This is a genomic window from Pseudomonas ovata, assembly GCF_003131185.1.
Lineage (GTDB): Bacteria > Pseudomonadota > Gammaproteobacteria > Pseudomonadales > Pseudomonadaceae > Aquipseudomonas > Aquipseudomonas ovata.
The window spans coordinates 508,214-695,081 of the sequence record NZ_QFFU01000001.1 but is presented as its reverse complement, the minus strand read 5'-3'; the positions used below and the strand labels follow the sequence as shown (position 1 = coordinate 695,081).

The 186,868-nt window shown below is 61.3% G+C and carries 159 protein-coding genes, 2 tRNA genes, 1 other RNA gene and 1 pseudogene (1 of these 163 only partly in view); 91 read left to right on the top strand and 72 right to left on the bottom strand.

What is annotated here, in order from left to right; genetic code table 11:
- Positions 1 to 3,255 (top strand): condensation domain-containing protein (locus DGA31_RS03095; protein WP_241509513.1); only part of this gene is annotated, 3,255 nt, incomplete at its 5' end.
- 325 nt (positions 3,256 to 3,580) lie between these two features.
- Here the strand turns inward: DGA31_RS03095 and DGA31_RS03090 are convergent.
- The 7 genes from DGA31_RS03090 to DGA31_RS03060 all read right to left on the bottom strand — a co-directional run bounded on the left by DGA31_RS03090 (position 3,581) and on the right by DGA31_RS03060 (position 13,905).
- Positions 3,581 to 5,995, bottom strand: a complete 2,415-nt coding sequence (locus DGA31_RS03090; RefSeq protein WP_241509512.1) for a TonB-dependent siderophore receptor — start codon at positions 5,993 to 5,995, stop codon at positions 3,581 to 3,583.
- Positions 5,996 to 6,183: 188 nt separating this feature from the next.
- Entirely contained in the window at positions 6,184 to 7,848 is a 1,665-nt protein-coding gene (locus DGA31_RS03085; protein ID WP_109511488.1) for a cyclic peptide export ABC transporter, read from the bottom strand.
- A 17-nt stretch (positions 7,849 to 7,865) separates the two neighbouring features.
- A complete protein-coding gene (locus DGA31_RS03080) occupies positions 7,866 to 9,197 on the bottom strand; it encodes a lysine N(6)-hydroxylase/L-ornithine N(5)-oxygenase family protein (RefSeq protein ID WP_109511487.1) in 1,332 nt (443 codons plus the stop codon).
- A 323-nt stretch (positions 9,198 to 9,520) separates the two neighbouring features.
- Entirely contained in the window at positions 9,521 to 10,366 is an 846-nt protein-coding gene (locus tag DGA31_RS03075; RefSeq protein ID WP_109511486.1) for a formyltransferase family protein, read from the bottom strand.
- Between the two features lie 44 nt (positions 10,367 to 10,410).
- Positions 10,411 to 11,268 (bottom strand): dihydropyoverdine dehydrogenase, encoded by an 858-nt coding sequence (gene pvdO / locus DGA31_RS03070; RefSeq protein ID WP_193551486.1) that lies wholly within the window; start codon positions 11,266 to 11,268, stop codon positions 10,411 to 10,413.
- Between the two features lie 54 nt (positions 11,269 to 11,322).
- Positions 11,323 to 12,531: an acetyltransferase domain-containing protein gene (locus tag DGA31_RS03065; protein ID WP_109511484.1), complete on the bottom strand. Its 1,209-nt coding sequence runs from the start codon at positions 12,529 to 12,531 to the stop codon at positions 11,323 to 11,325.
- A gap of 15 nt (positions 12,532 to 12,546) precedes the next feature.
- Positions 12,547 to 13,905: a dipeptidase gene (locus tag DGA31_RS03060; RefSeq protein ID WP_109511483.1), complete on the bottom strand. Its 1,359-nt coding sequence runs from the start codon at positions 13,903 to 13,905 to the stop codon at positions 12,547 to 12,549.
- Positions 13,906 to 14,104: 199 nt separating this feature from the next.
- Between DGA31_RS03060 and DGA31_RS03055 the strand changes: the two genes are divergently transcribed.
- The gene (locus DGA31_RS03055) at positions 14,105 to 15,229 is read left to right on the top strand and encodes a cupin-like domain-containing protein (protein WP_109511482.1); all 1,125 of its coding nucleotides are present in this window, start codon (positions 14,105 to 14,107) and stop codon (positions 15,227 to 15,229) included.
- Positions 15,230 to 15,234: 5 nt separating this feature from the next.
- On the opposite strand, the gene azu is transcribed toward DGA31_RS03055, so the two are convergent.
- Positions 15,235 to 15,684 (bottom strand): azurin, encoded by a 450-nt coding sequence (azu, locus tag DGA31_RS03050; RefSeq protein WP_109511481.1) that lies wholly within the window; start codon positions 15,682 to 15,684, stop codon positions 15,235 to 15,237.
- A gap of 212 nt (positions 15,685 to 15,896) precedes the next feature.
- On the opposite strand from azu, the gene pvdP reads away from it, so the two are divergent.
- Positions 15,897 to 17,510 (top strand): pyoverdine maturation tyrosinase PvdP, encoded by a 1,614-nt coding sequence (gene pvdP, locus DGA31_RS03045; protein ID WP_152034987.1) that lies wholly within the window; start codon positions 15,897 to 15,899, stop codon positions 17,508 to 17,510.
- 1 nt (position 17,511) lies between these two features.
- Here pvdP and DGA31_RS03040 read toward each other — a convergent pair whose 3' ends face one another.
- The gene (locus DGA31_RS03040; protein ID WP_056836795.1) at positions 17,512 to 18,516 is read right to left on the bottom strand and encodes a FecR family protein; all 1,005 of its coding nucleotides are present in this window, start codon (positions 18,514 to 18,516) and stop codon (positions 17,512 to 17,514) included.
- Between the two features lie 145 nt (positions 18,517 to 18,661).
- On the opposite strand from DGA31_RS03040, the gene DGA31_RS03035 reads away from it, so the two are divergent.
- The 6 genes from DGA31_RS03035 to DGA31_RS03010 all read left to right on the top strand — a co-directional run bounded on the left by DGA31_RS03035 (position 18,662) and on the right by DGA31_RS03010 (position 26,802).
- The gene (locus DGA31_RS03035; protein WP_109511480.1) at positions 18,662 to 19,150 is read left to right on the top strand and encodes a sigma-70 family RNA polymerase sigma factor; all 489 of its coding nucleotides are present in this window, start codon (positions 18,662 to 18,664) and stop codon (positions 19,148 to 19,150) included.
- 84 nt (positions 19,151 to 19,234) lie between these two features.
- Entirely contained in the window at positions 19,235 to 21,508 is a 2,274-nt protein-coding gene (gene pvdQ / locus DGA31_RS03030) for a bifunctional acylase PvdQ (protein WP_193551485.1), read from the top strand.
- Positions 21,509 to 21,930: 422 nt separating this feature from the next.
- Entirely contained in the window at positions 21,931 to 22,773 is an 843-nt protein-coding gene (locus DGA31_RS03025) for an IclR family transcriptional regulator (RefSeq protein ID WP_056836756.1), read from the top strand.
- 143 nt (positions 22,774 to 22,916) lie between these two features.
- Positions 22,917 to 24,308, top strand: coding sequence for an MFS transporter (locus tag DGA31_RS03020; protein ID WP_109511479.1), 1,392 nt, complete (start codon positions 22,917 to 22,919; stop codon positions 24,306 to 24,308).
- Between the two features lie 132 nt (positions 24,309 to 24,440).
- On the top strand, positions 24,441 to 25,370 hold the full coding sequence (locus DGA31_RS03015; RefSeq protein WP_056836751.1) for a dihydrodipicolinate synthase family protein: 930 nt from the start codon (positions 24,441 to 24,443) through the stop codon (positions 25,368 to 25,370).
- Positions 25,371 to 25,554: 184 nt separating this feature from the next.
- Complete coding sequence (locus DGA31_RS03010) at positions 25,555 to 26,802, top strand: OprD family porin (protein WP_109511478.1); 1,248 nt, start codon at positions 25,555 to 25,557, stop codon at positions 26,800 to 26,802.
- 118 nt (positions 26,803 to 26,920) lie between these two features.
- Here the strand turns inward: DGA31_RS03010 and DGA31_RS30625 are convergent, their stop codons facing one another.
- From DGA31_RS30625 to DGA31_RS03000, 3 genes and pseudogenes are all read right to left on the bottom strand, one after another.
- The gene (locus DGA31_RS30625) at positions 26,921 to 27,763 is read right to left on the bottom strand and encodes a methyl-accepting chemotaxis protein (RefSeq protein WP_421957943.1); all 843 of its coding nucleotides are present in this window, start codon (positions 27,761 to 27,763) and stop codon (positions 26,921 to 26,923) included.
- Positions 27,764 to 27,775: 12 nt separating this feature from the next.
- Positions 27,776 to 28,597 (bottom strand): annotated as a pseudogene (locus tag DGA31_RS30620) (cache domain-containing protein); the annotation flags it as partial.
- A gap of 310 nt (positions 28,598 to 28,907) precedes the next feature.
- Positions 28,908 to 29,093, bottom strand: coding sequence for a hypothetical protein (locus DGA31_RS03000; protein ID WP_109511477.1), 186 nt, complete (start codon positions 29,091 to 29,093; stop codon positions 28,908 to 28,910).
- A 218-nt stretch (positions 29,094 to 29,311) separates the two neighbouring features.
- Here DGA31_RS03000 and DGA31_RS02995 point away from each other — a divergent pair, with 218 nt between their 5' ends.
- From DGA31_RS02995 to DGA31_RS02980, 4 genes are all read left to right on the top strand, one after another.
- Positions 29,312 to 30,409 carry a carboxynorspermidine decarboxylase gene (locus DGA31_RS02995; protein ID WP_056836746.1) on the top strand — a complete coding sequence of 366 codons (1,098 nt, stop codon included), beginning with the start codon at positions 29,312 to 29,314 and terminating at the stop codon, positions 30,407 to 30,409.
- Positions 30,410 to 30,437: 28 nt separating this feature from the next.
- Positions 30,438 to 31,682, top strand: coding sequence for a saccharopine dehydrogenase family protein (locus tag DGA31_RS02990; RefSeq protein ID WP_056836744.1), 1,245 nt, complete (start codon positions 30,438 to 30,440; stop codon positions 31,680 to 31,682).
- Between the two features lie 357 nt (positions 31,683 to 32,039).
- Positions 32,040 to 33,131 (top strand): XAC2610-related protein, encoded by a 1,092-nt coding sequence (locus DGA31_RS02985; protein ID WP_109511476.1) that lies wholly within the window; start codon positions 32,040 to 32,042, stop codon positions 33,129 to 33,131.
- A 102-nt stretch (positions 33,132 to 33,233) separates the two neighbouring features.
- Positions 33,234 to 33,887: a hypothetical protein gene (locus DGA31_RS02980; RefSeq protein WP_109511475.1), complete on the top strand. Its 654-nt coding sequence runs from the start codon at positions 33,234 to 33,236 to the stop codon at positions 33,885 to 33,887.
- Positions 33,888 to 33,974: 87 nt separating this feature from the next.
- Here DGA31_RS02980 and DGA31_RS02975 read toward each other — a convergent pair whose 3' ends face one another.
- The 6 genes from DGA31_RS02975 to rutA all read right to left on the bottom strand — a co-directional run bounded on the left by DGA31_RS02975 (position 33,975) and on the right by rutA (position 38,895).
- Complete coding sequence (locus tag DGA31_RS02975; protein WP_109511474.1) at positions 33,975 to 34,736, bottom strand: SDR family NAD(P)-dependent oxidoreductase; 762 nt, start codon at positions 34,734 to 34,736, stop codon at positions 33,975 to 33,977.
- 570 nt (positions 34,737 to 35,306) lie between these two features.
- Positions 35,307 to 35,804 (bottom strand): NADH-dependent FMN reductase RutF, encoded by a 498-nt coding sequence (gene rutF, locus DGA31_RS02970; RefSeq protein WP_109511473.1) that lies wholly within the window; start codon positions 35,802 to 35,804, stop codon positions 35,307 to 35,309.
- Positions 35,801 to 36,595: a pyrimidine utilization protein D gene (gene rutD / locus DGA31_RS02965; protein WP_206606824.1), complete on the bottom strand. Its 795-nt coding sequence runs from the start codon at positions 36,593 to 36,595 to the stop codon at positions 35,801 to 35,803. Before rutD ends, rutF begins: the two co-directional genes overlap by 4 nt.
- 8 nt (positions 36,596 to 36,603) lie before the next feature.
- Complete coding sequence (rutC, locus tag DGA31_RS02960) at positions 36,604 to 36,996, bottom strand: pyrimidine utilization protein C (RefSeq protein ID WP_109511471.1); 393 nt, start codon at positions 36,994 to 36,996, stop codon at positions 36,604 to 36,606.
- Between the two features lie 31 nt (positions 36,997 to 37,027).
- Positions 37,028 to 37,756, bottom strand: a complete 729-nt coding sequence (rutB, locus tag DGA31_RS02955) for a pyrimidine utilization protein B (protein ID WP_206606823.1) — start codon at positions 37,754 to 37,756, stop codon at positions 37,028 to 37,030.
- 14 nt (positions 37,757 to 37,770) lie between these two features.
- On the bottom strand, positions 37,771 to 38,895 hold the full coding sequence (rutA, locus tag DGA31_RS02950) for a pyrimidine utilization protein A (protein ID WP_109511469.1): 1,125 nt from the start codon (positions 38,893 to 38,895) through the stop codon (positions 37,771 to 37,773).
- Between the two features lie 362 nt (positions 38,896 to 39,257).
- On the opposite strand from rutA, the gene rutR reads away from it, so the two are divergent.
- From rutR to DGA31_RS02915, 7 genes are all read left to right on the top strand, one after another.
- Positions 39,258 to 39,959 carry an HTH-type transcriptional regulator RutR gene (gene rutR, locus DGA31_RS02945; RefSeq protein WP_056836787.1) on the top strand — a complete coding sequence of 234 codons (702 nt, stop codon included), beginning with the start codon at positions 39,258 to 39,260 and terminating at the stop codon, positions 39,957 to 39,959.
- Positions 39,960 to 39,989: 30 nt separating this feature from the next.
- Positions 39,990 to 41,042: a PDDEXK nuclease domain-containing protein gene (locus DGA31_RS02940; RefSeq protein WP_109511468.1), complete on the top strand. Its 1,053-nt coding sequence runs from the start codon at positions 39,990 to 39,992 to the stop codon at positions 41,040 to 41,042.
- A gap of 272 nt (positions 41,043 to 41,314) precedes the next feature.
- Complete coding sequence (locus DGA31_RS02935; RefSeq protein ID WP_109511467.1) at positions 41,315 to 42,382, top strand: BMP family ABC transporter substrate-binding protein; 1,068 nt, start codon at positions 41,315 to 41,317, stop codon at positions 42,380 to 42,382.
- Complete coding sequence (locus DGA31_RS02930; RefSeq protein WP_109511466.1) at positions 42,379 to 43,884, top strand: ABC transporter ATP-binding protein; 1,506 nt, start codon at positions 42,379 to 42,381, stop codon at positions 43,882 to 43,884. The genes DGA31_RS02935 and DGA31_RS02930 overlap by 4 nt, the downstream gene beginning before the upstream one ends.
- Positions 43,877 to 44,992 carry an ABC transporter permease gene (locus tag DGA31_RS02925; RefSeq protein ID WP_109511465.1) on the top strand — a complete coding sequence of 372 codons (1,116 nt, stop codon included), beginning with the start codon at positions 43,877 to 43,879 and terminating at the stop codon, positions 44,990 to 44,992. The genes DGA31_RS02930 and DGA31_RS02925 overlap by 8 nt, the downstream gene beginning before the upstream one ends.
- On the top strand, positions 44,992 to 45,918 hold the full coding sequence (locus DGA31_RS02920) for an ABC transporter permease (protein ID WP_109511464.1): 927 nt from the start codon (positions 44,992 to 44,994) through the stop codon (positions 45,916 to 45,918). The genes DGA31_RS02925 and DGA31_RS02920 overlap by 1 nt, the downstream gene beginning before the upstream one ends.
- 165 nt (positions 45,919 to 46,083) lie before the next feature.
- Complete coding sequence (locus tag DGA31_RS02915) at positions 46,084 to 46,857, top strand: outer membrane protein OmpK (RefSeq protein WP_056836718.1); 774 nt, start codon at positions 46,084 to 46,086, stop codon at positions 46,855 to 46,857.
- Between the two features lie 246 nt (positions 46,858 to 47,103).
- Here the strand turns inward: DGA31_RS02915 and hhe are convergent, their stop codons facing one another.
- From hhe to DGA31_RS02895, 4 genes are all read right to left on the bottom strand, one after another.
- Complete coding sequence (hhe, locus tag DGA31_RS02910) at positions 47,104 to 52,860, bottom strand: DUF4011 domain-containing anti-phage protein Hhe (protein WP_241509511.1); 5,757 nt, start codon at positions 52,858 to 52,860, stop codon at positions 47,104 to 47,106.
- Between the two features lie 374 nt (positions 52,861 to 53,234).
- The gene (locus tag DGA31_RS02905) at positions 53,235 to 54,113 is read right to left on the bottom strand and encodes a transporter (protein ID WP_109511463.1); all 879 of its coding nucleotides are present in this window, start codon (positions 54,111 to 54,113) and stop codon (positions 53,235 to 53,237) included.
- A gap of 19 nt (positions 54,114 to 54,132) precedes the next feature.
- Entirely contained in the window at positions 54,133 to 55,167 is a 1,035-nt protein-coding gene (locus tag DGA31_RS02900; RefSeq protein ID WP_109511462.1) for a phenylacetaldoxime dehydratase family protein, read from the bottom strand.
- Between the two features lies 1 nt (position 55,168).
- Entirely contained in the window at positions 55,169 to 56,191 is a 1,023-nt protein-coding gene (locus DGA31_RS02895; RefSeq protein ID WP_109511461.1) for a nitrilase, read from the bottom strand.
- 167 nt (positions 56,192 to 56,358) lie between these two features.
- Here DGA31_RS02895 and DGA31_RS02890 point away from each other — a divergent pair, with 167 nt between their 5' ends.
- Positions 56,359 to 57,321: an AraC-like ligand-binding domain-containing protein gene (locus DGA31_RS02890; RefSeq protein ID WP_109511460.1), complete on the top strand. Its 963-nt coding sequence runs from the start codon at positions 56,359 to 56,361 to the stop codon at positions 57,319 to 57,321.
- A gap of 405 nt (positions 57,322 to 57,726) precedes the next feature.
- On the opposite strand, the gene DGA31_RS02880 is transcribed toward DGA31_RS02890, so the two are convergent.
- The 3 genes from DGA31_RS02880 to DGA31_RS02870 all read right to left on the bottom strand — a co-directional run bounded on the left by DGA31_RS02880 (position 57,727) and on the right by DGA31_RS02870 (position 60,566).
- Positions 57,727 to 58,902 carry an HWE histidine kinase domain-containing protein gene (locus DGA31_RS02880; RefSeq protein ID WP_241001001.1) on the bottom strand — a complete coding sequence of 392 codons (1,176 nt, stop codon included), beginning with the start codon at positions 58,900 to 58,902 and terminating at the stop codon, positions 57,727 to 57,729.
- A gap of 119 nt (positions 58,903 to 59,021) precedes the next feature.
- Positions 59,022 to 59,777 (bottom strand): hypothetical protein, encoded by a 756-nt coding sequence (locus DGA31_RS02875; protein WP_109511458.1) that lies wholly within the window; start codon positions 59,775 to 59,777, stop codon positions 59,022 to 59,024.
- A 132-nt stretch (positions 59,778 to 59,909) separates the two neighbouring features.
- Complete coding sequence (locus DGA31_RS02870) at positions 59,910 to 60,566, bottom strand: VOC family protein (RefSeq protein WP_109511457.1); 657 nt, start codon at positions 60,564 to 60,566, stop codon at positions 59,910 to 59,912.
- A gap of 134 nt (positions 60,567 to 60,700) precedes the next feature.
- On the opposite strand from DGA31_RS02870, the gene DGA31_RS02865 reads away from it, so the two are divergent.
- The gene (locus tag DGA31_RS02865) at positions 60,701 to 61,411 is read left to right on the top strand and encodes a hypothetical protein (RefSeq protein WP_109511456.1); all 711 of its coding nucleotides are present in this window, start codon (positions 60,701 to 60,703) and stop codon (positions 61,409 to 61,411) included.
- A gap of 111 nt (positions 61,412 to 61,522) precedes the next feature.
- Here DGA31_RS02865 and DGA31_RS02860 read toward each other — a convergent pair whose 3' ends face one another.
- Positions 61,523 to 61,762, bottom strand: a complete 240-nt coding sequence (locus DGA31_RS02860) for a hypothetical protein (RefSeq protein ID WP_056836703.1) — start codon at positions 61,760 to 61,762, stop codon at positions 61,523 to 61,525.
- Positions 61,763 to 62,346: 584 nt separating this feature from the next.
- Here DGA31_RS02860 and DGA31_RS02855 point away from each other — a divergent pair.
- The 3 genes from DGA31_RS02855 (at position 62,347) to DGA31_RS02845 (ending at position 64,267) form a co-directional block, all read left to right on the top strand.
- Positions 62,347 to 62,595, top strand: a complete 249-nt coding sequence (locus DGA31_RS02855; RefSeq protein ID WP_109511455.1) for a DUF6124 family protein — start codon at positions 62,347 to 62,349, stop codon at positions 62,593 to 62,595.
- Positions 62,596 to 63,183: 588 nt separating this feature from the next.
- Positions 63,184 to 63,432, top strand: a complete 249-nt coding sequence (locus DGA31_RS02850; RefSeq protein ID WP_109511454.1) for a DUF6124 family protein — start codon at positions 63,184 to 63,186, stop codon at positions 63,430 to 63,432.
- Between the two features lie 586 nt (positions 63,433 to 64,018).
- Positions 64,019 to 64,267 (top strand): DUF6124 family protein, encoded by a 249-nt coding sequence (locus DGA31_RS02845; protein ID WP_109511453.1) that lies wholly within the window; start codon positions 64,019 to 64,021, stop codon positions 64,265 to 64,267.
- A 104-nt stretch (positions 64,268 to 64,371) separates the two neighbouring features.
- Here the strand turns inward: DGA31_RS02845 and DGA31_RS02840 are convergent, their stop codons facing one another.
- The 6 genes from DGA31_RS02840 to DGA31_RS02820 form a co-directional block, all read right to left on the bottom strand.
- A complete protein-coding gene (locus tag DGA31_RS02840) occupies positions 64,372 to 66,258 on the bottom strand; it encodes a DUF2075 domain-containing protein (protein ID WP_109511509.1) in 1,887 nt (628 codons plus the stop codon).
- On the bottom strand, positions 66,255 to 66,428 hold the full coding sequence (locus DGA31_RS29760) for a hypothetical protein (protein WP_153811666.1): 174 nt from the start codon (positions 66,426 to 66,428) through the stop codon (positions 66,255 to 66,257). Before DGA31_RS29760 ends, DGA31_RS02840 begins: the two co-directional genes overlap by 4 nt.
- A gap of 175 nt (positions 66,429 to 66,603) precedes the next feature.
- Positions 66,604 to 67,251 carry a hypothetical protein gene (locus tag DGA31_RS02835; protein ID WP_152034985.1) on the bottom strand — a complete coding sequence of 216 codons (648 nt, stop codon included), beginning with the start codon at positions 67,249 to 67,251 and terminating at the stop codon, positions 66,604 to 66,606.
- A gap of 87 nt (positions 67,252 to 67,338) precedes the next feature.
- Complete coding sequence (locus tag DGA31_RS02830) at positions 67,339 to 67,887, bottom strand: hypothetical protein (RefSeq protein WP_109511451.1); 549 nt, start codon at positions 67,885 to 67,887, stop codon at positions 67,339 to 67,341.
- Positions 67,888 to 67,996: 109 nt separating this feature from the next.
- Entirely contained in the window at positions 67,997 to 68,179 is a 183-nt protein-coding gene (locus tag DGA31_RS02825) for a DUF1289 domain-containing protein (RefSeq protein ID WP_109511450.1), read from the bottom strand.
- A 262-nt stretch (positions 68,180 to 68,441) separates the two neighbouring features.
- Positions 68,442 to 68,900: a very short patch repair endonuclease gene (locus tag DGA31_RS02820; protein ID WP_109511449.1), complete on the bottom strand. Its 459-nt coding sequence runs from the start codon at positions 68,898 to 68,900 to the stop codon at positions 68,442 to 68,444.
- Positions 68,901 to 69,214: 314 nt separating this feature from the next.
- On the opposite strand from DGA31_RS02820, the gene DGA31_RS02815 reads away from it, so the two are divergent.
- On the top strand, positions 69,215 to 70,870 hold the full coding sequence (locus DGA31_RS02815) for a DNA cytosine methyltransferase (RefSeq protein WP_109511448.1): 1,656 nt from the start codon (positions 69,215 to 69,217) through the stop codon (positions 70,868 to 70,870).
- Positions 70,871 to 71,280: 410 nt separating this feature from the next.
- Here the strand turns inward: DGA31_RS02815 and DGA31_RS02810 are convergent, their stop codons facing one another.
- The 5 genes from DGA31_RS02810 to DGA31_RS29510 are packed head-to-tail and all read right to left on the bottom strand — an operon-like array spanning position 71,281 to position 78,709.
- A complete protein-coding gene (locus DGA31_RS02810; RefSeq protein WP_109511447.1) occupies positions 71,281 to 73,356 on the bottom strand; it encodes an AIPR family protein in 2,076 nt (691 codons plus the stop codon).
- Positions 73,353 to 74,336 (bottom strand): PD-(D/E)XK motif protein, encoded by a 984-nt coding sequence (locus DGA31_RS02805; protein ID WP_109511446.1) that lies wholly within the window; start codon positions 74,334 to 74,336, stop codon positions 73,353 to 73,355. The genes DGA31_RS02810 and DGA31_RS02805 overlap by 4 nt, the downstream gene beginning before the upstream one ends.
- Positions 74,329 to 77,016 carry a Z1 domain-containing protein gene (locus tag DGA31_RS02800; protein ID WP_109511445.1) on the bottom strand — a complete coding sequence of 896 codons (2,688 nt, stop codon included), beginning with the start codon at positions 77,014 to 77,016 and terminating at the stop codon, positions 74,329 to 74,331. The genes DGA31_RS02805 and DGA31_RS02800 overlap by 8 nt, the downstream gene beginning before the upstream one ends.
- Entirely contained in the window at positions 77,017 to 78,483 is a 1,467-nt protein-coding gene (locus DGA31_RS02795; RefSeq protein WP_161959131.1) for an ATP-binding protein, read from the bottom strand.
- 10 nt (positions 78,484 to 78,493) lie between these two features.
- Positions 78,494 to 78,709 carry a hypothetical protein gene (locus DGA31_RS29510; protein WP_152034984.1) on the bottom strand — a complete coding sequence of 72 codons (216 nt, stop codon included), beginning with the start codon at positions 78,707 to 78,709 and terminating at the stop codon, positions 78,494 to 78,496.
- Positions 78,710 to 79,933: 1,224 nt separating this feature from the next.
- Here DGA31_RS29510 and DGA31_RS02790 point away from each other — a divergent pair.
- From DGA31_RS02790 to DGA31_RS30125, 4 genes are read left to right on the top strand one after another with little or no spacing between them, the layout of a single operon-like run.
- Complete coding sequence (locus DGA31_RS02790; protein WP_109511443.1) at positions 79,934 to 81,334, top strand: YfjI family protein; 1,401 nt, start codon at positions 79,934 to 79,936, stop codon at positions 81,332 to 81,334.
- Entirely contained in the window at positions 81,327 to 81,680 is a 354-nt protein-coding gene (locus DGA31_RS02785; protein ID WP_109511442.1) for a hypothetical protein, read from the top strand. Before DGA31_RS02790 ends, DGA31_RS02785 begins: the two co-directional genes overlap by 8 nt.
- Positions 81,664 to 82,644, top strand: a complete 981-nt coding sequence (locus DGA31_RS02780) for an integrase domain-containing protein (RefSeq protein WP_109511441.1) — start codon at positions 81,664 to 81,666, stop codon at positions 82,642 to 82,644. The genes DGA31_RS02785 and DGA31_RS02780 overlap by 17 nt, the downstream gene beginning before the upstream one ends.
- Complete coding sequence (locus DGA31_RS30125; protein WP_109511440.1) at positions 82,641 to 82,910, top strand: hypothetical protein; 270 nt, start codon at positions 82,641 to 82,643, stop codon at positions 82,908 to 82,910. Before DGA31_RS02780 ends, DGA31_RS30125 begins: the two co-directional genes overlap by 4 nt.
- Positions 82,911 to 83,076: 166 nt before the next feature.
- Here the strand turns inward: DGA31_RS30125 and DGA31_RS02770 are convergent, their stop codons facing one another.
- From DGA31_RS02770 to DGA31_RS02735, 8 genes are all read right to left on the bottom strand, one after another.
- Positions 83,077 to 84,333 (bottom strand): integrase domain-containing protein, encoded by a 1,257-nt coding sequence (locus DGA31_RS02770; RefSeq protein WP_109511439.1) that lies wholly within the window; start codon positions 84,331 to 84,333, stop codon positions 83,077 to 83,079.
- Positions 84,334 to 84,519: 186 nt separating this feature from the next.
- Positions 84,520 to 84,911: a transfer-messenger RNA gene (gene ssrA / locus DGA31_RS02765) on the bottom strand.
- Between the two features lie 84 nt (positions 84,912 to 84,995).
- The gene (locus tag DGA31_RS02760) at positions 84,996 to 85,280 is read right to left on the bottom strand and encodes a hypothetical protein (RefSeq protein ID WP_109511438.1); all 285 of its coding nucleotides are present in this window, start codon (positions 85,278 to 85,280) and stop codon (positions 84,996 to 84,998) included.
- A 499-nt stretch (positions 85,281 to 85,779) separates the two neighbouring features.
- Positions 85,780 to 88,590, bottom strand: coding sequence for an FAD-binding and (Fe-S)-binding domain-containing protein (locus tag DGA31_RS02755; RefSeq protein WP_109511437.1), 2,811 nt, complete (start codon positions 88,588 to 88,590; stop codon positions 85,780 to 85,782).
- Positions 88,587 to 89,258: a LutC/YkgG family protein gene (locus tag DGA31_RS02750; RefSeq protein ID WP_109511436.1), complete on the bottom strand. Its 672-nt coding sequence runs from the start codon at positions 89,256 to 89,258 to the stop codon at positions 88,587 to 88,589. Before DGA31_RS02750 ends, DGA31_RS02755 begins: the two co-directional genes overlap by 4 nt.
- The gene (locus DGA31_RS02745) at positions 89,258 to 90,733 is read right to left on the bottom strand and encodes a LutB/LldF family L-lactate oxidation iron-sulfur protein (protein ID WP_056833977.1); all 1,476 of its coding nucleotides are present in this window, start codon (positions 90,731 to 90,733) and stop codon (positions 89,258 to 89,260) included. Before DGA31_RS02745 ends, DGA31_RS02750 begins: the two co-directional genes overlap by 1 nt.
- Entirely contained in the window at positions 90,730 to 91,563 is an 834-nt protein-coding gene (locus tag DGA31_RS02740; RefSeq protein ID WP_109511435.1) for a (Fe-S)-binding protein, read from the bottom strand. Before DGA31_RS02740 ends, DGA31_RS02745 begins: the two co-directional genes overlap by 4 nt.
- 115 nt (positions 91,564 to 91,678) lie before the next feature.
- Positions 91,679 to 93,367, bottom strand: coding sequence for a lactate permease LctP family transporter (locus DGA31_RS02735; RefSeq protein ID WP_056833982.1), 1,689 nt, complete (start codon positions 93,365 to 93,367; stop codon positions 91,679 to 91,681).
- A gap of 371 nt (positions 93,368 to 93,738) precedes the next feature.
- Here DGA31_RS02735 and DGA31_RS02730 point away from each other — a divergent pair, with 371 nt between their 5' ends.
- Positions 93,739 to 94,506, top strand: coding sequence for a GntR family transcriptional regulator (locus DGA31_RS02730; protein ID WP_056833984.1), 768 nt, complete (start codon positions 93,739 to 93,741; stop codon positions 94,504 to 94,506).
- A gap of 109 nt (positions 94,507 to 94,615) precedes the next feature.
- Here DGA31_RS02730 and smpB read toward each other — a convergent pair whose 3' ends face one another.
- Positions 94,616 to 95,098, bottom strand: coding sequence for an SsrA-binding protein SmpB (smpB, locus tag DGA31_RS02725; protein WP_109511434.1), 483 nt, complete (start codon positions 95,096 to 95,098; stop codon positions 94,616 to 94,618).
- Between the two features lie 237 nt (positions 95,099 to 95,335).
- Between smpB and DGA31_RS02720 the strand changes: the two genes are divergently transcribed.
- The gene (locus DGA31_RS02720; protein ID WP_056833989.1) at positions 95,336 to 95,770 is read left to right on the top strand and encodes a type II toxin-antitoxin system RatA family toxin; all 435 of its coding nucleotides are present in this window, start codon (positions 95,336 to 95,338) and stop codon (positions 95,768 to 95,770) included.
- Positions 95,763 to 96,083, top strand: coding sequence for an RnfH family protein (locus tag DGA31_RS02715; RefSeq protein WP_109511433.1), 321 nt, complete (start codon positions 95,763 to 95,765; stop codon positions 96,081 to 96,083). Before DGA31_RS02720 ends, DGA31_RS02715 begins: the two co-directional genes overlap by 8 nt.
- Before the next feature lie 58 nt (positions 96,084 to 96,141).
- Here DGA31_RS02715 and DGA31_RS02710 read toward each other — a convergent pair whose 3' ends face one another.
- Positions 96,142 to 96,678 (bottom strand): outer membrane protein assembly factor BamE, encoded by a 537-nt coding sequence (locus DGA31_RS02710; RefSeq protein ID WP_056833992.1) that lies wholly within the window; start codon positions 96,676 to 96,678, stop codon positions 96,142 to 96,144.
- A gap of 98 nt (positions 96,679 to 96,776) precedes the next feature.
- On the opposite strand from DGA31_RS02710, the gene fur reads away from it, so the two are divergent.
- On the top strand, positions 96,777 to 97,184 hold the full coding sequence (gene fur / locus DGA31_RS02705; RefSeq protein ID WP_056833994.1) for a ferric iron uptake transcriptional regulator: 408 nt from the start codon (positions 96,777 to 96,779) through the stop codon (positions 97,182 to 97,184).
- Between the two features lie 68 nt (positions 97,185 to 97,252).
- Here the strand turns inward: fur and recN are convergent, their stop codons facing one another.
- The gene (gene recN / locus DGA31_RS02700) at positions 97,253 to 98,926 is read right to left on the bottom strand and encodes a DNA repair protein RecN (protein ID WP_056833997.1); all 1,674 of its coding nucleotides are present in this window, start codon (positions 98,924 to 98,926) and stop codon (positions 97,253 to 97,255) included.
- A 271-nt stretch (positions 98,927 to 99,197) separates the two neighbouring features.
- Here recN and grpE point away from each other — a divergent pair, with 271 nt between their 5' ends.
- The 7 genes from grpE (at position 99,198) to greA (ending at position 109,277) form a co-directional block, all read left to right on the top strand.
- Complete coding sequence (grpE, locus tag DGA31_RS02695; protein WP_056833999.1) at positions 99,198 to 99,761, top strand: nucleotide exchange factor GrpE; 564 nt, start codon at positions 99,198 to 99,200, stop codon at positions 99,759 to 99,761.
- A gap of 101 nt (positions 99,762 to 99,862) precedes the next feature.
- A complete protein-coding gene (gene dnaK / locus DGA31_RS02690) occupies positions 99,863 to 101,779 on the top strand; it encodes a molecular chaperone DnaK (protein WP_056834000.1) in 1,917 nt (638 codons plus the stop codon).
- A gap of 325 nt (positions 101,780 to 102,104) precedes the next feature.
- Positions 102,105 to 103,238: a molecular chaperone DnaJ gene (dnaJ, locus tag DGA31_RS02685; protein WP_109511432.1), complete on the top strand. Its 1,134-nt coding sequence runs from the start codon at positions 102,105 to 102,107 to the stop codon at positions 103,236 to 103,238.
- Between the two features lie 21 nt (positions 103,239 to 103,259).
- Positions 103,260 to 104,063: a 4-hydroxy-tetrahydrodipicolinate reductase gene (gene dapB, locus DGA31_RS02680; RefSeq protein ID WP_109511431.1), complete on the top strand. Its 804-nt coding sequence runs from the start codon at positions 103,260 to 103,262 to the stop codon at positions 104,061 to 104,063.
- Between the two features lie 248 nt (positions 104,064 to 104,311).
- The gene (gene carA / locus DGA31_RS02675) at positions 104,312 to 105,448 is read left to right on the top strand and encodes a glutamine-hydrolyzing carbamoyl-phosphate synthase small subunit (RefSeq protein ID WP_056834007.1); all 1,137 of its coding nucleotides are present in this window, start codon (positions 104,312 to 104,314) and stop codon (positions 105,446 to 105,448) included.
- 134 nt (positions 105,449 to 105,582) lie between these two features.
- Complete coding sequence (carB, locus tag DGA31_RS02670) at positions 105,583 to 108,804, top strand: carbamoyl-phosphate synthase large subunit (protein WP_109511430.1); 3,222 nt, start codon at positions 105,583 to 105,585, stop codon at positions 108,802 to 108,804.
- Positions 108,801 to 109,277: a transcription elongation factor GreA gene (greA, locus tag DGA31_RS02665; RefSeq protein WP_056834011.1), complete on the top strand. Its 477-nt coding sequence runs from the start codon at positions 108,801 to 108,803 to the stop codon at positions 109,275 to 109,277. Before carB ends, greA begins: the two co-directional genes overlap by 4 nt.
- 111 nt (positions 109,278 to 109,388) lie before the next feature.
- Here greA and yhbY read toward each other — a convergent pair whose 3' ends face one another.
- Positions 109,389 to 109,697, bottom strand: coding sequence for a ribosome assembly RNA-binding protein YhbY (yhbY, locus tag DGA31_RS02660; RefSeq protein ID WP_056834013.1), 309 nt, complete (start codon positions 109,695 to 109,697; stop codon positions 109,389 to 109,391).
- Between the two features lie 101 nt (positions 109,698 to 109,798).
- Here yhbY and rlmE point away from each other — a divergent pair, with 101 nt between their 5' ends.
- The 16 genes from rlmE (at position 109,799) to DGA31_RS02575 (ending at position 125,953) form a co-directional block, all read left to right on the top strand.
- Positions 109,799 to 110,449, top strand: a complete 651-nt coding sequence (gene rlmE, locus DGA31_RS02655; protein ID WP_056834015.1) for a 23S rRNA (uridine(2552)-2'-O)-methyltransferase RlmE — start codon at positions 109,799 to 109,801, stop codon at positions 110,447 to 110,449.
- Positions 110,450 to 110,641: 192 nt separating this feature from the next.
- Positions 110,642 to 112,546, top strand: coding sequence for an ATP-dependent zinc metalloprotease FtsH (ftsH, locus tag DGA31_RS02650; protein ID WP_056834018.1), 1,905 nt, complete (start codon positions 110,642 to 110,644; stop codon positions 112,544 to 112,546).
- 8 nt (positions 112,547 to 112,554) lie between these two features.
- Entirely contained in the window at positions 112,555 to 113,406 is an 852-nt protein-coding gene (folP, locus tag DGA31_RS02645) for a dihydropteroate synthase (protein WP_109511429.1), read from the top strand.
- A 17-nt stretch (positions 113,407 to 113,423) separates the two neighbouring features.
- Positions 113,424 to 114,764 (top strand): phosphoglucosamine mutase, encoded by a 1,341-nt coding sequence (gene glmM, locus DGA31_RS02640; RefSeq protein WP_056834022.1) that lies wholly within the window; start codon positions 113,424 to 113,426, stop codon positions 114,762 to 114,764.
- A 65-nt stretch (positions 114,765 to 114,829) separates the two neighbouring features.
- The gene (gene tpiA, locus DGA31_RS02635; RefSeq protein ID WP_109511428.1) at positions 114,830 to 115,585 is read left to right on the top strand and encodes a triose-phosphate isomerase; all 756 of its coding nucleotides are present in this window, start codon (positions 114,830 to 114,832) and stop codon (positions 115,583 to 115,585) included.
- A gap of 4 nt (positions 115,586 to 115,589) precedes the next feature.
- Positions 115,590 to 115,970, top strand: coding sequence for a preprotein translocase subunit SecG (gene secG, locus DGA31_RS02630; RefSeq protein WP_056834025.1), 381 nt, complete (start codon positions 115,590 to 115,592; stop codon positions 115,968 to 115,970).
- Between the two features lie 46 nt (positions 115,971 to 116,016).
- A tRNA-Leu gene (locus tag DGA31_RS02625) sits at positions 116,017 to 116,102 on the top strand.
- Positions 116,103 to 116,198: 96 nt separating this feature from the next.
- Positions 116,199 to 116,275 (top strand) — tRNA-Met (locus tag DGA31_RS02620).
- A 130-nt stretch (positions 116,276 to 116,405) separates the two neighbouring features.
- The gene (rimP, locus tag DGA31_RS02615) at positions 116,406 to 116,864 is read left to right on the top strand and encodes a ribosome maturation factor RimP (protein WP_056834027.1); all 459 of its coding nucleotides are present in this window, start codon (positions 116,406 to 116,408) and stop codon (positions 116,862 to 116,864) included.
- Positions 116,865 to 116,923: 59 nt separating this feature from the next.
- Positions 116,924 to 118,405, top strand: a complete 1,482-nt coding sequence (gene nusA / locus DGA31_RS02610) for a transcription termination factor NusA (protein ID WP_056834029.1) — start codon at positions 116,924 to 116,926, stop codon at positions 118,403 to 118,405.
- Between the two features lie 26 nt (positions 118,406 to 118,431).
- Positions 118,432 to 120,987, top strand: a complete 2,556-nt coding sequence (gene infB / locus DGA31_RS02605; RefSeq protein ID WP_109511427.1) for a translation initiation factor IF-2 — start codon at positions 118,432 to 118,434, stop codon at positions 120,985 to 120,987.
- 136 nt (positions 120,988 to 121,123) lie between these two features.
- Positions 121,124 to 121,525, top strand: a complete 402-nt coding sequence (rbfA, locus tag DGA31_RS02600) for a 30S ribosome-binding factor RbfA (RefSeq protein ID WP_056834033.1) — start codon at positions 121,124 to 121,126, stop codon at positions 121,523 to 121,525.
- A gap of 3 nt (positions 121,526 to 121,528) precedes the next feature.
- Positions 121,529 to 122,446, top strand: a complete 918-nt coding sequence (gene truB / locus DGA31_RS02595; RefSeq protein WP_056834035.1) for a tRNA pseudouridine(55) synthase TruB — start codon at positions 121,529 to 121,531, stop codon at positions 122,444 to 122,446.
- Between the two features lie 160 nt (positions 122,447 to 122,606).
- The gene (gene rpsO / locus DGA31_RS02590; protein ID WP_056834037.1) at positions 122,607 to 122,876 is read left to right on the top strand and encodes a 30S ribosomal protein S15; all 270 of its coding nucleotides are present in this window, start codon (positions 122,607 to 122,609) and stop codon (positions 122,874 to 122,876) included.
- Positions 122,877 to 123,147: 271 nt separating this feature from the next.
- Positions 123,148 to 125,253, top strand: coding sequence for a polyribonucleotide nucleotidyltransferase (pnp, locus tag DGA31_RS02585; protein ID WP_109511426.1), 2,106 nt, complete (start codon positions 123,148 to 123,150; stop codon positions 125,251 to 125,253).
- 343 nt (positions 125,254 to 125,596) lie between these two features.
- Positions 125,597 to 125,953 carry a BON domain-containing protein gene (locus DGA31_RS02575; RefSeq protein WP_109511424.1) on the top strand — a complete coding sequence of 119 codons (357 nt, stop codon included), beginning with the start codon at positions 125,597 to 125,599 and terminating at the stop codon, positions 125,951 to 125,953.
- Between the two features lie 150 nt (positions 125,954 to 126,103).
- On the opposite strand, the gene DGA31_RS02570 is transcribed toward DGA31_RS02575, so the two are convergent.
- The 4 genes from DGA31_RS02570 to DGA31_RS02555 form a co-directional block, all read right to left on the bottom strand.
- Positions 126,104 to 126,385: a DUF2845 domain-containing protein gene (locus DGA31_RS02570; RefSeq protein WP_056834043.1), complete on the bottom strand. Its 282-nt coding sequence runs from the start codon at positions 126,383 to 126,385 to the stop codon at positions 126,104 to 126,106.
- A 40-nt stretch (positions 126,386 to 126,425) separates the two neighbouring features.
- Positions 126,426 to 129,374 carry a DUF748 domain-containing protein gene (locus DGA31_RS02565; protein WP_109511423.1) on the bottom strand — a complete coding sequence of 983 codons (2,949 nt, stop codon included), beginning with the start codon at positions 129,372 to 129,374 and terminating at the stop codon, positions 126,426 to 126,428.
- A 107-nt stretch (positions 129,375 to 129,481) separates the two neighbouring features.
- A complete protein-coding gene (locus DGA31_RS02560) occupies positions 129,482 to 130,498 on the bottom strand; it encodes a class I SAM-dependent rRNA methyltransferase (RefSeq protein ID WP_109511422.1) in 1,017 nt (338 codons plus the stop codon).
- A 153-nt stretch (positions 130,499 to 130,651) separates the two neighbouring features.
- Positions 130,652 to 131,200, bottom strand: a complete 549-nt coding sequence (locus tag DGA31_RS02555; protein WP_056834049.1) for a DUF1523 family protein — start codon at positions 131,198 to 131,200, stop codon at positions 130,652 to 130,654.
- A gap of 119 nt (positions 131,201 to 131,319) precedes the next feature.
- Between DGA31_RS02555 and DGA31_RS02550 the strand changes: the two genes are divergently transcribed.
- The 13 genes from DGA31_RS02550 (at position 131,320) to DGA31_RS02490 (ending at position 142,945) form a co-directional block, all read left to right on the top strand.
- The gene (locus DGA31_RS02550) at positions 131,320 to 132,318 is read left to right on the top strand and encodes an ATP-grasp domain-containing protein (RefSeq protein WP_109511421.1); all 999 of its coding nucleotides are present in this window, start codon (positions 131,320 to 131,322) and stop codon (positions 132,316 to 132,318) included.
- 158 nt (positions 132,319 to 132,476) lie between these two features.
- Positions 132,477 to 133,619 (top strand): trypsin-like peptidase domain-containing protein, encoded by a 1,143-nt coding sequence (locus tag DGA31_RS02545; RefSeq protein WP_109511420.1) that lies wholly within the window; start codon positions 132,477 to 132,479, stop codon positions 133,617 to 133,619.
- 48 nt (positions 133,620 to 133,667) lie between these two features.
- Positions 133,668 to 134,801, top strand: a complete 1,134-nt coding sequence (locus DGA31_RS02540) for a phosphoribosyltransferase domain-containing protein (RefSeq protein ID WP_056834055.1) — start codon at positions 133,668 to 133,670, stop codon at positions 134,799 to 134,801.
- On the top strand, positions 134,794 to 135,552 hold the full coding sequence (locus tag DGA31_RS02535; RefSeq protein ID WP_109511419.1) for a trehalose phosphatase: 759 nt from the start codon (positions 134,794 to 134,796) through the stop codon (positions 135,550 to 135,552). Before DGA31_RS02540 ends, DGA31_RS02535 begins: the two co-directional genes overlap by 8 nt.
- Before the next feature lies 1 nt (position 135,553).
- Positions 135,554 to 136,654: a cysteine protease StiP domain-containing protein gene (locus DGA31_RS02530; RefSeq protein ID WP_241509515.1), complete on the top strand. Its 1,101-nt coding sequence runs from the start codon at positions 135,554 to 135,556 to the stop codon at positions 136,652 to 136,654.
- Positions 136,654 to 137,604 carry an HpcH/HpaI aldolase/citrate lyase family protein gene (locus DGA31_RS02525; RefSeq protein ID WP_109511418.1) on the top strand — a complete coding sequence of 317 codons (951 nt, stop codon included), beginning with the start codon at positions 136,654 to 136,656 and terminating at the stop codon, positions 137,602 to 137,604. Before DGA31_RS02530 ends, DGA31_RS02525 begins: the two co-directional genes overlap by 1 nt.
- Positions 137,605 to 138,309: an HAD family hydrolase gene (locus DGA31_RS02520; protein ID WP_056834063.1), complete on the top strand. Its 705-nt coding sequence runs from the start codon at positions 137,605 to 137,607 to the stop codon at positions 138,307 to 138,309.
- A gap of 45 nt (positions 138,310 to 138,354) precedes the next feature.
- On the top strand, positions 138,355 to 138,945 hold the full coding sequence (locus DGA31_RS02515) for a TerD family protein (RefSeq protein ID WP_056834064.1): 591 nt from the start codon (positions 138,355 to 138,357) through the stop codon (positions 138,943 to 138,945).
- Positions 138,942 to 140,159 (top strand): TerD family protein, encoded by a 1,218-nt coding sequence (locus tag DGA31_RS02510; protein ID WP_109511417.1) that lies wholly within the window; start codon positions 138,942 to 138,944, stop codon positions 140,157 to 140,159. Before DGA31_RS02515 ends, DGA31_RS02510 begins: the two co-directional genes overlap by 4 nt.
- 52 nt (positions 140,160 to 140,211) lie before the next feature.
- Positions 140,212 to 140,661: a tellurite resistance TerB family protein gene (locus DGA31_RS02505; RefSeq protein ID WP_056834068.1), complete on the top strand. Its 450-nt coding sequence runs from the start codon at positions 140,212 to 140,214 to the stop codon at positions 140,659 to 140,661.
- Between the two features lie 27 nt (positions 140,662 to 140,688).
- Positions 140,689 to 141,726 (top strand): TerC/Alx family metal homeostasis membrane protein, encoded by a 1,038-nt coding sequence (locus DGA31_RS02500; protein WP_056834070.1) that lies wholly within the window; start codon positions 140,689 to 140,691, stop codon positions 141,724 to 141,726.
- A 27-nt stretch (positions 141,727 to 141,753) separates the two neighbouring features.
- Entirely contained in the window at positions 141,754 to 142,329 is a 576-nt protein-coding gene (locus tag DGA31_RS02495) for a TerD family protein (protein ID WP_109511416.1), read from the top strand.
- Between the two features lie 37 nt (positions 142,330 to 142,366).
- On the top strand, positions 142,367 to 142,945 hold the full coding sequence (locus DGA31_RS02490; protein ID WP_056834074.1) for a TerD family protein: 579 nt from the start codon (positions 142,367 to 142,369) through the stop codon (positions 142,943 to 142,945).
- Between the two features lie 77 nt (positions 142,946 to 143,022).
- On the opposite strand, the gene DGA31_RS02485 is transcribed toward DGA31_RS02490, so the two are convergent.
- Genes DGA31_RS02485 through nadC form a run of 3 tightly spaced genes read right to left on the bottom strand, consistent with a single transcriptional unit; the run spans position 143,023 to position 146,275 of the window.
- Positions 143,023 to 144,279 carry a VWA domain-containing protein gene (locus DGA31_RS02485; RefSeq protein ID WP_109511415.1) on the bottom strand — a complete coding sequence of 419 codons (1,257 nt, stop codon included), beginning with the start codon at positions 144,277 to 144,279 and terminating at the stop codon, positions 143,023 to 143,025.
- Positions 144,280 to 144,307: 28 nt separating this feature from the next.
- A complete protein-coding gene (locus DGA31_RS02480; protein ID WP_161959130.1) occupies positions 144,308 to 145,390 on the bottom strand; it encodes a TIGR00266 family protein in 1,083 nt (360 codons plus the stop codon).
- A 36-nt stretch (positions 145,391 to 145,426) separates the two neighbouring features.
- Positions 145,427 to 146,275: a carboxylating nicotinate-nucleotide diphosphorylase gene (gene nadC, locus DGA31_RS02475; protein WP_109511414.1), complete on the bottom strand. Its 849-nt coding sequence runs from the start codon at positions 146,273 to 146,275 to the stop codon at positions 145,427 to 145,429.
- Positions 146,276 to 146,589: 314 nt separating this feature from the next.
- Between nadC and DGA31_RS02470 the strand changes: the two genes are divergently transcribed.
- The 3 genes from DGA31_RS02470 (at position 146,590) to ampE (ending at position 151,186) form a co-directional block, all read left to right on the top strand.
- Positions 146,590 to 148,824, top strand: a complete 2,235-nt coding sequence (locus DGA31_RS02470; protein ID WP_109511413.1) for a DUF1631 domain-containing protein — start codon at positions 146,590 to 146,592, stop codon at positions 148,822 to 148,824.
- Positions 148,825 to 149,785: 961 nt separating this feature from the next.
- Complete coding sequence (gene ampD / locus DGA31_RS02465; protein ID WP_056834085.1) at positions 149,786 to 150,346, top strand: 1,6-anhydro-N-acetylmuramyl-L-alanine amidase AmpD; 561 nt, start codon at positions 149,786 to 149,788, stop codon at positions 150,344 to 150,346.
- Positions 150,347 to 150,349: 3 nt separating this feature from the next.
- Positions 150,350 to 151,186, top strand: a complete 837-nt coding sequence (gene ampE / locus DGA31_RS02460) for a regulatory signaling modulator protein AmpE (RefSeq protein WP_109511412.1) — start codon at positions 150,350 to 150,352, stop codon at positions 151,184 to 151,186.
- 6 nt (positions 151,187 to 151,192) lie between these two features.
- Here ampE and DGA31_RS02455 read toward each other — a convergent pair whose 3' ends face one another.
- Together DGA31_RS02455 and cra are read right to left on the bottom strand one after the other, a co-directional pair.
- Entirely contained in the window at positions 151,193 to 151,972 is a 780-nt protein-coding gene (locus tag DGA31_RS02455) for a TatD family hydrolase (RefSeq protein ID WP_109511411.1), read from the bottom strand.
- Position 151,973: 1 nt separating this feature from the next.
- Entirely contained in the window at positions 151,974 to 152,957 is a 984-nt protein-coding gene (gene cra, locus DGA31_RS02450; protein WP_109511410.1) for a catabolite repressor/activator, read from the bottom strand.
- 343 nt (positions 152,958 to 153,300) lie between these two features.
- On the opposite strand from cra, the gene ptsP reads away from it, so the two are divergent.
- The 4 genes from ptsP to DGA31_RS02430 all read left to right on the top strand — a co-directional run bounded on the left by ptsP (position 153,301) and on the right by DGA31_RS02430 (position 160,120).
- Positions 153,301 to 156,162 (top strand): phosphoenolpyruvate--protein phosphotransferase, encoded by a 2,862-nt coding sequence (gene ptsP / locus DGA31_RS02445; RefSeq protein WP_109511409.1) that lies wholly within the window; start codon positions 153,301 to 153,303, stop codon positions 156,160 to 156,162.
- The gene (pfkB, locus tag DGA31_RS02440; RefSeq protein ID WP_109511408.1) at positions 156,162 to 157,103 is read left to right on the top strand and encodes a 1-phosphofructokinase; all 942 of its coding nucleotides are present in this window, start codon (positions 156,162 to 156,164) and stop codon (positions 157,101 to 157,103) included. The genes ptsP and pfkB overlap by 1 nt, the downstream gene beginning before the upstream one ends.
- Before the next feature lie 14 nt (positions 157,104 to 157,117).
- On the top strand, positions 157,118 to 158,851 hold the full coding sequence (locus tag DGA31_RS02435; protein WP_109511407.1) for a PTS fructose-like transporter subunit IIB: 1,734 nt from the start codon (positions 157,118 to 157,120) through the stop codon (positions 158,849 to 158,851).
- Positions 158,852 to 159,178: 327 nt separating this feature from the next.
- Entirely contained in the window at positions 159,179 to 160,120 is a 942-nt protein-coding gene (locus tag DGA31_RS02430; RefSeq protein WP_109511406.1) for an AEC family transporter, read from the top strand.
- 10 nt (positions 160,121 to 160,130) lie between these two features.
- On the opposite strand, the gene DGA31_RS02425 is transcribed toward DGA31_RS02430, so the two are convergent.
- Genes DGA31_RS02425 through gatC form a run of 6 tightly spaced genes read right to left on the bottom strand, consistent with a single transcriptional unit; the run spans position 160,131 to position 165,285 of the window.
- Entirely contained in the window at positions 160,131 to 160,514 is a 384-nt protein-coding gene (locus DGA31_RS02425) for a carboxymuconolactone decarboxylase family protein (RefSeq protein WP_056834100.1), read from the bottom strand.
- Between the two features lie 30 nt (positions 160,515 to 160,544).
- Entirely contained in the window at positions 160,545 to 161,597 is a 1,053-nt protein-coding gene (locus DGA31_RS02420) for a calcium/sodium antiporter (RefSeq protein WP_109511405.1), read from the bottom strand.
- Positions 161,598 to 161,650: 53 nt separating this feature from the next.
- Positions 161,651 to 162,019: a septal ring lytic transglycosylase RlpA family protein gene (locus tag DGA31_RS02415; RefSeq protein ID WP_109511404.1), complete on the bottom strand. Its 369-nt coding sequence runs from the start codon at positions 162,017 to 162,019 to the stop codon at positions 161,651 to 161,653.
- Between the two features lie 53 nt (positions 162,020 to 162,072).
- Positions 162,073 to 163,518, bottom strand: coding sequence for an Asp-tRNA(Asn)/Glu-tRNA(Gln) amidotransferase subunit GatB (gene gatB / locus DGA31_RS02410; RefSeq protein ID WP_056834106.1), 1,446 nt, complete (start codon positions 163,516 to 163,518; stop codon positions 162,073 to 162,075).
- Positions 163,519 to 163,530: 12 nt separating this feature from the next.
- Positions 163,531 to 164,982, bottom strand: a complete 1,452-nt coding sequence (gene gatA, locus DGA31_RS02405; RefSeq protein ID WP_056834108.1) for an Asp-tRNA(Asn)/Glu-tRNA(Gln) amidotransferase subunit GatA — start codon at positions 164,980 to 164,982, stop codon at positions 163,531 to 163,533.
- 15 nt (positions 164,983 to 164,997) lie between these two features.
- Positions 164,998 to 165,285 (bottom strand): Asp-tRNA(Asn)/Glu-tRNA(Gln) amidotransferase subunit GatC, encoded by a 288-nt coding sequence (gatC, locus tag DGA31_RS02400; protein ID WP_056834110.1) that lies wholly within the window; start codon positions 165,283 to 165,285, stop codon positions 164,998 to 165,000.
- Between the two features lie 216 nt (positions 165,286 to 165,501).
- Between gatC and mreB the strand changes: the two genes are divergently transcribed.
- The 8 genes from mreB to tldD all read left to right on the top strand — a co-directional run bounded on the left by mreB (position 165,502) and on the right by tldD (position 176,775).
- The gene (mreB, locus tag DGA31_RS02395) at positions 165,502 to 166,539 is read left to right on the top strand and encodes a rod shape-determining protein MreB (RefSeq protein WP_056834111.1); all 1,038 of its coding nucleotides are present in this window, start codon (positions 165,502 to 165,504) and stop codon (positions 166,537 to 166,539) included.
- A 222-nt stretch (positions 166,540 to 166,761) separates the two neighbouring features.
- Complete coding sequence (mreC, locus tag DGA31_RS02390) at positions 166,762 to 167,871, top strand: rod shape-determining protein MreC (RefSeq protein WP_241509510.1); 1,110 nt, start codon at positions 166,762 to 166,764, stop codon at positions 167,869 to 167,871.
- Complete coding sequence (mreD, locus tag DGA31_RS02385) at positions 167,864 to 168,355, top strand: rod shape-determining protein MreD (protein WP_056834115.1); 492 nt, start codon at positions 167,864 to 167,866, stop codon at positions 168,353 to 168,355. The genes mreC and mreD overlap by 8 nt, the downstream gene beginning before the upstream one ends.
- Before the next feature lie 54 nt (positions 168,356 to 168,409).
- Positions 168,410 to 169,012 carry a Maf family protein gene (locus DGA31_RS02380; RefSeq protein ID WP_109511402.1) on the top strand — a complete coding sequence of 201 codons (603 nt, stop codon included), beginning with the start codon at positions 168,410 to 168,412 and terminating at the stop codon, positions 169,010 to 169,012.
- A complete protein-coding gene (gene rng, locus DGA31_RS02375) occupies positions 169,009 to 170,466 on the top strand; it encodes a ribonuclease G (protein WP_056834119.1) in 1,458 nt (485 codons plus the stop codon). Before DGA31_RS02380 ends, rng begins: the two co-directional genes overlap by 4 nt.
- Before the next feature lie 166 nt (positions 170,467 to 170,632).
- A complete protein-coding gene (locus tag DGA31_RS02370; RefSeq protein ID WP_109511401.1) occupies positions 170,633 to 174,448 on the top strand; it encodes a YhdP family protein in 3,816 nt (1,271 codons plus the stop codon).
- Between the two features lie 39 nt (positions 174,449 to 174,487).
- Positions 174,488 to 175,333, top strand: a complete 846-nt coding sequence (locus DGA31_RS02365; protein WP_056834123.1) for a carbon-nitrogen hydrolase family protein — start codon at positions 174,488 to 174,490, stop codon at positions 175,331 to 175,333.
- A 2-nt stretch (positions 175,334 to 175,335) separates the two neighbouring features.
- Positions 175,336 to 176,775: a metalloprotease TldD gene (gene tldD, locus DGA31_RS02360; protein ID WP_109511400.1), complete on the top strand. Its 1,440-nt coding sequence runs from the start codon at positions 175,336 to 175,338 to the stop codon at positions 176,773 to 176,775.
- Between the two features lie 44 nt (positions 176,776 to 176,819).
- On the opposite strand, the gene yjgA is transcribed toward tldD, so the two are convergent.
- Complete coding sequence (gene yjgA / locus DGA31_RS02355; protein ID WP_056834127.1) at positions 176,820 to 177,341, bottom strand: ribosome biogenesis factor YjgA; 522 nt, start codon at positions 177,339 to 177,341, stop codon at positions 176,820 to 176,822.
- A gap of 107 nt (positions 177,342 to 177,448) precedes the next feature.
- On the opposite strand from yjgA, the gene pmbA reads away from it, so the two are divergent.
- The 6 genes from pmbA (at position 177,449) to DGA31_RS29755 (ending at position 182,251) form a co-directional block, all read left to right on the top strand.
- Positions 177,449 to 178,795, top strand: a complete 1,347-nt coding sequence (gene pmbA, locus DGA31_RS02350; protein WP_109511399.1) for a metalloprotease PmbA — start codon at positions 177,449 to 177,451, stop codon at positions 178,793 to 178,795.
- A gap of 394 nt (positions 178,796 to 179,189) precedes the next feature.
- A complete protein-coding gene (locus DGA31_RS02345) occupies positions 179,190 to 179,585 on the top strand; it encodes a hypothetical protein (protein ID WP_056834131.1) in 396 nt (131 codons plus the stop codon).
- Positions 179,578 to 180,954 carry a class II fumarate hydratase gene (locus DGA31_RS02340; protein WP_109511398.1) on the top strand — a complete coding sequence of 459 codons (1,377 nt, stop codon included), beginning with the start codon at positions 179,578 to 179,580 and terminating at the stop codon, positions 180,952 to 180,954. Before DGA31_RS02345 ends, DGA31_RS02340 begins: the two co-directional genes overlap by 8 nt.
- Before the next feature lie 27 nt (positions 180,955 to 180,981).
- Positions 180,982 to 181,437, top strand: coding sequence for a tetratricopeptide repeat protein (locus DGA31_RS02335; protein WP_109511397.1), 456 nt, complete (start codon positions 180,982 to 180,984; stop codon positions 181,435 to 181,437).
- A 1-nt stretch (position 181,438) separates the two neighbouring features.
- On the top strand, positions 181,439 to 182,050 hold the full coding sequence (locus tag DGA31_RS02330) for a superoxide dismutase (RefSeq protein ID WP_109511396.1): 612 nt from the start codon (positions 181,439 to 181,441) through the stop codon (positions 182,048 to 182,050).
- Between the two features lie 27 nt (positions 182,051 to 182,077).
- Positions 182,078 to 182,251, top strand: coding sequence for a hypothetical protein (locus DGA31_RS29755; RefSeq protein ID WP_153811665.1), 174 nt, complete (start codon positions 182,078 to 182,080; stop codon positions 182,249 to 182,251).
- Positions 182,252 to 182,317: 66 nt separating this feature from the next.
- Here the strand turns inward: DGA31_RS29755 and DGA31_RS02325 are convergent, their stop codons facing one another.
- The 7 genes from DGA31_RS02325 to lptA all read right to left on the bottom strand — a co-directional run.
- A complete protein-coding gene (locus DGA31_RS02325; protein ID WP_056834140.1) occupies positions 182,318 to 182,590 on the bottom strand; it encodes an HPr family phosphocarrier protein in 273 nt (90 codons plus the stop codon).
- A 15-nt stretch (positions 182,591 to 182,605) separates the two neighbouring features.
- Positions 182,606 to 183,463 (bottom strand): RNase adapter RapZ, encoded by an 858-nt coding sequence (gene rapZ, locus DGA31_RS02320; RefSeq protein ID WP_056834141.1) that lies wholly within the window; start codon positions 183,461 to 183,463, stop codon positions 182,606 to 182,608.
- 2 nt (positions 183,464 to 183,465) lie between these two features.
- Positions 183,466 to 183,930 (bottom strand): PTS IIA-like nitrogen regulatory protein PtsN, encoded by a 465-nt coding sequence (gene ptsN, locus DGA31_RS02315; RefSeq protein ID WP_056834143.1) that lies wholly within the window; start codon positions 183,928 to 183,930, stop codon positions 183,466 to 183,468.
- An 11-nt stretch (positions 183,931 to 183,941) separates the two neighbouring features.
- Positions 183,942 to 184,250 carry a ribosome hibernation-promoting factor, HPF/YfiA family gene (gene hpf / locus DGA31_RS02310; protein WP_056834144.1) on the bottom strand — a complete coding sequence of 103 codons (309 nt, stop codon included), beginning with the start codon at positions 184,248 to 184,250 and terminating at the stop codon, positions 183,942 to 183,944.
- Positions 184,251 to 184,370: 120 nt separating this feature from the next.
- Positions 184,371 to 185,879: an RNA polymerase factor sigma-54 gene (locus tag DGA31_RS02305; protein ID WP_056834146.1), complete on the bottom strand. Its 1,509-nt coding sequence runs from the start codon at positions 185,877 to 185,879 to the stop codon at positions 184,371 to 184,373.
- 159 nt (positions 185,880 to 186,038) lie between these two features.
- Positions 186,039 to 186,764, bottom strand: a complete 726-nt coding sequence (lptB, locus tag DGA31_RS02300; protein WP_109511395.1) for an LPS export ABC transporter ATP-binding protein — start codon at positions 186,762 to 186,764, stop codon at positions 186,039 to 186,041.
- Positions 186,765 to 186,868, bottom strand: the 3' portion of a protein-coding gene (gene lptA, locus DGA31_RS02295; RefSeq protein WP_056834150.1) for a lipopolysaccharide transport periplasmic protein LptA. Its footprint extends 442 nt past the window's final position; the window shows 104 of its 546 coding nt (coding positions 443-546); its start codon lies beyond the right edge, outside the window; the stop codon is at positions 186,765 to 186,767. It abuts the gene before it with no gap.

The following is a 186,868-nucleotide window of genomic DNA, read 5'->3' as shown; positions in this document are numbered from 1 at the left end:
TTCCAGGCGTCGTATGTCGAGCCGGGTACGGTGCTGGAGCGACAAATCGCGGCGATCTGGGCTGATGTGCTGAAGCTTGAGCAGGTGGGGCTGAACGATAACTTCTTCGAGTTAGGGGGCGACTCGATCATTTCCTTGCAGGTCGTAAGCCGTGCCCGGCAGGCAGGTATCCGCTTCACGCCCAAAGAGCTGTTCCAGCATCAGACCGTACAGGGACTGGGGACAGTGGCACGATATGCCGAAGAAGTGTTCATCAACCAGCAGCCAGTCACAGGGCAGATGCCGTTGACGCCTATCCAGCATTGGTTCTTTGCACAAGATATTCCCGAGCGTCATCACTGGAATCAGTCAGTGTTGTTGAGGCCCGGCAGGCGGATAGATCCGGAGCGTCTGAATGCTGCCTTGCACGTCTTGCTTGAGCATCACGATGCCCTGCGTCTGCGTCTTGAGGAGCGCAAGGGTGAGTGGCTGGCAGAGTTCGAAGCTCTAGGGCCTGCACAGGTGCTGTTGACCCGCCAGTTAAACGATGACAATGAGTTGGAGCCTGTTGTCAACGAGGTCCAGCGAAGCTTGAATCTGGGACAGGGGCCGCTGTTGGCTGCAGCGTTGCTGGCCTTGCCTGACGGCAGCCAACGGTTCTTGCTGGTGATTCACCATCTGGTCGTGGATGGCGTTTCCTGGCGCGTGCTTCTTGAGGATCTGCAACAGGCTTATCAACAACTGTCCGAAGGCCAAACGGTCCGGCTTCCGGCCAAGTCCAGCGCCTTCAAGACATGGGCCGAACATCTACAACGCCATGCAACGAGTCCTGCGCTCGAACAGGAACTGGAATACTGGCAACAACAACTGCAGGATGTAAGCGATTATCTGCCTTGCCATAACCCTCATGCTTCGCGCCAGCAAAAGGATGCCGGGTATGCCAACACCCGCCTGGACAAAGAATGGACACGTCATTTGCTGCAAGAGGCGCCGATGGCCTACAGGACGCAGGTCAACGATCTATTGTTGGCTGCCCTGGCGCGCGTAATCAGCCGTTGGACCGGGCAGTCGAACGTGCTGGTTCGCCTGGAAGGGCATGGCCGTGAGGACTTGTTTGATGAGGTCGACCTGACCCGGACGGTAGGTTGGTTCACGAGCATGTACCCGGTCCGGCTAAGCCCATACGCAGAGCCTGCACGTTCGATCAAGTCGATAAAAGAGCAACTGCGAGCGGTGCCAAACAAGGGCATCGGCTATGGGTTGCTGCGTCATATGGGCAATGCGGGTAGCCAGGCAATACTTGAGCGGCTACCCCAGGGTGAGATTGTCTTCAACTACCTGGGACAGCTCGACGCCAGCTTTGATGATCCTGCAGGATTGTTCGCGCTGGCGAAGGAAGGAAGTGGCGCGGCCATGGCCGGGCAGGCGCCGCTGGCCAGTCTGTTGGCCCTCAATGGTCAGGTCTACGACGGCGAGTTGAGCCTGGACTGGCTTTTCAGCCGAGAAGTGTTCGACGAACGCACGATTGGGCAATTGGCAAGCGAGTATGCCGATGAACTTAAAGTCCTGATCGCCCATTGCTGCGATGAGCGCAATCGGGGGGTGACACCGTCAGACTTCCCGTTGGCCAGCCTGGGGCAGGCGCATCTGGACAGCCTGCCGATTCCCGCCACTCAAATCGCCGATATCTATCCATTGTCGTCGATGCAGCAAGGTATTTTGTTTCATGCGCTTTACGATCACCAAGGTGTTGATTACGTCAACCAGATGCGGGTGGACGTTCGTGGCTTGAACGTCGAGCGCTTTCGGCAAGCCTGGCAGGATACGGTGAAGGCTCACGATATCTTGCGTACAGCATTCGTCTTGCAGGCCGATCTTGACGCTCCTATACAGGTGGTTCTCAAGCAGGCGAAGCTAGCGTTCACGAGTGTTGACCTATCCTGCGATATACACCCTGTGACTAACCTGGATGAGTTGGCAACCCAGGAGCGAGCGCAGTGCTTTGTCCTCGATGACGCCCCCTTGATAAGGTTTGTCGTGGCGACTGTAGGCGGTGACAGGTGCCATCTGATTTATACAAGCCATCATCTCTTGCTGGATGGCTGGAGCGGCTCAAATTTGCTGGGTGAGCTCTTCTCGCGCTATGCGGGCGTCGAGGTGCCTGGCAATGCCGGACGTTTTGCTGACTTCATCGCCTGGCATCAACGCCAGGACATCGAGGCCGCCAAGCGCTTCTGGCGTGCACAGCTTGCCAATGTGCAAAGAGGCACGTTGATTTCACAGAGCGCTCTCATCAATGGATGCCTGGGTGACGCACGTGACAGGGCGGTGCTCAATAAAAGCCATCGCCAAGTGATGGATCAGGCGCTTACCTCTCGATTGAAACTGTTTGCGCGTCAACACAAGGTGACGGTCAACACCTTGGTGCAGTCCGCATGGGCAATGCTGCTAGGTTTCTATACCGAACAGACGACAGTGGTATTTGGGGTGACAGTGGCGGGGCGGCCGATGGACATGAAGGAGATCGAGAACCAGATTGGTCTGTTCATCAATACGCTTGCTCTGGTCGTCAACCTGGATAGCCAGAGGACTGTGGGTGAATGGGTGGCGCACGTTCAGGACGATAATTTGAAAGCGCGTACTTATGAATATATTTCCCTGCAGGAGGCTCAGCGACTGACAGCGTGTCGAACGTTGTTCGATACGGTGATTATTTTCGAAAATTACCCCGTCTCGGATGCCGTCCAGAATGCAGGGATCGATAATGTCGTTTTTGAAGGTATGTCCTACCATGAGCAGACAAACTACCCGATCACCCTCTATGTAACCCTGGGTGAGGAACTGGTGCTGGAGTTCAGTTACAAGGCGCTCCTGGATGAGCAGGCACTGGCCAGGCTGGGGGAGCAGTTGCTCATGCTATTGGAAGGGATGGTCACCCTCGGAGGGCAGGCCGCCTTGCAAACACTTCAGTCGACGCTTGGGTGTTCCAGGTCGATACAGGAGCTGCCTCAAGGCACCGTATTGCGCGCAAGCATGCCAGATGCGACGGGGTATCAGCCGCCTGAAACCGAGCGGCAGAAAACACTGTCGCTCATCTGGCAGTCCGTGCTGGGCTGTGAAAAGGTCGGCCTGGATGACAATTTCTTCGAACTGGGGGGGGATTCACTGCTGAGTCTCAAGGTATTGGCCAAGCTGCGGAAGGTGAACGATGGCAGTGTTCAAATGGCGCTGCGCGATCTTTTCGAAAAGCCCACTATCAGGTTGCTGACCTCATAGCCAAGAAGTCAGGTGAGAGACTGCACAGGTCGCTCACTGAGCTTTCAGGCCAGATTCGCCGGGGTGTGGTCTGAGGCCATGGCCCGGCGATTTTTCTTTGCCCGATCAGTTACGCAACGAAAGGCAGGCGTATCGGGTGCAACAGATGTCTTTACCTGATACGGATCGCAGGATGGAGAGTGCGTCCAGCCACAAGGAGCTGCGTCTGGCAGCAAACGCAGCACTTTGGTTCGGGGTAAGCGGCGAGGTTTGATTGATAAGCCAGCGGGATATAGACATCCCGCTGGCTCGGCCTGGGCGGCCAACGTGTTTTTCGCTGACGTTATCAGTAGGTGTATTTGAACGACGTCATGAAGTTGCGCGGTTCGCCATAGACGCCACAGCATCGAGGGCCACCGGCAAAATATTCCTTGTCGAACAGGTTGTTGAGGTTTACAGAAGCGGTGAGGTGTTCGTTGATCTGATAACGGGCCATCAGGTTGACCAGTGCATAGCTGCCCTGAGTGAAGTACTTCAAGTCCGTCCCGGTCTTGCTTTGCCAGTTGATCCCACCGCCTACGGTCATCTTGTCCAGCATGCCCGGCAAACGGTAAGTCGTGAAGGTTTTCACGCTGTGGCGTGGGACTTGGGTAACGATACGTTCCCCCTCGCTGTCTTCGATCACGCTATAGGTGTAGCCACTGGTGAGCTGCCAGCCATCGGCCAGTTCGCCATTGAGCTCCAGTTCGACCCCGCGACTGCTCGTCCCTTGTTCGGAGGTGTAATTGCTGAAGGTCCCGTCATCGATGAGTACGGCAAGGTTGTCCTGCTCGGTTTTGAAGAGCGCAAGATTCGAGGTCAGGCGCCCGTCGTAAAAACTTGCCTTGGCACCGATTTCGTAGCTGCTGCCTTCTTCCGGTGCCAGCGGCGCTCTGTTGACATCCCGTACGTAGACTGGCTGGGGATTGAAGATCTTGGTGTAGCTGGCATACAGCGACCAGGTGTCGTCGAGGTCCTGGACGATCCCGGCATAGGGGATATAGACACCGCTTTCGCGATGGCTGGTTTTGCTGGTGACGCCGCTCAGGTTCGTGCTGTCCCTGTTGCGTTTCCAGTCGGTGACACGGTTGCCTACGATCAGGCTGGTGGAGTCGGTGAGGTGAAAGCGCGCGCTCAAGTAGGCACCGTACTGATATTCGTGCATATCGATATCAGCAGTTTTTGGAAAGTCAGGCTTATTGAGGCTACCGTCCCAGTCCAGGAGATTGGGAATGCTGCCGTTGTAACCTGTGTAGGGATACATCCAGCTGCCGTAGGCAGGTGTGTCTTCAGTCAAATCCGAAAGGGTGGCGCCGGTGATCAGCTCGTGCTCGCGGTTGAATACCGTGAAGGGGCCGGTGGCATACAGGTCCAGGGTATGTTCCTTCGGGTCGCCCCGGAACCGGGCAGGGGCAATGTAGGCGCCGGCGCCCGTGGCCTGGTTGACCGTGCCGCCCATATAAGGGACCACGGCACTGTTGCGGTACTGGTTGTAGCGGTATTCGATCTTGCCACTCCAGCCGGAGTCGAACTGGTGTTCTATCGACGAGAAGACACCACTCAACTCGTTATCGTAGTAGGCCCAGTCCGGCGCATTGTTGGCCGAGCGCTTGAAGTCGATACGCTGGTTATTGCCGTAGTACATCAGGTAACCACTGCGCATGGGCGAGTTGGTGTCGCTGGTCTGAAAGTTGAAGCCGAGCGTCAACAGCGTATTTTCGCTCAGGTCGAACTCACTGATGCCGTACAGCACGGACTCTTCTTTTTCATACCGGTCAATCCAGGCATGCTGGGTTTTATAATCGGCAACCAGACGGCCCCGAACCGTACCTGCGTCATTCAACGGCCCCGATACGTCAAACCCGCTGCCGTAGCGGTCCCAGCTGCCTGCTTCGGCGGTAAAGCTGATTTGCGGGTCAAAGGTAGGGCGCTTGCGGATGAGGTTGATGGTGGCCGACGGTGTCCCCATGCCGCTGATCAAACCGGTCGCGCCGCGAACGATTTCGATGCGATCGTAGGTCACAGCGCTCAGGCGCTGGTTGGCCAGCGACGAGGATGTACGAACCCCGTCGATGGCATAGTTGTTCAGAATGAAGCCACGTGAATAGAGCAAGTCGTTGTCGATGTCGACCCCGGCGTGGCTGACGGTGATACCCGCAGTCGCATCGAGTGCATCTATCACATTTTCGATCCGCTGGTCGTCCAGTCGCTGGCGGGTCAGGACTGTGACCGATTGAGGCGTTTCCTTCGGAGGCAGGTTCAGGCGCGTTGCGCTACTGGCTGAATAGGTCGTATACAGACCGGTTCCTTCGGTGGTGGAGCCAGGCGCCTTGCCGGAGATATTCACCGAGGACAGCTCGAGTGCCTCGTTTGGGCGAGCCTGAAGCGTGATGGTATTGCCGTTCACCTGATAAGCAATGCCCGTCCCCACGAGCAGTGCCTGGATGGATTCTTCAGCCGAGAAATTGCCCTTCAATGTAGGTGAGCTTAACCCCTGAATATCGCTCGGGCCGTACAGGATCTGCATGTCGATCTGTGACGCCAGCGTTTGCAGGGCTTGATCGAGAGGTTGCGCCGGGATGTTCAGCGTCCATTCTTGTGCCTGCACCTGCATACAGGTCATGGCCAGTGCAAGACCCATGGCCGGGAGGCTGCTGAAACGGAATGTTCGGTGATTGATCAGCGCTCGGGTGAGTGGCTTTAGCTCATGAAGTGAGGGCATGGTTTTTCTCGTTATGAAAGATCAGAAAAATTTTAATTGAGAATGGTTTTAATACGCATGTGTAAAACGTTTTAGACCTTAAAACCGGAAAACACACCTGTCGACGGGGTAAGGGGAAGCGATTGGCCAGGCCAGATTGGAGAAATGCGCCCATGTGGCGCGCTTTACTCACACCGTGCGCCTATTGATCAGGCAGGAATTTCCTGACCCTCCAGTTGCTCGCTTACCACCTTGCCGGCGCTCATATGCACCAGTTGATCGGCGATATCAAAATAGCGGTCGTCATGTGAGATGACGATGATGGTCTTGCCCAGTCGCTTCAGGTCCGGTAACAGTTCGGTATAGAAAATCCGGCGGAAAGTCGGGTCTTGGTCGGCCGCCCATTCATCGAACACCAGAACGGGACGGCCTTCTAGCCAGGCACTGAGCAAGGCAAGACGCTTGCGCTGTCCTGTTGATAAATCAGTGGTACTGAAGGCTCCGTCGCGAATACTGACCTTGTGGGCAATTTCAAGACGTTGCAGGTAGCGTTCAGCGTCCTTGGGAACGTCACCGCCCCCCTGGACCAGTTCATCAAACAGGTAATAGTCAGCAAACACGGTGGTGAACAATTGACGATAGTCGTCCCGCGTCTTGGCAATGACAGGCTTGTTGTCCAGGAGTATTTCGCCTTCTTGAGGTGCATAAAGCCCCAACAGCAGTTTGATCAGTGTGGTCTTTCCGCAGCCGTTTTCGCCGACGATGAAGACGATTTCGCCTTCCTTGATGCGCAGGTTTACAGGGCCTAACCGGAACGGTTCGCTATTGTCCACTGCCGGAAAAGCATATTGCACGTCTCGCATCTCCAGGCTTTTTATCGCTTGGGTCTTGTGAGTGGTGTCTTCGAGTAATAAATGTGGCTCCGGGGAAGAAAATTGCTCTGACAGCTCGGCTATCCGACGAAACGCGATCTGCGCCCGGCTGACGATAGGCAGAGTGCCGATTAGATGTTCCAGCGGGCCTTTCATATACAACAAGACCAGAACGAAGCCACTCATCACACTTTTATCGGTCGTGGGCCAGTACGCCTGGAAGGCCAATGCCACACCGATCACTACAAAGAACAGCATCGAGCCAAAGGTCTTGGCGACTACAAAAATATTGATGGCACGGATTTGCAGGTCACGAATAGTGTCGGCAGTTCCCTGAATACGCTGTTCAAACATTCGTTGCCGGCGTGGCCGATTGATGCGCAGTTCCTTGGCGCCTTCAGCAACGGCATTGTAGTATTTCTGCAGTTCATCCTCGGCATCGCGCGCTGCAAAAAAACCTTTGATGCCATGGCTGCGAGCGATGTATTGCACCGTGGTGCCGACTACTATCGCCACCACCATCAGCAGGAACATTGGCCAGGACAGCATCGCCAGGTAACCAAGGCAACCCAAGGTCACCGTTAGCGAGATGGCCAAGGGCGCGAATGCAAAAGCAAAATCACTGACGGTATCGACATCATGGGTCAGCACCGGAATCAGCCGGTGAGTGCGATAGCGTTCGATCTGCTCGATGGGCGCGCAAAGTACTTTCTCTCCAAGTTCCTTGCGCAGCTTGGCGATGATGTGCTGGCCAACATGGTTGGTGCCGATATCGGCCAGAATCGAGCTAACCAACGCCAACAGACAAAGGCCGGCAAAACCCAGCACAACGCCCTGCGTCATGCCGCTATCGGAGTGCAGTACCCCATTTATCGTCGCCAGCAGAATCGTGATGCTCAAGCCGCCCGCCATGCCTAACACAATGCATAGCGTCACGATTGGCCAGAAAGGCTTGAGCAGGGTCAGAAGTTCGCGGGTGGCGCCGCGTGTCGGCTTGGACATACACAATTCCTGTTGTGTCAGGCGCTGATCAGCGCGGCGGCCTGAGACTCATGGATGAAAGTCGGGATCTTCAAAGACTGGTACAGCGCCTTGCCAATCTCTTCACTGCGCATTGGCAGCACGGAGAGCAACGTGTCGCTCAAGCCATGCGAGGCCTCGCAAAAGCCCTGAAGGAACACTGGGGCGTGCAGTCCTGGCGTTGCAATGAGCCGGTAATTGCGGTCCACTTCAAAACCTTTCAAATAACTTTCCAGTGGCGCCAACAGTGAATGATGAGTGCGTCTTTCGTAGCCGGTGGCAAGAATAATGGCATCGTAGCGATGGGTGCGGTGCTGATTGGTGGCCAGGTCGCGCAGGGTCAGTTCAATACCCTGGTCGCTGGAATGAACGGTTTCAACCTGTTGCCGGCACAGCACGGCATGACGGTACTGGTGTGCAACTTTCTGGCGATAAAGAATGCCGTAGATGCGTTCGATCAGCTCCGGATCGACCACCGAATAGTTGGTGTTGTGATACTCGTTGATGAGTTGCTCGCGATCCTGAGGCAACTGCTGGAACACCAGGTCGGTGTATCGCGGGTCGAAAATCTCATTCACGAAAGGACTGTCGTCAGCGGGTTTGAGCGCCGTGCCGCGCAGGATCATTTCGGCTTTGACTGACGGAAAGCTATCATTCAGATCAATGAACGCCTCCGCTGCACTTTGTCCAGAGCCGATGATTGCAATGCGCATCGGTTTGCCTTCGCTGCAGGGCAATTTGTTCAGGCTGCTCAGGTACGTGGAGTGGTGGAAAACTCTGGGGTCATGCCTGAACGGCTCGAATACGGCTGGGACTTTCGGTGAGCCGCCGGTACTGATCACCACCGAGCGAGTATGGCGTACATGTTCCTGGCCATGGGCCGTACGTGACACCAGCTTGAGGTGGTGGATGGCGCCATTGTCGAACTCTGGTTCGATGCGCGTCACCTCTTCGCCATAGATCGCGTGCTCCGCGAACTGTTCGGCCACCCAGCCCAGATAGTCATTGAACTCCAGCCGGCAGGGATAGAATGTGCCGAGGTTGACGAAGTCGATGAGGCGATCCTGCTTTTTCAGGTAGTTGACGAAGCTGTAGGGGCTGGTGGGGTTGCGCAGGGACACCAGGTCCTTGAGGAAGGAAATCTGCAGTTCACTCTGTGAGGAGAGCGTGTCGCCATGCCAGCGATAATGCGCCTGCTTGTCAATGAACAGGGCATTGAGTGACTTGCCGTTGAGTTGGGCGAGTTCTTCCAGCGCAATGGCCAAGGCAAGATTGGAGGGACCGAAGCCTACCCCGATAACATCATGTATCGAAGGTGAAATTGTAGTCATGTCAACACGTCCTCTGGCGTTTGTGTAAAGCAGACAGCCCACCCTGATGGGCTTGCCCTGCTCCCTGTCATGAATCGAACGATCATTGCTCTGCGGGTATCGTTGCGGTTTGCACGCAAAGCTCATGTGGACAAGACGAAACGAAGGCGGGCGGATTTAGCGATGGCAGATGGAGGGATTCAAGAGGGGCGTGGTGCAGATGGCGAGTGGGATATTCGTATGAAAATACGGATATCCCACCCGGCTGATGGGGTGAGCACTGCAAGCGAAGACCAGGGTCTGTTACCGTTTCATCACGGCTCGTGCTGAAGCGGCAACAGACCCTAGGCCAGGGCCGCAGGTTCCTGGACCTTGATCATGGCCATGAGGCCTTCATACAAGGCCGGGAAAAGGCTGTGGTTAAAATTGTTCCAGCGCAGTTCCAGAATGGTGTCCTGAGCAGATATTGACGTCTGCAGGACATCAATAATGACCTCCCCAGAGTCGATACCATTGTCCACATAATGAAATGATGCGCCCGTGAGCGTGACGGGCGGGATCTGAATGGCCTGCATCGTTTGCCAATCAATTATCTTCTCGCCACGAGCGCCATAGAGGGCGTCAAGCGTTGCATAGGCGCCGCGCCGTTCGTAGGGAGACTCAATACGAGTAATTCCGGGGTGGATATTGACGATCTTGCGGTGGAAGCGGCTGCCGGGACGCACTAGCTCATCCAGGATAATCAGCAAGCCATCCAGCAACACGACGTCAGCACGCAGCGCCAGCAGCAGTTGCTGCAAAGTATTTTCGAACTGACTTTTGCCAGCCTTGCGCTCAACCGCATCCAGGGGATAACGACGATACGTGGAAGGAACACACCGCATCAAATCATTCAGCTTGCGTCCCTGAACGGTCAGATCCTGAGGGTAGATCCAGTGCTTGCCCGCCCCGCACGTGAAGCCATAGTCCTTGATTTTTTCACGGTCACCGGGCGACTCGACATCGTCGTCGTAAATGATGCCTTCCAACGAGTATTGATCGCCCAGGGGTGTTTCATCGAGCGCCTTGGCCAGGTATTCCAGCGGCGATGTCATATAGCGCATCTCGCCCTTGTAGCTGACATATTGTCCGGCCTTGTCGGCTGCTGCATTTCGCAGCGACATGATGTAGACCAGTCTTTTTTTGGACATTTCGGGTTCCTTTGGGTGATGGTGTGTGTCGCAACTCGCAAGTGTCATAGTTCTCGAGCTACCCTGAACCCCAGGAAGTCCCCGCGGGTGGTTTTCAGTCGGTCGTTACGATTGGCCGAGCGCGAGAAAATCGGCGGCTCACCCCAGTCGTTGCCACGCATATGCGCACTCTCGCATTCCCCGCCCTCGATCCACGCGCTGCCATCGGCAGGCGCACCGACATAATCCTTGTGCCAGCAGTCGGCAACCCACTCATACACATTGCCGTGCGCGTCATACACGCCAAAGGCATTGGGCGGGTAGCTGCCGACCGGCGCGCTGTAGGTGTAGCCATCCCTGGGCCCATAGGTGTTGGCGTGTTGGCTGATCTGGTACTCGCCTTCCTTGTCGAACGCAAACGGGAAGGGGCCGGTCGAGCCTGCCCGGGCGGCGTATTCACGCTCGGCTTCACTGACCATGCGGTACGGCTTGCCGGTTTGCTGCGCCAGCCACTGGGCGTAGCCCTGGACTTCTTCAAAGTCGATACACACCGCCGGTTGCCTCGGCGCCTGCTGGTAGCTGGGCTTGCTGGCTTCGCACCAGCGACCGGGGCGTTTGTCGCCGCTCTTTATGACGACGCCACTGGCCTTGATCCAGGCGTCCAGCTCGCCGGCGGTGACCTGGAAGCGGCTGATGGCGAACGGCCTGGCAAAGGTCACGGTGTGTTGCGGGCCTTCATCGGGTTGGCGACCCACTTCGTCGTCCGGTGCGCCCATGACATAACTGCCGGCCGGCAGCACCACCATTTCCGGGCAGTCCTTGCAGTCCTTGAAAACAGTACCGGGTGGTTTTTCTTCGGCGGCAACGCCAGTCAGCGATAACGCCAGGCAAGCGCTCGAGCACAACAGGGTGAGTGATTTCATGGCAACCTCGGTAAAAATGAATCGGCAGTGCGCACCGGCCGTACGAATGTGAACTCAGAAGTACCTCAGCCAGGCAATGTCCCTGCGCCGCTGCTTGAGGCGTGCGAACCAGGCCGTTGGAAAGAACAGCGCAACGCTCAGCAGCGCGCTGCACAGCCAGATACCGGACAGGGTATCGAAGCCGTAGTAACGGCCCATGTTCGGCCCCAGGGTGTGCAGTACAGCCAGGTAGATGAGCTTGAGGGTGTACAGGTGCAGCAGGTAGAAAAACATCGGCGCGCCGCCATAGATGGCCATGACCCTGACCGCCCGACTGTCCTGGTACTTTTCCAGCAAGGCCAGGGTGGCCAGGCCGAAAGCCAGCGAGGGCAGCAGGTACAGCAGCGACGGCGGGTACTTGGTGGCGCTCTTGAAACTCTTGAGTGTTTCGATCAGTTCGCCGGTATGCACCCAGGGCTTTTCGCCGTAGCCGTTCAGGTAGCGCAGGGCGACAAAGGCGGCGAACAGCATGGCCGCGCACCTGAGCAGAATCGAAATACGCTGTCGGGACTCGATGTGGGAGCCATACAGGGGACCGGCGGCGTAGCCCAGGATGATGACCCCGAACCAGGGCAGCAGCGGATAACTGGTGAAGATTGCCGGGAAATGCGTGAACTCGAACGAGGCCCGCTCATGCAGCATGGCCCAAGGCAGATAGAGGGCCGACTGATGATCGACGGCGAGGCCATCGAGCAGGTTGTGCCCGGCGATGATCGCAATGCCCAGCAGCCACAGCACAGGCCTGGGCACCCGCAGCAGGCAGGCCAGGACAATCATGCTCACGCCAATGCACCAGATCACTTGCAGGTCCAGGGACCTTGCCGGAAATTCGCCGCTCCAGGCGAAATCCACCAGGGTGACCTCCAGCACAATCAGAAACAGTCCGCGCTTGAACAAGAAGGCGCTGGTGTCCTTCAGGCCATGCGACTGGCTGTACAGCCAGGCCGACAGGCCGGTCAGGAACACGAACAGCGGCGCACAGGGCTCGGTGATCATCCGGGTCAGGTACAGGCCCAGCGGCGTGTGGTAGTCCACCGGGTCGGCGACTTCATGCTGCAGAAAGAACGTCTCGCGCACATGATCGACCAGCATGGCCAGCAGGATGATGCCGCGCAGGGCATCGATCGACGCCAATCGGGTGCGTGCCACCCACCGGGCGCCTGCATCGACCGCCGCATGACCTGGCGCAGCGCTGCCGGTGCCGGTCTGGAGTGAAAGGCTCATGGGTCGTCCTCCAGGTTACTGGCTGGCTGCGGCGGGCTTTTGGCTGCCCGCTTGCTGCACCTGCTCCCACACCCGCAGGAAATTGCCGCCCCACAACTTGGCAATGTCTTGCTCCGAATAGCCGCGCTGGATCAGTTCGGCGGTCACGTTGCGTGTATCGCCCACGTTCTCCCAGCCGATGACACCGCCGCCGTCGTTGAAGTCGGAACTGATGCCCACGTGGTCGATGCCGATCTTCTTCACGGCGTACTCGATGGCGTCGCCAAAGTCCTTGAGCGTGGCGCGTGGGTCTTCGTCGAGAATGGCGTACAGGGCACCGGCGTATTCGCCGAACTTTTTCTCCGGCCAGATGGAAAAAACCGGGTCGGCCGGCATGCTGGCCTGGGACAGGTTCTGCACCTTGGGCAGGCCGAAGCCGGCGCGCATCTGGTTGATCTTGTCCAGCGTTTCATCGGAAAACGGCTTGAGATACGACGAAAACCCCGGGATCTGCACCACGCCACCGGTGTCGCGGATCAGCCGCAGCTCCTTGTCGGTGAGGTTGCGTTGCAGGTCCACCAGGCCCCGGACGCTGGAGTGCGAAGCGATGATGGGTGCACGGCTCAGTTGCGCGACCTGCTCCAGGGCCTGGCTGGACATGTGCGACACGTCGATCACCACGCCGAGGTCGTTGAGGCGCTGCACGGCCTGGCGGCCCAGTGGCGAGAGGCCGCCGTGCTCGTCCGGCGAATCACCGAAGAACGGCATGGGCCGCGACGAGTCGGCCCAGGCGTTGTTGGCCACATAGCTGAAGCCGAAGATGCGCATGCCGCGTGCGGCCCAGTCGTCCAGGGCCGCGACCTCGTCGCCCAGCGGGTAGGCGTTGAGCATGCTGATCACGATGGCGAACTTGCCCTCATGGGCCAGGCGCTTGAAGTCGGCCGGTGTGTAGGCGATGCCGGCCTGGTTGGGAAAGTCGCGGGCGATGCCGGTGATGATGCGGTAGCGGGTTTCCAGCTCATGGCGGGCGGCTTCGACAAAACCCGGCGTCGGCCGGTGCGGGCCGTTGGCGCCGTTCCAGAATTCCGGCCAGGCCCAGAGCGTCAGTGCCGCGCCACTGAGGCGCCCGCGTGCGGCCTTGACCAGGTCGAACTGGGTTCGGCCGTCCTTGTTGGCTTCGTTGCCGGCCCGCCCGAAGGTGGGCTGGATATCGATATGGCTGTCGAACGAAAGAATGCGCTCCTGCATCTCGTTGGCGCGCAGCGTAACCTGCGATGGGTAGGGCTGCAGGCGGCCGATGAACAGCCACCAGGCCAGCGCGGCGGCAGCCACCAGTGCAGCCACTGTCACGAGGCTCAAGATCAGCCATTTCCTGGCGGCGCGACTCATGCTCATCAAACTCCCGGGCGTTATCGGCGTGTACCGGCGAGCGGCCGGTGGTTGGGAGGAATAACGAATCAGGCGCGGCGCAATTTAATCGGGGGCGGCTGTCGATAATTTCAGCGCGGCGCCATCCGTTTACAGGGCATGGGATGTGCCGTCGCGTAAGCAATACGGGGCAGGCACTTGATCAGGTGCTCAGATGAGGTGACGTATGGATGTGCTCGCGGTATTGACCCGCTTGTTTGCCGGTGCGCAGGCGGTGGGCGCGCAGGGTGTGTTCCAGTTCGATTTCGGCCAGGGCCAGGCGGTGTGGGCGCAAGTGAATGACACGCTGGAGGTGCGCCCGGGCCGGCATGCAGCCGCCGATGTCACCATTGCGGTGGACGCGCAGGCCTTTGCCGGCATCCTGCAAGGCACCCAGGACGTCGAGGAGCTGTTTGCCAATGGCCGGCTGAAAATCGACGGGCAGATGGGGCTGGCAACCTTGTTGCCGCAGATCATCAGCGCGGCCCGGCGTGGCACGACCGTCGAGCAGCCGGCGGCGAAAATGAACCAGCGCTATCCGGCGCGCGAGCGGGCCAGTGATCGGCTGTCGGCGGCACAGCCGGTGCTGTCCGGCATCGAGCGACGCCCGCTCGGCAGCCTGTCGGTGGAGGATTTTCGCCGTGACTATCTGCCGTATGGCACGCCGGTCATTCTCAGCGATGCCTTGCAGGACTGGCCGTTCTTCAACATGAGTCGCGAAGAGTCGATCATCCATTTCGCCGAGTTGAAGGGCATTACCCGGCACGGCGACTATGCGCAGAAGACCTTCTCGACCGATCGCGACTTTCGCTCGACCTCCATTGCCGGGTTCATCGAATCGCTGGAGCGCCCCCGCGCACCGGGCGAGCCTGCGCCGTACATGGGCAACAACCTGATGCCGGCGCAACTGCTGGAGCTGATCCGTTTTCCGCACTACTTCGAGCGTTCGCTGTACATCAAGCCGCGTATCTGGATCGGTCCCAAGGGTACGCTCACCCCACTGCATCGTGATGACTCGGACAATCTGTTCGCCCAGGTCTGGGGGCAGAAATCGTTCATCCTGGCGGCGCCGCATCATCGCGAGGCGCTGGGCACCTGGTCGACCTCCGAGGGCGGCGGGCTGGAGGGCTGTGATGTGAATCCCGACCAGCCGGACTATGAAGCGTACCCGGCCGCCCGCGAGGTGGTGTTCCACCGCATTGTGCTTGAGGCAGGAGACCTGTTGTTCCTGCCCGAGGGCTGGTTCCATCAGGTCGAGTCGGTGTCGACGTCGCTGTCGGTCAACTTCTGGGTCAACTCCGGGCGCGGGTAGGCGGGTCAGGCCCCGAACTTCAAGCGACCTTTCATCAGCACCGCGTGGGCCGGGAATGAGCAGAAGAACTGATAGTCTGCGTCGGCTTTCAGCTTCGCGGTGTCGAAGGTCACGCTGTCCTGCTCGCCACCGCCGAGCAATCGGGTGTGAGCAATGACACGGGTGTCAGCGGTCTTCAGATAGCCGTTCTCGACCCCGGCAGCACTGCCTTCGTCCAGGATCGCCTGCATGTCGTCGGTCTTGCTGAGAATCCAGTTATGCCCCATGACTTCCTTGGGCATCTCGCCCGGGTGCTTGAGGGTGACGGTAAAGGTCTTGCAGCTTGCCGGCACGACGATTTCGGTTTTATCGAACGTCATCTGGTCGGTGCCATGAATCTCGGTGGTGCAGTCTTCTGCCGACCAGGCGAAGCCTGGCAGGGTGAGGGAAAGAGCCAAAAGCAAGGCGCGGTGCATGTGATTCTCCAACGGCTGTTCAAAGGTTCTGCAGAGCAGACGAATCAGGCGCCGGTGGTTTTAGGGTCTGTTGCCGTTTCAGCACGGCCGTGATGAAACGGCAACAGACCCCTGGTCTGCGCGGCATGGCGCGACGGCATAAATTTCGATGCCGGCCGTTCGTTCTTGGGGCAGGCGCTCTGACCGGAGAGCGGACAAGCGGATGGGTCTAGATGAAGTGTTCTCGGCGGGGATTGCTCGCAGGTGCAGCAGCCGTGGCAGCCACGGCGGGTGGGATTGGCTTGCCGGTTCTGGGCTACCAGCGCTATCAGGCGGCCGAAGAGGCGGCGCTGCTCGAGGAGCCCACCATCGTCCCGCCCACCCTGGGGCAAAGCCTGCTGGCCGGGCGCCTGGTCGGGATCTGGGATTTTCGTCTGCTCGATGGCCAGCAGGGGTTTGCCGAGCTGGCCGGTGAAGGACTGGAGCTGTTGCTGGACGTCGGTCCGTCGGGACGGGCATTGCGTGGGCATCTGGGGCGCCGACCGTTCAAGGCCGGCGGCTTTGAGCTCTTTGGCGATCTGGACACCGGCAAGGCGCCCAACCTGCGCTGGAAACTGGCGGACCGGCAGGGGCGGGCCTACGAATGCTCGGCCATCTTCGACGAGGTCTGGGGCATCTGGAGCACCGGCGGCGGCCAGGCGACACTCAGCGGTGCCTTGCGCCTGCGCGGCAGTCAGGTAGGGGCGTCCACTGTACAGGCGCGTTTCGTGGCCGTCCGGCGGCCTTTCATCCAGGCCCGTGAACGCCTGCCTTACACGCCTGACCTGCACGCCTGGCTGATCTCTCCCGAGCACCGGCTTTATCACCAGCTCTGGCACGCGACGCGTGATCGCTGGCACCGGCTCAATGCCGAGCACCAACAGGCCTTGCGCGGGCTGGGCTGGCAGCCGGGGCCGCTTGGCCAGGAGCGCGATGCGCGTGGCAAGCACCGCCACACCAACGGCTCCGGCGAGGACTTCCTGTACATGCACCGCGGCATGCTGGGGCACGCGCGCAGCTTCCAGGATTTGAAATCGTGGCAGTCCTTTCCGCCGCCCCGGCCTTTTATCGGGCACGGTATTCAGCCTTTTGTGGATTACCTGGAAAACCATGACGGCTACTCGGTGCCGCCGGCCTGGGAATCGCAGGGCGACGATGCCTTCAACCAGTGGCTGCGCGATGTCAAAAGCAGCGAGGGTTACTACGGCAACTTCCAGGTCTGGGAAGCGCAGTACCAGAACCCCGATTACCTGAGCACGATCTGCCTGGGCGAACTGGGCAGCCGCATCGAACTGGGCCTGCATGACTGGCTGCACATGTGCTGGGCGGCGGTGGGGCGTGACCCGAACAGCCAGTACCCGATGATCTATGACCGCCCGGCCGACGATTTTTCCGAGCGCTGGTTCCGGGCTGAAAACGACTATCTGGCCGATGCCTTTTCCTCGCACGTCAATCCGGTGTTCTGGGCGTTTCATGGCTGGATCGATGACCGTATCGAGGACTGGTTCGAGGCCCATGAGCAGGTGCATCCCGGCGAGGTGCGACGCGCCGAGGTCGGCGGCGTGCACTGGTTTGCCAAGGGCCGCTGGGTCGAGGTCGATCAGCCCTGGCTAGGGCCCGCCGAGGCCGGCTGCGGGGCCTGGGGACGCAGTAATGGCGGCGGCGGTGGCGAGCTGGACGTCGAGACCATGAAGCTGGCGCTGCGCGTCATTCGCGCCAGTGAACAGGAAATGGAGCGCCTTTCCGGGCGCATCCCGCGCCGCCCCTGGTACGGCCGCTACCTGCCACCCGGTCCCGGCAAGGCGTGACTCAGCCGGCCTTGCGCCGGATCACCGTTTCACCCTCGTTATTACGACTCAGCACCACCGGCAACACCTTGGGCAGCGCCTGCACCAGGCCGGCGATGTCATGGGTGTTGTAGATGCCGCCGATGCGCAGTTGCGCGGTGGCGGCATCGGCAATGTGCACAGGCGTGTCGAGGTAGCGGTTGATCTGCGGCAGGGCATCGGCCAGGGTCAGGTTGTCGAGCACCAGCTTGCCGTTGCGCCAGGCCATTGTGTTATCCAGCGAAGCGGCGCTGACCTGGGGGTCGATGCTGGCGGGGTCATAGCGTGCCTGCATGCCTGGTGACAGGTAAGCCACCCGGTCGCGCTCGGCCTTGTCGCCCAGCACCCTGACCGAACCTTCGGCCAGGGTCACGATCACCGAATCCTTGTAGGTCCAGACGTTGAATTGCGTCCCGGTCACCTGGATCTGGCCCCTGCCGGCATTGACCATGAACGGGTGCGCCGCATCGTGCTGCACCTTGAAGAAGGCTTCGCCCTGGCTCAGGGTCACGCTGCGCTGATCCTTGTAATTGCTGTAGGACAGCCGCGTGCCAAGGTTCATCTGCACATGCGAGCCATCGGCCAGGGTCACGTTCCGGGTGGCCGTTTCGCTCTCGAAGCGCTGGTAACTGTCCGCAATCCAGCCCTGGTTCCAGCCGATCAGCCCGGCCAGCGGCAGGGTGAAGGCCAGTACGGCGGCGGCCATCAGCGGGCGCCGGGTGGCGCGTCGAGGCAGGCGGACCGCACGGGGAGCGACCAACACCGGCGCCGTTGAGGCCGATGTGACCACGGGCAGAAATTCGCTGATGTCCCAGATCTCCAGCATGGCATCGAATTCACGCTGGTGGGCCGGGTCGCTGTTCAGCCACTGCTCCAGGTGCATGCGTTCGGTTGCGGAAAAGTCCGGTTCATGCAGGCGCATGCACCAGTGCGCCGCTTCATCGCTGAGGCGGTCATCGGGCGCGGGCGGAGGCGTTTGGCTGGGCATCGGCATTACCGGTTGAACTGCGTTTTTCCTGGGGTTACTGCATGAAATTCTTTTTATGCGGATGAGAATTATATACAGTTAGCCCCTGTTTAACAGGGCATCTGAGTGTCAAGGATCCGGTACACGGTTTCCTGACGGAGTGAACATGGAACAGTACTATCAAGGCCTGCTGGGTTACCTGACGATCAAATTGCGTGACCGCAATCTGGCGGCGGATGTGGCTCACGACGCTTACCTGAAAGTGCTGGAAAGCCCGCGCCTCGACACGCTCGAATACCCTAAGGCATTTCTTTATCGCACCGCAATCAACCTCTGCGTGGATGCCTTTCGCCGGGGTGTGGTGCGCAACAGCGAGTCGCTGGTCGATATCACGGCCGAAGAAAGCCCGCAGACGCAAAGCCCCCACGCCACGCTGTATCAGCTGCAGCGGGCCGAGCTGGTCATGGCGGCGCTGGATGAGCTGTCCGACAAGTGCCGCCAGGCCTTCCTGCTGCGCAAGCTTGACGGTCTGTGCCATGACGAGATTGCCGAGGTGATGGGCATTTCCAAGGCCATGGTCGAGAAACACATCGTCAATGCCATGAAGCACTGCCGTGTCCGGGTCTCGGAGATGGAGCGTCTGTCGCCGCCTTAAATTCAGACTGTGCCCGTACGTCCCTCCTGCACCCCCTCCATGGCGCCCGTTCCGGTCGCTCAATGATCTGCAAGAGGTATTCAGGTGCGTCGAAGTCTTCTGGCCAGTGCCCTGGCCGCGCTGCTGCTGTCTCAGGCGGGTTGCGCCCGCGATGCCTTGCACAGCGGCGAAACCGAAATCCGCTGGACCGCCTTTGGCATCCCTCATATCAAGGCCCATGACGAGCGTGGCCTGGGCTATGGCGTGGGCTATGCCTATGCCCGCGACAACCTGTGCCTGCTCAGCGACGAGGTGCTGACCGCCCGTGGCGAGCGCTCGCGCTTTCTGGGTCGCGACGGGCAGTCGAGCGCACGGCTGGGCAATGTGCAGTCGGACCTGTTCTTTACCTGGCTCAACAACGACAAGGCGGTCGACGCCTACTGGCAGGCGCAGCCAGAGCCGGTCAAGCAACTGCTGGGCGGCTATGTCGCCGGCTTCAACCGCTACCTGAGCGAGAAGGGCGCGCCCAAGGCCTGCCAGGGTGCCGAGTGGGTGCGGCCATTGCACGAGACCGATATGGTGCGGCTGATCCACCGGCTGATGGTCGAGGGCGGCATCGGCCGCTTTGCCGAGCCGCTGCTGGCCGCCGCGCCGCCCACCGTAGCGGCGGCAACACAGGCCAGCATCGATCCGGCGCGGATCCTGGGCTCGGTCTACGAGCGTGGCAGCAACGCGGTGGCGGTGGGCGGCGAGCGCACCGAGAACGGCCGTGGCCGGCTGTTGGCCAACCCGCATTTTCCGTGGTTCGGCGCGCTGCGCTTTTATCAGATGCACCTGACCATCCCCGGCAAGCTGGACGTGATGGGCGCCTCACTGACCGGTTTGCCGGTGATCAATATCGGCTTCAACCGGCAGCTGGCCTGGACCCACACGGTGGACACCTCCGGGCACTTCACCCTGCGCAAGCTGACGCTGGATGCCAAGGATCCGCAGCGTTATGTGGTCGATGGCAAAAGTTATCCACTGCAACAGCGCGACGTGCAGATTCAGATTCGTGAAGCCGACGGCACGCTGACCACCCGCAAACAAGTGATCCATGAATCGCGCTACGGCCCGCTGATCAAGTGGCCGGGCGTCGCCGACTGGGACCGCCAGAACGCCTATGCCTTCCAGGATGCGAACCTGGCCAACACCCGCGCCGTGGAGCAGTGGTACGCGATGAATCGCGCCACCAGCGTCATCGAGCTGCGCGATGTGGTGCAGCGCATCCAGGGCATTCCGTGGGTCAATACCCTGGCCGCCGATCAGCAGGGGCAGGCGGTCTACATGAACGTTTCGGTGGTGCCCAACGTGGCGTTGTCGCAGCTGAAAGACTGCATCGTGCCCGCCTTGCAGGCGCAGGGCCTGCCGGGGCTGGACGGCAGTCGCAGCGCCTGTGACTGGCAGAATGCCGAAGACGCCGTACAACCGGGCATCGTGCCGGGCGCGCAACTGCCGGTGCTGCTGCGCAAGGATTTTGTGCAGAACTCCAACGACAGCGCCTGGTTGGCCAACCCGGCCCAGCCGCTGACCGGCTTCTCGCCGCTGATCAGCCGTGAAGGCTCGCCACTGGGCCTGCGTGCGCGCTTTGCCCTCACGCAACTGAGCGGTCTGGGCCAGGCGCCGATCAGCGAGGCGTTCCTGCGCGGGCTGGTGACCGGCAACCGGGTGCATGGCGCCGACCTGCTGCTTGATGACCTGCTGCAATGGTGCGGCAAGCTCAAGGGCGACAGCGAATTGCAGCGCGCCTGCATCGCCCTGCACGGTTGGGACCGCAGCGCCGGCGTCGACGCCTCACGCGGCTGGCTGTATTTCCAGGCCTTCGCCAGGCAGTTCCAGGCCCAGGGCAAGGGCTGGCGCCAGCCGTTCGATGCACAAGACCCGCAACACACCCCGCGCGGCATCGCCTGGCAACAACCGGAAGTGTCCCGTGCCGTGGCTGAGATGCTGCGCAAGGCGGTCGCGCAGGTCGATGCCCTCAAGCTGCCCGCCAGTATCACCTGGGGCCAGGTGCAGGTGGCCGAGCGTAACGGCAAGGCCATTGCGGTGCCGGGCGGTGACGGGCACCTGGGCATCTATAACGCCATGCAGAGCACGCCGCAGAAAGACGGTACGCTCAAGGTCGTCAGCGGCAGCAGCTATATCCAGTTGGTGAGCTTTGACGATCAAGGGCCGGTGGCGCAGGGGCTGTTGTCGTTCTCGCAATCGAGCGACCCGGCCTCGCCGCACTACGCCGACCAGACCGAACTGTTCTCGCGCCAGCAGTGGCAGCCGCTGCCGTTCAATGAAAAACAGATTGAGGCCGACCCGACCCTGGAGACTGTGCGCTTGAAGGAATAATCGCTCAATGCCGTGACAGAACTGAAAAGGCCCGGAATCCTCATCACAGAAGATTTCGGGCCTTTTCATTGATACACGGCTTGCATGGCCCAGTAGGAGCGCGCTTGCCCGCGACCGAGTGCGCTAGCGCTCGCAAAATCTACGAAACGCTGAAAATTTACGACTGCTAACGCAGCCGGTCGCGGGCAAGCGCGCTCCTACGGGTGATCCATGTTAAATATATGAAAATCAAAGAGTTAGTTAAGTTTTAACTAAAAAACAGAACCACACATAATCCCGCCAATACGCCTTCATATATTCAAACAGAATATAAAAGCCAAAATCAGCAAGATAAATCGAATAGGACACACATCGGCAAACTGGTATTCTATATAAGAGAAAAATATTTCGCAATCCGAAAAAACAAAAAAGGTGCGAAGAACATGTTGAAGAGCGACAAATCCCTTACGGCTTCGCTAAAAGAGCCGGACGACAAGAAGTTGCGCAGCACCGTCCAGTCCCTGGCCAAGGGCTTTCGAGTTCTGGAAGCTTTTTCGGCGGACAACGAAGAACTGACCCTGAGCCAGATTGCGGCCGCTGCCGACCTTGATCCCGGCACCACTTTTCGCATGCTCAATACCCTGGTCGAGCTGGGCTATGTGTCCCGCATTCCGGAAAGCCGCCGCTTCGCCCTGACCCTCAAGGTGCTTGACCTGGGCTTTCATGCCATCGCGCGTACCGACCTGCGCAGCATCGTGCGCCCGATCCTGCGCGGCCTGGTCGGCGAGACCAACGAGGCCGCCAGCTTTGCCGTGCTGCAAGGCGCCGATGTGCTGTACCTGGAGCGGGTCCGCGCCGGCATCACCCGGCTAGGCGTCGATATCCGCGTCGGCACTACGGTGCCGGCCACGCAGACGGCCATCGGCCAGTCGATCCTCGCGTTTCTGCCTGAAAAGGAAGTGGACAAGGTCCGGCAACTCACGCCCCTGACCCCGTTCATCATGAAACCCCATGCCAGCGAGCTGGCGCTGCCCGAGCTGCTGGGCCGCGTCCGCGCCGATGGCCACATCCTCACCGAATCGCTGTTCACCGACGGCCTCAGAATCCTGGCCGTACCGGTACTGGATATCGACGGTTATCCGGTCGGCGCGATCAGCATTGCTGCACCGACCGTGCGTTGTTCTGCCGAAGAGCTGCGCGAGCGGGCCTTGTCCTCGACGCTGGAAGCGGCCGTTGCTATTGGCAAGGCACTGGAAGCCAACGGCAGTATCGGACCGACGTTATAAGCCAATACATAAAGACTGAATAACCAGAGGGCAAGTTGCCTGTTCAACTTGCCCGCCGTACTCAAACACTTTCAAGCACTGTGCGTGTTGCACGGCAGGCCCGCGCACGCCCGATAATCCGAACAACAAGAAGAGGAAGTGCCATGTTGATGCAGCACGTAGAAACGGCGCCATTGACCGAAGGAGGAAAGAGCCAGGCCAATATCAGTGCCCGCCTGGAACGCCTGCCAATTACCCGGCAAGTGTTCTGGGCGCGAAACATTATTGGTGCCGCCACGTTCTTTGATGGTTATACCGTGATCGCCATTGCCTATGCGATGCCGGTACTGGCCAAGGAGTGGAGCCTGAGTGCCACGCAGATTGGCATGATTCTGTCGGCAGGCTATCTGGGGCAGTTGTTTGGTGCGGTGTTCTTCGGCTGGCTGGCCGAGCGCATCGGGCGCATGAAAGTGCTGACTTTTACCATCCTGTTGTTCGTGGCCATGGATGTGGCCTGCCTGTTCGCCTCCGGCGCGGTCGCGATGATGGCCTTCCGGTTCTTGCAGGGCATCGGCACCGGTGGCGAGGTGCCGGTCGCCAGTGCCTATGTCAATGAATTGATCGGCTCGAAAAAGCGCGGGCGGTTCTTCCTGCTTTATGAAGTGATGTTTCTGCTCGGACTGGTCGGGGCCGGGATCATCGGCTACCTGCTGGTGCCGGTCTATGGCTGGAAGGCCATGTTTGCGGTCGGGCTGGTGCCGGCGATGCTGCTGATTCCACTGCGTTTCTTTCTGTTCGAATCGCCGCGCTGGCTGGCCTCCAAGGGCCGCCTGGACGAGGCCGACCGTATTGTCACGCGTCTTGAAGACAGCGCCATCAAGTCCGGCAAGACCCTGACCCCGCCGGTCGAAGTGCCGCCGATCCAGAAGCCGGGTGCCGGGCAGGGCTGGAAGGAGCTGTTTCGCGGCATGTACTTCAAGCGCTCGCTGGTGATCTGGAGCATGTGGTTCGGCGCCTACATGGTCGCCAACGGCCTGATCACCTGGCTGCCGACGCTGTACCGGCAGCACTTCAACCTGCCGCTGGACACCAGCCTGGCCTACGGCTTCATGACCTCGGCGGCCGGTGTGGTGGCGGCGATCATCTGTGCCTTGCTGATCGACAAGGTCGGGCGGCGGCGCTGGTACATCGGCGCGCTGTTCCTGGGCGCCGTGCCGCTGGCGGCCCTGGCCCTGACCGGCGCGACCACACCGCTGCAGATCCTGCTGCTGGCCGGGCTGGGCTACGCGCTGATCCAGACCGTGACCTTCTCGCTGTACCTGTACTCGGCCGAACTCTACCCGACCCGCTTGCGGGCGCTGGGCACCGGGGTCGGCAGTGCCTGGCTGCGCCTGGGCTCGGCGGCAGGCCCGCTGGTGGTCGGTTTGGCAGTGTCCGGGGCGGGCGTGCATTACGTGTTCGGTGTCTTTGCGGTCGTGCTGTTATTGACCGGTATCGTCACCGCCTTGTTTGCCATTGAAACCAAAGGACGGATGCTCGAAGAACTGTCGCCGTAACTTCAATAACCCGATAAACCGCTGTCCGTTACACCCCAACTTACCCATTCACTTCAGAGCGTGCCGTTGTGCATGTTCTGCGCCCCTGCACGCGTCAGTTGTGGACATTTGAACCCAAAAAGAGGAACTACCATGAGCACCAAGAACACCATCGATCTGCGCGGTCTGGTCCCGGCACCCGTGACCCCTTTTACCCGCGATGGCCAGGTCGACTACGACGCCATCCAGAAACTGGGTGCGTGGCTGGGCAGTTTCGACGGCGTCAAAGGGCTGGTCGTGCTGGGCCATGCCGGTGAAGGCACCTTCCTGACCCAGGCCGAACAGGCCCGGGTGATCCAGGCCTTCAAGGAGTCGGTGGGCGGTCGCCTGCCGATCATTGCCGGCATCACCGGCGAAGGCACCCAGGTGGCGGCCGCTGAAGCGGTGCGTGCGGTCGAGGCCGGCGCCTCGGCGGGCCTGGTGTACCCGTCCCACGGCTGGCTGCGTTTCGGCTACCAGAAGGGCGCCGCGCAGGATCGCTACAAGGCGATCTACGAACACAGCGGCCTGCCGCTGATTCTGTTCCAGTACCCGGATGTCACCAAGGCCACCTACGACCTGGAAACCCAACTGGACATCGCCAAACAGCCGGGCGTGTTCGCCATGAAAAACGGCGTGCGCAACATGCGTCGCTGGGACACCGAGATCCCTGTAGTACGTCGCGAAGTGCCGGACCTGCAAATCCTCACCTGCCACGACGAATACCTGCTGCACACCATGTTCGACGTCGACGGCGCACTGGTCGGCTACGGCGGCCTGACGCCCGAGCCGCTGATCGAGCTGATCGAAGCCGGCAAACGCAAGGACTACCCGGCCGCCCGCGCCCTGCATGATCGTCTGCTGCCGGTGACCCGCACTGTCTACCATCGCGGCTCGCACATGGAAGGCACCGTGGCCCTCAAGCATGGCCTGGTCGCCCGCGGCATTCTGGAGCACGCCACCGTGCGCTCGCCGCTGCTGCCGCTGGCCGAAGGCGCCGACCGTGAAATCGCCGACGCGCTGCGCGCCGCCGGCCTGGTCTGACCGCGGGGGCTGTGCCGCAATGGCGCAGCCCATCCCCGTGTTCTAACCCAGACAAGGCTCCCTGTTCCTGGAGCCTTGCCACTGATTCCTGATGCCATTGTCGATCCAGGTTTTCCGGGACGGCGATCGGCTGCCTGGACATCACTGATCGAGCGAGCCCCTCAATAAAAACAACAAGGGAGTCATGATCTTGAAAGCACTTACCGCCCAAACCACCGGCGCACTGGTATTCACCTCGGTCTTGCTGCACGCCCCGGTGCACGCCCAGGGTTTTATCGATGACAGTCGTGCCAGCCTCAACCTCAGAAACTTCTTCTTCGAGCGCAACTTCACCGCGCCCGGCGCGGCGCAAAGCGAAGCGCGGGAGTGGACCCAGAGTTTCATTCTTGACGCACGCTCGGGCTTTACCACCGGTACTGTTGGCTTTGGTGTCGACGTGCTGGGCAAGTACGCGGTCAAGCTGGACGGCGGTGCCGGCCGCTACAACGCGTTGTTATTGCCGCGCGACGGCGATGGCGACCCGGCCGGCAGTTTTGGCCGCCTGGGTGTCGCGCTCAAGGCGCGGATCTCGGCCACGGAACTGAAAGTCGGCGAATGGATGCCCAACCTGCCGCTGGTCACCGCCGACGACTTTCGCGCCTTGCCGCAAACCTTCAGGGGCGCGCAATTAGCGTCCGAAGACATCAGGCACTGGACGCTGTACGCCGGCGAGTTCAGCAAGACCAGCCTGCGCAATGACTCTTCCATGGAAGACCTGGCCTATGCCGGCGTGCAGAGCGATGGCTTTCGCTACCTGGGCGGCGACTACCGCAGCGAATCGAAAAACACCACCGTGCGCCTGTGGGCCGGTGAGCTCAAGGACATCTACCAGCAGCAGTACGCCGGCCTGATCCAGCGCTGGTCACTGGCCGAAGGCATCACCCTCAATGCCAACCTCGGCCACTTTCGCGGCAAGGACGACGGCAGCGCCAGGGCCGGGCAACTGGACAACCACACCACCTCCTTGATGCTGGGGCTGGGCGTGCGCCAGCACACCTTCAGTGTTGGCCTGCAACAGGTGGGCGGTGACACGGGCTGGATGAGAATCACCGGCAGCGGCGGCATTTACCTGGCCAACAACACCTTCAACCATGCGTTCGACAACCCGAAGGAAAAGTCCTGGCAACTGCGCTATGACCTGGACTTTGCCGGCTACGGTGTGCCGGGCTTGAGCCTGATGACGCGGTATGTGAAGGGCCGCGATGTGCAGCTGCGCAATGTCGACGATGGCGGCGAGTGGGTGCGTGAGTCGGAGTTGGGGTATGTGGTGCAGGGTGGGACGTTCAAGAGCCTGTCGCTGCGCTGGCGCAATGCGAGCGTGCGCCGGGATTTCAATGCCACCGATTATGATGAGAATCGGGTGATAGTGAGTTACCCGATCAGGTTTCTGTGAGGCGCGTGCAGCGCTGCTGTCCGGTTGTGGACTGCCCAGGCGCGCTGGCGTGAGCAAGTAGACTTCCACCAGGCCCCGGGGTTGTCGCCAGGCCTGATAACCCCGGGTCTTGTGTCAATCAGACCTTGAAGCGCTTGACCAGGACGCTCAACTCTTGCGACAGCTCGTCGAGTTGCCCGCACAACGCATTGTTACGTGCGGTAATGGTCTGGGTCTGCTTGATGTGTTGACTGATCTGGGACAGGCTTTGATTGACTTCGCTGCCAATGCTCGACTGTTCTTCGGCCGCCGTCGCGATCTGGTTGTTCATGCCGTTGATCTCGGAAACGGCACTGCTGACCCCTTCGAGAATCTTTACCGTACCGCTGACTTTTTCTACGGCCGCTTCACTGCCCGTGAGGCTGCCCTGCATGGTGATGACCGCCGTTCGCGCCCCTTGCTGCAGTTGGCTGATCTTGGTCTGGATCTCCTCGGTGCTTTGCTGGGTACGTTGCGCCAGGGAGCGCACCTCATCGGCCACAACGGCAAAGCCGCGCCCCTGTTCGCCGGCACGGGCGGCTTCAATCGCCGCGTTCAGGGCCAGCAGGTTGGTTTGCTGGGCTATGCCTCGAATGACATCGAGAATCGAGCCGATGGACTCCACATCACTGCCCAGGTTCTGGATATCCAGCGCTGCGGTTCTGATGCCGGCCGCCAGATCACCGATGGCAATGATGGTCTGGCCCACATTGGCTTGCATGCTCTGGGCCTGATCGTCGGTCTCTCGTGTGGTTTGTGCGGCACTTTGTGCCGACTGCGCGACGTTGTGCGTGGCCAGGGCCATCTGTTCCATGGCGTGATTGACCTGATCGGCATCCTCGGCCTGGCGTACCAGTGCGTCGGCAGCGTGTTGAGTGCTGTGCCCGAGCTGGGCATTGTGCTCTTCAAGTAACTGCGCGCACCGTGCCAGGCTCAGGATCATTTCGCGGATCTTGCCCACGAAGCTGTTGAAAGCGCCTGCCAGTTGGGCCGTTTCTTCATTGCCATCGACCGGCAACTGCCGGGTCAGGTCACCTTCCACCGACGCCAGTGATTGCAGGTTCAGTGTCAACAGTTTGATGGGCTTGACGATACTGCGGGCGACATACGCCGCCACCAGGCTCAGCAGCACCAGCAAGACGGCAATGATGCTCCATTGTTTCCAGCGCAAGACCTGCATGGCTTTCTGTTGTTGCCGGACCTGCTCGTCAATCAAGGTGTCGACGCCGTCCACGTAAAAACCCGCGCCCACCGTCCAGTTCCATTTGTCCAGGTAGCGGCTGTAGGACAACTTCGGGTAGGCCGTGCTGTCATCACCGGGCCTTGGAAAGTAGTAGGTGACAAAGCCGCCCCCGTTCTTGGCGGCGCCAATCAACTCACGGATCAGGTAAACACCGTGTGTGTCGCGCAGGTCCCAGAAGTTCTTGCCTTCATCCTTGCCGGCCAGGAACACCCTGTCGCCGTTGTCGGTATAGCCGAAGTAATAACCGTCCTTGCCATAGCGCAGGTCGCGCAAGCGACGGCGGGCTTCTTCCTTGACCTCGGGCGACATGGCGTCCGGTCCTTCATACAGCGGTTTGATCGCGCTGTAGGCGATGTCCAGATAACTGAGCAACTCGTCCTTGCGTGTCTTGATCAGGGCATCACGTGTTTCCCGGGCGCTTTGCTCCGTCAATATTTGCAGTTCGGAAAGGGCCAATAACTGAATGATCAAGGCCAGCAACAGCGCCGGAATAACAGAGAGCAATAAAACCTTGTCGCGAATTTTCCATTTCATGAACAGCCCTTACTTATTGATGGGTGCTCTCATCCTGAGTCAGCGCTGTTGAGCGGGGCTGTTGTCACAGTCGATCAGGCAGACGTGCGCACCAGAAAAGGGCGATTAGACGATTTCAGATCAAAAACCAGCAGCGCTTGAATCACTGTTGACTGTGCGACACGTTGAAGCAGACGGGCGTCGACGCTCTGTAACCCGACTTCATGGACCGAGGTCGGGTCAGGCGGCGGGCCGATGGCATCACGGGGCGTCGCCGCATTGAAGACGGTCTTTCAAGTGCGCGGCGGAGTATGTCATTTCCGTGGAATTGTTATACGGCGATCATGCGTTGCGCTGCATAAAACAGGCCTGGCCCGGACAGGAATATTCTCCAGGCACTGTCCTCGAAAGGCTCATCACACTCGCCAAGTGATAGCCGCCGGTCTTTTTGCCGGGCCTGATGAAGCCGTTTCCAGCCGCCGGCCAGCGCGCGAACGTGCGCCGCCATCAGGCGCATGGGTCGCCCTGCAGGCCTCTGGCAGGCTGCTTATCAAGAAAATGTCACATTATTGTCATCTTCCGGCGCCATGCTCGGCGCCATTGCCGTAATGGCACGCGATGGACGAAATGTGCTCAATGGACTTTCGGTCGACGTCGGTTATCGGCACAATTCGCGTCCGCTTTTTTCAGGAGGTTCGCGGACTCCTGTTGGCCGACCTTTAATACGGAAGCGAAATGATCAAGACGCCGTACTACCTTATCGACAAACAGAAGCTGTTGAGCAACCTGGAAAAGATCGCCTACGTGCGCGAACACTCCGGCGCCAAGGCGCTGCTGGCGCTCAAGTGCTTTGCCACCTGGTCGGTGTTCGACCTGATGCAGCAGTACATGGACGGCACCACGTCCAGTTCCCTGTACGAGCTCAAGCTGGGCAAGCAGAAGTTCGACGGCGAGACCCATGCCTACAGCGTGGCCTGGGCGGATGATGAAATCGAAGAAATGATCGCCAACTGCGACAAGATCATCTTCAACTCCATCGGCCAGCTCGAGCGCTTTGCCGAGGCCACCACCGGCACCATCCGTGGCCTGCGCGTCAACCCGCAAGTGAGCAGCTCCGACTATCTGTTGGCCGACCCGGCGCGCCCGTTCAGCCGCCTGGGCGAGTGGGACCCGGTGAAGATCGGCGCGGTGATGGACAAGATCTCCGGCTTCATGTTTCACAACAACTGCGAGAACGGCGACTTCGACCTGTTCGACCAGATGCTGACCACCATCGAAGAACGCTTCGGTGAACTGCTGCACCAGGTTACGTGGGTCAGCCTCGGTGGCGGCATTCACTTCACCGGCGAAGGCTATGCGCTGGACAAGTTCTGCGCGCGCCTGAAAGGCTTCTCCGAGAAATACGGCGTGCAGGTGTACCTGGAGCCGGGCGAGGCGGCCATCACCAACAGCGCCACGCTGGAAGTGACCGTGCTCGACACCCTCTACAACGGCAAGCACCTGGCCGTGGTCGACAGCTCCATCGAAGCGCACCTGCTGGACCTGCTGATCTACCGCCTCAACGCCAAGCTGGCCCCCAGCGACGGTGAACACACCTACATGGTGTGCGGCAAGTCGTGCCTGGCCGGGGATATCTTCGGCGAGTATCAATTCGATCGTCCGTTGGCCATCGGTGACCGCCTGTCGTTCCTCGACACCGCCGGCTACACCATGGTCAAGAAAAACTGGTTCAACGGCCTGAAAATGCCATCCATCGCCGTCAAGCAACTCGACGGCAGCATCGAAGTTGTGCGTGAGTTCGGCTTTGAAGACTACTTGTCCAGCCTTTCGTAAGCTGGCGTATTAAGGAGACCTAAAGAAATTGAAGAAGAACGTTCTTATCATTGGTGCAGGAGGTGTCGCCAAGGTGGTGGCCCACAAGTGCGCGCAGCACAACGACGAACTCGGTCGTATTGCCATCGCGTCGCGCAACATCTCCAAATGCCAGGCCATCATCGACAGCGTCAAGGCCAAGGGCAGCCTCAAGCAGCCCGCCGACATCCAGGCCTTCTCGCTCAATGCCCTTGATGTCGAAGCCACCAAGGCCCTGATCCGCGAGACCGAATCGCAGATCGTGATCAACGTGGGCTCCGCGTTCCTGAACATGTCGGTGCTGCGTGCCTGCATCGATACCGGCGTGGCCTACCTGGACACCGCCATCCACGAAGAACCGGGCAAGGTCTGTGAAACGCCGCCCTGGTACGGCAACTACGAGTGGAAACACCTCGAGGAATGCCAGAAGAACAACATCACCGCCATTCTCGGCGTAGGCTTTGACCCGGGTGTGGTCAACGCGTATGCAGCCCTGGCGCAGCAACAGCATTTCGACCGCATTGATTCGATCGACATTCTCGACGTCAATGCCGGTTCCCATGGCAAATATTTCGCCACCAATTTCGATCCGGAAATCAATTTCCGTGAGTTCACCGGGCAGGTGTGGAGCTGGCAGAACAGCCAGTGGACCAGCAACACCATGTTCGAAGTCAAGCGCACCGACGACCTGCCGGTCGTGGGCTCGCAGAACCTGTACCTGACCGGTCACGACGAAGTGCATTCGCTGTCCAAGAACCTGGACGTGCCGAACGTGCGCTTCTGGATGAGTTTTGGCGAGCACTACATCAACGTCTTCACGGTGCTGAAAAACCTCGGCCTGCTGTCGGAGCAACCGGTCAAGACCGCCGAAGGCCTGGAAGTCGTGCCGTTGAAAGTGGTCAAGGCCGTGCTGCCTGATCCGTCTTCGCTGGCGCCGGGCTACACCGGCAAGACCTGCATCGGCGACCTGGTCAAGGGCACCAAGGATGGCAAGGCCCGTGAAGTCTTCATCTACAACGTGGCCGACCACGAAGAAGCTTTCGACGAGACCGACAGCCAGGGCATCTCCTACACCGCCGGCGTACCGCCGGTGGCGGCTGCCTTGCTGGTGGCCCGTGGCGAGTGGGATGTCAAGCACATGGCCAACGTCGAGGAACTGCCGGCCGAGCCGTTCCTCAAGCTGCTCGACGTGATGGGCCTGCCGACGCGCATCAAGGATGAGCACGGCGACCGTCCGTGGGACCAGCCTGCATAAGGCTGCGCTGCTGGATAAAAAGGACCGCCTCGGCGGTCCTTTTTCATGGTGCCCCCAACGACACTACGGTCATGGTGCCCCAACGACACTACGGTCATGGTGCCCCAACGACACTACGGTCATGGGCCCCTACGACACCACGGTCATGGTGCCGTAGGAGCGCGCTTGCCCGCGACCGGCTGCGTTAGCAGTCGTAAAATTGTGGCGTTTCGCAGACTTTCAGATCGTAAATGTGTGGTGTTTCGCAGATTTTGCGAGCGCTGCGCACTCGGTCGCGGGCAAGCGCGCTCCTACAGCCGGTCCAGTGTTTGCCAGGCGGCAGCGCGTCACGCTATCCCCATCGACAGGAATCAAGTCATGCCGTTTTCAATCACCCAACGCACCCTCACGCTGCTAGCCGGCCTGCTGCTGTCGATGAGCGCCAGCGCCATCATGCCAGTCACCGGTTATGGCGAAATGGATGTGCCCGCCTTCGAGGCGACCGCCCGCAAGACCTACGCCTTGCAGGATTTTTCGAAGCAGTACCGCGCCACCCTGGAAATCGCCGACAACGACGAAGTGTTCCGCCCCGGCATTGTCCGCGTCTTTGACCGGCAAAACCCGGCACCGCTGTTCGAGGTCCGTTCCGATGAACTGGTGCTGGACGTCAACCCCGGCGGTGAGGTCAAGGCCAATGTCCAGCAACTGCCGTATGGCGAGCAGAGCGTGCTGATCTACAAGGACTTCAACTTCGACGGCATCAAGGACCTGGCGGTCATGGACGGCCAGAACAGTTGCTACCACGGGCCTTCGTTCGAGGTGTTCGTCGGCACCGAACACGGCTTTCGCCACAGCGCTGCCTTCACCCAGCTGGCGCAAGACTACTGCGGCATGTTCCAGGTCGACGAACAGGCCCGTCGCGTGAAGACCATGACCAAGGACGGTTGCTGCACCCACTGGTTCGCCACCTACATCATCAAGGACGGCGAGCCGGTCATGGAGCGTGAGACGGTGATCGACCAGACCAGTTCCTCGGGCCTGGCCCGCGAAAGCCGATCGGTGAACCGCAACGGCAAGATGGTCGAGGATGGCGTCGAGCGCACGCTCTGGGAAGACGACGAGCAGCGCCAGGAGCTGCTGGCGTTCCGGCTGGCGCCGTCCGGCAAGCGCATCGTCCTGTTTCGTTCGGCTCCCGGCGAGCGGGTGTATTACGCGGCGGTCGACAGCAAGAACGAGGTCAGCCTGCTGTACCCCGAACAAGAGACCGAGCGGTTTGAGCTGGACAGTGGCGCACAGGTGCTCAGCTTTGTGCGCGGCGACACCACTTACCGCATCCTGGGCGATGCGCAGGGGGTGGTAAAAGGCATGGACGTGGTGATCCGTGGCAAGACCACCGCACTCAAGGTGCAGCCTGGCTCGTCCAGGGGGTCGCTGGCACAGGTGCAGGAGGCGTTGAAGGCCGCCCCATGACCTGAGGTGCTGTGTCGGTAACACGTACCCCGACACAATCGTTGGGCCTGGCCCCTAAAGGGCGTACATTTCGTTACCGACCCAGGACTTCAAGGAAGTGCCATGATCCGTCAGCCGATCCGCGATGCGGTGTTAAGCCTGACCACCCGCCTGGTCGAAGAATGTCACCCACAGGTGGCGCAGCAGCACAGCGCCGAGCTGGCCCGTTACGCCCGGCTCAACTGCGCCTGCGACGCCCTGGAGTCTTTCCATGGGTTGCGCCCCCGGGCCGACGACGATGCCTTTGATGTGCTGTCGGCCCGTCGCGCCCAACACGCCGACCTGATCGCTGCGGCCAACCTGCAGGCCTGGGAGCAGCAGGCACCGCCGGGTTTGTACCTGGCCATTCCGTATTTCTCCCGCTGCTCGGACAAGCAGCCGGTGTGGCTGGTCAACCGCAGCGAGCAGCGCATCACTTACCTGGGCCGGCGCCTGTATGCCTTTGCCAGCACCGACGACGGTATCGACCAATACCAGCGCTCGGGCAACGCCTTTGCCGACGGCATCGCCGGCTCCGCCGAACTGGCGCCGGGCGGGCGCTTGCAGATCGAGCAGTATTCCATGAGTTTCGACGGCGATTTTGTCAGCAACCGCCGGGTCATTCTGCTGATCGATGGCGAGCGCAGCGAATGGCTGACCAGCATCTCCAAGCTCGGCGGTTATTTATGGGATGAAGCGCGGCGCGGCCTGCACCGGCTGGAGCGCGGCGAACGGTAGGAGCGGCTTTGGCCGCGAAGAGGCCTGCACGTTCCTGACCGCCAACGACCAGGCGTTAGCCGCATGCGTCCGTCAGTTGTATGAGGCTCACACGTCACGATCGATCGCATAGCCCGACCAGGCCTGGCGCACCGGCACGATTTCCAGGCGGTTGATATTGATGTGCGCCGGCAGGCTGCACACATGCAGGATCTGTTCGGCGATGTCTTCGGCGCGCAGCGGCGTGGTGTTGCCGTACAGGGTGTCGGACGCGGCCTGGTTGCCCTTGGTGCGCACCAGGGTGAATTCGGTTTCGGCAATGCCCGGCGCGATATCGGTGACGCGCACACCGGTGGCGATCAGATCACAGCGCAGGTTGTAGCTGAACTGGGTGACAAAGGCCTTGCTGGCGCCATACACATGCCCGCCGGGGTAGGGCCAGGCACCGGCCACCGAGCCGATATTGATGATGCTGGCGCCCGTGCCGGTCTCCAGCAGCAACGGCAGCACGGCGTGGGTGACGTTGACGAGTCCTGTGATATTGGTGTCGATCATGGTGTGCCAGTCCTGCAGGCTGACCTGCTGGGCCGGCTCCGGTGCCAGGGCGAGACCGGCATTGTTGATCAGGGCATGAACGCGGCGAAATCCGTCCGGCAGCGCATCGACCACCTGCCTGACGGCCTCGGCATCGCGTACGTCCAGCGCGGCGACATGCACCGGCACCTGCGCCGCCAGTTCGTCCTGCAGCGCGTGCAGGCGCTCCAGGCGCCGACCGCTGAGGATCAACGACCAGCCCGCCTGGGCAAAGCGCCGCGCCGTGGCCCGGCCAAAGCCGGACGTGGCACCCGTAATGAAGACAACCTTGTGCATATGAACCTCTGTGGGACCTGTAGGAGCGCGCTTGCCCGCGACCGGCTGCGTTAGCAGTCGTAAATTTTCAGCGTTTCATAAATTTTGAATGCGTCCACAGTTCAGTATTTGTGGCGTCTGGCAAATTTTGCGAGCGCTACGCACTCGGTCGCGGTGGTCCGGCATTCCGGCAAGCGCGCTCCTACCGGGGTGCCAGTGGATTTTGTGCCGACCCGCTCAGGCGCTGGCCTGCAGCTCGTGGTACTGGCGGTTGAAGTAGATCAGGCTCTGCGCCTGCTCACTGGTGGTAATCGCCATCACTTCGAACACCAGCACGTCGTGGCGTGCAGGCGCTCGAAGACAACCTTGTGCATATGAACCTCTCTGGGGCCTGTAGGAGCGCGCTCTGCCCGCGACCGGCTGCGTTAGCAGTCGTAAATTTTCAGCGTTTCATAAATTTTGAATGCGTCCACAGTTCAGTATTTGTGGCGTCTGGCAAATTTTGCGAGCGCTACGCACTCGGTCGCGGTGGTCCGGCATTCCGGCAAGCGCGCTCCTACCCGGGTGCCAATGGATTTTGTGCCGACCCGCTCAGGCGCTGGCCTGCAGCTCGTGGTACTGGCGGTTGAAGTAGATCAAGCTCTGTGCCTGCTCACTGGTGGTAATCGCCATCACTTCGCACACCAGCACGTCGTGGGTGCCGACTTCGGTGATCTGGCTCAGGCGGCAGTCGAACGACACGCTGGCCTCTTGCAGGATCGGCGAGCCGGACGGTCCCAGGGTCCAGCGGGCCGCGGCAAAGCGTTCGGCCATGGGCGTCTTGCCGCCGAACAGGTTGGAGATTGCCTGGTGGCCGGCGCCGAGTACGTTGACGCACAACACGCCATTGGCCTTGAAGGTTTCGTACACCGACGCGCTGCGGTTCAGGCACACCAGCAGGCTGGGCGGCTCGTCGGTGACGCTGCACACCGCCGAGGCGGTAAAGCCGGCGCGCCCGGCCGAGCCATCGGTGGTGATGACGTTGACGGCGGCGCCCAGGCGCGCCATGGCGTTGCGAAAGTCGCTCTTGCTGGGTTCTAAACCGGTCATGGCGTGGCCTCTGCGGTGGGCTGGACAGTGAGAAACGACAGCAGCGCGGCGTTGAAGTCATCGGCTGCGGTGAGGTTATGGGCATGCGCGCCGTGGTCGACGGTATGCAGCGTGGCATGGGGCAAGTGCTGCGCCAGGTACTGCGAGCAGGTCCAGGGCACCAGCACATCGTCCCGGGCGGTGCTGACCAGCGTCGGCGTGGTGATCGTGGCCAGGCGCTGCGCCACATCGAACGCGCGCAAGGCACCAATGCGGGCCTTCATGGTGGCGGCTCCCGGAAAATGCGCCCAGGCATGCTCCACCTCGGCCTGTACCTGCTCGGCGTGAGCAACGCACCAACTGGCCGGGTACAGAAAGATCGGCTGCGCCTCGACATAGGCCCGCGGGCCCAGTGCATCGAGCAACCCCAGCCGCGCCTCGAAGCAGCGCGCCGAGTGCGGATTGGGCTGCGACCAGGCATTGATCAGGGTCAGGCTGCGCACGCGTGTCGGTGCATCGAGCGCCAGTTGCAGGCCGACCAGGCCGCCCAGGGCATGACCGACGAAGTGGCAGCGCTCAGTCTGCGTAGCCTCCAGCACCGCGTACACATCATCGGCCATGTGCTCGATCCGGTAGCCATCGGGCAGCGCCTGCGCGCTGCGGCCGGTGCCGCGCTGGTCGTAGGCGATGACCTTGTAGCCGGCCGCGACCAGTGCCGGTATCTGCACCGACCAGTAGCCGGCCGAGCCGCCCAGGCCTGACGACAGCAGCACTGCTTCAGCGTCGGCCGGCCCGTGAACTTCGGTGTACAGGCGCATGCTCAAGCGCCTTTGCCGAGGTGCGCCACGCTGGCGATTTCAATCAGGGCATCGGCCTTGACCAGTCCGCACTGGATGCAATAGCGCGCCGGCTTCTCACCGGGAAAGAACTCGGCGTACACCGTATTGATGGCCGCGTAATCCTCCCAGTGACGCAGGAACACATGGTTGAAGGTCACGTCATCCATCGTGCCGCCGGCGGTCTCGATCACGCGCTTGATGGTGTTCAACACATGGCGCGTCTGTGCGGCGGCATCGCCCACGTGCACGACGTTATTGTCATGGTCGAAGGGCAGGGTGCCGGACACATAGAGGATGTTGTCAGCCAGGGTGCCGGGCACGAACGGCGCCAGTGGAGTGCCGGTGCCGGGCGGGGTAATGATGGTCTTGGGCATGGGAGCGTCTCCAGAATAAACAATGAACGGATCAGTTGGTGGTCACGGCGCTGACAAAGTGGTCCACCGTGGACACCCAGCCAAAGAAGGTCTCGATGTTGTAGACCGAGCTCGATTGAATCACTGCACCGCCCAGTTCATGGGTGGCGTCTTCGAGCATCACGCCGAAGTACTCAAGGTGAAAGGCATCGCGCAGGGTGGCCTCGACACAGACATTGGTGGCAATGCCGGTGAACACCAGGTTCCTGATGCCGCGGGCACGCAGGGTGCTGTCGAGCGTGCTGTTGAAGAAACCGCTGTAGCGGGTCTTGGGCACTACCAGGTCGCCCGGTTGCGGGGTGAGTTCATCGACGATCTCGTAGTCCCAGCCGCCCTTGGCCAGAAAGCGGCCCTGCAGCTCGGGGTACTTGCGCATGGTCTTCAGGGCGTTGGACTTGTACCAGTTGGGCGAGCCGGGGCCACCGGCCTCGACATAGCCGGCGTCCCAGCCGTTTTGCAGGTACACCACGCTGAGGCCGGCGGCCCGCGCCGCTTCCAGGGCCTGGCCGACCCTGGCGATCACCGAACGGGCACCGGAGATGTCAAAGCCGGCCGAGTCGACATAGCCGCCCGGCGAGGCATAGGCATTCTGCATGTCGACTACCACCAGTGCGGTGTTCGAGGCGTGCAGGTACAGAGGCTCGGGGCGGGCGCTCAGTACCCAGGGCTGGCCGCCGCCGGCCTGGGCGATGCCGGCCGGCGTGGTCGAAGAAATCGTCATGTTCTTTTCAGTGCTCATGAGGCCGCTCCTACACTCAGGTCAAGGGCCGGCTGGCCGACCTGCGACGGCACCGGGGTCAGGGCGTCGAGGCGGCTTTTCATCAGCGGCTGGATGCGCTGGCCGAAGGCTTCGACCCCCTCGACAAAATGGTCGAAGGTCAGCAGTACGCCCTCGGTGCCTTCGACTTCGGCCACTTCGTCGAGCATGCGGGCGATCGATTCATACGAGCCCACCAGGGTGCCCATGTTGATATTGACCGCCGAGGTCGGGTCGGCCATTTGCCGCACGTTGCTGTCGGCCTTCTTGTCGACTGCGCCTTGTACGCCCAGCCAGGCCACCGCTTCTTCGTCGACCCCGGCCTTGTAGTGCTCCCACTTGGCGCGGGCGGCTTCGTCGGTCTCGTCGGCGATGACCATCATCAGGACGAAGGTGCTGACATGGCGCCCGGTCAGGCGGCTGGCTTCGATCAGTTTCTGGGCGGCGGGGGCGAAGGCCTTGGGGGTGTTCACGCCTTTGCCAAAGCAGAAGTTGTGGTCGGCATGCCGGGCCGAGAATTCCATGCCGGCATCGCTTTGCCCGGCGCAGATGACTTTCATGTCGGCCTGCGGACGCGGGCTGACGCGGCAGTCGTCCATCTGGAAGTGCGCGCCCTTGAAGTCGGACTGACCGGTGGCCCACAGATCGCGCAGCACCTGGATGTACTCGGACAGGTACTCGTAGCGGTTGCCGAAGAATTCGTCGCCCGGCCACAGGCCCATCTGCGAATACTCCGGCCGCTGCCAGCCGGTGACCAGGTTGACGCCGAAGCGGCCGTTGGCAATGGAGTCGACCGTGGCGGCCATGCGCGCCACGATGGCCGGTGGCAGCACCAGCGAGGCGGCGGTGGCAAACAGCTGGATGCGGCTGGTGACTGCCGCCAGCCCGGCCATGAGCGTGAAGGACTCAAGGTTGTGGTCCCAGAACTCAGTCTTGCCGCCAAACCCGCGCAACTTGATCATCGACAGCGCGAAGTCGAAGCCATAGTGCTCGGCGGCCAGGGTGATCTGTTTGTTCAGCTCGAAAGTCGGTTTGTATTGCGGTGCGTTTTCGGAAATCAACCAGCCGTTATTGCCAATCGGGATAAAGATACCAATCTTCATAATCCTCTCCATGCGCTTCGCAAGCCAGGTGCATGCGTCTCGAATGGTGTTTTGCAGGTGCCGTGCCAGTTATTTTTTACTGTTTTATATCAATGCCTTGGGTCGTTTTATGGGTTTTTGATGGACCATTTGGTCTGTTTTGGATCGTTTGATGTGCCCGCTCTTGAGGCGAGACGCCGGGGGTGTGGAACATTAGCGGGCATTTTCAAGCCGGCCTGCCGCGCACCGTCGCCCGTAGTCCGTCGTCCATAGCCAAGCCTGATACACTCGCGCCTTCATTCGGGCTGACGGTTCTGGCTGTGAACAGTAAATCCATCGACGACGTGCAGGCGCCCCAGGCGCCGGCCAAAAAGAAGACGCAGGTGAAGAAGGCGGCAGTCAAAAAGACCGACAAGCCGGCACCCAATGCCAGGGCGAAAACCCCGCGGGCCATGAGCCCCACCTCCGAACAGCGCCGCCTGCAACAGATCAAGGCCAAGCGCGAGTCGATCATCCAGGCCGCGCTCGAACTGTTCTCGCAGTTCGGCATGCACGGCACCAGCCTGGACCAGGTCGCTGTGGCAGCCGATGTGTCCAAGACCAACCTGCTTTATTACTTCGCCAGCAAAGAGGCGTTGTACACCCATGTGCTGCAGCACCTGCTGGACATCTGGCTGGTGCCGCTCAGCGGCTTTGATGCCGCGCAGGACCCGCTTGAAGCCATTGGCAACTTCATTCGCGTCAAGCTGGAGCTGTCGCGTGACCACCCCGCCGAGTCACGGTTGTTCTGCATGGAGATCATGCAGGGCGCGCCGCTGATCAAGGCCCAGCTGGAGCAGGCGCTGCGCGAGATGGTGGCGCGCAAGGTCGAGGTGATCCAGGGCTGGATCGATGCCGGCCGGCTGGCGCCGGTCGACCCCTACCACCTGATCTTCTCGATCTGGAGCACCACCCAGCATTACGCCGACTTCAGCACCCAGGTGCAGGCCATCACCGGCAAGACCCTGGCGGACCCTGTGTTTTTCGACGAGGTGCTGGGCAATCTGCGCACGCTGATTTGCCAAGGCATCGCGCCACGGCCCTGACCTGTCTTCAAGAACCACGAGGGAAACGCCATGAGCGATACCCCTGTCAACCTGAGCCCGCCACCTGAAGGCTACGGCGATTGGCTGACCGAGCTTAAATACCGTATCCATACGGCCCAGCAACGTGCCACCCTGGCGGTGAACCGCGAATTGGTGCTGCTTTACTGGCAGATCGGTCACGATATCCTGACCCGGCAGACACAGCAGGGCTGGGGCGCCAAGGTCATCGAACGCCTGGCGCAGGATTTGCGCGCCGCCTTTCCCGACATGAAGGGCTTCTCACCGCGCAACCTCAAGTACATGCGCGCCTTTGCCCAGGCATGGCCGGACGCGGAGTTTGTGCAAGGGGTGCTTGCACAATTGCCTTGGTATCACCAGTTAGCGTTACTGGACAAACTGCCCGGCCCCGAAACGCGCCGCTGGTATGCCGCCAAGGCCATCGAACATAACTGGTCGCGCAATATTCTGGTGATGCAGATCGAGGCCCGTCTGCTGGAGCGCAGTGGCAAGGCCGTCAGTAACTTCGAGAGTCACCTTCCCCAGGCGCAGTCTGATCTGGCTCGCGAATCGCTGAAAGATCCTTATCGCTTCGATTTTCTCGGCCTGACCCTTGAGGCGCAGGAGCGTGAGATCGAAAACGCTCTGGTCAGGCATGTCACCGAGTTTCTACTGGAACTGGGCGCAGGCTTTGCCTTCGTCGGTCGGCAGGTGCTGCTCGATGTGGGCGGTGACGAGTTCTTCATCGACCTGCTGTTCTATCACCTCAAGTTGCGCTGCTATGTAGTGATCGAACTCAAGGCCGGCAAGTTCAAGCCCGAGCATCTGGGCCAGCTGGGTTTTTACCTCACGGCCGTCGATGCCCAGCTCAAGCACCCACAGGATGGCCCTACGATTGGCCTGCTGCTGTGCAAGAGCAAGAACAAGGTCGTGGCCGAATATGCCCTGCGGGACAATGCCCGCCCTATCGGTGTGGCGGAGTATCAGTTGGTGGAATCCCTGCCGGCAGAGCTGCAAACCAGCTTGCCCAGCATCGAACAGATCGAGCGTGAGCTGGCCGGTGGTGACAGCGATGATTCGCCATGACGGGTCAGCCTTGCATTGATTGCTGAGGTTCTCAGGTGCAGGTCCGCCGTATGGCGGCCTCTGCCCGCTTCTCGTGCGTCCTGCACAAACTGAGTGCTCCGAACCGGACCATTTGATCCGTTATATCGCCTTGAATTTAACAACCTGATGATTTTAAAGGCTTATTTTTTGTGGCATGGAAGCTGCTATTGCCTCTGACATGCTGAGCCAGAGGGCCCGCCGGGTCAGCATTGCTCTGTCAATCATTCGCCTACCATCAGGAAAACGACTTTATGTTCAGGACTGTTTTGCAGGGGACGTTGTGTGCAGCCATGGTGCTCGGCGGTGCGGCGGGCCAGGCTCAGGCGCAAGAGGCCCAGGGGCTGACCCTCAAGGGGCCGGCGAAGATTGCCATGGTCTATATCAGCCCGCGCAATGACGGTGGCTGGACCCAGGCGTTCGACGAGTCGCGGCTCAAGCTGGAGAAAGAACTGGACCAGAAGATCCAGTTCGTCGAAAGCGTGCCGGAAAATGCCGCCGCCATCACCCCGGTGGTGGACCGCCTGATCGCCCGGGGCGCCAATATCATCATCGGCACCGCCTTCGGGTATTCCGACACCTTCCTGGCGCTGGCGAAAAAATACCCCGACGTCGCCTTTCTCAACGGTTCGGGCACCACCAACGCCGCCAACCTCGAATCCTTCTACGGGCGCACCTATGAAAGCCAGTACCTGTGCGGCATGGCTGCCGGGGCGGTGTCGAAATCCGGCAAGCTGGGATTCGTAGCGGCCAACCCCTTCGGCCAGGTCAACTGGACGGTCAATGCCTTCGAACTGGGCGCCCGTGAGATCAACCCGGCGGCCACGGTCAAGGAGCGCGCAGCGACCATGGCGCTGATCGACAACGGCGCCGACGTGATCGGCCAGCACGTCGACAGCCCGACCCCGCAGATCGTGGCGCAAGAGCGTGGCGTGCACGGCACCGGTCACCACCGTGACCTCAGTGAATTCGCACCCAGGGCCACGGTGTGTTCGTCGATGTGGGTGTGGGACCGCTTTCTGGCGCCGGAGCTGAAAAAGGTCATTGCCGGCCACTGGGTGCCAGCCCCTGACGGCGCCTTGCTGTCGATGGCGCAGGGCGGCACCGACATCAGCCTGACCGCCGATCCGGTCATCGATGCCGCCAGCCGCGAGAAGATCCAGGCCGCACGCGCCGAGCTGCTGGCCGGCAAGAAAATCATCTACAGCGGGCCGATGGCCGACCGTGATGGCCAGGAACGCCTCAAGGCCGGCCAGGTCATGAGCGACCCTGATCTGTGGAAAATGGACTGGTTCGTCAACGGCGTGATGACGCAGCGATGAAACAGGTCAATGCGCTGCAACTCACCGGTATCAACAAGTCGTTCGACGGTTTCCAGGCCCTGACCGATGCGCACTTCACCGCGGCCTGGGGCGAGGTGCATGCGCTGCTGGGTGAAAACGGCGCTGGCAAGTCATCGCTGATGAACATTGCCGCCGGGCTCTATGCCCCCGAAACCGGCAGCCTGCTGATCGACGACAACCCGGTGCGGCTCAACGGCCCACGCGAGGCGGCGCGCCACCGGATCGGCATGGTGCACCAGCACTTCAAGCTGGTGAAACCCTTCACCGTGGCGCAGAACATCCTGCTGGGCCTGCCGGCGCAACCCTCGTCTGGCAGCTACCGCCAGCGCTTGCAGGCGCTGGAGCAGCAGATCAGTGCCAAGGCCCGGGAACTGGGTTTTGTGCTGGACCCACGCCAGGTGGTCGAACACTTGTCGGTGGCCGAGCAGCAACGGGTGGAAATCCTCAAGGTGCTGTTGGCCGGGGCGCGCATCCTGATTCTCGACGAACCCACCGCCGTGCTCACCGACCAGGAGGCCGAGCGCCTGCTGGGTACGGTGCAGGCCTTTGCCCGGCAAGGGGCGGCGGTGGTGCTGGTGACGCACAAGATGACCGATGTGAAACGCTTTGCCGACCGGGTCACGGTGATGCGCGGTGGCCGCACGATTCAGACCCTGGTGCCGGACAGCGTCAGTGTCGAAGAACTGGTGCGCCTGACCGTCGGGGAGTCGACCCGCGCCGGTTATCAGCCGGGACCGGCACCGGGCGCGGTGCGCCTGCAGGTGCGTGGCCTGCGCAGCCCCGGGTCGTTGAAGGGGGTCGACATGAGCCTGCGGGCCGGGCAGATCTACGGCATTGCCGGGGTCGGCGGCAATGGTCAGGGCGAGCTGGCCAATGCACTGATGGGGCTGGCGCAACCTACTGAAGGCGAGATCCATCTGGAAGGCTTTGGCGACCTGCGCCAGGCCAGCCCCGAGCAGCGCCGTGACCTGCGCATTGCTTCGATTCCTGCCGACCGCTATGGCGCCGCCCTGGCCGGCTCGCTCAGCGTGGCCGAGAACTTCGGCATCGGCCATGTGCACAGCGGCCGCTACGGCTCCTGGCTGCGCCTGTTCGGCAAGCGCATGCAGGCCGACGCGGCCGCTGCCGTCAACGATTTCGACGTGCAGGGCGTGCGCTCGCTGGCGCAGAACGCTGCGCTGTTGTCCGGCGGCAATGCGCAGAAGCTGGTGATTGCCCGTGAATTCAGCCGCGACCCGCAACTGGTCGTGGTCCACAGCCCCAGCCGTGGTCTGGACGTGCGTGCCACCCAGGCGGTGCATGCCCGCTTGCGCGCCGCTCGTGACGGCGGGGCGGCGGTGCTGGTGATCAGCGAAGACCTGGACGAGGTCATGGCCCTGGCCGACCGCATCGGGGTCATGAACAGCGGGCGTATCGTCGCCGAGTTCGACCACCCGGCCGACCGCCAGGCCATCGGCAAAGCAATGGTGAGCCATGACTGAAACCACTCTGAATCCAGCCATCACACCCCCACGGCAACCTTTGCTGGGGCGCCGCTACACCCTGGAAATCCGCCAGCAACTGGCCTGGCCGTGGCAGGCGCTGATCATCACCCTGGCCTTGTTGTGCGGGGTGGCGATCTGCACTGTGATCCTGCTCGGTGCCGGGGTGCCGGCCGGCGAGCTGCTCAATGAGTTCGTGGTGCAGACCCTGTTCGATGCGCAGAACTTTCGTGCCGTGCTGTTCCAGGCCGCGCCCATGATCATGGTCGGCCTGGCCGGGTGCATGGCGTTTCGGGCGCGCTTCTGGAACCTGGGCCTGGAGGGGCAGATGATCTGGGGGGCCATTGGCGCCACGGCGGTGTCGTTGTTCGAGATCGGCCCTGAGGCCCTGCGCCTGCCGCTGATGATGCTGGCGGCCATGCTGTGCGCCATGCTCTGGACACTGGGCCCGGTGCTGCTGAAGTTGCGGCTCAAGGTCAACGAGATCATCTCGACCCTGATGCTCAACTACATCGCTGCCAATGTCCTGCTGCACCTGGTGTACGGCAGCTGGAAAGACCCGCGCGACAACTTCCCGTACTCCCCGCCGTTCAAGGCGTTCGAGCGCCTGCCCGACCTGGTGGCCGGCTATAACCTGGCCATCTTCATGGCGCTGTTGATCGCGCTGTTCACGCTGTGGTTCGTCGGCGTGTCACGGGCCGGCCTGTACCTGCGCTTTGTCGACGCCAACCTGCGGGTGGCCGGCGCGGTGGGGGTGCCGGTGCGGCGGATGATCATTGGCACGGTGTTGCTGTCGGGCGCGCTGGCAGGACTGGCCGGGTTTGTCGCCACGGCCGGGCAGGAAGGGCGCCTGACCCAGTCGTTCTACCAGGGCTATGGCTTTTCCGGAATTCTCATCGCCTTTCTGGCGCGCAATAACCCGGCAGCGGCCACGGTGGTGGCGCTGCTGATCGCCTTGCTGTTCGTGGCCGGGCGCAACCTGCAGGTGTTCTACCAGATCCCGTTTTCGATGGTGCAACTGATCCAGGCGATCCTGGTGATCTGCGTGGCGTGCTCGGACTTTTTCATTCGCCACCGCGTGCGGCGTATTCAGGCGGGGGACTGCTGATGGAGCTGTTGACTCACTGGTTGGGCAATGCGCCTGACTTTGCGGTGCCCTTTGCCCTGGCGGCGCTGGGGCTGATCATCACCGAGCGCGCTGGCGTACTGGCCCTGGGCGCCGAAGGGCTGATGCTGGTGGGGGCGCTGGCCGGGGTCGGCCTGCAGCTGACCCTGGGCCTGAGCGGCCTGTCGCTGGGCGCCTCGATGCTGGCGGCGGCGGCCGTTTCATTGTTGTTTGCGCTGATGGTGCTGGTGCTGCGCATCAACCAGGTGATCGCCGGGCTGGCGCTGGTGTTCTTCTGCCAGGGGCTGACCGGGTTGCTGGGCACCGTGCTGGGCTGGACCAACCGGCCGGTCAGCGGTCTGCAGGCGGTGGAGCTGTGGCCGCTGTCGGAGTTGCCGCTGGTGGGCAAGGTGTTCGTGCAGAACCCGGTGGTGTTTCTGACCCTGCTGATTTTCATCGCCGTGGTGTGGCTGTTGCAGGCCACCCAGACCGGCCTGCGCCTGCGCGCGGTCGGGGAAAACCCGCAGGCCGCCGATGCCGCCGGCATTTCGGTGCTCGGTTACCGCCTGGCGGCCATTGTGCTGGGCGCGGCGCTGATCGGCCTGGCCGGCGGCTATGTCGCGGTGTTGAGCACCAAGATGTGGATCGCCGACATGATGGGCGGCCGCGGCTGGATTGCCGTGTCACTGGTGATCTTTGCCCGCTGGTCGCCGTGGCGGGCGCTGGCCGGTGCGCTGTTGTTCGGCAGCATCGAGGCCTTGATTCCGCAACTGGCCGCCGCCGGCGTGCGCCTGCCGCAGTATTTCGTGCTGATGACACCGTACGCGGTGACCTTGCTGGTGATGGTCTGGGTGGCGCAGGCCAGTCACCCGTCGCGCAGCCAGCCGGGCGCACTGGGCGAGCCGTTCATTCGCGAGGAACGCCGCTGAACCAGAACCCGTAGGACCGGCTTTAGCCGGGAACAGCACACCTTGTCATTTCGCGGTGAATGCTTTCGCGGCTGAAGCCGCTCCTACGCGCGTCCGACCCAACAATAAGAAACGTATACACCTGCCTATCACCCCTGATCCAGAACCCTCGGAGCAAGACCTCTCATGACGTGCACTGCAAAATTCCTGATGTTGGCGGGCGGCCTGCTCGTGGCCGGAGAAAGCCTGGCGGGCGACACCTTGTTGTGGCACGACGAGAGCCTGACCTACCTCAACGGTATCGATTTCAAGGTCGACCCGGCCCGGCAGCAGACCGTCACCTTCGAGCACGCCAGCGGTTGGAGTGTCGGCGACCTGTTCCTGTTCGTCGACACCATCAAGTTCAATGGCGAGGCCACCAACGGCGCCGGCGACGGCCATACCTTCTATGGCGAGATCAGCCCGCGCCTGTCGCTGGGCAAACTCACCGGCACCGACCTGTCGTTCGGTATCGTCAAGGACGTACTGATCTCGGCCACCTACGAGTTCGGCGAGGATGACGTCGACGCCTACCTGCTGGGGCCGGCGGTGGACCTGAACCTGCCGGGCTTCGACTACTTCCAGATCAACACCTACCTGCGCCAGACCGACGGCAAGCGCGACGGCGACGGCGTGTGGCAGATCACCCCGGTCTGGAGCTACACCGTGCCGGTGGGCAACTCTGACCTGGTGATCGACGGCTTCATGGACTGGGTGGTCGACAACGATAAAAGCTACCACGCCAACCTGCACTTCAACCCGCAGGTCAAATACGACCTGGCCAAGGGCATGGGCTGGGGCAAGAAGTTCTATGTGGGGGTGGAATACGACTACTGGAGCGACAAGTACGGCATCCGGGACAGCCAGGTGTTCACCACCAACCAGAGCGCCATCAGCCTGCTGCTGAAGGCGCATTTCTGACCCGGCTATTACACCGCGCGCCCCTACACCGCGCGCTCCCTACACCGCGCGCCCCCGTAGGAGCGCGCTTGCCCGCGACCGGCTGCGTAGCAGTCGTAAATTTGTGGCGTTTCGCAAATTTTGAATGTGTTCACAGCCACGAATTTGTGGCGTTTCCGAGATTTTGCGAGCGCTGCGCACTCGGTCGCGGGCAAGCGCGCTCCTACCAGTGGTCCGGGGTTGCAAGCAGTCCGGGGTTGCAAGTGGTCAGGCGGTGTCGCTGATGAGGGTCAGCACATCATCGATAAACCGCGTTTCTTCCGGGTCGGTGCCGTCGCGCAGGTAACCGGGTATGTGTTGCTGGTAATCGCTGCGGTCGGCCGGTTTGCTGTCCAGCAGGGCCTCGAGCATCGCCGGGCGTAGCAGGCGGCGGTGTTCGGGGGTGTCCGGCAGGGCCGGGCGGATGATGTGCTGGTCCAGGTACACCAGTTTCTCGCGCAGGTCGCTGCCACCCTTGAGGGTGATTCGCTCGGCGTGCTGGCTGTGTTCCTCGGCCACCAGGCGGATCATCTCTTCTTCGGTGGTGGGCTGTGCTTCAGGCGCGGCAGGCTCAGTGCGCAAGGTGGCCAGCTCCTGCAGGATCGTCTCCAGTTGCAGGCGCGCATTGCGGAACCAGTCCACCGACCAGATGCGGCGGATGCGCCAGCCCAGTTGCTCCAGTACGCTCTGGCGCAGGCGGTCGCGGTCGCGGGCCGACTTGGCCGAGTGGTAGGCGGCGCCATCGCATTCGATGCCCATCAGGTAGCGGCCCGGCTGGCCAGGGTCGCGCACGGCCAGGTCGATGAAGAACCCGGCCACGCCTACCTGGGCTTCGCATTGGTAACCATGACGCTCCAGCGCCTCGATCACCGACACCTCGAAGTCGCTGTCCGGCGCCTTGCCGGTTTCACGCACATGCGGCATGCGCCCGGATTCGGCAAAGTGCAAAAAGTCGCGCAGTGCCTGCACGCCACGGCTGGAGGTGCCGGTGATCAGCACGTCGCTGGCGGTGAACGAGGCAAACACCTGCATGCGCTTCTTCGAGCGGGTGAACAACACGTTCAGGCGGCGCCAGCCATCGGTGCCGTTGATCGGGCCGAAGCGCTGCGGCACCGTGCCGCCGGCTTCCACCGGCCCGTAGGTGGCGGAAATGTAGATGACATCGCGTTCATCACCCTGGACGTTTTCCAGGTTCTTGATGAACAGCGGCTCGTCGCCTTTTTCGTTATGGTCGCGGGCGCTTTGCAGGGCCGGGTTCTGCTTGGCCAGGTGCTCCAGCGCCCGCTCGATCTGCTCGGCCTGCTTGATGTTCATCGCCACCACGCCCAGCGATTCCTCGGGGTTGTGCAGCAGGTGATGCTCGATGGCCTTGGCCACCACCTCGGCTTCTTCGCGGTTGCGTTGCTCGACAAAACGGCCGCGCTCGACGCGGGCGAACTTGACGCCGAACTCCGGCGACTCGCGGTGCGGCGACGGGTAGACCACCAGGTTGCTGTCGTAGAACGCCTGGTTGGAAAAGGCGATCAGGCTTTCATGGCGCGAGCGGTAGTGCCAGCGCAGGCGGCGCAGGCGGAACAGCGGCATGGCCGCCTCCAGGATGCTCTCGGAGTCCTGCGCCACCGAGCGCTCGGGGTTTTCTTCATCGTCGTCATCGCCCTGGCGAGCAAAGAAACTGGTGGGCGGCAACTGTTTGGGGTCGCCCACGACCACCAGTTGGCTGCCGCGCGAAATCGCGCCCAGCGCCTCTTCGGGCCGTACCTGCGAGGCTTCGTCCATGATCACGATGTCAAAGTGCACCTTGCCGGCGGGCAGGTACTGCGCCACGGCCATCGGCGACATCATGAAGCACGGCTTGAGCGCTTGCAGCGCTTCGGTTGCCCGCAGCATCAGGGCGCGAATCGGTTCGTGACGGGTCTTCTTGCCGGCCTCGTGCTTGAGCAGGGCAAGCTGGGTGCGTTCCTTGACCTTGCCGGAGTTGTTGCCCTCCGGCACCTTGTTGCGGTCGATCTGCGCCGCCACCTGCTGGCGTTGCAGGCGGGTCAACTGGCTGTCGATTTCTGCGAAGCGGGCGCGAATGGCTTCCTGGTCCTTGCCCGAGAACTGCCCCAGCGCCGGGTTGGTTTCCAGGATCTGCCGCGACCACAGGTCGGTGAGCCCCAGCAGGCAGGCGTCGCGGGTGTGCTCGGCCAGAACGGTGCGGTTCTCGACCAAACGGATGACCGCCTCGAAGCCCAGGTCGGCCAGGCGCTTGCGCAGGCGGCGGTATTCCAGCCAGTGCTCCAGCAGCGGTTCGTGATCGGCGGCGCGTTGCAGGCGCAGGCGCAACGCAGCCAGGTCGTCGCGGTCCAGCGCTCCCCACCATTCGGGCTCATCGAGCTGCGCGCTGCCGATGAACTCGCCCAGCGTTTGCCGGGCGTGCGCCAGCGCGGCGGCCAGCGGCTCGCTCAGTGCGTGCCAGTCCTGCACACGTTGCTCGGCCTGGCGCGGCGTGCCGCCGGCCAGTTGCGCCAGCAGCCGCGGGCGAATCGACAGGTTCATCAGCGGGCTGGCCAGCGCCACGGTGTGCTGCCAGGCCTGCAAGCGGACACGGGCGTTGGCGAGCTGATCCAGACGCGGCAGCTGCTCTTCGCCCAGGCATTCGCGCATCGCCAGGTTGTTTTGTTGGGCGTGGGCCAGTTCCTGCCAGATCTCCAGGGCCTTGGCCAGTTTCAACACCCGGGCGGTGGTGGGCTGTTGTTCTTTCACCAGCGCCAGGAGCGTGTTCAGCGCACCACCGAGTTCACTCACCAGGTGCGCGTACAGGCCCTCGGCGCCAAGCAGGTCGGCGGACTTCAGCGCATGGGCGTCCAGCGGCAGGGCGCTTTCCAGGCGGGTGCGGTGGTTCAGCACGTCGCCCAGGTAGGTTTGCTGGGCACCGGCATCGGCCTGCAACAGCTCCAGGGTCTGGCTGCTTTCTTCCAGCAGGTACTGCGCGACCCAGACCGTGGCGCCGAAACCGCGGCCACAGCGGTCGCGCAAGGTGCGATACCAGTGACGCAGGGCGAGCAGGTCGTCGACCCGGGTGTCGCGGCCCTTGAACAGCTCTTCAAGCGTGTCGCGGTACAGCGCATGGGTGTTGAGCCGCTGCAGGCTGCGCTTGTAGGCGATGCTGTCAGGCAGCGCCTCACGCGCCGCCGCGAGCTTGACGCCGGGGCGCACCATGCCCAGCACTTCGGCCTTGGCCGCACGCCAGTCGCTCTTGAGCCAGGCCAGCAGCGAGTCGTCGGCCAGCACCCGTTGCAGGTCTTCGAGGCGGGTGTGATCGGGCAGGCGTTCGAGGCTGAAGGTTTCAGCGGTCTGCGTTTCAAGGCGCTGGATGTCGGCGATCAGGTGCTGCAGCTCGGGCAACACGCTGTCCATCGCCGCCTGTTCAAAGCGCTTGTGGCGCAGTCCGGCCACGCCGGCCGGCAATTGCCGCAGCAGATCAAGCAGCAGGTCAAGGTGCTCAAGGCCCTGTTTGTCGGTCTTGAGCGTCTGGCCGGTGGCGGTGCGGTTGATCGTCTGCAGCAACTGCGCAGTGGGCGCGGCGCCCGCCAGCAGGTCGCGGGTGGCCTGGGTCAGGTCGAGCAGGTCATCGAGTTTCAGGCTGTCGCTGTCGTTGTGCCGATGGATGTGCGCGCACGCCTGCTTGAGGGTGTCGACGGTGGTGCCGGAGTCGATGGCCTCGACGGCCAGCGAGCGGGCCAGCAGTTGCCGTTGCTCCAGCAACTTGTCCATGGCCTGCAGCCAGGCCTGGAGCGCGGCACAGCGGGCCGCGTCGAGGCGCTCGATCAGCGCCCAGTCTTCATCGCCCTTGGGCAACGGCACGGCGGCCAGCGCCTGGGCCAGTTGCTCAAGCGTGCTCAGCGAGGCGCTGGCGATCTCGGCAGCCTCAAGCTGGCCGGCGGCCGTGGTGCGGGCGCTGTCGAGTTGCGCCAAGGCCGCGATGGCTTGCTGCAACTGTTGCAGCAAGGCGGTGCGTTCCAGACCGGTGAGTTGCGTCAGCGTGCAGCCAAACCACGGGTGTGTGGCCAGCTCGCCGGTGGGCCCGGCCTCGGCGGCGGTCTTGCTGTAGAGGTGGGTGAAGTAGCCGGCTTGTTCATGGATCTCGTTGCGGTCGAGCCCCTGCACCTGGGCCGGGTGCACATCGGCCGGGCGCAGGCCCAGCTCTTCGCGCAGGCGCGTGGCCTGCATCAGGATCTGGTGCGCGCTCAGGCCGCTGTCTTCGTGGAGCGCGTGCAGTTGTTTGACGTGGTCGTTGAGCTGCTGTTTGAGGCGCTCGTAGTTGGCGATCAGCGCCTGCAATTGCTCCGGTGGCAGGTAGCTGCCCTGGCTGCTGATGCGCTGGCCGATGCTGGCGGCCACGGCGCTTTTCTGGCTCTTGTGGCTGTGCAATTCCAGGCAGAAATCACCGAGGCCAGCGCGGGTCAGACGGTTTTTCACCACCTCCAGGGCGGCACGTTTCTCGGCCACGAAGAGGATCTTCTTGCCTTGGGCCAAGGCCGCCGAAATCATGTTGGTGATGGTCTGCGACTTGCCGGTGCCGGGCGGGCCTTCGATGACCAGGTTCTCGCCGCGCATCACATCGATCAAGGCGCTGTGCTGTGAGCTGTCGGCGTCGTCGATCAGCGGGAACTGCTGATGCACGTCCGGCAGCTCGTCGATGGCGTGCTCGCTGCTGAAACTGCCGCCCGCAGAGCCAGAACCTGCCGTGTGGTCTTCTTCGGTGGCAGCGCTGCCGGACAGGCCGGTCAGGCGCTGCACCAGGGCATTCTGCAACAAGGCCGGGTTCTTCTCCGGCTCCAGGTCCAGGTACATCATCAGCTTGCCGAACTCGAACAGGCCCAGCGAGGCGTAGCGGTGCAGCTTCCAGTCGGGTTTGGTTTCCAGCAGGGTGTTCTGCACGTGGGCGAAATAGGTTTCGGGCAGCAGGTCTTCGGTGATGCCCGGCAGCGCCAGGCCAAAGTCGCGGCGCAGTTTTTCCTGCAGCGACAGGTTGGTCAGGATGTCTTCGCCGCTGTAGTGCATCTCATAACTGAAGGTGGCGGTCCTAGCATTGAGCTTGCCCTTTTCCAGGCGCACCGGCAGCAGCATCAGCGGGGCCAGGCGCGGGCTGTTCTTGCCGGCGATGGATTCGTCCCACTCCAGGAACCCCAGCGCCAGGTACAGGATATTGGCGCCGGTCTCTTCCTGCGACAGCCGCGCCTGCGCGTGCAGGGTTTGCAGGCGCGCCTCCAGCTCGCCGGGGTAGTACAGCGTCTGCAGGGTGTTGTCGGTGTGCTTCTTGTCTTCGCTGTCGGTGCCGTCGGGGTGTGGCAGCGGCAGGTCGTATTCGGTGTTGATCCCTGAGCACATGGCCCAGGCTTCGCTGCTCGGCGGTTTCTTGAGCTCGCTGACACTGCCCGAGGCGGCGTCGTATTTCAGGTAGCCCTGGTCGATCAGTTGCCGCTCGGTGGGCTCGGGGATCGCGGCAAAGCGCAGCGTGGTTTCGTCGAGCAGGGCGGTGAACAACTGATCGGGCAATTCGTCGACCAGGCGCACGAAGCGTTTGGAGCGGGCGTGGGAAAAGTTGAGCAGGCGGTTGCGGGCGCTGAGGTCGAGCAGGCGGCCACGGAGTTTTTCCATGCTGCCCGGGGTTTCGAAGGCGGGCTCGGGCAGGTCGTCGGGTGGTTCTGGGGTGACCGGCTCTTGTTCGTCTGGCGTGGGCTGGTCAGTCAGCGACACCGCGTCGCCGTCTTCGCCCATGCGGTACAGCCAGCCCTTGGCGATCAATTCGTCGCGGATGGTTTCATAGGTGACGTCATCGACCTCAAGGCCATAGGCCGCCGCCTTCTGCGCCAGCCGTTGCTGCAAGGTTGTGTTGATCACCGCCGAGCCGTCCCGGGGCACCTGCGCGAGCATCAGGTCTTTCAGCAGGTTGCGTTCATCCATGGTCAACGGCCGGCCGGCCGTGGGTTGCGCGGTCATGTGTTTTGTCTACCGGAAAAAAGATGGAGCCCATGCAGACCGAACGTATCGGTGGGGCGATCAAGCGGAGCTTGCGATGGGCTACACAGTAACGACTGCGGGTAGTCTTGCAAAGTGTTTCACCGACGCGGCCGGGGCGTGGCTTATGGAGGCCGACGAGGCGGCACCCTGTCATGCATCAAAGACTGGACCGGCGAACGCGCTCTGCCGGAATGCCGGACCACCGCGACCGGGGGCGCAGCGCTCGCAAAATCTATGAAACGCCATAAATTCATGACGGTGAACGCATTCAGAATTCTGCGAAACGCCACAATGTTACGACTGCTGCGCAGCCGGTCGCGGGCAGAGCGCGCTCCTACCGGGGTGTACGGGGGTCAGAAGAGCTTGGCCAGGCGCAGGTTGAGCCGGGCTTTTTCCTTGAAGCCTTGTTCCACCTCCAGGTCCTTGCCCAGCACGGCCTGCACCTGCACGGTCTGGGTCAGCATGTGGGTGGCGCTGAAGCGGATGTACTGGGTGCCGAGGGCGTCGTCCTGGTCGACGTTGTCGAGCCGGGTCTTGCCGCCGTCGACATAGCCGCCGCCAAAAGCCAGGTGGGTGCCGGGCGAGAGGTGGTAGCGCAGGTAGGCCTGGTATTCGTAGCGCGGTTTTTGCTTGAGGGTGACGCCGTCCGGGCCGGCATCGGTGTTGCGGCCGAACCACGACACGTCGGCGGCGGTGTCCAGCGCCCAGTCAGCGTTGAAGTGGTGGATATAGGCCGCTTGCAGCAACAGCCGCCAGCGGTTCTCGCCCAGGTTCAGCGGGTCGTTGCGCTCGTAGCTGCCGGTGGGCAGGTACAGGTAAGGCCCCAGGGAAAAGACATCCTTGTGCGCCGTGTCCAGCGTCCACTTGACCGGTGCGCCGAGGATCAGGTCGCCGGTGCCGGTGGTCTGCCCCAGGGCGCGGGCATCACCTCCGGCTTTCAGGCGGCCATAAGGCAGGATGAACTGCGGCTCGAACGAGGCCGTGGGGCTGAGCGGCACCGACTGGATATAACGCAACAGTGCGACATCGGTCTTGAGTTTGAAATCGTCCGAGACCTTATGGCCGTTGCGGTAGAAGTCCGAGCTTTCGCTGTGCTGGGCGTACAGGATCAGCGCGCCCATGCCGGGCGGCAAGGGCTCGTAGTCGCCGGCAGTGATCTCCAGCGCCTGGCTGGCGGTGGCGCAGCACAACAGCGAGGCGCCGGCCAGGGTGTGACGGGTGAGGTACGGCATGGTCGTTCTCCTGGCGGGCTCAGCGGCTGAGCAGGCCGCTGTCGGGATGGCAGTTGAGGTATTCGAAGTACTGCGCGTCCGCGGGAATGACCGCGACCTCGTGGTACAGGCGCAACTGGACCTGGAAATTCAGGGCCTGCACGTACTGCATGAAGCCACCGAAGATCGCCAGGTGCGTCGGGTGGGTCTTGGCCCAGCGCTCCAGGTTGGCCAGGTCGTTGAACCACACCAGGCCAAAGCTCTTTTCCACCGGCGCGCCGGTCTGGCTGTCCAGTGCCTGCATCAGCCGGCAATTCAGGCAACCGATGGCCTGGCCCTCGTCGCGCAGAAAATCCATGCCAGTGCGCAGTACCGGTTGCACATCATGGACGTACATCTCGCGCTCCCGGCCGGTGGTGCCGGTCCAGTCTTGCCCGGAGCGGATCAGGCACAGGTTGTCGCGACCCGGCACCCGCACCCGGCCCGGCCGCAGCTGTTCTGCCACCACTGGCGCCGTACTGCCGGCCAGCGCCTCGACCTGCGCCAGCGGCAGGCGGTCGCGGGCGCTGCCCCAGTAGGCGTGCTCTACAATCGGCGCGCTCATGCCGTGGGCCAGGTGGCTGACACCCTCCGGCGCATCGAGCGCCGAAAACAGTGTCTCGAAGCGGTCGGCCGTCGGGCACACCACCTCCATGAACCAGCCCAGTGGCCCGGCTTCGCGCGCCGGGTCCTGCCACCACGCGGCAAACCCCGAGGCCTGTCGCCATTGCTCGAAGGCCGCCACATCGCTCCAGTAGGCGATGGCGATGCAGGTCGCAAAGCCCTTGGCGTCCACGCAATGGGCGCTGTCCCAGTAGCGGGGGCCGGCGTCGGCTGCGAACAACGTCGTGATCGGCCCCAGCTCGGCCAGGCCGACCGCCTGCCGGGACTGCACGCCGAAGCAGGCCATCACCACCTGGCCCACCAGCGGATCGAAACGCGCCGACCAGGCCGGGTAGGGCGGCTGGTAGCCGGGCGGGGTGCTGCTGGCCTGGCGGCGCGGCTGGCGCAAGTGTTCAGCAATGGAAGAATCCATGTCACACCTCGACGTGGGCAGCGGCTGTGGATTCGTTCGCTTGTACCGCCGCTTCAGCCACCGCGACCGGCAGGCCGGGCAACGGCACCACGCACGGGTTGGCGTTGGTGTTGAGCATCAGGCGGGTGACGTCGGGGCGCGAGTAGTGCCCGGCCGGGTCCGCCGCGACCTTGGCGAAGATCAGCGCCGCCGGGTCCAGTGTGGCGTACAGCAGGCCCTCTTCATGCTCGCCCAGCGGCGTGGCCAGCTCGCTGCCATCCGGGCCAAAGATCCGCGCATGACCACCACCGGCCTGCAACAGGCTGCGCTTGGCGTCGGTGTCGCACAATAGCTCGATCATTTCCGGCGACACCACCGCACACGGCGCGATCACAAAGCACTGGCCCTCGGCGGCATACACGCGCGAGGCGGCGATATTCACCTCCGGCCCCAGCGCCTGGGTGGCGTTGGTGTACAGGCTGAAGCTGGGCCAGGCCGCCACATGGATCTGCTCGTTCTGCGCATACAGCGCGTACTTGGACAGCGGTTGCAGGTGCTCCCAGCAGCACAGCGCGCCGAGCACGCCGATGGGCGTTTCAAAGGTGCGCAGCGACGACCCGTCACTTTCCCCGAACAGCGTGCGCTCGACGTGCGTGGCCTTGAGCTTGCGCCGTATGCCGACGGTTTCGCCGTGGTTGTCGATGATCCACTGGCCGATGTACAGCGAACCCTGGCTGCGCTCGCTGTAGCCCAGCACCACATAGATGCCGGCCTGGCGCGCCGCTGCGCTGATGCGCCGTGCCTGCGGGCTGTCGAGCACCAGTGACTGCTGGTGGTAACGGTGCACCAGCGGCATGTTCCAGGCCGGCGCATCCAGCCACAGAAACCACGGGTAACCCGGAATCCACGTCTCCGGAAAGGCAATCAGGCCCGCGCCCTCGGCAGCAGCCTGCTCGATCAGCGCCACGGTCTTGTCCACCGTGGCCTCCAGGTCCAGAAACACCGGGGCGGCTTGTACACAGGCAACTTTCAGGGGGGCTTGCATCGCGGTCGACTCCAATGGCGGGTAAGTGACCACAGGCTAGGCGCGCCGACACCGTCAGCAGTAGGACCCAAAGGAAGCGCTTATTGACTGCCACGGCGGGGAGGGGCGCAGTGGTGCCGCAATTGCATCTTTATTGGCTCAAGGCTTGAAAACGCAGGTTGAACGCGATGAGCATCTCATTCGATACCCACAGCATTGGCGTGCACGAGCGCGCCGACTTCTGGCAGGACGTGGTCTGCAACACCTTCGTGCCGCTGGCGTGTGCGTTCCCCGACCGGCAGCATTTCTACGGCCGCCTGGAGGCCTACCGCCTCGGTGAACTGGCCGTGGTGGACGTGCAGGCCAACGAGCAAAGCGTTGTGCGAGACGCCTCGCGCATCGCCCGCAGTGATGACGAGTTCGTGCTCGTCAGCCTGGCCATCGAAGGTCGCGCCCGGGTCTGCCAGGAAGGCCGCGAGGCGCACTTGGAGGTCGGCGACTTTGCCATCTATGACACCCGCCGCCCCTACCAACTGCACTTCGACGGTGCGTTTCGCCAGACCGTGGTGCAGATTCCGCGGCACCGCCTGCAACAGCGCTTGTGTAACCTGGAGTACCTGACCGCGTTACCGATGTCACGCAACAACCCCCTCGACCGCCTGGTGTTCGACTTCCTCACCGGCCTCTCGGGCCTGGAAGACCGCATGGCCGAAGCACAACAGACACGCCTGGTCGACCAGGGCCTGGACCTGCTGGCCATGGCGCTGTCCGAACGGGTCAAGGGCGACATCCCGGGCCCACGCCGCAGCGCCTTGCTGCTGCGCCTCAAGGACGACATCCAGACCCGCCTGGGCGACAGCGAGCTGTCCCTGGCCAGCGTCAGCGCCCGGTTCGGCATCAGCGTGCGCTACATCAACAGCCTGTTCCAGGAAGAACAGACCTCGTTCGGCCGCTACCTGCTGGCGTCACGCCTGCAACGCTGCGCCCGCGACCTGCGCGAACCCTTGCTGGGCAAACGGCAGATCAGCGAGATTGCCTACCGCTGGGGGTTCAGCGACATGGCCTATTTCAGCCGCGTATTCCGCAAGGCCCACGGCATGACAGCCCGCGACTACCGTCTGGGCGAAGGGCAAAGAAAAAGCGGCGACTGATCACTCAGCGCCGCTTCAACGAACAAACGTTCCCCGGATCACAATCCCGGGCATCCCCGAGCCCGCTCAGAACTGTGGGAGAGGGCTCTGCCCGCGATGACTGCCTTACAGGCGCAACAGATCGATGCCTGGTCTTGCCCTGAAAGTGCCACTGACACAACCCGATCCCCGAGCCCGCTCAGATAAGAAAGATGGTTTTCCCGCACACCGGTTCGAATCTCGAAAATGGCAGGGATGTCTTCAACCGTGGCGAGCCGTATTGTTTTTTCCATAAGGGTTGCCTGTGTGCTCCATTGATTCGAGGGGTGATCAGTCTCCAGATCATGACTTCATGTAATCGTATAGTGTGCTGACTGAGCACGGTCTGACGCTGGCCCGCCACGACGGCGGCACAGGTGCAGTAATTTACAGGCTTGCGCGCTTCCCAAGCCGCTCCGTAAACGGCGCCCTGATCTCACACCGGAACCCCGCTGGCTCATACGCCAGCACTGCCGCCCCCTCAAAGGCATTGCGCAGGCTGCCATTGATCATCGCCGTGCCATACCCTTTGCGCGCCGGCGGCGCCACACAAGGCCCGTTACTTTCCATCCACGCCATGCCAAACACGGGCTCCGCCCGGCCATCCTCAGGCGCAACAGACCACTGCACCTGCAACACCCCGCCCGGCACCGAAAGCGCGCCGTATTTCGCTGCATTGGTGGCCAGCTCATTGATCACCAGAGCCAGCGCCGAAGCCGCCTCCGGCACCAACTGCACCGCCGGTCCTTGGCACTGGATATCGAAATGGCCGGCATAAGGCCCCAGCACCTCGTGCAGCAGCGTGCCCAGATCCATTTCATCGGCACTCATGGCAATCGCATGCGCACGGTGCATCATCACCAGCCGCTTGCCGAACGCCTCCCTGAACCCCTTCGGCTCCGGGTTGCTTTTCAGCGTCACATCCGCCACACCGCCGATGACGGCAAAGATATTGCGCATCCGGTGCTCCAGCTCACCGATCAGCAACTGATGCGACTCCCGCGTACGGCTGTAGCGACACACCTTGGCGCACAGCGTGGCTGCGGCTTGAATCAACGCGTGCTGATCGGCATCCAGCGGCGTGGCCACCGCATGCAGCACTGCGATGCAGCCCTGCGGCGTACTCTCCACGTCCAGCGCCGGGGTCGACAGGATGGACGTCAGCCCATACTGCTGCAGTAAGGCGGTCCATTGCGGCGCAAAGCGCGCATCGGCGGTGACATCCGGTACATCGATCGGTCGCCCACTCAAGATCGCCAGACCACAGGTGCCACGGTCGGTGACGATAATGTTGTTTTCCAGACGCTCGCTGAAGGCGCGTGGCAGCGCCGGGAAGGTCGAGTGACGGAACGTACGGCCAGGACGGTCGAGCACACTGATGCCGACGGTCGAGCCGGGCAGACGAGACTGCAGGAAAAGGGCGAACTGGCCTAGCCATGGTTCCACAGCCGCACCGCAAGCCATCAGGTCCAGGGCGCTGTCGTGAAAGGTTTCAAGCAGCGACTGCATGGGGAAACAGCCCTCGAATGCCGGAAACCGGTGATTGTACAGGGGCGTCAGCAAGGCGTCCTTAGCAGACCCGCCTACGCATGTCGCCTCGCTATCTCACGGCAAACACAGACAAGGAGCGCGCTCTGTCCGGGTTCGACCGGCTGCGCAGCCGTCGTGAAGTTGCTCACACCTCAAGCCTCGACAACGTCCTTGCGCAGTACCCGCTCCAGCAAAAACTGCCGTGCCTCTCTGGAGGCCTTGCTGATACTGCTTGGATGCTGGATGCGGTAACACTGAATGCTCCCGTTCAGGCAAAACTGCCAGAGTTGGTCCTTGGCAATCCCTTGTTCACGATAATCAGCCAATTGAGTGCATACGCTGTGTTCACCGGTATGCGGAAAATACGTTCGGCGAGCTTTGGCGCTGCTGGCACCATTGGCAAAAATGATGATGTCTGGCTTGAGGAGGTCGACCTGGGTTTTTAATAGCTGCATAGAGATCGCCTCAAGTTCACGGTATTTCGGCCAACGCATCGGCGATTTTCCATCCCAGGCAAAACTGAATAAATTGGCCCAGGCGATACCCTCATTCCCATGATCGGCGGCCAGCGCACGAAGCAGGTTAAAAAAGCTGGCGCCTTTGTCTTTGGGTTTTGACATGTATTGCGTCAAGCAAGCCTGCTGCTTGGCCATGGCTCTTTGAATGTATTCATCCAGGTCAATAAATGGCACTTCATTGTTGGTAATGTTCCAGCGCCGCGTTTCCCGCCCCACGACCATGATGCGTCGGGAGGCTTGTTCGTAGGCCTGCGATGCCCCGGGAAGAAACAGCCCTGAAAGCTTTGCAAACTCGGGTGTGTGGGACTGGCTGCGATCAAGCCAATGCAGCGGCAGGGTAGACAGAATGTGCTTGTAAGCCTGGGTCAAGGCTTGGTGGGTGGCATTCATCAAAGCGCGCTCTTGAAATATGAGTGGCGTGGCCTCGCTACAGCGAATGGCACGAAGTTCTGGTCGATTAACGTATCCACGCGCTTTAGTTAGCGGCAGCGCTATTCAGTGCATCACGGTGATGTCACTGCCTCACCCGTTGATAATCATCGGCAGCTCTGGACGCAAATCGATGGTCTGCGCGCTTGCACCATGATCGATCTCCAATTCAATCAAATGCTCATCACCCTGAACCATCTCAAACCCCTTAAGCTGATTGGCACAGTTGGCAGCGGTAGAAAACACCTGGCGGCTGGGCGTGGTCACGCGCACAAACGTGATGTCGCGAAAGCCATTGGGGTGTTCCAACGGCTGCGCTCGCTCTCTCGGCGCCTCATCGGGCCGCTTGGCAAACGACAGAAAAAACCACATGGGTTCCGATACAGGCGCATGCCCCACATCGACGCTCAGTGCAGCGGGTAGGTAAACAGGCCGATACGCCCAGACAGGAAACATGGGTTTCTCGCCGGCGATGGAGGGCCTGAAGCAAATCCCGAAGGGGGCCGCGGCCCCCTCTGCGCAGGTGAGGCGTTCGAAGAGTCGGGTAGGCGCGGTCAGGTCACTTTGAGCCTCTGACTCATCAGTGAGGTACAACAGCTCGATAAACGCATTGCGCAAGAAAAACCGCCTGTTGGCAGTGCCCTGGCTTGGGTGCACGTTGGGCGTTCCCTCAACAAGCCCGAGGGATTTCAGGGCCTCAGCGCCGTGATTTTCATCCTTCACGCAAACAAAAATATGATCTATTTCCATGGCTAATGCCCTTTAATTCGCTGCGGTGCTCAGGCGCTTGGCAGCAGCACCCATTTAATGAGACAGGGCTTCCAGCTTGCCTGCAACGCTCGTGGAGTATAGGTTCGGCGCTGAACTTCCCGGGGCTGACTACCGTGTATTACTGGAACAAAGATAACTTCGAAGGCCTTCTGGCGCTTGCACAAAGCTTCGATGCCCAGGCCGATCTGAAACCACTGGCGAGCTATTGTCGGTATCGCGAACAAGGGCTACGTCGCGAAGCCTTTGCTGCACTTGAACAGTTTCTCGTCGCATCCCGTTCGTTTGACAGCGCCACCGCACGTCGCGCCGCCATCGAAATCCTCGAAGCCAATTCGCGCACCTCGCAAGCCCATCAGTTTCTGACGCAGCCGCTCACCGCCCGGTTTCTGCTGCCGACGCTGGGGGCATGGATGGAGGAGGATGCAGAAGCAGCCTTGCCCGTGCGATGGCTCGGGCTGCTCAACCGTGACCCCGCGCTGCTTAGAAGGGCACTGTCCATGTGCCCCGACGATCTACCCGTGCGCAAGGTCCTGATCGACTTCGCGCTGGGATGGGCTGACCACGCCACCCATCATCTTGACGAATCGGTCTTCCTGGGCAGCGTTGACGAGGCGACTTCAGCGGTGGAACTTGCCCGAAGCTACATCGCCAAAGCCCCCGATCCCGAAGCGCTGGCTCACCTGACACGTGAAGTGGAGTATTTCGATCGCCTTATCACAGACTGGAAAGCCTATTCGGAAAACCCCACAGGCGACTTCCCCGAATGGTGCGCGGAGCGGGAACGCAACTACAACTATCCCGCCAAGTTCTATTACGAGCGATGAAGGGTCCGGCGTGTTGGCGGTGATGATTCGTGGACGCACAGCAATGACGGCGCCAAGCGACTCTCGGCCGGGAATACAGAGTGACCGGCTTGCCGAGGGGCTACACAACCGTCAGGGCAGGTTTTCCAGTTTCGCCTCTGCCGCGTCATCGAAAATGATGAACAGCGCTTCGGCATCCGCCGGGCGCAGGCGCTTGGTGTTTTGCAGGGCCTGGATCGACTCGATCTGAATGGCGCGCTCGGCTTCAATGTCCTCGCGGGTGCTGGCGGCATTGAGCGCGCGGAGCAGGTCGTTCATCTCGTCGCGGATAGGCTTTTGCAGGCGGAGGAGATCGATTTTTTCCTGGGGCATGGCGTGGGGACTCTGAAAACGGATGGCAGGCGTGCAGGGATGATGCCTGTAAATCAGGCCGCAGGGCGAGCTTTAAGCCAATACAGCCCATAAGGCAACACGGTTTGAAGGTCTGACTTTTTAGGTACAGATCAATATGTGGGAGGGGGCTCTGCCCGCGATGAGGCCAGTAAGAGCTGCCTATTTGTCAGGTCTGTACCACTGCACCGGATGGCCCCCATGTCATGCATAGCACCAAAATCTGTCAGATTTTTCTTGGGCACTACCGGTGATAGCAAGACGCTTCTCTTTCTATTGAAGGAAATTTCCGAGAAAATCCCGACCGCTTGCGCTGGTCAATTTCGGTCACTACCCTCCGAACGTCGCTGTAAATCCAGCGATCAGGTTTGGTAGACCTGAGGTCAATTGGCGCAAGGTGCAACCGTTGACGAGCCTTTTACAGCCTCGGTAATGGGGGCCGTGCGCATGGCGTTTTCGGACGCGCCGGGTTGCCAATTACCGGTTCTACCAACTTGTGCGCGGCCCCCACCCTGCGTTTGGTAGCAAGGGGTGATGGCTCCATAGTCATAATTGGAGTTGTACCCATGAAAAAGATCGTCCCTGACCCACCCACCCTCGAATTTACCCTGAGCCTCCTTGAATGCCGCCTGGCCCATGCCGTGGAGTTGCTGCGCTGCGCGACCGCCACGGTCCATGAGAGCGCCGATAACCTGCAAGGTCCGCCACGCCACCTGGCCATGGCCGGCATGCACTTGATCACCCAGGCGCACCTGACGCTAGACCAGGTGCTGGATCAGTGGCCGGTGATGAGCACGGAAGTAGGGGAGACGTAAGGGCCGTTGGCCTGACGGCGTCAGGCGAGTTGCTTGTGTTGTGTGGACCCCGTTGCCTGGAGAGGTGGCGGGGTTTTTATTGTGCGTGAGTAGCGCGAACTTGCAACGCTTGAACACTGTGCGCGTGCTTTCATGTCGCTGGCGGCGACATGTACGCGCAACGTATTCTTGAAATGGCTTTTTAGCGACATGTTGCTCATGGCCCAGCGCCAGTGAACAGTGTTTGGTTGCGCCTGAATCTGTCAGATTTTTCCTAGGTAATACAGGTGATAGCAAGACGCTTCTCTTTCTATTGAAGGAAATTTCCGAGAAAATCCCGACCGCTTGCGCTCGTCAATTTCAGTCACTACCCTCCGAACGTCGCTGTAAATCCAGCGATCAGGTTTGGTAGGCCTGAGGTTTAGCGGCGCAAGGCGCCACCTTTTGCGAGGCGCTTTTTCTCGGCCTGCAATTATGGGGGCCGTGCGCAGGGCGTCTTCGGGCGCGCCGGGTTCCGCTAACCGGTCCTACCAACTTGTGCACGGCCGCCACCCTGCGTTTGGTAGGCAATGGGTGAACGGCTCCATCTGTATAAGCGGAGTTGTACCCATGAAAAAGATCGTCCCCGATCCACCCACCCTCGAATTTACCCTGAGCCTCCTTGAATGCCGCCTCGCCCATGCCGTGGAGCTGCTGCGCTGCGCGACCGCCACGGTCTATGAGAGCGCCGATAACCTGCAAGGCCCGCCGCGCCACCTGGCCATGGCCGGCATGCATCTGATCACCCAAGCGCACCTGACGCTAGACCAAGTGCTTGATCAGTGGCCGGTGATGAGCACAGAAGTAGGGGAGACGTAAGGGCCGTTGGCCTGACGGGATCAGGCATGTTGCTTGTGTTGTGTGGACCCCGTTGCCTGGAGAGGTGGCGGGGTTTTTGTTGTGCGTGAGAAGCGCGAACTTGCAACGCTTGAACACTACGCGGGTGCTTTCATGTCGCTGGCGACGACATGTATGCACAACGTGTTCTTGAAATGGCTTTTTAGCGACATGTTGCTCATGGCCCAGCGCCAGTGAACAGTGTTTGGGGCGCCTGAATCTGTCAGATTTCTCCTAGGTTCTACAGGTGATAGCAAGACGCTTCTCTTTCTATTGAAGGAAATTTCCGAGAAAATCCCGACCGCTTGCGCTGGTCAATTTCGATCACTACCCTCCGAACGTCGCTGTAAATCCAGCGATCAGGTTTGGTAGGCCTGAAGTTCACTGACGCAAGGCGCCCGCCTAGCGAGGCGCTTTTCTACGGCCTGCGTTTTATGGCGGCCGTGTGCTTGGCGCCTTCGGGCGCGCCGGACGCCAGTGACCGGTCCTACCAACTTGTGCACGGTCGCCACCCAGCGTTTGGTAGGCAATGGGTGACGACTCTTTTGGTCTCACTGGAGTTGTACCCATGAAAAAGATCGTCCCCGATCCACCCACCCTCGAATTTACCCTGAGCCTCCTTGAATGCCGCTTGGCCCATGCCGTGGAGCTGCTGCGCTGCGCCACCGCCACGGTCTATGAGAGCGCCGACAACCTGCAAGGCCCGCCACGCCACCTGGCCATGGCCGGTATGCACTTGATCACCCAGGCGCACCTGACGCTAGACCAGGTGCTTGATCAGTGGCCGGTGATGAGCCAAGCAGTAGAGGAGACGTAAGGGCCGTTGGCCTGACGGCGTCAGGCGTGTTGCTTGTGTCGTGTGGGCCCCGCTGCCTTTTCAGGTGGCGGGGTTTTATTGGGCTGTAGTGCAGGTTGGAATGTTTATGCAGGTTGTATTTCGGGCTGGATGTATTCAGTTATCCGGCTTTTGAAATAGTCCGCCGTCTCTTGATCGGTACAGTACAGGTAACAGCCCTTCATCCCTCGAGTCATAAGGGTTCGATAGGTGTTTTTAATAATCAGGTCGGTTTCTTTTTTCGCCAGCGCCGGCTGTTCTTTCATCAGCTTCTTCCAGCCACGAATGGATTTGTCACGTTTGTCCCGCTCATGCGGTGACGTCACGACCTTACCGTCACGCACGACAAGATCCGGGCCGATGATGACGCCAATGTAATCGACTTCCAGCCCCTGACAGGTATGGATACAGCCGACTTGATCGATGGAATTGTCAGCGATGATCCACAAGCTACCGTCCTGATCCAGGTTCCATTGGCGCTTGTATTGATCGCCAATGATGATGTCTGACGCTTGAGCATCCTTCTTACTGCTCCAGGGCCAGCAATAACCCGCGACAACCCTGGCCTTGTTTTCATGGTTTTTATGTTCGATGGCCGCATGCATCGATTGCGGCGAGTCGAATACCTTGAATTCATATTCGTGGGTGTCGAGCATGGGGTTCGCTGTAGGGCGAATGTCGAGCGTGTCATCCAGCCACGCCAGGTAACCATCAGAGCCGCTGCAGCGAAACTGCGACGAGAGCACAAGCTCTTCAACAGTCGCGCCCTTTTCTTTGGCAAAGGCGCGAATTGCCTGCTTGCTGCCAATGTCGCTCAACGTGACACGCTGGTCTTCATCGATGAAGAAAATCGAGCATTTTGCAGAATCAATCAACTCCTTGATTTGGTTGACGCCCAGGTTGCCGTAAAGCCCGCTTTTCTCATTCAGCCGGTGCGCCTCGTCGACGATAAGGGCGTCGTAGGCATTGGGGTCTGTATCGATAAAGGCACCGGACCCGGAAAAGAAATGAGAGAAATGGCTGCGCTTGACCGTGCCCACCAGCTTGCTTTCGTAAACCTTGCGGGGCGCCGCATTTTTAGAGACGTATTTGCTCAGCAGCTTCAGTTCGGTGAGCTTTACCAATAGGTTGATTGCCAGGACGGTCTTCCCGGTGCCCGGTCCACCTTCGATGATCAACACCTTGGGCGATGCGGCGGACGCTTCGCTTGCCGCCATCAGCGCTGATTCGAAGATCGTTTTTTGATCATCAATCAACACGAACTCAGGCTTGCCTTTCATCAACCCCGCAAGCGCCTCAGCCAGCGCTTTGGAAGGACGAATTTTTCCTTCCGAGAGCTCGTAAAGGACTTCCTTGTTGTCGCCGTAGGTGATGTGCTGCTTGAGGAAACACCTCAACTTCGCCAGTTCTGCCGGGCCCTTGAGAAACAGCGGTGCCTTGCTGGTGTAAGGAGCGTAGTGGGCGGAGTCTATGACGCCGTCACTGACATAGTTATGGAGATAGGCGCAGGGCCGAATCTCAATGCTTTTGTCATAGACCGCTTCGTTGAAGCCTTCCAGCAACGCTGCATAGGACCAGACTTGATAGGACGGATGAATGGTCTCAACCAACCCGCCGCCCAAGGCGGTTTTGACGATCGCGTCCTTGGTGGTCGCGCTGGCCTTGCTCCATTGCTTCAACTCGATCAACACAGCTTTTTTGGCCTGATGCTCATCGCGACCGGTAAGCAAAAAGTCGATTCGCTTTGAAGACTGCGGAATGTGCAATTCAATAGCCAAGCCAGTATCGCTCGGCAACTCTTCGTCCCTGAGCACCTTGGCCATATACATCAACGATCTCTGCCACGACATCATTTCCGAAGCGCCGACGTTCTTGCCTGTGGCCTCTTTGAAGTGCCTGAGAATGACATCTTCGATATCGTCGTTATCGGTGTCTTTGAGGAATTGCTGTTTGGTCGCCGCGTAAACGATCACAGGCAGTCCTTGGCGTTCGAAGGAGCAGATTTGATTGCAGTGATGCTGTTGGCGATATCGACTGAACATTTCGCGGAATTGATATCAGCCACGATCATTGGCAAACCGGCGAAACGTGCAGCAGGTTTCAGGCTTACCCAATGCTCGGATGCGGCATTTAACGTGCTCACGGAATCGCTATCCCTTGCTAAAGAATGTGACCGACAAATGATGTCAGAAATCTAGAGCGGGATTGTAGGACGCTTCCTGATTTGTCGCAGGTTTTTGATGATCATCCCGGTTGCTGCCGGGCGTGAGCATCCAGTCCAACTGTGCGTGTGCGACTATCTTGAAGGGTAGGGCCGGCTATGCGCAGGGGTAGCCTATTTCGGCTGCGAATACTTTGGCCTCGGCAAAACTCAAGTCGGGATTGAGCGACTTAACCAGGCTTTCAGTCAGAACACCCTGTTCATAGATAAGCTCAACAGCCGAGAGCGGAACTTCGATTTCGTAGTACTCACGGGCGAAGTCGACATAGGCGGACGCGGGTTCTATCAGAGGTAACAGGAACTCTGTGGACCCATCGTCAACACCGGTAGCCACCGTGCTGCCGTGCTCCACCTTCTGCCAGATCAAGTCCTCTGCGCCTTTCCAATAGCAGTAACTCAAGGCATCCATGCTGAATGCAGGCTCATTCAGAAATGGGGCGAATGTCTCTGGCACCTGGCTTTTAACGACGGCTGTCAGTGCCGGATCGCCTGCCAAGGACGATTCGTGAGCCAGTCCTTTGATTGCTGCGCCGTACGGTCCCAAGAGCAAAAACCAGTCATCACCCGAACCGTTTCGCATGGAGGCCATTTCCTCGCCTTCATTCCAGCGTGCGTCAAAGCTGTAGTACCGGTATTCCCATTCAGGTGAAAGGATGGCGTCGAGCATTGCCAGGGCTTTCGCTCGTTGGCGCAGCGTCGCGATGTCAGGGAGGCGTGCTGGGTCCAGGCCGGTACTGCGAGGCATGAGGGCTCCGAATTCGGTCGTGTTGAAAGAGGGTTCTGAATATCACCCTGTTCAAAGCAGAGGTTCAGAGATTCTAGCGCGCCGCTATCACTTCACTGCCTCGATCTTTTTTACAAAGATCAGCGTGTCATCCGCAGCAGGCCCGGCGATGCGCTCGTTGTTGGGTTCGCTGGCAACGGTAACCTTGACGTTCTTGTCAATCATGGCCGGCAATAAGCTTGCCTCACCTTCGTCTTCGGCAGAGAACCAGTCTCCGCAGTTGCCATCGCAATAGGCGCTAAATCGTCGACCATCATTGACCAGCACAGTAATGCTGTAGTCATCGATGCCGCCGCCAGTAATCAATGCGCCCTGCACGGTCTCTGGTTTGGTCAGTTTGAAATGGCAGTAGCCCGGCGTGTTCGCGTCATCGCCCAAAAGGCCACAGCCGCGTTCGACTTCGCTGTTGATCAGCGCGCAGCTGTTGGCCACGTTGCACGGCGGGCGAGTGGCGGGGGATACGTTGATGCATTGCTTGACCAGCATCTCGGCGCGCTTCTGGCCGATGGCTTCGGCGCAGGTTTTGTCTGCGGCATTGGCTTGGAGTGCGGCCAGTAGGGTGATGATAAATGAGAGGGCCAGGCTTTTTGTGTGCATGGATTGTCCAGTAGCTGGTAAGGGTGGCGGTATGGCAGTGTCAGGGACGGGAGATTCTAGCGAAGTCTTACAGGCCGCAGCAGGTTTCACATCGGCCAATCCATCTTGCTCAGCCCTTCTTCTTGTTAAGGCTCTTCAACCGCTGACTAGCTCGCTGGACCGCAGCAATGTTCTCCGGCCGGTTCATGCGTCGCCATTTCCGAATGTCTTCCTTGTTGCGTCCGCAGCTGAGACACAGGTCGCCGCTGAGTTGGCAGACTGACGTACAGGGGGTTTCGATGTCTTTGGCCATTGCTCAATGCCTCGTCGCCAGGTGTTCGATGCCACCCTGGCTTTGCTCATGTTCCTAAAATCGCAGGCACAAAAAAAGACGCCCAGAGGCGTCTTCTTTTTGGGATTTGGTGGGCCGGGGTAATTTGAATTTCTCTGGTAACAAATTGATTTATATAGTAAATATCTGTTTTTATTTTTAGGCGGAATACCAATTGGAATACCGCGTCGAGTATTCTTTGCCTCTCGACGAGCAGTTGTGGCGCCGAGCCTGAGCATCGAGGTCAGCTAGAGGTGACGGCAGGCAAAGAGGGCCAAGAGATGAATTGTTGATTACAATTAGGCACAGCTTCCAGAAGCCATTTGAGTTCTGCTTCCGGTTTGCGGATTCCGCACTCCCATAGCTCGAAGACGCGCCAACCCTGTTGTAGCAACGCGCTTCTGTTTATCGTATCTCTCTTCACGTTCTGCTCGAATTTCAAGCGCCAGAAATCTTCGCGAGAACTGGGGTTGGTCGCATATCTGCACCCGGGGTGCCTATGCCAGAAGCAGCCATGAATGAATATGCAGACGCGGTAGCGAGGCAACACCACGTCGGGGCGACCTGGTAGCTCCCGTGGATGCAGACGATACCTGAAGCCATTCCTATGCAGCAGCTTCCGAACCTTCATCTCCGGAGCTGTATTGCTGCTGCGGATGCTGGCCATCATGCGAGACCTGACTTCTTTACTGACGATATCCATCAATCTTTCCCTCAGATGCGCCTACTCTCGCGTAGGGTTACGACTTGGCGCTCGCTAAGTCCATATAAATCACTGTTCTATTTACGGCCTCTAGGGGATTTGGGAATGTTTTTAGTGTGCCAAGGGATGGACCGTGATCTGGAATTGTGTTTCCGCCGCTGCAGGTTGACTTGATGGCCACTTCAAAATGGGCACCGAGTAGATGCAATCGTCGCCAGAGCGGCTGTAGCTGCACTACCGCCCTAATCCTAGTAAAGTAGCGCGGCTCTGCTGCATACGCTGTTGCATTCCTGATATCTAAACCATTGATGCCCATGATTGACTACCAGAACTCCCTTTTCCCGCCAAGCACGACCGCCAAGCCAGCTATTGCGGTTGAGGATGCTATCCAGATCGTCGACCTTTTCGCTGGACCTGGCGGGTTGGGTGAGGGTTTTTCATCCTCAGGAGAAGGCAAGCACTTCGATATCATCGTTTCTGCTGAAATGGATCCTGTTGCCAGGAGGACGCTAAGACTTCGTGCTTACTACCGATTGCTCAAGCGCGAATACCCTGCCGGGCTGCAGGACTATTACCGTTACTGTAATGGAGAGGCAGAAAAGCCTAGCAGCACCCCTGAAACCGCGGCATTCTGGAACCGTGCCGAGCAGGAAGCACGGCAGATAACCTTGGGTTCGGAGGAGGGCGACAAAGAGTTAAATGGACTCATCAAAGCCAGGTTGAATAAGATAGGGCGTCCATGGGTACTCATCGGCGGGCCTCCATGCCAAGCATATTCGATCGTGGGTCGAGCCAGAAACAAAGCCAAGAAGGATTACGTCGCGGAGAATGATAATAGGCATTTTCTGTACAAGGATTATCTACGCATCATCAAAGACTACCGACCTACCGTCTTTGTCATGGAAAACGTCAAAGGTATCTTGTCGTCCAAAGTCGGAGGCAAAGGGATTTTCTCGCAGATTCTGCAAGATCTGGTTGATCCTAGCAAAGCACTAGATAACAAAGAGGGCGGGCAGAAATACAAGATATGTTCACTGGTTTCCGAGGAGGCGTTCAGCTTTTTAGATTGTATCGACAGTGTGAAACCAAAGTCATATATCATCGAAGCTGAAAAGTACGGAATTCCGCAAGCCCGCCATCGCGTCATCCTTCTTGGGATAGCTCTAGATGAGAACGGTAACGTTCCTGAGCATGAGCTTTTGACAAAAACTGACACAGTGTCGGTTCAGCAAGCCATAGGCAAACTTCCTAGGCTGAGAAGCAAGCTATCGCGGCGCTCGGATTGTCAGGAAGAATGGTATCGAACTGTTGCCGATGAAGTAGATGAGTTGCTGCATTATGCCGAGCTTGATAGTGGCGAAATGATCTCCCCACTTCAAGCTACCCGGCGAGCACTCTTCGATGCGCCGCGGAGTTCAGGCGCTGAAAGGGTGCCAAAGGAGAAAGGTCAGGGTAATACAGGGATACCATCGCTGGATGCTTGGTATCACGATGCCAATATCAAATATTGGATGAGTCACGACGCCCGCAGCCATATGCGCTCGGACCTGCGACGATACGTCTTTGCTAGCACCTTCGCTGCGCACAATAAGTATTCGCCCAAGGGCCATCAGCAATTCTCACTTCCTGGCCTTGCGCCCGCTCATAAGAATTGGGAAAGCGGTAAGTTCAGTGACCGCTTCCGGGTGCAGCTTGCAGAATTTCCGGCCACGACTATCACTAGCCATATCTCGAAGGATGGGCACTATTTTATCCATTACGACCCAGCGCAATGCCGTAGTCTGACCGTTCGCGAGGCTGCGCGGCTCCAGACATTCCCGGATAACTACTATTTTGAAGGGAATCGAACTCAGCAGTACCATCAAGTGGGTAATGCGGTACCGCCTCTACTGGCGAACAGAATCGCAAAAATAGTCTATGACGTTGTTTGTCGGCGTATTTCCGAAACTAAAGATGTTATAGGTGAATGACAGGTGAAAACCGCAACTATCTCTCCAGTTATCGAGAGTTGAGCTGCAAGATGTCGCGAAAATTTAAAAATTGGGCGAGCTCCGGACAACGGTCGGTAGCGTATTGATGGTTACTAGATCGTTGGCGATCTTGGCCCACGAAAAGGTGCTACTGAACCAGCCCAAAGGCGCCTCGCAGGCGATAGTAGTTGGTCATTTTGCTCCTTAGCTAATGTACTAACTAGCATTAGGAAACCACGATGTAGTGCAATGGAGCTGTCGCCAGTGATACCTCACTCCACTCGCTCATGCCTAACGGCGAGCTTGTGACAGGCTGCGTTGGCAGCATTGCTGGAGGTGAATTGTGACCACTGCTCAACGAGCGCACAAGATCGGCTTTCTGCTCGGCAGAATACGTTAGTTAGGCCGTCCTACATATCTTCGACGGGCATCCCTTCCTCCGCCATTCTCTTCACAAGCAGCTTGACTGCATTCTTATCTGGCCTTGCTAGGTTGAGATTTCCCGATCCTATCTTCTGAAGGGCCCTGTCAGCCTTTGGCGACAGGAATCTATGCTGCTCGGCAGTCCGACGAATAATTTCGGCCTTGGGTCCGAGCATGTGAAGGAGCACGTCGAAGTCGATTTCACTATCGATCCTTGCAGACGACTTCGCTTCTTTTTTCTCTTGCGTCATCTCATTTTCGTCGAGCACCAAATGATCAGGTACTGCCTGAACGTTGAATTCTGCAGCTCTGATATTTTGCCAGCAAATTTCCAGTTTGCAGTACTCGCCGACGTTCCGAACATTTGCAGAAGTATTTCTGAGAGCGGCAGCAACCTGTGGGGCAAGAGAGGCGATAAGCTCTTGAAGCTCTTCCGGGACGGATTGAGTATTCCAGATTTGTCCCCAGTTTAGGCTTGCCTTGCCTTGGCGATCGATCTCCTCGGCAATCCAAGAAAGCGTATAGGCAACTGTCTGGGATTTATAGCCGCGGTCATCTTTGTACCAGTCGGAGCCAGCAACATGCTTGTCGGTCCAGCGGAATATCAGCCCCATCGCGCAAGCATTTCTATACCAAAGTTCGTTAAATTGGGTAGGAGCGGACTTCCAAGCTTTCGCGGTTTGATCGGCGAACCCCATGAAGGCTTTCTGCGCGCCTCTAGATACAATGTAAGGCTTTCTTTCGAAACTCAGGAGATACTTCGCAAGGTCGGTCTTTTCGATAATCTTTTCCCTAGGATACTCCAACTGATATTTTTTCTTTCCTGCCACGGACGCGTACGCCATGCCGTCGCGGTACTGCCCGCGCGCGCGCTCATAGAACCATTTGTCGCCCGTCATCGCACCGTTCTGAGGTGGTGCTGTCATTATCCGGGAGTAACGCTCCATTTGCAGATGGAACGGATGGCTCGAGAAGAAGTCTGCCTCTGAGATACGATTCTGAGTGTTGGCGTATCGCGAAATTTTTGGTACGACCTGCTCGATATGGGCAGGTGGAACTACTGAGAGTTTCATTTGCACATAGACACGATCGAGCGGTGAGTTTGCGACATCCTTTGCGTATAGGATAGACGCCGTCGTCTGGCCGCCATTCACGATCTGAAGGTTATGAATAGCTGCAATTCCTAGCTGCCCGTCTTCCAGTATCTCGAGCTTAACCGCCGATGCGGTCGCGGTTAGGCCGTTGTTGTAAGCAAAGAACATCTCTGGCGTCTTCTTGATTGTTTCCAGAATACCCTTGTTCACCTTCGTCTTAGCCTGGAGATAGGTCCGGACGTTCTGTTCGAGCAGTCGTGCTCCGTATAGACCGTAGACTTCAGCAAGCACTGGGCCCGGAATGGCGAGGAGGTAGGATTGATGTTCTTCGGTGTTTGTCGAGGCCTTGAGGCAGGCAATAGGCTCTCCGGCAATTTCTGCGATATTGACTTCGATAGACTCAGGAATTTGAAAACTTTTTTGGATTTCGAAATAACGAGTCGCGTCAAGTACGCTATAAACAGTCGGCAATCCGCCTACTTGCTCGCCCAGCTGAGGCGGTCGTTTGGTCGCCAGGCGGGCGTTGGAAAAAAGGATGATGCGAACTCTCTTGATGAGATCACGTGTTGAATAGATGGGATAGGCCGCTGCAAACGCTGGACTTGTTTCTTCAATTGAATTGATGAACACCGATGAACAGGCATTTTCGAAAAAGGCGGTTGCTTGCTTGAATACTGAGGTTAGGCGGTCATTATGTATAGACTCCAGTTCCTTTCCGTCCCGGTAATCGCAGACGGCGAGATAGAGCGTTCCGCGATCGGTATCAAACCCATAGCCGTCGATTCGGTATGGCCTCCGTCCACCTTCCTTGTGACTGTGGGTGTACTCCAAGTCGATGGTGTCGCCGTTGTCTGACGCCGATGCGGCATAGAGCTCGAAAAAAGCCTCTTGCTGGAAGACGCCCCGTACCTCCGCTTCTAGAAGAATATCCTCTCGTAGCACTTCGAATGCTTGCTGCAAATCGCTCATGCTTCGACTCCCTCAAAGGCATCATCATGGCTGATGATGAAGGGAATGCAGTCGCTCACCCGAATGCTGTAGGTAACCCTCTCTACGCCGGGGCGGAGATCACTGCGCTCGATACGAGGAAAGGTAGTGCACACCTCATAGAAAATACGGTCAACGAGAACCCAGCTTTCTTCGTTATATTCCTGCCGCTCCTGATATCTCGCTTCCAGTAGAGCGATCTCAAAAAGTTCCAAGGCGTTTGCTCCAGCCTCGGCAAAAGCTTCTCGAATCTCTGACACAAGAGCATTGAGAGTCCGAGCTGATGGGGCAGTGGATGGCAGCGGTGCGATTCCCTGATTGCAGAGCAGGATGCGCCCTTGGACTGGATCGAGTTGATCTTCGGAGGAAATCCGAATTCGCCGGTCGGCAGTCACCACCTGAGTCTTGACCTCAAAGATGGTGCCGGCGACGACAAAATCCTGCTCATGACCGCTAGGGCCATTCCAGCATTTGATCGCAGCATTCCAACCGATGCGGTCACTAAGAACATCCCGTAGAAACAGCATTTCGCCGACCAGGCCAATCTGCTCGCCTTTTGACAGTATGCGGTCGGTCCTATGGCTCAGCATCTCCTGCCAACGGTGGACCTCCTTGATGGCTTGAATCAGCCCCTTTCCGGACTGTGTCGGTGCAAACTTGTCTGTTGCAAGCATGAGGCTCTTGCACATAAGGGCGAAATTTCTGAGATCGGCAGCATCACCCAGGCTCAGCACTAATCTTGAACGCCCAGCGGCCATCGGATGTACCTCGCAGGTCACTGCCGACATCTTCGGCAGGTCAGGAACTCCAGGCAAAGCGCACTCGCCATCGAGCTGGAAGATAAAACATCCGTGAAAGTCACGGCCGATCCTGAAATCGAGCGGATGGCTGCTGTCAGCAAGTCGAATGTTGTAGCAACCTGGGTCTGTTGGCGGCACGATCGCTTTCCATTCACTAAGCATCTTGAGCCTCCATCATCGCTTCAGAGTCATCGTCTTCCTCAGCGGCAAAGTGCTCAAGTTGCTGCCGATAGACAGCATTCACTTGGTAGGTTCTCTCCTTGGCGGGTTTACCTGTCTCGGGCATGCAGAAAGAAAGCGTGACGATGGGATCGTTAAGTTTGAGATCCTCGTCACGATCGTTTCGATCGTCGCGCAGCTTCGCATTGAAGACATGCACCAACATCATCGGCCGCTCTCGTACAGAACACGCGGCGCGTTCCTTCTTGTATGTTTCAGCACGGTAGGCAGCATCTGCCTTTGCCTTCTGTGGGTCTGACAGGCCGATCTGCGCGTCCCCAGGATCGGCAACGCGATTCTTGCTGCCATAAACTCGATAAGTGCCCTTCTGAACTGTTCCTTGGTCCCGAGACCTCAAATTGATCTTCTGACCAGCAAATGGAGTAGAGTCGCCCGACTGGCGCATGGGAAGTACCACATCCCATTTTTCGAGTTCATCCGTGACGCGGTCCTGAACATAGTCCCCGAGAAGGGATGTATCGGAAATCACTGAGAGATCGGGATGATCCACGAACTGGAATTCGCGCATGAGACTTAGTACGTCTCGCCCGCCCGCGGCCCAGTGAATATAGCCCTTGTGTATTTCAGTGGGGCTTCCGAGCGCGATGAGAAATTTTTCGACCGCATTGCGATGGGCTTTTCCGATGACAGGATCATTTGGAAGCGCGAAACCCTCGATGTGACGCGCGGAATAGTCCTGAGCGATTTTAAGCTTTTCCGCCGTCCGCATCTTGTTTGCCGCAGTTACCCGGATGGCGAGCGGGCTCTGCCGGACTTTGAGGCCGAAATCGCGCGGTGTGCGGCGTGCGGCCTGCATACGCTTGATCTCGCTTCTAAGTTCTTCTGTCGCTTCGTCTACAAATTCGTAATGGTCGAAGGACACCTGCGGCAGATAGAGGCGGCAATATTCCTCATAGCCCGGTCGGTAGCCGAACCAGCGAGCCATCTGCATAAGGGTGTCGCTTGCAGTAGCGTTCCGCAGGAGATAGGAGATTGTGAGGCCTTCGAGCGTGAGGCCGCGTGAAAGCGCCAGCCCGCCGATGGCGATTACATGAAGACCTTCTGATTTGCGCAGTGAATAATCGAGCTTGCCACCCCGCATATTGACGGTGCGGACTTCGATGGATTGGACACCTTCATTAAGAACTTCGAGAAGATCGCGCCAGTTGAGCCCAGAGTTACCGAACTCGACCGTGAAACTGTTTTCGAGATGAGCCATGATCTCATCGTTGATCTCATCAAGCGGCAGCGATGCATGGACCGAGACTGCGTCCTTGATCTCCGTAAGATATTCGTAAACGAGTCCGAGAATCTTGTCTTGGATGGCATTGAATCGGCTGACGTTGATCATCATCGAACAGTGGGCTTTGCCCTTATCTTGGAATACCCTTATTGCCCTCGTTATGCAAAATACACGGATCGCGTGGCGCAGACTTTCCGGGATGTCGGCCACATTGTCTCCGCTTTTGTGTCTCAGCGGCAGCAGCGCTCGATAGTCATCAATGACCTTGACCATGCTCGAGCGTAAGTCACCGCCCTCTCGGAAAATTCGATGTGAACCTGCATAATTGGTAGGCGGATCAAGCGCCTTGATAAAGTTTCCGGGGAAAAGGTCATCCGTCTCCATTTCCGCCGTCGTTTCCGGGTCGATGAAGATGTTGGCGAACGGTGTAGCGGTATAACCGATATATGCCGAGCGCGGAAAACGCGACAAAATCTGTCGGATGATACCGTTGATGGCGGTAGTCCGCTTGGGGTCAGTGGCCGTGTTGATAGACGCATTGTCGGCTTCGTCGTCGATCAGCAGAAGTGGCAGGTCATAGCCGCCCGTCTCTCCCTGTTTCTCTATCCAGTGTGCGAGACGTTCAAGGATGGATTTGTTTTTTTTGGTTATGAAGATCATCGGCTCCTGATGACCTGATAGACCGAAATAGATTCCATCCGTGCCGCTCGAAAAATCGGCTACCCGAGTTGTGCCGTAAGAGGGGATTCGCCGCGTCGCTGCATAATTCTGGATCGGCAGCGACTGCTGTGCAGCCGCGCCAAACATCGAGACCTTGCCGATGAATGTCTCGTCAATTCGTTCCTGCGTCTGGGCGCGCAGCGAGTTGGTTATCCCTGCGAGTAGGATAATTACACGATAGCCCGCGTCGGCTGCCTTGCAGATCAGCGCAGAGTAGTTGGTGGTCTTGCCCGACTGGACATTTCCCATGACCATGCCGCGAACTGCGCCGTAGAGTTCGTCTTTCGGATTGCCGCATTGGTCGAGAATTTCATCCGTGTCGGAGTCGAGGGTGGCAAGCACGGGCGACGGGAGAGTCCCCGTCTCGAGATAGTATTTGCGTAGGCGATTCCAGTAATAGAAGTCCAGAGCTGGCCGCATTGTTGCCAGCCAGGGCCGGTGGCCTTTTGTGATAACCGCCCCCCGCTTCTGGGTAACCGTAAAACTAGCTTCCAATTCGCGGATAATCGCATTGATTGCTGGTTCACCAAGGTGCTGAAACGGCCCGTTGCGAACGATAGAAGTGATCGCACCTTCTGGTAAGCCTTGTCCTTGGGCAATGTCTTCGCCATGTTGCTTGTTGATTATCGAGCGGAAATACGCAAGTTCGCTATCAAACATTTACCACCACCCTTTGTCCTTGAGGTGTTTTACGACGAGGTCGGCTTGACTAGCCCACGGTTCAGTTGATGCAAGAAGTTCACGCAGCGCTTTCATGTCGCCGCCTGAGTGAAGCAGCAGTGAGGGGAGGGCTGTGTCGAATTTGTCGAGAAATCTATCCCTGTCTAGTACGCCCTGATTCATCATTTCCGGGCGAGACGAATAGTCCTCGCCGATGCTTATAATTGGGAAGCAGTCTTCGATGATTCCGAGCGCTGCCGAAAAGGCTTTGGCTCTGTCTCTATCCTCGTCCTCTAGCATACCGGTTATCAGCGGGTGCTCGCGGTTGATGTAATAGCGAACCTCACCGTTGCGCACGTATTTAGCCCAGACTGACGTTTTTCCAGTTCCTTCGCGAATTCGCCCGCCGCGGGACTGAAATACCTTTCCCGATCTGCTCTTGAGTCCGCCGACGATGTCCTTCAAACGGCTTTTGAGCCCCGAAGGCAGCTGTGCGTCTGCCTTGTCGAGCGTGATCTTCCATATCGCATCGAGGGCGTTGGGGATGTTGACGGCGATCCGGACAAGTTGTGACAACTCGCCGTGCCTCACCAGTCGAAACCAGGTCCCGTGTATGATGAGCCGGTGCTGTCGGTAAACATAGAAACCTTGATTGCGAACGAAACCTTCTTCACCGCCGAGCTGATCGTGCTCGCCCGCAGTTAACTTCGAATAGTGCGGTAGGATGAAGGCCTGCACCCCAATAGGCTGGCCATCGAAGTTAAGAACTTCCTTCGGCTGGGCCTGCGTTGCATTATGGTTGCGGAGAAAAGGATCCGTCGGCTTCAGCACGCTACCATTAAAACTGATTCTGAGTTTCCGAAGGCCTTCCTCGCCTCCCAGATAGCGATGGAAAATGAGCGACAGCTTCTTTTGGGCGTGCGCGACTAGATCATTGAAGCCCCTGCCGCCAACTTGACCATATTCGGACAGGCGATCGCACATGCTCCAGATGATCTCTGTCCCGTCGCGCTCAAGCAGGCGCTGATCGACTTGAGCTTCAATCTCATCGGGATCAAGAACTCCCATCTTCCAGTTGGCGATATCATCCAGATTCCAAGACGCGCCGGACAGAGCGCCATTCTGTCTCGTGACAACGGTCAAGTGCCGGCATTGTGAAAGTGATGCCGACTTCATGCCCCATCCGAAACGGCCGAGGTCATCAGGAGCCCGTTCCTCATTGGGGTTAGTGCTGGCGGGTCTCATCGCCCGATGAAGTTCAACCGCTGTCATTCCGGATCCATCATCCAAAATTCTGACCTCGGGCCCATCATCCTTCCTGATGCATTTGATATCGATGCTGTGGGCTCTTGCCTTGATGCTGTTGTCTATTAGATCTGCAAGAGCACTCGACAGGTCGTAATTCCCAAAGCTACGCGCCGAGGCCATCAGCGCGGACGCGTCAGGAGGATTATTTACATGCCTCATATGTCCCCATTCAATTCGCCACATGACGCTGGGGAAGAGCCCCTGCTGAACGTTTTTTGTCTTCCATCAGTCGAGCGTATCTGAAATGCGCTTGTTGTCGATAGCTTTCGAACGCGCCATCTGCCACATATAGTCCGACCATGGTGGCAAATTGACTTTTTCGCTGCTCGAAGACATATCTATGGCCTTTGAAGTCCAGCCGCGGCCCGACTTCTAGGTTTTGCATAAGGGCCACCTCATAGCAAACGGTCCCAACAGTCTCAGAACCGAAAACGTCATCGTCCAGGGGGCTATTAGGAAGCTTTTGAAGCAGGTTTTCTGCTGCGTTTGCAGCAGGCGCTGATCATGCGGCGTGAAGCCCCACTTCCAAATTAACCAGCTTTGATGCCTGAATTTGTAATTGACGTTTGAAACTTTGCCTTTCCCGCCAAACCCTCCGATCCAGCGATCTTTGATCGCGCCGATCGGAGGGTTCACTTGCTTTTCTCGAAGCCACCTCGTTCCACCATTCCATTTCAAATTTGAATAGCGCCACGTCTCCTCTTATCTGAGTAATTGCTATCGAGCGGAACGCAGTCTCAGCGTCAGAGCCGAGCTTGTCGTCGGGCTATGACTAGAGAGGTGGCGACACCGGCGACACCGGCGACATCCCATGCAGAACGGGGCCAGGAGGGTGGCGACAAAAGTGGCGACAGTCGCCACTTTCTGAGCGCATTAGCCGTGACGCTTGACCGCCTTTTCGAGTGGGTATAAAAATTGGCGCACGGATCGCTGTCGTTGACAGCACCTGCCCAGGTAGCCAGAACCTTTAAGGCTACGCCACTTGCGTGGTGGTTCTCCCACAGTGCGATTAGCGTCCGGCGGCTCGCACGATCACTTCCCAGGAGTGATGGATGCCTACTCGACTGATCTGCCCACTGCGGCAGACGATGGACCTACCTCGCTGCGCTGCAGCAACCTCACCTCTCGGCTCAATTCGCTGCGCCAATCTGCGCCCGTCTCTTTCTCCTGGAAAGAGACGGGCGCTCGTACCACTGCTGCAAGCCATGTCTTACATGGCATTGCCGCGACTCTCCTCGTGACAATCGGCCTGACAAAGCCGATTCGTCGCCATCCGCAACGACACAGGCACCGGTGCCGCAGCCAATGGAAAGGCTGCACCTGACTGACAGTCAGGCATGCCCCAGGGTGTCTAGATCTTTGCCTTCTCCCACCGATGATCTCTAGGTGCCGAACTCGTCAGTCGGCACAGCCTCCACCCGCCCGCATCTTCGGATGCGTCTAAGGAGGCCAGATTCATGGGTTCATGCCCTCGCTCCCGGTCGTAAGGAGCCGTGCGTTCCGCGTTAGTGAACACCTCACAGGCCGCAGGGGCCTTTATCCCTGATAACACTCAACAGCCGTGGCGGGACTACGTGAGGACAACCAGCAATTACCGAGGAGAGGGCCCATGCAGCAGTTAGATCCGAAGCTTGAACTACCACGACCGCCTCGACCGCTGATTGAGTCGAATCCCGTGGCCCAGCCTTATCCGGTGCAGGCACTGGGTGGGATTCTTGGGCCTGCAGTCGAACGCATGGCTGAGGTCATCGGGGTGCCCCAGGCATTGGCTGCACAATCGGTGCTGGCTGCTTCGGCGCTGGCCACTCAAGGTCATGCGGGCTTACAGCTCGATGGGAGAAATTATCCGCTGTCGCTGTACCTGATCACCGTGGCCGCATCCGGCGATCGCAAAACGGCGGCAGATCGATTTGCATTGCTGCCCGCACGGCAATGGGAGCGTGAGCAGTGGCAGCGCTATCGCGAACAACTCGCCCGGTACCGTGTCGCGCAGCGACAGGCGCAGCGTATCAACCCTGGCGATCCCAACCCCACAAACGGCGTACCGCTTGAAGCGGAGCCCTCAGCACCTAGGCTGATCACCACGGATCCGACTATCGAGGCCCTGATCAAGGGACTCTGCCATGACTTGCCGAGCATGGGCCTGTTCTGTGACGAGGGGGGACAATTCCTCGGTAGCAGCACCATGAGTCGGGATAACCGTTTGAAAGCGGTTACGACCTTGTCGTCACTCTGGGACGGCAGTCCGATAGATCGCGCGCGGTCCATGGTGGGTGAAAGCTTGCGAGCTTACGATCGACGCTTAAGCCTGCACCTGATGCTGCAACCGTATCTAGCCATGCAGTTACTCAGTGACCCGTTGCTGCAGGGGCAAGGTATTCTCGGTCGCTGCCTCATGACCTGGCCCACCAGCCTGGCCGGACAACGCAGTTACCAGGCTGTCGACTTGTCAAAAGACCCCGCCCTAAAGCGATATCACCACCGTCTTTCGGCCCTGTTTCATCAGCCTTGGTCGCTTTCCGCTGACGGTGCCTTGCGGCTGTCACCGCTGAGCCTCAGTCCATTGGCTCGTCGTCGCTGGATTGATCTGCATGATGCCATCGAGGCCCAGTTGGGTGAGTTTGGCGAGTTGGCAAGCGTACGGCCTAGCGGATCGAAGGCCGCCGACAACCTGCTGCGCGTCGCCGGCAATCTGGCAGTAGTGGAGGAGAGCAGCGTCGTGGAGGTCGATCATATCCAACGGGCCTCGGCCTTAGTCGGCTACTACCTCACCGAGATCCAGCGCCTGACCGAGCAGGAACCGATGTGCAGGGTAAAAGAGGAGGCAGACCGGCTGCTGCGCTGGCTGCAGGTCAAAGATTGGAAGCGCTTTAGTATTCGAGACCTGAACCGCAACGGCCCCCGCTTTGCCCGTAAAAGCAGTCGCCATGCCACCAAGCTGTTAGTCGAGTTGCTTGATCATCAGTGGCTGATCACCGACGGCCACACCTTCGAGGTGCGCCATGTTTAATCTTGATGAAGCACTGCGCAACCACTTAGCTCAACGTCACAATGAGCCGAAAGTGCGATTTGTCGCCGCTAGTGTCGCCACTTTGTCGCCACACTCAAAGTCAGGCAGGGCGGGGGTTGTCGCCGCTGTCGCCAGTGTCGCCACCACCCATAAAGCTATCGCCTCTACGACAGCCATTATTCAATGGTTGAAAGAGGAGGGTGCGCATCTTTACGTCACCGACAACACGCTGTGTTTTCGCCCGACTGATTGGGCTCAGTTCGCGATCGTGAGTGCGCACTGGCGAGCCCTTTTGCATGATCTCGCGGCAGTCGATCAGGAGCAGAAAAATGGCTCGGGTCGGTAAGCGAGCTGGGCGCAATTTCGGCTTCGGTCGCCAGCTTAGCTATGCCGGACCGCAAGCACTGAAAGATCTGTTTGGCGACGGCCATTTTGCTACCGTCAAAGCCCATAGCGATCGGTGGCAGGCATTTGTGCAATGGTGTCGATCCGAGGAAGGGCCGAGGCTGAATGACGCGCGACAGATCGACCGCGAGATCCTCATGCGGTACGCCGCACACATACGAGAGCAGGTTGATCAGGGCAACATTGGCATCGCCACCGCGCAGAACCGACTGTCCAGTGTGAACCGAACGATGGCTGCGCTGCGCGGTGATCAGTACGTCAAAATCCCCAGTCCGAGCAAGGCGCTGGGTTTGCAGCGCTCAAGCGTGCGCGGGGAGGCCCCGCAAGGCCAAGATCGTGCTCAGATTGAGTTGATCGCACGCGCACTGTCAGAGCGGGGTCAGCAACGAGTGGCCGCAATTGTGCACCTGGCCCGGGAGACTGGTATGCGTCTGCGTGAAGCGATCTTGGCGGACCTGCCCCGACTGCAACGTGAGGCCGAGCAACTGGGCAAGATCAACATCCAGGACGGCACCAAAGGCGGTCGATCAGGCGCGTCAGCACCGCGTTGGATCGCGGTCACTGATCAAATCCGTGGCGCCTTGGATAGGGCCTGGGAGGCTTCACCCAGTCGCAGTCGGAACCTGTTGACCCCCAATGAGAGCTACAAAGAGTTTATGCAGTCAGTTGTGCGACCGGCACGGGACATCTTGCACGAGCATGGATTGAAAGGCTTTCATGAGCTGCGGGCGGCTTACGCCTGTGAGCGCTATGAGCAACTGACTGGCTTGAATACACCCATCAATGGCGGTCGTGTTCATCGAGACGATCGAGAGCTTGATCAGCATGCACGACAGCAGATCAGCCACGAGCTGGGACATAACCGCATCGATGTGGTGAGTGCCTACATCGGAGGTCGGCGATGACGTCCGAGTTCGACATAGCGTTGTTTCTGAGCCCTGTGCTCAAAGGTGCGCATGCCACGCGGCAGCGGCACATCAGGCAAGCAGAAAGGATGCACGAGGTGATTCGTGAACGCTGGGGTTGCGCGACGCCCTGGTCCTGGAGAGAAAAGCACGTGAGATGGTTTCTGGAGCACTGTTTGCGGCGCTCAGCTCCAGCTACCATCTACTACTACGAGTTAACAGCAGGGTTGATCCGTCGTAGAAAGGCAAAAGTCGTGGTTGCCTGATAGATCTTTAAGCGTGAGCCCCTGAGTATGGGAATGCGGAGCCTTCCCATACTCAGGGGCTTGGCTGAAAAAGCGCAGGCATACCAGAGATCTGGCAACTGTCGTCAGTCTTCTCGCCCTACTACACGACACGGATCGTAGCCGGTGGCGCACCCCTTTTGGATATTCAGCGAATCGGTACGACGTTGCGATCTCTAGTTTGATTGATGGCCGATGCCGACAGGCTGCCGGTGGCCGCCTTCTGGATATGTTCACTCCACCAAGCCATCATCGGACGCCGGCGTTCGATGTAATCCGTCCGGTTGTAGGCGCTACGAACTTCGTCCTTGTCGACATGCGCCAGTGCGACCTCGATCAGCTCCGGATCCCAGCCATGCTCATTCAGGATGGTGCTCGCCATCGAGCGCAAGCCGTGACTGACTAGACGGTCCTGAAAGCCCATGCGCTTCAACGCCATGTTGGCGGTCTGGCTATTGGCATGGGTGCGGGGATTTCTATCTGAGGGGAATACGTACTCTCTGTTACCACTGAGTTGCTTGAGCGTCTCCAGTAACGACAATGCCTGATCGGTAAGGGGGATTGTGTGCGGGCGACGCTTTTTCATGCGCTCTGGCGGAATGGTCCAAATGCGCTTATCGAAGTCGATATCTGCCCATCGCGCGGTGGCTGCTTCGGCAGGGCGGGTCATCGTGTGCAGTTGCCATTCGATCAGGCAGCGGGTCGTGCGCTTGATGCTGGCGTTCGCGATTTCCATCATGAGCTCGGGAAGCTCCTCAGGTGGTAGCGCAGCCATGTTCTCTTTCTTGGGTTTCTTGAACACCGCCCGAATTCCATTGAGGGGGTTCGCAAATATCAGCCCGGAGTTGACCCCGTAGGTCATGATCTCGTTGAGTCGTTGGCTCAATCGTTTGACGGTTTCGAGGCTCCCTTTGGCCTCGATTGGTCGAAGGATCTTGATAACCATCGGAGCAGTGATTTGAGAGAGCGGCGTTTTTTTCATGCTTGGAAAAACATGGAGCGTCAGCGATCTCCAAATGTCTTCGGCGTAGGCTTTGGTTACGGAGTCTTTCTTCAGTTCAAACCAGGCAGTGGCCACCTTCTCGAAAGTGTGTTCAGTCTCAGCAAGTTTGGCTTGCCTTACCTCATCACGCTGGGTTTTGGGATCAGTGCCCAAAGCAAGCAACTCACGCGCCTCTGCGGCTTTCTTCCGGGCGTTGGCTAGCGAGAGGTCAGGGTATGGACCAAGCGTCATGTTGATACGGCTTCTGGTCAACGGCTCGCGGTAATTGAAATTCCACATCATCGAGCCGCTGGCGCGTACTCGAAGTTGCAAGCCATCGCCGTCGCTGAGGACGAAATCTTTACCAGTTGCCTTGACCGCCTTGAGCTGGCGATCGGAGAGGCGGGTTGCGTTAGTAGGCATGGGGCTACCTCCAGCACCGTTTTGGTATCCTGAAAATAGCATTTGGTAGTCCGGGATACCACCTGGGATACCAAAGCAGCTGGAACTCAGAAAACCTCCAAAGCTCCCATAAACGCTGAAACCCCCCGTATTTACTGGATTTCAGGCACAAAAAAAGACGTCCGTGGACGTCTTTAGTTGATCAAATGGTGGAGCCGGGGGGATTTGAACCCCCGTCCGCCAGTACTCCGCTGTCGGTCCTACATGCTTAGCCGTGTCTATTAAGTTAACCCTCAGCGACCCGACGGGCAGGGTGCTTTGGGCGAGTTGTGTAAGTTTTAGTCACATCGGCCACAACGTCCTAAGTGACGATCCTGTTCTATATGACAATCACTTCGGGTTTACAGGCATCCCCTAGTGATTGCTGGAGCCGAAGCTACCAGAAGAGCTAGTCGCACCGCTTACGCGGCGAGAGCGTAGCCCTCGTAGTTTTCGTCATTGGCAACTATAGAAAGTTGCAACAGTGGATTTACGACTTCTGTTACCAAGTCGGCATGCACCTAGAGTTTCATCACCGGCGTCGAATCCAAATCGGCCCCGTGACTGCTTTGCGGGCAGTCAGTGGGGCGCAGTCTACGCCTTTCGAGGCGTGAAGTCGACCCACTGAAGCGGACTGCCGGCGATTATTTGGCGCCCTGGCTGCCCGAGCCGATCAGCTTGAGCTCGGAAATGCTCTTGGAGGTCAGCTCGATGCATTTCTTTTCGTCACCGGCGGTTTTGGCAGCAGCGGCTTCGTCGTGGGTGGTCTTGAGCGCGGTCTTGTTGTCCATGCTCAGGTTGCTGTTGGTGGAGACCTGGGCGTCCTTGAGGACTTGCAGGTTGGTGTCGCACAGGTCGTCTGCGGCGAAAACGGGGGAGGCCAGCAGGGCAGCGCTGAAGAACAGTCCGGTGAGAGCGGTACGTTTCATGTTGTTTCTCCATAAACCTGTGGACTCGGTGGGGTCCGTCGGTGGGACGGCAATCCGAGATTAAAAAGCCATCTGTTTCATCTGGCTTACAGGATTGACTGTGCCGCTTGGCAGGGGTTCTATTTATTTTTGAGGGTGAAATGAAATGTTGAAAATGGGGTGAATGTGCACTGAAAGGGGGCGATCTGGGTGGTAGCGCTTGGGTAGGGCGATAGGCATGTAGTGCTTGGAAGTCAGTCATCGCCAGCAGAGCTGCCTCCCACGGGCGGAGTGGGCGAGGCATGAGGTTCAGGCGGACATTGATTCTGTTGGGCGCTGCTTGCTGCGGGTGGTGTTCTGAGTATGGGACGGGTATGGGCGATGGGTATGTGGTGCTGGGACGTCAGTCATCGCCGGCAAGCCGCCTCCCACGGTGGTGGGTGGGGCATGAAGTTCGGGGGTGTCAGTGGTTTTGGTGGCGGGGGCTGGGTGAGGGGCATTTCTGCCCCTTTTTTTTCGGTTAGATGCGGCGGGGTTGGGTGACGCGGTCTACCAGGTAGACGAGGCTGTGGTAGTCGATGCCGGAGTGGTGGGACAGGCCGATTTCGCAGGTGCGGCTGGTGGAGATGCCTTCGCTGCAGTGTTGCACGGCGTCTTTGAGCGGGCGCAGGGCGTGGGCGTTGAGTTCGGGGGTGGTGAAGCCTTTGTCGCCGGCAAAGCCGCAGCAGTGGATGCCTTCAGGGATGACGACGTTGACGCTGCAGCGCCGGGCCAGTTCGATCAGGGCCTGGCTTTCGCCCAGGTGCTGGGTGCTGCAGGTGACGTGCACGGCCACCGCTTCTTGTTGCGGGGTGAAGGTCAGTTTGTCCAGCAGGTGGGTGCGGATGAAGCGCACCGGGTCGTAGAGGTCCAGGCGGGTGTCGGCCAGGTCCTGCGCCAGGCGCAGGGTGCAGGGGCTGGTGTCGCAGTAGATGGGGTCGAGGCCGCCGCGGCTGGCCTTGAGCAGGGCGTTGAGCAGTTCGGTGCGCTTGGCGTCGGCCTGTTCGGTGTAGCCCTTGGAGGCAAAGGGCTGGCCGCAGCACAGGGTGTCCTGGTCGTCGGGGAACACCACTTGGTAGCCGGCTTTTTCCAGCAGGTGGCGGGTCTTGTCGAGCAGGGAGGATTGCTCGCGATCGCCGATGGCCGGGCCCATGACCCGCGAGACGCAGGCGGCCAGGTAGACCACGCGGGGGCGGGCGTCGTGGATCGGTGCGCTGAGGCGAATGGCTTGCTCGGGCTGGGGCATGGCCGGTGTCCATTGCGGCACGTGGCCGGCGGAGGCTTTGCTCAGGCTGGCCGACCATTTGGCCAGGCGCGGCGCGCCCAGCAGCATGCGCGCGCCGTTGGCGGCGTGCAGGGTGAAGCGCGCGCCCTGCAGGGCAGTCTTGAAGTGGCTGGCCAGCCAGCCGGCGGCCTTGCCGTGGTGCGCCTGTTGGCTGCGCAGTTTTTTCACCAGTTCGCCGGTGTTGATGCCCACCGGGCAGCGTTGGGCGCACAGGCCGGTGGCGGCGCAGGTGTCGATGCCCTGGTAGTGGTAGTCGCGCTCCAGCGCCGTGGTGTCTTCGCCGTTGCGTTTACGCGCCTGGATGTCACGCCAGATGACGATGCGCTGGCGCGGGCTCAGGGTCAGGCCCTTGGAGGGGCAGACCGGCTCGCAAAAGCCGCACTCGATGCACTTGTCGACGATGTCGTCGGCAGCCGGCAGCGGTTTGAGGTTTTTCAGGTGGATCTGCGGGTCGTCGCTCAGCACCACGTCGGGGTTGAGGATGCCGTTGGGGTCGAGCAGGCGCTTGAGCTGCCACATCAGTTGGTAGGCGTCGGTGCCCCATTCCTTTTCGACAAAAGGCGCCATGTTGCGGCCGGTGCCGTGTTCGGCCTTGAGCGAGCCGCCGAACTCCACCGCCACCAGTTCTGCGACGTCGTCCATGAACGCCTGGTAACGCGCCACTTCGGCCGGGCTGTTAAAGCCCTGGGTGAAGACGAAGTGCAAGTTGCCCTCCAGGGCGTGGCCGAACAGGATCGCTTCGTCGTAGCGGTGTTTGTCGAACAGCTCGATCAGGCGGCGCACGCCGATGGCCAGTTGCTCGACCGGAAAGGTCACGTCTTCGATGATCACTGTGGTGCCGGTCTGGCGCACCGCGCCGACCGCTGGAAAGGTGTCCTTGCGAATCGCCCAGAGGCGGGCGTTTTCCACCGGGTCTTCGCTGAAGTCGACCTGTTTTTCCACCGGGAACGGCGCCAGGGCGGCCATGATCTGCGCCAGTTGTTCATGCAGCAGCGGCTGGCTGGCGGCGCGGGCTTCGATCAGCAGGGCGCAGGCGTTGTCCGACAGTGCGCGCACGAAGGCCGGCATGCCGGGTTTGTCCTGCACCGAGCGCAGGCTGCGGCGGTCGAGCAGTTCGACGGCGGCCACCGGTTGCTGCTTGAGCACGGTGACGGCGTTGCAGCAGGTTTCGACGTCGGGAAAGACGATCAGCGCCGAGGCCTTGTGCGGGTGGTCGTGCACGGTGTCGTAGGTCACCGCGCTGATAAAGCCCAGCGTGCCTTCGGAGCCGACCAGCAGGTGACTGAGGATGTCCAGCGGCTCGTCGAAGTCGACCAGCGCGTTGAGCGACAGGCCGGTGGTGTTTTTCAGCCGATATTTGTGGCGGATGCGGGCGGCCAGTTCGGTGTTGGCGCGGGTCTCGCGGCCCAGCCGGGCCAGGTGTCCCAGCAGGTGGGCGTGGCGGGTGCGAAAGGCGGCGATGCTGGCCGGGTCTTCGGTGTCCAGGCAGGTGCCGTCGGCCAGCACCAGGCGCAGGCCGGCCAGGGTGTGGTAGGTGTTCTGGGCGGTGCCGCAGCACATGCCGCTGGCGTTGTTGGCGACGATGCCGCCGATCTTGCAGGCGTTGATCGAGGCCGGGTCCGGGCCGATCTTGCGCCCGAACGGTGCCAGCCAGGCGTTGGCCTGGGCGCCGATGACCCCCGGCTGCAGGCGGATCTGCGCGCCGTGCTGGCGGATTTCCCGGCCGTTCCAGTTATCGCCGAGCATCAGCAGCACCGAGTCGCTGATGGCCTGGCCCGACAGGCTGGTGCCGGCGGCGCGAAAGGTCACCGGTACGCGCGAGGCCTGGGCCAGCTTGAGCAGGGCGATGACTTCGGCTTCGGATTCGACACGGATCACCAGTTTCGGGATCAGCCGGTAGAAGCTGGCGTCGGTGCCGAAGGCCAGGGTCGAGAGCGGGTCGTCGAAGCGCCGCGCAGGCGGGATGAGCAGCTGCGCCTGGCGCAGAAAGTCAGCGGGCAGGGTCATGCGTCCTCCAGAATCAGCACCACCAGGTCCTTGGGACCGTGGGCGCCATAGGCCAGCACTTGTTCGATGTCGGCGGTCTTGGACGGGCCGGACACCAGCAGGGCGTTGGTCGGCATGCCGCCGGCCCACTGTTGCTCGCGCTGCACCTGGTACAGGTTGTCGTAGATCTGGCTGGCCTTGAGCAGGGCAACGTGCACCGGCGGCACCAGGCTCATCAGGCGCGGTTCTTCACGGGTCGGCCAGAGGATCAGGCTGCCGGTGGCGGCGATGGCGCCCAGGGTCGAGGTAACGCTGGCGGCGGTGTCGTCGAACATTTCCTGTTTCCAGTGCTCGATGGGCCTGTCGTAGGCCTTGAGTGGCGCCAGGCCTGGGTGCTGCGCCCAGTGCGCGGTGATGCGCTGCCCGTGGGGCGTGGTCGGGGCGATCAGCAGGTTGTCCAGTTGCCGCTCGGCGACCAGTGCGGCCAGACGTTGTGGCCAGTTCTGTTCGGTGCACAGGTGGATTTCGGTGTGCACCGCTTCCATCAGTTTGCGCAACTGGGCGATGCGCTGGTCGGCGGGGTAGGACCAGGGCTCGGTCACCAGCGCTTCATTGAAGGTGTCGGCAATCGGTTGGGTGCCGGCCAGGCTGTGGCGCAGTTTGGCGAGGATGTTGTGCCGGGCGTTCATCAACGCTCTCCTGTGGGGCGGGGCTGCGGTTTGCCCTGCTGGTGGTCACGGGCCAGGTCGTGCAGCGAGCGGGCGGCGGGCCTGGGCGCGCTGTGGTTCTGGGTCCAGGGGCCGATGTTGCCCGGCGTCAGGCCGCGCAGGCGGGTGGCCATGAAGCCGAAGGCGCGGTACAGCGCAGGCGAGGTGTTGAGCCGCGCCCAGAGGTTCCAGATCAGGCGTTCCTTGCGTGAGTATTTCTGGCCCTGGTCGCGCATTACCGGGTTGGGGCTGTCGGGCGCCTTGACGTTTTCTTCGCGCAGGCGGCGCAGCAGGGCCGGAATCGGGATTTTCACCGGGCAGACTTCGCCGCACGCACCGCATAAGGAGGAGGCGCTGGGGTGGTCGGGAACCTTGTTCAGGCCGGCCATGTGCGGGGTAATGATCTTGCCGATGGGGCCGGGGTAGACCTCGCCGTAGGTGTGGCCGCCGACCCTTGTGTAGACCGGGCAGTGGTTCATGCAGGCGCCGCAGCGGATGCAGTTGAGGGTCTGGCGCAGTTCGCTGTCGGCAAAGGCCTGGCTGCGGCCGTTGTCGAGCAGCACCAGGTGCACTTCTTGCGGGCCGTCCAACTCGTGGGCCTGGCGCGGGCCGGAGATCATGTTGACGTAGGTGGTGATCGGAATGCCCAGCGACGAGCGGGTCAGCAGCGACAGCAGGGGCACGGTGTCGCGCAGGTTTTCGACGACTTTCTCGATGCCGGTCACGGCGATGTGCACCGGTGGCACGCTGGTGACCATGCGGCCATTGCCTTCGTTTTCGACCAGCAGCAGGGTGCCGGTCTCGGCCACGGCGAAGTTGACGCCGGAGACGCCGATGTCGGCCTCGAAGAATTTCTGCCGCAGCACGCGGCGGCCGATCTGGATCAACTGGTCGACGTCGGTGGTGTATTCGACGCCGAGCTTTTCATTAAACAGTTTGGCGACCTGGGCAGCGTTCTTGTGGATGGCCGGCATGATGATGTGCGAGGGCTTTTCGTGGTCCATCTGCACGATGTATTCGCCCATGTCGGCTTCCAGGCACTCGATGCCGCGCTCGCCAAGAAAATGGTTCATCTCCATTTCTTCGCTGACCATCGACTTGCCCTTGATCAGTTGCCGGGCTTCATGCGCCTCGACGATCGACAGCACGATGGCGTTGGCTTCTTCGACGGTCTCGGCCCAGTGCACCTTGACGCCGTTGCGGATCAGGTTGCGTTCCAGTTGCTCCAGCAGGTCGGGCAGCTTGGACAGGGCGCGGGCGCGGATGGCGTTGCCCAGGTCGCGCAGGTCTTCGCGCTCGTCGGCATCGCTGAAGGCGGCGGCGCGCTTGGTCATCAGCGAGTCCATGGCGCGGCGGAAATTGCCGCGCAATTGGGCGTCGCCCAAGGCCTGGTGGGCGCGCTGGCGAAAGTCGGGTTCTTCTATCTGTACGGCAGGAATGCGCGTGTGGCTGTTCATGAGCGGCCTCCGGTGCGTTGCCATAGAAAGCTGGCCAGGTGCTGGCCGCGCAGGGACTCACGCTGTTTTTCCAGGGCGCCGTTGATGTTCATCAGGCAACCGCAGTCGGCGGTCAGTACCTGGTCGGCGCCGGAGGCTTTCAGCGACCGGGTCTTGTCGGCCACCATGGCGCCGGAGATGTCTGGCATGCGCACGCTGAAGGTGCCGCCGAAGCCGCAGCATTCGCTTTCGTGGTCGTGCTCGACCCGCTCGACGTTGTGCAACTGGCCGAGCAGTTCGCGGGCGTGCAGGTGGGTGTTCATTTCCCGGCGCGCCGAGCACGAGGTGTGCAGGGCGATGCGGGTGGGCTGGCCGTGGTCGGTGAAGCGCACCTGGCACACGTGCAGCAAGAATTCGGTCAGCTCATAGGTGCGTGCGGCCAGCGCCTGAACCTTGGCCAGCATCTCGGGTTCGTCCCTGAACAGGTCGGGGTAGTGCTCGCGGAACATGCCGGCGCAGGAACCTGACGGCAGGATCACCGGCGCGTCGCCGTCGAACAACTGCACCTGGGCACGGGCCACGCTGCGGGCCTGCTCGGTGTAGCCGCTGGTGTAGGCCGGCTGCCCGCAACAGGTTTGTTCGGGCGGGTAGATCACCTCGATGCCTTCGCGTTCGAGCAGGTGGATGGCGTCCATGCCGGCTTCAGGAAAGAACAGGTCGACCACGCAGGTGCCGAACAGGTAGACCTGTTGCGGTTTGTTGGTCGGGTACTGCCGCGGCGCATGGCGCGGGGCCAGGCGGGTGGCATTGACGGGGGCAGTAGAAGCTGCGTTGTAGAACAGGTCGCTCATCAGGTGCTTCTCCGGGTGGGCCCGGTTATCCGTGTGCGGCTGCGTTGTGGGCGACCGCATGCGGGATATCGATGGGTGGCGCCGGCTTCAGGGGCCGGCGCCAGGGTTGGCACTGTCAATGCACCAGCATGCCGGTGAACCAGTACGCCTGGGCGTAGGTGATGCAGCCGACCAGCGTGGCGAAGAACAGGCTGTGCTTGAGGGTGAAGCGGAACAGGTCCGACTCCTTGCCGACCAGGCCGGTGGCGGCGCAGGCCACGGCGATCGACTGCGGCGAGATCATCTTGCCGGTCACGCCGCCGCTGGAGTTGGCCGCGACCATCAGCACGTCGCTGACGCCGACCTGGTGCGCGGTGGTCGCCTGCAACGAGCCGAACAGCGCGTTGGCCGAGGTGTCGGAGCCGGTCAGGAACACGCCCAGCCAGCCCAGGAACGGCGAGAAGAACGGAAAGGCCGCGCCGGTGCCGGCCAGGACCAAGGCCAGGGTCGAGGACATGCCCGAGTAGTTCATGACAAAGGCGAAGGCCAGCACCATGCCGATCGACACGATGGCCCAGCGCAGCTCGATGACCGTCTCTTTAAAAGTGGTAATACCAATTTTTGCGCTGATGCGCAGCACGATCATCGAGACGATGGCCGAGAGCAGGATCGCAGTGCCCGAGGCGGCGATGAGGTCGAGCTTGTACACCGCCGGCATGGCCGTGGCCTTGGCGACGATGGGCGTGCCCTTGATCACCATCTGGTCCAGAAAAGGCACGGCGGTGTTGATGGTCCAGGCCTGCAGCGGGCCGCCGGCGGCGAACAGCGCCTTGAACGGTTTCAAGGTCCAGACGGTGACCATGGCGGTCAGGATCAGGAACGGCGACCAGGCCTTGAAGATCTGCCCTGCGCTGTAGGGCGATGGCGTGCGCGAACCCAGCGGGCTGCTGCCACCGCCGCCACCCAGCATGGCTGCGCCGCCACCGCTGATCACCACATCAGTGGCGCGCTGCGGCTGCCAGACCTTGAGGAACAGGGTGAGGGAGATGATGCTCACCAGGGCCGAGGTGATGTCGGGCAGTTCCGGGCCGATGAAGTTGGAGGTCAGGTATTGGGTGATGGCAAAGCTGGCGCCGGCCACCAGGGCGGCAGGCCAGGTTTCCTTGACCCCGCGCATGCCGTCCATGATGAACATCAGCCAGAACGGCACGAAGATCGACAGGAATGGCAGCTGGCGACCGGTCATGGCGCCGATCTTGAAGGCGTCGATGCCCGAGACCTGGCCGGCGACGATGATCGGGATGCCCAGTGCGCCGAAGGCCACAGGCGCGGTGTTGGCGATCAGGCACAGGCCGGCGGCGTACAGCGGGTTCAGGCCCAGGCCGACCAGCAGGGCGGCGGTGATGGCCACCGGGGCGCCGAAGCCGGCTGCGCCTTCGAGGAAGGCCCCGAAGCAGAAGCCGATCAGCAGCACTTGCAGGCGCTGGTCGTCGGTGATGGTCAGCACCGAGCTGCGGATGATCTCGAACTGGCCGCTCTTGACGGTCAGTTTGTAGAGGAACACCGCCGCGACGATGATCCAGGCGATCGGCCACAGACCATAGGCAAACCCGTAGCCGGCCGCCGCCAGGGCCATGTCGACCGGCATCTGGAAGGCGAAGATCGCCACCAGCACCGACAGCGCCAGGGTAATGCTGCCGGCGATGTGCCCCTTGAGCCGGAAGATCGCCAGCGCCAGGAAGAAGAACACGATGGGGATGAGCGCAGCGGCGGCGGATAAGCCCAGGCTGCCAAGAGGGGTATAGAGTTGTTGCCAGGTCTGCATGGGGTGGCCCCTAGTTGTTTTTGGTTAGGCCCGGTGTGCTGTGACGTGCGCCGCCGATCGGTGTCACGGTGCGTGGTGTCCAGCCCGCCAGTTCTGGCCTTTCCGGTCGGGAAAGGTCCGGCGATGCGATGGTGGTCAACCATCTGACATTGCGCTTGGATAATTGGTAATACCAATTTACAATGCCTGGTCGCTAGGTTAGAGGCCTTGCTTGGGGTGTGTCAATTTGTCCTTTTGGGACTTTGGTCTGATGCGGGGAGGGCAGTTGGCTTGGTGGCCGGCTGCGCAAGCGCTTGCAGCAGGTGCCGACAGCGTCTCAATGGGCCAGAATAGACAGCCCGATAACGGGATCGGGAAGTGGAGTGAGGGTTATGGGCTTTGGTCAGGTGCGGCAGCGCCGTTTGTCGGACGATATTGTCGAGCAGTTGGAAAAAATGATTCTCGAGGGGACGTTGAAGGCCGGTGGTCGCCTGCCGGCCGAGCGTGCCCTGGCCGAGCAGTTTGGCGTGTCGCGTCCGTCGCTGCGTGAGGCCATCCAGAAGTTGACGGCCAAGGGGCTGTTGATCAGCCGCCAGGGCGGCGGCAATTATGTGGCCGAAAACCTGGGGTCGACGTTCAGTGATCCCTTGTTGCACTTGCTGGAAAACAGCCCGGATGCCCAGCGCGACCTGCTGGAGTTTCGTCATACGCTGGAGGCGTCATGCGCCTATTACGCTGCGCTGCGGGCGACGGACCTGGATCGCGAGCGTCTGCGCCAGGCATTCGATGCGCTGCAGGATTGTTATGCACGGGCCGAGGAGGAGGGTGGGACCGAAGAGGCGGCGGCCGATGCCAATTTTCACCTGGCGATTGCCGAGGCCAGCCATAACACGGTGCTGTTGCACACCATTCGCGGGTTGTTCGACCTGGTGCGGCGCAACGTGGTGATCAACATTGGTGGCATGTACAAGCAGCGCAGCGAAACCCGCGACATGCTGATCGAGCAGCACCGGGAGCTGTTTCTGGCGATCATCGAGCGGCGGGCGGAGGATGCGCGTGAAGTGTCCAGCCGGCACCTGATGTATGTGCAGGAGGTGCTGGACGAGGTGCGCCAGCAGGGCGAAAGGGCTGCGCGGGCCGAGCGGCGGCATAATTTGTAGGGTGTGCGGGCAGGCGCCCGTACGTGGGAGCGACCAGCGGTCGCGAAGGCCGCAGTGAGTTGCGGGTCTTTTCGCGACCGTTGGTCGCTCCTACAAGGTGTGGCTGGGATCAGTCGTCCTTGCCCTTGCTGCGCACGGCGCGTTGCAGCTCGCGGTCGGAATCGCGCTCGCGCTCGGTGTGGCGCTTGTCGTATTCCTTCTTGCCCTTGCCGAGTGCGATTTCGCACTTGATCAGGTGCTGCTTCCAGTACAGCGACAAGGCGACGCAGGCGTGGCCCTTTTGCTGCACGGAGGTAAAGAGCTTTTCCAGCTCGCGCTGGTTGAGCAGCAGTTTACGGGTGCGTGTCGGGTCGGCGATAACGTGCGTGCTGGCGGTCTTGAGTGGCGTGATATGGCTGCCCATCAGCCAGGCCTCGCCATCCTTGAGCAACACGTAGCTGTCGACCAGCTGTACCTTGTTGGCACGCAGGCTTTTTACTTCCCAACCGGACAGGACCAGACCGGCCTCGAACTTGTGTTCGATGAAGTAATCGTGACGCGCCTTTTTATTTTGCGCGATGGTCCCTGTAGGGTGCTTTTTGAGTTTGGCCATAGGGGGCGCATTATAGGCAGTTGCTTCGATGTCGGCTATGGGCAAGCGGTGCGCTTGAGCACACTGGATGAATCCCGGACAATGCGGTCTCTTTTTATGCAGGTTTCGATGGGGTGGGTGGCCGATCTGATAGGGCGCACCGAAGTTGTTGACCCTTGTATTTCTACCAGATGCGCTTTGTGGCGCCATTCGGCATTCTTGTGATGTGTGCCGCTCAGTTTTGGAAATGACGCTGACATGACTACGCATATTCAACGCTCGGCCCTGTTGCCGTACCCGGCCCGGTTTCTCTACGACCTGGTCAATGATGTCGCGCGTTACCCGGAGTTTCTGCCCTGGTGCGCGGCTGCGCAGGTGCTGGAGAGCAGCGACACGCACATGCGTGCCAGCCTTGAAATCGCCAAGGGCGGGTTGAGTCAGAAGTTCGTGACACGCAACACCCTGGTGCCTGGCGAGTCGCTGACCATGGATCTGGTCGAGGGGCCGTTCAGCCAGCTGCACGGGGTGTGGACTTTCAAGGCATTGAACGACAAGGCCTGCAAGATCAGCCTGGACTTGTCCTTCGACTATTCGGGTGCCCTGGTGCGGACCACGCTGGGGCCGCTGTTCAACCAGGCGGCCAATACGCTGGTCGACGCCTTCTGTCAGCGCGCCAAGCAATTGCATGGCTGACACCCTGATCGAAATCGAGGTGGTGCATGCCGGCCTTGAACGTCAGGTGCTGCTGGCGGTGCAGGTGCCGGTTGGCAGTACGGTCTACCAGGCTTTGCTGATCAGCGGTATCGGGAAGGCCTTTGCGCAGTTGGACCTGACGACCTGCCCGGTGGGGATCTTCGGCAAGCGGGTCAGTGATCCGCAGGTGCGCATCGTGCAGGCCGGCGAGCGGATCGAGGTTTATCGACCGTTGCTGGCCGACCCCAAGGAGATCCGGCGTTTGCGTGCTGCCAAAACGGCACGGGTGCTGAAAAAGGCGCGTCCTTCATAAGCTTTACAAATGACAGGCACAAAAAAGCCCGGCGAACCGGGCTTTTTTTATGGCGGCGTTACCGTGGCGACGTTTCCAGGGGTTCCTGGACGGGGGTCGGTATGGTTTCGACGCTGTCGACGTCTTTCTGGATCTGGTCAAGCAGCGAACCTGGGCGCGGAGGTTCTTCCGGCTTGGGCTGCGGCTGATGCTCGATCGGTGCCGTGGCAGGCTCGGTGGTGGTGTTGCTGCCCTGGCCCAGGATGGCTTCATCGCGGCTGACGCCGGGCATGAAGTCGCCTGAGAGGCTGACCAGTTGATCGTTGCTGTTGAAGATCAGGCTGACACGTTCCTGCTGACGCTCGCCGCCACCGGGCTGCATGCTGTACAGGTAATCCCAGCGATCGGTGTGGAACGTGTCGGTCAGCAGAGGGTTACCCATGATAAACCGTACTTGCCGTCGGGTCATTCCCGGGCGCAACTGGTCTATCATGTCTTGCGTGACGACATTTCCCTGTTGGATGTCGATTTTATAAACCCCGGGGAACGAACAACCGGCGAGTGCGAGCAGTCCCACGAGTGTGAAACTGGTTAGCAAGAGCTTGGTGTTTTGCATCGGTGGGCGACTTCCACTATCTTGGCTGGGACAACGTAAACTCCGATCATACCTGCATTAAGAGAAGCTGCGAAGCAGCGTCTGCGAGAAAGCTGACCATGGTTGAAAATAGCGAACTACGTAAAGCAGGACTCAAGGTGACCCTTCCACGGGTCAAGATCCTCCAGATGCTCGATTCTGCCGAGCAGCGTCACATGAGCGCCGAGGATGTCTACAAGGCACTGATGGACGCCAGCGAGGACGTCGGCCTGGCCACGGTTTACCGTGTCCTGACTCAGTTCGAGGCGGCAGGTCTCGTCGTGCGCCACAATTTCGACGGCGGTCATGCGGTCTTCGAACTGGCTGACGGCGGCCACCACGACCATATGGTCAACGTGGATTCTGGCGAAGTCATCGAGTTCTTCGACCAGGAAATCGAATCGCTGCAAAAGGCCATTGTCGAGCGGCATGGCTTCGAGCTGGTCGATCACAATCTGGTGCTCTACGTGCGCAGCAAGAAAGACTGAGTCTTTTATTGCGTGCATGAAAAAAGCCCCTTGGCGACTCCGGTCGCCAAGGGGCTTTTTTGTGTGCCTCAGTTTTTCGAGGTGACGATCATCTTCTTGGCGTGAGCCAGCGATTCCTTGGTCAGGTCGATGCCGCCCAGCATGCGGGCGACTTCTTCGATGCGTTCGGTCTTGCCCAGTTTCGACACGGCTGTGCGCGTGGCGTTGTTGTCGCGGACCTTGTGCACGAACAGGTGCTGATGGCCCTGTGCGGCCACTTGCGGCAGGTGGGTCACGGTCATGACCTGGCCGCGATCACCCAGCCGGCGCAGCAACTGGCCGACGATTTCAGCGGTCGGGCCACCAATGCCGACGTCGACTTCGTCGAACACCAGGGTCGGGATGCGCGAGGTCTGGGCGGTGATCACCTGGATAGCCAGGCTGATGCGCGACAGCTCGCCACCGGAGGCCACCTTGGCCAGCGGCTTGAGCGGTTGTCCGGGGTTGGCGCTGACCAGCAGTTCGACCTGCTCCAGGCCATAGGGCAGCAGCTCGCCGCCGGCATGGGGCTTGAGCTCAATGCTGAAGCGTCCGCCCGGCATGCCCAGGCGATGGATTTCCTGTTCGACGGCGTGGGCCAGTTCGCCCGCCGAGCGGTGGCGAAGGTCGCTCAGTTCCCGGGCCTTTTCCTGATAATGCCGGGCAAAGGACGCCAGTTCGTTCTGCAGGCGCTCGATGGACTCGTCATTGGCATTGAGCGTTTCAATCTCGTCCAGCAGCTTCTGGTGCAGCGTGGCCACTTCGTTGGGCTGGATGCGGTGCTTGCGCGCCAGGCTGTAGATCGCGTCGAGGCGTTCTTCGATCTGTTGCAGGCGGGCCGGGTCGGCATCGAAATGATCGAGAAAACGGTTGAGCTCGCCCATGGCCTCTTCGACCTGGATCTGGGCGCTGGACAGCAGTTCGGTGGCCTCGTGGAGGGCGGTCGAGGCATTGCTGACCCCCGACAGGCGGTTGAGGCTGTTGGTCAGGGCGTGCAGGACATTGCCCGAGTCGCTTTCGCTGCACTGCTCGATCACCTGGCGGCAGATGCCCAGCAGGCTTTCGGCGTTGGTCAGGGCCTTGTGGTCCTGCTCAAGGTTCTCCAGTTCGTTTTCGCCCAGGCTCAGGCTTTCGAGTTCTTCGAGCTGGTAGCTGAGCAACTGGTGGCGGGCGCGTTGTTCGTCGCCGGAGTTGGACAGGCGTTCCAGCTCCTGGCGGGTCTGGCGCCAGCGTTGCGAAGCCAGGTGCACCTGGCGGGCGAGGTCGGTGGCGCCGGCGTATTCGTCAAGCAGGCGCCGGTGGGTCTCGGCCTTGAGCAGCGACTGGTGCTCGTGCTGGCTGTGAATGTCGATCATCAGCTCGCCCAGCGCCTTGAGGTCGCCTTGCGGGCAGGGCGTGCCGTTGATGTAGGCGCGCGAGCGGCCTTCGGCGGTGATGACCCGGCGCAGGATGCACGGGCCCTGGTTGTCGAGGTCGCGCTCGGCCAGCCAGGCTTGTGCTTCGGGAATGTCAGCCAGGTCGAAGGTGGCCAGGATATCGGCCTTGTCGGCGCCCGGGCGGACCACGCCACTGTCGGCCCGGTCACCCAGGGTCAGGCCCAGGGCGTCGAGCATGATCGACTTGCCGGCACCGGTTTCGCCCGTGATAACGCTCATGCCGCGATCGAGTTCAAGATCGAGGTGCTCAACGATGGCGTAATTGTGTACGGAAAGATGGACCAGCATGAAGTGGCTCCGAGACAGTTCTTCTGGTTATTTATACAGTGTTTGATTCCGCTCTGACAATGCCTGCCTTTAGTTCGATTTCATCGGTCGACGTACGGCCTTAGTCGTTCCTGTCGTCGGTTTGAGACGCTCGTCCGGGTTTTATGGCGCAATTTTTCATCACAATTGGCAACTTCCTGTAGGCCGGGCCCTTGAAGCCGTAAATTCCGTTCCCATATAGGGGGGCAGAAGCGCGAGTTGGGTTCGCGGACGTTTTTGAAAGGAGAGCTCTATGGCTGACGAACAGAATCTGGATACGCAGGCTCAGGATCAGGCTGCGCAATCGGCGACAGGTGAAGACCTGGCAGTGCGCGTGCAGGTGCTCGAAGAGCAGCTGGCTGCCGCGCAGGACCAATCTCTGCGTGTGGCTGCGGATCTGCAGAATGTCCGCCGCCGTGCCGAGCAGGATGTAGAAAAGGCGCACAAGTTTGCGCTGGAGAAATTTGCCGGTGATCTGTTGCCGATCATCGACAGCCTGGAGCGTGGTCTGGACCTGTCCAGCCCGGACGATCAAAGCATCCGTCCGATGCGCGAAGGCATCGAGCTGACGCTCAAGATGTTTCAGGACACGCTCAAGCGCTATCAGCTGGAGGCGGTCGATCCACACGGCCAGCCCTTCAATGCTGATCAGCACCAGGCCATGGCCATGGAAGAAAGTGCCAACGTCGAGCCCAACACGGTGCTCAAAGTGTTTCAGAAGGGCTACCAGCTCAATGGTCGCCTGCTGCGCCCGGCAATGGTCGTGGTCAGCAAGGCCCCTTCGCCTGCCAAACCGTCGATTGACGAGCAGGCTTGAAATCGGCCGACCAGGCCCCATTTAAAGGTCAAGCGTTCAAGTGCTACCGCAATCTGTGAACCCGGTTGCGGCAACCCTACAAAAGTTTCGGGAGAGTAAAGATGGGCAGAATTATCGGTATCGACCTGGGGACCACCAACTCCTGCGTTTCGATTCTGGAAGGCGGTAATGTCAAGGTCATCGAAAACGCCGAAGGCACCCGCACCACGCCTTCGATCGTGGCCTACGCCAACGACGGCGAAATCCTGGTGGGCCAGTCGGCCAAGCGCCAGGCGGTCACCAACCCGCACAACACCCTGTACGCGGTAAAGCGTCTGATCGGCCGTCGCTTTGACGAAGAAGTCGTTCAGAAAGACATCCAGATGGTGCCTTACAAGATTTCCAAGGCTGACAACGGTGATGCCTGGGTCGAGGTCAATGGCCAGAAGATGGCGCCTCCTCAGATTTCCGCTGAAATCCTGAAGAAAATGAAGAAGACCGCCGAAGACTACCTCGGCGAGCCTGTGACCGAAGCGGTCATCACCGTACCGGCCTACTTCAACGACAGCCAGCGTCAGGCCACCAAGGACGCCGGTCGTATTGCCGGTCTGGACGTCAAGCGCATCATCAACGAGCCGACTGCGGCTGCGCTGGCCTACGGCATGGACAAGGCCAAGGGCGATCACACCGTGATCGTTTATGACCTGGGTGGCGGTACCTTCGACGTGTCGGTGATCGAAATTGCCGAAGTCGACGGCGAGCACCAGTTCGAAGTACTGGCCACCAACGGTGACACGTTCCTGGGCGGTGAAGACTTCGACATCCGTCTGATCGACTACCTCGTCGACGAATTCAAGAAAGAAAGCGGCATCAACCTCAAGGGTGATCCGCTGGCGATGCAGCGCCTGAAAGAAGCCGCTGAAAAAGCCAAGATCGAGCTGTCCTCCAGCCTGCAGACCGACGTCAACCTGCCGTACATCACTGCAGACGCCACCGGTCCGAAGCACTTGAACGTGAAGATTTCGCGTTCGAAGCTCGAATCGCTGGTCGAAGATCTGGTGCAGCGCACCATCGAGCCTTGCCGCGTTGCCCTGAAAGATGCCGGTATCGACATCGGCGCGATCAACGACGTGATCCTGGTCGGCGGTCAGACCCGCATGCCGCTGGTGCAGAAGCTGGTGACCGATTTCTTCGGCAAGGAAGCGCGCAAGGACGTCAACCCTGACGAAGCCGTGGCCATGGGTGCTGCCATCCAGGGTGCGGTACTGGCCGGTGACGTCAAGGACGTCCTGCTGCTGGACGTCAGCCCGCTGACCCTGGGTATCGAAACCATGGGTGGCGTGATGACCGCGCTGATCGAGAAGAACACCACGATTCCGACCAAGAAATCGCAGGTCTTCTCCACCGCCGACGACAACCAGAACGCTGTGACCATTCATGTGCTGCAAGGTGAGCGCAAGCAGGCTGGCCAGAACAAGTCCCTGGGCAAGTTCGACCTGGCCGAGATTCCGCCAGCACCACGCGGTGTGCCGCAAATCGAAGTGACCTTCGACATCGACGCCAACGGCATCCTGCACGTCGGCGCCAAGGACAAGGCCACCGGCAAGCAGCAGTCCATCGTGATCAAGGCCAACTCCGGTCTGTCCGAGGAAGAAATCCAGCAGATGGTGCGTGACGCCGAAGTCAACGCCGAAGAAGATCGCAAGTTCGAAGAGCTGGCCTCTGCCCGTAACCAGGGCGATGCCCTGGTGCACTCGACTCGCAAGATGATCTCTGACGCTGGCGACAAGGTCACCGCCGAAGAGAAGACCGCTGTCGAGGCTGCACTGGTTGCGCTGGAAGCCGCTGTCAAGGGCGACGACAAGGCGCTGATCGAAGCCAAGGTCGAGGAGCTGTCGAAGGTTTCCGCACCCATCGCGCAGAAAATGTACGCCGAGCAGGCTGAAAGCCCTGAGGCCGCTGCCAAGCCGGCCGAAGGCGCAGCCAAGCCTGACGACGTCGTCGACGCCGAGTTCGAAGAAGTCAAGGATAACAAGTAAGCGCAGGCTCACTTGCAAGCCGGTTGACCGCTGTGTTGCGGTCGCTGGTAGGATGTCGCCGCGCGGGAGCTTGCTCCCGCGTTGGCGTGTCTGGAGCAGACGAAATTTCCGGTGGTTGCCGCACGGCGGCAGGCACCTTGCGGCAAGGCTGCGATGCTCCTGCATCAAGGCTTGTTCTGCCGCTTTCTCGGCCATCGGTGGCCGTTGAACGAAGACCAGGATCGTTGAATTGACGTGAGTTGGGTCCGGGCCTTTATTGGGCTCAACGAGTCAGGCCAGGCTCAGGAGAGTCAGGCCGGACGTCCTCAAGAGTGCGGAAGAATATATGGCTAAGCGTGACTATTACGAAGTGTTGGGGGTCGAGCGCGGCGCCGGTGAGGCGGAGCTGAAAAAAGCCTATCGTCGCCTGGCGATGAAGCATCACCCGGACCGTAACCCGGATGACAAGGCCTCGGAAGAGCTGTTCAAGGAGGCCAACGAGGCCTACGAAGTGCTGTCCGATGCCAGCAAGCGTGCGGCCTACGACCAGTATGGCCATGCCGGTGTCGACCCGAGCATGGGTGGCGGCGGTGGCGGCTTCGGTGCGGGCGGTGCGAACTTCTCCGATATTTTCGGTGACGTGTTCAGTGACTTCTTCGGTGGTGGACGTGGCGGCGGTGGTCGTGGTGGTCCGCAGCGCGGCAGCGACCTGCGCTACACGCTGGAGCTGAACCTTGAAGAAGCGGTGCGCGGCACGACCGTGAATATCCGCGTGCCGACGCTGGTCAACTGCAAGCCGTGCGACGGCAGCGGTGCCAAGAAAGGCTCGTCGCCGATCACCTGCCCGACCTGTGGCGGTATCGGTCAGGTGCGCATGCAGCAGGGCTTCTTCTCGGTGCAGCAGACCTGCCCGCGCTGCCATGGCAACGGCAAGATCATTTCCGATCCGTGCGAGTCCTGCAATGGCGAAGGCCGGGTCGAGGAATACAAGACCCTGTCGGTCAAGGTGCCGCCCGGTGTCGACACCGGCGATCGCATCCGCCTGTCGGGCGAAGGCGAGGCCGGCCCGCACAGCGGTCCGAGCGGCGACCTGTACGTGGTCATCAATGTGCGCGAGCACCCGATCTTCCAGCGCGACGGCAAGCACCTGTTCTGCGAAGTGCCGATCAGCTTTACCGATGCGGCGCTGGGCGGCGAGCTGGAAGTGCCGACCCTGGACGGTCGCGTCAAGTTGAAGATCCCCGAAGGCACCCAGACCGGCAAGCAGTTCCGCCTGCGTGGCAAGGGCGTGGCGCCGGTACGCGGTGGCGGCCCTGGCGACCTGATGTGCCGTGTGGCGGTCGAGACGCCGGTGAACCTGGGCAAGCGTCAGCGCGAACTGCTCGAGGAATTCCGTGAGTCGCTCGAAGGTGACCAGTCGCACTCTCCCAAGGCCAGTGGCTGGTTCGAGGGTGTGAAGCGTTTCTTCGGCGATTTGTAAGGTTATCCACAGGAGCAGGGTATGCGACGTATTGCTGTGACAGGCGCCGCCGGGCGCATGGGCAAGATTCTGATCGAAGCGGTCGGCCAGTCGCCGGGCGCCGGGTTGACCGCCGCCATCGACCGTCCCGACAGCACGCTGGTGGGCGCCGATGCCGGCGAACTGGCAGGGCAGGGCCGCATCGGCGTGCCCTTGTCGGGTGACCTGGCCCGGGTGGCCGAAGAGTTCGATGTGTTGATCGACTTCACCCATCCCTCGGTGACGCTGAAGAACCTGGCGTTCTGCCGCAAGGCGGGCAAGGCCATCGTGATCGGCACCACCGGGTTCACGGCCGAAGAAAAGCTGCGCCTGGCCGAGGCGGCCAAGGAGATTCCGGTCGTCTTCGCGGCCAACTACAGCGTTGGCGTGAACCTGTGCCTGAAGCTGCTCGACACGGCCGCGCGGGTGCTGGGTGACGAGGTCGATATCGAGATCAGCGAAGCGCACCACCGGCACAAGGTCGACGCGCCTTCGGGCACGGCCTTGCGCATGGGTGAGGTGGTGGCCAATGCGCTGGGTCGTGACCTGGAAAAGGTCGCCGTCTATGGGCGTGAAGGCCAGACCGGTGCGCGCGAGCGGCAGACCATCGGCTTTGCCACGACCCGCGCCGGCGACATCGTGGGTGACCATACCGTGCTGTTCGCCGCCGATGGCGAGCGCGTCGAAATCACCCACAAGGCGTCGAGCCGCATGACCTTTGCACGCGGTGCCGTGCGTGCAGCGCTGTGGCTGGACGGCAAGGCGCCAGGTTTGTATGACATGCAGGATGTGCTGGAACTGCGCTGATTAACGGTCGAGGTCGGCGAAAATCCTGAATTTTCACGACCTTGGCGATCAGCAGCAGAAATGGCGTGTCCAGACTGGCTGCATTTTCAGTAGACCAAAACAGGCCTTTTCTGTAAGCTACAGCTTTAGTGTGTCCACTAAAAGCGCGCAGATGAATCCATAAGAAAGCGGGGTGACGTATCAAAACGTCATTCCGCTTTTTTACAACCTGCGATCGCCCTTTCAGGCTTTATTTACGGGAGGTCTTCTTGACTAAGCCAGCCATACTCGCCCTTGCTGATGGCAGCATTTTTCGCGGTGAAGCCATTGGAGCCGACGGTCAGACTGTTGGTGAGGTGGTGTTCAACACCGCAATGACCGGCTATCAGGAAATCCTTACCGATCCTTCCTATGCCCAGCAAATCGTCACCCTGACTTACCCGCACATCGGCAACACCGGCATCACCCCGGAAGACGCTGAGTCCGACCGCGTCTGGTCAGCCGGCCTGGTCATTCGCGACCTGCCGCTGGTGGCCAGCAACTGGCGCAGCAAGATGTCTTTGCAGGACTACCTGAAGGCCAACAACGTCGTGGCCATCGCTGGCATCGACACCCGTCGCCTGACCCGCATCCTGCGTGAAAAGGGCGCCCAGAACGGCTGCATCCTGGCCGGTGACAACATCAGCGACGAAGCAGCCATCGAAGCGGCACGCGGCTTTCCGGGCCTCAAGGGCATGGACCTGGCCAAAGTGGTCAGCACCAAAGAGCGCTACGAGTGGCGCTCCAGTGTCTGGGAGCTGAAAACCGACAGCCATCCGGAAATTGCGGCTGCCGACCTGCCTTACCATGTCGTCGCCTTCGACTACGGCGTCAAGGTCAACATCCTGCGCATGCTGGTCGAGCGCGGCTGCCGCGTGACCGTGGTGCCGGCACAGACCCCGGCCAGCGATGTGCTGGCACTCAGCCCGGACGGCGTGTTCCTGTCCAACGGCCCGGGTGACCCGGAGCCGTGCGACTACGCCATCCAGGCGATCAAGGATGTGCTGGAAACCGACATTCCGGTGTTCGGTATCTGCCTGGGTCACCAGTTGCTGGCCCTGGCCTCCGGTGCCAAGACCGTCAAGATGGGTCACGGCCACCACGGTGCCAACCACCCGGTGCAGGACCTGGACAGCGGCGTGGTCATGATCACCAGCCAGAACCACGGCTTTGCGGTCGACGAGGCCACCCTGCCAGGCAACGTCCGCGCCATCCACAAGTCGCTGTTCGACGGCACCCTGCAAGGTATCGAGCGCACCGACAAGAGCGCGTTCAGCTTCCAGGGCCACCCTGAAGCCAGCCCGGGTCCAAACGATGTAGCGCCTTTGTTCGATCGCTTCATCGATGCCATGGCCAAGCGCCGCTGACCGGTTGCCTTGAAAATGAAACAAGCAGGTGCCCGGGTGGCCCCGGACCTTATCGGTCCGGTCGCTGCCACCCGGCATCGCCATGAATATTCAAGACGGCTTGCCGACTGAATTGCGGAGTTGAGTGACAACCCATGCCAAAACGTACAGACATTAAAAGTATCCTGATTCTCGGCGCCGGCCCCATCGTGATCGGCCAGGCCTGTGAATTCGACTACTCCGGCGCCCAGGCCTGCAAGGCCCTGCGCGAAGAGGGTTACCGCGTCATCCTGGTGAACTCCAACCCGGCCACCATCATGACCGACCCGGCCATGGCCGACGCCACCTACATCGAGCCGATCAAGTGGCAGACCGTTGCCAAGATCATCGAGAAAGAGCGTCCTGACGCCGTACTGCCGACCATGGGTGGCCAGACCGCCCTGAACTGCGCCCTGGACCTGGAGCGCGAAGGCATCCTGGAAAAGTTCGGCGTGGAAATGATCGGTGCCAACGCCGACACCATCGACAAGGCCGAAGACCGCTCGCGCTTCGACAAGGCCATGAAGTCCATCGGCCTGGCCTGCCCGCGTTCCGGTATCGCCCACAGCATGGAAGAGGCCTTCACGGTCCTCGAAAAGCTGGGCTTCCCGTGCATCATCCGTCCGTCCTTCACCATGGGCGGCACCGGTGGCGGTATCGCTTACAACCGTGAAGAGTTCGAAGAAATCTGTGCCCGTGGTCTGGACCTGTCGCCGACCAAGGAACTGCTGATCGACGAGTCGCTGATCGGCTGGAAAGAATACGAGATGGAAGTGGTCCGCGACAAAAAGGACAACTGCATCATCGTCTGCTCCATCGAGAACTTCGACCCGATGGGCGTGCACACCGGTGACTCGATCACCGTCGCGCCGGCCCAGACCCTGACCGACAAGGAATACCAGATCCTGCGTAACGCCTCCCTGGCGGTGCTGCGCGAGATCGGCGTCGAGACCGGCGGTTCCAACGTGCAGTTCGGTATCTGCCCGAACACTGGCCGCATGGTCGTGATCGAGATGAACCCGCGTGTCTCGCGTTCTTCGGCACTGGCCTCCAAGGCCACCGGCTTCCCGATCGCCAAGGTCGCGGCCAAGCTGGCGGTCGGCTACACCCTCGACGAACTGCAGAACGACATCACCGGCGGCAAGACCCCGGCGTCCTTCGAGCCGGCCATCGACTACGTCGTGACCAAGCTGCCGCGTTTCGCCTTCGAGAAGTTCGCCAAGGCTGACGCCCGCCTGACCACTCAGATGAAGTCGGTCGGTGAAGTCATGGCCATCGGCCGGACCTTCCAGGAATCCCTGCAAAAGGCCCTGCGTGGCCTGGAAGTGGGCGTGTGCGGCCTGGACCCGAAAGTGGACCTGAGCCACCCGGAAAGCATGAGCACCCTCAAGCGCGAGCTGACCGTGCCGGGTGCCGAGCGTATCTGGTACGTGGCCGATGCCTTCCGTGCCGGCATGACCGTCGAAGAAATCTTCGCCATGAACATGATCGACCCGTGGTTCCTGGTGCAGATCGAAGACTTGGTCAAGGACGAAGAGAAGGTCAAGACCCTGGGCCTGTCGAGCATCGACCGCGACCTGATGCTGCGCCTCAAGCGCAAGGGCTTCTCCGATGCGCGCCTGGCCAAGCTGCTGGGTGTGACCGAGAAGAACCTGCGCACGCACCGTCACAAGCTGGACGTGCTGCCGGTCTACAAGCGCGTCGACACCTGTGCCGCCGAGTTCGCCACCGACACCGCCTACATGTACTCCACGTACGAGGAAGAGTGCGAGGCCAACCCGTCGACCCGCGACAAGATCATGATTCTGGGTGGCGGTCCCAACCGCATTGGCCAGGGTATCGAGTTCGACTACTGCTGTGTGCATGCGGCCCTGGCGCTGCGTGAAGACGGCTATGAAACGATCATGGTCAACTGCAACCCGGAAACCGTCTCCACGGACTACGACACCTCCGATCGCCTGTACTTCGAGCCGGTGACCCTGGAAGACGTACTGGAAATCGTACGGGTCGAGAAGCCCAAGGGCGTCATCGTCCAGTACGGCGGGCAGACCCCGCTGAAACTGGCTCGCGCCCTGGAAGCGGCCGGCGTGCCGATCATCGGCACCAGCCCCGACGCCATCGACCGTGCCGAAGACCGCGAGCGCTTCCAGCAGATGGTCGAGCGCCTGAACCTGCGTCAGCCGCCAAACGCCACCGTGCGCAGCGAAGACGAAGCGATTCGTGCCGCTGCCAAGATCGGCTACCCGCTGGTCGTGCGCCCGTCCTATGTACTGGGCGGCCGGGCGATGGAAATCGTCTATCAGGAAGACGAGCTCAAGCGTTACCTGCGCGAAGCGGTGCAAGTGTCCAACGACAGCCCGGTGCTGCTGGACCACTTCCTCAACTGCGCCATCGAAATGGACGTGGATGCTGTCTGCGACGGCACCGATGTGGTCATCGGCGCCATCATGCAGCATATCGAGCAGGCCGGCGTTCACTCCGGCGACTCGGCGTGCTCGCTGCCGCCTTACTCGCTGCCGGCCCACATCCAGGACGAAATGCGCGAGCAAGTGCGCAAGATGGCCCTGGAGCTGGGCGTGGTCGGCCTGATGAACGTACAGCTGGCGCTGCAAGGCGACGATATCTACGTCATCGAAGTCAACCCGCGCGCCTCGCGTACCGTGCCGTTCGTGTCCAAGTGCATTGGTGTCTCCCTGGCGATGATTGCCGCCCGTGTCATGGCCGGCAAGACCCTCAAGGAGCTGGGTTTCACCAAGGAAATCATTCCTAACTTCTACAGCGTCAAGGAAGCGGTGTTCCCGTTCGCCAAGTTCCCGGGCGTCGACCCGATCCTCGGCCCTGAGATGAAGTCCACCGGTGAAGTGATGGGCGTCGGCGACACCTTCGGCGAAGCGTTCGCCAAGGCCCAGATGGGCGCCAGCGAAACCCTGCCGACCAGCGGCACTGCGTTCATCAGCGTGCGTGACGACGACAAGCCCCTGGTGGCCGGCGTTGCCCGTGACCTGATCAACCTGGGCTTCGAAGTGGTGGCCACCGCCGGCACGGCCAAGCTGATCGAAGCCGCGGGTCTCAAGGTCCGTCGCGTCAACAAGGTGACCGAAGGTCGTCCGCACGTTGTCGACATGATCAAGAATGACGAAGTCACGCTGATTATCAACACCACCGAAGGCCGTCAGTCGATTGCTGACTCCTACTCCATTCGTCGCAATGCGTTGCAGCACAAGATCTACTGCACGACCACCATTGCGGCCGGCGAAGCCGTCTGTGAGGCGCTCAAGTTCGGTCCCGAGAAGACCGTACGCCGCCTGCAGGACCTGCATGCAGGATTGAAAGGATGATTAAATACCCCATGACCGTCCAGGGCGCTCGCGCCCTGGAAGAAGAACACGCCCACCTGACCAAGGTGGTCCGCCCCAAGCTCAGCCAGGACATCGGAACTGCGCGCGAGCTGGGTGACCTCAAGGAAAACGCCGAATACCATGCCGCCCGCGAGCAGCAGGGCATGGTCGAGGCGCGGATCCGCGACATCGAGGGCCGCATGCAGAATGCCGTGGTGATCGACGTCACCACCATCGAGCACACCGGCAAGGTGATTTTCGGCACGACCGTGGAAATCGCCAACGTCGACACCGACGAAAGCGTGACCTACCAGATCGTTGGCGAGGACGAAGCGGACATCAAGCTGGGCAAGATTTCGGTAGGCTCGCCTATCGCCCGTGCGCTGATTGCCAAGCAGGAAGGTGATGTGGTGGCGGTAACGACACCCAAGGGCGTGATCGAGTACGAGATTGTCGAGGTTCGCCACATCTGAGGCGACTTGCCAACCTGCTGCTGAATGAGCTTTGGCCGCCCGCCCGGATATTCCGGGTGGGCGGCCTGCTTTTAAGGGCCAGGCTACGAACGCAGCCTGCTTGAAGCGGTGTCAGCTGGCGCGATGAACGTTTGACAGGTTCTTGTTGACCTTGGGGTTCTTGCGGTAGATCAGTGCCATCTTGCCGATGACCTGCACCAATTCTGCAGACCCTGTCTTGCACAGACCGGCAATGGCTTGCAGACGGCTTTCGCGGTCCAGAACGTTGACCTTGACCTTGATCAGTTCGTGATCGCTCAGTGCGCGCTCCAGTTCGGCGAGCACACCTTCGGTCAATCCGTTGTCTGCCACGATCAAAACCGGTTTCAGATGGTGGCCAATGGATTTGTACTGTTTCTTCTGCTCTTGAGTGAGCGGCATAATGACCCCTGCGTCTGGTCTGGTAAAAACGGCGGCCAGTTTACCCGAGCGAGTCGGGGACCGCCCTATTAATCGTGACCCGTTTATTTTCGAGGTGCCCAGTGAAGCCTTCCAAGTCCAGCCAGAATTGGCTGAAAGAACATTTCGACGACAAATACGTGAAGATGGCGCAAAAGGACGGCTACCGTTCGCGCGCCAGCTACAAGCTTCTGGAAATCCAGGAGAAGGACAAAATCATCCGTCCGGGCATGACCGTGGTCGACCTGGGCGCCGCGCCCGGTGGCTGGTCGCAGGTGACCAGCCGGCTGATCGGCGGGCAGGGCCGGCTGATTGCCTCGGACATTCTGGAGATGGACGCCATCGGTGATGTCACCTTCATTCAGGGCGACTTCACCGAAGACGCCGTGCTGACGCAAATCCTCGAGGCGGTCGGTAATACACAGGTAGACCTTGTGATTTCCGATATGGCCCCCAATATGAGTGGATTGAGTGCGGTCGACATGCCGCGCGCCATGTTTCTCTGCGAACTGGCACTGGACCTGGCAGGTCGTATCTTGCGACCGGGCGGGGATTTTCTGATCAAGATCTTCCAGGGCGAAGGCTTCGACGTCTATCACAAGGACGTTCGCCGCCTGTTCGACAAGGTGCAGATGCGCAAGCCGCTGTCGTCACGCGACAGGTCTCGCGAGCAATATTTGCTGGCCCGTGGTTTCCGCGGCATTGAAGGCTCGGCCAGCATCGAGCGTTTTTGAGGTCTGGCGATAGCTTTTTTCAAATGGCATGAAAGTGCCGCCTGAACGAACATCGCGTAGCTAAAGTTTCACAAAGGGTTACAGACGGCGCCTGCCACAGCTGTGGGTTCTGTAGTAAGTTAGGGCGGTGATTATCATGCGAGGCACGCTTGCGGCGTGGAGCTTGCTTCAGAGGGTAGCTAATTGAACGATATGGCAAAGAATTTGATCTTGTGGTTGATCATCGCGGCTGTCCTGGTGACGGTGATGAACAACTTCTCCAGCCCGAACGAACCGCAGACCCTCAACTATTCCGAATTCATCCAGCAGGTGAAGGACGGCAAGGTCGAGAAGGTCTCCGTGGACGGCTACGTCATCACCGGCAAGCGCAGTGACGGCGACACCTTCAAGACCATCCGTCCGGCAATCCAGGACAACGGCCTGATTGGCGACCTGGTCGACAACAACGTCGTGGTCGAGGGCAAGCAGCCCGAGCAGCAGAGTATCTGGACCCAGTTGCTGGTCGCCAGCTTCCCGATCCTGGTGATCATCGCGGTGTTCATGTTCTTCATGCGCCAGATGCAGGGCGGTGCCGGCGGCAAGGGCGGGCCCATGAGCTTTGGCAAGAGCAAGGCGCGCCTGCTGTCCGAAGACCAGGTCAAGACGACCCTGGCCGACGTGGCCGGGTGCGACGAGGCCAAGGAGGAGGTCGGCGAACTGGTCGAGTTCCTGCGTGATCCGGGCAAGTTCCAGCGCCTGGGTGGCCGTATCCCGCGTGGCGTGCTGATGGTCGGTCCTCCGGGCACCGGCAAGACGCTGCTGGCCAAGGCCATCGCCGGTGAGGCGAAAGTGCCGTTCTTCACCATCTCCGGTTCGGACTTCGTCGAGATGTTCGTCGGTGTCGGTGCCAGCCGTGTGCGCGACATGTTCGAGCAGGCCAAGAAGCACGCGCCGTGCATCATCTTCATCGACGAAATCGATGCCGTGGGTCGCCATCGTGGCGCCGGCATGGGTGGCGGTCACGACGAGCGCGAGCAGACCCTCAACCAGTTGCTGGTCGAGATGGACGGCTTCGAAGTCAACGACGGCATCATTGTCATTGCCGCCACCAACCGTCCCGACGTACTGGACCCTGCGCTGCTGCGTCCTGGTCGCTTCGACCGCCAGGTGGTGGTCGGCCTGCCGGACATCCGTGGTCGCGAGCAGATCCTCAAGGTTCACATGCGCAAGGTGCCGATGGGCGAGGACGTCCAGCCTGCCGTCATTGCACGTGGTACACCGGGCTTCTCCGGTGCCGACCTGGCCAACCTGGTCAACGAGGCCTCGTTGTTTGCGGCCCGCAACGGCAAGCGCCTGGTCGAGATGAAAGAGTTCGAACTGGCCAAAGACAAGATCATGATGGGCGCCGAGCGCAAGACCATGGTCATGTCCGAGAAAGAAAAGCAGAACACGGCCTATCACGAGGCCGGCCATGCCATCGTCGGTCGCCTGGTACCTGAGCACGATCCGGTCTACAAGGTCTCGATCATTCCGCGCGGTCGTGCGCTGGGTGTGACCATGTTCCTGCCCGAAGAAGATCGCTACAGCCTGTCCAAGCGTGCGTTGAACAGCCAGATCTGCTCGCTGTACGGTGGCCGTATCGCCGAAGAGATGACCCTGGGCTTCGATGGCGTCACCACGGGTGCGTCCAACGACATCATGCGTGCCAGCCAGATCGCCCGGAACATGGTGACCAAGTGGGGTCTGTCCGAGAAACTCGGCCCGCTGATGTACACCGAAGACGAAGACTCCGGCTTCCTGGGTCGCGGTTCGAGCCAGAACACCAGCTTCTCCGGTGACACGGCCAAGCTGATCGACTCCGAGGTGCGCAGCATCATCGACCATTGCTACGACACGGCCCGGCAGTTGCTGACCGACAACCGTGACAAGCTCGATGCAATGGCTGAAGCCCTGATGAAGTATGAGACCATCGATGCCGACCAGATCGACGACATCATGTCCGGTCGTCCGCCACGCGAGCCGCGTGACTGGGAAGGCGGTTCGGGCACCAAGGGTACGCCCATTGCGCCTGATTCGCGTCCTGAAGCTCCTATCGGCGGCCCTGCCGCTGACCATTAAGGCCTGACATGACTGTTGCGCCGTACCCGACCCGGTTGCCTTGCGGCAACCGGGTTCTTGATCTGGCCCGGACGCATGTCATGGGCATCCTCAATGCGACCCCTGATTCCTTCTCTGACGGTGGGCGCTACGCCAGGCTCGACGCTGCGATGCAGCATGCCGAGAGCATGGTGCGTGCCGGCGCGACCCTGATCGACATCGGCGGTGAGTCGACCCGCCCCGGCGCTGCCGTGGTGTCCGTCGATCAGGAGCTGGAGCGGGTTGCGCCGCTGGTCGAGCGTATTGCCTGCGAGCTGGACGTCATCATCTCGGTCGACACCTCGACGCCTGAAGTCATTCGCGAGACGGCCAGGCTGGGTGCGGGCCTGATCAATGATGTCCGCTCATTGCGGCGTCCAGGCGCCTTGCAGGCGGCTGCGCAGACGGGCCTGCCTGTCTGCCTGATGCACATGCTCGGTGAGCCTGGCGACATGCAGGACAATCCACGGTATGAAAACCTGCTGGGCGAGGTGGCCGGCTTTCTGGCGTCGCGCATGGCTGAATGTGCGGCAGCCGGAATCGGTGCCGAACGTATCATCCTGGATCCCGGTTTTGGTTTCGCCAAGACCGTCGAGCACAATCTCAGCCTGTTCCGGCATATGGAAGTCCTTCATGCCTTGGGAAGGCCCTTGTTGGTCGGGGTCTCGCGCAAGAGTATGATCGGCGCCGTACTGGAACGTCCCGTGGGCGAGCGCCTGTATGGCGGTCTGGCCCTGGCGGCCCTGGCAATGACCAAGGGCGCAAGAATCCTGCGCGTGCATGATGTTGCTGAAACAGTCGATGTCGTACGCATGATCGCAGCTGTCGAGTCGGCAGAATAAGAACACGGTGGAGCCCCATGAGTAACAGAAAATATTTCGGCACCGACGGCATTCGCGGTCGTGTGGGTCAGTACCCTATTACCCCTGATTTCATGCTCAAGCTGGGCTGGGCGGCCGGTATGGCTTTTCGCCGCCTGGGCGCCTGCCGCATTCTGGTGGGCAAGGACACCCGTATTTCCGGTTACATGTTCGAGTCGGCGCTGGAGGCGGGCCTGTCTGCTGCCGGTGCCGATGTCATGCTGCTCGGACCTATGCCGACCCCGGCCATTGCCTACCTGACCCGGACTTTCCATGCCGAGGCGGGCATCGTGATCAGCGCTTCGCATAACCCGCATTACGACAACGGCATCAAGTTCTTCTCGGGGCAGGGCACCAAGCTGCCCGACGAGATCGAGCTGATGATCGAGGAGTTGCTCGATGCGCCGATGACGGTTGCCGAATCGGACAAGCTCGGCAAGGTGTCGCGCATCAACGACGCGGCGGGTCGCTACATCGAGTTCTGCAAGAGCAGCGTGCCGACCAGCACCAGTTTTGCCGGTCTCAAACTGGTGGTCGATTGCGCGCACGGGGCGACCTACAAGATTGCGCCCAACGTGTTTCGTGAGCTGGGTGCGCAGGTTCATGTGCTGGCGGCACAGCCCAATGGCCTGAACATCAACGAGGCGTGTGGCTCGACCCACCTTGAAGCGGTACAGGCCGCTGTGGTGGCTGAAAAGGCCGATCTGGGCATTGCCTTCGATGGCGATGGCGACCGGGTGCTGATGGTCGATCACACCGGTGCGGTTGTCGACGGTGATGAGCTGATGTACATCATTGCGCGTGACCTGCACGAGCGCGACCGTCTTAATGGCGGCGTAGTCGGGACGCTCATGAGCAACCTGGGGCTGGAGCTGGGGCTTGCCGAGCTGGGTATCCCGTTCGTGCGCGCCAATGTCGGTGACCGCTATGTGATCGCCGAAATGCTTGAGCGTAACTGGCAGCTGGGTGGCGAAAACTCCGGGCATGTCGTGTGCCTGCAGCACACCACCACGGGTGATGCGATCATTGCGGCCTTGCAGGTGCTGATGGCCCTGCGCCGCAGCGGCAAGAGCCTGGCCGAAGCCCGCCAGGCGCTACGCAAATGTCCGCAGGTGCTGATCAACGTGCGCTTTGCCGGTGGTGTCGACCCTGTGGCCCATCCGGCCGTGCAGGAGGCTTGTGCGCGCGTGACCGCTGAAATGGCCGGGCGTGGGCGGGTCCTGCTGCGCAAGTCCGGGACCGAGCCGCTGGTGCGGGTCATGGTCGAAGGCGAAGACGAAAAGCAGGTGCGTGGCTACGCCGAGGCACTGGCAAAACTGGTTAACGAAGTTTGTGCCTGATACGGCTTGCCAGCCTTTGAAGTGTTGGGTAACATCTGCGCCCACTTTGACCGACGAGGTACAGCATGCGTCGCACGATGGTAGCTGGTAACTGGAAAATGCACGGTACCCGCGCCAGCGTCGCTGAGCTGATCGACGGGCTGGCGAAACAGACTCTGCCTGGCAGTGTCGACATCGCTGTGTTTCCCTCGAGTCTGCATGTGGGTCAGGTGGTCAACGGCCTTCAAGGTGCGTCGATTGCCGTAGGTGCGCAGGATGCAGCCGTACAGGCGGATCAAGGTGCGCTGACTGGCGAGATTGCGTCGAGCCAACTGGTTGATGCCGGTTGCAAGCTGGTGCTGGTAGGGCATTCCGAGCGTCGCCTGTTGCTGGGTGAATCGGATGAGGTCCTGAACCGCAAGTTTGCTGCCGTTCAATCTGCAGGCATGACGCCTGTGCTGTGTATCGGGGAAACCCTGGAGCAGCGCGAGGCGAAGCAAACCCTTGAAGTGGTCGGGCAGCAGCTTGGCAGCGTCATCAAGGCATTTGGTATTCAGGCGCTGGTCAATGCGGTTGTTGCCTATGAGCCTGTATGGGCCATCGGTACCGGGTTGACTGCCACGCCTGAGCAGGCGCAGGAAGTGCACGCAGCAATTCGTGCGCAGCTGGCAAAAGAAGATTCCGAAGTCGCGCAAGGTGTGCGGCTTCTATATGGCGGCAGCGTCAAGGCGGCCAATGCGGCCGAGTTGTTCAGCATGCCGGATATCGATGGGGGGCTTGTGGGTGGCGCCTCCCTGAATGCAGATGAATTCGGTGCGATCTGTCGCGCCGCGGGAAACTGAAAAAATGCTGGAAACAGTCGTAGTCGTTTTTCATCTGCTGGGTGCACTGGGTGTTGTTGCCCTGGTTCTGATGCAGCAGGGTAAAGGTGCAGAGGCTGGAGCGTCTTTTGGTGCGGGTGCATCAAATACTGTCTTCGGAGGCCAAGGAAGTGCTACCTTTCTGAGTAAGTTTACTGCTATACTTGCAGCCTGTTTTTTCATAACTAGCTTGGGCTTAGGCTACTTTGCTAAAGAAAAAGCTCAGCAGTTTGATCAGGTCGGTTTGCCAGATCCAGCTGTGATGGAAATCAAGCAGAAGCCAGCATCCGATGATGTGCCAATGCTTGAAGGTCAGAAGCCAGCAGCCACGCCTGCTGATGTTCCTGCCGCTCCAGAGCAGAAGTAAAAAAGAGTTCAGGCGATGTGTGTAGAGGTCGCCAAAGAGTTGTAATGCCGAGGTGGTGGAATTGGTAGACACGCAACCTTGAGGTGGTTGTGCCCGTAGGGTGTAGGGGTTCGAGTCCCCTTCTCGGTACCATTTAGCAAGAGAGCCCGCATCAGCGGGCTTTCTTGCGCTCGGGATGTTCGATTGACCTGTCAAGGTATCGGTCGTATAATCCGGGCCCAGCTTTGTCGCGGGGTGGAGCAGTCTGGTAGCTCGTCGGGCTCATAACCCGAAGGTCGTTGGTTCAAATCCAGCCCCCGCAACCAGTTTTAGCAGAGCCCCTTTTAAGGGGCTTTTTGCTAGCTGTACAGAACATGACACCGGTGTTCAGCGGTGTCTTCAGTGATGGGCTTTTGCCCATTTTTTTATTTCTAAAGCATGCACGAGGGGGTTCAGATGTCGAGCAAGCTGGAACAGTTGCAGGCCATACTGGCCCCAGTGGTTGAAGCGCTTGGCTATCAATGCTGGGGAATCGAGTTCATTTCCCAAGGCCGGCATTCGCTGCTGCGCATTTATATCGACAAAGAAAACGGCGTTCTGGTGGAAGACTGCGAAATCGTCAGTCGTCAGATCAGTGGCGTGTTGGATGTAGAAGATCCAATCAGCTCTGAGTACACCCTGGAAGTGTCGTCGCCCGGCATGGATCGTCCCCTGTTCAGCATTGAGCAGTTTGCGGCACACGCCGGCCAACAGGTAAAAATAAAATTGCGTTCCCCCTTTGACGGGCGGCGCAACTTTCAAGGCGTTCTCCGCGGGGTGGAGGAACAGGATGTCGTGGTTCAGGTCGACAGCAATGAATACCTGCTGCCGATTGACCTGATCGACAAGGCCAACATTATTCCCGCGTTTGACTGAAACGTGCCAGATGCTGCGGATCCCGCGGATCCAATGGCTTGCGAAAGGCGAGGCGTACGATGAGCAAAGAAGTACTGCTGGTAGTTGAGTCGGTATCCAATGAAAAGGGCGTACCGGCCAGTGTCATTTTTGAAGCGCTGGAGCTGGCACTCGCTACAGCGACCAAGAAGCGCTACGAAGATGAAGTGGATGTGCGTGTTGAGATCAACCGCCACACAGGTAATTATGAGACTTTCCGTCGCTGGACCGTGGTCGAAGACGAAGACCTGGACGATCCGGCACACCAATATGCGGTAGACCAGGCCCAGGCGCACAAGCCCGGTGCCGTCGCCGGTGAAGTGATCGAAGAAAAGATCGAGTCCATCGAGTTCGGCCGTATCGCTGCGCAAACGGCCAAGCAGGTCATCGTGCAGAAAGTGCGCGAGGCCGAGCGCGCCCAGGTCGTCGACGCCTACCGCGAGCGACTGGGCGAAATCATTTCCGGTACTGTCAAGAAGGTCACGCGTGACAATGTCATCGTTGACCTGGGCAACAATGCCGAAGCCTTGCTGGCACGCGAAGACATCATCTCCCGTGAGACATTCCGGGTCGGTGTGCGTGTGCGGGCACTGCTGAAAGAAATTCGCACCGAAAACCGCGGCCCGCAGCTGATTCTGTCGCGTACTGCGCCAGAAATGCTGATTGAGCTTTTCCGTATCGAAGTTCCGGAAATCGCAGAAGGTCTGATCGAGGTGATGGCTGCCTCGCGTGACCCGGGCTCGCGTGCAAAAATCGCTGTTCGCTCCAAGGACAAACGCATCGACCCGCAAGGCGCCTGCATTGGCATGCGCGGTTCGCGTGTCCAGGCTGTTTCCGGCGAGCTGGGTGGCGAGCGTGTGGATATTGTGCTGTGGGACGATAACCCGGCACAGTTCGTGATCAATGCAATGTCCCCTGCTGAAGTAGCGGCAATCATCGTCGATGAAGATGCCCATGCAATGGATATCGCTGTTGGTGCGGACAACCTGGCACAAGCGATCGGCCGTGGCGGACAGAACGTTCGCCTAGCCAGTCAGTTGACCGGTTGGACGCTCAACGTGATGACCGAGTCCGATATCCAGGCCAAACAGCAGGCAGAAACCGGTGACATTCTGCGCAACTTTATCGACGAGCTGGAAGTCGATGAAGAACTGGCGCAGGTACTGGTTGATGAAGGCTTCACCAGCCTGGAAGAAATTGCCTACGTACCGTTGGAAGAAATGCTCAACATCGACGGCTTTGACGAAGATATTGTCAATGAGCTTCGCGCTCGTGCCAAGGATCGCTTGTTGACCAAAGCCATCGCTACTGAGGAAAAGCTGGCAGACGCCCATCCGGCCGAAGACCTGCTCTCGCTTGAGGGTATGGACAAGGATTTGGCGATGGAACTGGCGGTGCGCGGCGTAATTACCCGCGAAGACCTGGCCGAGCAGTCTATAGATGACCTGCTCGACATCGACGGCATTGACGATGATCGTGCCGGCAAGTTGATCATGGCCGCCCGAGCCCATTGGTTCGAGTAACAGGCGCGGCCTGAGGAGAGAAGTGCATGACGCAAGTCACGGTGAAACAACTGGCCGATGAGGTCAAAACACCGGTAGAGCGCCTGCTGCAGCAGATGCGTGAGGCAGGTCTGCCGCACACCGCCGCCGAGCAACAAGTGTCCGACAGTGAGAAGCAATCGTTGCTGACTCACTTGAAAAGCAGCCACAAGGCTAAAGTGGAAGAACCGCGCAAGATCACCTTGCAGCGCAAGACCACCAGCACCCTGCGTGTTGCCGGTAGCAAGAGCATCAGCGTTGAAGTGCGCAAGAAGAAAGTCTTCGTGCAGCGCAGCGCCGAAGAAATCGAAGCCGAGCGCAAGCGCGAGCTGGAAGAACGTCGTGCGGCAGAAAACGCAGCGCGTCAAAAAACCGAGGCTGAAGAAGCCAAGCGTCGTGGTGACGACCCAAGCCGCCGCCAGCCTGCTGCTGCCCCGGCCGCTCAGGCTCCGGCCAGCAAGCCTGCCGAAGCGCCAGCACCTCGTGCTGCAACGCCTGAGCCGGCTCGTGAAGCATCTGGCGCGGCCAATGCCAACGGTGCCCCGGCCCCGACGACGATCGAAGTGCGCAAGCGCGAAGAGCGCCGTCCAGACAAAGCCCCTTCTCGTGGTGGCGACGACCGCACCCCGCGTGGCGATGGCGAGCGCAAAGGCGCTCCGAATCGTCCGTCGAGCAAGGACAAGGCCCCTGCAGTCCGTGTTGCTCCGCGTACCACCGATGAAGAAAGCGACGGCTTCCGCCGTGGCGGCCGTGGCAAGTCGAAGCTGAAGAAGCGCAATGCGCATGGCTTCCAGGCGCCGACCGGTCCGGTCATCCGCGACGTGGCCATTGGCGAAACCATCACCGTGGGCGAACTGGCCGCGAAGATGTCCGTCAAGGCAGCCGAAGTCATCAAGTTCATGTTCAAGATGGGCACCCCGGTGACCATCAACCAGGTGCTGGACCAGGAAACTGCCCACCTGATCGCCGAAGAGCTGGGCCACAAGGTCACGCTGGTCAGCGACAACGCCCTGGAAGAGTCCCTGGCCGAGTCCCTGAAGTTCGAAGGCGAGACGTTCTCCCGTGCGCCGGTCGTGACCGTCATGGGTCACGTTGACCACGGCAAGACGTCCCTGCTCGACTACATTCGTCGTGCCAAGGTCGCTGCTGGCGAAGCCGGTGGTATCACCCAGCACATCGGTGCCTACCACGTAGAAACCGAGCGCGGCATGGTCACCTTCCTCGACACCCCGGGTCACGCGGCGTTTACCGCCATGCGTGCTCGTGGTGCCAAGGCGACCGACATCGTGATCCTGGTGGTCGCGGCCGACGACGGCGTGATGCCGCAAACCATCGAAGCTGTTCAGCACGCCGTAGCGGCTGGCGTGCCGCTGGTGGTCGCGGTGAACAAGATCGACAAGCCGGGTGCAGACCTGGATCGCATTCGCAGCGAACTGTCGATCTACGGCGTGACGTCAGAAGAGTGGGGCGGTGATACGCCGTTCGTTCCGGTTTCCGCCAAAATGGGTACCGGTGTCGACGAACTGCTCGAAGCCGTCCTGCTGCAGGCCGAAGTCCTGGAACTCAAGGCCACGCCATCGGCGCCAGGCCGTGGTGTTGTCGTCGAATCGCGCCTGGACAAGGGCCGTGGTCCTGTCGCCACCGTTCTGGTTCAGGACGGTACGCTGCGCCAGGGCGACATGGCCCTGATCGGCTCGAACTTCGGCCGCATCCGCGCCATGCTCGACGAAAACGGCAAGCCTGTGAAGGAAGCCGGTCCGTCGATCCCGGTCGAGATTCTCGGCCTGGACGGCACACCGGAAGCCGGTGACGAGATGACCGTACTGGCTGACGAGAAGAAAGCCCGTGAAGTCGCGCTGTTCCGTCAAGGCAAGTTCCGTGAAGTCAAGCTGGCTCGCGCTCACGCCGGCAAGCTGGAAAACATCTTCGAGAACATGGGTCAGGAAGAGAAGAAGACGCTCAACATCGTCCTCAAATCCGACGTCCGTGGTTCGCTCGAGGCGCTGCAAGGTGCCCTGGGTGGTCTGGGTAACGATGAAGTGCAGGTCCGCGTCATTGGTGGCGGTGTCGGTGGTATCACCGAAAGCGACGCCAACCTGGCACTGGCCTCCAACGCTGTTCTGTTCGGCTTCAACGTGCGTGCCGATGCCGGTGCGCGCAAGATCGTCGAGCAGGAAGGTCTGGACATGCGTTACTACAACGTGATCTATGACATCATCGAAGACGTCAAGAAAGCCCTGACCGGCATGCTGGGCAGCGATGTTCGCGAGAACATCCTGGGCATCGCCGAAGTGCGTGACGTGTTCCGTTCGCCGAAGTTCGGTGCGATCGCAGGCTGCATGGTGGTTGAAGGTACGGTCTACCGTAACCGTCCGATCCGTGTACTGCGTGAAGACATCGTCATCTTCGAAGGTGAGTTGGAATCGCTGCGCCGCTTCAAGGACGACGCTGCTGAAGTGCGTAATGGCATGGAATGCGGTATCGGCGTCAAGAGCTACAACGACGTCAAGGTCGGTGACAAGATCGAAGTCTTCGAGAAGGTCCAGGTGGCTCGTAGCCTCTAAACCGCAGGCTTCGGACACGGTGCCTGGCACCGTGTCGCGAGCTGAACGCAACGCCCGGTCTGACACGCGTCAGGCCGGGCGTTTGCCGCTTTCAGACCGTCAGGGTTTGCGCCCGGGTCAGTAACAGGTATCAAGCATGGCCAAAGAATATAGCCGTACCCAACGCATCGGCGACCAGATCCAGCGCGAGCTGGCTCAACTGATCCGCCGTGAAGTCAAGGACCCGCGTGTCGGTCTGGTCACCGTCACCGCCGTGGATGTCAGCCGCGATGTCGGCCACGCCAAGATCTACGTCACCGTGATGGGCCAGGACGACGCCGAATCCATTGCGCAAAGCCTCAAGGTGCTCAACACCGCCGCCGGTTTCCTGCGCATGCAGCTGGGCCGTGAAATGAAGCTGCGCAGCGTGCCGCAACTGCATTTCCACTACGATGAAAGCGTGGTGCGTGGTGCCCACCTTTCGGCGTTGATCGAGCGTGCCGTGGCCGAAGACAGCCACCATCAGGGCGATGCCGCTTCAGACGATTCCAAGGAGTAACGGGTGGCCCAGGTCAAACGTATCCGTCGTAACGTCAGCGGGATCATCCTGCTCGACAAACCCCTGGGGTTCACCTCCAATGCGGCCTTGCAAAAGGTGCGCTGGTTGCTCAATGCCGAGAAGGCCGGACACACCGGCAGCCTCGACCCGCTGGCCACCGGTGTCTTGCCACTGTGCTTCGGTGAGGCCACCAAGTTCTCGCAATACCTGCTCGATTCGGACAAATCCTACGAAACTGTCATGCAGTTGGGTAAGACTACGACCACCGGCGACGCCGAAGGGGACGTCTTGCAAACCCGGCCCGTGACCGTTGGTCGCGCCGATATCGACGCCGTATTGCCAGGATTTCGTGGGCAAATCAGCCAGATACCGCCGATGTACTCGGCGCTCAAGCGTGATGGCCAGCCCTTGTACAAGCTGGCGCGTGCAGGGGAAGTAGTGGAGCGCGAGGCGCGTTCTGTTACTATTGCGCGCCTGGAATTGCTGGCGAGCGAAGGCGAGACCGCCACACTGTCCGTCGATTGCAGCAAAGGCACCTATATCCGTACCCTGGTGGAAGATATTGGTGAGCAACTGGGCTGCGGTGCCTATGTGGCGCAACTGCGCCGTACCCAGGCCGGCCCGTTCACGCTGGCCCAGACGGTGACGCTCGAAGAACTCGAGCAGGCCCATGCCGAAGGCGGCAACGAAGCGATCGACCGCTTCCTGATGCCCTCCGACAGCGGGTTGCAAGACTGGCCACTGCTGCAGTTTTCCGAACACAGTTCGTTCTACTGGTTGCACGGGCAGCCCGTGAGAGCCCCGGATGCACCGAAATTCGGTATGGTCCGGGTGCAGGATCATGAAGGACGCTTCATCGGAATCGGTGAAGTAAGCGATGATGGGCGCATTGCGCCGCGTCGGCTGATTCGGTCGGAATGACCGAAAACCCGCGCAACGACCGGCTTGTCCGGTCCGAGCGAGGGCGAGGGTGGCTGTCAACAGGCACGGTCACATCTCATTTTTTAATACGAGGCACTGCCCTCGGCCTGTTGGAATCGTCTTGAACAAAGGCGTTTCCTTGACATGAAGGATTGCCCACATGGCACTCAGCGTTGAAGATAAAGCTCAAATCGTAACCGACTACCAGCAAGCTCCAGGTGATACGGGTTCGCCAGAAGTGCAAGTTGCACTGCTGACCGCCAACATCAACAAGCTGCAGGGTCACTTCAAGGCCAACGGTAAAGATCACCACTCCCGTCGTGGTCTGATCCGCATGGTAAACCAGCGTCGCAAGCTGCTGGACTACCTGAAGGGTAAAGATGTCAGCCGTTACAGCGCCCTGATCGGTCGTCTGGGCCTGCGTCGCTAATTGCGATGTGGCACGTCTCCTGTTCCGGCCCGTGTGGTTCTTTTCGATGATGTCGCTTGCCGAGGCTGGCAATCGCAGATGAGATCCGAAACGCATGGGCGGTCAGGAATCTGAGGTTGGTTGTCTGTCAGGCTCACCGGTTTAACCGGTGAACCAGGCAGGCTTCCAGCCTCAAGTTTTATCTGGAGCCTGATCGGGGCCGACTCCCCGCCCGGCCCAAGAATTCGCAAGAAACCAGTTCCCCCAAAGTCAACAAAGAAGGTAGGAAACCGTGAACCCGGTAATCAAGAAGTTTCAATTCGGTCAGTCGACCGTAACCCTGGAGACAGGCCGTATTGCCCGCCAGGCTTCCGGCGCCGTCCTGGTCACCGTTGATGACGACGTCAGCGTGCTGGTCACTGTCGTGGGTGCCAAGCAGGCAGACCCGGGCAAGGGCTTCTTCCCGCTGTCCGTGCACTACCAGGAAAAAACCTACGCCGCCGGCAAGATCCCTGGCGGTTTCTTCAAGCGTGAAGGCCGTCCTTCCGAGAAGGAAACCCTGACTTCGCGACTGATCGACCGTCCGATCCGTCCGCTGTTCCCTGAAGGCTTCATGAACGAAGTCCAGGTTGTCTGCACCGTCGTTTCGACCAGCAAGAAGACCGATCCGGACATCGCGGCGATGATCGGCACCTCGGCCGCCCTGGCCATCTCCGGCATTCCTTTCGACGGTCCTGTCGGCGCCGCCCGTGTCGCGTTTCATGAAAGCACCGGCTACCTGCTGAACCCGACCTACGAGCAACTGCAGGCTTCGAGCCTGGACATGGTCGTGGCCGGTACCTCCGAAGCCGTGCTGATGGTCGAATCCGAAGCCAAAGAGCTGACCGAAGACCAGATGCTGGGCGCCGTCCTGTTCGCCCATGACGAGTTCCAGGTGGTGATCAACGCCATCAAGGAACTGGCCGCCGAAGCCGCCAAGCCGCTGTGGAACTGGCAGCCAAAGCCGGAAGCCACCGAGCTGCTGGGCGCCATCCGTGCCGAGTTCGGCGACGCGATCTCCGACGCCTACACCATCACCGTCAAGGCTGACCGCTATGCACGCCTGGGCGAACTGCGCGAGCAGATCGTGGCCAAGCTGGCTGTGGAAGAGGGCAGCCCGTCTGCCAGCGAAATCAAGGCCGCCTTCGGCGAAATCGAATACCGCACCGTGCGCGAGAACATCGTCAACGGCAAGCCGCGTATCGATGGCCGTGACACCCGCACTGTGCGCCCGCTGAACATCGAAGTCGGCGTGCTACCGAAGACCCACGGTTCGGCCCTGTTCACCCGTGGCGAAACCCAGGCCCTGGTTGTTGCAACCCTGGGCACTGCCCGCGACGCACAGCTGCTCGACACCCTTGAAGGCGAGAAAAAAGACGCCTTCATGCTGCACTACAACTTCCCGCCGTTCTCGGTCGGTGAGTGTGGTCGCATGGGCGGCGCCGGTCGCCGTGAAATCGGTCATGGCCGTCTGGCCCGTCGCAGCGTCCAGGCCATGCTGCCAAGCGCCGACGAATTCCCGTACACCATCCGCGTGGTTTCGGAAATCACCGAGTCCAACGGTTCGAGCTCGATGGCGTCGGTCTGCGGTGCTTCGCTGGCCCTGATGGACGCCGGTGTGCCGGTCAAGGCACCCGTGGCCGGTATCGCCATGGGCCTGGTCAAGGAAGGTGGCAAGTTCGCCGTCCTGACCGACATCCTGGGTGACGAAGACCACCTGGGCGACATGGACTTCAAGGTCGCCGGTACGGCCAAGGGTGTCACTGCGCTGCAGATGGACATCAAGATCAAGGGCATCACCGAAGAAATCATGGAGATCGCCCTGGGCCAGGCCCTGGAAGCTCGCCTGAACATCCTCGGCCAGATGAACCAGATCATCGGTCAGGCCCGCAGCGAGCTGTCGGCCAACGCGCCGACCATGATCGCGATGAAGATCGACACCGACAAGATCCGTGACGTCATCGGCAAGGGCGGCGCCACCATCCGCGCCATCTGCGAAGAAACCAAGGCGTCGATCGACATCGAAGACGACGGCACCATCAAGATCTTCGGTGAAACCAAGGAAGCGGCCGAGGCCGCTCGCCAGCGCGTCCTGGGCATCACCGCAGAGGCCGAGATCGGCAAGATCTACGTCGGCAAGGTCGAGCGCATCGTCGACTTCGGCGCCTTCGTCAACATCCTGCCGGGCAAGGACGGTCTGGTTCACATCTCGATGCTGAGCGACGCTCGGGTCGAGAAAGTGACCGACATCCTGAAAGAAGGCCAGGAAGTCGAAGTGCTGGTACTGGACGTGGACAACCGCGGCCGTATCAAGCTGTCGATCAAGGACGTGGCGGCTGCCAAGGCTTCCGGCGTCTGATGTAACCCTGCCAGCCGGCGTCGTCGTGACGCCGGGCTGTCTGAAAAATCCGCAGGCCGGCAATGGCTGCGGATTTTTTTATGGGTGTTTTTCGGCGGTCTACAAGGTGATCGGTGCCACGGTCTTTGTGATGGCCACGTGCCTTTGGGAAAACTTGCAACTTGCATGCGTGCACGACAGCGAAACGGGCAAACTGCACGATCGGCAGTTTTTAGATATTTATTAACTTATTGATTTATATGGGTTTTATAGGTCGGCCAAAGCTGGCACAGCGCTTGCGATATACCTGTTAACCCTGCGTAGTAATGCTCACGCAGTTTTTGAGAAAAACAGGAGTTATCGTATGAAGAAGTTCGCTATCGCTGCTGCCACTGCCCTGACTCTGACCATGGCCGGTGGCGCATTCGCCCAGACCGCCAACCAGGCTACCCAGGCGCCCATCATGCTGGCCGCCAACGACACCGTTGACAATGCCAAGCAAGAAGGCAGCGACACCTGGATCACCACCAAGGTCAAGGCTGACCTGCTGACCGAAAAAGGCATTCCAGGCTCGGACATCGAAGTTGAAACCAACAAAGGCGTCGTGGCTCTGTCTTCGAAAGTCACCGTGACCGAAGCCCAGAAAAAGCAGGCTGTGATGATCGCCAAGAACATCAAGGGTGTTACCGCTGTTTCGGCTGATGGTCTGAAAGCTGACTAAGCAAGAATCGATGATGACCCTCTGAAATACAGCCGGGTGCCCATAAGGTGCTCGGCTGGTGAGAAGGTTCATGCGACCGGCCACAGGGATGTGGCCATTACAGGCCCCGGCTTTCGAGTCGGGGCCTGTTCTATTGTGGGCGGCAGATAATCAGCCGCGCTTGCTCTCGATACGCACCAGGCGTCCGCCCTCGAAACGCAGGTAGCGGTACATGCCGTGGTCGGGGCCGTAGACCCATTCCTCGATGTCGACCTGCTCGGAGCGACGGTAGGTGCTGTTGTAGCTTTTGCGCGAGCCAAGCGTGGCCTGGCTGGCCGGCTGGCCGCATTTCTTCTGCACCTCGAAGGCGTGGTCGCCCACGCTGACCAGATGGCTGTTGCAGCGCAGGGTCGAGGCCTGTGCCAGGCCCATGCCGGCACCGGTCAATGCCATCAGCAGGGCACAACATACGAGACGGTTATTCAAAACGTGACTACTCACTGTCCAGGTGCAGGGGCGTGATCACGCGGCCATCGGGCTGTGCCTTGCCAAGCTGGGCATCGATGAAATACACCCGCTCGTCCTGCAGTTTGCCCTTGTCGACCAGGTAATCCTTGATGCTGCTGGCCCGATCCTGGCCCAGCTCACGCAACAGTACCTCATTCTTGCCCCAGAACTGCAGCAATGCCTCGCGCAACTGGCTCTGGCGCTGGGCCTTGTCGAGTTGCTCCCACGGCGCCGGTGGCTGCTGCTTGAGCCGTGCCCGGTAGATGCCTTCGAGCATGGGCGCCTTTTCGTCTTCGGGCACCTCCAACAGGCTGGCGCTGGCCGGAACCTTGTCGCCACGGCGCTGCAGGATCTTGTACCAGGTGTACTGGTATTCGCGCTCCAGGCGCTGGCGGGCCAGCAACGGCCCGTCGCTGCCGGCGGCGCTGGTGCCTTCGATTTCCAGGCGCAGGGTCGGCCGTTCGCTCAGTGCCACAGCCAGCTTGTCGAGCGCCTGGCGAGCCTCGGCGGTCAGGGTGCTGGAGCCGGGATCGAACAGGACGGTGCCCAGGTCTTGCGACCCCCCGCCGGCGACCAGGCCGCCAATGAACTTGAAGGGTGACTGTGCGGCGCGCAGCACCAGGTTGCGCAAGGTCTGCCAGACGATGGGCATGACGCTGAACTGTGGGTTGTTCAGATCGCCTTCAAGCGGCAACTCGATGGAAATGCGCCCTTCGGTGTCCTTGAGCAAGGCCACGGCCAGGCGGATCGGCAGGTCCACGGCATCGGGGCTGTCGACCTTTTCGCCCAGTTGCAGCTGCTCGACCAGCACTTTGTTCTGCGCCTTGAGCTGGCCCTGGGTGATCAGGTAATGCAGGTCCAGGTTCAAGCGACCCTTGCGAATGCGGTAGCCGGCGAACTTGCCGGAGTAGGGCGTCAGGGTGGTCAGCTCGACGCGCTTGAAGCTGGTGGCGATGTCGAGGCTGGCCATCGGGTCGAACGGGTTGACGCTGCCCTTGATGGTGACCGGCGCATAGCGGTCGACCTTGCCTTCGATATTGATCGGTGCAGGCTTGGCCAATTCGTTGTCGATGGTGCCAATGCGGCCATTGAGTTGCTGCACGGCGGTGGCAAAGTTCGGCGTCAGGGTAAAGTCAGCGAAGTACGCCGAGCCGTCCTTGATATTGATCTGGTCGACGCGGATGCCCAGTGGCTGTTCGGTGCTGGCCGTGCGTTGTTCACGCGTGGCCGGCCTGGCATCGGCCGGTTGCGGGATCAACAGGTCATCGACGTTGGTGGTGCGGTCCTCGTTGATCATGAAGCGTGCGTAGGGCTGCTGCAGGTCCACACGCCCGATCGACAGGTCCTGGCCATGGCGATAGATAAGGTTGTCGGCGGTCAGGTTTTCCCATTTGACGAAGTCGCGCTGCTTGAGCGTGTCCAGGGTGTGGAGCTGATTGACCTGAGCCTTGCCGGTGATGTCGAACGCCAGCGGTTCGGTACTGTGCAGGTCGACCGTCAGGTCGCTACCGAACATGCCGCTGCGCAGTTCCAGGCGAATCAGCGGGCTGATATAGGCCTGGGCCACACGCAGGTCGATGTCCTGGCTGGTGATCTTCAGGCGGGCCTTGACCGGCGCCAGGTTGACTTCACCGGTGGCCGTCAGCTTGCCTTGCTTGCCCAGCCCGGTGTCCAGCCGCACCTTGAAGGGCGATTTGTTCAGGCTGTCGAAATTCTGCATGTCCACATTCAGCGGCCCGACTTCCAGCATCACGGGCTCGGCGGGCACGCGGTCTGCCAGATGGACCTGATAGTCGCGCAGTTGCACATCGCGCACCAGCACCTGCCAGGGCTTGCTGGCGGCTGCCGGTTGCGCAGCAGGCTTGGCCGTGGGCTCGGCGGCTTTCGCGTCAACTTCGGGCTTGGCGGCAGGTTGGGTGCCTTTGCCGGGCGGGCTGGCGAACAGCTTCTGCCAGTCCAGTTGCCCATCGGCCTCACGCGCCGCCCAGGTTTCCAGTTTCTGGCTGCGGACCTTGCCAATCACCACCTGCTGGCGTGCCAGGTCCAGTGAGCTGTCGCTGATTGCCAGTTGCTGCAGGCGCACCAGTGAGCGGCCATCGGCGGCATTGATGGCCAGGGCTGCGACGCTGGCCTGGGTATTGGTCAGTTGCAACTCGGTGTTTTTGCCCAGGCTCAGCTTGTAGGCCGTGCTCAGGCTCAGGCGACCATCCTGCAAGGCCAGCGGCACGGCGTCACGCACATAGGGCCACCAGAGTTTCATCTTGCTGTCGGTGATTTTCAGCGTGCCTTCGGAGGTGACCGGCACCAGCCCGATACGCCCCTCCCAGTCGATCTGCCCGCCATCGGGACTGATCGCCACCAGCGTGGCATCGGCGGGGTCTTCGGGCAGCGTGCTGAGGTTCTTCAGTTCCAGATTGAGCGTGTCGTAGAGAAATTCGATGGGGTCGCTTGGGCGTTCATCGCGAAAGTGCAGGTAGCCATCGACCAGTTTGATGCGTTCGATGCGCAGTGCGAACGGCTCGCTGGGGGCTGCCTGTTCGGGCGTCGGTTGTGCCTCGGGCAGCTTGAACAGGCGGCTCAGGTTGAACTGGCCTTTTTTGTCGAACAGCAGCTCGGTTTTTGCCTTGACCAGCTCGACGTCGCGCAGATGCAGTGCACCGCTCCACAGACTGTCGAGTTGCAGGTTGGCGTAGAGCTTTTCGAAACCCACCTGCTCCTTGCCCGGCATGCCGATATTCAAGCCCCAGACGGTCAGCTCAAGGCTGTACGGGTTGAGCTCCAGGCGCTCGATCCGGGCCGGCACGGTGGCGTATTCGGCCAGTTTCTGGTTGGCGATGCGCAAGGCAACGCCCGGCAGGATGAAGAACCCCAACAGGCTGTACAGCACCAGGACGGCCACCAGGGCACCAATAATACGCTTCAGACTTCTGGGCATTGGAGACCGCATCTCTCTTGTCGGAGGTGCTTGGAGTATGACATGCCCGTTGGGTTCACAAGCCAACGCCTTCCATGTGCGTAGGAAAATTCCTTATATTTATCGGGTCAGAACTGCAGGACCAGCGTTTTCAGCGGTGGCTGGTGGTCCATGGATGGAAAATCCTCAGCGGGCTGAATCACCTGCCATTCGCGCACGGGCCGGCCGGCCTTGCTTGCACAGCGCAACACCTGCTCGCGCCAGTCGTCCATGCTGACCCGCGCCAGGTTATTGCAGCAGATCAGCACACCGTCTTCGGCGGTGCTCAGCAGCGCAGGTTTCAGCAGGCTCTGGTAGTCGCGCAGCAGGTCGACCGTACCGAACGCGCTCTTGGCCCAGGCGGGCGGGTCGAGCAGCACCAGGTCGAACTGACGCGCTTGCAGGCGCGGGTAGTCGGGCAGTTTCTGTGCGCGTCGGGCGGTGACCGGCAGGCCGGCCATCTGGCGAATGGCCGGAAAATAGTCGGACTGAATGAACTGCATGGGCGGCAACTGCGGGTTGAGCGCCCCGTTCTCGCGACCGACCGCCAGGTTGCCTTCGGCAAAGTCCAGGTTGCAGACCTCGCTGGCGCCCCCGGCGGCGGCACTGAGCCCCACGCCGCAGGTGTAGGCGAACAGGTTCAGCACACGCTTGCCGGCGCTGTGTTGTCGCACCCATTGGCGGGCATTACGCAGGTCCAGAAACAGCAAGGGGTCCTGCCCGGCATGGCGGCCGCGCACCCGATAGTTCAGGCCGCCTTCATGGCCGACCAGATCCTGCAAGGCTGCATCCTCGGCCTGATAGACGCTGTCCTGGCGGTCAATGCGCGAATTGCTGCCGGAGCGGTCGTTGTAGACCAGCAGCAGCGCACGGTCCAGGCGTGCCTGCACCGTGGCCTGCAGATCAAGCAGGGCATCGCGCTCCAGGCGGGTATGAAAGCTTTGCACCAGCAACTGCGGGCCGTAGCGGTCGACGGTGAGGCCGCTGGCGCCTTCCTGACTGCCGTGAAACAGTCGATAGCAGTCCGTGCCCTGGGCATGCAGTTCGGCCAGCAACGACTGACGGCGGTCGAGGGCGACGCTGAGCGCCTGATTCAGGGAAGACATGCAGGGCGCCTCGGGCAGGAATTGAGGCGCGGGAGTTTATCAGCTTGCGGGCGCTTGGCATCAGCCTGCGTGGCGGGAATTCTGCGGCAATGCAACGTTCGTGGCGTCTGCGGGGCGGCCAGGCCAATCCCGCCCCGCAGACAACAACCGGCTTTAGCGAACCACGCCATCGACCCGCTGCGTACGCAGGCGCAGGCGCCGACGGATCGCCAGGGCCACGATCAGCACCAGCACCAACAGCACGGTGAAGAAGACCGTGTTGAAGATCGGGAACGGTTCGTCACGGCTGGTGGTGGATTCGATCGCTGTCACATTGGGGAACATCGACAGGATCTGAATGCGCCAGCCGTAATAGCGGATAATTGCCAACTGTTGCGCGTCACGCGAGTAACCTTGCGCCTTGGCCTGGATATCGGCCGAGTCGAACTTGAAGTACCACGGGAAGCTCCAGCCGGTGTCCTCGTTGCGATAGACCACGACATGCTTGTTGTCCGGGTGCTCGGTGTTGATGAAATACACATCGCGTGTCGGTCCGTCTGCCGGGTTTTCGGCGTTGATCACCCCGTCGGCGTCCATGCGCTTGACCTCTACCCCGGTGATCATCACCACGTCATGACGCGGCAGCAGATAGTGAAGGCTGAGCGCGCCCACTCCGATAACCAGAACCACCACCAGCCAGATCGACCGTTTGAGCCACTTCATGTCATTGTTCCCCTATGAAAAATTGCGTGACTTTGCCCTAATCCGAACATCTTGAAGCAAAACAGTTATTACAAAATTCGACAAGGCCATCTGCATGGCTACAAACGACGGAGAGTTGCATGATTTGGTTCCTTGAAGGGCAATCCAGCCAGCGTGAAGTGATCATGGGTGCACGCGAGGCATTGCCGGCCTCAGTACGCATCATTGCCTCTCACCGACAGGCCCGTCCCGAGATTACCGGACTGGCCGACCTGGCACTGCAGGAGCCGGCGGACAACCTCGAACGCCTTGAATGGATCATCGACACCGCCCTGCAGCAAGACGTCAAGGTTGTGATCGCCGGACGCATTGGCGGTTTCTATGAAAATCATCGCCAGCGCTTCATGGAGGCCGGCCTGGACCTGGTCACCGGCGGGATGACAGCCGAGACCTTTCGCCAGGTCGATGACAAGAGCTGCTTCACCGCAGCGGCCGAGCAGGCCGGGCTACCCTGTGTGCCGGGCATTACCGTGACCGATGCCGACCAGTTGCAACGGGCTTTCGACACCCTTTCGGCCAGCGGCGAGGTGTGCATCAAGCCGACCGTAGGGATCTTTGGCCAGGGTTTCTGGCGCTTCAAGGCGGGTGTGGATGCCTTTCGCTGCTTTGCCAACCCCGATGCCCGGGAAACCAGCTTCGAAGCCTATCTGCACGCTTACCGCCAGCCAGGCGAGCGGGCGCCCATGCTGGTCATGCCTTACATGGCTGGCAGCGAGTGCTCGGTTGACCTGGTGTGCGAACAGGGCAGGGTGGTGGCCGGCGTCGGACGCCGCAAGCAGGGTCTGAACCAGACATTCGAGCGCGACAGCGCCGCGGTGCACCTGGCCATGCGTGCCGCCGAGCATTTCGGCTGCGACGGCCTGGTCAATGTGCAGACCCGTGACGACGACGCAGGCACGCCGCACCTGTTGGAAATCAACCCGCGCTATTCCGGCGGCATTGGCTACACGCGTGAAACCGGGGTCAACCTGCCGGGGATTTTTGCCACACGTCGCCTGGGCCTGAAAGAACCGGAAACATATTGGCAGGAGAATATCCGGGTCAAGGCCATCACCGTCGCTGTACGGGCTTTCGCCTGATCGTGATAATAGATTTTTGCTATCAGTGGTACTGTAACGCCCCATGCGCAGAATCCTGTCAGCGCGCGTAAAAGCAGCGACCGGCAGGGTATGCGTAAAGCGGCCACAGACGCTTGTAACCTCTGTAACCTCTCTTCGGCCTATCAAGGAGGACCGGCATGACCGTTCTTGCACCCGGTGCGAACATTGCGCTTGCCGCTGACCGTTGCTCGTGGAACCTCAAGAGTGGCAAGGCTTCGATCTTTGGCGAGTACGCCGCAGTTGCACTGCTGCCGGTCAATGACAAGCGCCAGCCCACAGGTCCCGCCGCACTGCTGCATGACGAGCAGTCGTGGATGCAATGGAGTGGCGGCCCGCAGGATGTGGGGTGCTCGCTGACGCTCAATGGTCTGCCAGCCGGCAGTGACCGCGTTCTGCTGATGGTCTATGTCTATGCCGCTGCCGGTCCGATCAGCGAAGTGGCCAGCCTGCACCTGCAGATCGACACGGGTATCGAGTACTCGCTTGAACTGCGCGAGTACGGCGAAGCGTCGATCATCATCGGCGAGTTCTACCGCCGCAACGATCAATGGAAGTTCCGCGCCCTGAGCGAGGGCTCGGCCTATGGCCTGGCCGCGTTCGGCCGCAAGATCGGCCTGGAAGTCAGTGACTTCCATCCGCGCCGTGGCAGCCAGGGCGGCGGGCAGGACGCGCACCGTCACCAGTCGGCCACCGGCACCGCCTTTGTAGTGGGCCCTGCGCACCTGATGACCTGCGCGCATGTCATCGAAGATATGAGCGTGCTGTATATCACCTCGCTGGAGGGCCGCTACAAGGTTGAGCCGGTGGTGGTCGACCGGCGCAACGACATCGCCTTGCTGCGTGTGCAGGGCGCCTCGCCGCTGAGTGTTCTGCCGTTTCGCCAGGGGCCGGGCTGCGAAGCCGGCGATAACGTCGTGGCGCTGGGTTACCCGCTGGCCTCGATTTCCGGCGGCAGCCTGCAAGTGACCCAAGGCGGTATCTCCAGCCTGTTTGGCCTGCACAGCGATGCCAGCCTGTTGCAGTTCACCGCGCCCATTCAACCAGGCTCCAGTGGCAGCCCGCTGTTTGACAGTGGCGGGGCGGTGATCGGCATGGTGACGTCCAGTGTGCCGGATGCACAAAACATGAATTTTGCGGTCAAGTCCGCGTTGCTGGTGGCGTTCCTGCAGGCGTGTCGCGTGCCGACGACCCTTTTGCAGCCGGACAAGACCTACACCACCACCGAAATCTCACGTGTCGCCCAGTCGTCCTTATGGCTTGTCGAAGCGTCTCGTAGCTGACAGCCTCGCCCGATGCGTCACCCAGCCTTACCAATCAGGAATTACACGATGGACAGCCGCCAGGCGCTCACCCAATCGACTTCGCTGCATGCCGAGCTGCTTCGCGGACGCCTTGACGTTACCGTCGAGGCGTCGACCATCGCCCCGCAGTCCCTGTTCGGCTTTGCCGAGCGGCGCAACCCCAAGCGCGCCTTTCTGTTCGTTTCCAGGGTCCTGGGGCGGCACATTCCGGTGCGTCCCGCCGTGATGCGCCAGAGCTTTCAGGACCTGGCCGACAAGATCCCGGCCGACCTGCCGGGCCCGGTGCTGGTCATCGGCATGGCCGAGACCGCCGTCGGCCTGGGCGCCGGCGTGCATCGCGCCTACAGCCAGACCCGGCCGGATGCCCTGTACCTGATCAGCACCCGGCACCCGACCGGCACCGAGCTGTTCGCCCGTTTCGAAGAAGAGCACAGTCATGCCAGTGCGCACCTGATCCACCTGCCGGTCGATCCGGAGCTGCGCGAGTCGATGCTGGCTGCTCGTTCGCTGGTGCTGGTCGATGACGAAGCCTCGACCGGCAAGACCTTCATCAATCTGCACCGGGCCCTGGTCGAGGCCGGCCTTGAGCATATCGAGCGGGTCGTGACCTGCGTGCTGACCGACTGGTCGGCCGGTGCCGTCAGCCGCGCCATGGACGTGACCACCGACCAGGTGTCGCTGCTGCAAGGTGCCTACCGCTTTGCCGAAGACCCCGAGGCCCCGCTGCCGGACATGCCCGAGGTCGGCACCGTGCTGGCGGGCGACTGGCCGCTGACGGCCGACAACGACTGGGGCCGCCTGGGTGTACGCTCCGTGGCCGACAGCCTGGCGCCGGGCTTGCAGGTAACGCCTGGCGAGCGCGTGCTGGTGGTGGGCACCAGCGAGTTTGTCTGGCGGCCCTTTCTGCTCGCCGAGCGGCTGGAGCGGGCCGGTGCCGATGTGCATTTCAGCTCCACCAGCCGCTCGCCGATTGCGCTGGGCCATGCCATCGGTCATGCCTTGTCGTTCGGTGACAATTACGGGCTGGGCATTCCCAACTTTTTGTACAACGTGCAGCCGGGGCAGTTCGACCGGGTGCTGATCTGCACCGAAACACCGGCACAGGCCGTCTCGGCCGAGCTGATCGATGCGCTGAATGCCGAGGTTATCTGCGATGAGTAATGAACGCCCGCTGATTCTGGTCGACCTGGACGACACCCTGTTCCAGACCGCGCGCAAGACCGCGCCGGACATCGAGAAGCATGTGGCGACCGTGGACATCACCGGCAATGCCAATGGCTACATGACCAACGTGCAGCGCTCGTTCGTCAACTGGATGCTGGCCAATGCCGACGTGGTGCCGGTCACCGCGCGCAGTGTCGAGGCGTTCAGCCGGGTACGCCTGCCGTTCACGGCCGGTGCCGTCTGCTCCCACGGCGGGGTGATGCTCGATGCTGCCGGCAAGCTCGACCAGGACTGGCACGCGCAGATGCAGGACACCCTGGCACCTTATCAGGCTCGCCTGCACGAGCTGAGCGCCGCCACCCTGGCCATCGGTCAGGAGATGGGCATCTCGTTGCGTGGCTGGGTGGTCGAAGAGGCCCGGCTGTTCCACTACGTGGTGACCAAGCACAACGAAAGCGACGACAGCGTGCTGGACCGGGTGTTGGCCGAAGTGCAGGCCCGCGGGCTGCTGGAGGGGCTGCACATTCATGGCAACGGCAATAACCTGGCCTTTCTGCCTGAAGGCCTGGCCAAGCGCCATGCGGTGCAGGAGTGGCTGCGCCGCGACCGCGCGGTGAATGGCGAGCGCCCGGTGCTGGGCTTTGGCGACAGCATCACCGACCTGGGTTTCATGAACGATTGCCACTGGTGGGCAACCCCTGCGCGCAGCCAGCTGGCGCGCCTGGTCCAGGAGCACGCCGGTGAGTAGCGTGGTGCAGCAGGGCACGGTGCACGGCCTGACCACGGTCGGCAGCGGCAGTTATCGCCCTGATGACGTGCATTTTCTGCTGCGCAGTGTCGAGATCGACGTCACCGATGTCCTGGAAAAGGAACGCTTGATCCAGACGCGGCAAAAGCACTACTCGGAAATGATCAGCCTGGAGCATGCACCTGACCCCGTGCATCAGGACCTGTTCGAACGCGCACTGGCCCAGAACGGCACCCGCATGGCCGGCGACGTGCTGGCGATGGCCCAGGCCCTGGACCGCCAGTGCAACGGCCCCGAGATCGTCCTGGTGTCGTTCGTGCGCGCCGGCCTGCCGCTGGGCGTGTTGCTGCGCCGGGCCCTGCGTGACCTGGGCCGTGAAGCGCATCACTACGGCATCAGTATCGTGCGTGATCGCGGCATCGACCGCACCGCGCTGGAGGCAATCATTCAGGCCCATGGTGCGCAGGCCATCGTGTTTGTCGATGGCTGGACCGGCAAGGGCGCCATCAGTGGCGAAATCAGCCGCAGCCTGGCCGGTGATGCACGCTTTCCCGAGCAGCCGCGGCTGGTGGTGCTGGCCGACCCCTGCGGCCGGGCATGGCTGGCGGCCTCGGCCGAGGACTGGGTGATTCCTTCGGGTATCCTGGGGGCCACGGTTTCAGGCCTGGTCTCGCGTTCCATCTGGCCGGCCGACGGCGGCCTGCATGGATGCGTGGTCTACGACCACCTGCAGCCCTTCGACATGACCCAGGCGTTCATCGAACAGGTCGACGGCCTGCGTCGGCAACTGACCGACGCCTGCGCTGTCGAACCCTGGACCGTTGCGCAACGCCTGGCCTTGCAGGCGGCGGCAGGGCAGGCCATCGACGGGCTGGCGGCGCGGTTCGAGGTCAACAACCCCAACCGCATCAAGCCCGGCATCGCCGAGGCGACCCGCGCGGTGATGCGCCGGGTGCCCGAGCATGTGCTGGTACGCGACATCCGTGACAGCGACGTACAATTGCTTCTGCACCTGACCGAACAAGCGGGCGTGCCCGTTGAACAGGCCGGCGCCGCTCTTGGCCCCTATCGGGCGGCAACCATTATTCGGAGCCTTGGCTGATGGCACTTTTCTCGCCTTACGCATTGGGGGCCACCCTGTACATGCCGGCCACCCGGGATGACATCCTTGAAGTGGTGGTCGCCCAGCGAATTCCCGAACTGCGCTCGCTGGTGGTGTGCCTGGAAGATGCCGTGGCGCCGGTCGATGTCGACACCGCGCTGGCCAATCTGCGCGAGGTGTTGCTGCGCATCGATGCCTATGGCGGGCGCCCCGAGGGTGGCCCGTTGCTATTTGTGCGTCCGCGCGACGAATACATGGCTCAAGTGCTCAATGACTGGCCATTGATGAAACATGTGGACGGTTTCGTCGTGCCCAAGCTGTCACTGGGCAATATCAGGCGCTGGGAGCAGGCGGTCACCAACCCGGCGCTGGCCCTGATGCCGACCCTGGAGACGCCGGAGGTGTTCAATCCGGTGGCGATGGTCGAACTGGGCCAGGCACTCAAGGCCACCCTGGATCAGCGCATCATTGCCTTGCGCATTGGCGGCAACGACCTGATGGGCTGCCTGGGTCTGCGCCGCAACCCGGCCATGACCCTGTATGGCACGCCCATGGGCTACGTGATTCCGATGCTGGCCGGGGTCATGGGGTCGCAGGGATTTGCCCTGACCGCGCCGGTGTTCGAGCAACTGGCCACGCCGCAAATCCTCGATCAGGAGCTGGCGCTGGACATCTCGCACGGGCTGGTGGGCAAGACCGCCATTCATCCGTCGCAGATCACGATCATCCAGAACGCCTTGCGCGTCAGCCTTGACGACATGAATTCTGCACGGATGATATTGAACTCTGCGGCCGCCGCGGTGTTCAAGTACAACGACGCGATGTGCGAGCCGGCCACACACTACAAATGGGCAACCCACATCCTGGAGCGCGCCAAGTGGCATGGCGTACTGCCGGCCTGTGCTCCGATCGTGGATGCCAGCATTCGACTCGCGGAGGCAGTCAGTTAAATGATAGAGCCCGATCTGGAAGTTGAGGTGCAAGAGCGTCTGCTGGCCGTGTTCGATTTCGACGGCACGCTGACCCGGCACGACAGCTTCGTTCCCTTTCTGAAATTTGCCTTCGGCCAGCGCACCTTTTCCCGGCGCATGGCGCGCATGGTCCTGCCCAGCCTGGGCTTCCTGGCCAGGCGCGTCAGCCGTGACGAGCTCAAGGCCCGCCTGATCAAGGCCTTTTTGAGCGGTGTTGAAGTGCAATGGGTGCAAGAACAGGCCGAAGCTTTCTGCGAAGCCTGGTGGGATCGCCTGATGCGTCCGGCCGCGCTGGAGTCGGTGGCCGCCGAGATCGACAAGGGCGCAATTGTGACGCTGTGCTCAGCCTCGCCGGAAATCGTCCTGCAACCCTTTGCCAACCGCTTGAAAGTCGAACTGATCGGCACCAATCTGGAAATCATCGACGGCAGGCTGACCGGCCTGATCGAAGGCAGCAACTGTCGCCGCGACTCCAAGGTGGCCCGTCTTGAAGGCGTCTACGGCCCCTTGAATCAGTTCCGCGTACGCGCCTGGGGCGACACCAGCGGCGACCATGAGTTGCTCGCGGCTGCCCAGGATGCCCACTGGCGACACTTTCATCCGTCCTGGCGACGGGGCCGCTACAAAGGGCCTGTTAACGCCAAGTTACACAATCGTGATGGCGCTGACGAGCCATCGCGGTAACGCTGTCACGCTTTTATCCGATGACCGTACACAGGGAGCGAAAACATGGCACTCACATTGGCAAAGAATCAGACGATCTCGCTGGAAAAAACCGCGGGCACGGGCCTGAAGAAAGTCAGCATGGGCCTGGGCTGGGATCCGGAAAAAGCCAGTGGCTTCTTCGGCAAGCTGCTCGGCGGTGGCGGCGAGATCGACCTGGACGCTTCGTGCATCGTTCTGGATGCCGACAAGAAACCACTGGACCTGGTCTGGTTCCGCCAGTTGCAATCGCGTGACGGCGCCATCCAGCACTCCGGTGACAACCGCACCGGCGAAGGTGCAGGCGACGACGAAAACATCAGCGTCGACCTGGAGCGTCTGCCGGGCACCGTGAAATACCTGGTGTTCACCGTCAACTCGTTCACCGGCCAGACCTTCGAGAAAGTCGCCAACGCCTACTGCCGCATTGTCGACAACGCCACCCGCAACGAGCTGGGCCGCTTCGACCTGTCGGAAAAAGGCCAGCATACCGGCGTCGTCATGTCCTACCTGTCGCGCACAGCCACCGGCTGGGATTTCACCGCAGTCGGTCAGGTCACTAACGGCCGTACCGCTGACGATCTGGTTGACCTGGCGATTGGAGCGATCCGCGCATGACCCAACTTGTCCCAGGTGCCAACGCGCCCGTTGCGGCGGGATCCCTGACGGTCGATGTCGACTATTCACCCCTTGCCGGGGCCGATATCGACGTTTCTGCCTTCCTGCTGACCAGCACCGGCAAGGTGCGTGGCGACCAGGACATGTGTTTCTTCGGGCAGAAAAGCGTCAGCGGCGGGGCGGTGCAACTGATCGACAGCTCGGCCGGCAAGGCGCGTTTCAGCCTTGATCCGGGCCGGCTGGACCCGGCCATCGAGAAGGTCGCCCTGACCGCGACCATCTATGAGAACAAGGCCAGCTTCGACAAGGTCTCGCGGCTGGTGGTCACCATCAGTGGCGGTATCGAAGCGCCGATCGCCACATCCGGCATGCAGGAAACCGCACTGATCCTGGGCGAGTTCTACCTGCGCCAGGGCGCCTGGAAGTTCCGCTGCGTTGCCCAGGGCTTTGCCGGAGGCCTGGAGCCACTGGCGAAGCACTTCGGCGTCGAAGTAGCCGCTGCCGAGCCTGCGCCAACGCCCACACCCACACTATCACCGGCACCCACCGTTGCGCCTGCACCCGTACCGACACCCGCTCCGGCGCCGGCCGTCAAATCGACGGTCAGCCTGAGCAAGATCACGCTGGACAAGACCCGCTCTTCCATCAGCCTGGAAAAGACCGCAGCCGGCTTCGGCGAGATCCGCGTCAACCTGAACTGGAACCGGCGCAGCGACAACAAGGGCGGCGGTTTCTTTTCGATGCGCAAGAACTCTGCAATCGACCTTGATGTAGGCTGCCTGTTCGAGCTACAGGACGGCCATAAGGGTGCGGTTCAGGCGCTGGGCAATGCCTTTGGCAGCCTGCACGCCGAACCCTTCATCAAGCTGATGGGCGATGACCGTACCGGTTCGGTCAACGAGGGCGAGTGGCTGCACATCAACGGCCAGCACTGGGGCCAGATTCGCCGCATCCTGGTCTACGCCTTCATCTACGAGGGCGCGCCCAACTGGAAGGAAACCGACGGCGTGGTGACCATCCACGTGCCGGGGCAGCCGCCCATTGAAGTGCGTCTGAACGAAGAGGGCGGTCGCCAGGGCATGTGTGCCATCGCGCTGCTGGAAAATGACAACGGTGCGGTCAAAGTGAGCCGCCGGGTCGATTTCCACAACGGCCACAGCAACATGGACAAAGCCTATGGCTGGGGCATGCGCTGGGCGGCCGGTTCCAAATAAACATCCATAACGAAGTATCCGGGGCGGCGATGGCTGCCCCTTGGGGGTTCAAATGCTGGGTTGGTTGAAAACGAATGCAACAGCGGCGCGTGAAAAGCTGGGCGCCGAAGTGTCGAAATTCAAGAATCGCGAGTTTCTCGATGCGGTCGTGTCGGGCTGTGCGCTGGTCGCGGCGGCCGATGGTGACATCAGCGCCAACGAGAAGCAGAAGATGGCCGGCTTCATCCAGAACTCTCAGGAACTCAAGGCCTTTGATATCAAGGACGTCATCGCGTCGTTCAACGATATCTGCGGCAAGTTCGAGTTCGATGTGCAGATCGGCCGTGCCGAAGCACTGAAGACCATTGGCAAGATCAAGAAAAAAGAAGACGCTGCACGCCTGCTGGTGCGTGTCTGCTGCGCCATCGGCGGGGCTGATGGCAGCTTCGACGAGAGCGAGCGCCAGGCCTGCCGCCTGATCTGCCAGGAACTGGGTCTGAACCCGTCCGAATTCGATCTGTAATTTTTATCCCCTGAGGAACACAGTTAAATGGAAAGCAGCACTGCTATCGGCTTCCCTCCACTCACAATGGCCGTCTTCATCGGTCTGGCCGTCGGCGCGATGATCATTGACCTGGTCTCGCACCGGGGCAACAAGCCGATCACCCTGACCCAGGCTTCGCTGTGGTCGATCTTCTGGGTGGCCATCTCGCTGGCGTTCGCAGGTTTCCTGTATGTCCAGCATGGCTCGGAAGTGGCCACCCTGTTCGTGACCGGTTACGCGCTGGAAAAAGTCCTCAGCGTCGACAACCTGTTCGTGTTCATGGCCCTGTTCGCCTGGTTCAAGATCCCTGATGGCCTGCGTCACCGCGTGCTGTACTGGGGCATCATGGGCGCCATCGTGTTCCGTGGCATCTTCGTGGCCATCGGCACCGGCCTGCTGGCCCTGGGGCCGTGGGTCGAGGTGGTGTTCGCGCTGATCGTGGCCTGGACGGCGGTGATGATGCTGCGTGCCGGCGACGATGACGACGAAGAAGTCGACTACTCCCAGCACATGGCTTATCGCTTCGCCAAGAAACTGTTCCCGGTCTGGCCCAAGCTGCACGGTCATAACTTCTTCGTGCGCCGCGCGGTGCTGGAAGAGGAAATCAAGAAGCCGGAAAACAGCGGCATGACCCTGGCCGCCAAAGGCACGTTGTTCGCTACCCCGCTGTTCCTGTGCGTGGTCGTGGCCGAAATCTCCGACGTCCTGTTCGCCTTCGACTCGGTCCCGGCGATCATTGCCGTGAGCCGCGAGCCGCTGATCGTCTACTCGGCCATGCTGTTCGCCATCCTGGGCCTGCGTACCCTGTACTTCGTACTTGAAGCCCTCAAGCGTTATCTGGTTCACCTGGAAAAAGCGGTGATCGCGCTGTTGTTCTTCATCGCGATCAAACTGGGCCTCAATGCAACTGATCACATCTTCGAGCACGGCTACAGCATCAGTGCCAACGCCAGCCTGATCGTGGTCATGGTTGTGCTTGCCATCGGTATCGTTGCCAGCCTGCTGTTCCCCGGCAAGGACGATGAGCCGGCCAAACAAGCGTAAAAACTGGAAAAAAGGAGAGTATCCATCATGGCTTTGACCCTGCAAAAAGGTGGCAACCTTTCGCTGTCCAAGACCGACCCGAGCCTGACCAATGTCCTGATCGGACTGGGTTGGGACCCGCGTAGCACCGATGGCCAGGAATTCGACCTGGACGCCAGCGCCTTCCTGCTGAGCGCCAGTGGCAAGGTTCGCAGTGATGCAGACTTCATTTTCTACAATCAGCTCAAGAGTGCTGATGGCTCGGTCGAGCACACCGGTGACAACCGTACCGGTGCCGGCGACGGCGATGACGAAGTCATCAAGGTCGACCTGAGCCGGGTGCCTGCCGATGTCGAAAAAGTCGTTTTTGTGGTCACCATCCACGAAGCCGATGCACGCCGGCAGAGCTTCGGCCAGGTAGGCAATGCCTTCATCCGCGTGGTCAACGAAAAGACCGGTGCGGAAGTCGTGCGCTACGACCTGGCCGAGGATGCTTCGACCGAAACGGCCATGATGTTTGCCGAGCTGTACCGTAACAACGGCGAGTGGAAATTCCGCGCCGTAGGCCAGGGTTATGCTGGTGGTCTGGCTGCTGTTGCCAATTCTTACGGTCTGAACTTCTGATTCATTCCCTTATTGTCCTCAACAAAGGAACACGCAAATGGCTGTAAGTCTGAGTAAAGGCGGTAACGTTTCCCTGTCCAAGGAAGCCCCTGGCCTGACCGAAATCACTGTTGGCCTGGGCTGGGACCCACGTGTCACCGACGGCACCGAATTCGACCTCGACGCCTCGATCTTCATCGTCGGCGAAAGCGGCAAGGTGCTGGACGACAACAGCTTCATTTTCTACAACAACAAGACTTCGGCCGACGGTTCGGTCGAGCACCTGGGCGACAACCGCTCCGGCGCTGGCGAAGGTGACGACGAAGCCGTGCTGGTCAAGCTCACCAGCCTGAACGCTGCCGTGAAGAAGCTGGTGTTCGCTGTGACCATCCACGATGCCGACGCGCGCAAGCAAAGCTTCGGTCAGGTGGGCAACGCCTACATTCGTGTGGTGAACAAGGCCGACGGCAAGGAAATTGCCCGTTACGACCTGTCGGAAGATGCATCAACCGAAACCGCGATGATCTTCGGCGAGCTGTACCGTCATGGCGAAGAGTTCAAGTTCAAGGCCATCGGTGCAGGCTTTGCCGGCGGCCTCAAGCCACTGGCTGAAGCCCACGGTGTGTCGATCGGCTGAGGCTGATTGCGCAACACAAAAAAACCGCCATCACTGATGGCGGTTTTTTTATGCGAAGTACACGCTCGGTCGAGACTTCAGATAATCCCGGCCACTTTGGCTGCCTTGAGCCAGTCGGGAAACTCTTCCATCAGCAGGTCATACAGCTTCTCTTCGGGCACTTCGTTCAGCCGGTCAAGGGCGAAGAAGTTGCAGTTGTCCACCACCCGGCCTTCCATGTCGTCGAGCTTTTCCAGGATCCCGTAGTTACGCCCGCCCAGGCCCACGAACTGCCAGAAGATCGGCAGCCTGGCGGCTTCGACCATCAGCTTGATGATCTGGTTGTTCAGCGATACGCCGCCGTCGCTGATGAACAGGATGTACACCGGCGTGCGATCGCCCGATTGCTTGTAGTAGTCGATGACCTGGCGCATGGCGTGTGGTTCGTTATTGCTGCGCGGGCCCAGGTCCCAGTCGCGCCAGCCGCCGTGGTCGGTGGTGATGTAGTCGCGGTAATTGTTCAGGGTCACCGGGCTCAGTTGCACCGACCGCGAGCCAAAGGCCCAGCAGTCCAGGGCACCGTCATCGTCGAAATGCACAGCCATCGGCAGCAGCCGGTTGACCACTTCCTGCACATGCCCCTGGGAATATTGGTTGTTCATGGAGCCGGAAGCGTCCAGCACCAGACCCACCCGCGCCTGAGTATTGCTCAGGTTGGCCTTTTCCAGGCTGATCTGGGCTTTCTTGGCCAGGTTGACCAACTGTGGCGCCGCCGCTGCGACTTTCTTTTCCAGGGAAATACGTGGCGGTGCAGGTTCCGCTACCGGGGCAGGCGCAGGGGCCGGTGCATCAGCCACCTCGCCGCCAAAGTGCACCACCAGTGCATCCAGGCCGGCGTTGTAGCCTTGCAGGTTGGACGCCAGGCGCCATTCACCGCTCTTGCGATACAGATCGATGACCATGATCGCTTTCTCGGCCGCAAAGCTGGCCCCGGAGAACTCGCCACGGGCCACTTCGCGCCCGGCCTCGGCCAGGCTGAAATGGCTGGCACGGATATCGTGCATGGTGCCGGCACCGTCGATGGACGCGGTGAACACCAGGCGGTCGATGCTGGCCGGCAGTCCCGCCAGATCGATACGGAACTCGCCGCCCTGCACTTGCTGCAAGCTGTTGCAGGGGCTGCTCGGCTGGTTGAAGAAGATCATGTAGCGGTCGTCCGACAGCTTGCCATTGGCATCGACGCCAAAGCACACGTAGTCGATTACGTGCGGGGCGTCGATAGCGATGGCCAGGGTCAATGCCTGGCCGGACATCAGGGTCGAGAGCGGTACGCGTTGACCTTGGGTGATCTGCATGATGCTTCCTTGTAGTGGGCAGTAATATTCAGCGTTCGCTGCGGCCAACGCTGCCGGCCGGCAGGGCCGCGAGCATGCGTCCGGCCAGCCGTGAGAAGGGCAGGCTTTGCAGCCAGACAGTACCGGGGCCGGTCAGCTTGGCGAAGAAGACGCCTTCACCGCCGAACAGCATCGACTTGATGCCGCCGACCATGCGGATGTCGTAGTCGACGGTCTGGGTCATGGCCGCCAGGCAGCCGGTGTCGACATCCAGGGATTCGCCAGCCGCCAGCTCGATCTTGCGTACGGTGCCGCCAGTGTGTACGAACACCCAGCCATCGCCCTCAAGCTTCTGCAGCACGAAGCCTTCACCGCCGAACAGGCCGGTGAGGATCTTTTTCTGGAACTGGATGCCGATCGACACGCCCTTGGCGCCGGCCAGGAAGCTGTCTTTCTGGCACACCAGCTTGCCGCCGAAATCGCGCAGGCGCAGCGGCAGGATGGTGCCAGGGTAGGGCGCGGCAAACGCTACGCGGCCCTTGCCCGTGCCTTGCTGGGAGAACACCGTGGTGAACAGGCTCTCGCCGGTCAGCATGCGCTTGCCGGCGCCGAACAGCGAACCCAGCAGTCCCGAGGACTGGCTGCTGCCGTCGCCGAAGATGGTTTCCATCTGCACATCGCAGGTCTTGTACATCATGGCCCCGGCCTCGGCCACGGCGCTTTCGCCACGGTCCAGCTCCAGCTCGACGAACTGGGTCTCGGTGCCGAACAGCTTGAAGTCCACCCCGTCGGTGGCCGCGGCCGAGCCATAGCCGCCGGAGGCGGGCGGGTCGGGGCTGAACGAGGGGCGTGGCAACGGGTTGTTCGGTACAGGGGGCGCGGCGGCCGGGGCAGCACCGGCCGGCAGCGCGCCGGGGCGCGGCTGAATCATGTCCGGCGTGGGGTCGGGAAAGGGCGTGACACCGTCCTTCTTGACCGCGCGCACCTCGGTGATCTGATAGATCGGCTGCCAGTCGGCCATGCCCTGGCGCCAGCACCAGGCACCCGGCGCCTCGCGGGCGATCAGGCGGGCGGCAGCCGCGTCTATCGGGCCGACCTGCTTGCCGGCGTTGGTTACAAACCATTCTTTCAAGGCATCACTCCTTCGGCACGGTTGGGTGTCAGATCCTCAGAGGCTCAGGCGCATCGAAAGGTCCACGGCCTTCACATCCTTGGTCATCGAACCGATGGAAATGTAATCCACGCCAGTCTCGGCGATGGTGCGCAGTGTCTGTTCGCTGATGCCGCCGCTGGCTTCGAGTTTTGCCCGGCCGTTGTTCAGGCGTACCGCTTCGCGCATGTCGTCCAGGCTCAGTTCATCGAGCATGACGATATCGGCCCCGGCGTCCAGCGCTTGCTGGAGTTCTTCGAGGCTTTCGACTTCCACTTCCACCGGTTTGCCTGGCGCGATGCGATGGGCGGCGACCACGGCCTGGGCAATTCCGCCGCAGGCCGCGATGTGGTTTTCCTTGATCAGGAAGGCGTCATACAGCCCGATGCGGTGGTTGTCGCAGCCGCCACAGGTCACGGCGTATTTCTGTGCCAGGCGCAGGCCGGGCAAGGTCTTGCGGGTGTCGAGCAACCGGACCTGGGTGCCGGCGACCAGGTCGGCAAAAAATTGCGCACGGGTGGCCACGCCCGACAGCAGTTGCAGGAAGTTCAGCGCACTGCGTTCGCCGGTCAGCAAGGAGCGCGCCGGGCCTTCGAGGTGAAACAGCGTCTGGTCAGGCACGACCCGGTCGCCGTCGACCACTTGCCAGTGCACGGCCACGCGCGGGTCGAGCTGGCGGAAAACCGCGTCTACCCAGGCGGTGCCGGCGATCACGGCGGCGTCGCGGGAAATGATCGTGGCCTTGGCCAGGCGCTCTTCGGGAATCAACTGGGCGGTGATATCGCCACTGCCGACGTCTTCGAGCAGTGCGCGGCGCACGTTGGCTTCGATTTCGGCAGTCAGGGCGGCAAGTCGTACGTTTGGCATAGCAAACTCCACTACAAAGTGGGGCGAGTATAAGCCACCTCAATGCCTGCCACCCAGTGGCCGCGCCCAGGCACAGGATTTTGCCGGATGACGGTTGGTCGGTTTCAGCGCTTCATTTGCGACAGATCAATAATGTTGCGGTCTATGTACCCAGGCACGGACTCCTACTGGAATTGCAAACGTGTTTTGCAAGATAATCCGACTTGTAATTGACGTCATGCAGTTGACGCTTAATGGGCAAGGCGGGCTCGTCACAGGTGAGGGGTTGGCCAGACCTGTGGCGGGATAACAGCTGTTTCCTGTCAGGAGGTGCAATGCACAGCGACAATAAGGTGGTGCCGTTGAACCAGGCCGTCCCTTCACCGGCGACGCAAATGCCTCTGGCGCGTCTGCCGGTGGTTTTGCTGCAGGTGCGCGACCAGGCGGCCCGCCAGCTCAGGGATACCCTGCAAGTGCTGTTCGACAACGCTGACGACACCCTCTTCGAGATGGCTGACCGGGCCTGCAACAATGGCGAGCAGAACACCTTTTTCGAAGCCATGCGCGACCTGCGTCTCAAGCGCAAGAGCATCGAGCGCGCCTTCATCGACAAGTTCTGTGAGGCTTTCCTGGTGCTGGATCAGTACCGGGCCGATGAGCCTGTGCTGCCCCATCCGGTTTCGTTCGACAAGCTGGAGCTGGTGCACAACGACGATCTGGAAAAGACCGTGGCGGTCGATGCCATGGTCGCCAAGGTCATGACCCGTGACGGGCTGGCGCTGGGGCAGTTGACCCTGCGCCTGAACGCGTTGGTACCCCACGCCCTGAGCGATCACAACAACCCGCTGGGGCCGACCCTGCTGTGCGACTTTTTCCTGCAGGCCGGGCGCAGCCTGGGCGTGGAGATTCGCGTCAAGCTGATCATTCTCAAACTGTTCGAGAAGTACGTGCTGGCCGAGGCCGATGCGTTGTATGCCGAAGCCAACCGCGTGCTGATGGCCGCTGGCATCCTGCCGGACATGAAGGTGTTGCCCGCCCGCCGGGCCAGCGACCACACGCCGCACGAGCGGGCCGCGCCCCAACTGGACGATCCGGCCCTGGCGCAGGTGACCGAGAAGCTCGACAAGGGCGTACAGGAAGTTTTTACCGCCTTGCAGCAACTGCTTGGGCACTTGCGTGGCAACCTCGTCCCGCGTCATGAAGCCAGTACCGAGGTCCGGCCGATCTCCAGCCAGGACCTGCTGCGCCTGTTATCGCACCTGCAGCAATACGTGCCACCGTCCGACGAGGTCGAGGCGTTCGACCTGCGCGAGCAGCTGGAACAGTTGCTGACCCGGGTGAGCGTCAAGAGCGGCAAGTCACGCATCGTCGGCAGCGGTGACGAAGACGTCATCAATCTGGTCGCGATGCTGTTCGAGTTCATTCTCGACGACCGCAACCTGCCGCCTTCGCTGCGCGCTCTGATCGGCCGTTTGCAGATTCCGATGCTCAAGGTCGCGGTGCTCGACAAGAGCTTTTTCAGCCATGCCAGCCACCCGGCACGACGCCTGCTCAATGAAATCGCCAGCGCCGCACTGGGCTGGGGCGGACGCGACGGTTACCAGCGCGACGCGCTTTACCTGCGCGTCGAGCAGATCGTCCAGCGCCTGCTGAACGATTTCGTCGACGACACGGCCATCTTCGCCGAATTGCTGGCGGATTTCCTGGCGTTCACCCACGACGAGCGGCGCCGCAGCGAGCTGCTGGAGCAGCGCACCCGCCATGCCGAAGAAGGCCGGGCGCGTGCCGAGCTGGCCCGCCAGCGCGTGCAGCAGGAACTGAACCGCCGGCTGGTGGGCAAGACCCTGCCGCAGGTGGTGGTGCGCCTGCTGCAGGAAGCCTGGAGCAAGGTGCTGCTGCTGACCTGCCTCAAGCATGGCGATGCTTCGCCCGAATGGCAGGAGGGCCTGCGTGCGGTCGACGATCTGATCTGGAGTGTCGAATTGCACGAAGCGCCCGAGGCGCGCCAGCGTCTGCTCGAATGTGTGCCCGGGCTGCTCAAGGTCCTGCGTGACGGGCTGTCCAGTGCAGCCTTCGACCCGTTCGCCACCAGCGAATTCTTCAGTCAACTGGAGGTACTGCATGTCCAGGCCTTCCAGCACTTCTCACGCCAGCAGCAAGGCGAGACCCAGGCCTGGCCGGGCATACAGGCCGGTGCAGCGCCGGTCATGGTCAAGGTGGTCGAGGAAATCGTCCTGATCGCGCCCGAAGAGCAGGTTTTCAACGAGCCGGCAACATTGCCCGAAGACGACGGCGGGCTGCAAAAGGTCGACCAGTTGCGTGTCGGGTGCTGGGTCGAGCTACAGGAGGACGAAGAGCACAAGCTGCGTTGCAAGCTGGCGGCCATCGTCGAGGCCAGCGGACGGTACATCTTCGTCAACCGCACCGGCATGAAAGTACTGGAAAAGACCCGCACAGGCCTGGCCATGGAGTTTCGGCGCGGTTCGATCCGCGTGCTCGACGACGCCCTGCTGTTCGACCGCGCCCTGGCATCGGTCATGGTCAACCTGCGCCAGGCCAGCGGCCAGTAGGAGCGCGCTTGCCCGCGACCGGCTGCGTTAGCAGTCGTAAATTTTCAGCGTTTTCGAGATTTCTGCGAGCGCTGCGCACTCGGTCGCGGGCAAGCGCGCTCCTACAAGTGGTGAATTCAATATCCAATAAAATCAGTAAGTTAATTTGTGTTTGACGAGGGCGCGCTTGCCCGTGACTCGACGACGCCCTGCTGTTCGACCGCGCCTTGGCATCGGTCATGGTCAACCTGCGCCAGGCCAGCGGCCAGTAGGAGCGCGCTTGCCCGCGACCGAGTGCGAAGCGCTCGCAGAAATCTGTGAAACGCCACAAATTTACGACTGCTGCGCAGCCGGTCGCGGGCAAGCGCGCTCCTACAAGCGGTGAATTCAATATCCAATAAAATCAGTAAGTTAATTTTTGTTTGACGAGGGCGCGCTTGCCCGTGACTCGACGACGCCCTGCTGTTCGACCGCGCCCTGGCATCGGTCATGGGCAACCTGCGCCAGGCCAGCGGCCAGTAGGAGCGCGCTTGCCCGCGACCGGCTGCGTTAGCAGTCGTAAATTTTCAGCGTTTTCGAGATTTCTGCGAGCGCTTCGCACTCGGTCGCGGGCAAGCGCGCTCCTACAAGCGGGGAATTCAATATCCAATAAAATCAGTAAGTTAATTTGTGTTTGACGAGGGCGCGCTTGCCCGTGACTCGACGACGCCCTGCTGTTCGACCGCGCCTTGGCATCGGTCATTGGCAACCTGCGCCATGCCAGCGGCCAGTAGGAGCGCGCTCTGCCCGCGACCGAGTGCGAAGCGCTCGCAGAAATCTGTGAAACGCCACAAATTTACGACTGCTGCGCAGCCGGTCGCGGGCAAGCGCGCTCCTACGGGGGACGGCGCCCGGGCACAAGTAAAGGGCGTTTTGCCGCTGTTGCGCTGCCTTGCTGCACGGGCATACTGGCGGCCTTTCAAGCGCTCATCGAGGGATGCTCATGCAGCTGGACCCTGCAAGCGGCTGGTGCGCCGGCATCGCGCATTGCCCGTCGCCCAATTTCAATGCACGGCCGGCGGCCGAAATCTCGCTGCTGGTGATCCATAACATCAGCCTGCCACCGGCCTGTTTCAAGACCGGCCAGGTGCAGGCGTTTTTCCAGAACCGCCTGGACATCAGTGCCCACCCCTATTTCGAAGGCATCGCCGAGCTGCGCGTGTCGGCGCATTTTCTCATCGAGCGTGATGGTGAGGTCACCCAGTTCGTCTCTTGTCTGGACCGGGCCTGGCATGCGGGTGTGTCGAGCTTCGAGGGACGTGAAGGCTGCAACGATTTTTCCATTGGCATCGAACTTGAAGGCACTGACGATCAGCCCTTCACCGATGCGCAATACACCGCGCTGGGCGCGCTGGCCTGCCAGTTGCGCAAGGCCTGGCCCCTGATCACCCTGGCGCGTATCTGCGGGCACAGCGACATCGCTCCGCAGCGCAAGACCGATCCGGGTCCCTGCTTTGACTGGGCGCGTTTCCGACTGACTGTGCAGGATGCAAACGGGAGTTGAACCATGAGTTTTCTGGTGTTGTTGCTGGCCATTGTGATCGAGAAATTTTCGGGCTTGCGCCAGCGCGTGCAGCGTGACGGCCCTTGGCTGAAACAACTGGCCCGGCTGGAAGCCTCGCCCCGCACCGCCGCGCGGCCGTGGTTGAGCCTGGCGCTGCTGGTGCTGTTGCCGGTCTTGGTCCTGCATCTGGTGCTGGTGGTCATGGGGTCCGTGGCTTACGGCTGGCTGCTGTTGCCGGTGCACCTGGTGGTGCTGATCTACAGCCTGGGACGCGGTGATGTGATCGCGGCGCTGGGGCCGTTTCGCGATGCCTGCCGGCGTGGCGACACCCAGGCGGCGGTGCATGTGGCCGAGCGCGACATGGGCGTCAAGGCGCATGACAGCGAGCAGTTGCTGGCGGGCGTGCAAGGCCATTTGCTGTGGCAGGCCTACCAGGGCTTTTTTGCCGTGCTCTTCTGGTACGTGCTGCTGGGGCCGGTGGCGGCGCTGGCCTATCGGCTGCTGGCGCTTGCGGTCGAGCACAGCAAGACCCCGGCCATCGGCGAGCGGGCAGGCCAGTTGCGCCATGCCCTGGACTGGCTGCCGGTCCGCTTGCTGGCGGCCAGTTTTGCCCTGGTGGGCAATTTTGCAGCTGTCAGCCGTGAGTTGCTGCATGAGCTGCTGAACTGGAATATCAGCGCCGCGCAACTGATTGCCCGCATCGGCTGCGTGGCCAGTGAAGTGCCGGCGCCGGTCGTGGGCACCCACGCGGTGACCGGCCTGAACCTGATCTGGGAGCTGCTGGTGCGCTCGGCCATCGTCTGGTATGCCGGCTTTGCGCTGTGGACGTTGCTGATCTGACTTTGCTCAGGACCAGCCCAGCACCTGCCGGGCATTGTCGGTGCTGACCTGGGCCAGTTGCTCGGCGCTGATGTTCATCAGGCCCGCCAGTGCCCGGCAGATGGCCGGCAGGTGGTGCGGGCTATTGCGCTGGCCGGGGTACATGGCCGGTGCCATGTCCGGGGCATCGGTTTCCAGCACGACACTGTCCAGCGGCAATTGCGGCAACACCCGATGCATGCGCAGTGCCTGCGGCCAGGTCGCCGCCCCGCCCAGGCCCAGCCTGTAGCCCAGGCGAATGTACTCGCGGGCCTGTTCCAGACTGCCGGCAAAGGCATGCACGATACCGCCGCGCTTGAGTCTGAAGCGCTTGAGGGTGGCGATGACCTCGGCATGGCTGCGTCGTACGTGCAGCAGTACTGGCAAGTCGAGGTCTGCCGCCAGCGCCAGTTGCGACTCGAACAGCGCCTGCTGGCGGACACGATCAAGCTCGGGCAGAAAGTAATCCAGGCCGATCTCGCCCACCGCACACACCTTCGCATGACCCTTCAGGCGCATCAGCCAGTCACCCAGCGCTTGCACATGCTCGGGTCGATGCTCATCGAGGTGCACCGGGTGCAGGCCGAAGGCCGCGTACAGCGGTGCATGCTCCAGGCACAGTTGCCACAGCCGCTGCCAGTTGCGCTCATAGACCCCCAACACCACCATGCGCTGCACCCCCAGGGCCTGGCACTGCTCCAACACCTGTGCCCGGTCGGCATCGAAGTCCGGAAAATCCAGGTGGGTGTGGGTGTCGATCAGGTTCACGTCAGGCCTCGCCGATGCGTTGCTTGAAGGTTCGGGTAATGGCGTGCACGCCGGGCTGGTACTGGTTGTGCTCGATGGCCGCCAGCGCCAGCGACAAGGCGGTGTCGGCGATCAACTGATGCTGCTGGGCCATGGCATTGACCGGCAGCGGCAGAAAATCCAGCAACTGGGTGTCGCCGAAGGTGCCCAGGCGCAAGGCGGCCTGAGGCTGCAAGGCATCGAACACGCCTTGCAGCAGTACGTAGGAGGTGGTCACCAGGGCATCGGGCAGGCCGCCAAGGCGCTGTTGCAGCTCGCTCATCAGCCGCTGCCCGCATACACGGCTGAACGCGTCGCCATGCTCGATGATCACTTCGCCGGCAAAGCCTTGCAGCGCATGCCTGAAACCCTCGGCCCGGGCACGGCTGACGCTCAGCTCCGGGCGGGCGCCGATCAGGGCAATGCGACGCGGGCGGGTCTGCAACAGGCTGCGGGTCAATTGCAGGCTGGCCTGCTGGTCGTCGCTGACCACCGAACAGAACAGGTCAGGGTCCATTTCCCGGTCGATGGCGATGATCGGCAGTCCCTTGGCCTGCAACTGCCGATAGCTGTCGTCACTGGCTGGCAGGCAACTGGCGACCAGCAGTGCATCGCAACGCCTTGCGCGAAACAGCTGCAACAGCTGCAGTTCGCTCAGCGGGTCATCATCGGAGCTGGCGATCAGCAACTGGTAGCCACGCGCCCGCGCGCCTTGTTCGAGCAACTTGGCAATGCGCGCATAACTGGGGTTTTCCAGGTCGGGCAGGATAAAGCCCAGGGTGCGGCTGTGGCGGCTGCGCAGGCCGGCGGCTTGTGGGTTGGGGCGGAAGTCGTGCTGGTCGACCACCGCCCGGACCCGTTCCACGGTCGCGGCACTGATGCGTTGCTGTTCGGCCTTGCCATTGATCACATAGCTGGCAGTGGTTACCGAAACACCCGCCAGGCGGGCTATATCACTGAGTTTCACCGAATGTTCCCTTTTTCGTGGCGCCTCATGGATGCGTGGAGGCCTCATGGCCGCCGGGATTGTCCCCCATGCGGCAGGATCTTTACAGCAGACCATCGGTTCATGTGCTGTGCTCAGCCTGATTTGACCTGCGCAGCCGCAATCGGACGGAGTGAGCTTCTACCGATTTGCAGAATCCAGTAACGTGCCGCACAATTTCAAGATTAAACGATTCAGCAACTGTTTTTCCTGCTGTTATCGTGTGCAGGATGATGTCAGACAAAAACGCGGTTGTGTTTCTACTCTGTCGTGTACCTACAACAAGAATCAGGCGGCGCTTGCAGCGCTGCACAGGAGTCAAGGCATGCTCGAACTCACTCTGGAGCAGATCTCCATGGCCCAGGTGGCGGTGGACAAATCTGCCGCATTGCACCTGCTGGCCGAGCATCTGGTCGCCGATGGACTGGTGGCACCCGGTTACCTCAAGGGCCTGCAGGACCGCGAGCAGCAAGGCTCGACGTTCCTGGGCCAGGGCATTGCCATTCCACATGGCACCCCGGATACCCGTGACCAGGTATTCAGCACCGGCGTGCGCCTGATGCAATTTCCTGACGGTGTCGACTGGGGCGACGGGCAGATCGTCTACCTGGCCATCGGCATCGCAGCCAAATCCGATGAGCACCTGCGCCTGCTGCAATTATTGACCCGCGCGCTGGGCGAAGCTGATCTGGGACCGTCATTGCGTGCCGCCAGAACGCCGCAGGACCTGCTCAAGTTGCTGCAAGGGGCGCCCCAGGAACTGGCGCTGGATGCGCAGATGATCAGCCTGGGCGTGTCGGTCGATGATTTCGAAGAATTGGTATGGCGTGGTGCGCGCCTGCTGCGCAAGGCCGACTGCGTCAATAATGGTTTTGCCGCCGTGCTGCAGCAGGTCGAAGCCCTGTCGCTGGGTGACGGCCTGTGGTGGCTGCACAGCGAGCAGATGGTCAAGCGTCCGGGGCTGGCCTTTGTCACCCCGGACAAACCGCTGCGCCTGCTCGGCCAGCCGCTGACCGGCCTGTTCTGCCTGGCCAGCCTCGGTGAGGCGCACCAGAACCTGCTTGAGCGCCTGTGCGCCTTGCTGATCGAAGGCCGAGGCCAGGAGCTGGGCCAGGCCACCAACAGCCGTGCGGTGCTGCAGGCCCTGGGCGGTGAAGTGCCGGCCGAATGGCCCAGCGCGCAGATCGTGCTGGCCAACGCCCACGGCCTGCACGCCCGCCCGGCCAAGGTCCTGGCGCAACTGGCCAAAAGCTTCGACGGCGAGATCCGCCTGCGCATCGTCGAAAGCGACGACCTGGCGGTGTCGGCCAAGAGCCTGAGCAAACTGCTGAGCCTGGGCGCACGTCGCGGCCAGACGCTGGAATTCGTGGCCGAGCCGACCATTGCTGCCGATGCCTTGCCAGCATTGCTGGCGGCGGTCGAGCAGGGCCTGGGGGAAACCGTCGAGCCGGTGCTGGCCGCGCCCGTACAAGCGGTGGTGCAACCGGTCGCGCCGCGTGCCGTGGTGGCGCCGCAGGCCGGTGCGATCATCAGCGCGGTGCCGGCCTCGCCGGGCGTGGCCATGGGGCCTGCGCATGTGCAGGTGCCGCAGGTTTTCGATTACCCGCAACAGGGTGAGTCGCCCGCCGCCGAGCGCGAGCGTCTGCAAGTCGCATTGCGCCGGGTGCGTGACGAAATCGGCCAGTTGATCGAGCGCAGCCAGGCCAAGGCCATCGGCGAAATTTTCGTCACCCACCAGGAAATGCTCGACGACCCGGAGCTGACCCAGGATGTCGAACAGCATTTGAATCAAGGCAAGAGTGCCGCCGCGGCCTGGGATACCGTCATCGAAACCGCTGCGGCCCGCCAGGAGGCGCTCAATGACGCGCTGCTGGCCGAGCGCGCCGCCGACCTGCGTGACGTCGGTCGCCGTGTACTGGCCCACCTGTGCGGCGTGCAGGCGCTGGCCGAGCCTGAACAACCTTACATCCTGGTCATGGACGAAGTCGGTCCGTCCGACGTGGCGCGCCTGGACCCGGCGCGGGTCGCCGGCATCCTCACTGCACGTGGCGGGGCCACGGCGCACAGCGCCATCGTCGCCCGGGCCCTGGGCATCACCGCGCTGGTGGGGGCTGGCGAGCAGGTGCTGCTGATCGAGCCGGGCACCGTGCTGTTGCTCGACGCCCAGCGCGGCCGCCTGACCGTGGCCCCTGAGGCCGCCGTGCTGGAACGGGCCGCCCAGGAGCGCGATGCCCGTGAGCTGCGCCTGCAAGCGGCGCATGCTGCCCGTATGGAGCCGGCGGTGACCCGTGACGGTCACGCTGTGGAAATCTGCGCCAATATCGGTGACAGCACCGGCACGCCGGCCGCCGTCAAGCAGGGCGCCGAAGGCATCGGCCTGCTGCGCACCGAATTGCTGTTCATGGCCCACAACCAGGCGCCGGACGAAGCGACCCAGGAAGCCGAATACCGCCGTGTCCTTGACGACCTGGACGGGCGTCCGCTGGTGGTGCGCACCCTCGACGTCGGCGGCGACAAGCCGCTGCCGTACTGGCCGATCGACAAGGAAGAGAACCCGTTTCTGGGGGTGCGCGGCATTCGCCTGACCCTGCAGCGCCCTGAAATCATGGAGGCGCAATTGCGTGCCCTGTTGCGCGCCGCCGACAACCGGCCGCTGCGCATCATGTTCCCGATGGTCGGCAGCGTCGACGAATGGCGCCAGGGCCGCGACATGGTCGAGCGCCTGCGCCTGGAAATCCCGGTGAGCGACCTGCAGCTGGGGATCATGGTCGAAGTGCCGTCGGCGGCCTTGCTGGCGCCGGTATTGGCCAGGGAAGTCGACTTTTTCAGCGTCGGCACCAATGACCTGACCCAGTACGCCCTGGCCATCGACCGCGGTCACCCGACCCTGTCGGCCCAGGCCGACGGCCTGCACCCTGCGGTGTTGCAGTTGATCGACATGACTGTGCGCGCCGCCCATGCCAACGGCAAATGGGTGGGCGTGTGCGGCGAGCTGGCGGCCGACCCGCTGGCGGTGCCGGTGCTGGTGGGCCTGGGCGTGGACGAGTTGAGTGTCTCGCCGCGCAGCATCGCCGAGGTCAAGGCCTGTGTACGTGAACTCAGCCTGAGCCGCGCTCAGGCCCTGGCGCATGACGCGCTGACGGTGGGCAGCGCCGCCGAAGTCCGTGCGCTGGTGGAGGCTCTGTAATGGCCAGGATTCTGACCCTGACCCTCAACCCGGCCTTGGACCTGACCGTGCAACTGGGTCAGTTGAGGGTCGGGGAGGTCAATCGCAGCGACGCCATGCTGACCCATGCCGCCGGCAAGGGCCTCAATGTCGCCCAGGTGCTGGCTGACCTGGGGCATGAGCTGACCGTGTCGGGCTTTCTCGGCCTGGATAATCCCCAGGCGTTTGACGCGCTGTTCGCCGCGCGCGGGTTTGTCGATGCGTTTATTCGTGTGCCGGGCGAAACCCGCAGCAATATCAAGCTGGCCGAGGCCGACGGCTGCATTACTGACGTCAATGGCCCGGGCCTGGTGATCAGCGACGCTGACCAGCAGCGCCTGTTCGAACGTCTTGAACACCTGGCGCCCGGCTTCGATGCCGTGGTGGTGGCCGGCAGCCTGCCGCGCGGCGTCAGCCCGCAGTGGTTGCAACGCCTGCTGGCCATGCTCAAGGCCCATGGTCTTCACGTCGCACTGGACAGCAGCGGCCAGGCCTTGCGTGCCGGGCTTGAGGCCGGCCCCTGGCTGGTCAAGCCCAACACCGAGGAATTGACCGACGCGCTGGGCGTGCCGGTCGACTCGGTGGCCGAACAGGCCGATGCCGCCCGCCGCCTGCGGGCCCAGGGCATCGAGCATGTGGTGATTTCCCAGGGTGCCGACGGCGTGAACTGGTTCAGTGCCCAAGGCACCTGGCACGCGCAACCGCCCAAGGTGACGGTTGCCAGCACGGTGGGCGCCGGTGACTCGTTGCTGGCTGGCATGCTGCACGGCTTGCTCAGTGCCCACGCCCCGGCGCAGACCTTGCGCACCGCCACGGCCATCGCGGCCATGGCCGTGACCCAGATCGGTTTCGGCATCACCGATACCGCGCACCTTGAACGACTCGCCAGCGGTGTGACCGTGCGCGACCTGACCGAACAATAAGAGAGGCGACGTTGATGAAATTAGCCATAGTAACGGCCTGCCCCAATGGCAAGGTCAGCAGCGTCCTGAGTGCCCGCCTGTTGGCGGCTGCCGCCCAGCGCCTGGGCTGGGAAACCTGCGTCGAGGTGGTCGACCCGCACAAGCCGGAGCGCCAGTTGTCGGCGCAGGACATCGAGCAGGCCGACCTGATCGTGGCGGTGTACAGCGGTGCGCTGGACCTGAACCGCTTTGTCGGCAAGCGCCTGTTCCAGTCCGCACCGGCGCAAGCGCTGCAGGACGTCGACGCCTTTCTCCAGCGCGCCGCCGAACAGGCGCAGCCCTGGCAAGCCGTGGCCAGCGAGCCGGCAGCGACAGCGGCAGGCCCCGCACGGATCGTGGCGATCACCGCCTGCCCGACCGGCGTGGCGCACACCTTCATGGCCGCCGAAGCCCTGCAACAGTCGGCCAAACGCCTGGGGCATGAGCTGCAGGTGGAAACCCAGGGCTCGGTCGGTGCCCGCACGCCGCTCAGCCCGCAGGCCATCAGTGAGGCTGACGTGGTGCTGCTGGCCACCGACATCGAAGTGGCGACCGAGCGTTTCGCCGGCAAGCGCATCTACCGTTGCGGCACCGGCATTGCCCTCAAGCAGCCGGATGTCACGCTGGGCAAGGCCCTGGCCGAGGCCAGGGTCGAAAGCAGCGCCGACACGGCCAAGGCACCGGCCAAGTCCGAAAGCGCCGGGATCTACAAGCATTTGCTGACCGGTGTGTCGTTCATGCTGCCGATGGTGGTGGCGGGCGGCCTGTTGATTGCCCTGTCGTTCGTATTCGGTATCGAGGCCTTCAAGGAGCAGGGCACGCTGGCCGCCGCGCTGATGCAGATCGGTGGCGAGGCTGCCTTCAAACTGATGGTGCCGTTGCTGGCCGGCTACATCGCCTGGTCGATTGCCGACCGTCCCGGCCTGGCGCCGGGGATGATCGGTGGCCTGCTGGCCAGCACCCTGGGCGCCGGTTTCATTGGCGGCATCGTCGCCGGTTTTCTGGCCGGCTACAGCGCCAAGTGGATCAACCGCTACGCGCGCCTGCCGTCCAGTGTCGAGGCACTCAAGCCGATCCTGATCATTCCGCTGCTGGCCAGCCTGTTCACCGGCCTGATGATGATCTACGTGGTGGGGCGACCGGTGGCCGGCATGCTGGCGGCGCTGACCCAGTTTCTGGAAACCATGGGTACGGCCAATGCGATCCTGCTGGGTGTGGTGCTGGGGGCGATGATGTGCGTCGACCTGGGCGGGCCGATCAACAAGGCCTCCTATGCGTTCTCGGTCGGGCTGCTGGCCTCGCAGAGCTACGCGCCGATGGCCGCGGCGATGGCCGCCGGCATGGTGCCGCCGATCGGCATGGGCATCGCCAGTGTGCTGGCGCGGCGCAAGTTCGCCCAGAGCGAGCGCGAGGCGGGCAAGGCGTCGTTTGTGCTGGGGTTGTGCTTTATCTCCGAAGGCGCCATTCCGTTTGCGGCCAAGGACCCGTTGCGGGTGATCCCGGCCAGCATCGCCGGCGGTGCGCTGACCGGTGCGTTGTCGATGTACTTCGGCTGCAAACTGATGGCGCCGCACGGCGGATTGTTCGTGATGCTGATTCCCAATGCCATCAACCATGCGCTGTTGTACCTGCTGGCCATCGTCGCCGGCAGCCTGGTGACCGGCGTGCTGTACGCCGTGCTCAAGCGCCCGGAAGTGGTCGATCTGGCGGTCGAGCCGCAGGCTTCGTAGTCTGAAGCGGATTGCGGCCCGGCCGCTCTCATCATGCACAAAACAACTGACCGAGTTCACCCACCGTAGGAGCGCGCTTGCCCGCGACCGGCTGCGTTAGCAGTCGTAAATTTTCAGCGTTTCGAAGATCTTGCGAGCGCTTCGCACTCGGTCGCGGGCAAGCGCGCTCCTACACGGGCCCCGTGTTTGCTATGCGACAGCGCTCCGCCTTGGCGCTGTGTCAGCGACACAAGGGGATGTCCTGTGGGCATGGCGTAATATCTGGTAAAACCCTGTCCTGTCTGGCTTATCATTAGCCGCCTAACGATGGGGCAGGGGACGCACGGCATGCTGGCTATTTTTCTGGAAACACTCAATGTCACGGCACCGGTCTTTGCCATGCTGTTCATGGGCGTGTTTCTCAAGCGTATCGGGGCAATCAACGACGGCTTCATCGTCACCGCCTCGTCGCTGGTCTTCAATGTCACCATGCCGGCCCTGTTGTTCATGGGCATCGTGCATGCCGACCTCAAGACCGCCCTGCAAGCCGACCTGCTGATTTTCTTCACCGTCGCGACCCTGCTCAGCTTTGCCCTGCTCTGGGGCTGGGCGATCTGGCGCATTCCTTTTGCCGACCGTGGCATCTATGTCCAGGGCGCGTTTCGGGGCAACAACGGCGTGGTGGGCCTGGCGCTGGCGGCGAGCATGTACGGTGACCACGGGATTTCCGTGGGCGCGATCCTGGCGGCGATGGTCATCCTGTATTACAACGCGCTGTCGACCATGATCCTGGCGGTGTACAGCCCGGTGATCAAATCCGACCCGTGGAGCGTGATCAAGAGCGTATTTTCCAACCCGCTGATCATCAGCGTGATCGTGGCCTCGCCCTTTGCCTACTACGGCGTGCGCATGCCGATGTGGTTCGAGACCTCGGCCAACTACCTGGCGCAGATGACCCTGCCGCTGGCGTTGATCTGCATTGGTGGCACCCTGTCGCTGGCCTCGTTGCGCAAGAGCGGGCAAATGGCGATGGGCGCCAGCCTGATGAAAATGGTCTGGCTGCCGCTGATCTGCACCACGGCCGCCTGGGCCTGTGGCTTCCGTGGCCCGGAACTGGGCATCCTGTTCCTTTACTTCGCCAGCCCCACCGCCGCCTCCAGCTACATCATGGCGCGCAGTGCCAATGGCAACTACGAGCTGGCGGCCGCCATTATCGTACTGACGACACTGGCCGCCGCGGTGACCACCAACATCGGCATCTTCCTGCTGCAATGGGGCGGCTGGATTTGAACCGTCGGCACTACGGTTTGGCGAAGTACTCTTCAATCACCTCCTGGGCGGCGCGGAAGGCGTCGATGGCCGCCGGCATGCCGGCGTAGACCGCGCAGTGCAGGAAGGTCTCGCGGATTTCTTCCGGGGTGCAGCCGTTGTTCAGGGCGCCGCGCACGTGACCCTTGAGTTCCTGCGAGCATTTGAGCGCCGTCAGGGTCGACAGGGTGATCAGGCTGCGGGTCTTGAGGTCCAGGCCTTCGCGGCTCCAGACACTGCCCCAGGCCTGCTCATTGATGAAGTCTTGCAGCGGCAGGCTGAACGCGCTGGCATTGGCACGGGCGCGATCGACATAGGCATCGCCCATCACCTGGCGGCGAATGCTTTCTCCGGCTTGGGTCTTCGGGTCGCTCATGGGGTATTTCCTCGTGCTCTGGAAGGGGAATCAACGATGATGGCGCCACCACGTGCGGACCATGTCCACAATCACCAGGGCGGTCAGCACCGGCAGCACAAGGTGCAGTATCCAGCTTTCCAGGCGTTCGGCCAGCAGCATGCCGGTACTGAAGCCGATGATGTCCAGCCCGTAGGCGGTGTACAGCGCCAGCAGCAGCAGCCCTTCGAGCCTTGTGATGCGATAGCCCGAACAGAACAGCGGCAGGCACAGCACTGCGACGCTGAGCATGATCGGCAGGTCGTAGGCCAGTGAGTTGGGCGACACCGACAGCGGTGCCGGTGCCAGCACCGCGGTCAGCCCCAGCACGCCCAGCAGGTTGAACAGGCTGGTGCCGATCACCGTGCCCACGGCCATGTCGCGCTCACCGCGCAGGGCGGCGACCAGTGAAGTGATCAGCGCTGGCATCGAGGTGGCCACCGCCATCAGCGTCAGGCCCATGATGCGTTCCGACAGGCCCAGGTGAATGGCCAGCGTCACCGTGGCATCCACCAGCAGGTGCCCGCCGCCGATCAACAGCAACAGGCCGCCGGCCAGGCTCAGCAGTTCGAGCAGGGTGCGCGGCGGGCTGTCGCCCTGGGGCGGGCCATGACTGTGGCCGTGACCATGACGGGCCGCGTGGCTGGCCTGGCGCACGATGACCAGCAGGCACAAGGCAAGGCCGGCCAGCAGCACCAGGCCGTCCAGCACGCCGATTTCCCGGTCCCAGGCCAGCGCGGTCAGCAGGGCGCAGGCGCCAATCATCAGCGGAATGTCCACGCGCACCACTTGCAGGGGCACGCGCAACGGAATGATCAGGGCGCACAGCCCCAGGGTCACCAGCACATTGAAGATATGGCTGCCGACCACGCTGCCCACCGCGATGTCGGCATTGGCCGACAAGGCAGCCTGCACCCCGACCGAGAGCTGCGGGGCGCTGTTACCCAGCGCCATGACGGTGAGGCCGATGATCAGCCCTCGCACCTTGAGCCAGGCTGCCAGACGCACAGCGGCCCGCACCGACAGCCCGGCGCCGATCAGCAACAGCAGCAGGCCGCCGGCCAGTTGCAGCAGGGCGGGTGGTGGCAGGGTCGAGAGTTGAAAAATGACCGTGACCCTCAGTCCAGTCCCTGAACGTGCACGCGGGCGATGCCACTGCGTATCATGCCCAGTTGTTCGGCGGCCTTTTTCGACACGTCGATCAGGCGCCCGCGCGTGTTGGGGCCGCGGTCGTTGATGCGCACCACCACGCTGCGCTGGTTGGCCAGGTTGGTGACCCTGACCCGGCTGCCGAACGGCAGCTCACGGTGCGCGGCGGTCAGCGCGTTCTGGTTGAATGCCTCGCCACTGGCGGTGCGCTTGCCATGATGACGCGCGCCATACCAGGACGCCTTGCCGGTTTCGTCATAGCCATGCGGGTCGACCGAATGGCTGGAACAGCCAGCCAGTAGCGAAAGCAAGGTACAGGCCGTGAGCAGTTGGCGCATGGGTGCTTATCCTGTGGGGCTTCACCGGCGCGCTTGCACGCGCCGGTGAAGGGTCAGCCTTCGAGCTTGGCCTTGAGCAGTTCGTTGACCTGCTGCGGGTTGGCCTTGCCTTTGGAGACTTTCATCGCCTGACCGACGAAGAAGCCGAACATCTTGCCGCGCTTGGCCTCGTCGGCGGCACGGTACTGTTCGACCTGGGCGGCATTGGCCGCCAGCATCTCGTCGAGCATGGTCTCGATCGCGCCACTGTCGGTCACCTGCTTGAGGCCGCGCTGCTCGATCACCTCGTCGGCGCTGCCCTCACCATTGGCCATGGCCTCGAACACCATCTTGGCGATCTTGCCGGAAATGGTGTTGTCCTGGATGCGCTTGAGCATGCCGCCCAGTTGCTCGGCGCTGACCGGCGACTGTTCGATTTCCAGGCCCTGCTTGTTGAGCAGGCTGCCCAGCTCGACCATGACCCAGTTGGCGGCCAGCTTGGCGTCGCCGCCGATGCTGACCACCTGCTCGAAGTAGTCGGCCTGCTCGCGGCTGGACGACAGCACGCTGGCGTCATAGGCCGACAGGCCGAACTGGCTCTGGAAGCGCTCGCGCTTTTGCGGCGGCAGTTCCGGCAGGGTGGCGCGGATCTGCTCCAGGAACGAATCCTCGATGATCACCGGCAACAGGTCGGGGTCGGGGAAGTAGCGGTAGTCGTTGGCTTCCTCCTTGCTGCGCATGGCGCGGGTCTCGTTGGTGTTGGGGTCGTACAGGCGCGTTTGCTGGATCACCTTGCCGCCGTCTTCGATCAGGTCGATCTGGCGCTGGATCTCGCTGTTGATGGCCTTCTCGATGAAGCGGAACGAGTTGACGTTCTTGATCTCGCAGCGCGTGCCGAACTCGACCTGGCCCTTGGGCCGGATCGAGACGTTGCAGTCGCAGCGCAGCGAACCCTCGGCCATGTTGCCGTCGCAGATGCCCAGGTAACGGACCATGGCGTGGATGGCCTTGACGTAGGCCACCGCTTCCTTGGCGCTGCGCATGTCCGGCTCGGAGACGATTTCCAGCAGCGGCGTGCCGGCGCGGTTGAGGTCGATGCCGGTCATGCCCTGGAAGTCTTCGTGCAGGCTTTTGCCGGCGTCTTCTTCCAGGTGCGCACGGGTGATGCCGATGCGCTTGACGGTGCCGTCTTCCAGGGTGATGTCCAGGTGGCCCTTGCCGACGATCGGCAGCTCCATCTGGCTGATCTGGTAGCCCTTGGGCAGGTCAGGGTAGAAGTAGTTCTTGCGCGCGAACACGTTGTGCTGGCCGATCTCGGCATCGACCGCCAGGCCGAACTTGACCGCCATGCGCACCGCTTCCTTGTTCAGCACCGGCAGCACGCCGGGCATGCCCAGGTCGACCAGGCTGGCCTGGGTGTTGGGCTCGGAACCGAACGTGGTGGCGCTGGCGGAGAAAATCTTCGATTGGGTCAAGAGCTGGGTATGGATTTCCAGCCCGATGACGACTTCCCATTGCATTTATGATTCTCCTCAGAAGCCGGCAGGCGTGCGCGTATGCCAGTCGGTGACCAACTGGTACTGGTGGGCCACATTCAGCAGACGGCCTTCCTGGAAGTAGGGTGCGAGCAATTGCACGCCCACCGGCAGGCCATCGACGAAACCGGCCGGCATCGACAGGCCGGGCAGGCCGGCGAGGTTGGCGGTGATGGTGTAGACGTCTTCGAGGTAGGCGGCGACCGGGTCGCTGCTCTTGGCGCCGATCTTCCAGGCCGGGTTCGGCGTGGTCGGGCCCAGGATCACGTCGACTTCGGCGAAGGCGTTCATGAAGTCGTTCTTGATCAGGCGACGGATTTTCTGCGCCTTGAGGTAGTAGGCGTCGTAGTAGCCGGCCGACAGCGCATAGGCGCCGACCATGATCCGGCGCTGGACCTCGGCACCGAAGCCTTCACCGCGCGAGCGCTTGTACAGGTCGGTGAGGTCCTTGGGCTGTTCGCAGCGATGGCCGAAGCGCACGCCGTCGAAACGCGACAGGTTCGAGGAAGCCTCGGCCGGGGCGATGACGTAGTAGGCCGGGATGCCGTGCTGCAGGTTCGGCAGGGTGATTTCCTTGACTACCGCGCCGAGCTTTTCCAGGGCCTTGACGCTGTCCTGGACCAATTGCGCAATGCGCGGGTCCAGGCCGGCACCGAAATACTCTTTCGGCAGACCGATGCGCAGGCCCTGCAACGAGCCGTTGAGCGTGGCCGAGTAGTCCGGCACCGGCTCGTCGATGCTGGTGGAGTCCTGCGGGTCGAAGCCGGCCATGCCTTGCAGCAGCAGGGCGCAGTCTTCGGCGGTGCGGGCCAGCGGGCCGCCCTGGTCGAGGCTGGACGCGTAGGCAATCATGCCCCAGCGCGAGACGCGGCCGTAGGTAGGCTTGAGGCCGGTCAGGTTGGTCAGTGCGGCCGGCTGGCGAATCGAACCGCCGGTGTCGGTGCCGGTGGTGGCCGGCAGCAGGCGTGCGGCCACGGCGGCGGCCGAACCACCGGACGAGCCACCCGGTACGTGCTCCAGGTTCCACGGGTTGTTCACTGCGCCGTAGAAACTCGACTCGTTGCCCGAGCCCATGGCGAACTCGTCCATGTTGGTCTTGCCCAGGGTCACGGTGCCGGCGGCGGCCAGTTTCGCAACCACGGTGGCGTCATAGGGCGCCTTGAAGTTGTCGAGCATGCGCGAACCGCAACTGGTGCGGATGCCCTGAGTGCAGAACAGGTCCTTGTGCGCCAGCGGTGCACCGAGCAGCGCGCCGGTCTCACCGGCGGCGCGGCGGGCGTCGGCGGCCTGGGCCTGGGTGATGGCCAGGTCCTGGGTCACGGTGATGAAGCTGTTGAGCTTCGGGTCCAGCTCGGCGATACGTGCCAGCAGGGTACGGGTCAGCTCTTCGGAGGAGAATTTCTTGTCGGCGAGTCCGCGGGCGATCTCGGCCAGGGTCATTTGGTGCATGCAGGCGCTTTCCCTTTACTCGATGACTTTCGGAACCAGATACAGACCTTGCTCGACCGCAGGGGCGATGGCCTGGTATTCGTCACGGTGATTGCTCTCGGCCACGACATCGTCGCGCAGGCGCTGGGACGCTTCCAGGGGGTGAGCCAGGGGCTCGATGCCGTCGGTGTCGACCGCTTGCATCTGGTCGACCAGCCCGAGAATGCTGTTCAGTGCTTCGGTAGTACGTGGCAGATCGTCGTCGTTGAGGCCCAGACGGGCCAGGTGAGCGATCTTTTCCACGTCGCTGCGCTCGAGCGCCATGGGGGTATCTCCAATTGAGTGCATTGAGTGCATCGGACCTGGATCCGGGGCAGTTGCGGAACATGACGGCGTTTCGTGGGTCTGATGGCCGCGAACGTCCAGGGTCTTGCTCGGAAAAGCTGCCAATTTAACATATTGGCTCCTTGCCCAAAATCCCTGTCGTTGTTAGAGTTTGCCGCACTTTTTTACCCACGCGTTCCCTAGGGTCCCTTTCCCATGTTCAAGAAACTGCGTGGCATGTTTTCCAGTGATCTTTCCATCGACCTGGGCACTGCCAACACCCTTATTTACGTGCGTGAGCGCGGTATCGTACTGAATGAGCCTTCCGTCGTCGCCATTCGTACCCACGGTAACCAGAAAAGCGTCGTGGCCGTAGGGACCGAGGCCAAACGCATGCTGGGCCGTACCCCTGGCAACATTGCCGCCATTCGTCCGATGAAAGACGGCGTGATCGCCGACTTCAGCGTCTGTGAAAAGATGCTCCAGTATTTCATCAACAAAGTGCACGAAAACAGCTTCCTGCAACCCAGCCCACGTGTGTTGATCTGCGTTCCATGCAAATCCACCCAGGTTGAGCGCCGTGCCATTCGCGAGTCGGCCCTCGGCGCCGGTGCCCGCGAAGTGTTCCTGATCGAAGAGCCCATGGCTGCCGCCATCGGTGCCGGCCTGCCGGTTGAAGAGGCACGCGGTTCGATGGTCGTCGATATCGGCGGCGGTACCACTGAAATCGCCCTGATCTCGCTCAATGGCGTGGTCTATGCCGAGTCCGTGCGCGTGGGGGGTGACCGTTTCGACGAAGCCATCGTGACCTACGTACGCCGCAACTACGGCAGCCTGATCGGCGAGTCCACCGCCGAGCGCATCAAGCAGGAAATCGGCACCGCCTTCCCGGGCGGCGAGACCCGCGAAGTCGACGTGCGCGGCCGCAACCTGGCCGAAGGCGTCCCGCGTGCCTTTACCCTCAACTCCAATGAAGTGCTCGAAGCGCTGCAGGAGTCGCTGGCGACCATCGTCCAGGCGGTCAAGAGCGCGCTGGAGCAGTCGCCACCGGAGCTGGCCTCGGACATCGCCGAGCGTGGCCTGGTGCTGACCGGTGGTGGCGCACTGTTGCGTGACCTCGACAAGCTGCTGGCCCAGGAAACCGGCCTGCCGGTGATCGTCGCCGAAGACCCGCTGACCTGCGTGGCGCGCGGCGGTGGCCGTGCGCTGGAAATGATGGATAAACACACCATGGACCTGCTCTCCAGCGAGTGATTCGTCGGGAGCGCTTCAAGCAGTCCTTTGTCTGCAGGTGGCCCTTGTGCTACCTGTAGACCTGTGGCTGATCCTTGAACACGCCTTTCAATCCGTCCAGGCAATTTCCCTTGTGCATGAATAACAGCCCGTCAAGGCTCAATCCGTCGAGCCAATGCCCGACAGGAGCCGTCTATTAAACCGCTTTTTGCCAAAGGCCCTTCGCTGGGCGTACGCCTGCTTGTGCTGGCGGTGCTGTCGGTTGCCTTGATGGTGGTCGACGCCCGTTTTACCCTGCTCAAGCCGCTGCGCAGCCAGATGTCGCTCGTGCTGATGCAGTCCTACTGGATCGTCGATCTGCCGCAGCGCCTGTACCAGGGCGTGGCCATGCAGTTTGGCAGCCGTACCGAACTGCTGGCCGAGAACGAAAAGCTCAAGACCGAAGCCCTGCTGTTGCAGGGGCGCCTGCAGAAGCTCGCGGCCCTGACCGAGCAGAACGTGCGCCTGCGCGAGTTGCTCAACTCCTCGGCACTGGTCAACGAGAAGGTCGAGGTGGCCGAGTTGATCGGCATGGACCCCAATCCCTTTACCCATCGCATCATCATCAACAAGGGTGAGCGCGACGGTGTAATGCTCGGCCAGCCGGTGCTCGATGCCCGTGGATTGATGGGGCAGGTGGTCGAGTTGATGCCGTACACCGCCCGTGTACTGTTGCTGACCGACACCACTCACAGCATTCCGGTGCAGGTCAACCGCAATGGCCTGCGCGCCATCGCCAGCGGCACCGGCAACCCCGAAAGCCTGGAGTTGCGCCATGTGGCCGACACGGCCGACATCAAGGAAGGCGACCTGCTGGTCAGCTCCGGCCTGGGCCAGCGCTTTCCGGCCGGCTATCCGGTGGCGACGGTCACGGAGGTGAATCATGACTCCGGCCAGCCATTTGCCGTTATCCGCGCCGAACCGACCGCGGCCCTGAACCGCAGCCGCTACCTGTTGCTGGTGTTCTCCGACGGCCGCTCGGCCGAGGAACGCGCCGCCGAGGCGGGCCAGGCGCAGGAGTTGCTGGGGCGACGCACGGTGCCGACCAGCCTGGCACCCGCGCCTGGCGCCTACGCCCCGGTGTTCCCGGCCATGCCAGGTGCCTTGCTGCCAGTGTTTCCGGTCAATACCACGCCAGGCGGCGCTGTCTTGTCGCACTCGACGCCTGCACGCGGCACATCGACCGGTTCGCATCCAGCCGGGCAGGGCAGCCCTGCGGCTTCGCCGGCACCGGCCAGCCCTCGCCCGGCCTCAAGGCCGACGACGCCACCGGCCTCCGTGCCGTCCAATTCCCGAGAACCCATCGATGGTTAGTCACGTCTCCGGGCGCAATGGCTGGGTGGTCTGGTTGACCTTCGCCATCGGCCTGTTGCTCAGCGTTTCGCCGCTGCCGCAATTCATGGAAATCTTTCGCCCGCTGTGGCTGGCGCTGCTGCTGACCTTCTGGATCCTGGCGCTGCCGCACAAGGTCGGCATGACCACCGCCTGGCTGCTGGGGCTGATGGAGGATGTGCTGTACGGCACCCTGCTGGGCCAGAACGCACTGACCCTCAGCCTGATCGCCTTTCTGGTGATGTCCTTGCAGCACCGCCTGCGGATCTTCCCGACCTGGCAACAGTGTCTGATCCTGCTGGTGGTCTTTGGCCTGGCGCAACTGGCGCAACTGTGGCTGAGCGCCTTGACCGGCAATCGCCAGCCCACCCTGGCGCTGGTGCTGCCGGCGCTGGTCAGTGCCTTGTTATGGCCCTGGATCAGCTATGGACTACGCGGGCTGCGCAAGCACCTGAAAATCAATTGAGCGCACGCAGTGCAGGCGCTCTGAACAGGGCGTTGCCGACATGGAGACGTCCCGATGTCCTTTCTTTACCTGGCTTCCGGTTCGCCGCGACGTCGTGAACTGCTGGCCCAGATCGGCGTGCCGTTCAGCGTGCTGAGTGCGCAGATCGACGAAACGCCGCTGGCCGCCGAAACCCCCGAAGCCTATGTCGAACGCCTGGCACGCAGTAAGGCCCGGGCGGGCCTGGCCTTGCTGCCCGGGACGCAGCAGGCCTGCGTGCTGGGGGCTGATACAGCCGTGGTGCTCGACGGCCGGATTCTCGGCAAGCCCGTTGACCGGGAGGACGCGCTGACCATGCTGGCCGCGTTGTCGGGGCGTGAACATGAGGTGCTGACCGCCGTGGCGGTGCTGGACCGACAGCGTTGCGAAAGCCGGGTGGTCGCCAGTCGCGTGCGTTTTCGCGCCATCCAGGCGCATGAGGCGAGCACCTACTGGGCCAGTGGCGAACCGCTGGACAAGGCCGGCAGCTATGCCATCCAGGGGCTGGCGGCGATCTTCGTCGCGGGCCTGCACGGCAGCTACTCGGCGGTCGTGGGCTTGCCGCTGTGCGAAACCGCAGACCTGCTGGGCCATTTCGGCATACCCTGTTGGCAAGGCCTGGAAGGTGATAAGCCATGAGTGAAGAAATCCTGATCAACATCACCCCCATGGAATCACGGGTGGCGGTGGTGGAAAACGGCGTCCTGCAAGAGGTGCATGTCGAGCGCACCCAGCGCCGCGGTATCGTCGGCAATATCTACAAGGGCAAGGTGGTGCGGGTACTGCCCGGCATGCAGGCGGCCTTTATCGACATCGGCCTGGACCGTGCCGCCTTCATCCACGCATCGGAAATCTCCATGCGCGAAGGCCCAGCCATCGAGCCGATCAGTGCGCTGGTGCATGAAGGCCAGAGCCTGGTGGTGCAGGTCACCAAGGACCCGATCGGCAGCAAGGGCGCACGACTGACCACGCAGTTGTCGATTCCGTCGCGTTACCTGGTGTACATGCCGCGCACGGCGCATGTCGGCATTTCGTTGAAGATCGAAGATGAGGGCGAGCGCGACCGGCTCAAGAAGGTGGTCAGCGACTGCGTGGCCCAGGAGGGCATCAAGGAAGCCGGCGGGTTCATCCTGCGCACGGCCGCCGAAGGCGCTGGCGCCGAAGAAATCCTCATGGACATCCGTTACTTGCGCAGGCTCTGGGACCAGATCGGCGAACAGATCAAGACCGTCAGCCCGCCCACGGTCATCTACGAGGACCTGGGCCTGGCGCTGCGCACCCTGCGCGACCTGGTCAGCCCGCGCATCGAGAAGATCCGCATCGACTCGCGGGAAACCTTCCAGAAGACCCGGCAGTTCGTCGCCGAACTGATGCCCGAGATCGAAGACCGCCTGGAGCACTACCCCGGCGAGCGGCCGATCTTCGACCTGTACGGGGTCGAGGACGAGATCCAGAAGGCGCTGGAGCGCAAGGTGCCGCTCAAGTCCGGCGGTTACCTGGTGGTCGACCCGGCTGAGGCGATGACCACCATCGACGTCAACACCGGTGCCTTCGTCGGCCACCGCAACCTCGAAGAAACCATCTTCAAGACCAACCTGGAAGCGGCCACCGCGATTGCCCGGCAACTGCGCCTGCGCAACCTGGGTGGCATCATCATCATCGACTTCATCGACATGGAAGACAGCGAGCACCAGCGCCAGGTGTTGCGCACCCTGGAAAAACAGCTCGAACGCGACCACGCCAAGACCAATATCATCGGCATCACCGAGCTGGGCCTGGTGCAGATGACCCGCAAGCGCACCCGTGAAAGCCTCGAGCAGATCCTGTGCGAGGCCTGCCTGTGCTGCCAGGGGCGCGGCAAGCTCAAGACGCCGGAAACCATCTGCTACGAGATCTTCCGCGAGATCCTGCGCGAGGCCCGGGCCTACCAGGCGGTGGGTTATCGGGTGCTGGCCAGCCAGCGGGTGGTCGACCGCCTGCTCGATGAAGAGTCGGGCAATGTGGCCGAGCTTGAGGCCTTCATTGGCCGCACCATACGCTTTCAGGTCGAATCGATGTATTCACAGGAACAATACGACGTTGTGCTGCTCTGAGTTGCTCGCACTGCAGATATGACACCCGTTGCAAGGCGGGGCCGCGGCAGGGATGCCCCTTGAGTGAGAGTGATGTGTGATCAATGAGCAAATCCCGGCGTGGGTCCTGTGTAGCGGCCTCTCGTTGCCGTCAGTGATTGCGGTTGCCTGGCGCGGAGGCTGCTGAATGATGAACCTGCCGCGCCTGATGGCGGTGCTGGTCCGCTGGGGCCTGAGCCTGTGTGCCTTGTTGCTGGTACTGGCCGCCTTGTATGTGAGCCTGGGGCGGCAACTGGCGCCCATGCTGGCCGAGTACCGGGTGGACGTCGAAAGCCGCGCCCAGGCTGCCCTGGGCATGCCATTGAGCATCGGTCGCCTGGAGGGGCGCTGGAGCGGCTTTGCTCCGGTGCTGCTGGCCCACGATGTAATGGTCGGCGAAGGTCGCAACGCACTGCGTCTGGACCAGGTGCGGGTAGTGCCGGCGCTGTGGGACAGCCTGGTCCACCGCCAGGTGCACATTGCCGACCTCGAGGTCAGCGGTCTGCAACTGATCGTACGGCAGGACAAGGATGGCCAATGGGCGCTGCAGGGCGTGCCGAAGCGCGACGAGGCGCCCCTGGATCCCGAGCAGGTGCTGACGCGCCTGCAGCAGGTGGCGCAGTTGTCGGTGTTCGACAGCCAGTTGACGGTGCAGCCTTTCGACGAACAACCCCTGACCCTCACCTACATCAATGCCAGCCTGGCCACCGGCCCCGGCCGGCAGCGCCTTGATGCACGCCTGACCCTGCCCGATGGCCAGCCGCTGGCGCTCAATGTGCAGGCCCGTATCCAGCCCGGCCAATGGCGCCAGGCCCAGGCCGATGCCTGGTTGAACCTGCCGCAGAGCGACTGGGCGCAATGGCTGCCGCGCAGCCTGACCCGCGACTGGGAAGTGTCGGCGCTCAAGGCCGGTGGGCAATTCTGGCTGGGCTGGGGCAAGGGCACGTTGCAGCAGGCAACCGTGCAGCTCAATGCACCGCACCTGCAAGGCCACTATGGCGAGCATGCGCCGGCCCGGATTGATGACCTGGCGCTCAATGCCTGGTTCGTACGCAGCGAACAGGGCTTCGAGCTGACGCTGGACTCGCTGGCCATGAACCTGGGCAAGCAGCGCTGGGAAAGCCGCCTGCACTTGCGGCAAAGCCTCGCCACGGCCGAGCGTCAGGAGCTGTGGCATGTCCAGGCCGACCGTCTGGACCTGACGCCGCTCACGGCCCTGCTCGATTCGCTGGCACCGCTGCCTGACACCTTGCGTGAAGTGCTCGATCGCCTGGATGTCACCGGCACGCTGCACAACGTGCTGCTCGACTGGCGCCCGCAGGCGCAGGGTGACGAGCGCCTGAGCTTTGCCGCCAACCTGGACAGGATCGGCTTCAAGGCGTATCACGGCGCGCCGGCGGCCGGCAATGTCAGCGGTGCCATCAGCGGTGACCTGGGCAAGGGCGAACTGCGCCTGGCCAGTGACGACTTCATGCTGCACCTGGACCCGATCTTCAAGAAGCCATGGGGCTACAAGAAGGCCAATGCCCGTCTGACCTGGACCCTGGACCAGGACCGTTTCACCCTGGTGGCGCCGTACATCAAGGTGCTGGGCGACGAAGGCCGGATCGCGGCCGATTTTCTGATTCGCATCCACCTCAAGCACGACCATGAAGACTACATGGACCTGCGCGTCGGCCTGCTCGACGGTGATGGTCGCTACACCGGCAAGTACCTGCCGGCAGTGCTTAGCCCGGCGCTGGATAACTGGCTGCGCACGGCCATTGTCGCCGGCGAGGTCAAGCAGGGTTTTTTCCAGTATCAGGGCTCGTTGCACAAGAACGCCCCTGATCATGCCCGGGTCATCAGCCTGTTCTTCAACGTCAAGAATGCGACCCTGGATTTCCAGCCGGGCTGGCCTGCGCTTACGGGCGTGGACGGCAAGGTGTACGTCGAGAACAACGATGTGCGCATCACGGCCAGCAAGGGTCAGATGCTGGGCACCAAAGTCAGCAACGTACAGGTCAATGTTCCACCCGCTGTCGCCGGACAACCCGTCCACCTGCTGGTCGATGGCGAATTTGCCGGTCGCCTGGGCGATGGCCTGAAAATCCTGCAGGACGCCCCTATCGGCACCGGCAGCACCTTTGCCAAATGGCAAGGCGAGGGTCCACTCAAGGGCCGGCTGAACCTCGACATTCCGTTGGAAAAGGGCCTTGAGCCGAAGATTGTCGTGGACTTTGCCAGTGAGGGTGCGCGCCTGAAGCTGGCCGAGCCGCCGCTGGAGTTGAGTCAACTGAAGGGCGAGTTCCGTTTCGACAGTGATCGGGGGCTCAGTGGCAAGAACATCAGTGCCCAGGCGTTTGATCAGCCGGTCACGGCGCAAATTTCGGCCGAGGGCAAGCCAGGCGCGAATATCACGCGCATCAATGCCAGCGGCCAGATTGCCCTCAAGCGCCTGACTGACTGGCTGAGCTTCAATCAGCCGCTGCCAGCCTCGGGCGATATTCCCTATCAATTGCAATTGCTGCTCGACGGGGCAGACACGCCGCTGTCGATCAGTTCCAGCCTGCAAGGCCTGGCGGTGGACCTGCCGGCACCGTTCGGCAAGTCCCGCGAACAGGCGCGCCCCAGTGAGTTTCGCATGACCCTGCAAGGCCGCGAGCGACGCTACGACGCGGTGTATGGCACGCAGGCCAGCCTGACCTGGGCAGCGCCTGCCAGTGATCCGTTGCAAGGGCGTGGCGAATTGTTTCTGGGGCAGGGCGGCGCCGTTGTGCCCCAGGCCAAGGGCTTGCGCATCAGTGGCAGCCTGCCCGAACTGGATATCGCGCCCTGGCAGGACGTGGCCAAGCGCTACAGCGGTGGCGATACCGGCGGCAGCGCCCGGCAGATGCTCAACCGGGTCGATGTGCAGATCGGCCGGCTGACAGCCATGGGCACTACGCTTGAACAGGTCCGCGTGCAGGTGCAGCGTATTGCCGCTGCCTGGCAGCTGGCGCTGGACAGCGCGAAGGTCAAAGGGACGGCGGCGTTGCCCGATGCCAGAAACGCCCCGATCGATATCGACCTGCAGTACGTGCACCTGCCGGCCGCCGACCCCAATGCGGCGGTGGTCGAAAACGCGCCTGACCCGTTGGCCGGGTTCGATCCGCGTCAGGTGCCGGCGCTGGATCTGCGCATCAACCAGGTGTTCCAGGGCGAGCAGTTGGTCGGTGGCTGGGCCCTGAAAATCCGTCCGACCCCCAGTGGCTTGCGCTTCAACGACCTGAGCCTGGGCCTCAAGGGGCTGCTGCTCGAAGGCAACGGGGGCTGGGACGGCACGCCGGGGGCCGGCAGCAGTTGGATCAAGGGCCATGTGGCGGGCAAGGACCTGAGCGATGTGCTCAAGGCCTGGGGCTTTGCGCCGACCGTGACCAGCGAATCATTCGAGCTGGACATCGACGGCCGCTGGCCGGGCTCGCCGGCCTGGGTGGGCCTGAAGCGTTATTCCGGGAGTCTGGATGCCACGTTGCGCAAGGGCCAGTTCGTCGAAGTCGAAGGCGGTGCCCAGGCGTTACGAGTGTTCGGCCTGCTCAACTTCAACTCCATCGGCCGGCGTTTGCGCCTGGACTTCTCCGACCTGCTGGGCAAGGGGCTCAGCTATGACCGGGTCAAGGGCCTGCTGGTGGCCAGCGAAGGTGTCTACGTGACGCGCAAGCCGATCACCCTGACCGGCCCATCGAGCAACCTGGAGCTGGACGGCACGCTGGACATGGTCAGGGATCAGGTCAACGCCAAGCTGCTGGTGACCCTGCCGGTCACCAACAACCTGCCCATTGCCGCCTTGCTGGTCGGCGCACCGGCCATTGGCGGCGCACTGTTTCTGGCAGACAAGTTGCTGGGCGACCGCGTTGCGCGTTTCGCCAGTGTCCAGTACAAGGTCGAGGGGCCCTGGAAAGAGCCGAAGATTACCTTCGACAAGCCGTTCGAGAAGCCTCAGTAACAGGGTTGCCTGTTTAGTCAGGTTGGCAGGGAGGATCAAATGACGTTTGCCGTGATTCAGATGGTCAGCCAGAGCGACATCGCCGAAAACCTGCGCCATGCCCGGCGCCTGCTGGAGCAGGCTGCCGGGCAGGGCGCGCGGCTGGCGGTGCTGCCGGAAAACTTCCCGGCGCTGGGACGTCGCGACGCGGCCGCCATCGGCCGCGCCGAGGCCCTGGGGCAAGGTCCGATCCTGCCATGGTTGAAACAGGCCGCCCGTGACCTCAGGTTATGGATTGTCGCCGGTACATTGCCGCTGCCACCGCAGGATCAGCCCGAGGGCAAGGCTGCGGCCTGCTCGTTGCTGATCGACGAGCATGGCGAGCAGGCGGCCCGGTACGACAAATTGCATCTGTTCGATGTCGATGTGACTGACAATCGCGGGCGCTACCGTGAATCGGATGACTATGCTTATGGAGGCCATGTAGTCGTTGCCGATACGCCGGTGGGGCGGTTGGGGATGAGCGTATGCTATGACCTGCGCTTCCCGGAGCTGTACACCGCCCTGCGTGAAGCGGGCGCAGAACTGATTACCGCACCTTCGGCGTTCACCGCCGTCACCGGTGCGGCGCACTGGGAGATCCTGATTCGCGCCCGCGCCATCGAGACTCAGTGCTACCTGCTGGCCGCCGCCCAGGGCGGCATCCATCCGGGCCCTCGGGAAACCTGGGGCCAGACGGCAATCATCGACCCCTGGGGACGAATACTGGCCGAGCAGGACAAAGGTGAAGCCGTGCTGCTGGCGCAGCGCGACAGTGAAGAACAGGCGTCCATACGGGCGCGGATGCCGGTGTCCAGTCACCGGCGATTTTCAGTGCAGGACGCGGTGCGGCCTGCTTCGGAGTGAATATGAGTGACGTGTCCTCAGTCAGCGAACATCTTCTGGCGCCTGGCGGCCTGAACCTGGACACCCTGCAATCGGTGCTGGGCGAATTGGCCGGGCCCGGGATCGACGCGGCCGATCTGTATTTCCAGGGCATGATTTCCGAGTCCTGGGCGCTTGAGGACGGCATTGTCAAGGAAGGCAGCTTCAACCTTGACCAGGGGGTCGGGGTGCGTGCGCAATCGGGCGAAAAAACCGGTTTTGCCTACAGCAATGCCATCAACCTCGAGGCCCTGAGCGCAGCGGCGCGTGCGGCCCGTTCCATCTCGCGTGCCGGCCAGAACGGTCGGGTCCAGGCGTTCACCACCCAGGATGTGGCCCAGCTGTATGCGTCGGACAACCCGCTCGAAGTGCTCAGCCGCGCCGAAAAGGTCGAGCTGCTCAAGCGCATTGATGTCGCCACCCGGGCGCTGGACCCACGGATCCAGCAGGTCTCGGTGAGCATGGCCGGGGTCTGGGAGCGTATTCTGGTCGCTGCCGCCGATGGCAGCCTGGCGGCCGATGTACGGCCGCTGGTGCGCTTCAATGTCAGTGTGATCGTCGAACAGAACGGCCGTCGCGAGCGCGGTGGGCACGGTGGCGGTGGCCGTACCGATTACCGTTATTTCCTCAATGAAGACCGGGCCATGGGCTACGCCCGTGAGGCCTTGCGCCAGGCGCTGGTCAACCTCGAGGCGATACCCGCCCCGGCAGGCACCTTGCCGGTGGTGCTGGGTTCGGGCTGGTCGGGCGTGCTGTTGCACGAAGCGGTCGGTCATGGCCTGGAAGGCGACTTCAACCGCAAGGGCAGCTCGGCCTACAGCGGCCGGATGGGCGAAAGGGTTGCCTCCAAGCTGTGCACCATCGTCGATGACGGCACCCTGGCCGGTCGTCGTGGCTCGCTGAGCGTCGATGACGAAGGCACCCCGACCGAATGCACCACGCTGATCGAGAACGGCGTGCTCAAGGGCTACATGCAGGACAAGCTCAATGCCCGCCTGATGGGCGTGGCACGCACGGGCAACGGTCGTCGCGAATCCTATGCGCACCTGCCGATGCCGCGCATGACCAATACCTACATGCTGGGCGGGCAAAGCGACCCACAGGAAATCATTGCTTCGGTAAAGCGCGGGATCTACTGCGCCAACCTGGGCGGCGGGCAGGTGGATATCACCAGCGGCAAGTTCGTGTTCTCCACCAGCGAGGCCTACCTGATCGAAGACGGCAAGATCACCACCCCGGTCAAGGGCGCGACCCTGATCGGTAACGGTCCGGAGGCCATGAGCCGGGTGTCGATGGTGGGCAACGACCTGTCGCTGGACAGTGGTGTGGGCACCTGCGGCAAGGACGGACAATCCGTACCGGTAGGCGTCGGCCAGCCGACCCTGAAGATCGATGCGATCACCGTGGGCGGCACAGGCGGGTGAGGGAAGGGCAGGACTGGTCACTGCTGACCAGTCCTGAGCAGGCGCTAGCGCAGGCCGCGCTGCACTTCGTCCAGATCGCGGATGTACTTGAAGACCTTGCGACTGGAAGCCGGTGGCTTGTTATGCGCCAGTTCATGCTGGGCCTGACGGATCAGGGAGCGCAATTGCTGGCGATCGGCGTCCGGGTATTCGGAAACGAATTTTTCCAGGACGCTGTCATCGCCGCCGATCAGACGGTCGCGCCAGCGTTCCAGCGAGTGGAAGCGTTCGTTGTACTGCCGGGTCGAGCTGTCGAGCTGGTCCAGCAGGGCAAGAATGGCCTCCTGGTCCTGATCGCGCATCAGCCTGCCGATAAACAGGATATGGCGCTTTCGCGCGATATTCGCGGTGTGCTTGGGGGCTTCGGCCAGGGCGCGGCGCAAGCCGTCGGTCAAGGGCAGCTTGTCGAGCACATCCGGTTTGAGGGTAGTCAGGCGCTCGCCCATTTCAACCAGCGCCTGCTGCTCGCGTTTTACCTGGGTTTTGCTTTTCTCCCCGTCGAGGGAGTCGTCGTAAGAATCAACCATGGGGGCCGTCCGCAAATAAACGCCGCCATGATAACCAGTCAGGGGCCGCTTGTCCGGCCCGCTCGGTATGTGAACTGTGCCGAAAGCAGAATTTGATGGAGAAAGTCATGAGTGCAACCCAAAGCGTCGGCCCACAAGCCCTGCCAGCACTTCAGGAGCAGGTCGAGCAGATCATCGCCGAAGCCCGTCGCCAGGGCGCCAGCGCCTGTGAGGTGGCCGTCTCGGTGGACCAGGGACTGTCGACCTCGGTGCGCCAGCGCGAAGTCGAGACCGTAGAGTTCAATCGCGACCAGGGATTTGGCATCACCCTGTACGTCGGCCAGCGCAAGGGCTCGGCCAGCACTTCGGCCAGTGGTCCGGACGCTATCCGCGAAACCGTCGCCGCGGCGCTGGCGATTGCCCAGCACACCTCCGAAGACGAAAGCTCGGGGCTGGCCGATTCGGCCTTGATGGCACGCGAGCTGAAAGACTTCGATCTGTTCCATGCCTGGGACATTACCCCGGAGCAAGCCATCGAGAAGGCGCTGGTCTGCGAAGCGGCGGCGTTCGAGGCCGACAGCCGGATCCGCAATGCCGATGGCACCACCCTCAATACCCACCAGGGCTGCCGGGTGTATGGCAACAGCAATGGCTTCATCGGCGGCTATGCGTCGACCCGGCACAGCCTCAGTTGCGTCATGATCGCCGAAGATGGCGGCCAGATGCAGCGTGACTATTGGTACGACGTCAATCGTCAGGGTGATCTGCTGACCGACGCGCAGGTCATCGGGCGCAAGGCGGCCCAGCGGGCCGCCAGCCGCCTGGGCGCCCGTCCGGTGCCCACCTGCGAAGTGCCGGTGCTGTTTTCTGCCGAATTGGCCGGCGGTCTGTTCGGCAGTTTTCTCGGGGCCATTTCCGGCGGCAACCTGTACCGCAAGTCGTCCTTCCTGGAAGGCACGCTGGGTCAACGCCTGTTCCCTGAGTGGCTGACCATCGATGAGCGTCCGCACCTGATCCATGCATTGGGCAGTGCGTCCTTCGATGGCGATGGCCTGGCCACCTACGCCAAGCCGTTCGTCGAGAATGGCGATCTGGTCTCGTACATGCTGAGCACTTACTCCGGCCGCAAGCTGGGCCTGCCGAGCACGGCCAATGCCGGCGGCGTGCATAACCTGTTCGTCACCCACGGTACTGAAGACCAGGCGGCCCTGGTGCGTCGTATGGGGCGTGGCCTGCTGGTGACCGAACTGATGGGCAGCGGCTTGAACATGGTAACGGGTGACTATTCGCGTGGGGCGGCCGGCTTCTGGGTCGAGAACGGCGAGATCCAGTTCCCGGTCCAGGAAGTGACGATCGCCGGCAATATGCGCGACATGTTCAAGCAGATTGTGGCCATCGGCAGTGATCTTGAACTGCGCAGCAACATCCGCACCGGCTCGGTGCTGATCGAACGCATGACCGTCGCCGGCAGTTGAAACCGCCCGGTGTAGGAGCGCGCTTGCCGGTATGCCGGACCACCGCGACCGGCTGCGTTAGCAGTCGTAAATTTGTGGCGTTTCATAGATTTATAGCCGTAAATTTTCAGCGTTTCGTAGATTTACAGCCGTAAATCTTCAGCGTTTCGCAGATTTACAGCCGTAAATTTTCAGCGTTTCGCAGATTTACAGCTGTAAATCTCAGCGTTTCCGAGATTTTGCGAGCGCTATCGCACTCGGTCGCGGGCAAGCGCGCTCCTACCCGCAATCCCCCATTCCTCCTTCTTTGTCCCTCCCTCTCCAGCACCCCAAAAAACAGATTCACGCCAGAGTCTTGTTTTGATTCTTAATCTCATTCAATAATGAATATCATTTCTTGGCTGAGTCATGGGTCATGGGGTCTGTCCTGCACGAGCTGCCTTACCTGGATAACTGGCGCGAACTGGGTCTGCGGATCCGCTGTGCGCTGGATCCCGATGAGCCGCGCCTGATCGAGCATTACCTCGCTGAAGGGCGTTATCTGGCGCGTTTCACTGCCACGCCCAAGGCCCTGATTGCCCTGACCGCCTTGCGTCTGCTGCTCGACACGGCACGCGATACCGTCCTGCCCTGGCACTGGCGCTGCCTGTGCCTGGATCAAGCCTGGCGCCCGTTGCGCGACGTCAAGGCCCTGGCTGTGACCCCGGCCCGGCATCGCCAGTGGCAAGCCTGTGTCCATGAACTGGCTACATGCGTGCTGCAGCCGTCGATCTCTCTCACTGAACTGGTCCAAGGATATTCCGATGAGTAATACCCGTATCGAACGCGACAGCATGGGCGAACTGCAGGTGCCGGCCGAAGCCCTGTATGGCGCACAGACCCAGCGTGCGGTCGACAATTTCCCGATCAGCCAGCAGCGCATGCCGCGGCAGTTCATCCGCGCGCTGTTGCTGGCCAAGGCCGCCGCCGCCAAGGCCAACCTGGAGCTGGAGCAGATCAGCGAAGGGCAGAGCAAGGCCATCGTCCAGGCGGTCAACGACCTGCTGGCCGGCGATTTCATGGTCCACTTTCCGGTCGATGTCTTCCAGACCGGCTCCGGCACCAGCTCCAACATGAATGCCAACGAAGTGATCGCGACCCTGGCGACCCGCATTCATGGCGAGGCGATCAATGCCAATGACCACGTCAATTGTGGCCAGAGCAGCAACGACATCATCCCGACCACTATCCACGTCAGCGCGGCACTGGCCCTGCATGAGCACTTGCTGCCTGCCTTGCAGCATCTGATCGAGGTCACCGAGCACAAGGCCGCCCAGGTGCATCCGTTCGTCAAGACCGGTCGCACCCACCTCATGGACGCCATGCCGGTGCGTTTGAGCCAGGTGCTCAATGGCTGGGCACAGCAGATTCGCGCCAACCTCGAACATCTCCAGGCCTTGCAGCCAAGCCTGCAATCGCTGGCCCAGGGCGGCACGGCGGTGGGCACCGGGATCAACGCACACCCTGAGTTTGCCGTGCGCTTCAACGCCCAGCTGAGCGCGCTGAGCGGTGTGGCGTTCAAGCCGGGCAAGGACCTGTTTGCCCTGATCGGTTCGCAGGACACTGCCGTCGCGGTCTCCGGCCAGCTCAAGGCCACGGCCGTCTCGTTGATGAAGATTGCCAATGACTTGCGCTGGATGAACTCCGGTCCCTTGGCGGGCCTGGGCGAGATTGAGCTGGAGGCGCTGCAGCCGGGATCATCGATCATGCCTGGCAAGGTCAATCCGGTGATTCCGGAAGCCACGGCAATGGTCGCCGCGCAAGTGATCGGCAATGACATGGCCATTACTGTGGCCGGCCAGTCCGGCAACTTCGAACTGAACGTGATGCTGCCGATCATCGCCCAGAATCTGTTGGCCAGCATCGAATTGTTGGCCAATGCCAGTCGCCTGCTGGCCGACAAGGCCATCAGCAGCTTCAAGGTCAACCAGGAAAAACTCCAGGAAGCGCTGTCGCGCAACCCGATCCTGGTGACCGCATTGAACCCGATCATCGGTTACCAGAAAGCTGCCGAGATCGCCAAGAAGGCCTATCAGCAAGGCCGTCCGATCATCGACGTGGCGCTGGAACATACCGACCTGCAACGCAGCCAGCTGGAAGTGTTGCTCAACCCTGAAAAACTGACCGCTGGCGGTATCTGAACCGCCGCCATGCCTCTGGAGGTAGTCATGCAGCATTGGAAACGGACCATCGAACAGGCCAATCGCTGTTTCAATCTCGGCGAGTGGGTAGAAGCTCGTGAGTTGTACCTCCAGGCGCTGGCGCTGGCGCAGGTGCTGTTCGAGCGCTGGGCGGACCCGGATGAAGCGGTCGCCGCCTGCGTCATTTCACACCATAACCTGGCCGACCTGCATTTGAGCCTGGGACAGCCGGAGGAGAGCGCCGAATACCTGTGTGCGATCCATCAGCGCCTGTTGCAGGCCATGCAGGATTCGCGCTTGCGCGACGCCCTGCGCCAGGCTGCCTTGCGCCATAGCAACAAGACCTATGCCGAGTTGCTGGGCTTTATCAGCGAGCACGGCGAATACCCACGTACCCATCGACTGCTGAACAGCAACAGCGAGCACGCCCGCACGTCGTTGCAAAAGCCTTCAGCTACTCATTACCTGCACGGAGTCCATTGACATGTCTCACACCCTGCCTGAATTGCCGTATGCCTACGAGGCACTGGAGCCGTACGTCGATACGGAAACGATGAAGATTCACCATACCAAGCACCACCAGACCTACATCGACAACCTGAACAAAGCCGTTGCCGGTACTGAATATGAGCAGCTCCCGGTCGAGGAACTGGTCGGCAAGGCCAAGGAACTGCCAGAGAACCTGCGCGCGGTGGTCGTCAATCATGGTGGCGGTCATGCCAACCACTCGCTGTTCTGGACGGTCATGAAGCCCGGCGGTGGTGGCGAGCCGACAGGTGACCTGGCCGCTGGCATTGCTCAGGACCTGGGCGGTTTCGAGGCCTTCAAGGCCGCCTTCACCGACGCGGCCGTCAAACGTTTCGGCAGCGGCTGGGCCTGGTTGAGTGTGACACCCGAGAAGAAACTGGTGGTCGAGCACAGCGCCAACCAGGACAGCCCGTTAATGCACGGCAATACGCCAATTCTGGGCCTCGACGTCTGGGAACATGCCTATTACCTCAAGTACCAGAACCGTCGCGCCGAATACATCGGTGCTTTCTACAATGTCATCAACTGGGATGAAGTCGCTCGCCGCTACCAGGCGACCAAGGGCTGATTCATTCGTCACCATCCAGGGTGCCTCATGCGTTCACTAACACCAATCAACCGCCGTGCACGCAGGCTTCGCCTGATAGTCGGCAGCCTCTTGCTGCTGGCCGGCACCTGTTTGCTGGTGGTCCAGGGGCTGGCCTGGTTCGATCTGGAGCCTTGTGGGCTACGGACCCTGGAGCAGGGGACTGCCTGCACCCTGGGTTAAGACGGTAAACAAAAAAGGGGCGCCTGGTGAACAGGGCCCCTTTTTGCTATCAACAGCGCCGCAGTATTACTCGCCCTCGTCAAACTTGTTGTTGATCAGTTCGACGATGCTTTGCAGTGCCTGTTCCGCATCGTCGCCCTCGGCGGACACGTGCAGTTCGGTGCCCTTGCCGGCCGCAAGCATCATGACGCCCATGATGCTTTTGCCGTCGATAAGCGTTTCAGGTGTGCGACCGATCCTGATCTGGCAGGGAAACTTGCCGGCCACGCCGACAAACTTGGCGGCGGCCCGGGCATGAAGGCCGAGTTTGTTGATGATGGTGATCTGGCAAGCGGGCATCGCAGTGGAAATCCTTCAGCTGAGGTCGCGGTGGCGAACCTGGACGTTCTTGAGTGATTGTTGCAGAACCTGGCCCAGGCGCTCGGTCAGGTAGACCGAACGGTGGTGTCCGCCGGTACAGCCAATGGCAATGGTCACATAGGAGCGGTTGCTGGCGGCGAAGCGCGGCAACCATTTATTGAGGTAGGTGAAGATGTCCTGGAACATTTCCTCGACATCAGGCTGCGCTGCCAGGTACTCGGCCACTATGGGCTCAAGCCCTGAATGGTCGCGCAGTTCAGGCTTCCAGTACGGGTTGGGCAGGCAGCGCACATCGAACACCAGGTCGGCGTCCACGGGCATGCCACGCTTGAAGCCGAACGACTCGATGAGAAAGGCCGTGCCGGGCTCGGGCTTGTTCAACAGGCGCAGCTTCAAGGTGTCACGCAACTGATAGAGGTTCAGGTGCGTCGTGTTGATCTTCAGGTCGGCCAGGTCGATGATCGGCCCCAGCAGTTGGCTCTCGTCGCGGATGGCCTCGGCCAGCGAGCGCTGTGCATTGCTCAACGGGTGACGACGACGGGTCTCGGAAAAGCGCTTGAGCAGCGTGGCATCGTCAGCGTCCAGATACAGCACGTCGCAAGAGATGTGCCGGGCACGGACTTCGTCGAGGATCTGCGGAAATCGGGTCAGGTGGCTGGGCATATTGCGCGCGTCGATCGACACGGCCAGCAGCGGCTCGGCCTGCTCGCTGTTGAGCAGGGCGCGCTCGGCCAGTTCGGGCAACAGGCCGGCCGGCAGGTTATCGACGCAGTAGAAGCCATTGTCTTCCAGTACGTCGAGTGCCGTGCTCTTGCCTGAGCCTGAGCGGCCACTGACGATGATCATGCGCATGCTCAATGGCCTTTGAGTTTTTCCAGTACTAAATCGTAAAGCGCCTGACTGCTTTTCGCGCTGCGCAACTGGTCGCGTACATCGCTGCGATCAAGCATGCCGGCAATCTGGCTCAGCAGCTTGAGATGTTCGTCCGTGGCCGCCTGTGGTACCAGCAGTACGAACAGCAGGTCGACGGGCTCACCGTCGATAGCATCGAACTCCACTGCCTTGTCGAGCAACAGAACCGCACTGACCGGTTCTACGCAGTCATTCAGGCGGCAGTGAGGAATGGCGATGCCATTGCCAAAGCCGGTCGAGCCCAGTTTTTCGCGGGCCAGCAGTTTTTCAAATACGTCTTGTGCGTCCAGGGCGGGTACTTCACGCCCGATGAGGTTGGCGATCTGTTCAAGCACGCGTTTCTTGCTGCCTCCCGGCACGTTCACCAGGGAACGGCCGGGGGTCAGTATGTTTTCAAGTCGAATCATGGGTTGGTATGTCAGCGCGCTGTCGCACCCTTGAGGATGCTTTGCTGCTTTTCCTTGTGCTTGAGCAATTGTCTGTCGAGCTTGTCGGTGAGCAGGTCGATGGCCGCGTACATGTCGTCATGTTCGGCGTTGGCTACGACCTCCCCACCATGAATATGCAAAGTGGCTTCGATTTTCTGCTTCAGCTTCTCGACCGTCATCGTGACCTGGACGTTGGTGATCTTGTCGAAATGCCCTTCGAGCTTCTTGAGTTTGAGCTCCACATACTCACGAAGGGGTTTGGTCACTTCCAGATGTTGTCCACTGATATTGACTTGCATACAGCTTTCTCCCTTTGCCAGTGCATAAGAGACAGGCCGGTGACCTGCCACTGGAACGCTGTGGCCTGCGCCTGCAAGCAGCGGTGAGCTCTGGTACGCCACCTGCAGGTGCTTCGTCCGCTACATCAGCCGCTTACGCTCGCTGGATGGCGCTATCCCGAGGGATTCGCGGTACTTGGCGACTGTGCGACGGGCGACTTGAATGCCTTGTGCCTCCAGTAAACCAGCGATCTTGCTGTCGCTCAATGGCTTTTTCTGATTTTCCGCCGCCACCAGTTTCTTGATGATGGCGCGAATGGCCGTGGACGAGCATTCGCCGCCTTCGGAGGTGCTGACGTGGCTGGAAAAGAAGTATTTCAGTTCGTATATGCCACGCGGCGTGTGCATGAATTTCTGCGTGGTGACCCGGGAAATGGTCGATTCATGCATGCCCACGGCTTCGGCGATGTCATGCAGCACCAGTGGCTTCATGGCCTCGTCGCCGTATTCGAGAAAGCCGCGCTGGTGCTCGACGATCTGGGTGGCCACCTTCATCAGTGTTTCGTTGCGGCTTTGCAGGCTCTTGATGAACCAGCGGGCTTCCTGCAACTGATTGCGCATGAAGGTGTTGTCGGCGCTGGTGTCGGCGCGGCGCACGAAACCGGCGTACTGCGGGTTGACCCGCAAGCGTGGCACCGCTTCCTGGTTCAGTTCGACCAGCCAGCGCTCGCTGTCCTTGCGCACAATGACATCGGGCACGACATATTCCGGCTCGCTGGACTCGATCTGCGAGCCCGGCCGTGGATTGAGGCTCTGGACCAGTTCGATGACCTGGCGCAGGTCATCTTCCTTGAGCTTCATGCGACGCATCAGTTGCGAGTAGTCGCGCCCGCCCAGCAGATCGATGTAGTCGGTGACCAGGCGCTGGGCTTCGCTCAGCCAGGGCGTACTGGCATGCATCTGGCGCAGTTGCAGCAGCAGGCATTCGCTCAGGGTGCGGGCACCGACGCCGGCCGGTTCGAATTGCTGGATGCGATGCAGCACGGCTTCGATTTCATCGCGTTCGATGTCCAGTTCGGGATCGAAGGCTTCCAGCAGCTCTTCCAGCGACTCTTCCAGATACCCCTGATTGTTGATGCAGTCGATCAGGGTGACGGCAATGAGGCGGTCGGTGTCGGACATCGGCGCGACGTTGAGCTGCCACAGCAGATGGCTCTGCAGGCTTTCACCGACAGAGGTGCGGGTGGTGAAGTCCCACTCGTCATCATCATTGCTGGGCAGGCTGCTGGCGCTGGTCTGGTAGATGTCTTCCCAGGCCGTGTCGACCGGCAGTTCGTTAGGGATGCGCTCGTTCCATTCGCCTTCTTCAAGATTGTCCACGGTGGGTGCGGACGATTCCTGATAGGTCGAATCCTGGGGCTCGTGTTCACGCTCGTTGCCCGGCTTGTTTTCGATATTGTCCGCCATCGGGTCGGAATTATCGAAATCGTCGCCTTCTTCCTGGCGTTCCAGCATGGGGTTGGATTCCAGGGCTTCCTGGATTTCCTGCTGCAAGTCCAGGGTCGACAACTGGAGTAAGCGGATAGCCTGTTGCAGCTGCGGTGTCATCGTCAGCTGCTGGCCCATTCTCAAGACTAGCGATGGTTTCATGGCAGTGGCTCAACACCTTACATTCGCCGGCGCGCGTGCGCCATCCACTACAGGGCGCCTGGGCGCCGCCTTTTATAAGCAAGTTATATGCCTGAAATTCAAGCGCTTGCCTAGAGCGCCACGACAAATAATCCGCTGTCAATGGTCATTGTGGTCGGTCTAGAGGCGGAACTCGTGTCCGAGGTAGACCTCTTTGACCAACTGGTTGGCCAGGATGGTCTCGGCATCGCCTTCGGCGATCAACTGTCCATCATTGACGATGTAGGCGGTTTCGCAGATGTCCAGGGTTTCACGGACGTTGTGATCGGTGATCAGTACGCCAATGCCCTTGGCCTTCAGGTGATGAATGATCTGCTTGATATCGCCGACCGAAATCGGGTCGACACCGGCAAAGGGCTCGTCCAGCAGGATGAACTTGGGGGCAGTGGCCAGTGCCCGGGCAATTTCCACGCGGCGCCGCTCGCCACCGGACAGGCTCATGCCCAGGCTGTCGCGGATATGGGTGATGTGAAACTCCTGCAAGAGGTTTTCCAGCTCCTTGCGGCGTGCCGCGCCGTCGAGCTCCTTGCGGGTTTCCAGAATGGCCATGATGTTGTCGGCCACGGTCAGCTTGCGAAAAATAGAGGCTTCCTGGGGCAGGTAGCCAATACCGGCGCGAGCCCGGCCGTGCATCGGCTGGTGGCTGACATCCAGGTCATCGATCAGTACGCGCCCCTGGTCGGCCTGCACCAGGCCGACGATCATGTAGAAACACGTCGTCTTGCCGGCACCGTTCGGGCCCAGCAGGCCGACGATCTGGCCACTGTCGATCGACAGGCTGACATCGCGTACGACCTGGCGGTTCTTGTAACTCTTGGCCAGGTGCTGGGCTTTGAGCGTTGCCATTTACTGGGCCTTCTGCTGCGGTTCGGTTTTCTTTTTCGGCTGGATGACCATGTCGATCCGTGGCCGTGGCGTCGTCACGTTGCTGCCGGTCGCGCGACCTGCAC

What these genes read in the sequence shown, in the direction of transcription:
- DGA31_RS03090 (WP_241509512.1), bottom strand. Translation starts at nt 5,995, where the DNA reads ATGCCCTCACTTCATGAGCTAAAGCCACTCACCCGAGCGCTGATCAAT.
- DGA31_RS03085 (WP_109511488.1), bottom strand. Translation starts at nt 7,848, where the DNA reads ATGTCCAAGCCGACACGCGGCGCCACCCGCGAACTTCTGACCCTGCTC.
- DGA31_RS03080 (WP_109511487.1), bottom strand. Translation starts at nt 9,197, where the DNA reads ATGACTACAATTTCACCTTCGATACATGATGTTATCGGGGTAGGCTTC.
- DGA31_RS03075 (WP_109511486.1), bottom strand. Translation starts at nt 10,366, where the DNA reads ATGTCCAAAAAAAGACTGGTCTACATCATGTCGCTGCGAAATGCAGCA.
- pvdO (WP_193551486.1), bottom strand. Translation starts at nt 11,268, where the DNA reads ATGAAATCACTCACCCTGTTGTGCTCGAGCGCTTGCCTGGCGTTATCG.
- DGA31_RS03065 (WP_109511484.1), bottom strand. Translation starts at nt 12,531, where the DNA reads ATGAGCCTTTCACTCCAGACCGGCACCGGCAGCGCTGCGCCAGGTCAT.
- DGA31_RS03060 (WP_109511483.1), bottom strand. Translation starts at nt 13,905, where the DNA reads ATGAGCATGAGTCGCGCCGCCAGGAAATGGCTGATCTTGAGCCTCGTG.
- DGA31_RS03055 (WP_109511482.1), top strand. Translation starts at nt 14,105, where the DNA reads ATGGATGTGCTCGCGGTATTGACCCGCTTGTTTGCCGGTGCGCAGGCG.
- azu (WP_109511481.1), bottom strand. Translation starts at nt 15,684, where the DNA reads ATGCACCGCGCCTTGCTTTTGGCTCTTTCCCTCACCCTGCCAGGCTTC.
- pvdP (WP_152034987.1), top strand. Translation starts at nt 15,897, where the DNA reads ATGAAGTGTTCTCGGCGGGGATTGCTCGCAGGTGCAGCAGCCGTGGCA.
- DGA31_RS03040 (WP_056836795.1), bottom strand. Translation starts at nt 18,516, where the DNA reads ATGCCCAGCCAAACGCCTCCGCCCGCGCCCGATGACCGCCTCAGCGAT.
- DGA31_RS03035 (WP_109511480.1), top strand. Translation starts at nt 18,662, where the DNA reads ATGGAACAGTACTATCAAGGCCTGCTGGGTTACCTGACGATCAAATTG.
- DGA31_RS03025 (WP_056836756.1), top strand. Translation starts at nt 21,931, where the DNA reads ATGTTGAAGAGCGACAAATCCCTTACGGCTTCGCTAAAAGAGCCGGAC.
- DGA31_RS03020 (WP_109511479.1), top strand. Translation starts at nt 22,917, where the DNA reads ATGTTGATGCAGCACGTAGAAACGGCGCCATTGACCGAAGGAGGAAAG.
- DGA31_RS03015 (WP_056836751.1), top strand. Translation starts at nt 24,441, where the DNA reads ATGAGCACCAAGAACACCATCGATCTGCGCGGTCTGGTCCCGGCACCC.
- DGA31_RS03010 (WP_109511478.1), top strand. Translation starts at nt 25,555, where the DNA reads ATGATCTTGAAAGCACTTACCGCCCAAACCACCGGCGCACTGGTATTC.
- DGA31_RS30625 (WP_421957943.1), bottom strand. Translation starts at nt 27,763, where the DNA reads ATGATCCTGAGCCTGGCACGGTGCGCGCAGTTACTTGAAGAGCACAAT.
- DGA31_RS03000 (WP_109511477.1), bottom strand. Translation starts at nt 29,093, where the DNA reads ATGCGCCTGATGGCGGCGCACGTTCGCGCGCTGGCCGGCGGCTGGAAA.
- DGA31_RS02995 (WP_056836746.1), top strand. Translation starts at nt 29,312, where the DNA reads ATGATCAAGACGCCGTACTACCTTATCGACAAACAGAAGCTGTTGAGC.
- DGA31_RS02985 (WP_109511476.1), top strand. Translation starts at nt 32,040, where the DNA reads ATGCCGTTTTCAATCACCCAACGCACCCTCACGCTGCTAGCCGGCCTG.
- DGA31_RS02980 (WP_109511475.1), top strand. Translation starts at nt 33,234, where the DNA reads ATGATCCGTCAGCCGATCCGCGATGCGGTGTTAAGCCTGACCACCCGC.
- DGA31_RS02975 (WP_109511474.1), bottom strand. Translation starts at nt 34,736, where the DNA reads ATGCACAAGGTTGTCTTCATTACGGGTGCCACGTCCGGCTTTGGCCGG.
- rutF (WP_109511473.1), bottom strand. Translation starts at nt 35,804, where the DNA reads ATGACCGGTTTAGAACCCAGCAAGAGCGACTTTCGCAACGCCATGGCG.
- rutC (WP_109511471.1), bottom strand. Translation starts at nt 36,996, where the DNA reads ATGCCCAAGACCATCATTACCCCGCCCGGCACCGGCACTCCACTGGCG.
- rutB (WP_206606823.1), bottom strand. Translation starts at nt 37,756, where the DNA reads ATGACGATTTCTTCGACCACGCCGGCCGGCATCGCCCAGGCCGGCGGC.
- rutA (WP_109511469.1), bottom strand. Translation starts at nt 38,895, where the DNA reads ATGAAGATTGGTATCTTTATCCCGATTGGCAATAACGGCTGGTTGATT.
- DGA31_RS02940 (WP_109511468.1), top strand. Translation starts at nt 39,990, where the DNA reads ATGAGCGATACCCCTGTCAACCTGAGCCCGCCACCTGAAGGCTACGGC.
- DGA31_RS02935 (WP_109511467.1), top strand. Translation starts at nt 41,315, where the DNA reads ATGTTCAGGACTGTTTTGCAGGGGACGTTGTGTGCAGCCATGGTGCTC.
- DGA31_RS02930 (WP_109511466.1), top strand. Translation starts at nt 42,379, where the DNA reads ATGAAACAGGTCAATGCGCTGCAACTCACCGGTATCAACAAGTCGTTC.
- DGA31_RS02925 (WP_109511465.1), top strand. Translation starts at nt 43,877, where the DNA reads ATGACTGAAACCACTCTGAATCCAGCCATCACACCCCCACGGCAACCT.
- DGA31_RS02920 (WP_109511464.1), top strand. Translation starts at nt 44,992, where the DNA reads ATGGAGCTGTTGACTCACTGGTTGGGCAATGCGCCTGACTTTGCGGTG.
- DGA31_RS02915 (WP_056836718.1), top strand. Translation starts at nt 46,084, where the DNA reads ATGACGTGCACTGCAAAATTCCTGATGTTGGCGGGCGGCCTGCTCGTG.
- hhe (WP_241509511.1), bottom strand. Translation starts at nt 52,860, where the DNA reads ATGACCGCGCAACCCACGGCCGGCCGGCCGTTGACCATGGATGAACGC.
- DGA31_RS02905 (WP_109511463.1), bottom strand. Translation starts at nt 54,113, where the DNA reads ATGCCGTACCTCACCCGTCACACCCTGGCCGGCGCCTCGCTGTTGTGC.
- DGA31_RS02900 (WP_109511462.1), bottom strand. Translation starts at nt 55,167, where the DNA reads ATGGATTCTTCCATTGCTGAACACTTGCGCCAGCCGCGCCGCCAGGCC.
- DGA31_RS02895 (WP_109511461.1), bottom strand. Translation starts at nt 56,191, where the DNA reads ATGCAAGCCCCCCTGAAAGTTGCCTGTGTACAAGCCGCCCCGGTGTTT.
- DGA31_RS02890 (WP_109511460.1), top strand. Translation starts at nt 56,359, where the DNA reads ATGAGCATCTCATTCGATACCCACAGCATTGGCGTGCACGAGCGCGCC.
- DGA31_RS02875 (WP_109511458.1), bottom strand. Translation starts at nt 59,777, where the DNA reads ATGAATGCCACCCACCAAGCCTTGACCCAGGCTTACAAGCACATTCTG.
- DGA31_RS02870 (WP_109511457.1), bottom strand. Translation starts at nt 60,566, where the DNA reads ATGGAAATAGATCATATTTTTGTTTGCGTGAAGGATGAAAATCACGGC.
- DGA31_RS02860 (WP_056836703.1), bottom strand. Translation starts at nt 61,762, where the DNA reads ATGCCCCAGGAAAAAATCGATCTCCTCCGCCTGCAAAAGCCTATCCGC.
- DGA31_RS02855 (WP_109511455.1), top strand. Translation starts at nt 62,347, where the DNA reads ATGAAAAAGATCGTCCCTGACCCACCCACCCTCGAATTTACCCTGAGC.
- DGA31_RS02850 (WP_109511454.1), top strand. Translation starts at nt 63,184, where the DNA reads ATGAAAAAGATCGTCCCCGATCCACCCACCCTCGAATTTACCCTGAGC.
- DGA31_RS02845 (WP_109511453.1), top strand. Translation starts at nt 64,019, where the DNA reads ATGAAAAAGATCGTCCCCGATCCACCCACCCTCGAATTTACCCTGAGC.
- DGA31_RS02835 (WP_152034985.1), bottom strand. Translation starts at nt 67,251, where the DNA reads ATGCCTCGCAGTACCGGCCTGGACCCAGCACGCCTCCCTGACATCGCG.
- DGA31_RS02830 (WP_109511451.1), bottom strand. Translation starts at nt 67,887, where the DNA reads ATGCACACAAAAAGCCTGGCCCTCTCATTTATCATCACCCTACTGGCC.
- DGA31_RS02825 (WP_109511450.1), bottom strand. Translation starts at nt 68,179, where the DNA reads ATGGCCAAAGACATCGAAACCCCCTGTACGTCAGTCTGCCAACTCAGC.
- DGA31_RS02820 (WP_109511449.1), bottom strand. Translation starts at nt 68,900, where the DNA reads ATGGATATCGTCAGTAAAGAAGTCAGGTCTCGCATGATGGCCAGCATC.
- DGA31_RS02815 (WP_109511448.1), top strand. Translation starts at nt 69,215, where the DNA reads ATGATTGACTACCAGAACTCCCTTTTCCCGCCAAGCACGACCGCCAAG.
- DGA31_RS02810 (WP_109511447.1), bottom strand. Translation starts at nt 73,356, where the DNA reads ATGAGCGATTTGCAGCAAGCATTCGAAGTGCTACGAGAGGATATTCTT.
- DGA31_RS02805 (WP_109511446.1), bottom strand. Translation starts at nt 74,336, where the DNA reads ATGCTTAGTGAATGGAAAGCGATCGTGCCGCCAACAGACCCAGGTTGC.
- DGA31_RS02800 (WP_109511445.1), bottom strand. Translation starts at nt 77,016, where the DNA reads ATGTTTGATAGCGAACTTGCGTATTTCCGCTCGATAATCAACAAGCAA.
- DGA31_RS02795 (WP_161959131.1), bottom strand. Translation starts at nt 78,483, where the DNA reads ATGAGGCATGTAAATAATCCTCCTGACGCGTCCGCGCTGATGGCCTCG.
- DGA31_RS29510 (WP_152034984.1), bottom strand. Translation starts at nt 78,709, where the DNA reads ATGCAAAACCTAGAAGTCGGGCCGCGGCTGGACTTCAAAGGCCATAGA.
- DGA31_RS02790 (WP_109511443.1), top strand. Translation starts at nt 79,934, where the DNA reads ATGCAGCAGTTAGATCCGAAGCTTGAACTACCACGACCGCCTCGACCG.
- DGA31_RS02785 (WP_109511442.1), top strand. Translation starts at nt 81,327, where the DNA reads ATGTTTAATCTTGATGAAGCACTGCGCAACCACTTAGCTCAACGTCAC.
- DGA31_RS02780 (WP_109511441.1), top strand. Translation starts at nt 81,664, where the DNA reads ATGGCTCGGGTCGGTAAGCGAGCTGGGCGCAATTTCGGCTTCGGTCGC.
- DGA31_RS30125 (WP_109511440.1), top strand. Translation starts at nt 82,641, where the DNA reads ATGACGTCCGAGTTCGACATAGCGTTGTTTCTGAGCCCTGTGCTCAAA.
- DGA31_RS02770 (WP_109511439.1), bottom strand. Translation starts at nt 84,333, where the DNA reads ATGCCTACTAACGCAACCCGCCTCTCCGATCGCCAGCTCAAGGCGGTC.
- DGA31_RS02760 (WP_109511438.1), bottom strand. Translation starts at nt 85,280, where the DNA reads ATGAAACGTACCGCTCTCACCGGACTGTTCTTCAGCGCTGCCCTGCTG.
- DGA31_RS02755 (WP_109511437.1), bottom strand. Translation starts at nt 88,590, where the DNA reads ATGACCCTGCCCGCTGACTTTCTGCGCCAGGCGCAGCTGCTCATCCCG.
- DGA31_RS02750 (WP_109511436.1), bottom strand. Translation starts at nt 89,258, where the DNA reads ATGAACGCCCGGCACAACATCCTCGCCAAACTGCGCCACAGCCTGGCC.
- DGA31_RS02745 (WP_056833977.1), bottom strand. Translation starts at nt 90,733, where the DNA reads ATGAACAGCCACACGCGCATTCCTGCCGTACAGATAGAAGAACCCGAC.
- DGA31_RS02740 (WP_109511435.1), bottom strand. Translation starts at nt 91,563, where the DNA reads ATGAGCGACCTGTTCTACAACGCAGCTTCTACTGCCCCCGTCAATGCC.
- DGA31_RS02735 (WP_056833982.1), bottom strand. Translation starts at nt 93,367, where the DNA reads ATGCAGACCTGGCAACAACTCTATACCCCTCTTGGCAGCCTGGGCTTA.
- DGA31_RS02730 (WP_056833984.1), top strand. Translation starts at nt 93,739, where the DNA reads ATGGGCTTTGGTCAGGTGCGGCAGCGCCGTTTGTCGGACGATATTGTC.
- smpB (WP_109511434.1), bottom strand. Translation starts at nt 95,098, where the DNA reads ATGGCCAAACTCAAAAAGCACCCTACAGGGACCATCGCGCAAAATAAA.
- DGA31_RS02720 (WP_056833989.1), top strand. Translation starts at nt 95,336, where the DNA reads ATGACTACGCATATTCAACGCTCGGCCCTGTTGCCGTACCCGGCCCGG.
- DGA31_RS02715 (WP_109511433.1), top strand. Translation starts at nt 95,763, where the DNA reads ATGGCTGACACCCTGATCGAAATCGAGGTGGTGCATGCCGGCCTTGAA.
- DGA31_RS02710 (WP_056833992.1), bottom strand. Translation starts at nt 96,678, where the DNA reads ATGCAAAACACCAAGCTCTTGCTAACCAGTTTCACACTCGTGGGACTG.
- fur (WP_056833994.1), top strand. Translation starts at nt 96,777, where the DNA reads ATGGTTGAAAATAGCGAACTACGTAAAGCAGGACTCAAGGTGACCCTT.
- recN (WP_056833997.1), bottom strand. Translation starts at nt 98,926, where the DNA reads ATGCTGGTCCATCTTTCCGTACACAATTACGCCATCGTTGAGCACCTC.
- grpE (WP_056833999.1), top strand. Translation starts at nt 99,198, where the DNA reads ATGGCTGACGAACAGAATCTGGATACGCAGGCTCAGGATCAGGCTGCG.
- dnaK (WP_056834000.1), top strand. Translation starts at nt 99,863, where the DNA reads ATGGGCAGAATTATCGGTATCGACCTGGGGACCACCAACTCCTGCGTT.
- dnaJ (WP_109511432.1), top strand. Translation starts at nt 102,105, where the DNA reads ATGGCTAAGCGTGACTATTACGAAGTGTTGGGGGTCGAGCGCGGCGCC.
- dapB (WP_109511431.1), top strand. Translation starts at nt 103,260, where the DNA reads ATGCGACGTATTGCTGTGACAGGCGCCGCCGGGCGCATGGGCAAGATT.
- carB (WP_109511430.1), top strand. Translation starts at nt 105,583, where the DNA reads ATGCCAAAACGTACAGACATTAAAAGTATCCTGATTCTCGGCGCCGGC.
- greA (WP_056834011.1), top strand. Translation starts at nt 108,801, where the DNA reads ATGATTAAATACCCCATGACCGTCCAGGGCGCTCGCGCCCTGGAAGAA.
- yhbY (WP_056834013.1), bottom strand. Translation starts at nt 109,697, where the DNA reads ATGCCGCTCACTCAAGAGCAGAAGAAACAGTACAAATCCATTGGCCAC.
- ftsH (WP_056834018.1), top strand. Translation starts at nt 110,642, where the DNA reads ATGGCAAAGAATTTGATCTTGTGGTTGATCATCGCGGCTGTCCTGGTG.
- folP (WP_109511429.1), top strand. Translation starts at nt 112,555, where the DNA reads ATGACTGTTGCGCCGTACCCGACCCGGTTGCCTTGCGGCAACCGGGTT.
- glmM (WP_056834022.1), top strand. Translation starts at nt 113,424, where the DNA reads ATGAGTAACAGAAAATATTTCGGCACCGACGGCATTCGCGGTCGTGTG.
- tpiA (WP_109511428.1), top strand. Translation starts at nt 114,830, where the DNA reads ATGCGTCGCACGATGGTAGCTGGTAACTGGAAAATGCACGGTACCCGC.
- secG (WP_056834025.1), top strand. Translation starts at nt 115,590, where the DNA reads ATGCTGGAAACAGTCGTAGTCGTTTTTCATCTGCTGGGTGCACTGGGT.
- rimP (WP_056834027.1), top strand. Translation starts at nt 116,406, where the DNA reads ATGTCGAGCAAGCTGGAACAGTTGCAGGCCATACTGGCCCCAGTGGTT.
- nusA (WP_056834029.1), top strand. Translation starts at nt 116,924, where the DNA reads ATGAGCAAAGAAGTACTGCTGGTAGTTGAGTCGGTATCCAATGAAAAG.
- infB (WP_109511427.1), top strand. Translation starts at nt 118,432, where the DNA reads ATGACGCAAGTCACGGTGAAACAACTGGCCGATGAGGTCAAAACACCG.
- rbfA (WP_056834033.1), top strand. Translation starts at nt 121,124, where the DNA reads ATGGCCAAAGAATATAGCCGTACCCAACGCATCGGCGACCAGATCCAG.
- rpsO (WP_056834037.1), top strand. Translation starts at nt 122,607, where the DNA reads ATGGCACTCAGCGTTGAAGATAAAGCTCAAATCGTAACCGACTACCAG.
- DGA31_RS02575 (WP_109511424.1), top strand. Translation starts at nt 125,597, where the DNA reads ATGAAGAAGTTCGCTATCGCTGCTGCCACTGCCCTGACTCTGACCATG.
- DGA31_RS02570 (WP_056834043.1), bottom strand. Translation starts at nt 126,385, where the DNA reads ATGGCATTGACCGGTGCCGGCATGGGCCTGGCACAGGCCTCGACCCTG.
- DGA31_RS02565 (WP_109511423.1), bottom strand. Translation starts at nt 129,374, where the DNA reads ATGCCCAGAAGTCTGAAGCGTATTATTGGTGCCCTGGTGGCCGTCCTG.
- DGA31_RS02560 (WP_109511422.1), bottom strand. Translation starts at nt 130,498, where the DNA reads ATGTCTTCCCTGAATCAGGCGCTCAGCGTCGCCCTCGACCGCCGTCAG.
- DGA31_RS02555 (WP_056834049.1), bottom strand. Translation starts at nt 131,200, where the DNA reads ATGAAGTGGCTCAAACGGTCGATCTGGCTGGTGGTGGTTCTGGTTATC.
- DGA31_RS02550 (WP_109511421.1), top strand. Translation starts at nt 131,320, where the DNA reads ATGATTTGGTTCCTTGAAGGGCAATCCAGCCAGCGTGAAGTGATCATG.
- DGA31_RS02545 (WP_109511420.1), top strand. Translation starts at nt 132,477, where the DNA reads ATGACCGTTCTTGCACCCGGTGCGAACATTGCGCTTGCCGCTGACCGT.
- DGA31_RS02540 (WP_056834055.1), top strand. Translation starts at nt 133,668, where the DNA reads ATGGACAGCCGCCAGGCGCTCACCCAATCGACTTCGCTGCATGCCGAG.
- DGA31_RS02535 (WP_109511419.1), top strand. Translation starts at nt 134,794, where the DNA reads ATGAGTAATGAACGCCCGCTGATTCTGGTCGACCTGGACGACACCCTG.
- DGA31_RS02525 (WP_109511418.1), top strand. Translation starts at nt 136,654, where the DNA reads ATGGCACTTTTCTCGCCTTACGCATTGGGGGCCACCCTGTACATGCCG.
- DGA31_RS02520 (WP_056834063.1), top strand. Translation starts at nt 137,605, where the DNA reads ATGATAGAGCCCGATCTGGAAGTTGAGGTGCAAGAGCGTCTGCTGGCC.
- DGA31_RS02515 (WP_056834064.1), top strand. Translation starts at nt 138,355, where the DNA reads ATGGCACTCACATTGGCAAAGAATCAGACGATCTCGCTGGAAAAAACC.
- DGA31_RS02510 (WP_109511417.1), top strand. Translation starts at nt 138,942, where the DNA reads ATGACCCAACTTGTCCCAGGTGCCAACGCGCCCGTTGCGGCGGGATCC.
- DGA31_RS02505 (WP_056834068.1), top strand. Translation starts at nt 140,212, where the DNA reads ATGCTGGGTTGGTTGAAAACGAATGCAACAGCGGCGCGTGAAAAGCTG.
- DGA31_RS02500 (WP_056834070.1), top strand. Translation starts at nt 140,689, where the DNA reads ATGGAAAGCAGCACTGCTATCGGCTTCCCTCCACTCACAATGGCCGTC.
- DGA31_RS02495 (WP_109511416.1), top strand. Translation starts at nt 141,754, where the DNA reads ATGGCTTTGACCCTGCAAAAAGGTGGCAACCTTTCGCTGTCCAAGACC.
- DGA31_RS02490 (WP_056834074.1), top strand. Translation starts at nt 142,367, where the DNA reads ATGGCTGTAAGTCTGAGTAAAGGCGGTAACGTTTCCCTGTCCAAGGAA.
- DGA31_RS02485 (WP_109511415.1), bottom strand. Translation starts at nt 144,279, where the DNA reads ATGCAGATCACCCAAGGTCAACGCGTACCGCTCTCGACCCTGATGTCC.
- nadC (WP_109511414.1), bottom strand. Translation starts at nt 146,275, where the DNA reads ATGCCAAACGTACGACTTGCCGCCCTGACTGCCGAAATCGAAGCCAAC.
- DGA31_RS02470 (WP_109511413.1), top strand. Translation starts at nt 146,590, where the DNA reads ATGCACAGCGACAATAAGGTGGTGCCGTTGAACCAGGCCGTCCCTTCA.
- ampD (WP_056834085.1), top strand. Translation starts at nt 149,786, where the DNA reads ATGCAGCTGGACCCTGCAAGCGGCTGGTGCGCCGGCATCGCGCATTGC.
- ampE (WP_109511412.1), top strand. Translation starts at nt 150,350, where the DNA reads ATGAGTTTTCTGGTGTTGTTGCTGGCCATTGTGATCGAGAAATTTTCG.
- ptsP (WP_109511409.1), top strand. Translation starts at nt 153,301, where the DNA reads ATGCTCGAACTCACTCTGGAGCAGATCTCCATGGCCCAGGTGGCGGTG.
- pfkB (WP_109511408.1), top strand. Translation starts at nt 156,162, where the DNA reads ATGGCCAGGATTCTGACCCTGACCCTCAACCCGGCCTTGGACCTGACC.
- DGA31_RS02435 (WP_109511407.1), top strand. Translation starts at nt 157,118, where the DNA reads ATGAAATTAGCCATAGTAACGGCCTGCCCCAATGGCAAGGTCAGCAGC.
- DGA31_RS02430 (WP_109511406.1), top strand. Translation starts at nt 159,179, where the DNA reads ATGCTGGCTATTTTTCTGGAAACACTCAATGTCACGGCACCGGTCTTT.
- DGA31_RS02425 (WP_056834100.1), bottom strand. Translation starts at nt 160,514, where the DNA reads ATGAGCGACCCGAAGACCCAAGCCGGAGAAAGCATTCGCCGCCAGGTG.
- DGA31_RS02415 (WP_109511404.1), bottom strand. Translation starts at nt 162,019, where the DNA reads ATGCGCCAACTGCTCACGGCCTGTACCTTGCTTTCGCTACTGGCTGGC.
- gatB (WP_056834106.1), bottom strand. Translation starts at nt 163,518, where the DNA reads ATGCAATGGGAAGTCGTCATCGGGCTGGAAATCCATACCCAGCTCTTG.
- gatA (WP_056834108.1), bottom strand. Translation starts at nt 164,982, where the DNA reads ATGCACCAAATGACCCTGGCCGAGATCGCCCGCGGACTCGCCGACAAG.
- gatC (WP_056834110.1), bottom strand. Translation starts at nt 165,285, where the DNA reads ATGGCGCTCGAGCGCAGCGACGTGGAAAAGATCGCTCACCTGGCCCGT.
- mreB (WP_056834111.1), top strand. Translation starts at nt 165,502, where the DNA reads ATGTTCAAGAAACTGCGTGGCATGTTTTCCAGTGATCTTTCCATCGAC.
- mreD (WP_056834115.1), top strand. Translation starts at nt 167,864, where the DNA reads ATGGTTAGTCACGTCTCCGGGCGCAATGGCTGGGTGGTCTGGTTGACC.
- DGA31_RS02380 (WP_109511402.1), top strand. Translation starts at nt 168,410, where the DNA reads ATGTCCTTTCTTTACCTGGCTTCCGGTTCGCCGCGACGTCGTGAACTG.
- rng (WP_056834119.1), top strand. Translation starts at nt 169,009, where the DNA reads ATGAGTGAAGAAATCCTGATCAACATCACCCCCATGGAATCACGGGTG.
- DGA31_RS02370 (WP_109511401.1), top strand. Translation starts at nt 170,633, where the DNA reads ATGATGAACCTGCCGCGCCTGATGGCGGTGCTGGTCCGCTGGGGCCTG.
- DGA31_RS02365 (WP_056834123.1), top strand. Translation starts at nt 174,488, where the DNA reads ATGACGTTTGCCGTGATTCAGATGGTCAGCCAGAGCGACATCGCCGAA.
- tldD (WP_109511400.1), top strand. Translation starts at nt 175,336, where the DNA reads ATGAGTGACGTGTCCTCAGTCAGCGAACATCTTCTGGCGCCTGGCGGC.
- yjgA (WP_056834127.1), bottom strand. Translation starts at nt 177,341, where the DNA reads ATGGTTGATTCTTACGACGACTCCCTCGACGGGGAGAAAAGCAAAACC.
- pmbA (WP_109511399.1), top strand. Translation starts at nt 177,449, where the DNA reads ATGAGTGCAACCCAAAGCGTCGGCCCACAAGCCCTGCCAGCACTTCAG.
- DGA31_RS02345 (WP_056834131.1), top strand. Translation starts at nt 179,190, where the DNA reads ATGGGGTCTGTCCTGCACGAGCTGCCTTACCTGGATAACTGGCGCGAA.
- DGA31_RS02340 (WP_109511398.1), top strand. Translation starts at nt 179,578, where the DNA reads ATGAGTAATACCCGTATCGAACGCGACAGCATGGGCGAACTGCAGGTG.
- DGA31_RS02335 (WP_109511397.1), top strand. Translation starts at nt 180,982, where the DNA reads ATGCAGCATTGGAAACGGACCATCGAACAGGCCAATCGCTGTTTCAAT.
- DGA31_RS02330 (WP_109511396.1), top strand. Translation starts at nt 181,439, where the DNA reads ATGTCTCACACCCTGCCTGAATTGCCGTATGCCTACGAGGCACTGGAG.
- DGA31_RS29755 (WP_153811665.1), top strand. Translation starts at nt 182,078, where the DNA reads ATGCGTTCACTAACACCAATCAACCGCCGTGCACGCAGGCTTCGCCTG.
- DGA31_RS02325 (WP_056834140.1), bottom strand. Translation starts at nt 182,590, where the DNA reads ATGCCCGCTTGCCAGATCACCATCATCAACAAACTCGGCCTTCATGCC.
- rapZ (WP_056834141.1), bottom strand. Translation starts at nt 183,463, where the DNA reads ATGCGCATGATCATCGTCAGTGGCCGCTCAGGCTCAGGCAAGAGCACG.
- ptsN (WP_056834143.1), bottom strand. Translation starts at nt 183,930, where the DNA reads ATGATTCGACTTGAAAACATACTGACCCCCGGCCGTTCCCTGGTGAAC.
- hpf (WP_056834144.1), bottom strand. Translation starts at nt 184,250, where the DNA reads ATGCAAGTCAATATCAGTGGACAACATCTGGAAGTGACCAAACCCCTT.
- DGA31_RS02305 (WP_056834146.1), bottom strand. Translation starts at nt 185,879, where the DNA reads ATGAAACCATCGCTAGTCTTGAGAATGGGCCAGCAGCTGACGATGACA.
- lptB (WP_109511395.1), bottom strand. Translation starts at nt 186,764, where the DNA reads ATGGCAACGCTCAAAGCCCAGCACCTGGCCAAGAGTTACAAGAACCGC.